Raw genomic sequence first — 230686 nt, forward strand, 5'->3', positions numbered from 1 at the left:
CTACGAGCGCCGCCGCGAAGAGCGCATGAACGCGCAGGCCCAGGAAAACGCACGCTTCGACAAACTGCTGGCGCAGGAAGAAATCTGGATCCGCCAGGGCATCAAGGCCCGCCGCACCCGCGATGAAGGCCGTGTGCGCCGCCTCAAGGCGATGCGCAACGATCGTTCGCAGCGCCGCGAACTCGGCGGCAACGTGCGCATGGAAGCCGCGCAGGCGGAGAACTCCGGCAAGAAGGTCATCGACGTCAAGGACATCTCGTTCGCCTTCGGCGAGCGCGTGATGGTCAAGGACTTCAGCACCGTGATCCTGCGCGGCGACCGCATCGGCCTGATCGGGCCGAACGGTAGCGGCAAGACCACGCTGCTCAAGCTGCTGCTGGGCGACCTGCAGCCGCAGAGCGGCGAAGTGCGCGCCGGTACCAACCTGCAGATCGCGTATTTCGATCAGTACCGTGCGGTCCTGCGCGAAGACTGGACTGCCATCGAGAACGTAGCCGAGGGCCGCGATTTCATCGAGTTCAACGGCAAGCGCAAGCACGTGCATGCCTACCTGCAGGACTTCCTGTTCTCGCCCGAGCGCGCCCGCGCGCCGATCACCCGCCTGTCCGGTGGTGAGCGCAACCGGCTGCTGCTGGCCAAGCTGTTCGCGCAGCCGTCCAACCTGCTGGTGATGGATGAACCGACCAACGATCTGGACGTGGAAACGCTTGAGCTGCTCGAAGAGCTGCTGAGCGATTACACCGGCACGCTGCTGCTGGTCAGCCATGACCGTGACTTCCTGGACAACGTGGTGACCTCCACGATGGTGATGGAAGGCGATGGCGTGGTCGGCGAGTACGTGGGCGGCTATACCGACTGGCAGCGCCACGCCGCACGCGTGGCCGCCGCGGCCGCGGCCGCACCGGTGGTGGCAGCCAAGCCTGTCGCGGCGGCGGCTGCCGCGGCCACGCCAGCCGAGCCCAAGCGCAAGCTGAGCTACAAGGATGCGCGTGAGCTGGAACAGCTGCCGCTGAAGATCGAAACGCTGGAGAAAGACGTCGAAGGCCTCACCGCCGCGATGAACGACCCGGCGTTCTATCAGCGCAGCGCGCCCGACATGGCCGCGCACAATGCGAAGCTCGCCAAGGTGCAGGCCGAGCTGGACGCCGCGTACGCGCGCTGGGAAGAGCTGGACGCCTGATCCGGCGATCGATGTAGAGCCGACCGTTGGTCGGCTCCACCGTCGTCATTTCAGGCCGTGCAGATCCCGCAGCTGGGTTGGCCGTGAGCCGAAATACGCGGCCAGATCGGCGATGTCCTGATCGCTCAGGTCGGTCGCCTGCGGGGTCATCAGCGCGTGCTGGCGATCCCCCGCGCGGTAGGCCTGCAGGCTGTGCGCCAGGTAATCCCCGTACTGCCCACCCAGTTTCGGGTAGGTCGGGTCGATCGGCTTGTTGCCGTCCGCCCCATGGCAGTCGATGCAGCTCTGGCCGGTGGCTTTGCCCTTGACCTGGGCACGCGCCTCACCGGCGGCGATGCGACCGGCGGGCAGGCCGGCGGAGGAGCCGGACCCGTGTTCACCACTGGCGTGGCCCGGATCGGCGGCGGAATCTGCGCTGTTCTCCACCTGTGACTGCGAACACGCAGTCATCAGCAGGGCAACGGACAGGGCGATGGCGTAACGCTGGAATGGCGTGGCTTTCGACATGAGCGCGCTTATTTGACGGTGGACAGGTAAACAGCGAGATCGGCGATCTCCTGTTCGCTGAAACTCATCGACTGCGCCTGCATCGTGGGATGCTTGCGCTTGCCGTGGCGGTACTCGGTCAGCGCCTGGCTGAGGTACTCACGGGTCTGCCCGCCGATCTTGGGCACTTTGTAGCTGGGGTAGGCGTTCTTGTACCCGGTGATGCCGTGGCACCCCTGGCACGTATAGGCCAGGACCCGGCCATTGTCGAACCGGCCGGTGACGGCGGCAGGCGCCGGCGCGGTGGCGGCCGGAGCAGGGGTGGCGGGTACAGCAGGAGCGGGTGTTGCGGCCTGTGCGGCGGCCCCGAGGGGCAGGAGGACGGCCAGAACGAGACAAGCGGCGAGCGGCTGCGGGCGCATGATGTCCTTTTCCGATAAACGGGTCTGGTCGTTCCGGCGTGGGGTACGGAACTGGGCCGAGTATAGCCTGCCATTTCATCTAGCTGAAACCGGGCCGGGGAAGCCATCGCCGCAGGTCACCATGACCTTTGGGATATGGTGTGGTCGTGACGTGGTGCATTACTTTGCTACCACACCTGCCCACGCATCCTTAGGGACACGACGATGTCGCGACATTCTTTCCTGCTCGGCCGCACCGGACGCTGTGCCGCTGCATTGCTGATCACTTCCACCCTGCTGCTGAGCGGCTGCGGTGGCGCCGGTCCCGCCGAAGCCAACGCCGCTGAAAAGGACGGCAAGGCCGAAAAGAAGGTCGATGCGGTTCCGGTCGAAGCGGTCGCCGCCAGCCGCCGCGCCGTCGCGGCCAGTTACACCGGCACGGCCGCACTGGAGCCGCGGGGCGAGTCGCAGGTGGTCGCCAAGACCTCCGGCGTCGCACTGGTCGTTCTGGTCGAAGAAGGGCAGCAGGTACGTGCCGGGCAGCCGCTGGTGCGGCTGGATCCGGACCGTGCGCGCCTGGCTGTTGCCCAGAGCGAAGCGCAGATGCGCAAGCTGGAAAACAATTACCAGCGGGCCCACAAGCTGGTCGGCCAGCAGATGGTCAGCGCCGCCGATGTCGATCAGATCAAGTACGACCTCGACAACGCCCGCGCGCAGTACCGGCTGGCCACGCTGGAACTGTCCTACACCACGGTGATCGCGCCGATCTCGGGCGTGATCGCCTCGCGCTCGATCAAGACCGGCAACTTCGTGCAGATCAACACACCGATCTTCCGCATCGTCGACAACTCGCGCCTGGAAGCCACGCTCAACGTGCCCGAGCGCGAGCTGGCCACGCTGCGCCCGGGCCAGCCGGTGACGCTGATCGCCGATGCGCTGCCGGGCAAGACCTTCCCGGGCACGGTGGACCGCATCTCGCCGGTGGTCGATGCCGGCAGCGGCACCTTCCGCGTGGTCAGCGGCTTCGGCGAAGATGCTGAAGGCCTGCAGCCGGGCATGTTCGGCCGCATCCGCATCGACTACGACCAGCGCGCCGACGCGCTGGTGGTGCCGCGCCTGGCGCTGCTCGATGACGGTGAGCCGGCGGTATTCCGCGTCCGCGATGGCAAGGCGGCGCGCGTGCCGGTCAAGCTCGGCTATGCCGAAGGCCCGTGGGTGGAAATCCGCGAAGGCTTGGCCGCCGGTGATCAGGTGGTCACCGCCGGCAAGGTGGCGCTGCGCGATGGCACTGCGGTGCAGGTGATCGGCGCCAAGCCGGCCGCCACCGCTGCTGCCAAGCCGGCACCGGCCAAGGCGGAGAGCCGTCAATGACAGCGGCCGGCAACGACCACGGCAACGATCCGCACCAGGGTGATCGCCCCGGTGCCCACGGCGGCGGCCTGGTGGAGTTCGCCACCCGCCGCCGCGTCACCATCGCGATGTTCACCGTCACGCTGATGCTGTTCGGCTTCATCGCGCTGGGCAATCTCAAGGTCAACCTGCTGCCCGACCTGAGCTACCCGACCCTGACCGTGCGCACCGAGTACACCGGTGCGGCCCCGGCGGAAATCGAAACGCTGATCACCGAGCCGGTCGAAGAGGCCGTCGGCGTGGTCAAGAACCTGCGCAAGCTCAAATCGATCTCGCGTACCGGGCAGAGCGATGTCGTGCTCGAGTTCGCCTGGGGCACCAACATGGACCAGGCCAGCCTGGAGGTGCGCGACAAGATGGAAGCGCTGAACCTGCCGCTGGAGGCGAAATCTCCGGTGCTGCTGCGCTTCAATCCGTCCACCGAACCGATCATGCGCCTGGTGATCTCGGCCAAAACCGATCCGTCCAGCGATGCCGAGGCCGTGCGCCAGCTCACCGAGCTGCGCCGCTATGCCGATGAAGACCTGAAGAAGAAGCTGGAGCCGGTCACCGGTGTGGCGGCGGTGAAGGTCGGCGGCGGTCTGGAGGATGAAATCCAGGTCGACATCGACCAGCAGAAGCTGGCCCAGCTCAACCTGCCGATCGACAACGTCATCAAGCGGCTCAAGGAAGAGAACATCAACATCTCCGGCGGCCGCCTGGAGGAAGGTTCGCAGCGCTACCTGGTGCGCACGGTCAACCAGTTCGCCGATCTGGAGGACATCCGCAACCTGCTGGTGACCACGCAGAGCAGCAATGGCAGTGCCGCCGATGCAGCGATGCAGCAGATGTTCGCGATCGCTGCCTCGACCGGCTCGGATGCTGCGGTCGCTGCGGCCTCGGCGGCCCAGAGCGCATCCAGCAGCAGTTCCACCAACATCGCCAACGGCGTGCCGGTGCGGCTCAAGGATGTCGCCACCGTGCGTCAGGGTTACAAGGAGCGCGAAGCGATCATCCGCCTGGGCGGCAAGGAAGCGGTCGAGCTGGCGATCTACAAGGAGGGCGATGCCAACACGGTCTCGACCGCCGAAGCGCTGCGTGCGCGCCTGGAGCAGATCAAGGGCCAGGTGCCCGGCGATGCCGAGCTGACCACGATCGAAGACCAGTCGCGCTTCATCGAACACGCCATCAGCGACGTCAAGAAGGACGCGGTGATCGGCGGCATCCTCGCCATCCTGATCATCTTCCTGTTCCTGCGCGATGGCTGGAGCACGTTCGTGATCAGCCTGTCGCTGCCGGTCTCGATCATCACCACGTTCTTCTTCATGGGTCAGCTGGGCCTGAGCTTGAACGTGATGTCGCTGGGCGGTCTGGCGCTGGCCACCGGCCTGGTGGTGGATGACTCGATCGTGGTGCTGGAGAGCATCGCCAAGGCACGCGAGCGCGGCCTGAGCATCCTGCAGGCGGCCATCGCCGGCACCCGCGAAGTGAGCATGGCCGTGGTCGCCTCCACCCTGACCACCATTGCGGTGTTCCTGCCGCTGGTGTTCGTCGATGGCATCGCCGGCCAGCTGTTCCGCGACCAGGCGCTGACGGTTGCGATCGCGATTGCGATCTCGCTGCTGGTCTCGATGACCCTGATTCCGATGCTGAGCTCGCTCAAGGGCCGCCCGCCGCTGGCCTTCCCCGAAGAACCCGCGCATCAGCCGTGGCAGCCGGACAGCCGCTGGCTGAAGCCGGTCGCCGGCAGCCGTCGCGGCGTGGGCACCCTGGTGCGCTGGATCTGCTTCGGGATTGCCTGGTCGGTGATCCGCGTCTGGCGCGGCCTGGTGGGCGTGGTCGGGCCGGTGATGCGCAAGGCCAGCGATGTGGCGATGAAGCCTTACGCCGGTGCCGAGCGCGGTTACCTCAAGCTGCTGCCGGGCGCGCTGCACCACCCGGGCAAGGTGCTGGGCCTGGCCGCGCTGGCGTTCATCGGCACGATGGCGCTGGTGCCGATGCTGGGGGCGGACCTGATCCCGCAGCTGGCCCAGGACCGCTTCGAAATGACCGCCAAGCTGCCGGCCGGCACGCCGCTGAAGCAGACTGACGCGCTGGTCCGTGAAATGCAGCTGGCCCACGCCAAGGACGACAGCATCGCCTCGCTGTACGGCGTCAGTGGCAGCGGCACCCGGCTGGATGCCAGCCCGACCGAGAGTGGCGAGAACATCGGCAAGCTGACCGTGGTGATGGCCGGGGGCGGCAACGCGCGCACCGAAGCGGCGATCACCGAGCGCCTGCGCGAATCGATGCAGCAGCACCCCGGCGTGCAGGTCGACTTCGCCCGCCCGGCGCTCTTCAGCTTCTCCACCCCTCTGGAAGTGGAGCTGCGCGGCCAGGACATGGCCACGCTGGAAACCGCCGGCAAGGCACTGGCCGCGATGCTGCGCAACAACCCGCATTACGCCGACGTCAAATCCACGGTGGAAGAGGGCTTCCCGGAGATCCAGATCCGCTTCGACCAGGAACGCGCCGGTGCGCTCGGCCTGACCACGCGGCAGATCGCCGATGTGGTGGTCAAGAAGGTGCGCGGTGACGTGGCCACGCGCTACAGCTTCCGTGACCGCAAGATCGACGTGCTGGTTCGTGCGCAGGAAGGCGACCGGGCCAGCGTGGACAGCATCCGCCGCCTGATCGTCAATCCGGGCAGCACCCGGCCGGTGACGCTGGATTCGGTGGCCGAGGTGGTCGCCACCAACGGCCCCAGCGAGATCCATCGCGCCGACCAGACCCGCGTGGCGGTGGTCTCGGCCAACCTGCGCGACATCGACCTCGGCGGTGCCGTGCGCGAAGTGCAGGACATGGTCGCCAAGCAGCCGCTGGGCGCGGGTGTGGGCATGCACATCGGCGGGCAGGGCGAGGAGCTGGCCGACTCGGCACGCTCGCTGATCTTCGCCTTCGGCCTGGCGATCTTCCTGGTGTACCTGGTGATGGCCTCGCAGTTCGAATCGCTGCTGCACCCGTTCGTCATCCTGTTCACCATTCCGCTGGCGCTGGTTGGTGCGATCCTGGCCCTGATGCTGACCGGCAAGCCGATCTCGGTGGTGGTGTTCATCGGCCTGATCCTGCTGGTGGGCCTGGTGACGAAGAACGCGATCATCCTGATCGACAAGGTCAACCAGCTGCGCGAGGCGGGCGTGCCCAAGCGCGAGGCGCTGGTGGAAGGTGCACGCTCGCGCCTGCGGCCGATCATCATGACCACGCTGTGCACGCTGTTCGGCTTCCTGCCACTCGCGGTGGCGATGGGCGAGGGCGCCGAAGTGCGCGCGCCGATGGCGATCACCGTGATCGGTGGCCTGCTGGTCTCCACCCTGCTGACCCTGGTGGTGATCCCGGTGGTGTACGACCTGCTCGACCGTCGCGGCGATGCCTACTACCGCGAGCGCGGGCGCCACCTCAAGACGCCGCTGGCCGATACCGGCCATGACACCGCACAGGAGCCGGCATGAGCATTGCCGAGTTCTCCATCCGCCGGCCCATCACCACGATCATGTGTTTTGTGTCGTTGGCGGTGGTGGGCCTGATCGCCTCGTTCCGGCTGCCGCTGGAGGCGCTGCCGGACATCTCCGCACCGTTCCTGTTCGTGCAGGTGCCGTATACCGGCTCCACCCCGGAAGAGGTCGAGCGCAACATCATCCGGCCGACCGAAGAAGCGCTGGCAACGATGACCGGGATCAAGCGCATGCGCTCCTCGGCCACCTCCGAAGGCGCCAGCATCTTCATCGAATTCACCGACTGGGACCGCGACATCGCCATCGCGGCGTCCGATGCCCGTGAGCGCATCGATGCGATCCGCAGCGACCTGCCTGACGACCTGCAGCGCTACAACGTGTTCAAGTGGTCCAGCAGCGACGACCCGGTGCTGAAGGTACGCCTGGCCAGTGCGACGGACCTGACCGGCGCGTACGACATGCTCGACCGCGAGTTCAAGCGGCGGATCGAACGCATCCCCGGCGTGGCGCGGGTCAACATCTCCGGTGCCCCGCCGAATGAGGTCGAGATCGCGATCAGCCCGGACCGGTTGACCGCGCACAACCTGAGCATCAACGAACTCAGCGACCGTCTGCGCACGCTGAACTTCTCGATCTCGGCCGGACAGATCGACGACAACGGCCAGCGCGTGCGCATCCAGCCGGTGGGCGAGATCACCGACCTGCAGGAACTGCGCGATCTGGTCATCGACAACAAGGGCCTGCGCCTGGGCGACATCGCCGAGATCCGGCTCAAACCCACGCGCATGAACTACGGCCGGCGCCTGGACGGCAACCCGGCGGTGGGCCTGGACATCTTCAAGGAGCGCAGCGCCAACCTGGTGGAAGTCTCGCGTGCGGCATTGGCCGAGGTCGAGGCGATCCGCAAGCAGCCCTCCATGCGCGATGTGCAGATCAAGGTCATCGACAACCAGGGCAAGATGGTGACGTCCTCGCTGCTGGAGCTGGCCGAGGCCGGCGCGGTGGGGCTGCTGCTGTCGATCACGGTGCTGTTCTTCTTCCTGCGCCATTGGCCGTCCACGCTGATGGTGACCCTGGCGATCCCGATCTGTTTCGTGATCACGCTGGGCTTCATGTACTTCGCCGGTGTCACCCTCAACATCCTGACCATGATGGGGCTGCTGCTGGCGGTTGGCATGCTGGTGGACAACGCCGTGGTGGTGGTGGAGAGCATCTACCAGGAACGCGAGCGGATGCCCGACCAGCCGCGGCTGGCTTCGATCATCGGCACCCGCAACGTGGCCATCGCGCTGAGCGCCGGTACGCTGTGCCACTGCATCGTATTCGTGCCGAACCTGTTCGGCGAGACCAACAACATCAGCATCTTCATGTCGCAGATCGCGATCACGATCTCGGTCTCGCTGCTGGCCTCCTGGCTGGTCGCGGTGAGCCTGATCCCGATGCTGTCCGCGCGCATGCAGACCCCCAAGCTGGTGCATTCCAACAGCGGCGTGATCGCCCGCCTGCAGCGCCGCTACGCCACGCTGCTGCAGTGGACCCTGGAGCACCGCGGCTGGAGCGTGTTCGGCATCGTGATGGTGATCCTGATCAGCCTGGTGCCGATGAAGCTGACCAAGATCGACATGTTCGGTGGCGAGGGCGGCCACGAGGTGTTCATCGGCTACAACTGGAAAGGCGCCTACACCTTCGGCCAGATGTCCGAGGAAGTGGCCCGCGTCGAACGCTACCTGGACGATCACCGCCAGGAGCTGCATATCACCCAGGTGTACTCCTGGTACAGCGAGCAGGAAGGCAGCAGCACGATCGTGACCTTCGACACCGAGCACGCCAAGAACATGCCGGCCGTGCAGGAGGCGCTGCGCAAGGGCCTGCCGCGTTCGGCGCGTGCCGATTACGTGGTCGGCAACTCCGGCGACGGCGGTGGCGGTAGAAACAACCAGGTGCAGGTGCAGCTGGTCGGCGACTCGACCAAGATGCTGCAGGAGATCGGCGAGGAAGTGGTGCCGCTGCTGGCCCAGCGCAAGGAACTGCGCGACGTGCGCATCGACAACGGCGAGAAGGGCAGTGAGCTGTCCATCCATGTGGACCGCGAGCGCGCGGCGGCGTTCGGCTTCAATGCCGAGCAGGTGGCCAGCTTCGTCGGCCTGGCCCTGCGGGGCGCACCACTGCGCGAGTTCCGCCGCGGCGACAGCGAAGTACCGGTATGGGTGCGCTTCGCCGGTGCCGAGCAGAGCAGCCCGGAGGACCTGGCCAGCTACACCGTGCGCACTGGCGATGGCCGCTCGGTACCCCTGCTGAGCCTGGTCGATGTGGCGATCAAGCCTTCGGCCACCCAGATCGGCCGCACCAACCGTCAGACCACGCTGACCATCAAGGCCAACCTGGCCGAGAAGGTGACCGTGCCCGACGGTCGCAAGGCGATGGAGGAAACGCTCAAGCCGATGAGCTTCCCGGCCGGCTACACCTTCAGCTTCGACGGCGGCGACTACGGCGATGACAACGAAGCGATGGCGCAGATGATGTTCAATCTGGTGATCGCGCTGGTGATGATCTACGTGGTGATGGCGGCCGTGTTCGAGTCGCTGCTGTTCCCGGCCGCGATCATGAGCGGCGTGCTGTTTTCGATCTTCGGGGTGTTCTGGCTGTTCTGGATCACCGGCACCTCGTTCGGGATCATGTCCTTCATCGGCATCCTGGTGTTGATGGGCGTGGTGGTGAACAACGGCATCGTGATGATCGAGCACATCAACAACCTGCGCCGCCGCGGCATGGGCCGGACCCAGGCCCTGGTGGAAGGCTCACGCGAGCGCCTGCGCCCGATCATGATGACGATGGGGACCGCGATCCTGGCGATGATCCCGATTTCCATGACCGACACCCAGCTGCTCGGCAACGGCCCGCCGTACTACCCGATGGCCCGCGCCATCGCCGGCGGCCTGGCGTTCTCCACGGTGGTCAGCCTGCTGTTCCTGCCGACCATCTACGCCATGCTCGATGACATGAGCACGGCGGTGTCGCGGATCATCCAGCGCGCGCGCGGCCGCGGCGTCGAAGCCCCGGTGGTCGAGCCGGGCGCAGAATCGGTGTGAGGGTGCATGGAGGCCCGTTGGGCGGGCCTCCTTTTTTCGCGAACGCATCCATGCATGGCGTGGATCTACACACTACCCGGGGCTCCACATCCGGGCACAAAAAAGGCCACGCAATGCGTGGCCTTTCGATTCACAGCCGGCGCGGAAATCAGCCCGCCACCTTCCCCCACACCTGGAACCCGGTCAGCCACAACCCGAGCATGCTGCCCAGGTTGGTCAGCATGAAGGTCAGCACCACACGGGTCACCCGGTTGCGGTACCAGCCCCTGACGCTCTGCGCGTCATCGCGCAGCTTCAGGAAATCCTCGTAGGCCGGCTTGCGCAGGCGCGCTTCCACCAGCGCGGAGAACGCACCGGTTGGGATGCTCAGGCGGAACGGCTTGAACGGCGCCACCACGATCGCGGTCAGGATGCTCAGCGGGTGGCTGCCGGCCAACAGGCAGCCCAGGCCCGCCAGGCCACCGGTATACATCGCCCAGACCGCCAGCAGCTCGCTGCCGACGCCCAGGCCACCGCGGTAGAAGCCCACGCCGATGCCGGTCAGCACGATGGCCAGGATCGCCAGCGTGATCCACGGAATGTTGCGCTTCTTGGGCACGTCTTCCAGCGACTCGCGCAGCGGGCCCGGCGCGTCGGTGTCGGTTTCCAGGTACTTGGCCAGGCCGGCCAGATGACCGGCACCAACAACGGCCAGCACTTCGCGCTGGGCCGGGTCATGCACTTCACGCAGGCGCGTGGCCATGTAGCGGTCGCGCTCGCCGATGATGGTTTCGTACAGGGCCGGGCTCTCGCTGGCGAACTCGCCGAAGCTGGCTTCGAGCATGTCGCCCTGCTTGAGCTTCTCGATCTCGTCTTCGCCAACTTCCTCGGAGGCGAACAGGCCAGCGCCCAGGCCCATCACCAGCTTGATCTTGCCGAAGAAGCCCAGCCGCTGCGAAGCGCGCTTGAAGGTCAGGCCGACCTCGCGGTCGATCAGGTGCACCGGCAGGTTGCGTTCGTTGGCCATCACCACCGCGCGCTTGAGCTCGGCACCCGGCTCGATCTCCAGCTGCTCGGCCAGGCGGCGCTGGTAGGCGGCCAAGGCCAGGTTGGCCGCAAACAGGGCGACGCGACCCTTGCGGATCACCTCGACCAGATCCAGCTTGGCCAGTGCGTCCGGGTTGGTCAGTGCCTGCAGGCGCTGCGCGTCCAGTTCGACCGCGACCGCATCGAAGCGGCCACTTTCGATCGCACGTTCCACGGCTTCCACGCTGGCCTGCGAGACGTGCGCAGTGCCCAGCAGGGTATAGCGCACGCCATCGCGTTCGACGATGCGAACGGGCTGGCCGGCGAACAACGTGTCGCCGGCGTCAATCAGGGTATCGGTCATTGCATCATTCATTCGAAGGGGCGCTGTCGGCACCATCGCCGAGCGCGCGCTGCATCTGGACGGTATCCAGCCAGCGGCCATGCTTGCGGCCGAGGCCGCGGAAAACGCCGACGGTATGGAAACCGAAACGCTCGTGCAGTTTGATGGAGGCGGTGTTGGTCGGCTCGCCGATGACGGCCACCATCTGCCGGTAACCGCGTGCGACGCAGGCATCGATCAGGCCCTGCATCAGCGCGGTGCCGACGCCGCGGCCCTGGAAGGCCGCATCCACGTAGACCGAGTTCTCCACGGTCCACTGGTAGGCGATCCGGCCGCGGTAGGTATTGGCGTAGGCATAACCGGCCACCTGACCATCGACCTCGGCCACGATGTACGGAAACCCACGGCCGACGATGTCCTGCATGCGGCGGCGCATTTCCGCCGCATCCGGAATCTCGTACTCGTAGGTGTTGACGAAGTCGGTCACTTCCACCGCATAGATCGCGGTGATGGCCGCGATATCGGCATCGGTGGCGTCGCGCAGCTGCACGGTCACGGTGGGGTGTCCTGGTGGGTCAGTCGATGTAGCGCTTGAGCAGATCGCCGTATGCATCGATGCGGCGATCACGCAGGAACGGCCAGATGCGGCGGACGTGTTCGCTGCGCTGCAGGTCCACATCGCAGACCAGCACGGTCGGCTCGCCACCGGCTTCGGCGATGAACTCGCCCTGCGGGCCAAGCACATGGCTGTTGCCCCAGAACTGGATGCCCGACGCGCCCAGCGGCGAGGCCTCATGGCCAACACGGTTGCAGCTCAGCACCGGCACGCCGTTGGCCACGGCATGGCCACGATGGCTGAGCACCCACGCATCGCGCTGGCGGCCCTGCTCATCCTGCTGGTCATCCGGGTCCCAGCCGATCGCGGTGGGGTAAAGCAGCAGCTCGGCACCGGCCAGCGCCATCAGGCGGGCGGCTTCCGGATACCACTGGTCCCAGCACACGAGCACGCCAAGGCGACCCACCGAAGTGTCGATCGGGGTGAAACCCAGATCGCCCGGGGTGAAGTAGAACTTCTCGTAGAAGCCCGGATCGTCCGGAATGTGCATCTTGCGGTACTTGCCGAGCAGCGTGCCGTCTTTCTCGAAGACCACGGCCGTGTTGTGGTACAGCCCGGCCGCGCGGCGCTCGAACAGCGACCCGACGATCACCACGCTGTGCTTCCTGGCCAATGCGCCCAGGCGCTCGGTGCTCGGGCCCGGGATCGGCTCGGCCAGATCGAACTCATCGACCGACTCGTGCTGGCAGAAGTACGCACCGTTGTGCAGCTCCTGTAGCAGGATCAGCTTGGCACCCTGCGCGGCCGCTTCAGCCACGCGCGCTTCGATGACGGCCAGGTTGGCCTCGGCATCGCCGTGGTTGCGCTCCTGGATCAGGGCGACGGAAAGGGTGTGGCGTGAGCTCATCCGGACACGGTCCTGCAAGGGGAAAAACGCAGTTTATCTCGGATGGGTGCACGCAGCGTGCTGGCTGCTAAATGGGTGACACCCACGCGTCGGCAGTGCCGGCCGCTGGCCGGCTCCGCAGGGTGACTGGAACGTCAGCAGTCAGGCCACGACCATCCGTCGTGGCCCGTCGCTCTTCCGTCGGCGGCCAGTGCACTGTCGAAGGGATGGCGGGGGCGGAGGTGCGGGACCGTCAGGGCGCCATGGATGGCGCCCACGAGCCCCCAGGGATGGGTTTACGGCGCGTCCCGCACCTCCGCCCCCGCCAGCCCAGCCTCCGCAGCCTTCCGGCCGCGTGCTTTGCTGTCAGGCCAGCAACCCCGCCGGCAGCTGCATCGTGATGCAGTGCAGGCTGCCGTTCTGCCAGATCAGCGAGCGGCACGGCACCGGCACGATCTGGCGGTCCGGATAGGCCTGCGCCAGCACCGCGCGTGCAGCCTCGTCCGCAACATCCCCATAGGCCGGCATCAACACCGCGCCATTGAGGATCAGATAGTTCGCATAGGAAGCGGCCAGGCGTCGACCTTCATCGATCACCGGCTGCGCCCACGGCAGCGGGAACAGGCGGTACGGCTGGCCGTCGGCGGTACGCAGCGCCGCCAGTTCAGCGCCCATCGCCTGCAGTTCGGCGTAGTGCGAATCGCTGGCGTCATCGCAGGCCTGGTAGACGATGCTGTCGGTCGAGGCGAAGCGGGCCAGGGTATCGATGTGGGCGTCGGTGTCGTCGCCTTCCAGATAGCCATGGTCCAGCCACAGCACACGCTCCTGGGCCAGCCAGGTGGCCAGGTCCGCGCTGAGCGATTCGCGGCTGCGGTCCGGATGACGCTCGTGCAGGCACTGCCAGGTGGTCAGCAGGGTGCCGGCGCCGTCGGTCTCGATGCCGCCGCCTTCCAGGGCGAACGGAATGCTCTGCAGCTCGGCATTGTTGAACAGGCCTGCGGCATGCAGCACGCCGACCAGCTGGTCATCCAGGCTGGCGTCGAACTTGCCGCCCCAGCCGGTGAAGCGGAAGTCCAGCAGGCGGAAGCCGCCATCGGCACGCTTGAGCGTGATCGGGCCGGAATCGCGCAGCCAGGTGTCGTCATACTGGGCGGTCACGAACCGCACGCGGTCCGTATCGATCCGGTTCGAGCGCAGGCGCGCATCGGCGTACGCCTCCAGGTCGTCGTCGGCGACGATGATCACCACCGGCTGGAAGCGGGTGATGGCCGCGACGAGCGCGATGTAGGTGTCCTCGACGTCACCCAGGCGGTCGGCCCAGTCGGTGTCGGCGTGGGGCCAGGCGATCAGGATGGCGGACTGGGATTCCCATTCGGCCGGAAAGCGGAGCGTGTCGTTCATGATCTCGATGCGATGGCCCGCCGGCTGGCGGGCAAAGGGAAAGGGGTCAGCGGATCGGCGGTTTCGGCCCGATCTCGTTGGCGTCGGCGCGGTTGGCCACCACGTCGATCACCTTCTGCTTTTCGAAGTAGACGGTGAACTGCGGGTAGACCCAGCGGTTGATCGTCGGCCACTGGCGCTTCTGCCCGCCGCGCGGTTCCAGGCGCTCGCCCGGGTCGCCGAACTGGGCCTGGACCTGCTGCATGCTCTGGCCGCGGACGGGCAGGGCGATGGCGGGCTTTTCACGGCTGCGGTCGATCAGCAGGGTGTCGGCGTGGGCGCTGGAGATGGCCAGTACGGCCAGCAACGGCAAGGTGCTCAGGTAACGCTTCATCTCGATCTACTCCCCAGTGGTCAAGAAGGTGGAAGGTCCCGCGGCAGCCGGTCTGACAACCGCTGGCCGAGGGCGACCCGGCGATTACAACAAAAATGGCAGCAAAAAGCCGCCCGGAGGCGGCTTTTTGTTCATCGCCCGGCCCGGTGAGGGGCCGGTGGCGGCCGCAAGGCCGGCCGGCTCAGCGCTGGCGAGCCTTGAAACGCGGGTTCGACTTGCAGATCACGAAGATCTTGCCGCGGCGACGGACGACCTTGCAGTCACGGTGACGGGACTTGGCCGACTTCAGGGAAGAAAGGACTTTCATTGCATACCTCGGCGTAAACGTTGGATTCGGTTGGAGCGCGGCCGCGATATGCAGATGACAATCGGCAGGTGACGCCCGTTCAAGCCCGCCATTCTACCGGGCTTTTTTCCATCCTTTCAAGTGGTTGCACCAAAAAGGTCTCGGAGCACCCCGGGCAGGGGCTAGAATGGGCGGTCAATTTTACAGGGAAACCCATGAATCAGCTTCCTTCCGTGCTCACCATCGACGGTCCTTCCGGGGCCGGCAAAGGGACTGTCAGCCGCATTGTCGCACGCCGGCTGGGCTGGCATTACCTGGATTCGGGCGCCCTGTACCGGGCGGTGGGCGTGGCCGCCAGCTGGGCTGATATCGACACCTCCGACGCCTCGGCGCTGGTGCGCTGCACCTTTGACACCCACGTGCGGTTCGTCGAATCGGCCGATGGCGGGCTGCGGGTGCTGGTCAACGAGACCGATGCCACCGACGAGCTGCGCCTGGAAACCACCGGGGCGCTGGCCTCGGCCATTGCGGCCATCCCGGAGGTCCGGGCGGCGCTGAAAGAGCGCCAGCGCGCATTCAGGATGGAGCCCGGGCTGGTGGCCGACGGGCGGGACATGGGCACGGTGATCTTCCCGGACGCCCCATTCAAGGTGTTTTTGACCGCCAGCGCCGAGGAACGGGCCGAGCGCCGGCATAAGCAGTTGAAAGACAAGGGTGTTTCGGTTAACTTTGACGACCTCCTGCGCGAGATCATGGCCCGCGACGCCCGTGATGCACAGCGCACAGTGGCGCCCCTGAAGCCGGCAGACGATGCCGTCGTCATCGACACCAGTGGTATTGGCATCGACGCTGTCGTTGCCAAGGTATTGGATCTGCTTCCGGTTTCGGGTGCCTGATCCGTTGTAAAGGAGGGCCGTCAGTCCATCGGCGGTGTCGCACCATCGCAAGGCAACAAAAGCTCCGTCCCGCAATGATGCGTGGCGGTTTTCCTACTTAACACACGACCTGCGTTACCGGGGTCGACCAACAGGCGGGCAGTAAGCGGTTCCCTTCGGGGCCAATGCCCATGTGTCCAACAGAGTAAATCTAATGACCGAATCATTTGCAGAGCTGTTCGAAGCCAGTCAGGCCAATCTGGCCAAGCTGAAGCCGGGCTCGATCGTCAGCGGTGTCGTTGTTGAAGTCCGCGGCGATGTCGTGGTGATCAACGCCGGCCTGAAGTCCGAAGGCATCGTGCCGATCGAACAGTTCCGTAACGACGCTGGCGAGATCGATGTCGCTGAAGGCGACGTCGTCAAGGTTGCCCTCGATTCCATCGAGAACGGCTTCGGTGAAACCGTTCTGTCGCGTGAGAAAGCCAAGCGCGCGATGGTGTGGGACGAGCTGGAAGAAGCGTTGGAAAAGAACGAAACCATCACCGGCCGCATCAGCGGCAAGGTCAAGGGTGGTTTCACCGTGGACATCAAGGATGTCCGCGCGTTCCTGCCCGGTTCGCTGGTGGATGTGCGCCCCGTGCGCGACCCGGCCTACCTGGAAGGCAAGGAGCTGGAATTCAAGCTCATCAAGCTGGACCGCAAGCGTAACAACGTCGTTGTGTCCCGTCGTGCAGTCGTCGAAAGCGAGCATTCGGAAGAGCGCGAGCAGCTGATGGACAAGCTGCAGGAAGGCGCGATCCTGAAGGGTGTCGTCAAGAACCTGACCGATTACGGCGCATTCGTGGACCTGGGCGGTATCGACGGCCTGCTGCACATCACCGACATGGCCTGGAAGCGCGTGCGCCATCCGTCCGAAGTCGTGAACGTCGGCGACGAGCTGGACGTGCGCGTGCTGAAGTTCGACCGCGAGCGCAACCGCGTTTCGCTGGGTCTGAAGCAGCTGGGCGAGGATCCGTGGGACAACATCGCCCGTCGTTACCCGGCCAACAGCCGCGTCTTCGGCAAGGTCTCCAACGTCACCGATTACGGCGCATTCGTCGAGATCGAGCCGGGCGTCGAAGGTCTGGTGCACGTGTCCGAAATGGATTGGACCAACAAGAACGTCAACCCGTCCAAGGTTGTGCAGGTCGGTGACGAAGTTGAAGTCATGGTCCTGGACGTCGACGAGGAGCGTCGCCGCATCTCGCTGGGCATGAAGCAGGTTGCCGCCAATCCGTGGGAAACCTTCGCTGCCATCCACAAGAAGGGCGACAAGGTGTCGGGCCAGATCAAGTCGATCACCGACTTCGGCATCTTCATCGGCCTGGACGGCGGTATCGATGGCCTGGTGCACCTGTCCGACATCAGCTGGAACACCACCGGCGAAGACGTGGTCCGCAACTTCAAGAAGGGCGACAACCTGGACGCCGTCGTCCTGGCCGTCGATCCGGAGCGCGAGCGCATCAGCCTGGGCGTCAAGCAGCTGGAGCAGGATCCGTTCGGTCAGTACATGGCTGCCAACCCGAAGGGTTCCAAGGTCGAAGGCGTGGTCAAGGAAGTGGACGCCAAGGGCGCTACCATCGAACTGGCTGACGGCATCGAAGGCTACGTGGCTGCTCGCGACGTTGCCAACGAGCGCGTCGATGATGCGACCCAGTTCCTGAAGGTCGGTGACAAGGTTGAAGCCAAGTTCGTGGGCATGGATCGCAAGGGTCGTACCCTGCAGCTGTCGATCAAGGCCAAGGACGACGCGGAAATGCGCGAAGTGCTGGAGGAATACCAGTCCTCTTCGGCCTCGAGCGGCACCACCCAGCTCGGCGCGCTGCTGCGTGCACAGCTGAACGGCAACAAGTCCGAGTAATCGGTCTGTCGCTGTCGTAGTTTCCTGGACGGCCCGGACATCAGTCCGGGCCGTTTCAGGGTCTGAGTTCCTCCCCAAGAGCCCGTAATGACCAAATCCGAGCTGATCGAAATCCTGGCGCGCCGACAGGCGCATTTGAAGTCGGACGATGTCGATCTGGCGGTGAAGTCGTTGCTGGAAATGATGGGTGGGGCGCTGGCCGGCGGGGATCGCATCGAGATCCGCGGGTTCGGCAGTTTTTCGTTGCACTACCGGCCGGCACGGCTGGGGCGCAATCCCAAGACCGGGGAATCGGTCGCGTTGCCGGGCAAGCATGTCCCGCACTTCAAGCCGGGCAAGGAACTGCGCGAGCGCGTCAGCGCCGTGGTCCCGCTGGAAAGCGATCCTGCCTGAGTGGCCATCCGCCAAGGGGCGGATGCATGATTTCCATGGAGTCGGCTAAGCTACACGCTCACGGAACAGGAGCTGCTGCATGAACGTCGTACGTCTGCTGATCCTGCTGGCGGTTCTGGTGGTGGGGCTCATCATCGGTGCGCTCAACTCGCAGCCGATCATCATCAGCCTGGGCTTTACCCAGATCAATTCCACCACCGGCGTGGCGATCATCATCGCCCTGTTGTCCGGTGCACTCATCGGCGGCGGCCTCGTGCTCGCCAGCATGGTGATCCCGCTGTACGCCAAACTGCGCCGTGCGCAGAAGGCCGCGCCTGCCGTGGTCGTGGCACCCCCTTCTTCTTCTACATTCGACGGACGCTGAGCGCCGATGGAATTTGTCTCCGAGTGGTTCTGGTTCTTCCTGTGCCTGCCCCTGGCCGCGTTGTCCGGCTGGGTGATCGGGCGCCGTGGCGGTCAACGCCATGGCGACAACCAGGTCAGCCATCTGTCCAGCACGTATTTCCGCGGCCTGAACTATCTGCTCAATGAGCAGCCGGACAAGGCGATCGAGCTGTTCCTGCACATCGCCGAGCTGGACAAGGAAACCTTCGAGACCCAGGTCGCGCTGGGCCACCTGTTCCGCCGCCGTGGTGAGGTGGATCGTGCGATCCGCCTGCACCAGGGCCTGGTCAACCGCGCGGACCTGAGCGATCAGCAGCGCGTCCAGGCACTGCTGGCGCTGGGCGAGGACTACATGAAGTCCGGCCTGCTTGATCGCGCCGAAACCGTGTTCACCGAGCTGGCCCAGATCGACCAGCGCGCCCCGCAGGCACTCAAGCACCTGATCGGCATCTACCAGGCCGAGCGGGACTGGGAAAAGGCGATCGACAACGCCAGCCGTTTCGAAGAGGTCACCGGCGAGCCGATGGGCAAGCTGATCGGCCAGTTCGAATGCGAGCTGGCCGAGCGCTACCGCGGCGCCGGCAAGATCGACGAAGCGCGCGCCGCGATCGCGCGGGCGTATCAGGCCGATGCGATGTCGGTGCGCGCCGGCATCATCGAAGGGCGCCTGGAGAACGATGCCGGCAATGCCGAGGCCGCCGTGCGCGCCTTCGAGCGTGCGGCCCGCAATGATCCGGAGTACCTGCCCGAAGTGCTGCAGGCGCTGATGCAGAACTACCGCAAGGTGGGTGACCTCGGTGGCGCGCGCGCCTTCCTCTCGGAAATGACCGAGCATTACCGCGGTATCGCCCCGGTACTGGCGCTGACCCAACTGATGGAAGAACAAGAGGGCGTCGCGCCGGCGCGCGCCTACCTCGGCCGTCAGCTCAAGGACCGGCCGTCGGTCCGTGGCGAGTCGGCGCTGATCGACCTGACCCTGGCCGAGGGCGCCGATTCCACCGCGACCCTGCACGATCTCAAGCACATCACCGACCAGCTGCTGGTCCGCAACCCTGCCTACCGCTGCACCCGCTGCGGCTTCGGCGCACGCACGCATCACTGGCAGTGCCCGAGCTGCAAGGAATGGGGCACCGTCAAGCCGCTGCTCAACTACGCGGTGCTCTGACCCATGATGGTCGCGTGGATGGCGGGGCTGCTGGCGGTGCTGGCGGTATCGGCGGGCCTGACCTGGGGCGCACGCGCCTACGCGCTGCGCCGCAATCTACTGGATGAGCCCGGCGAACGCCGCAGCCATGGGGTGGCGACGCCACGCGGTGGCGGCATTGCGATCGTGCTGACCCTGCTGCTGGCCTGCGCGGTCGCCGCGGTGATCTGGCCCAAGGCCGGGATCACCTTGGCGGTGTTCGCGCTGGGGCTGGTGCTGGTGGCCGGGATCGGCTGGTGGGACGACCATCGGCCGCTGCCGGCGGTTCGCCGCCTGCTGGTCCATGTCATCGCGGCCGCGCTGCTGGCGGGGTTGGTCTGGCACGCCAGTGGCAATCCCTGGCAGGCGCTGCTGGCGCTGTTGTTTGCCACCTCGTTGATCAACATCTGGAACTTCATGGATGGGATCAACGGCATCGCCACCACTCAGGCGATCCTGGCGGGCCTCGCGTTCGCGCTGGTACTGCCGCCGCCCTACGGGCTGGCCGGGGTCGTGCTGGGCCTGGCCTGTCTGGGCTTCCTGCCGTTCAACTACCCGAAGGCGCGCATCTTCATGGGCGACGTCGGCAGTGGGGCGCTGGGCTATGCCATCGCGGCGCTGGTCTGTCTGGTCAGCGTGCGCACCGATATCCACTGGTTGCTGTTGCTGGTGCCGCTTTCGGCCTTTCTTGTGGACGCAGGCTTCACATTGCTTTCGCGCATCCTGTCCGGACAGCGCTGGATGGAACCCCACACGCAGCATCTCTATCAGCGCGCGGTGAAAAGTGGTGCAAGCCACACTTCCGTCACCGGGATGTATCTTGTTTTTGGAATATTCAGTGCGGCAGTGTTTAATGCATGCACGAATTTGCAGCCGAGGTGGGAGGCTGCCGTGGCCATCGCGTGGTTGATCCTCGCGTCCGGCCTTTGGCTGCTCCTGCGCAAGGGAATGCGCAACTAGAAGGATTACGCTGTTTATGACGCCTTGGCAGGACCGACTTACCGGCTTGATGCCCCGTGCGGCCATCGTCGCCCACGACCTCTTCATGGTCTGGGCGTGCTGGCAGCTGCTGCACGCGGGACGCTACTCGATGCTGGCCGATGCGCCGGCGTTGCCGCTCTGGAACATCGATACCTCGCTGGTGCTGGTCATCCAGGCGGTGGTGTTCTGGCGGGTGGGCCTGTACCGCGGCCTGTGGCGCTTTGCCAGCGTCGCCGATCTGCTCAACATCTTCAAAGCCAGCTTCATCGGCCTGCTCGCCATCGTCGTGGCCTTGGCGTACAAGCGCTTTGAAGGCGTGCCGATGTCGGTGCTGGTCATCTATCCGTTCGCGCTGTCGGCGCTGCTGGGTGCACCGCGCCTGCTGTACCGCGCGTGGAAGGACTACCAGGCGCTGCAGTCGGATGTAACGGCCCGCCGCGTGCTGATCCTCGGTGCCGGCCAGGCCGCCGAAGCCCTGGTCCGCGATCTGCGCCGCTCGGGTGATTTCGAGCCGGTCGGCCTGCTCGACGACGCCCCGCATCTGCAGGGCGCCAAGCTGCAGGGCCTGCCGATTCTGGGCACTCTGGAGGATGCACCGGCCGTGGTCCGCGAGACCGCCGCCAAGCTGCTGGTGATCGCCATCCCGTCGCTGGATGCCGTCGGCATGCAGCGGGTGGTGGCCATCTGCGAAAGCACGGGCGTCCCGTTCCGGATGGTGCCCAAGCTCAACGACATTCTGCTGGGTCACTCGTTGCCGGGTGAGCTCAAGGAAGTGGCGATCGAGGACCTGCTCGGCCGCAAGCCGATCCTGCCGGACTGGGCGCTGATCCGTGGCTGGCTGGGCGGACGCACCGTGCTGGTCACCGGCGCGGGCGGTTCGATCGGGTCCGAGCTGTGCCGCCAGTGCGCGCGGCATGGGGCAGGGCGCATCGTCCTGGTCGAAATGAGCGAGCTGCTGCTGCTGACCATCGAAGCCGAGCTGCAGCGCAGCTTCCCCGATCTGGTCGTGGAGGCGGTGCTGGGTGACTGCGGCGATCCGGCGGTGATCCGCCACGCGCTGTCGCTCTCGCGCGTGGATTCGGTCTTCCATGCCGCCGCCTACAAGCAGGTGCCGGTGCTCGAGCGCCAGCTGCGCGAGGCCGTGCGCAACAATATTCTGTCCACCGAGACGGTGGCCCGCGCCTGTGTCGAAGCGCGGATCGAGCATTTCGTGTTCATCTCCACCGACAAGGCGGTCGATCCGGTCAACGCGCTGGGCGCCAGCAAGCGCTACGCGGAGATGATCTGCCAGAGCCTGGACCAGAAGACCAGCCATACCCGTTTCGTGACCGTGCGCTTCGGCAACGTGCTGGCCTCGGCCGGCAGCGTGGTGCCGGTGTTCCGCGAGCAGATCCTCAAGGGCGGCCCGGTCACCGTGACCGACCCGGAAGTCACCCGTTACTTCATGACCATTCCCGAGGCCTGCCAGCTGATCCTGCAGGCGGCCGCGTCGGCCTCGCATGGGGCGATCTATACGCTGGACATGGGCGAGCCGGTGCCGATCCGCGTGCTCGCCGAGCAGATGATCCGCCTGGCCGGCAAGCAGCCGTACAAGGACATCGCCATCGTCTATACGGGCCTGCGCCCAGGCGAGAAACTGCACGAGACGCTGTTCTATTCCGACGAAGATTATCGTCCGACCGCGCACCCGAAGATTCTCGAAGCCGGCGTCCGCACGTTCGCGCGCGAACAGGTATTGGCCAATGTGCCGAAACTGCGCGAAGCGATTGCCAGCTACGACACTGATGCGATCAACAGCATTCTGTTTGCGACCATGCCGGAGTTCTCTCCGCTGCAACAGGACGATCACGTCAGCTCTGCTAAAGTTCTCGCCTTTCCGGCGCGTGAGGCCAACAGGTTCTGATGAGCAAGCGTATTCGTAAGGCGGTATTTCCTGTCGCAGGGTTGGGAACGCGATTCCTTCCGGCCACCAAGACCGTTCCGAAGGAAATGCTGCCGATCATTGATCGGCCGTTGATCCAGTACGCCGTTGATGAGGCGATCGAGGCGGGTTGTGACACCCTGATCTTCATCACCAACCGCTACAAGCATGCGGTTGCGGATTACTTCGACAAAGCCTACGAGCTGGAGCAGAAGCTCGAGCGCGCCGGCAAGAAGGAACAGCTTGAGCTGGTCCGCCATGTACTGCCCAACGGTGTCCGCGCTGTCTTCGTGACCCAGGCTGAAGCCTTGGGTCTGGGCCATGCGGTGCTGTGCGCCAAGGCGATTGTTGGCGACGAGCCGTTCGCCGTGCTGCTGCCGGACGATCTGATCTGGAACCGTGGCAACGGCGCGCTCAAGCAGATGGCCGACGCGAACGAAGCCACCGGCGCCAGCATCATCGCGGTCGAAGACGTCCCGCACGACAAGACCGGCAGCTACGGCATCGTGGCCACCGAGGCCTTCGATGGCCGCCAGGGCAGGATCAACGCGATCGTCGAAAAGCCCAAGCCCGAAGACGCCCCGAGCGATCTGGCCGTGGTCGGCCGTTACGTGCTGAGCCCGAAGATCTTCGAACTGCTCGAAGCGACCGGAACCGGTGCCGGCGGCGAGATCCAGCTGACCGACGCGATTGCCGAACTGCTCAAGACCGAACGCGTCGATGCGTTCCGCTTCGAAGGCCGTCGCTTCGACTGCGGTACCCATCTGGGTCTGGTCGAAGCCACGATCCGCTTCGCACTCGACAACGAGAAGCTGGCTGGTCCGGCCCGCGAAGTGCTGCAGAAGATGCTGGCGGAAGGCTGAGGGAACGCTCCCTCGCACGTTATGGCGATGGGGGACGCCGGCCGCTGGCCGGTTCCCGGAGAAACAGAAAAGGGCAGCCGCGAGGCTGCCCTTTTCGTTTCCGGCGGTGCACCGACCCACTGTCGGTGCCTACCTGTTGATCGGTGGCACGTTGCATCGATGCTGCCGGTGACATCGGTGCCGGCCCGTGGGCCGGCACCGATCACGACCTCACAGCGATTCGAAGATGCCCGCGGCGCCCATGCCGGTGCCGATGCACATGGTCACCATGCCGTACTTCTGCTGGCGACGGCGCAGGCCGTGCAGCAGGGTGGCGGTACGGATCGCGCCGGTTGCGCCCAGCGGGTGGCCCAGGGCGATCGCGCCGCCCAGCGGGTTGACCTTGGACGGGTCCAGGCCGCAATCGCGGATGACCGCGAGCGACTGCGCGGCGAAGGCTTCGTTGAGTTCGATCCAGTCCAGCTGGTCCTGGGTCAGGCCGGCCTGCTTGAGCGCCTTCGGGATCGCGGCGATCGGACCGATGCCCATCACTTCCGGGCGCACACCGGCGACCGAGAAGCTGACGAAACGGGCGAGCGGGGTCAGGCCGTAATCCTTGATCGCCTGCTCCGAAGCCAGCAGCACGGCGCCCGCGCCATCGCTCATCTGCGAGGAGTTGCCGGCGGTGACGGTGCCGCCGAACTGGCCGTTGCGGAACACCGGGCGCAGCTTGGCCAGGCCTTCGGCGGAGGAATCCAGACGCGGGCCTTCGTCGGTATCGACGATCTTGTCGCGGGTGATGATGCGGCGGCCGTCGGCCAGGTCAGGCTGGCGGGTGCGCACGTCGTAAGGGCTGATCTCGTCCTTGAAGTCGCCGTTCTGGATCGCCGCGATGGCCTTCTGGTGCGAGGCCAGCGCAAAGGCGTCCTGATCTTCGCGCGAGACCTTCCACTCTTCGGCGACCTTCTCGGCGGTGATGCCCATGCCATAGGCGATGGCGACGTGATCGTTGTCGAACACGCTCGGAGCCATCGCGATCTTGTTGCCCATCATCGGCACCATCGACATCGACTCGGTACCACCGGCCAGCATCAGGTCCGAATTGCCCAGGCGGATCTGGTCGGCGGCCATGGCCACGGCCTGCAGGCCCGAGGAGCAGAAGCGGTTGACGGTCTGGGCGGCGATGGTGTCCGGCAGGCCGGCCAGCAGCACGCCGATGCGCGCCACGTTCATGCCCTGCTCGGCTTCGGGCATCGCGCAGCCGATGATCGCGTCATCGATGCGGTTGACGTCCACGCCCGGCGCCTGTGCCACGACGGAGCGGAGCACGTGGGCCAGCATGTCATCGGGGCGGGTATTGCGGAACACGCCCTTGGGCGCCTTGCCTACCGGGGTGCGGGTGGCGGCGACGATGTAGGCGTCCTGGATTTGCTTGGTCATTGCAGTGATCTCTTGAATGTGGGGACAGGTGTGCCGACCAACGGTCGGCACCTACCGGGCGCGGACGGGGGCCGTCGCGCCCGGCGCGCCATCAATTGCGCAGCGGCTTGCCGGTCTTGAGCATGTGCGCGATGCGGGCCTGGGTCTTTTCCTGCTGGGCCAGTTCCACGAAGTGCTTGCGCTCCAGGGTGAGCAGCCACTCTTCGTCCACCAGCGTGCCGCGATCCACTTCGCCACCACACAGCACGGTGGCGATGCGCACGGCGATCTCGTAGTCGTACGGGCTGATGAAGCGGCCTTCCAGCATGTTGACCAGCATCATCTTGAACGTGGCAATGCCGACGTCGCCGGCAACCTGGATGCGGCGGGCCGGCATCGGCGGACGGTAGCCACCCTCGGCCAGCGCCAGCACTTCGGCCTTGGCGATGTGCAGGGTCTCGAAGCTGTTGAACACGACCTTGTCGGTGGCACGCATCAGGCCCAGTTCCTTGGCGTTGACCGCCGAGTTGGAGACCTTGGCCATCGCCACGGTTTCGAAGGTCTTCTTCAGCTCGGCGAACACGTCACCGCCCGGACCTGCGGCCTGCGAGGCGCGCACGGCCAGTTCCTTCAGGCCACCGCCGGCCGGCAGCAGGCCGACGCCGGCCTCGACCAAGCCGATGTAGCTTTCCAGCGCGGCCACGCTCTTGGCGCTGTGCATCTGGAACTCGCAACCGCCACCCAGGGCCAGGCCGCGCACGGCGGTCACCACCGGCACCAGCGAGTACTTGATCGCCTGGCTGGTGCGCTGGAAGTTGTGCACCATCTCTTCGAACTGATCGACCTTGCCGGCCTGCAGCAGGCCGAGCGCACCGGCCAGATCGGCACCGGCGGAGAAGGGTTCCTTCTGCTGCCAGATCACCAGGCCCTTGTAATCCTGCTCGGCGCGCTTGATCGCTTCCTGCAGGCCGTTGAGGACGTGATCGGACACGGTGTTCATCTTGGTCTTGAAGCTGACCACCGCAACGCCGTCGCCGTCGTGCCACATGCGCACGCCGTCGTTCTCGAACACGGTCTCGCCCGGGCTGAAGGTTTCCCCCAGCAGCGGGTCCGGGAAGCGCTGGCGCTGGTACACCGGCAGCGCCGAACGCGGCAGCTTGGCATTGCGCGACGGGCTGTAGCTGCCCTCGGCGGCGTGCACGCCATCGCGGCCATCGAACACCCAATCCGGCAGCGGCGCGTTGCTCATGCTCTTGCCGGCGACGATGTCATCGGCGATCCACTGGGCGACCTGCTTCCAACCGGCAGCCTGCCAGGTTTCGAACGGGCCCAGCGACCAGCCGTAGCCCCAGCGGATGGCCAGGTCCACATCACGTGCGGTCTCGGCGATATCGGCCAGGTGGTAGGCGCTGTAGTGGAACAGGTCACGGAAGGTCGCCCACAGGAACTGCGCCTGCGGGTGCTGGCTCTCGCGCAGCTTGGCGAACTTCTCGGCCGGGTTCTTGATCTTCAGGATCTCGACCACTTCCGGGGCGGCGGTGCGATCGGCCGGGCGGTAGTCCTGCTTTTCCAGGTCCAGCACGACGATGTCCTTGCCGACCTTGCGGAAAATGCCGGCACCGGTTTTCTGGCCAAGCGCGCCCTTGGCGATCAACCCCTCCAGCCACTTGGGCGACTTGAAGAATTCATGCCACGGATCGGTGGGCAGGGTGTCGCCCATGGTCTTGATCACGTGCGCCATGGTGTCCAGGCCGACGACGTCGGAGGTGCGGTAGGTCGCCGACTTCGGGCGGCCGACCAGCGGGCCGGTCAGGCCGTCCACTTCGTCGAAGCCCAGGCCGAAGGCCTGCGTGTGGTGGATGGTGGACAGGATCGAGAACACGCCGATGCGGTTGCCGATGAAGTTCGGGGTGTCCTTGGCATACACCACGCCCTTGCCCAGGGTGGTGACCAGGAACGCTTCCAGACCTTCCAGCACGGCAGCATCGGTGGTGGTGGCCGGGATCAGCTCGGCCAGATGCATGTAGCGCGGCGGATTGAAGAAATGCACGCCGCAGAAGCGGTGGCGCAGCTGCTCGGGCAGCACGTCGGCGAGCTTGTTGATGCCCAAGCCGGAGGTGTTGGAAGCCAGCACGGCGTGATCGGCCACGAACGGGGCGATCTTCTTGTACAGGTCCTGCTTCCAGTCCATCCGTTCGGCGATGGCTTCGATGATCAGGTCGCAGTCCTTCAACTGCTCCAGGCCGGTCTCGTAGTTGGCCGGCGTGATCGCCTCGGCGTAGGACTTGCTGGCGAGCGGGGCAGGGCTGAGCTTGCCCAGGTTGGCGATGGCCTTGAGCACGATGCCATCGGCCGGACCTTCCTTGGCGGGCAGGTCGAACAGCACCGTGTCGACGCCGGCGTTGGTCAGGTGGGCGGCGATCTGGGCGCCCATGACGCCGGCACCCAGCACGGCGGCACGGCGGACTAGCAGGGAATTGGACATGTCGATAAGCCTTTGTTGTCTGGAAGCCGGTCAGCGCCCGGCTCTACGGGGTGGAAAGGGAGGTCGTCGAAGCGCTCGAGGCCGCGCTGGCGCGGAATCCGGCTTCGGCGAAATGAATCAGTTCCTGGGCGGCATGGGCACGATGCGCCGCTTCGGTGACACCGGCGGGTCGCTTGATCAGGCCGAAGTCGGCCATGGCATAGGTCAGCGAGCCGGCGAGGAAATCCAGGCGCCAGTACAGCTCTTCCTTGCTCAGCCCCGGCACGCAGGCGGAGATCGCCTTGCCGAAGTCGCGCAGGACGTGGCCGTAATGGTCGGAAAGGAACTTGCGCAGGTTGTCGTTCTTTTCCGCGTAGGCGCGGGCGATGACGCGCACGAAGGCGCCGCCGGTCTGGCGGTCCTGGGCCATGGCCAGCGCCGGTTCGACGAAGGCGGCCAGGACCGGGCGCAGCTCACCGGGGTGTTCACGGCGGGCGCTGTCCAGCTGGGTCAGCCGGGCCGAGGTCATTTCATCCATCCGGCGGCGGAACACCTCGTTGACCAGGTTCTCCTTGGAGCCGAAGTGGTAATTGACCGCGGCGATGTTCACATCGGCCTGGCTGGTGACCTGGCGCAGCGAGGTGCCCGCGAACCCGTGCAGGGCGAACAGTTCCTCGGCAGCGCCGAGAATGCGGTCCTTGGTGGAGAAGTGGGCAGGTTTGGCCATGGGGCAGGGCAGTTCAATCAAACGATTGTTTGATACTAGACCTGTGGCTGCGCCGCTGCATTGTGCGGCGCAGCAGGAACAGGCATTCGTTCATCCGCCGCTGTGCAGTGCCGGCCTGTGGCTGGCAACCCCCGGAACTGCCTGAACGGGGCGCGCTACCCCGTCCGGTCCACGGCCGCCACGCATGGCGTGGCACTACCGTAGATGGGGAGGACACGTTAGAATTGGCGCACGTATATCAGGCTAAGCCCGCGTTTTGACGCGGGTTTTTTTCATGTTAACCTCGGGCCGATCAAGTGGCCCGCCCAACGGAGTATTCCCATGGCGCTGGAGCGCACCCTTTCCATCATCAAGCCGGACGCCGTCGCCAAGAACGTCATCGGTGAAATCTACGCCCGCTTTGAAAAGGCCGGCCTGAAGGTCGTCGCCGCCAAGTACAAGCAGCTGTCGCGCCGTGAAGCCGAAGGCTTCTACGCCGTGCACCGCGAGCGTCCGTTCTTCAACGCGCTGGTCGAGTTCATGATTTCCGGCCCGGTGATGATCCAGGCGCTGGAAGGCGAGAACGCCGTGCTGGCCCACCGCGACCTGCTGGGCGCCACCAACCCGAAGGAAGCCGCCGCAGGCACCATCCGCGCCGACTTCGCTGAATCCATCGATGCCAATGCCGCCCACGGCTCGGACTCGGTTGAGAATGCCGCGATCGAAATCGCCTACTTCTTCGCCGCGACTGAAGTCGTCTCGCGCTGAGAGTGATGCCGTGAACGAGGTCGTACAGCCAACCGCCATCCCATCCGTGCTCGTCCCGAGCCCGGTTGTGGCCAAGCAGAACCTGCTCGACCTCGATCGCGAGGGTCTGGAGCGCTTCTTCGCCGAGACACTCGGCGAAGCGCGCTACCGTGCCCATCAGGTGATGAAGTGGATCCACCATCACTACGTCACCGATTTCGATGACATGACCGACCTCGGCAAGGCGTTGCGCGCCAAGCTCAAGCAGCATGCCGAGGTGCTGGTCCCGAACATCGTCTTCGACAAGCCTTCCGCCGATGGCACCCACAAGTGGCTGCTGGCCATGGGCACCGACGGCAAGAATGCGATCGAAGCGGTCTACATCCCGGACAAGAACCGCGGCACGCTGTGCGTGTCCTCGCAGGTCGGCTGCGCGCTGAACTGCACCTTCTGTTCGACCGCCACCCAGGGCTTCAACCGCAACCTGTCCACCGCCGAGATCATCGGCCAGGTTTGGGTCGCAGCGCGCCATCTGGGCAACATCCCGCACAAGCAGCGTCGTCTCACCAACGTGGTGATGATGGGCATGGGCGAGCCGTTGATGAATTTCGACAACGTCGTGCGCGCCATGAGCGTGATGCGCGACGATCTGGGCTACGGCCTGGCCAACAAGCGCGTGACGCTGTCCACCTCCGGCCTGGTGCCGCAGATCGACCGCCTCTCCACCGAGAGCGACGTGTCGCTGGCGGTGTCGCTGCATGCGCCCAACGATGCACTGCGCGAGACCCTGGTCCCGCTCAACAAGAAGTACCCGATCGTCGAGCTGATGGCGTCGTGCGCACGCTACCTGCGCGCCAACAAGCGCCGCGAATCGGTCACCTTCGAATACACCCTGATGAAGGGCATCAACGACCAGCCCGAGCACGCCCGCCAGCTGGCGCGGCTGATGCGCCAGTTCGACAACGCCGTGCAGGCCTCGAACTCGGGCAAGGTCAACCTGATCCCCTTCAATCCGTTCCCGGGCACGCGCTATGAGCGCTCCGGCGAAACCGACATCCGTGCCTTCCAGAAGATCCTGCTCGATGCGAAGGTGCTGACGATGGTGCGACGCACCCGTGGCGACGACATCGATGCCGCCTGTGGCCAGCTCAAGGGCCAGGTCATGGACCGCACGCGCCGCCAGGCCGAGTTCAATAAAACGTTGCAGGACGGGAAAGGCCGGGATGCCGCTGCCTGATCGCCGATTGCCAGCCGTTGTTTTCTTCGCGCTGGCATTGGTCGGCTGTGGCAAACAAGGCATCAAACCGCCGTCCGCTCCCCTCGAGGTCGCGCCGACCTACGAGGCCCGCGACAATCCCGAGATCCGCAAGCGCGTGAACTACCAGGACCAGATGGTCCTGGCCGGCGAGTCGCTGCGGGCCGGCTCCCCGCAGGCCGCTGAAAAGCGCGTGCGGGCGGCGATGAAGATCGACGCGCGCCGTCCGGAGGCCTACATGCTGCTGGCGGCCATTGCCGCCCAGCGCGGCAACGACGCCGAGGCTGGGCAGCTGTATGCCAAGGCCGCCGAACTGGGCCCGGAGCGCGGCGACGTTCTCAACAATTATGGCGCGTGGCTATGTGCTCATGGCCGGCCGGCCGAGTCGCTGGTCTGGTTCGACCGGGCGCTGCAGGCGCCGGGCTACACCACGCCGGCCTCCGCCCTGGCCAATGCCGGTGGCTGTGCACTGGACGCGGGCCAGCCCGAACGGGGGATTCGAGACCTGCGACGGGCGCTTGAGATAGATCCCGTCAATGCCTATGCACTGGAGTCGATGGCCCGCAACGAGTACGCCCAAGGGCGCTATTTCGAGGCCCGGGCCTTTTCGCAACGGCGTTTGACGGCTGCACCGGCCACACGTTCCGTGTTACAACTTGCCTCTCAAATCGAGGCGCGGCTTGGCGACAGCGTGGCATCCGGTCGCTATCTGCAGCGAATTCATGACGAATTTCCGCAGGATGCGGCACCTAATCCCCGGGGTTGAAGCATTGTGATTGATGACCAGACTGTGAACGCTTTTGACACTGCGGCCGGTTGCGGAGCTCGTCTTCGCCAGGCCCGGGAAGCGGCCGGACTGACCCTGGAGGCGGTGGGGCAGCAGCTGCACATGCCGGTTCAGGTACTCAAGTCCCTCGAAGAAGAGCAGTGGCAGCGCCTCGGCGCGCCGGTCTTCGTCCGTGGGCAGCTGCGCAGCTATGCCCGCCTGCTCAAGGTGGATATCGGCGAAATCCTCGAGCAGGCCCACATCGGGCCGATCGTGCCGCCGCAGCTGGTCAGCCATACCCATACCCCGCGGGCGCGGCGCATTGCCGAGAGCCTAGGGCGTCGTGTCCTGTATGTCGGTATCACCGCGGTTCTGGCCGTCCCGGTCTGGTTCGCCACCCGCGGCCATTTCGATGGCACGGCGACCATCCCGAACACCGCATCGCTGGATGTGATCCCGGCGGCGGTCCCGGTGGCCGGTGGCGACGCCCCGGAAGCGGCCGCACCGGCGGCCGTCGAAGCGGCCAAGCCGTCTGCGCCGGCAGCGCCGTACCTGGCATCGCTGACCCCGGTTCCGCGGCCGGCCTCCGCGCCCGCGCCGCAGGCCGGCGCGCTGAGCCTGCAGTTCAAAGGCGACAGCTGGGTGGACATTTCCGGGCCGGACGGCACCACCGTCGAAAAGGCCCTGATCAAGTCGGGCGAGACCCGCAGCTTCGCGCCAGGCCAGGTGGCCCGCATGGTGCTGGGCAATGCATCGGCGGTCGAGGTTCAGCAGGCCGGCACTATCGTCGACCTTTCGCCGTACCAGCGAGCCAACGTGGCACGCTTTACGGTATCCTCTGACGGCTCCGTGGTCCCAGTTTCGCACTGAACCGCGTTTCCCCAATCCAATTCAAATAGCTCCTCCTCATGGGCGGGGCGAGAGTACGCATGGCGATCGACGACCTGCTCGACGAGCACGAACAAAGTGAACGCGTCCGCGGCTGGCTGCGGAAGAACGGTGTCAGCATCCTCGCTGGCGTGGCCATCGCGATCGGTGGCATCTGGGGCTGGAAAGAGTGGCAGACCCGGCACAGCAACAGCCTGGCCGGCGCCAACGTCCAATACCAGATCGTCCTCAAGAGCCTGGAAGAAAAGGATCTGGAGCAGGCCGCCAAGGGTGTGAAGGACCTGGAAAGCGGCAAGGCCAACATCTACGCCGATCTGGCTGCGTTGCAGCTGGCCAAGGCCCAGGTCGATGCCGGCAAGAACGAAGACGCGCTGGCGACCCTGCGCGCGATCAAGGCCGACCCCGAATTCAAGCCGGTGATCGAGCAGCGCGTCGCGCGCCTGCTGGTGGCCACCGGCAAGACCGAGGATGCGATCAAGCAGCTCGGCACCGCAACCGACAGCGCCAGCCTGGAAATCCATGGCGATGCACTGATGGCGCAGGGCAAGCGTGATGCCGCCCGCGAGCAGTATGAGAAGGCGCTCAAGACGCTGGACGTGGCAGCGCCCCAGCGGCGCCTGCTGGAAACCAAGTTGACGGATGCCGGTGGCACCGTCACCGATCCTGCGGAGTCGGTGTAATGAATCAGATGGTCATGATCAAGCGCGTTGCCACGGTTGCCCTGTTGGGCATGGCCCTGACCGGCTGCAGCACGATGAAGGGCTGGTTCGCCGGCAAAGATGCCGCGGCCAAGAAGGCACTGGAACCGGCCGAACTGGTCAAGTTCGATGCCACCGCCAAGGTCGACAAGATCTGGACGGCCAACGTCGGCAAGGGTGAGAAGCGTATCGGCGTCCGTCAGGGCCCGGTGGTCGCCGATGGTCGCGTCTACGCGGCCGCCATCTATGGTGGCGTGCATGCCATCGACCTGCAGACCGGCAAGAAGATCTGGACCTACGAACCGGCCAAGGTCAAGAAGCAGCCCAAGCTGCGTCTGTCCGGTGGCCCGGGCGTGGGTGACGGCCTGGTCGTCATCGGCACCCTGGATGGTGAAGTCATCGCGTTGAACGCGGCCGACGGTACCGAAAAGTGGCGTGCCAAGGTGCCGGGTGAAGTCATCTCCGCCCCGGCCGTGGGCCAGGGAATGGTGTTCGTGCGCAGCAACGACGGTCGCGTGACCGGTCTGGATGCCGAGAACGGCACCCAGCGCTGGTTCAACCCGCGCGAGCTGCCGGCGCTGACCGTACGTGGCAACGCGCCGGTCGTCACCGGCCCGGGCGTGCTGTTCATCGGCAACGACGACGGCTCCATCGCCGCGCTGGCCATGCAGGACGGCCGCACGCTGTGGGACCAGATGGTCGGCACCGGCGAAGGCCGTACCGAGCTGGAGCGCATGGCCGATATCGACGGCGCCCCGGTGCTGGAAGGCAATACGCTGTTCGTCAGCAGTTTCAAGAACCAGACCATGGCGATCGAAGGCCCGACCGGCCGTCCGCTGTGGGCACGTGATCATGGCGGCGCCGGTGGCGTGGCCCTGACCTCGGGCAATGTGTTCGTCACCGACAACAAGGGCGGCGTGTTCGGCCTGGACAAGGCCAGCGGTTCGGCCATGTGGTCGCAGACGGGCCTGGCCCGTCGTTCGCTGACCGGTCCGGTCATCCACGGCGATTACGTTGTGGTCGGTGATTACAAGGGGTATCTGCACTGGTTGCGGACCGATAACGGTGAGTTCGCGGCGCGCGCCAAGAGTGGTGGCGACGCCCTCCTGGCCCAGCCGGTAGCTGCCGATGGGATTCTGCTGGTGCAGAACGTTGATGGAAAGCTGACCGCGTTCCGGTTGGCACAATAAGGAGTTACCGCGATGCTGCCCTTGGTCGCCCTGGTTGGACGGCCGAATGTCGGCAAGTCCACGCTGTTCAATGCGTTTACCCGTACGCGCGACGCGCTGGTCCATGACCAGCCCGGCGTGACCCGGGACCGTAATTACGGTGTTTGTCGTCTTGATGAAGACCACCCGTTCCTGGTGGTCGATACCGGCGGTATCGCCGGTGAAGAAGAAGGTCTGGCCGGTGCTACCGCCCGCCAGGCCCGCGCCGCCGCCGCCGAAGCGGACCTGATCCTGTTCGTGGTCGACGCCCGTGAGGGCCCGATGGACGACGAGATCCTGTCCTGGCTGCGCAAACTGGCCCGTCCGACCCTGCTGCTGATCAACAAGATCGACGGCATGAACGAAGACACCGTGCGCTCGGAATTTGCCCGTTACGGCTTCGGCGAAATGCTGACCGTCTCGGCCGCGCACCGTCAGGGCCTGGATGATCTGCTGGACGAGGTCGTGGAACGGTTGCCGGAAGAGGGCACCACCGAGACCCTGGACACCGATCCGAACCGCATTCGCATCGCCTTCGTCGGCCGCCCCAACGTGGGCAAGTCGACGCTGGTCAATCGCCTGCTCGGCGAAGAGCGCATGATCGCCTCCGAAGTGCCCGGTACCACCCGTGATTCGATCGCGGTGGACATGGAGCGCGACGGGCGTGAGTACCGCCTGATCGATACCGCCGGCCTGCGTCGCAAGGCGCGTGTCGAGGAAGTGGTGGAGAAGTTCAGCGTCATCAAGACCCTGCAGGCCATCGAGCAGTGCCAGGTTGCGGTGCTGATGCTTGATGCTTCCGAAGGCGTGACTGATCAGGACGCCAGCGTGCTGGGTGCGGTGCTCGATGCCGGCCGTGCGTTGGTGGTGGCGATCAACAAGTGGGATGGCCTGACCGATTACCAGCGCGAGCAGGCCGAAGCGCTGGTGTCGCGCAAGCTCGGCTTCGTGCCGTGGGCGGAAGTGGTGCGCATCTCGGCCAAGCACGGCTCGGGCCTGCGTGAGCTGTTCCGCTGCATCCACGCCGCGCATGCCTCGGCCACGCACGAGTTCAGCACCAGCGAAGTCAACAAGGCGCTGGAGACGGCCTACGAGACCAACCCGCCGCCGGCGATCCGTGGTCACGTGTCCAAGCTGCGCTACGTGCATCCGGGCGGTTCCAACCCGCCGACCTTCATCGTCCACGGCACCCGTCTGAAAGACCTGCCGGAGTCGTACAAGCGCTATCTGGAGAACTTCTTCCGCAAGCGCTTCAAGCTGGTCGGCACGCCCGTGCAGTTCATCTTCCGCGAGGGTGTGAACCCGTACGAAGGCAAGAAGAACGTGCTCACCGAACGTCAGCTCAAGCGCAAGCGGCGCTTGATCAAGCACGTCAAGGGCAAGTGATGCAGAAAGAGCCGGCGCAAGCCGGCTCTTTTCATTGGCGCTGCCGCCACGCCCGTGCGCGATAATCCCCGCATGAGCACGATCCCCGAACTCACCCCGGCGCAGGCCCGTGAACGCCTCGCCCATGGCGCGCTGCTGATCGACATCCGTGAGGCGCACGAGCGTGCCACCGGCATGGCCGAAGGGGCGCTCGGCATCGCCAAGGGCGATCTCCAGGCCGAACCCAGCACCCATCTCCCGGCCGCCGACCGCGAGGTCGTCCTGATCTGCCAGAGCGGCAGGCGCTCGATGCAGGCCGCGGTCTTTCTGGCCGGCCTCGGCTACACCCGCATCGCCTCCGTGCACGGTGGCACCACCGCGTGGCACGCCGAGGGTTTGCCGCTGGTGCAGCCGATGCAGAGTGATGCCGAGCGCGACTTCAACGAACGTTACTCGCGTCATCTGCTGCTGCCGCAGGTGGGTGTCGAGGGCCAGAAGACGCTGCTCGCCTCACGCGTGCTGGTGCTCGGCGCTGGTGGTCTGGGCGCACCGGCCAGCTTCTACCTGGCCGCGGCCGGGGTAGGGCACCTGCGCATCGCCGACGACGATGTGGTGGACCGCAGCAACCTGCACCGGCAGATCATCCATACCGACGCCAGCGTCGGCGAGCCCAAGGTGCTCTCGGCCCGCGCACGCCTGCTCGCACTCAATCCTTCGCTGGACGTGGAGGCCGTGCAGGCACGAGTCACCTCGGACAACATCGATGCGCTGCTCGAGGGGGTCGACGTGGTCCTGGATGGTTCGGACAACTTCCCGCTGCGCTACCTGCTCAACGATGCCTGCCTCCAGCACCGCATCCCGCTGGTGTATGGCGCGGTGGAGCGCTTCACCGGCCAGGTCAGCGTATTCGATGCCGGCCGCCAGCGCGGCACCGCCCCGTGCTACCGCTGCCTGTTCCCCGAGCCGCCGCCGCCGGCGTTCGCGCCGAACTGCTCGGAGGCGGGCGTCCTTGGCGTGCTGCCGGGGATGGTCGGCCTGCTGCAGGCCACCGAAGTGCTCAAGCTGCTGCTCGGCATCGGCGAGCCGCTGATCGGCCGCCTGCTCACCTTTGACGCGCTGGGTATGCGCTTCCGCGAGACGCGGCTGCGGCCCGACCCGGACTGCCCGCTGTGCGCCCCTGGGCGCGCGTTCCCCGGGTACATCGATTACGCGGCGTTCTGCAGCGCCTGAGGGGCCGGGTTCCGGTGTCGTTATGGCGGCGATTTCGGGACGATGTGGCGTCCAGATTCAACATCGTTCTGAATTCAGTACGATTAAACGCAGCATCCGCGCTATTGCCCTTCCGCGCTTTGCCCTATCGTTGACCCATCTTGTGCAGTCCGGGGAAACAACCGCATGGCGGTGGAAGCAGGTGCCAGTGAACTGGTGAAAGTGGTCGCCCTGCTGGGTGCGGCAGTGGTCATGGTGCCGCTGTTCCGCCGGCTTGGGCTGGGCTCGGTGCTGGGCTATTTCGCCGCCGGGCTGGCCATCGGTCCGTTCGGGTTCGGCTGGTTCTCCGATCCACAGGCCATCCTGCATACCGCCGAGCTGGGCGTGGTGATGTTCCTGTTCGTGATCGGCCTGGAGATGCGGCCCTCGCATCTGTGGAGCCTGCGCAACGAGATCTTCGGGCTGGGCACGCTGCAGATCGTGGTCTGCGGCACGGTACTGACCGGCGTGTGCATGCTGCTCGGTTTCCCGTTGCCGGTGGCCTTCATCGGCGCGGCGGGTTTCGTGTTGACCTCCACCGCAGTGGTGATGCAGTTGCTGGCCGAGCGCGGCGACATCGCGCTGCCCACCGGCCAGAAGATCGTCTCGATCCTGCTGTTCGAAGATCTGCTGATCGTGCCGCTGCTGGCCGTGGTCGCGTTCATGGCGCCGGTGCACAGCGATGCCGGTGAGAGCTCGCGCTGGGTCACCGTCGGTATCGCTGCCGGTGCGATTGTCGGCCTGGTGCTGGTCGGCCGCTTCCTGCTCAATCCGCTGTTCCGCATCCTCGCCGCTGCCAAAGCGCGCGAAGTGATGACGGCGGCCGCGCTGCTGGTTGTGCTCGGCGCCGCGCTGCTGATGCAGCTGGGTGGTTTGTCGATGGCGATGGGTGCGTTCCTCGCGGGCGTGCTGCTCAGCGAATCCACCTTCCGCCACCAGATCGAAGCGGACATCGAGCCGTTCCGCGGCATCCTGCTCGGCCTGTTTTTCCTCAGCGTGGGCATGGCGCTGGACCTCACCGTGGTCGCCAACAACTGGCCGCTGATCGTGTCGGGCGTGTTTGCGCTGATGCTGGCCAAGGCGGTCTGCATCTACGTGGTCGCGCGCATTCTCGGCAGTGATCATCGCCAGGCGCTGGATCGCGGCGTGGTGATGGCGCAGGGCGGCGAGTTCGCGTTCGTGCTGTTCTCCGCCGCGGCGGTGGCCGGCGTGATCGACGTGCAGGTCAACGCCAACCTCACCGCGATCGTCGTGCTCTCGATGGCGCTGACGCCGCTGTTCGTGCTGCTGCACGACAAGCTCATGCCGGATCGCGAAGTCTCGCTCGATGGCGTCGAAGAAGCCGACGGCCTGTCCGGCAGCGTGCTGCTGATCGGCTTCGGTCGCTTCGGCCAGGTGGCGAGTCAGTCGCTGCTGGCGCGCGACGTGGATGTGACCATCATCGACAACGACGTGGACATGATCCACAACGCCGAGCGTTTCGGGTTCAAGATCTACTACGGCGACGGCACCCGCCTGGATGTGCTGCATGCGTCTGGCGCAGGGACAGCGCGTGCGATCGCGGTGTGCGTCAACAACGACCAGGATGCCGATCGCATCGTCGAACTGGTCACCCACGAGTTCCCCCAGGCAAAGCTGCTGGTGCGCTCGTTCGATCGCGAGCATTCGCTGCGCCTGATCCATGCCGGCGTGGACTTCCAGATCCGCGAGACCTTCGAATCGGCCCTGCAGTTCGGCCAGGCCGCGCTGATGGAGCTGGGTGCCGATCCGGATGATGCGCGCGAGATCGCCGAGCAGATCCGCGAGCGGGATGCCGAACGCTTCGAGCTGGAGATGGCAGGCGGAGACCTGCGCGCCGGCGCGCACATGGTATTCGGCACCGCGCTGCCCGGCGTGCCCACGCCGACGCCGTTCACCGCGCCCAAGCGCAAGGCGCGCACGCTCAACGCGGATGAGGTGCCCGAAGAAGAATGACGATGTGGTGGTGGCGGTGGCTGGCCGGCCCCCGGCGGCGCTGCCCGGGCGACCGTCATCACCGGCCGTCGGCAGGTACTACCGGTGTCCGCCAAGGGCCGAATCAGGGACAATAGCCGACCGTCGCCCCCACGCCTGCCGCCCTCGATGAGCTCACCGACCCCCGACACCGTCTCTTCCGCCCGCATTCTCGACGGCCGCCGCATCGCCGAAGACCTGCTGGACAGCCTCAAGGTCCGGGTCGATGCCCGCTTGGCTGCCGGTGGCAGCCGTCCGGGCCTGGCCGTGGTGCTGGTGGGTGGCGACCCGGCCTCGACCGTGTACGTGCGCAACAAGCGCCGTGCGGCCGAGAAAGTGGGTATCGAAGCCTTCGATTACGACCTGCCGGCCGGTACCACCGAGGCCGAACTGCTGACCCTGATCGACCAGCTCAACGCCGATCCCAAGATCCACGGCATCCTAGTCCAGTTGCCGCTGCCGGGCATCCCGGACGCCAACCGCCTGATCCACCGGATCGACCCGCGCAAGGACGTGGACGGCTTCCACCCGGAAAACGTCGGCCATCTGGCCCTGCGTGAGTTCGGCCTGCGCCCGTGCACCCCGCGCGGCATCGTGACCCTGCTGGGCCATACCGACCAGCCGGTGCGCGGCCGCAACGCCACCATCGTCGGTGTCAGCAACCATGTCGGCCGCCCGATGGGGCTGGAACTGCTGATCGCCGGCTGCACCGTCACCAGCTGCCACAAGTTCACCCCCAAGGACGTGCTGGAGCAGTCGGTGCGCAATGCCGACATCCTGGTGGTCGCGGTGGGCCGCCCGGGCATCGTCCCGGGTGAATGGGTCAAGCCGGGCGCGGTGGTGATCGACGTGGGCATCAACCGCCTGGATGACGGCCGCCTGGTCGGCGACGTCGGCTTCGAGGCCGCCGCCCAGCGCGCCAGCTGGATCACCCCGGTCCCGGGCGGGGTAGGGCCGATGACCGTGGCGACCCTGATGCAGAACACGATCGAGGCGGCAGAAGCGTTCTGAGCGGTCTGCGCCGACCCATCGTCGGCGCCTGCTGCCGCCGCGGTCCGGGCCGGTCGCAACCGCCGCCGCGCTCCTGAACCGACCGACACCTGCCGCCCCTGCGATCCTGGCCTGCTGCCCCTGGTAGAGCCGACCGTTGGTCGGCTGCTCTTGGCGCGGTGGCAGGTCGATCCAAAGGCAGCCGACCAACGGTCGGCTCTACCTCGGCCGTCGGCGCGACATAGCGTCGCATCCGCCCCCTGCCAAAGACGCCCGAATCAGGGTAAAATGTCGCGCTTCCCCACATCTCGGGTATGCCGATGCTGCGCATCCAGGCTGAAGCTCTCACCTACGACGACGTCTCCCTCGTCCCCGCTCATTCCATCATCCTGCCCAAGGATGTCAGTCTGGAAACGCGCCTGACGCGCGACCTGCGGCTGAAGCTTCCGATCCTCTCGGCTGCCATGGATACCGTCACCGAAGCCCGCCTGGCCATCGCCATGGCCCAGCTCGGCGGCATGGGCATCATCCACAAGAATCTGAGCGTCGAGCAGCAGGCTGCCGAAGTCGCCAAGGTCAAGAAGTTCGAGGCCGGCGTCATCCGCGACCCGATCACCGTCGGCCCGGAAACCACCATCCGCGACGTGCTGGCCCTGACCCAGGCGCGCAACATCTCCGGCGTGCCGGTGGTGGACGGCGGCGGTCAGCTGGTCGGCATCGTCACCCACCGTGACATGCGCTTCGAGACCGAGCTGGACGATCCGGTCCGCCACATCATGACCAAGAAGGATCGCCTGATCACGGTCAAGGAAGGCGCGGCCTCCGATGAAGTGCTGCAGCTGCTGCACCGCAACCGCATCGAGAAGATCCTGGTCGTCAACGATGATTTCGCCCTGCGCGGCCTGATCACCGTCAAGGACATCCAGAAGAACACCGATTACCCGAACGCCGCCAAGGACACCGCCACCCGCCTGCTGGTCGGCGCGGCCGTCGGCGTCGGTGGCGATACCGACCGCCGGGTCGAGGCGCTGGTCGCCGCCGGGGTGGACGTGCTGGTGGTCGACACCGCGCACGGCCATTCGCAGGGCGTGCTGGACCGCGTCAGCTGGGTCAAGAAGCACTTCCCGCAGGTGCAGGTCGTCGGTGGCAACATCTGCACCGGTGAAGCCGCACTGGCGCTGCTGGACAGCGGCGCGGACGCGGTCAAGGTCGGCATCGGCCCGGGCTCGATCTGCACCACGCGCGTCGTCGCCGGTGTCGGCGTGCCGCAGATCACCGCGATCGACCTGGTCGCCGAAGCGCTGCAGGACCGCATCCCGCTGATCGCCGACGGTGGCATCCGTTACTCCGGTGATATCGGCAAGGCGCTGGCCGCCGGTGCCTCCACCATCATGATCGGTGGCCTGCTGGCCGGTACCGAGGAATCGCCCGGCGAGACCGAGCTGTTCCAGGGCCGCTCCTACAAGAGCTACCGCGGCATGGGCTCGCTGGCCGCGATGGAGAAGGGGTCCAAGGACCGCTACTTCCAGGACGCCTCCAGCGCCGACAAGCTGGTGCCCGAAGGCATCGAAGGCCGCGTGCCGTATCGCGGCCCGGTCGGCGGCATCATCCACCAGCTGATGGGCGGCCTGCGCGCCACCATGGGCTACGTGGGCTGCGGCACTGTCGATGACATGCGCACCAAGCCGAAGTTCGTCAAGATCAGCGGCGCCGGCCAACGTGAGAGCCACGTCCACGACGTGCAGATCACCAAAGAGCCGCCGAACTACCGCGCCTGATGCGGCATGAGCGAAGAGGAACGAGGAAGCTGATTCCCGTTCCTCTTTCTCTATCGGCCGCCGGTAACGACGCTGCGTTTCCCGTATTTACTCCTGCATTGCCCGGGCACCATGACCAACATCCATAACGACAAGATCCTCATCCTCGATTTCGGCGCCCAGTACACCCAGCTGATCGCGCGCCGCATCCGCGAGCTCGGCGTGTACTGCGAGATCTGGGCATGGGACCACAACCCGGCCGACATCGCCGCGTTCGGCGCCAAGGGCATCATCCTGTCCGGTGGCCCAGAATCGACCACGCTGCCGGGCGCGCCCGCCGCACCGCAGGAAGTGTTCGACAGCGGCCTGCCGATCTTCGGCATCTGCTACGGCATGCAGACCCTGGCCGCCCAGCTCGGTGGCGCCACCGAAGCGGCCGACCAGCGTGAGTTCGGCCATGCCGAAGTCAACGTCGTGCACCCGGATGCGCTGTTCAAGGGGCTGAGCGACCACGGTGGCGAGCCGAAGTTGAACGTCTGGATGAGCCACGGCGACCACGTCTCCGTCGCGCCCCCGGGCTTCACCGTCACCGCCGTGACCGATCGCATCCCGGTGGCCGCGATGGCCAACGAAGAAAAGCGCTGGTACGGCGTGCAGTTCCACCCGGAAGTGACCCACACCCTGCAGGGCCAGGCGCTGCTGCGCCGCTTCGTGGTGGACGTGTGCGGCTGCGAAACCCTGTGGACCGCCGCCAACATCATCGACGACCAGATCGCCCGCGTGCGCGAGCAGGTCGGCAATGACGAAGTGATCCTGGGCCTGTCCGGCGGCGTCGATTCGTCCGTCGTGGCCGCGCTGCTGCACAAGGCGATCGGCGACAAGTTGACCTGCGTGTTCGTCGATACCGGCCTGCTGCGCTGGCAGGAAGGCGACCAGGTGATGGCGATGTTCGCCGAGCACATGGGCGTCAAGGTGATCCGCGTCAACGCGGCTGACCGCTATTTCGCCAAGCTCGAAGGCGTGAGCGATCCGGAAGCCAAGCGCAAGATCATCGGCAACCTGTTCGTGGACATCTTCGATGAAGAGTCCACCAAGCTGAAGAACGCCAAGTGGCTGGCGCAGGGCACCATCTACCCCGACGTGATCGAGTCGGCCGGCAGCAAGACCGGCAAGGCGCACGTGATCAAGAGCCACCACAACGTGGGCGGCCTGCCGGAGCACATGAAGCTGGGTCTGGTGGAGCCGCTGCGCGAGCTGTTCAAGGACGAAGTGCGCCGCCTCGGCGTCGAGCTCGGCCTGCCGCGCAGCATGGTCTACCGCCATCCGTTCCCGGGCCCGGGCCTGGGCGTGCGCATCCTGGGCGAAGTGAAGCGCGAATACGCCGAACTGCTGGCCAAGGCCGATGCGATCTTCATTGATGAACTGCGCAAGGCGGATCTGTACGACAAGACCAGCCAGGCGTTTGCCGTGTTCCTGCCGGTGAAGTCGGTGGGCGTGGTGGGTGATGCGCGTGCGTATGAGTGGGTGATTGCGCTGCGTGCGGTGGAGACCATCGATTTCATGACGGCGCATTGGGCGCACCTGCCGTATGACTTCCTGGGTACGGTGAGCAACCGGATCATCAATGAGCTGCGGGGGGTGTCGCGGGTGGTTTATGACATCTCGGGGAAGCCGCCGGCTACTATTGAGTGGGAATGAGTTGAACGAACGAGGGCGCCGAGAGGCGCCCTTGTTGTTTGTCGTGCCCGCTATCTATTCATCAGGCGAATGGGAGATAGTGGGCAGGTCGTCTTCCAAAGGCCCCATCGCCCGCAAGGGGGACTTGGTACGCGTGCATTGAGAGGGCATCGACTATGCGCTGCTCGACGAATTGACCCATCTGAAGACGCACAATTTCAGCCCGGCGCTCTACCAGTTCCTAGCTCGACACCTTCCCGACGAGATACAAGCCAAGACCCGCCTGGACGGAATAGTTGACCTGATGTTTATTCGATTTCTCGATGAGGTTCTTGGGAGAAGCAGCTACTGGGTAAGCGGCTCCTCGGCAAAGAATTGCCAGGTTGCTGGTTGCAAGGCCGCGGCCCTTTTTGACCCGAACGGGTGTCGACTGGAGCTTTGGTCGGTGGTCAAGCCTCTCCGGATAGTGCTAAATGCCGAGTTGTCGGCCGGAGATTCAGACTCTAAGATCAATCCGCGTCAAGGAACGATCCCAAATCATGGTGCGCTCTGAATACGGCATATCGGGGGAACCACGCGACAGTGCATTCTAGGAGGGCATGGCTGCCCTAAGATCCAGTTGTACAAAGGGGGAAGGTCAACCACAGGTTGCTTTGCGGATAGGTCATTTGACCGAACCAAGGGGCCGGTTATTGGATAGTAGCGCGCTAACGAGGGACTGATGCTCAACGACTACGGATTTGAAAGTGCGCAATGGGATGCGGCTAGGCAGCAAGCAAAAGCTATCCTCGTTGATGTTGCGACGTGCAAAGGCAGGATTGCCTACTCTGAGCTCGTCGGCCAGATTAGTGCGCTCCGCCTAGAGCCACATGACGCGAGGTTGTTTCATCTTCTCGGGGAGATCAGCAGCGACGAGGACAAGGCCGGTCGAGGTATGCTTACTGCTATCGTCGTACACAAGTCTGGCGATATGCAGCCCGGGCCGGGGTTCTTCGAGTTGGCCAGATCTCTAGGTAGGAACACTACGGATCCGTTGGTTTGCTGGATATCTGAGTTCAACAAAGTGCATGACTACTGGGCCAATAGGCACGACCGAGCATAAAGATTCATTCAATCCAAATCCGCGTCGCGGCCCGGCTTTCTTTTGGCTTGGAGCCTCGCAGGGGGGGCATATGGCGAGCTTCGAGTTCACGGCAAACCAGTCGTTTCTGCATGCTTCTGGCCATCCCATCACCATCCCAAAGAGTCAGCTCGCCCATGATGAGTTGCTCTCTCTCAGGCTTGATCACAAGCATGTCTTAGTTACGCTCCCTCATGGTGAGCGATTTGAGGCCGAGATCTATCATGGCAATGCGGGATATGGTGAGTATTATCAAATTCGCTTCAATGGTGGCAGCCGCAGCCTTCCCGGCTACATCAAGCTCAATGACCAACTGATTGTCCTGCTAGAGAAAGCTGCCGGCCGTAGTCACGCAATGCTGGAGTATCAGGTGTGAGCCTGGCAATTCATTCAAGTCGAAGAAACTTCGTGGCACGGCCTAATTCTTGCATTGTAAATGTCCGTTCCTTTCCCCTAAAGGACACTGGGAATTGTGGGCTGGCCGGGACATGTCTGTTGGAATCTTGATTCTCGCAGAAAATGAGGTTGCAGTTTTCATCTTCACGGCAATGCGACTAGAAACTAAATTCAAGCCGGACTCGCTTCGCGGATCGGCTTAACTCACACGTTGGCACCGCAAACAAGCTCATGACGGATCTCACGCACAGCAAGAAGGTAACCGTGTCCCTTGAGGAGCTGGCAAGTGATTCGCAGCACTTAAAGCGCATCATGATCGAACTGGTTTCTCCTCCCGCGAGCCCTATGTTCCCCTTGGATTTCCTAGCCTTCGCGGCTACGAAGCGCCATGCCAGTACTACCAGTGCATTTGTGTCTGCCATCAATTCTTGGAACATGGTCGTCGCAAGATCACTTCTGAGAATTCATATCGACACTTCGCTGAGATTTTCCGCAGCGTGGCACGTTGAAAACCCCCATGAGTTCTCCATGGAGGTTCTAAGGGGCGGGCGGATAGACAAGTCGAAGACTAGGTCCGGGGATCGTCTTACGGATGCGCATCTGGTGAAGCTCCACACGGACAAGCATCCTTGGCTTCCCAATGTCTACGAGCATCTTTGCGGGTACGTGCACTTCTCCGGCTCCCATATCACAGATTCAATCAATGATTTGAGTGGCGGGGACCGGGCAATTGAGTTCTTGATCTCCGATCAAGACCGAAAATTTCCAGACTTCAGTTGGCTTGAGGTGACGGAATGCTTCCGAGAAGCAACGGGGATCCTTGAGACCTATTTGCGTGGTTGGGGTGCAACCAAGCGATTGTCACCGGATCAGCTTAAATCACTACGAAGAGATACCTAACGTTATTCCAATCCGAAGCCGCTTCGCAGCCTGGCTTGTACGGCCATCCAGGGGTGCGGAGGATGGGGCTAGATCAGAAGTTTGCAGATATTTTCCAGTTGTTCGTGATTTCGGGGTCAAACCGCGGTTGTTCGCCGGCTTGTTAGCCGGACCCCGCCATCCTAAGATCGCACTGCATCAAGGGGGAGGGCCCGCCATACGGCGCTTCGTGGGTAATTCGTATAGCCGGACCTGCGGATCCTTTTGTCTATTATGTAGTTTGGCCTACAGGGGAAAATTATGGAAGCTGATACTAGGGCGTGTGTCGCTTACGTAGCACTGCGGCTAATTTCAGGAAAACAGTCAAGTTCGGTGTACGACTACTCTCAAGGTAGGTACATTAGTATCGGAGGTGCCATATCCGAGTCAAACGTCAAGGTTTATGACTACAGTCGTTCTGCGCATTTTGGGGGCAATGGCCACGACGGCCGCTTCAAGCTCTACGACTACGGCCACTCGCACCACCTGAGCCTTGAGGTCAGTGGGAATCAGTACAAAGGTTATGACTATGGAGCTGGCAGCCATTTCAGCGGCAAAGTCAATGGTTACTCAACAGCGCTGTACGACTACGGCAATGGCGCATATTTCAATTATTCGGTGTAACCATAAGTAATACACTCAAGCCGACGCCGCCTTCGCGGCTTGGCTTAACCAAGGCGTTAGGTGTCAATGTCCCTCTTCGACTTCAGAGCCAATTGGAAGGAGGAGTTGGTCATAGATCCTACGGCAGGGGTCTACTAGCGGCGGCAGCGCTCAACAATTCATTCAAGCCTAGCAGCGATGCGGATGACTTGAGTCGACGCTGTGAACGACCGCTGCTGGCCGGAAGCTGCCCCGCGGTCCAGCTGGTTTCGATAGAAATGCAACCATCCGCTTGTTAGGCAGTGTGGACATGATCCGGCGGAGAAGTGACCTACGCCTGTGCCACCGATTACCGCGACTTCGCGGTACCGTTTGCAATTGCATCGGACCCGCAGAGTCGAGCGGTGTCTCTGGTTGAAGAATGTTTCCAAAAGGAATAACTCTGAATGCAGTTCATCGTCGACGGACCTGATATCCCGGACGCGCTCCTGCAGGCGCACGAAGAAGGTCGTGTGGTGTTCTTCTGTGGCGCGGGAATTTCCTACCCTGCTGGCCTGCCAGGTTTCAAGGGGCTGGTAGAAAAGATCTACCGCCTGAACGGTACGGCTCTCTCGGACATTGAGCGCGAGGCCTTTGATCGAGGTCAGTTCGACGCAACCCTCGATTTGCTCGAGAGACGCTTGCCTGGCCAGCGTCTGGCCGTTCGTCGAGCATTGGCAGAGGCACTCAAGCCAGAGCTTCGCCGCAAAGGAGCAATCGATACACAAGCGGCGCTGCTACGTCTTGCGCGCGGTCGCGATGGCGCAGTCCGTTTGGTCACTACAAACTTTGACCGCATATTTCACGCAGCTGCCAAGCGCACAGGTCAGACGTTCCAAACCTACGCCGCGCCGATGCTGCCAATTCCGAAGAACAGCCGTTGGGACGGGCTCGTCTACCTACATGGCTTGCTGCCTGAAAGGACGGACGCCACTGCATTGAACCGGCTGGTGGTCACCAGCGGCGATTTCGGTCTGGCTTACCTCACGGAGCGCTGGGCCGCGCGGTTCGTAAGCGAGCTGTTCCGCAACTACGTGGTGTGCTTCGTGGGCTACAGCATCAACGATCCGGTGCTGCGTTACATGATGGATGCACTGGCAGCCGATCGGATGCTGGGCGAAGTTACGCCGCAAGCTTGGGCGCTGGGCGATTGCAAACCGGGTGAGGAGCGCCGGGCAACCATAGAGTGGGAGGCCAAGGGCGTAACGCCCATCCTTTACTCCACCTCTGCCGGAAGCTACCCCCATTCGGCACTGCACCATACCTTGCGCGCCTGGGCTGATACCTATCGCGATGGTGTTCAAGGGAAAGAAGCCATCATCGTCAAACATGCTTTTGCACGTCCTCAGGACAGCACTCGGCAGGACGACTTCATCGGGCGCACTTTGTGGGCACTGTCGGATAAGTCCGGTCTACCGGCAAAGCGTTTTGCGGAGCTCAATCCGGCCCCGCCACTAGACTGGCTTCTGGAGCCACTGTCGGACGAGCGCTTTACGTTCATCGATCTACCGCGCTTCCGTGTTCCGCCTCAGGCAGAAGTAAATAGCAAGCTGCGATTCAGTCTGATTCGCCGGCCCGCGGCGTATGACTGCGCCCCTTCCATGTTGCTGGTGAGTGGCGGTGTGAGTAATAGTGATTGGGACGATGTGATGTTCCAGCTCGCACGCTGGTTGGTGCGACATCTCGATGATCCGAGGCTGATCATTTGGATTGCCGAGCGCGGGGGGCAATTGCATGACCGCTGGAAGTGGTTGATCGAGCACCAGCTCGATCTCGTTGCAAGGCTGGAGCGCGATGGCAATACCTCTGAACTCGACGAAATTCGCTTGCAATCACCCAAAGCTGTTCCCGGTTTGTTGACCCGCACCTTGTGGCGACTCCTGCTTAGTGGACGGTTGAAGTCACATTGGCGCAATGGCGATCTGTACCGATGGAAAGGTCGTCTAAAGCGTGAGGGGTTGACCACTACCATGCGCCTAGAATTGCGAGATTTGCTTGCGCCGAAGGTGGTATTGAAGAAGCCGTTTCGTTGGGGCGAGGACGATTCGAGTGACAGCCAGGAACTCACGCGCATCAAACAACTGGTTGACTGGGAGCTAGTGCTGAGCGCAGATCACGTGCACTCGACCTTGCGCGACCTTTCCGACGAGTCATGGAAGTCTGTGTTGCCGGTTTTGCTCGAGGATATCCAGCAACTTCTACGTGACGCATTGGACTTGTCGAGAGAGTTGGGCGAGGCGGACGACCGCAGCGACCGCTCATACTGGGATTTGCCGTCCATCACGCCGCACTGGCAGAACCGTGGTTTCCACGACTGGGTAAGCCTGATCGAACTACTGCGCGATGCGTGGCTGATGGTCCGCTCAAGCGATAGCGCGCGCGCGCCGCTACGCCGAGGGCTGGTTCGAGTTGCCATACCCAACGTTCAAGAGGTTGGCTCTTTTCGCCGCAAGCGAAGAAGACTGCGTCCAGCCCGAGCAATGGGTGGACTGGTTGCTGGCAAACGAAACTTGGTGGCTGTGGTCGCCTAACACGAGGCGCGAAGTATTTAGGCTACTCGTTCTGCGGGGCAGGCACTTGGAGGGGGAGTTGCAGGGGCGTCTGGAAAGCGCGATCTTGGCTGGTCCACCGCGTGAAATGTACCGCGACGACTTGGAAGCGGGGCGCTGGCAAGAGTTGGCGGCTCGGTCCATCTGGCTACACTTGGCTAAACTGAGTTCATCGGGACTTGTTCTGGGTGTGCCAGCGGCGGAGCGTTTGGCTGAAATATCCGTTTCTTATCCGCAATGGCGGTTGGCCACCAACGAGCGTGACGAGTTCTCACATTGGATGAGCGGCACCGGTGACCCTGACTACCAAGAGACCCGGGACGTCGACATTGCGCCCCGGAAGCGGCAGGAACTAGTGCAGTGGCTAGCAAAGCCAATACCCGAGCGGCGGCCTTTCTACGAAGATACGTGGCGTGACGTCTGCCGTACGCGCTTCTTCCACAGCTTGTTCGCCCTTGGCGATCTAGCAAGAGAAGATGTGTGGCCAGCTGAGCGATGGCGCGACGCGCTTCAGACTTGGGCCGAGGATGAGACGGTCGCGCGATCTTGGCATTACGCCGCGCCGATAGTAGTGACAATGCCTGATGCCGTGTTTCAGGAAACTAGCCGCGCCATCACGTGGTGGTTGGAGGCTGCCTCTAAGTCCATCAGTTGCCATGAAGACATCCTAATTAGCATCTGCCGGCGCGTCTTGGCGCTTCCGCTGGATGAAGATTTAGGCTCTCGCCTCATACGTGATGGAGTGGAGGTGTGTAACCCCGTCGGCGCTGCGATCAATCATCCCGTCGGACAGGCTACGCAGGCCTTGATCAACCTGTGGTTCAAAGATGCTCCAAGTGACAATGATCTGCTTGCAGTGAACATCAAGCCGATCTTTACCCTTCTGTGCGACGTGGAGGTAGATCGATTCCGCCACGGTCGAGTTCTGCTTGGGTCACGGCTCATTGCAATCTTTCGAGTTGATCGACCCTGGACCGAACAGTACCTCCTGCCGCTGTTCAGCTGGGAGAATCCCGCTGAAGCGCAGGCTCTGTGGGAAGGTTTTCTTTGGTCGCCACGCTTGTATCAACCGTTGTTGATGGCCTTCAAGTCGCAGTTCCTGGATAGCGCAAATCACTACCTCGATTTGGGAGAGCATCGGCGGCAGTTTGCGACCTTCTTGACATACGCCGCGTTGGTGCCAGTCGATGGATACACCGCTGAAGAGTTCCGATCTGCGTTTGGCGCGCTCCCACAAGAAGGCTTGGAAGAATGCGCCCAAGCGCTATTGCAAGCACTTGAAGGCGCAGCCGATCAGCGTGAAGACTACTGGAAGAACCGGGTGCAACCTTTCTGGCATGAAGTCTGGCCAAAATCTCGCGACATTGCTACGCCGCGCATTGCCGATTCATTGACCCGTCTGGTGATTGCTGCCCGCGGCGAATTTCCGGCAGCCGTAGGTGCAGTGCAGGATTGGCTACAGCCGGTCGAGCACCCGGACTATATCCTGTACCTTTTGCACGAGTCGGGCCTGTGCAGAGCCTTCGCGGACGTTGCATTGACCCTGCTGAATGCCGTGATTTGCGATCCACAAGGGGGGCCGGTCGAGCTAAGTCAGTGCTTAGATGAGATTGCAGAGGCTGTGACAGAGCTTGAGCAGGATGCACGTTACCTGCGGCTTCGCGAAATCACGCGCAGACGCGGTTAATCCCCGAGCGCGATCTGTGCTCCAGTTTGCTGGTTTTGGTAATCAATGGCAGTGAATGGAGTTTTCCCGTCGCCTAACAGAACGTTCTGGGCGTCCGCTACTAGTCGGAAGCGGACATTGTTCGATGTGATGCTCGACGAAGTCTGCCGTAGGTATGGTCCGGAAAGCACGTCACTCCGGTCTGACTTCGTGGCAAGCCCACTCAACCAACCCCCCGGCAAGCCAGAAACAACCCATCCACTACCCCCTCATCCAAATGCCGCTCCGGATCCGCTGCCACGCGGCAGCGGTCTGCAGCGTGCAGCAGTTCCAGGACCGTGAGTGCCCCGACCATCGCACGCTCGCTCCTGGCGAGGCTCACGCGGCGTCCAGGAGACACATCGGTTTCTGGCCAGAGATGCCCATCTGCGCCTTCGCAGCCGCGCATGCGCTTGAGGATGCCAAGCAGGTGGTTCAGGTCGGGCAGGGGAGTGTCGTCGTTGATGGGTTCAACAACGGTGTACGAAGAGAAGGTGTCGGACTCGTTCATGGCGTCGGCTTCCGTGGCTGTGCTTAACAGCGCCACCGTGTAGACGGGTGGCGGACGGTGCGTGGCTGCAAACCGGGATGAAGCAACGAATGACCGGTGGGTCCGAAGACCCCCACGCACCGCCCGCCAGAAAGGCCGACGGATTGCCCGCTGGCACCGGTTAAGGACGGTGCCGACGGGCAAGCGTAAACAACAGTCGTTGCTCATCGCGGGTTTGCAGACCCGGAGCCACCCGTAGTCGGTGGCACGTCATGTTGGTTACGCCGCCGCTTCGAATGCCAATAGAAAGTCACGAAGGAACCGCGGAATTCGAGAGCGAAGAACTATTGTGACATGCACCATTCGTGCAGTACGCGACACTGCCAGACGCATTCGCGCAGATGCACTGTGGATTGCGATTCGAAATGACGCAATCGCCCGCGCCACAAGCGAATAGCGCGACGGCCTTCTTTACAACAGTTCTTAGTCCGCACCCGCTGGCAACCGCCGCCGTTCAATCCCACAGTCCGTAAACAGGTTCAAACGCGACACCGCCAACGAGCAGTATTGCCTCAACCAGCACCATCCCCAACCACCGCAGCATTCCCCACCAGCAACTCAATCATCGCCCGCGCCGCCGCCGACTGCCGTCGATGCGGCGCATAGATCACCGAGAACGGTCGCGATCTCCCGCGCAGCTGCGGCAACACCTCCACCAGCTGCCCACGCAGCAATCGCTCGTGCACGATGAACTCATAACTCTGGCAGATCCCAATACCCTGTTCCGCCAGCGACACCACGCCCAGCACATCGTCGGAGGTTTCGATGGACGAACGCGGCAGCCAGTCCACGTCGCGCCCACCGTCGCGGAACACCCACGGCGCCAGCCGCCCGGTGCGCGGCATCACGAAGGGCAGGCACAGGTGCTGCTGCAGGTCGTCCAGCGTCTGCGGCGTACCTCGGCGCTGCAGGTACTCCGGCGAAGCCACCAGCAACAGCGGGGCGTTTTCCAGTTTGCGCGCCACCAGCCCACTGTCTGGCAGCTGGCCCAGGCGGATGGCCAGGTCGAAGCCTTCGGCCACCAGGTCCACGTTGCGGTTGGTGATGTTCAGTTCCACCTGCACCTGCGGGTACTGCTGCGCAAAGTGCGCCAGCACGGGCGGCAGCCGGTAGTGGCCATAGGTGGTGGGCACGCTCAGGCGCACGCGGCCGGCCAGCGCACCGTCCTGGGCCAGTACGTCGCGCTCGGCGTCGTCCAGCAGGCCGAAGGCGGTGCGCACCTGTTCCCGGTAGAGCCGCCCGGCGTCGGTCAGGCCCACGCGGCGGGTGGTCCGCTGCAGCAGCTGGCGGCCCAGCCGCGCTTCCAGGCGGGTGACCGCGCGGCTCAGCACCGACGGGGTGGTGGACAGCGCCACCGCGCCGGCGGTGAAGGAGCCGTGTTCGACTACCGCCATGAACACCTCCACATCGCCCAGGTAGTCGAACTTGCGGCTCATTTGGCTCTCCGGGGAACAGATGTTTTGCGATGGGGCCAATTTATCGCCGTTGGGGCGATGAATAAAGTGGCGGCCATTCCCCGATAGGAGCTCTCCATGAACCTGATGACCCGGCTGGCCGCAGCGCTGGCCCTGACCCTGGCTGCCACAAGTGCCCATGCCGCCAACGTGCTGGTAGTGCTATCCGACGAAAACCACCTGGACCTGAAGGACGGCAAGGTGCTGTCCACTGGCTTCTATCTCAACGAGTTGATGCAGCCGGTCAAGCTGCTGCTGGACGCCGGCCACGAGGTGACCTTCGCCACGCCGCAGGGGCGGGCGCCGATGGTGGATGCGTCCTCGGTGACGCCCGCGTACTTCGGCAACGATGCGGCGCAGTTGAAGTTGCACAAGGATCTGCTGGAGAAACTTGCGCTTACCTCGCCGACCACCTCGCCGGTGGTCAGCCTGGCGCGTATTGAGCAGCAGGGCTACGCGCGTTTCGATGCGGTCTACATTCCCGGTGGCCACGCACCGATGCAGGACCTGCTGAAGAGCCCGGCCTTGGGGCGGCTGTTGACCGACTTCCACCAGCGCAACAAGACCACCGCGCTGGTCTGCCACGGACCGATAGCGCTGCTGTCCACGCTGGCGGATGCTGGTGGTTTCGTGGCGACGCTGGAAGCGGGTGCGATGCCGGCTAGGCCTAAGTGGATCTACAGCGGCTACCAGATGACGGTGATCAGCAACCAGGAAGAAGAGCAGGCCAAGCCGCTGCTGGGCGGCGGTGAGATGAAGTTCTACCCGCAGACGGCGCTGCAGCGGGCGGGTGCGCGGTTCAGCAGCAACGCCACGCCGTGGACCGGGCATGTGGTGGTGGACCGTGAGCTGATTACCGGGCAGAACCCGGCTTCGGCGCTGGAGGTGGGGCAGCGGTTGGTTGAGCGGTTGAAGATGGAAAAGAACTCGGCGCCGGATTCCAGCAGCATCCAGAAGTAGGGATCTGACGGCCGGTCATCGCGCCATGTGGCATAGATCGGCACACGCGCGTGCCGCATCGTTTTACGCCAACAAACAAACGGCCCGCAATGCGGGCCGTTTGTTTGCGTGCCTGTCAGGGCGTCCGAGCATGGCTCGGACCTGCCTCAGATATGCAACGCATGCCCCAACGCACGCAGCGCCGCTTCCTGCACCGCCTCACCCAGCGTCGGGTGCGGATGGATCGTGCCAGCGATGTCTTCCAACGTGGCGCCCATCTCAATCGACTGCACGAAGGCGATCGACAGCTCCGAGACCTGCACGCCCACGGCCTGCCAGCCGAGGATGCGGTGGTCGCTGCTGCGCGCGACGACGCGCACGAAGCCATCGGCGGATTCCAGCGACATCGCACGGCCATTGGCCGCGAACGGGAACAGTGCGACCTTGGTGTCGATGCCCTGCGCCTTGGCTTCGTCCGGTGACAGCCCGACCACCACGATTTCCGGGTCGGTGAAGCAAACCGCCGGAATCGCGGCGGGCACGAAGTGGCGCTTTTTGCCGCTGACGATCTCGGCCACCAGTTCGCCCTGCGCCATCGCCCGGTGCGCGAGCATCGGCTCACCGGCAACGTCGCCGATCGCCCACACGTTGCGCATCGAGGTCTTGCACTGGTCATCGATCTTGATCGCCTTGCCGGTCAGATCCAGCTGCAGCGATTCCAGATTGAAGCCGTCAGTCTTCGGGCGACGGCCGACCGCGACCAGGATCTGGTCGGCGTCCAGCGCGATTTCGTTACCGTCCTTGTCGCGCACGCGCAGCTGGCCGTTGTCGGCCAGGCCGAGCACGCTGTGGCCGGTCAGCAGCTTCACGCCGGACTTCTCCAGGTGCGTGGCCACCGGCTTGGTCAGCTCGGCGTCGTAGGCCGGCAGGATGCGTTCCTGGGCCTCGACCACGGTGACCTCGCAGCCGAGCTTGCGGTACACCGTGCCCAGCTCCAGGCCGATGTAACCGCCACCGACGACGATCAACTGCTTCGGCAGCGAGGTCGGCGAGAGGGCTTCGGTGGAGGAGATGACCTTGCCACCGAACGGCAGGAACGGCAGTTCCACCGGCACCGAGCCGGTGGCCAGCAGCAGGTGCTCGCAGCTGATGCGCAGCGTGCCGCCATCGTCGGCGGCACCGGCGATCTCGACGGTCTTGCCGTCGACGATCGTGGCCCAGCCCTTGATCAGCTGCGCGCCGTTCTTCTTCAGCAGTGCACTGACACCACCGGTCAGCTTCTTGACGATGCCGGCCTTCCACGCGACGGTCTTGGCCAGGTCCAGCGACGGGGCCTGCACGCTGATGCCCAGCGGCGAGGTGCCCGCCGCATACGCGGTGACCTTGGCGAATTCCTCGGCGGCATGGATCAGCGCCTTGGACGGAATGCAGCCGATGTTGAGGCAGGTGCCACCCGGATTGACGCCCTCGACCACGATGGTCTTGACGCCGAGCTGGCCGGCGCGGATGCCGGCGATGTAACCGCCGGGGCCGCCGCCGATGATCAGCAGCTGGGTTTGAAGGGTATTGGACATCGCTTACTCCACGAACAGCAGGGCCGGGGTTTCCAGGCGCGTACGGATCGCCTGCACGAACTCGGCCGCATCCATGCCATCGACGATGCGATGGTCGAACGAGGACGACAGATTCATCAGCTTGCGCGCCACGACCTGGCCCTCGCGGAACATCGGGCGTTCGATGATGCGGTTCACACCGACGATCGCCACTTCCGGATGGTTGATGATCGGGGTCGACACCACACCACCCACCGCGCCGAGGCTGCTGATGGTGATGGTCGAGCCGGACAGCTCCTCACGGGTGGCCTTGCCCACGCGCACGGCATTGGCCAGGCGCGCGATCTCGTTGGCGGTCTGCCACAGGTCCAGCGACTCGGCATGCGCGACCACCGGCACCGACAGGCCGACCTCGCTCTGGGTCGCGATGCCCAGCTGCACGCCCTCATAGCGGGTCACGATGTTGGCCTGGTCATCGAAGCGGGCGTTCATCTGCGGGAAGTCGCGTGCGGCCAGCACCACGGCGCGTGCCAGCAGCGGCAGCAGGGTCAGCTTGCCGCGCTCCTTGGCCCAGCGCTCGTTGAGCTTGGCGCGCAGGGCTTCCACTTCCGTGACGTCGATTTCTTCCACATAGGTGATGTGCGGAATGGTCGACCACGACTGCTGCATCTTCTGCGCGATCTTGCGGCGCAGGCCCATGATCGGTACCTGCTGCTCGCCGGTACGGCGCGCGTAGCTGCTGCCGCCGGCACTGCCGCCAACCGGCTGCGCCTTGCCACCGGCGGCGGCGTAGGCGTCCAGATCGGCCTGCAGGATGCGGCCACCCGGGCCGGTAGCCGGCACGTAGCGCAGCTCGATCCCCAGGTCCCAGGCGCGGCGGCGCACGGCCGGCGACGCCAGCGGGGCTTCACCGGCGTTGAGCACGCCGTTGGTCACCGCGCCGCGCGCGTCCTGCTTGGCGACAGCGGCGGGGGCGGGCGCTGCAACGGCCTTGGCCGGCGCGGCAACCGGTGCTGCTTCAGCCGCTGCAGCAGGCGCAGGCGCGGCCGCCTTGGGTGCAGCAACCGGTTCGGCCGGTGCGGCGGCGGGCGGCGCACTGGCGGCGCTGGCATTGCCGGCGCCTTCCACTTCCAGGCGGATCAGCTCGCTGCCCACGGCCATCATCTGGCCGGGCTTGCCGCCCAGCGAGACCACGGTGCCAGCCACGGGCGAGGGGATCTCGACCATGGCCTTGTCGGTCATGACTTCGGCCACGACCTGGTCTTCGGCGACCGGGCCACCGACCTCGACCTTCCAGGTGATCAGTTCGACTTCGGCGATACCTTCACCGATGTCCGGCATCTTGATGACGTGATGTCCCATGGTTCAGTCCTCCAGCACGCGCTGCATTGCATCGATGACCCGGGACGGACCCGGGAAGTAGTCCCATTCCTGCGCGTGCGGATACGGGGTGTCCCAGCCGGTAACGCGTTCCACCGGGGCCTGCAGGTGGTAGAAGCAATGCTCCTGCACCAGCGCGACCAGTTCGGCGCCGAAGCCGCAGGTGCGGGTGGCTTCGTGCAGCACGATGCAGCGGCCGGTCTTCTTGACCGAAGTGACGATGGCCTCCAGATCCAGCGGCCACAGGCTGCGCAGGTCGATCACTTCGGCATCGATCCCGGCATCTTCGGCGGCGGCCTTGGCCACCCACACGGTGGTGCCGTAAGTAATGATCGTCAGTGCCTTGCCTTCGCGGGCGATGGCGGCCTTGTCCAGCGGCACGTTGTAGTAGCCCTCCGGCACCAGGTTGTCCGGGTACTTGGACCACGCGGTGACCGGGCGGTCGTGGTGACCGTCGAACGGGCCGTTGTACAGGCGCTTGGGCTCCAGGAAGATCACCGGATCGTCGTTCTCGATCGAGGCGATCAGCAGGCCCTTGGCGTCGTACGGGTTGGAGGGCATGACGGTGCGCAGGCCGGTGGCATGGGCGAAGATCGCCTCCGGGCTCTGGCTGTGGGTCTGGCCGCCGTAGATGCCACCGCCGCACGGGGTGCGGAACACCAGCGAGGAGGTGAAACTGCCGCCGGAGCGATAGCGCATGCGCGCCGCTTCGGACACGATCTGGTCGTAAGCCGGGTAGATGTAATCGGCGAACTGGATCTCAGCGACCGGGCGCAGGCCGTAGGCGGCCATGCCGATCGCCGCGCCGGCGATGCCGTTCTCGGAAATCGGCGCATCGAACACGCGCTGCTTGCCGTACTTGGTCTGCAGGCCGTCGGTGCAGCGGAACACGCCGCCGAAGTAGCCCACGTCCTGGCCGAAGATCACCACGTTGTCGTCGCGTTCCAGCATCACGTCCATCGCCGAGCGCAGCGCCTGGATCATGGTCATCGGCGTACCGCCGGTGTTGTTCTGTTCAATCCCGCTCATGTGTTCAGACTCCCAACTGCTGACGCTGGCGACGGAGATGTTCGGGCATGTCCTTGTAGACGTCTTCGAACATGAGGGCCGCGCCGGGACGGTTGTCGCTGCCGAGCAACCCGTGGGTCTCGGCTTCCTTGAGGGCACGCAGGATCTCGGCATCCAGTTCGGCGCGGAGTTCGTCGTGCTGCTGCTCGCTCCACAGGCCGCGCTTGATCAGGTGCTGCTTCAGGCGGTCAATCGGATCGCCGAGCGGGAACTGCTGCGCATCATCGGCAGGGCGGTACTTGGAGGGATCATCCGAGGTGGAATGCGGGCCGGCGCGGTAGGTGACCCACTCGATCAGGGTCGGCCCCAGGTTGCTGCGGGCGCGTTCGGCGGCCCAGCGCGAGGCGGCGTACACGGCCAGCAGATCGTTACCGTCCACACGCAGCGACGGAATGCCGTAGCCCACGCCGCGCGCGGCGAAGGTGGTGTTCTCACCGCCGGCGATGGCCTGGAAGGTGGAGATCGCCCACTGGTTGTTGACCACGTTGAGCACCACCGGTGCGCGGTACACGTGCGCGAAGGTCAGCGCGGCGTGGAAGTCGCCTTCGGCGGTGGCGCCATCACCAACCCATGCGGTGGCGATGCGGGTGTCGCCCTTGATCGCCGAGGCCATCGCCCAGCCCACCGCCTGGATGTACTGGGTGGTCAGGTTGCCGGAGATCGAGAAGAAGCCGTAATCCTTGTACGAATACATGATCGGCAGCTGGCGGCCCTTCAGCGGGTCGGCGGCGTTGGACAGCACCTGGCACATCATGTCCACCATCGGCACTTCCTTGGTGACCAGGATGCCCTGCTGGCGGTACGTCGGGAACTGCATGTCGTCATCGCGCAGCGCCAGGGTCTGGCCGACGGCGATGGCTTCCTCACCCAGGCACTGGATGTAGAACGAGGTCTTCTTCTGGCGCTGGGCGATCAGCATGCGCGCGTCATAGGCGCGCGTCTTGAGCATGGCGTGCATGGCACGCAGCAGCACGGCGTCGTCGATATCGGCGGCCCACGGGCCCACGGCGTCGCCGTTGTCGTCCAGCACGCGGATCAGCTGGCTGGTCAGCGGTGCGGTCTGGCTGGCGCTCACATCCACGGGCGGCTTGTCGACCGCGCCGGCGGGGCTCAGCTTCAGATAGGAAAAGTCGGTGGCCTCGCCGGGACGGGCGCTGGGCTCGGGCACGTGCAAACGCAACGGTTCACTCGTGGCGGGGATCTGGGGTGATGACATGTCAGGGGCCTCGCTGGGCTTGGGTCATGGAGCTACAGGCATACCGCAGGCGGGGGGCAACGGTAATGGCGATGTTGGCGCGCCGACATCCGGTCAGGATCTCGTCGCGAAGCGGGTAAGGACCAGCGCTTGCAAGGCGGCTGGGGCCATGGCGCATTGCACCCAGTGTGAAGTCTAGAGGCACAGCGGCTTATCGTAAATTTGTTTAATTGCGTATGAGGTATTGTTTATTCAGATATCTTCGTTCCGTGGGAGCCCGTGCATGCAAATCCCCGCCAACATGACCCTGCGCCAGCTCCGGTACTTTGCCGAAGCGGCCGAATTGGGCCAGTTCTCACAGGCCGCGCGCAAGCTGCACGTCTCCCAGTCGGTGATCACCACGGCGGTCGCCCAGCTGGAAGCCTCGCTGGGCCTGAAGCTGTTCGACCGCATGCCGCACGGGGTCGGGCTGACCGCCGAGGGGCACCGGTTCCACCAGCATGTGCGGCACATCCTGGACACCCTGCAGGACGCGCTCAGCGAGCCGATGTTCCTGGCCAACACCCTGCCGGGCCGGGTGAGGATCGGCGCGTCTTACACCGTGCTCGGCTACTTCCTGCCGAGCCTGCTGGCGCGCTTCAAGCGCTCCTACCCGCAGGTGGAGGTGGATCTGGTGGACATGGACCGTGCCGCGATCGAGCAGGGCGTCGGCAGCGGCGACCTCGATTTCGGGCTGTGCATCATTTCCAACATGGCCGAGCCCTATGTGCTGCGGCGGCAGGTACTGATCCGCTCGCGCCGCCAGCTGTGGCTGGCCGAGTCGCATCCGCTGCTGCAGCTGCCGGTGATCAGCCCGGCCGACGTCGAGCCGTATCCGTACATCATGCTGATGGTCGACGAAGGGCAGGAGTCGGCGATGCGCTACTGGCGCTCGGTCGGGCGCGAACCCAACGTGGTGTTCCGCACCTCGTCGCTGGAAGCGCTGCGCGGCATGGTCGCCTATGGCTTCGGGGTGAGCATCCTGTCGGACATGGTCTATCGGCCGTGGTCGCTGGAGGGGCGCCGGATCGACGTACGCACCCTCACCGACGCGGTGCCGCCGATGGAAGTCGGCCTGGTCTGGCGCCCGGACGAAGACCTGTCCGCGCCGGCACGCGCACTGCATCAGTTCCTGGTCTTTGCCTGTGGCGGGTGAGCGCCGAGTGCATCGGCCAGGGCAGGACGCGGATCGGGCAGCTCACCGACGGGCGCGGTGAAGGCCTGCCCACGGCGCGTCCAGATCTGCCACGCCGAGTACGTCAGCAAAGGCACCACGTAGGTGGCCAGGATGGCGTAGGCCAGCAGCCGGTAGCCCTTCGCGATCAGCGCGACCAGTCCGATGCCATCGGCCAGGAATACGGCCATCAGCAGAATGGCGGCAATGATCGCCACCCGCATGCCGCGGCCGAGGGCAGCGCCGGTGCGCTCTTTCCAGTTGACGCTGATGCGGCCGTCCACCGAGGCCATCAGCGTGACTCCGGTTTCGACCAGCGCGACCATGATCATCAGCCGGAACAACCACTGGAACCACGGCAGGCCGAGCTGGCCGAGCATCAGGTCCGAGGGCAGGGGCGCGTCGGCGATGTCCGGCAGGAACGCGATCATGCAGACGTAGAACACGATGGCCGGCAGGATCGCCAACGGGCCGGCCAGGGCGCCGGCGATCACCGCATCGCGCCGGCACAGCAGGTGGCGCACCACCAGCAGGATCGAGACCGCCGCGAACATGTTGTAGCCGGCGTAGGTCACGCCGTTGAGCACCCAGTCCTGGCCGAGCTCATGGGTGTTGGACAGCTGCGCCATCGCGCCGCCGCCGAAGCGATAGAGTATCAGGCACGCGGCAATGGCGTAGACCAGGTACATGAAGGCCGACATCAGCTTGAACATGCGTTCGACGGCGGTGGTGCCCGCCTGCACCACGCCGGTGATGATCGCCACCAGCACCAGCGTGCCGACGATGCGCGGCCAGCCGAACATGGTCGCGGCGAGTTCGCCGGCGGCCGCGCCGAATACCGCCAGCACCACCACGATCAGCGCCAGGTAGGCCACTTCGAAGGTCCACCAGCCACGGCCCAACAGATGCCGGAAGAAGGTGCGGTAATCGTTGGCCCGGATCGCCCGGGCCAACAGGAACGTCAGGATGCAGATCACACTCCAGATCAGCATCGACAACACCATCGCGGCCAGGCCGCCCCAGGGGCCCGATGGCAGGAAAAACTCCGCCAGCTCACGGCCGGTCGCGTATCCGCCGCCGATCACGGCGGACTTGAACGCCAGGCCGGGCAACAGATACCGCTGGAACCGGCTGGCGGCGGCGGTCACTTGCGCGCGGCCGTCGGCTGCAGCAGGTAGAAGTCGCGCACGGTGCGGGCGATCTCGGCGATCACACGCTCACGTTCGCTGCGTGGAGCATTGCTGGCTTTGACGAACACGGAGATCGCGAACTGGCTGCCATCGGGCAGGGTGACCACGCCGACATCATTGACGGTGCCGGCCACGGTGCCGCTCTTGTCGGCCACCTTGGTGCCCGGCGGCAGGCTGCCACGCAGGCGCGCGCTGCAGGTCCGGCAACGTTCCATGATCTGCACCAGGACCTCGGTGCTGGCCGGGCTCAGGGCCTTGCCGGTGAACAGTTTGGTCAACAGGGTCGACATCGCGCGCGGCGTGGAGGTGTCGCGCGGATCCTTGTCGAAGGCTTCGTTGCCGGCTTTGGTGCGCTTGACCACCTCCGGATCGAGGGTGAGTTCGGCGACGCGTTCCTTGGTCAGCGGCTCATCGCCGAGGCCGAAGATATCGCTCAGCAGCTGGCGGGTGTTGCGATCCAGGCGCTGGCCTTCGATGCCCTGTGCGCGCAGCCAGGCGGTGACCGCGGCCGGTCCGCCGGCCTGCGCCACCAGCACGTCGGTGGCGGTGTTGTCGCTCTGGGTCAGCATGACCTCCAGCAGGTTGTGCACCGACAGGCTCACACCGTCATGGATGAAGCGGTCCGCGATCACTTCCGAATCGACATAGAACGATTTCGGCACCGGCACCATCGTGGTCAACGCCAGTTCGCCGGCATCCACCTTGGTCAGGATGACCGCCGCGACCGCAACCTTGAACGTGCTGGCCATCGGGAACCCTTCATCGGGATTCAGATGGACCTGCTCGCCCTTGCCATCCAGGCGCCACGCCGAGACACCGACCTTGCCGTCGATCAGGGTGGCCAGCCGCGCAACTTCGGTTTCCACCGGGCTGGTCTTGCTGGCACTGAACGCGGCGAGCGGGCTCAGGCCCAGCAACGCCGCCACGCACAGGCTCAAGGTACGGGATGTCATCTTCATGCGATGCAGGCCTCCAGCAAACGGTTGAATTCCCCATCTTGCCGCATCGGGTCGGCCACCGGCAGACCAAGACGCGCGCTGACTTCGGCACAGGCGGCGGCCGCCGCGGCGTCGGTCATGCCATGGGTGTTGAGACTGACGCCGACGCAGCGGATATCAGGATTGGTCCGGCGCCCCAGCTGCACGGTCAACGCGATCACTTCCTCGATCGAGGGCAGCGGGTAGTCCGGATAGCCGAGTACATGCTTGCGCCCCGGCTGGTGGCAGACCACGAACACATCCGGCTGGCTGCCGTGCAGCAGGCCGAGGCTGACACCGGCGTAGGCGGGGTGGAACAGCGAGCCCTGGCCTTCGATGACATCCCAGTGATCGTCGGCCGCATTCGGGCTGAGCAGTTCGGCGGCGCCGGCGGAGAAATCGGCGACCACCGCGTCCATCGGAATGCCGCTGCCGGCGATCAGGATGCCGGTCTGGCCGCTGGCACGGAAGTCGGCATCCACGCCGAGCCCGCGCAGGCCGCGCGCCAGTGCCAGTGCGGTGTACTTCTTGCCCAGCGCGCAGTCGGTGCCGACGGTCAGCACGCGCTTGCCGGTGCGCTTGCGGCCGTTGCCGACCGGAATGCCGCGGGGCGGCACGCGCACGTTGATCAGTTCGCGCCCGTGGCGTTCGGCCGCGGCCGCCAGTTCCGGAATGTCACCCAGCTTCTGATGCATGCCGCTGACCAGGTCCAGACCGTTTTCCAAGGCGTCGACCAGGGCCGGCAGCCACTGCGGCGGAATCACGCCACCGCCGTTGGCCACGCCGATCACCATCGCACGCGCACCGGCGGCGCGCGCCTGTGCCGGCGTCATGCTCGGCAGGCCGGTGCTGATCGGGCAGCCCGGCAGGCTCCATTCGGCCACGCACACTTCCGGCGCCCAGTCATGCAGGCCGATGGCGGTCTTGGCGAAGCCCGCTTCGGTGGTATCACCCAGGAACAGCAGGTACGGCTGGGGGAGGGCGGCGAGGGCCTGTACGGCAGCGGTGGGCGTTGCGCTCATGGGGGATCCAGTAGTCGGGGGAGAGAAGAGAGGGGAGGCATTCACGACGATGGGCTCGCAGTTGTTAGACCTGGTTGGGTATGTATATGTCCTAATCAGAGAATATGCAACCCAATCAGGATACTTCTTTAGTCTCTTTTCCGACGGTGTGCCGGGCGACGGCATGCGCGCCACCGGGCACGGTGCTGGGGCACTCAGTAGCGATAGTCGATCGACATGCCGATCGTGCGGGGCTGCAACGGCACCCCGGTCACCGCGACGTAGCGGTTGAGCGCGTCCCGCACCGAGCCGGTGGACACGTAGGCACGCTCATCCGTGGCATTGCGGGCGTACAGGCGGACCGTCCACGTCATGTTGGTCAGTTCGGCATGCAGGTCCAGCGCGTTGTAGCTGTCGATGTCGTACGCCCCGGCCACGCGCTCGCCGGTGACGCGATAGCCGGCACCGACCCGGCCCTGCCACTGGTCACTCACATCGAAGTCGTAATCGATGGTGCTCGACCAGCTCAGCCGCGGCGTCATCGGCATCCGGCTGCCCGAGACCAGGCCGCTGGAGGCCGGTACGTCACCGATCTTCGAATCGATGTAGGCGGCATTGAGGCCAAGCGTGAGGCGCTCGGCCGGGCGCACCATGAGGCTCAGTTCCGCACCCTGGCTGCGCGCGCTGCCGGCGTTGCCCATCCAGCTCAGGCCGTTCTCGGAGACGCGCACCTGGATGTCGTCCCAGTCGATCCGGAACAATGCCAGATCGATCATCGCGCGGCGGTCCCAGAAGTGCGATTTGAAGCCGAGCTCGAGGTTGTCCAGGGTATCGGCCTTGGTCATCGGCACCACGCCGGAGGTCGATACGTTCGGTCCCCCCGGGCGGTAGCCGGTGGCGTAGCGCGCATAGATCATCGCGCTGTCGTTGAGGTGCCAGCGCGAGGCCAGCTTCCACGTGGTCACGCTGTCATCGGCGGAGTCGGCCAGATCGATCGGCCGCGGGCCGTACAGCAGGCCGATGCTGTGCTGCTCGAAATCCTGCTGGTTGCGTGCGTGCCGCACGCCGGCGGAAACGTCGAAGCGCGGGCTGAACTTGTACGTGACGTCGGCGAAGATCGCCTGCTCGTCATAGGTGCCCGGCAGGCTGGCGGTGCCGGGATTGAACGGCAGCGGGATGCCGTTGGCATCGTAGGCACTGACCTGCTGGCGGTTGGTGTTTTTCTCGCCGGTGAAGAAGGTGCCCAGCAACCATTCAAAGCGTTCGTTCTCCTTGGAGCTGAGGCGGAATTCCTGGGTCCATTTGCGGGTGCCGAGGAACACATCGAACTGCGCCTGGCCGGCCGGGTACGGCGTCAGCAGCGGCCACGCCGCGCCGTAGACCAGCGTGGAATCCTGCACTTCGTCCATGCGCGTTTCAGAGAAGCTGGTGGCGGAGACGAAATCGACGTTGCCCAGATCCCAGTCCAGGATCGCCGAGTAGTAGTCGGTTTCCATTCGGTACGGCGTGGCGCGCTGCAGGATGCCTTCGAGCGGGCCGCGGATCGGTTCCAGCGTGGGATAGGTCAGGCCCACCGCGCTGGAATTGTCGGCATCCACGATCTGCGACAACGCCTGCACGCGCAGGTTGGCGGTGTCGCTGATGCGCCAGGTCAGCGCCAGGCGGGAGGCCAGCTGGTAATAGCCGTTGCTGTCCTTGGCGTCCTCGCCGGTGAGGTCGGGCTGATCCACATAGCCGGGTGTGCCCTGGCGCGACAGGCTGGCACGCAGGCCCAGCTTGCCTTCGATCAGCGGCACGTTGAACGAGGTGCGTACGCCGGTGCCGACATCGCCGGCTTCCTTGGTGGCATTGACGTCCATGCCGGCGCGGAACTCGAAGCCATCCGGATCGGCCGCCTTGGTGATGTACTTGAACAGCCCGCCCATCGAGCTGGCGCCATACAGGGTGCCCTGCGGGCCGCGCAGTACTTCCACGCTCTGGATGTCATAGGGCAGCAGATCCAGCGCGTAGGTGGTAGCGCGCTGCTTGTTGCTGCTCGGGCCGATCGGGGTGTCATCGATGTAGGTACCGATGATCGAACCGCCGCCGAGCGGTGCCACACCGCGCAGTGCCATGGTGGTCTGGCCCGGTGCGCCACCACTGTCCACCTGGAAGCCGGGCACGTAGGCGGCGAAGTCGTTCAAGCGGGTCGCACCAAACGCTTCGAGGCGCTCTTCGCTGATCACGCTGACGCCGGCGGCCACTTCCATGACGTTCTCGCTGCGCTTCTGCGCGGTGGCCACCACGCGATCGAGTTCGACGACATCGGGCGTGCTGCGGCTGCCATCGGCGTCCGCATCCTGGGCCATCGCCGTGGTGGCAAGGCCCATGCAGCACAGGGTGACGGTGGAGGCGAGGATCGAGCGTTTCATCGGCTTGCGCATGTGGCGGGCTCTCTGGAATCAGGAACGGGGTCAGGCAGGAAGAACGACGGCCGTGCACGGCGGGAACCACCGTGGTGGGGAGAGGACGCGCGCGCTGTCGAAGCCGCGCCGGGTTGGCACGTCGGTGAAGGGAGGGGGCGTGGGGGAATGAAGTGGCAGACGACGGGCGTTGGCAGGTGCCAGGCCGTGTTGCTGGCCAGCGGCGCGCGCGGCGCGGAGGCTGGCGGTCAGTGCAGCCGCGCGGCAAAACCGGCGGCGGGGGTCGTACGGAAACTGATCGGGCATTTCGACATCCCTACAAATCCTATGTAAGGAATATTTAGTCTGATCAGGTATATGTCAAGCGCAATCAGAAAACATCGTCCTATCAAGGACTATTGCGTCGCAGCATTTCGAGACTGTCCGGAGGCCGTGTTCGCCCGGTCGCGCGGTCCGTGCCGCGTACGCCGGAGAACGGGCCGCTATCGGCCGCCATCACCGCGGCGGCCGGCCTGCGGGCCAGCGTGGTGACGTCAACCCGCGCGCACGGCGCCGTCGGCCGGGGTGGCCTCGTGCTGTGCAGGTGCAGCATTGGCGGCGAGCAACGGTCGGGCACGTCGTTCCAGGCGCAGCAGCAGCATCGCAACAAGCATGCAGGTGCCGGCCATCAACGAGAAGAACACCGCGCTGGACAGCGTTGACCACAGCGTGCCGACCGCGCCGGCCAGCAGGTTGCCGCCGAACGAGGCCAGAAACCAGAACGCGATGATCGTGGCACCGAAGCCCACCGGCGCCAGGCGGGCGAACAGGCCCAGTCCCACCGGCAGGATGAAGAGCTCGCCGAAGGTGAAGATCACGAAGAACAGCGCGGCCCACAGCCAGCCGACCTTGGCCGACGGGTCACCGCCGAGCACCGCGACCAGGGCGAACGACAGCCCGACCACCGCGGCACCGATCGCCATCTTGGTCAGTGCAGCCGGCTCGCGGCCGTCGCGTGCCTGCCGTGTCCAGCGACGCACCAGCAATGGCGTGATCAGGAACACCAGCAGCGGATTGAGCGAGAAGAACCAGGTCATCGGCAGGGTGAAGTCCGCAGTGAGCACGCGGTCCACGCCGGTGTCGAGCCAGATCGCGATGGTGTTGCCGATCTGCTCGTAGGCCAGACGGAAGATCACGATCAAGCCGGCGATCATCGTCATCAGTTGCAGCAGCGGGCGATAGGCCGGCTGCCACAGGGCCGAGAACGGCAGTGTGGCGCGTTCGCTGCGCGGCGGATCCGGTGGCAGGTGGCGGCGGCCGGTGATGTAGATCACCAGGCCGAGCAGCATGCCGATGCCGGCGGCAGAGAAACCGACGTGCCAGCCATACACCTCACCCAGCGTGCCGCAGATCAGCGGGGCGAGGAACGCACCGAGGTTGATGCCCACGTAGTACACGTTGAACGCCGAGCCACGGCGCGGATCATCGCGCTGGTAGAGATCGCCGACCTGGCCGGGCAGGGTCGGCAGGAACAACCCGTTGCCGAGCACGATCGCCAGCAGGGCCGGATACAGCAGCGCATCGAAGGCCATCAGGAAATGGCCGAACGCCATGATCGCCCCGCCCAGGATCACGGCACGGCGCTTGCCCAGCCAGCGGTCGGCCAGCATGCCGCCGAATACCGGGCTGAGGTAGGCCAGCGCGGTGTACAGGCCATAGACCATCGAGGCCTGTTCCTGCGAGAACAGCAGCTGCTTGGTCATGTAATAGACCAGCAGCGCCCGCATGCCGTAGTAGGAGAATTTCTCCCACATCTCGGTGAGGAACAGGATGGTCAGGCCTGGCGGTTGCCCGAACCAGGCCTTGCGCGGTGCGTCGAGGGTCATCGGGCGGGGCGTCCGGGGGTCAGAGCTGCAGGCCGGTGCTGATCAGGCGCTGGGTGATGGCGACGAACGCCACCACCAGGCCTGCCAACGCGACCACCCAGGCGCCGTAACGACGCACGCGCGGCCAGCTGGCCGGCGCGCGGACGGCCACCCAGACCAGTGCGATGGCAGCGACAACGCTGAGCCAGGACAACGCCTGCACCAGGATCAACGGCCCGTTGGTGTACGAGGAAATGGCGCCCGGGCCAGCGATCGACTTCACATACAGCGCCCAGGCAACCACCGTGCCCAGCTGCGTGGTGACCGACAGCGTCTGCAGCCAGCGCAGGCCACGGGCCTCGAGCGGTGCGGTGGCGCCGTAGTAACGGCGCACGAACACGCCGCCGATGCGCAGGACGGCCGACAGCGTCAGCAGCCCCAGCGCGACGAACAGGGCAGGGCGCAGCCACGCCGGCGAGCGCCAGCCCGGGATCGGCTCGAAGCCGAACACCGAGGCGAACGGCCCGCCGGAGAAGTACACCGGCCGCCCATCCTTGACCTTCACTTCCAACAGGCCGCGGCCGTTTTCCTGCTGCCACAGCCAGGGGGACACTTCGCGCCAGCGCAGCAGCTGTCCGTTGAGGCCCTTCTGGCCATCGACGGTGATCGTGCCGTCCTCCTGCGGGTGCACGCGGATCGGTGCGAACAGCGTCAGCATGCGCAGATAGGAACTGTCCGAGCGGCGCGTGCTCTGCCAGCTCGTCCCGGCCAGCGCTGCGGCGTGCTCGCGCGCCATCGCCGCATCGACGCCCGGGCCGGCGCGTTCGATCGGCAGGGTCGGCAGGAAGTTCTCGACGAAGCGCTCCCACACCTGGGCGCGCAGCGCAGAACCAGCGGCATCACGCCCCACGCTGTTGGTGGACACGAAGACACCGATGTTGCGTTCCGGAATCATCCACAGCCACGAGTAGAAGAACAGCATCGTGCCGCCATGCGAGCGGGTGTCGTAGCCGCCGGTGTCCGAGGCCATCCAGCCCAGGGCCATGCGCGGCAGATGCGGCAGGATCGCCGGCTGCGGGGTCAGCATCTGCGCGTTGGTTTCCGCGCGCATGATGCGCTGGCCGTCCAGTTCGCCATGGTTGAGCGTGGCCATCATGAAACGGGACATCGCCGAACCGGAGGCGTACAGACCGCCCACGCCCGGCGCGGTGTTCTTCTCGGCCGGGTAGCTTTTGCCCGAACCCAGCAGATAGCCCTTGGCAGCGTGCGGCAGCAGTTCGGCCGGCAGCTTCTGTTCGAAGCTGGCGTACTGCATGTCCAGCGGCTGCAGGATGTGCTGCCTGGCGTAATCCTCAAAGCGCTGGCCGCTGACGCGTTCGACGATGTAGGAGGCGATGCCGGTGGCGTAGTTGGAATACGCCGGCGTGGTGCCGGGCGTGGAGATCTGGTTGGGCACCCACTCCTTGAGGTAGTTGTCGCGGTTGGCCGGATGGTCCGGACCCAGCACGATCAGGTAGCGCATGCGCTCTTCCAGACCGCTGGTGTGGGTCATGATCTGGCGCAGCGTGATCGGCTCACCCTTGGCCGGGACCTTGATGTCCAGGTAGGTGTTGATGTCGGCGTCCAGGTCCAGCTTGCCCTGTTCGACCAGCTGCATCACCGAGGTCCAGACGAACAGCTTGGAGATCGAGCCGGGGCGGAACAGGGTGGTCCTGGGATCCACCGGGGTGCGCTTTTCGACATCGGAAAAGCCGAAGCCGCGTTCGGTGACGACCTTGCCGTTCTCGACCACGGTGACCACGGCGCCGGCGAGATCGCCCTGGGCCATCAGGTAGGGCACCAAGCCATCCAGGAAGGTATCGACGCGGGCCGCATCCAAGGTGCCCGTGGCGGCCGGTGCGGGCGCGATGCGGTCAGTGGCCTCGGCAGCTGCCGGTGCCGGCGCCGGCGCAGCAACGGGCGTGGGCGCCTGCGCATGCAGCGGCGAGAACGCGGCGGTCGAGGCCAGCAGCAGGCCGGAGATGAGTGGGCGCAAGAGACTCATGCCTGCACTCCCTTGCCCCACACGGCGTCGTCGCAATGCACCAGTCCCTCGTCGTAACGCAGGCCCGGCACGCGGTCGTCGCGCAGGAACAACGGCCCATCCAGATCGACCACATCGCAATGCTGGCCCACGATGAAGGCCGGCCCCATCGCCCAGCTGCTGCCGATCATGTTGCCGACCATCACCTGCATGCCCAGCGAGCGTGCCTTGCCGACCATCGCCAGGCCTTCGGTAAGCCCACCGGCCTTGTCGAGCTTGATGTTGATGACGTCGAACAGACCCGCCAGCGCCTCAACTTCCGAAACGTCCTGCACGCTCTCGTCGGCAGCGAACGGCAGCGGCCGCGCAAAGCCCTTCAGCTCGGCTTCGCGGCCGCGCGGCAGCGGCTGTTCCAGCAGCTTGATGTCGTTCTCCAGCAGCACCGGGATCAGGGCATCGAGCGCATCCACCGTATAGCCCTGGTTGGCGTCCACGCCCATCCACACATCCGGGCGCACCTTGCGCACCGCGCGTACGCGCTCGATGTCGATATCCAGGTCGCCGCTGAGCTTGAGCTTGAGCGCCTTGGCAGGTGCGTAGCGTCCGGTCGCGATCGACTGCATCGTCGCCGGGTCATCGGCGCCGAGCGTCCACGTAGTCAGCAACGGACGCGTCTGCGACAGACCGGCCAGTGCCCAGGCAGGCTTGCCGGTGCGGCTGGCTTCCAGATCCCACAGGGCGCAGTCCAGTGCATTGCGCGCGCCGCCGCGCGGCAGCAGCTGCTGCAGCTCGGCGCGGGTGATGCCGGCTTCGATCCGCGCACGCAGCAGTTCCAGCGTGGCCAGCATCTGCTCGGGGGTGTCATCGAAGTAGTACACGCCACTGGCTTCGCCACGGCCGCGATGGCCGCCGTCTTCCAGTTCCACGCGCAGTACCGGGGCGTGTTCGAACACGTAGCCGCTGATCCGGAACGGGGCCAGCAACGCAAGCGAGTCGATCTGCAGGGTCAGTTTCACAGGGTGTCTCCAGCCCCGGAGCGGGGCTACGGGTCAGTAGTTGAGAGCGAAGTCGGCCAGGCCCATCAGGACCAGGGCGTAGGCAAGCACGCAGGCCGAGACCAGCAGCAGCACGGCCCACAGGCGCGCCAGCCAGCCGCGTCCGGCGCGGAAGGTCTGCACCAGATTCCAGGCGGTGGAACCGATGCCGCCGATGATCGCGATCACCGCGGCGATGCCCAGCCCGATCACGGCCGGATCCAGACGATCATCCAGGCGGGCGAAATCCGCCGACGCCCACGCCATCACCGCCATCCCTGCGGCAGGCACCAGCAGCATGAACCAGCACGCTGCGCGGCTGAGGCGATAGGCCAGCAGCGTCCTGCGCGGCCAGCCCAGCACACGGCCATGCCGACGGCGGACGAACGCGGCAATCGGCCACGCCAGCGCGGACAGCGCCAACACGGCCACCGCAGCGGTCAGCAGCGGCTTGAGCCACAGCGCGGAGCGATAGCCTTCCGCGCGCTGGAACACGTTGAACGGCGAGGAGGAATCCACCGCGAAGCCGACCGGCTGGCCGTCCTTGAGGATGGCGGCCAGGCGCAGTTCGCTGTTGCTCGCCCGCCATACCCACGGTGCGATCGGCTTGAAGGTGGTCGGCTGCCCATTGGGCTGCTTCAGGCGCGGCAGACGCAGGCTGCCATCCTCAAGAGCTTCCAGGCGCGTCTGGGTGAGAATGCCGGTGCGGCCGATACCGGTCTCGGCGCGGCGCGAATCGAGGTAGCTTGGCGCGGCCAGCAGACGTGCCTGCTGATTGGCGAGCGCGGCATCGACCACCGGTGCCGCGGCGGGGGCGCCAGCCGGGAAGTAACGGTCGGCGAAGTTCTCCAGCAGTTCACGCCGGATCGGACCGGTGATGCCATTGGCGCCGGCGCTGTTGAGCGAGACGAACAGGCCGACATCGTGGTCGCGGAACAGGAACAGCTGCGAGTGGAACGAGTAGGTGTCACCGGCGTGGGAGACCACACGCTGGCCGTTGACGTCGATCTCGTAGAACCCCAGCGCCATGGTGTTCAGGGGCGGCGCGAAACGGGTCTGCGGGGTCAGCATCAGCTGGCTGGTCGCCGCTTTCAGGATCGCAGTGTCATGGCCGCTGGCCGCACTCAGGTGCGCGATCATGAAACGCGCCATGTCGCTGCCGGTGGCCGACAGCGCACCGGCCGGCGCGGAGGGGGTGACTTCGAAGTCACGCGGCTTGCCCGAGCCCAGCGCATAGCCCTTGCTGACCACGGCGCGCAGCGCCGGCGGCAGCGGTTGGCGGAAGCTGGCGTGCTGCATCTGCAGCGGCACGAAGATGTGCTGCTCGACGTATTCGGCGAACGGCTGGCCCGAGACGCGCTCGACGATGTAGCCGGCCAGACTGGTGCCGTAGTTCGAATATGCCGGCACGGTACCCGGCGCGAAGATCTGCGCCGGAACGCGGCGCTTGAGGTACGGGCCCAGCTCGATGCCGCCGGCCTCGGCCACCGCCTCGCTGGTCCACATGTACTTGATGTTGGCCTCGAAGCCACCGGTGTGCGTCATCAGCTGCCGCAGCGTGATCGGCAGGCCGCGTTCGGGGACCTTGAAATCCAGGTACTGGTTGATGTCCGCGTCCAGATCCAGCTTGCCGGCTTCCACCAGCTGCATCACTGCGGTCCAGGTCATCAGCTTGGAGACCGACGCCATCCGGAACAGGGTGCGGTCCGGATCCACCGGCGTCTGCTTCTCCACATCGGAGACGCCGTAGCCACGACGGACCAGGATCTTGCCGTCCTTGACCACGGTGACCACCGCGCCGGCGATATCGCCCCGCGCGATGGCATACGGCATGAAGCCATCCAGCCAGGTGGTCGCATCGTCGGCGGTCAACCGGGCAACGGACCCGGCGCCGGCGGGCGGTGTCACCCCCTCGGGTGGGGACGGTGGCCGCTGTGCATCGGCCTGGAAGGACAGCAACAGCCCACAACACAACGCGACAAGCCCTGACAACGCACGCATGTGACGATCCCTTTAAAACCATCTCAATCAGACAACAATATTCCTGATTAGAGAATTGTCAATTGCGCGTGATCGTCGCTGGAGTGCGTCCCGTGGGGTCAATGTGAGGGTTGCAAGCCCGTGCAGACGCCGTTCGCCGGCCATTGGGAACGTTTTCAGGGCGCGGATGGTCGCGATAGGAGACGAACGCGACAAGAAACCATCCTGATCAGGATGACATTCATCTCCACGTAGTATCGTATCCACAACTTCACCAGCAATAGCCCAAAGGTCCTGTCGATGAGCCCCAAAAGCCCGACGCTCGGAACCCTGCTGCGCGGCCTGCGCACGCGCCAGGGTTGGACGCTCAAGGAAATGAGCGAACACACCGAAATCCCCCTGTCCACGTTGTCCAAGATCGAACACGATCGCCTGACGTTGACCTACGACAAGCTGCAGCACCTGGCGCAGCGCCTGAACCTGCGCATGTCCGACCTGTTTTCCGAGCCGGACTCGGACAGCGCGCCCAAGCCGGTCACCGCCCGGCGCAGCCTCGGCTCGCTGGACAAGGCGCTGCGGGTGCAGACCGACAACTACGACTACTACTACCTGTGCACGGAACTGCGCCGCAAGCGGATGATTCCGATCCTCACCAAGGTACGCGCCAAGACCACCGCCGAGTTCGGCGAGCTGGTCCGCCACCCGGGCGAGGAGTACGTGCACGTGATGGAAGGCCGCATCCAGGTCCACACCGAGTTCTACGATCCGGTGGTATTGGAGACCGGGCAGGGCATCTACATCGACAGCCAGATGGGCCACGCCTACATCGTCGATACCGGCTGCGAGGAAGCGGTGCTGCTGGCCGTGTGTGCCAGCGCGGACGAGGATCTGATGGAGTCGCTGATCACCCTGCATGAGCAGGAAGGCGGGGTCTGATCCTTTCCCAGCCTCACCACACCGCCTCCAGCCGACGGAACGGCTGGGTGAGCAGCACACCGCGCGCGTCGTAGTCAGTGACGTTGCGTCCATCCACCCGCACCGTGGTGGGGCGGGTGCGGCTCGGCCACCACACCCGCACCGCGGTGTCCTTGCGCAGCCCCTTGCCCAGCGTGACCTGCAGCGTTCCCTCACGCTGCCGGGCCTGCAGCGCCAGGATGCCATAGGCGGTCGGCAGGCGGTCCACCGCCAGCCCGTCGCCGGCCAACCACGACGGCGGGGTGCCCGGCAGCAGTGAAAGCGCGTCATCGTCCTCGCGCATCAGCATTCCGAACAGGGTGCGTCCGTATTCCGCGCCGATCCAGGTATGCGGCATGTCGCCGAGGTAGCGCGGGAAGCGCAGCCGCGAGTGCACCACCTCGGCCAACACCTGCCACTCCAGTGGCCGGCGGTCGTGCAGCAGGCCCTGCAGCAGTTCGTCGGCGGCCTCCGGTTGGTCCAGATGCACGTAGCTGAGTACGTTGCGGATTTCATACGGGGTGTAGGCGTACAACGCGCCCGGCTCACTGCGCCTGCGTACGTCCTGCAGGTAGCGTGCGAAGGTGGTCCGCAGTGCCTCCGCCGGCAGTACATCCTGCGCTCCGGTGGGATCGAGCGCGATCGATACGCCGGTCGGGTCCCCATCGCCCAGATCTGCCGAGGAGGGGATGAAGTCGATGCCTTTCCACGCCATCGTGGCGCGGATCGAGGCAGCCAGTGCGTCGTGCAGGGCGATGTACTGATCGCGCGCCCACGCCGCGGTTTCGTGATCGCCCAGCGACTCGGCCAACCATGCCCCGTCATGCCAGCCTTTGAGGCCCCAGTAGTCGTCCCAGTAGCTGTGCGTGGGCGATGGGTAGCCCTCGTGGCTGATCGACGGCGCCAGGATCCCGGCGAAGCGTTCGGGCGAGGGCTGGCTGGCCATGTAGCCAGGCACCAGCGTGCGCTCGCGCAGTTCCTGCAGGAAGCGCATCGCGGCTTTCACCTTGGGCAGGTAGGCGCGCACCGATTCCGGGCCGCCATCCAGCCGTGCCACATCCGCGACCAGGGTGATGTACTGGCCCTGGCTGTCGTACTCGATATCCGAACCGAAGCCGGTGTTGACGCTGCCGTCGTCGTTGAGGATCGGCGAGACCAGCCCATTGGCGTGCACGCCGTGCTCGCTGTACCAGGCCAGATAATCGCGGGCGACCTGGGATTCGCCCATGCGCAGCAGCACCGCCGAGGTGGCCATGCCGTCACGGATGAAGGAGCGGTTGTAATTGCGCGGGCCGGGCTGCATCGCCGGGCCGGTCTGGTTGATCAGCATGTAGGCGGCCTGCGCGCGCAGCATGTCCACCAGCGAGGGATCGGGCAGGCGCAGGCCGACCTGGCCCAGGCGCGCCTGCCAGTCGTCCGATGCACGTTTGGCCAGCGCGTCGTACGCGGCATCGGGTACGTGCGGGACGCCGGCCAGATCCAGCGGCGGGGCGTCGGGCAGCGCACCGTCCGTCGCAGAGGGTGCCGTGCCAAGCGGGAAGGCCACCACCACCGAGCGGCTGGCACCCGGTGCGAGCTGCATGCGGTAGGCCAGCGCCGCCGAGGCCAGGCCGTCACCGTCGCTTGCCTGTGTGGCGGTGGGCAGGGTGCCACTGGCGATCGCGGTGGTGATTTCACTGCTGCCGTCCGGGCCGAACGGTGCCGCGCCGGCAGCATCGACGGGCGTCAGGGACTGCAGCAGGGCGCGACCGTTGATGCGTACGCTTTGGCCCTCGATAGCGACCTCGCGGATCGGTGACAGGCCACCGTTCTGCCACGGCGGATTCATCTGCATCGGCCGCACCGCCAGTGTCAACGTGCCTTCGACGGGCGCGCTGCCGGTGTTGCGCAGGCGGTGACGCACGAAGGTCACCGGCTGTCCGTCGAGCTCGACGGCGAATGCCTCGCTCTGCAGTTCAAGCCCGGGGTGTGGCGACCACGTCGCCGAGGGCATCGGCTTCCAGCCATCGCGCAGCGCGTGCTGTACCGGTTGGTCGGCGGCGCCTGCGGCAACACCGTCGGCATTGCGCCAGATCGGCTGCACCAGCGGCGCGCCCTTGAAGGCCTCGATGTTGCCGTACTCATCGAAGATCGATTTCTGCCGGCCGGCATGGATGCCGACCGCAGTCCAGTAGGTCTGCTGCAGGTGCAGCGACGCCGGGAACAGCGCACGCTGCGCGCCGCTGGCGGCGATCTGGTAGCGCTTCATCGGCGTCATCACCGCCTTCGGCCCGAGCACGCGCAGACGGTCGACCTGTGGCGCGTCACCATCCACCGTCAGCCGCAGCGCCGTGGCGGTCACGGCGGCAGAACCGGCCAGCCAGCTCTGCTGGCGTGCGGCCGCCTGTGGATCGCGCGCAAGCTCCACCCAGCGCCCCTGCACATCACGCGCCTGCAGCCGTGCAGCGCCATGCGCCCCGGCCCAGTCCACCGCCAGGCCGGTGGTCGGGACCGCGCGTGGCAGCGCGATTTCCAGCGAGTGCGTACCGTCCTTGCCACGTGGAATCGGGACGGCGCTGCCGCCTTGCCACAGCGCGGCGGCCTGGGCTGCATCCACCCCGGCCACGCGCGCACTGGTGGCGCTGTCCAACGGCTCCAGTTCGAAGATCGACACGCCCCAGTCCGATGTGCGCTCCGGACTGGCCAGACGAAGGTAGCGGGCCTGGCGCGGCGCGAAGTAGAGCGTCTCGATACCGCCAAGCGAATCGCGCATGGTGTAGGCCGGTTGCCACTGCTGGCCGTCCAGTGAGGTCTGCAGGGTGTAGCCCTCGGGATTGGAAACGTCCCAGGTGATCTGCGCGCCGCTGAGCGTGCCCGGCGTGCCCAGGTCCACCTGGAACCAGTGGCCGGGGCTGAAGGCGCCTCCGGTGACCGTCGTCGGGTCGCCATCGATCAGGTGGCTGACCGCCATCGCCGGCACCTGCTGCGAGGAACTGCTGGCCTGCCACTGGCCGCGCGGCGGCAGGGTCCGGGCGGCAGCGCCGAGGCTCAGCACGAGGGCGGAGAAGAGCAGGGTGCCGGCCATGACGCGGCCTGGCCGGTACACCCCAATCGAACGGTCAGCATGCAGCCCCATCAATGCGCTCCTGATCTGAAACGACCCCGACGGCAGGGTGGAGGACACGCTATCAGGGGCTGTAACCGTTTACATGACGCGTCGCAATACTGAACCGGCGCAGGGTCAGGCCCGCGGTGAGAGCAGGTCGGCCAGACCGATGGTCCGATACATCTCGGTACGCATCCGGTCGGCCACCGCATTGACCACTTCAGCACCGTCCTGCGACGGATCCACATGCACGCGGAACGGGCGCCTGCCGTGCGGCAGGGCGACCACGCGTACGATCTCGCGCGCGACCTGCTCGGGGTCGGCATCGGCCGGCTCCAGGCTGGCCAGGCCCTGCAGTGCCTGCTGGGCAACGCCGGCGTACGGGCCGTTCTCGTACTCGGCGGTGATGGCCGTGTCGTCCGGCGTGCCCGAGTGCGCGAAGTGGTTGGTGCCCTGGGTGAACGCGCCGGGCACCATGATCGTGGTCTCGATCCCCCAGCGTGCCAGCTCGGTCGAGTAGGCCACGGCCAGGGCATCCATCGCGGCCTTCGCAGCGAAGTAGGGCGCCAGGAACGGTGGTGTGCCCCCACGCGTGGAGGACGATCCGACCCACAGCAGCAGTCCCCTGCCGCGCCCGCGCATGAAGGGCAGCGCGGCACGGTTGACCCGCTGCGTACCCAGCACGTTGACGTCGTACTGCTGCATCAGTTGCTCAGGCGTGAACGCTTCGGCCGGTCCGAACACCATGTGGCCAGCATTGTGGATGATCACATCGAGCGTGCCCGCCTCGGCGAGTACCTGTGCAATGGCAGCGTTGCTGGAGGCCTCGGACTGCACATCCAGTTCAACGGTGCGCAGGTCGGCGTGTTGCTGCGCCGCCCATGCGGCAATCTCGGCAACGCGCGTGGCATTGCGTCCGCTGACGTCGCGCATCGAGGCGTAGACGGTGTGGCCCGCCTGGGCCAGGGCTTTGGCGGTCATCAGGCCGAAGCCGGAGGATGCGCCAGTGACAACAATGGTGTGCGACATGGATTTCTCCTGATCGAAAGGGGGGCAGTACGGGAGGAGGACAACTACGGGATGAGAGGGCGTGTGCCGTCGCGCAGGCGCTGGTAGAGCGCGCGGCCTGCGTCCATGCGGGCGGTGAAGTCGAAGCCCTGTGCCAGCATCGCGTCCATGTCCTGCGCCGGAATCTGCATGACGTAGCTATGCGCGGTGGTGACCAGCTCGAACGGCTCCGGGCCGAGTTGCGTGGTGCTGAACCAGGTGCCCGGATCGGCATGCCCGCTGCGCAGCACCTGGCCGCGATAGCGCAGTTCCCAGCCGCCATCCAGCAGCACCCAGTAATCATCGCGGCCCTCGGCGGTGGCAGTGCCGAGGAGGGTCGTACCGGCGCCCACCTCCCATTCGCGCGAATGGTCGATCACGTGGCGCAGTTGCGCGGTGCTCAACGAGGCGAAGAACGGGGTGTGTCGCAGCAGGTGCAGATAGGTGATGGAGGGCTTCATGGCCGGATGTGGGCGGGGGGCGCGTGCTTCGCACGAGGCGGTCATGACGGTCGCGCACAGCAGGGGCAGCAGCACGGCGAGGTGGCGGGGCGACATGAGGGCGACCTCAGGCCACGCCGCCGTTGGCGCGCAGAATCTGGCCGTTGACCCAGCCGCCGTCCGGCCCGGCGAGGAATGCGACGACCCCCGCGATGTCGTCCGGCTGGCCGAGGCGTTCCAGCGGCGGCATCCGCGCGAAGGTGCTGATCTGCTCTTCGGTCTTGCCGTCGAGGAACAGGGCGGTCGCGACCGGGCCCGGGGCCACCGCGTTGACGGTGATCGCGCGGCCACGCAGCTCCTTGGCGAACACGTGGGTGAACGCTTCCACCGCGGCCTTGGTGCCGTTGTAGATCGCATAGCCCGGCAGATTCAGGGCCAGCGTGGTGCTGGACAGGTTGATGATGCGGCCGCCGTCGTTGAGGCGGGTCGCCGCCTCGCGCAGGGTGTTGAACACGCCCTGGGTGTTGATCGCGAAGTGCTGCAGATACTGCGCGTCGCTGGTCTGTGCGAGCGGGGCGGTCTTGAGGACGCCGGCGTTGTTGACCAGCACATCAATGCGGCCCAACTGCTGTTCGACAGTGGTGAACATCGCGCTGACTTGATCGGCCTGGGAGACGTCGGCCTGGATCGCGATGGCGGACGCACCGCTGCGGGTCAACTCGGCGACGAGCGCATCGGCCTCGGCGTTGTTGGAGGCGTAGTTCAGGGCGACGGCGAAGCCTTCGGCGGCCAAGCGGCGGGCGATGGCGGCGCCGATGCCGCGGGAGGCGCCGGTGATCAGAGCGACGCGGGAGGAGGTGGACATGGCGGGGTTTCCTTCAGTGGTGGGCACGGAAGGAAGGATGGATCATTCGGCAGCAGGGATAATCCTGCTAAAGTTGCGATCACAATCCCATTTGCATCAACAATAGGTCAACCATGGACCGCTTCCAGGAAATGCAGGTCTTCGTCCGGATCGCCGACCGCCAGAGTTTCACCCTGGCCGCCGAGGACCTGCAGATTCCGCGCGCTACGGTGACCAACCTGATCAAGCGGCTGGAGCAGCGCATCGGGGTGCGGCTGCTGGAACGCACCACCCGGCAGGTGCGCATGACCCACGATGGCGAGGCCTACTACCACCGCTGCGTGCGCCTGCTGACCGATCTGGAAGAGACCGAAAGCGCGTTCCGTGATGCCCCGCCCAAGGGGCTGCTGAGGGTCAATCTGCAGGGCACGCTGGCCCGGCACGTGGTGATGCCGGCCATGGGCGACTTCCTTGCACGCTATCCCGGCATCACCCTGCACGTGGGCGAGGACGACCGCCTGGTGGACCTGGTCCGCGAGGGCGTGGACTGCGTGCTGCGCGCGGGCGTTCTGCAGGATTCGTCGTTGATCGGCCGGCAGGTCGCGCTGCTGGAGCAGGTCACTGTCGCCAGCCCTGCGTACCTGGAGCGCGCAGGCGTGCCGAGCGGGCTGGACGATCTGGCGCAGCATTACGCGGTCGACTATGGCCCCGGTGGCGCACGCTCGGCAGGCCTGGATTTCCAGCGCGATGGTGAGGTGGTGGAACGGCAGCTGCAGTCGTGCATCTCGGTGACCGGCGCGGACCTGTACACCGGCGCAGCGCTCTCGGGGCTGGGCCTGATCCAGGTGCCGCGCTATCGCATCGCGCAGGCGCTTGCCGAGGATCAGCTGCGCATCGTGCTGGCGGATCACCCGCCACCGCCGATGCCGGTGTCCGTGCTCTATCCGCAGAACCGGCAGCTGTCCGCGCGTGTGCGCGTATTCGCACAGTGGCTGGCAGGGTTGTTCGAGCGTACCGCGGGCAGCGCAGCATCCCCCTGACAGCAGATCGTCATGCCACCGCCGCCGCGATCTGTTCGCGCAGCCCGCATCGGCCGAATGAGGCGACTACGCGGTAGCACGCGTTGTCGCTTTCGTGATGGACTGCGCTGGGCGGTACCGAATCGTTCTGCGATAGTCGCGATGTATACATCACGCGCGTTGGATTGATGCTCCATCCACAAGAGTTGTCCGCGGCGCAGATCAGCCAGGTGCTGGGTGAGGTGTTCGGCGTGCGTGCCAGCACGGTGCTGCAGCGCGCCGGTGGCGCGGATGCAGGCGCGACGGTGTATCAGGTGGCTGGCCCGGACGGCGCGCGCTGGTGGCTCAAATGCCGCCGCTATGCCGTGGATCCGGTGGTGTGGGAAGTACTGCACCACCTGCGTGAGCACGCCGGGTTGCGCGAGGTGATCGCACCGCTGCCGACGCGCGATGGGTCGGCGGCAGCGACCTGGGCCGGTCTGCAGTGGACCCTGTTTCCGTATGTCGAGGCGTTCTCCGGTTTCGAGGAAGCGCTCTCGCGCGGCCATTGGGAACGGCTCGGCCGGGTGCTGCGCCAGATCCACGACACCCGTCTGCCGGCGAGCCTGTCCGATGGCCTGCGCCGCCCTGGCTTCGACGACGACACCGCGGTGGAGCGGGTGGGCGCGTGGCTGCAGCGGGCGGATGCGCGGATACCGGTGCGCGATGCCCTGGGCGAGGAGTATCTGGCGTTGTGGTGTCGCCATCGCCAGCGGATCGAAACGGTCTGGCAACGGTGCCGCGAGTTGCGTGCAGGGATTGGTGAGGAACGATGCGTCCGCGTGCTGTGTCACGCCGATCTGCACGCGGGCAATGTGCTGGTCGGGCCGGGGGCCAACGTCTTTCTGATCGACTGGGACGAGATGGTGCTGGCGCCGCGCGAGCGCGATCTGATGTTCATCGGTGCGGGCATCGGCGGGCGCTGGGGGCGCGAGCAGCCGCCGGGCTTCGGCGAGGGCTATGGGTCGGTCGCGGTGGATCCGCTGCGGGTGGCGTACTACCGCCACTGGCGGATCCTGCAGGACCTGCAGGAATTCCATGACCTGCTGCTCGAGCCCGGCGCCACGGCGCGCCCACCTGCACAGCGGCGCCAGGCGCTGCGCTACATGGCCGGGCAGTTCGCGCCCGGCAATGTGGCCGATTGCGCGACCCGTGCCTGGCAGGCCGCGCAGGGCTGAGGCCGCGACTCAGCGAATGTCCGTACGCAGCGTGCCGCGGATCTGATCGCGCCAGCGCTCGGCGACGCCGGCCTCGTCGGCAAAGTGCGGCCAGCGCAGCACGCTTTGCCGGACCTGCTCAATGATGTCCCGGGCGCGGCGGGCATTGATCGAGGCCGTCGCGGCACAGGCGGCCAGGTCGGCCACGTCGAAACCTTCGCGCTTGGCGTTGATCGACATCTGGTGCCGGGCGGTCCAGTCGCCGTCCGGGTTGTACGCCCAGGTGATGTCGAACGCCGGGGACAGCGACCACTGGCCCTGCCGGTCCATCAGGTAGGCGATGTTCTTGACGTGGTCGTCCTGGTTGCGTGCGATCACGTTGAACACCATGCGCCGGAACTGTTCCTCCAGCTGCGCCATGGGCAGGCGCAACTGGCGCATGACCAGCAGGGCCTGCTCGTAGGAGTAGGCAGTGGGATCATTGAAGTCGAAGTGGGCCATCGCCGCCAACGACTGCATGTGGCGTTTGCCTCCTGCATCGGTCCGGTCGAAGCGCTGGGTCATGAAGTGGCGCCGGCCACCTTCTTCGAGCAGTCGGCACTGGCTGATCTGGATGCCTGCATCACGCGCCATCAGCGCGTAGGCGTACTCAACCACGCCGTAGCCCTTGGGGTCGGCCAGTTCCTTGTCGCGGTTGTTCTGCACGCCATCGAACTTGAGCAGCCAGTAGCTGAAGCCCGGCGCTGCCGCGGCCTGGCCCGATCGGACTTCGCCGGTGCCTTCGTTCCAGGCGATGACGGCCTTGGCCCGTGCGCCACCGGCCGAAGTGCCCACGCGCAGAATGTCCCGCAGCGCGTCGGCACGTTCTTCATCGCCGAACGAGGCGCGCAGGTTGTCGCGGTTGCTCAGCACCTCGGTAGCCAGCGCAACCAGCGCATCGATCTGGATTTTGTGGGCCGTCCGCACACGCGGACCATGCACGGGCGAGAACTCCAGCGCTCCCATGCCGCGCGTGCCGGTGTAGCAGAGCCGCTCTACCGCATTGAAGCTGTCCGGCGTGCGGCCCTGCGTGGCCAGCCACGCATTGATCAGGGTATTGCCGTACTTGTCCGGCAGGGCGTCGGCGAGCAGGCCGGGCAAACCATGGAAGCTGGCCGGGTTGAGGGAAGGGAAACCGTAGATCGGATCCGCCGCGAGCGGCATGGTCAGCGGGGCGACCTCAATGCCGGAGCGTGCGAATGCCGGGTCGTAGGCGAATTGCGCGGTCCGCTCGCCGTCTGCCAGCGTCACCGCGCCGATCCGGCTGCCCCACAGGCGCACCTCGGCCGTGGTGCTCATTGCTCATCGCCCCAGGTCCAGGGCTTGGCGGGTGCCGGCTCGGCCACCCCCGGTCGCGCACGCTGGCGCTGGTGGCCGTGGCGCTTCAGCAGATCGATCGGATTGGGGCCGTCGCTGGGCAGCATCACATCCAGCGCATCCAGCCTGCCGAGGGCACGCAGGCATCGGATCAGGTTGGCCAGCTGGGCGGGCGTGCCGTCTTCCAGCCGCTGCACCGTGCGCTTGGAGACACCCGCAGCATCGGCCAGCTGCTCCTGGGTGATGCCTTGCGAGAGCCGCAGGCGGGCTAGACGTTGCCCCAGCTCCGCCAGGACAGCGTCGTCCGTCATCAGATGTGTGATCGTCATAAGGTGACCCTCCTGACGCTTTGTATCGCACTATTGCGATAAAGCGTCAAGTGTGGCTATTTATGAAGTTCATATGAAATTTATTCAACTGGACATATATGACGCTTTATAGGGAATTATTTCGATAACGCGTCAGAAATGGCGCTTAACGACATTCGTCTGTTCGTCAGGCGGGGCGGCCTTGAGGGCGTGAGACAGGGACGCAGGGCACAGGCTGGGGCGGGTTAGCAGGACGCTTCCGCAACGGCGTTGACCTGGTCCGGCGTCCACTCTGCGGCGTTTGCTAAAATTCCCGGCTCACTCTGGACGCTGTAGAAGAAGGACCTCCATGAAGATCGCCGTTGCCGGTACCGGCTACGTGGGCCTCTCCAACGCGGTGCTGCTCGCGCAGCATCACGAGGTGGTGGCACTGGATATCGATCCGGCCAAGGTGGCGATGATCAATGCCCGCCAGTCGCCCATCGAAGATGCCGAGATCGAGGATTTCCTCGCCAATCGCGCGCTGAACCTCACCGCCACACTGGATCCGGCGCAGGCCTATCAAGGGGCAGACTTCGTCATCGTCGCCACGCCGACCGATTACGATCCCACGTCGAACTACTTCAACACCGGTTCGGTGGAGGCGGTGATCGCCGATGTGCTGCGGATCAACCCGTCCGCTGTCATCGTGATCAAGTCGACCGTACCGGTGGGTTGCACGCAGGCGCTGCGGGCCAAGTTCGGGACGGACACGCTGCTGTTCTCGCCGGAATTCCTCCGTGAAGGCCGCGCGCTGCATGACAACCTGCATCCGAGCCGGATCATCGTCGGCGAGCGTTCGGAGCGCGCGGCGGTGTTTGCCGCGCTGCTGAAAGAAGGCGCGATCAAGAAGGATGTGCCGGTGCTGTTCACCGACGCGACCGAGGCCGAGGCGATCAAGCTGTTCTCCAACACCTACCTGGCGATGCGGGTGGCCTACTTCAACGAACTGGATACGTACGCCAGCTCGCACGGGCTGGACACGCGGCAGATGATCGAAGGCGTCAGCCTGGACCCGCGCATCGGCGGCCATTACAACAACCCGTCCTTCGGCTATGGCGGCTACTGCCTGCCCAAGGATACGAAGCAGCTTCTGGCCAACTACAGCAAGGTGCCGCAGAACCTGATCCACGCCATCGTCGAGTCCAACCGCACCCGCAAGGATTTCATCGCCGATGACATCGTGGCGCGCAACCCGAAGGTGGTGGGCATCTACCGGCTGGTGATGAAGGCCGGCTCGGACAACTTCCGTGCCTCGGCGGTGCAGGGCGTGATGAAGCGGATCAAGGCGAAGGGCATCGAGGTCATCGTGCACGAGCCGGTGCTCACCGAGGCGACGTTCTACCGCTCCCGCGTGGTGAACGATTTCGCCGCGTTCCTGGCCGAGGCGGACATCATCGTCGCCAACCGGCTGACGCCCGAGCTGGAGGGCGTGGCGCACAAGGTCTACACCCGCGATCTGTTCGGCTCGGATTGATTCCCCGGGGGCTATTCCCCCGGTTTGGCTGCCGCCGTCGCGGCCTGTGATTTCGCCCGCCGTGCCAGCACTGCTTCGCGGTGGGCGATGTAGGCATTCGCGCCGAGGATGATGCCGGCGCCGATCACGGTCCAGCGGTCCAGCGTTTCATTGAACAGCAGCCAGCCCAGCAGGCTCACCAAGGGCAGCTGCATGAAGCTGATCGGGGTCAGCGCGGACACCTCGCCCAGGCGCAGGGCGCGGGTCCACAGCAGCTGGCCCAGCGTGCCGAGCACACCGGTGGCCACCAGCCAGACCCACGCCAGGCCGGTCGGCCAGACCCACACGAACAGCGCAGGCACCAGCGACAGCGGCACCCAGAACACATAGGTGTAGAACACCACGGTATCGGCGCTGTCCACGCGGGTGAGCTGCTTGATCTGGATCGCCACCAGCGAGCTCAGTACCGCTGCGCCCACCGCGACCAGGGTGCCGGGGGTGAAGCTGGTCGAGCCCGGGCGCACGATGATCAGCACGCCGATGAAGCCGATGATCACCGCCGCCCAGCGGCGCATGCGCACGGTTTCGCCCAGCCACAGCACGGCAGCGATGGTGACGAACAGCGGGGTGGAGTAGGAGAGCGAGATGGCTTGTGAGATCGGCAGGTGGCCGATCGCCCAGAACGCACACAGCATCGAGGCCAGCCCGATCGCACTGCGCAGGAAGTAGCGCGGCAACTGCTGCGTCTTCAGCGGCGCGCTGCCCGGCCGGATCAGCATCGGCAGCAGCGCCAGCAGGCCGAAGGCGTTGCGGAAGAATGCCACTTCCTGGGTCGGCACGTAGCGGGTGGCGTAGCGGATCGCGATCGCCATCAGGCCGAAGGCCAGGGTACTGCCGAGCATCAACAGGGCGGCCCGCAATGGAGTGGCCACCGGTAACGCAGGGGCGGGGTTCACCACTGGGCGCCGATCAGCCTCGGTTCCGGTTCGATCGGCACGCCGAACTTCTCCAGGACCGAGGCGGAGATCCGCCGCGCCAGCGCGAGCAGTTCCTCTCCGGTGGCCTGGCCGTGGTTCACGAGCACCAACGCATGGCTCGGCGCCACGCCGGCATCGCCATCGCGGTAGCCCTTCCAGCCGCAGCTCTCGATCATCCAGGCGGCGGAAATCTTGCGGCGACTGTCATCGTCGGCCGGGAACACCGGCAGCTCGGGGAAGTGCTGCAGCAATACCTCCACCTGCTCCAAGGGCAGGATCGGGTTCTTGAAGAAGCTGCCCGCGTTGCCGAGCACGTCCGGATCGGGCAGCTTGCGGCGGCGGATGTTGATCACCGCGTTGGCCACATCGGCAGCCACCGGCAGCTCTACGCCCATTGCCTCCATTTCCTCGGCGATCCCGGCATAGCCCAGGCGCAGGCCATGCAGCAGCGGCAGCCGCAGCTCGATCGCGGTGATCAGGTAACGGTCCGGATCGTGCTTGAAGATGCTGTCGCGGTAAGCGAACTGGCAGCCTTCGGCGTCGAAGCGCACCCAGTCGTTTTCGTGTCGGTCCCAGGCATCCACCGCCTGGATGAACTCGCCGACCTGCGCGCCGTACGCGCCGATGTTCTGGATCGGCGAGGCGCCGGCGGTACCCGGAATCAAGGCCAGGTTTTCCAGACCGGACAGGCCGTTCTGCAGCGACCACATCACCAGGCCATGCCAGTTCACGCCGGCACCGGCGCGCACGATGGTGTGGTCGGCGCGGTGTTCCAGGATCTCGATGCCGCGGTTGGCGAACACCAGCACGGTGCCTTCCACGTTGTCGGCGATCAGCACATTGCTGCCGCTACCCAGCACCAGCAGCGGCTGGTCGGCGACGCGCGGCAGCGCCAGCACCTCCGGCAGCACGGCGGGGTCGAACACCTCCAGCAGCTGCGCGGCGGTGGCGTCGACGTGGAAGGTGTTGAGCGCCTTCAGCGAGGCGTTCTCGGTAATGGACCAGGCAGTCATGGCGTCGTTCACAGCGGTGCCACCGCGCCACGGCTGGGCGCCTCTCTGCGGCGGCGGATCGCCTCCACGCACTCGTGCACCAGCTCCGGGCCACGAAAGATCAGGCCGCTGTAGCACTGCACCAGGGCGGCGCCGGCGGCCATCTTGGCCACCGCGTCCGCGCCGGATTGGATGCCGCCCACGCCGATCAACGGCATCGACTCGGGCAGGCGCGCGCGCAGGCGGCGCAGCACCAGGGTCGACTGGCCCAGCAACGGCGCGCCGGACAAGCCGCCGGCTTCGTTCGCGCGCGCGTCACCGGCCACCGCACTGCGGTCGATGGTGGTGTTGGTGGCGATCACGCCGTCCACTTTGAGCTCACCAAGCACACGCGCGGCAGCATCGATATCGCGGTCGCTCAGATCCGGAGCGACCTTGACCAGCATCGGCACGCGCTTGCCGTGCTTGGCGGCCAGGCTTTCCTGGCTCTCGCGCAGCTGCGAAATCAGCTGGCGCAGCGCGGTCTCTTCCTGCAGCTCGCGCAGGCCGGCGGTGTTCGGCGAAGAGATGTTGACGGTGATGTAATCGGCCAGCGGATACACCTTCTGCAGGCAGTGCTGGTAATCGTCGAACGCCTGCTCGTTGGGCGTGTCCTTGTTCTTGCCGATGTTGATGCCGAGCAGCCCGCTGCGGCGCTTGGCGCGTTCGACATTGCGGACCAGCGCATCCACGCCCAGGTTGTTGAAGCCCATGCGGTTGATGATGGCCTGGTGGTCCGGCAGCCGGAACAGGCGCGGCTTCGGGTTGCCCGCCTGCGGGCGCGGGGTGATCGTGCCGATCTCCACGAAGCCGAAGCCCAGTGCCAGCAGCGCATCGATGTGCTCGCCGTTCTTGTCCAGGCCGGCAGCCAGGCCCACCGGATTCGGGAAACTCAGTCCGAACGCGTTGGTCGGCAGCGGGTCGATGCGGCGGCCCATCAGCGGCGTGGTGCCGGTGCGATAGGCCAGGTCCAGCGCGCTCAGGCCAAGGCCGTGGGCGCGTTCTGCATCAAGGGCGAACAGGAAGGGGCGGGCAAACGAGTACATGGCGTTCAATCAGTCCAGCGTGCCGACAAAGGCACGGGTTTGGTATTCAAAGGCGATCTGGCCGTCCACCGCGTGGGCGTCGAACAGCTGTTGCAGTGCCTCCAGCATCGGCGCGTGGCGCGGGTGACCGGCCTGCGGGGCATACGAGGAGGAAAGCAGGCGGCCACGCAGGCCCTCCAGGTCCATCCGCTGCACGTTCGGCAGGCGGGCCATGCCGCGCAGGCCCTCGCCGAACCATGCGCGCATGGTGTCATCGTCCTGGTAGCGCTCGGCCACCTCGACGTAGTCGGTGCCGAACTCCTGCAGCAGCTGCTCATAGCCGATCAGGAACGGCGAGGCGTCGAGCAGACGCGAATTCCAGAACACCAGCGCCATGCCTTCGGGCTGCAGGATGCGCGCCCATTCGCGGCGCACTGCGGTGGTATCGAACCAGTGGAAGGCCTGCGCGGCGGCGACCAGACCCACGCTGTCGTCGGCCAGGCCGGTCGCCTCGGCGGTGCCGTCGGCGACCTTCAGGCGCAGATAGTCCGGTGCCAGCAGCTGCTCGGCCGCTTCGCGCATTGCTGCGTTCGGCTCCACCGCGATGACCGGGTGGCCGGCGGCCAGGAACAGCCGGGTGGAAATGCCGGTGCCGGCGCCGATGTCGGCGACCAGGGTCTCGGTGGGTACACCGATGTCCTGGTGCAGCCAGTCCAGCAATGCCGGGGGATAGTCGGGACGGTAGCGGACGTAGTCGGCAACCCGACTGCTGAAGCGTTCGGTCGAATCCGAGCGGCTCATGTGCACCTCACGATTGGGTAGCGGCAAACCAGGCCAGTCCGCCGAAGAACAACAGAATCACCACCAAGGCGAGCAGGCTGCCGATCACGATGATCCAGCCCAGGATCAGCCCGGCCAGCGCCATGCCATCGCCTTCCAGTTCCAGCGGGCGGCGGCGGATCTCGGCGCGGGCCAGGTGGCCGGTGACGATCGCCGCGATGCTGCCGATGAAGGGCAGGGCGGTCCAGCCGAGGATGCCCATGATCAGGCTGACCACGGCCATGGCACTGGTTTGTCGGGGCGGAAGGCTCATGCAGGTCCTGGTCGCGGTGGGGTGGTTCGATGATAGGGCCAGCGGCGGGTTTATCCCATCAGGACCTGGCCACCATCCACATTCAAGGTATGCCCGGTGATCCAGCCCGCCAGCGGCGAGCACAGGAATAGCGCAGCATTGGCGATGGACGCCGGCTCGCCGAAGCGGCCGAACGGGATCTTCGCCAGGGTGTTTCGATACAGCTCGGGGTCCTGCTCGCGGCGGCGCGCCCACAGCCCATCCTCGAACTCGATCGAGCCGGGGGCGATGGCATTGACGCGGATCCGCTGCGGTGCCAGCGCCAGCGCCTGCGAGGTGGTGTAGTGCATCAGCGCGGCCTTGGCCGCCGCATACGGCGCGCCACCCGGGCGCGGCTGCTGGGCGGCGATCGAGGCCAGGTTGAGAATGCACGCATCCGCGGACTGCTGCAGCCAGGGCAGGGCAAGCCGCGAAGCCCGCACGGCGGACATTAGGTCGACATTCAAACTGGCTTCCCAGCCGGCTTCATCGTCGGCCATGCCGTAGCCGGTCGCGTTGTTGACCAGCACGTCGATACCGCCCAGCACCTGCGCGGCATCGGCCAACCAGCGGGCGATGTCGTCCAGCCGGGAGAGATCGGCACTGGCCGTGTGCACGGCCAGGCCGAGGGCTGCGGCATCCGCACGCAGCGCGGCCAGACCGGCCTCACCGCGTGCGCAGACCGAGACGCAGGCGCCTGCCGAAGCAAACGCCAGCGCCATCGCGCGCCCGATGCCCTTGCTGCCGCCGGCGATCAGCACCCGGCGCCCGGTGAAATCCAGGCGCGGGCCGGCGGGCAGGTGGGGCGCGGGATCCATCACAGGTCGAACTTGATGCCCTGGGCCAGCGGCAGCGAATCGGAGTAGTTGATGGTGTTGGTCTGGCGGCGCATGTAGACCTTCCAGGCATCCGAGCCGGACTCACGGCCACCGCCGGTGTCCTTCTCGCCACCGAACGCACCGCCGATCTCCGCACCCGAGGTGCCGATGTTGACGTTGGCGATGCCGCAATCCGAACCGGCGGCCGAGAGGAAGCGCTCGGCGGTCTTCAGATTGGTGGTGAAGATCGAGGAGGACAGGCCCTGCGGCACGCCGTTCTGCATGTCGATCGCTTCGTCCAGCGTGCTGTACTTCATCACGTACAGGATCGGGGCGAAGGTCTCGTGCTGGACGACCTCGTCGCTGTTCTTCAGGCCGGTCACGATGGCCGGCAGCACGAAGTTGCCGGCGCGGTCGATGCGGGTACCACCGGTCTGCACGGTGCCACCGCTGGCCTTGGCCTTCTCGATCGAGGCCAGGAACTGCTGCACGGCGCCGTCGCTGTTGAGCGGGCCCATCAGGTTGGCCGGGTCGGTCGGATCGCCGATCTTGCCTTCCACCTGCTTGTACGCCTTGATCAGCGTGGCCAGCACGTCGTCATGGATGGATTCGTGCACGATCAGGCGGCGCGTGGTGGTGCAGCGCTGGCCGGCGGTGCCCACGGCGCCGAACACGATGCCCGGGATCGCCAGCTTCAGGTCGGCGGTTTCGTCCAGGATGATCGCGTTGTTGCCACCCAGCTCCAGCAGGCAGCGGCCGAGGCGATGCGCGACCTTCTCGGCGACCTGGCGGCCGACCTGGGTCGAGCCGGTGAAGCTGATCAGCGGCACGCGCTTGTCGGCCACCATCTTCTGCGACAGCTCGGTACCGGCATCGTTGATCAGGAAGAACAGGTCCGGGAACCCGCCCTCGCGCAGCGCTTCATTGCAGATGCGCATGGACGCGATCGCGGTCAGCGGCGTCTTGTTGGACGGCTTCCACAGGCAGATATCGCCGCAGATCGTGGCCAGGAACGAGTTCCAGGCCCACACCGCGACCGGGAAGTTGAACGCACTGATGATGCCGACCAGGCCCAGCGGCTGGTACTGCTCATACATCCGGTGGCCCGGGCGCTCGGAATGCATCGTGTAGCCATAGAGCATGCGGCTCTGGCCCACGGCGAAGTCGGCGATGTCGATCATCTCCTGCACTTCGCCATCGCCCTCGGGCTTGCTCTTGCCCATTTCCAGCGCGACCAGGGAGCCCAGGGCGTCCTTGTTGGCGCGCAGGGCTTCGCCACACAGGCGCACGGCTTCGCCGCGGCGCGGGGCCGGTGTGGTGCGCCAGACCTTGAAGGCCTCCTGGGCGCGGGCCACGATGGTTTCGTAGTCGGCGTCGGTGGTCGCGTAGACCTTGGCGATGGCTTCGCCGGTGGTCGGGTTCACCGGGGTGATCACACCGGCATCGGTGGCCGAGGACCACTCGCCGTTGCCAAGGTAGGTGCCAGCGTTGGTCGCGTCGAGGCCGAGGGCCTTGAGCAGGTCAGAGGACATGCAAACTCCTGTTGCGTTGCGTTTGTAAGGCGCTGGCCGCTGGCAGGGTGGGGGGCGGCAAGCTGAACCCGGAATGGTAACAGAGGGGCGCAATGCCTCATCTGGCGGTGCAGCGCAGGTTGGGAACGCGCGTCAGCTTCGGGGCGGGCGGTCCCCGGATTCATATCTGTACTGTCCGAGGGATCCGGCCTCCCTGGCCGGCCACCCAGGCCTCACGCGGCTTGGGTGCGGGCGTCAGCGTGGATGTGATGCGGGGACCAGCCAGGCTGATCACGGTGCCAGCGCCACGCACTTTCGATGATCGGCGCCAGTTCGGTCCAACGTGGGTCCCAGCCGAGGAGCTCGCGCGCCTTTGCACTGGAGGCCACCAGTCGCGCAGGATCGCCAGCGCGGCGCGGGGCGACCTCGTAAGGGATCGCAACACCCGATACGGAGGCGGCGGTCGCAATCACCTCGTGGACGGAGAAGCCATGACCGTTACCCAGATTGAAGGTGTGTGCGCCTTCGTGGCGATCCATGAACCCTAGTGCCAGTGCATGCGCCCGGGCAAGATCCTGGACGTGGACATAGTCCCGCACGCAGGTGCCGTCGGCGGTGTCGTAATCGTTGCCGAAGATCTTGAGCGAAGGCCCGTGGCCCAGCGCCGCTCTGAGGACGTTGGGGATCAGGTGCGTCTCGCAGGCGTGGGCCTCGCCAATACCATGGTCGGGCAGGGCGCCTGCGGCATTGAAGTAGCGCAGGGTCACCGAGCGTAGACCATAGGCATGCGCCGCATCTTCGAGGAATCGCTCGGCCATGAGCTTGCTGGCGCCGTAGGGATTGATCGGCGCCTTGGGGTGATCTTCGTCGATCACGTCTGAAACCGGGGTGCCGAAGACGGCTGCGGTCGACGAAAACACCAGCTTGTTTACCTCGTGACGTCGCATGGCTTCGAGGAGGTTGAGCGTGCCGGTGACGTTGTTCGCGTAATAGGCGTAGGGCTCGACGACCGACTCACCTACCAGCGACCTGGCACAGAAGTGCATCACTGTGTCGAAGCTGCGCCCGTGGAAGGCGCGTTCCAGCGCAGCTGGATCCAACAGATCCGCCTCGATCAGGTCGCCCCAACGGACGGCGTCTCTGTGGCCGGTGGAAAGGTTGTCGAGCACGGTGACCACGTGCCCATGTTCGGCCAGCCATTGAGCCATATGGCTGCCGATGTACCCGGCGCCACCGCAGATGAGGATGCTGGAGGAATTCATGGGCGCAACTCTAGGGGCGAGTGGCTGTTGAATGAAAGCTCTCTTCGATGCTACAGAGGGCAGTTGAGAAAGATGCAGCGCCCGACGCTGTGGATCCCCCAGCGGTGTCAGGACATTGACGCGCAAGAGGCGGGGGCGACACGATCATCTATGTCATTGATTTTTTTAGTGTCATGAATCAGTTCAGTTAGATGCACGGTCATCTTTGTGAGAATTTCTGTAAGATCAGTGTCGGATTAGTGACCATAAATTAGCTCAGAGTCTTGTGGAACGACGGGGAGGTCGGTTGCGCAGGCGGGAACGGGAAACCGTTCCAGCGGGCATCCCTGATGGAGAAGTTGCCTTTGCTACATGGATCCGTAGAACAGTTGCCGGCGCGGCGTGGACGCCAGCGTGTGACTGCCGAGGCGCGGGCTGCACTGGATGTGTGGTTGCGGGTCGGAGACCTGTTGTTGGTGCCTTGCGCCGCCGTATTGAGTCACGTTGCCGCCTATGGCTGGCTTCCGCCGACGCAATCGCAGCGTGTGGTGTTCGGTGCTGTGTTGCTCTGCACTTTGGTGTGCTTCAGCCTCGCACCGGTCTACCGCGATTGGCGTAACCGCGGACTATTGGCCGATCTATGGACGCTGCTTCTTGGCTGGACGGGGGTGTTCGCCCTGTTCTCCATGTACTCGGTCCTCATCGATATGTCCGACACGGTGCCAGCCTCATGGCTGGTCGGCTGGTATTCGTCAGGCCTGATCGCCATGAGTGCTACCCGGATCGGTATTCGCTTCCGTCTGCATCGATTGCGCGAACGCGGGCTGGACCGACAGCGTGTGCTCCTCGTGGGCCTTCGCGCGCCTGCGTTGAAAGTGCATCGATTGCTGCGAAGTCGACCGGATATCGGGAAAGAGGTGATCGGCTACTTCGCTGGACCGGATGACATCGCACTTCGTCGTGACGGCACGGACGCACCGAAGCGTCTCGGCGACCTGGATGGGTTGCAAGCCTATCTCGATGGGCATCGAGGTCAGATCGAGCATATATGGGTGTCACTGCCGTTGGGCGGACGCGCCCGCCTGAAGGATGTCCTGCGCCTGCTGGAGCGGTATCCTGTGCAGGTGCGTTTAGTCCCGGATATCACCGGCTTGGGTGCCCTGAACCCGGGCGTCCATCAACTGGGCAATGTGCCGATGATAGGGGTGCGCCAAGGTGTCGTGGAGCCGCGTTTTCTCGTCATCAAGCGCGCCGAGGACCTACTAGTCGCCGGAGCCGCCATCGTTCTGCTGTCACCGCTGCTCGCCATCCTCGCTGTTGGGGTCAAGCTGAGTTCGCCCGGCCCGATCCTGTTCCGGCAGCGCCGACATGGGCTGGACGGCAAAGAGTTCTGGATGCTCAAGTTCCGCTCTATGCGCACACACGCTGAAACGCCCGACAAAATCACCCAAGCCGTCCGCAACGATCCTCGTGTGACTCGTTTTGGTGCCTTCCTGCGCCGTAGCAGCTTGGATGAGCTGCCTCAGTTCTTCAATGTACTGGGTGGCAGCATGTCAGTGGTTGGGCCAAGACCGCATGCAGTTCAGCATAACAACCAGTACGAACGATTGATCGAGCGCTACATGCATCGCCACTATGTCAAGCCAGGCATCACTGGCTGGGCACAGGTTCATGGCCTGCGTGGTGAGACGCCAAGGCTCCGTCAGATGAAGAAGCGCGTGCAGTACGACATTGATTACATCCGGCGCTGGAGTCCCCTGCTGGACGTACGGATCATCATGTTGACGGCATTCAAAGTGCTTGGTCAGAAATCGGCGTACTGACCGCCATGCCGACGTGCCGCCTGTGAGGCTCGATAGGTTAGGCTACCGCGTCCAAATGCATACATCCGCCACAATGAGTCTCGTGGCGCGGTGAACGGCCACAAAGCGTCAGGACCAGAGTGATGTTCAAGAACATTCTTTTTGTTTGCGTCGGCAACATCTGCCGCAGCCCGTCTGCCGAAATCATGCTGCGGCACTCCGTCGGTGACAGGGGCATCCAAGTGTCATCCGCGGGCCTCGGGGCACTTGTCGATCACCGCATCGATCCCACCGCGCAGCAGTTGCTGGTGGAGCACGGACTTGACGGCACCACGCATCGTGGCCGCCAGATCAGCGAAGCCATCCTGGGTGCAGCCGACCTGGTACTGACCATGGAGCGTAAGCACGTCCGCCGCATTACCGAGATCGCGCCTCAGGCGTCCGGTAAAACGTTCCTGCTCGGAAAGTGGCAGTCTGACCTGGAGATCCCCGATCCCTATCGTCAATCGCGTCCGGCGTTCGAGCACGTGTACGGTCTGATGGACGAGGGTGTACGCAGCTGGGTTCGTTACCTCTGAATCGAGAGTCAGCTGGCGCCACGATCCGTGGCGCCAGCGATGATCGCCATCATTTGGCGATCGTGTCCAAGTTATCAAGGAAGAAGCGCTCGTCCCGTTCACCGGTGACGTTGTACAGCGAATAGCGGCGCTGCAGCATGGCGCCGCCATCCCGGATGAGTGGATTCCAGTTGATGTTTGCCCTGGCCCGGGTAGACCGCGGCAGCAGCGTGTCGAAGGGAATGCTGAAATAGATGCCCTTGTCAAAGCTCCCTTCGCCGAAATCCCGTGACGAAACGTTTGTTTTCGTCGCGTAGGCGCCCATGGTTACACCGTTGTCGAACGCGCGCGCAATGTTCAGCGTGGCACCATCGTCGCCTGCCAGGTAGCGGCCGATCGATAGAGTGCCGATGATGCGCTCTCGAGCGTCGAAGGTGTAGTAAAGGGTTGCGTGGCCGGTCGTCACGCTGTAGTTGCGCAGCGAAAAGTCCTGCTCATAGGCACGCTGCCGGACGCGATTGACGTTGGCGCCCAGCGCCCATGACTGGCCCATCGGGCGATAAAGCACCTCACCGCCGGCGCCCGCGTACATCCATTCCAGGTAACCCGCGTATGCCATGCCGTACAGGTCGCGCCCCAGCTGTCGGGTCGCCGTGAACTGCAGGTTCGGCATCGTGACGTCAGATGTGGTGGTGTACTGCCGGATGTCGGTGCGAACGCGGGGCAGGCGGCTTGGAGCGTTGTACTTGAACTTGTCGTAGTTGTTGAGAAGGTTCGCACTCACAGTGCCGGTCAGCCAGGTCGTCGGCGTGAAGAACAGGCTGCCGCTGTAATTTGCGTTGACCTGATACAGGATGAAGCCATCCGGCCCACCCATGTTCTGTCGATAGCCGAAGTTGAAGCCGCCGCCAAAACGATTCTGGTCCGGTTTGTAGAGGGTCTCGCGATTGACGCGTGCCGGTGCGTCGAGCTCAACGCTGCGGCGCAAGGTCGATTCGTCTGCGCGGCCGTCAAGGTAGTCCTCGAACGTCTGGCGGTGCATCGAGATGTCGGCAATCGGCATGCCGAGCCGCGTGCTGCGGAAGGTGTACCAGTCGTACTCGTCGGCCAAGGCGTTGCTGAGGATTCGCGCGCTGCGACCCATGCCTTCGCTGACGGTGAAATAGCGAGATTGATAGCCGGAAATGAAAAGCTCGCCGTTGCGACTGGAGATCTCGTCGACACGGATGCCGGCGTTGTCTCGGAGCCTATCGGCAACCTGCTTCCAATTCGGGCGCTTTGCATCGAAACTCGCGCCATCAATCACATTGGCGGCGAGGGGCGCAGATGGGCTTTCGCCGCTCAATCGGGTGGCCGGCGAAACGCCCGTGCCGCGCAGGTCGTGGGGCAGCAGCTTCTCCGGAGGGGGATCAAATGGCTTCGGTGCCGAAGCCGCACGTCCCGGGTTACCTCGCAGGGTCATCGAGAACATCGCGGCCTCGCCACGTTCCCAAGCTGCTGTGAGCTCCACGTTCCGGTTCGGGATATAGACCAAGCCTACGTTGACTGGCGTGCTCTGGCGCAGGTTGTTGCGCCGCGGCTCGCGCTTGTAGTCGTTGCCGTCATACTCGATCTTGACCACCAGCGGGTCCCACGGTGACTGCCAACTGACGCCGCCAAATACGCCAACAGGGCCGGTAAACATGTCGCTGAGGCCGAAGCTACCCGCCTGCGTGATGTCGCTGGTAGCAATGCCACGCCGAGGCTTGAACCGGTCGTCAAGAACGCCCAATGGGTTGCTGAAATCGCCCCGATTGCCTATGTAGCCGGTGGCCAGCCCGAGGGAAGCATCAAATGCGCCAAAGCGCTTGTTTGCTACCAGGTACTCACTGGAGAAGAATCCTGTTCCGCCGAGGTCGCGCACACCCAGCGCTACTTCGGGCAGCCAGCGCGATTCCTGCCAGAGCCGCATCTTGAAGTCGATGGATTTGTCTTTGTAGTTCTGATCGCCAGCGACATTCGGCGCTCCGTACCGGATGTTGGATACGTTGATATACCGAAACGTGGACTCAAGCCATGGGAACGGCTGGAGGCTCAGGTTGTAGCGCGTGTACGGAGAGTTATGTGATGCGGTGAACGAGATGTCACCGTCATGAGCCATGCGGGCGCTGGGGGTCTGTAATAGACCGACTCCACCCCACTCACTGGACGTCGACGGCGGCGCCTGCTGAGCGTGCACAACCGCTGACAACGAAAGCGCCAGCGCGGTCAGCATCGGGCGGGCGAAAGGTGCAGCGCGTCGCATGTTTAGATAACTCATCAATGGCTTACAGGTTGCGTCGCTATGAATGCGGCGAATTCAGCGTTGAAATCAGGATCCAGCGATCGGAGTCGGGATTCAGCGATTGGCACATACAGGTAGCCGCCAGGCGCGATCGTCTTAGGGTCACTCCGGTTCCACGCGGCGACGCCGAGCTCTTGCACCACTCCATCAGGCTGGATGATGTAGATCTTGTCGCGGTCGGCTCCCTGGGAGGGAGGGCACTCAGTAAGATACTGCTGCGCGCTCTTCAATGGCCGGTGTGGCAAGTTGCACGGGAGGTCCACCGCACCCAACACCTGCACCGAGGTTGATCGCACGGGGATATGCAAGCGGTCATCAGCTTCGATGATTGCGTCGTGTTGGGGCTGTGCCTGCATCAAGCGCGCGTCGGCGAGGATCGGTACACGCCCCGTGGCCTCATGAGTAGCTACCCATTCTTGCAGACGCTGGGCAATGCCGCGCAGCTGAGGATCTTCCGTCGTCGCCAGCTGAGCAAGCGAGTAAGAAAGCCCAGCTCTTGAGCGAACCTGTTCTTGGCGTGCCGAAGCTCGGTTGAAGCTGGTACCCGGCAGAAATGCATCGGCTGTCGGCGCGGCAGATAGGATTGCGCCAGAGAGGCGACCGTTGGGTGCAATGTAATCGCCGGCCGCCCTGACGGCGCCCTCTATTCGAACAGAGGCTGTAGGTGATGGCTGTGCCGCCAGAGCCGGCAAGTACAAAAACAACGCGGCCAGCAGGCCGGTACGGCGCAGGAACATGGTCAATCCTTCGTGGAGCGATACGGCTTCAGCTGCGTCACTTCGATTGCATAGTCAGGGGCAAGATGCTGCCGGCTCTTCCAGATGAAGCCGGAGGCAGGGTCCGCCCAGTACGTGTTCTTCAGGGTGAACCCTGGGCCATCTACGCGCTCATCAAAACGAACCAATCGCATGCGACGGTCTAGGATTCTCACGCTCTCCTCGCGATTACGCTTGAGCGTACTCACTGCCTCGACGCCGAACTGATAGTCTGGAATTGTGTCGTAGCTGCGTTTGAACTCCACCGTGTCCCGTACGGCAGTCAAGTCATCGAAGGGGGAGGTGCCGATGATATGGGACTCGATTCTTCGACCCATACCACTCATTCCAGTCACGAGGCCTCTCGCATCCATCCAAAAAATGGCGTGCTTGCCTGCGTACCACACCTGCCGCCCCGCATCCACGTAGCCCAGTACCAGCACCGCATCCAGGCTTGGCGCCCGTAGCTGGGCCTGTGGAAAGCGGTTGGCGGCCACCTGTTCAGTCGAGACCGATGCCTGGTTCCTGCCAACAAGACGAAACGCATCCAGCGTAGAGCTACTGAGCGACGTACAGCCACTGGCTAGCATGGCGCCTATAAGCGCCATGCCTGCAAAAAGGCGACGCGTCATGCACGCTGCCTCAGTTGCTTCCAATCTCATTCTCCGTACGCGCGGCGGTGTAGAGGATGTTGGTGAACGGCAACAGCTGATTGATGAAGCGATTCCAGCGGGTAACGCCCGCGGCGCCGACAAACACCACATCCCCTGGTTGCAGCATGAATTGGCTGCCGACAGCAAATGCTGCGGGCGAACGCGCTTCAAGCTGATACACCGTCGACGGTTCAGTCATGAGGTCGGTCGACCCACGGATGACGTAAACAGCATTGCCATTCGATGTCGCTTGAGTCAGGCCGCGGGCACGACCCAATGCTTGGTTCAGCGAGACATCGCCGGTGCGGAAGCTGAAGGCGCCCGGCTGCATGACTTCGCCGACGACGAAGATCTCCTTGCGGTCCAGGTATGGGACGAAGATGGAGTCGCCATCCTTCAGGAAGAGCTGACGGCCGCCGTACTGCGTGGCAAGGGTCTCAAGATTGATGGTGTAGGTCACACCACCACGGCTGAGGCGGACACCTGAAAGGTCTGCTGACGTCGGATTCAAGCCGGTCTGGCTGATTGCATCGGCCAGTGTCAAAGGCGAAGTGCCCAGCGGGATGGGATTTGATCGCTCCGCAGCGCCGGTTACCCAGACACGCTGACTGCCGTATGTGAGAACCGAGACATCGACCTGGGGAGACTCGATGAACCTGGCAAGGCGCTGACTGATCTGCTCGCGCAGCTGCGCGGGCGTCTTGCCGGCCGCCTCCACTTTGCCAATGTACGGGTAGAACATGTAGCCGTCGCTCTGGACCAGCCGACCGGCAAGGGCGCCCGCCTGCTGTGACCCTGCAGGCACCGTCAGTTCCGGGTGATCCCAAACGGTGACGTACAGCACATCCCCCACGCCCACGGTATACGGCTGGGGGACCGTGTCAAAGAGTTCGGCGGGCAGCAGCTTCTCTGCGCGGGTAGCATGCTCCATGGCGATCAGCTTTGGAGTGATCGAGAGAAGCTCCATACGCCCGTTCGCACCAGACCCTTCGGGCCGCACGTCGCTGTGGCGCAGGTGCTGTCCGGGTGCAAACATGCAGCCGGAAAGGGTGGTGGTAGCCAAAAGGGCGACCGCCAAGCAGGTCAACTTGATCTTCATGGGCAGGCTGTAATTCCAACAGGCATAAAAAACCCTCGCCAAGCTGCGCCCGGCGAGGGCTTGGATATCAAACTGGCTGAAAATCAGCCGCCGGTACCACCGGTGCCGCCAGTGCCGCCAGTACCGCCGTTGCCGCCGGTGCCACCAGTACCGCCATTGCCGCCACCATCACCACCGCCGCCAGCATCACGCTCGCTGCTGGTGCTGTCGCCGCCAACGCTGTACAGGACGGCGCCGGTAGCAACCGCTGCGACCGTGGTGCCAACGATGGTTGCCGTCGACAGGCCAGTTGCTTCAGCACCAGCGACTTCGGTCGCAACGCTGGTATCGGCAGCCTGTGATGCCGGAGCCTCCTGGGCGAACACCGGAGAGGACAGGCCGGCCAGGGCCATCAATGCAAAAATCTTCTTCATGAACGGGAATCTCCTACTCCGTCGGGATGGGCTTAACGCGCCTATGTTCGCGGTTTTGGTGCCGCGAAGTCAATGGAGAGCGCCATGATTTACGCGAGATGTGTCAAATTGCGGCTTCCTCCACAGTCCGCTTGCGATGAGGATCGCTGGAGCAAAGCGGCGGATCTTATTTGCAAATCCCGGAGGGATTCTGCGGCGTGCGCTACCTCACGATACGTCACTTTAATTGTGAGGCGTCTTGGAGAATTGGCGTCAACGCCATAGCGGTCTTCCTTGCTGCGAACATGCTGGGATGATGTGCATCGAACAATAAGGATGAGTCGCCCGGCGCGAGATTACAGCTGTCATCATTGCAGAATACATCAGTAGGTAGGAATACTTGGGTGCCGGAAAAATTCATCGAGAAGCTGCTTAGGGCGGACCGAGTGAAGTCTACTCTGCTGGAGCCATTTCTTGCGAGGTGCGTTGGTAGGTCCGAAAATCCATCCAGGGTCGGATAGGGCCCAATGACGACCACCTTCTTATGCATGGCCTGAAGCGCCTCCGAGGTCTTCCTCATGTGCCTTAGGAGGTCGTCAGATGGCAGTTGATCGGGTCCATAGTAGGCGGCTAGCACAACTATCTTGATGCTATCGGCAGATCTCAAATATTCAAGAACCCGGTCATTGTGCTTTTGGCAAAACGGACGATCTGTCTTGGGCGGCAAGCCGACTGCTGGCGGGCAAGACGAATAGGTAATTTGCTTCACCGCATACCCCTGTTCGCCTATCGCCTGAGCCAGCTCCACACCATGACTATCGCCCCAAACAGCCACGGTGGGGGAGGCGCCTCCTAGTACACAGCTGCTCGCCACGTTTGGTAGGCCAGCCTCCGAGTGGCAGCGTTCCCTATTTGGGCTGCGGTCATGTCTCGCGGCATCAAAATGCACGATCCTCGCGGAGTACCTCGACGGCCAGCCGTCTATGCTGGAATAAACCGCCGCGATTGAGATCAGAAGCGCAAACGCCACCGCGGTCGTGGTGCCTAGGCGCCTTGGCGTCCACGAAAGGCGTTCCCGCGTCGGTGTTTCAACCCATCGCCATGTCGCCCATGCAAGAACTAGTGAGAGCAGGATCGCCAGTGCTTTTCCAAAAGGGCTTTCCAGCCATCCTGAACTTCTGAACGCAACCATCAACGGCCAATGCCACAGGTAGAGCGAATAGGAGATCAGGCCGACGGTGACTAGGGGGCGCCAAGCGAGGAGTCGTCCGGCCCAACTATGTTGTCCGCTATATATAACTAGTGCTGCTCCTGAGACGGGTAGCAACGCGGCATAGCCCGGGAACGCGATGGAACTACTGTATAGCGCGACCGCGAACAGAATCATGCCAACGCCCAATGCTGCCGAGGCATTGTGAAGAGTGTTCGAGGGCGACCAGCCAGATCTTTCCTCACCCATCAACAGTGCTAGCCAGCTTCCCGCCATAAGTTCCCAGGCTCTGGTGGGTAGCAAGTAGAAGGAGGCGCTCGGCTTTATTGGGGTGAGATAGACGCAAAGGACGAATGAGCCAAGCGCGATGAGTGCCGTAATAAGGAGGCGATAGCGAGGGGCGTAGCGCAGTAAAAGAAAGAGCACCAAGGGGGCTAGAAGGTAGAATTGCTCCTCAACGCCCAGTGACCACATGTGTAGTAGTGGTTTCGTCTCAGCATCAGATGCGAAGTAGCCTGATTGACGCCAAAAATTGATATTGGCTACAAAGAGCAACGCAGCAGCGGCATCACGTCCGAGGCCAGAGAACTCGCTTGGAAGCAATATCAGCGGTGAAATAGCGAGGACGAACAAAACAACCAAGGCAAGCGCCGGAAAAATGCGGCGCAATCGCCGCTCGTAGAACGAAACGACGTTATAGCTTCCATTTCCAAATTGCTTGACAAGTATGGTCGTTATCAAATAACCGCTGATGACGAAGAAAACATCAACACCTACGAAACCGCCGCTGAATCCAGGCACGCCTGCGTGGTAAAGAACAACGGGAATGATTGCAAGTGAGCGTAGACCGTCAATGTCAGCTCGATATTTTTGTTCGCTCATCTATGGAGTCTCGTGGCGCCGTGAAAGTGATGCAAAAGATCCATGTGCATGGTGGCGAGGGTGGAAATGCTGTCGCATCGTGAATGTTCGCCGCCGTAAAGTAACGCGGATCAATGGAGTCCAGCACTGAATGGCTTGCCGGTGCACTTTGCCAGTCACTTGGCGTCATGGTTAATATCATGAGCTTGCAGGACATTTCTGGGCTCGGGCGATTTTCGCTCCATCATCGCGATAGAAAGAAAGAACAGGTAGGCCACCAATGGAATGGCGTCAATATCTTCAAATACGAGAAGCGGAATCATAGAGATGCATCCCGCCCCGAGTGCTGCGCGGTAAAGTGATGCGGAATTGATTGCAACTTTAAGCGATATGACTGTCACGCCGATGAAGAAGGCAAGGACGGTAAGTAGGCCCAGGGCTCCGGTCTTATACATTGCGCCAAAGAGTGTAGAGTGAGATCCAAGTGGGATCGCGAATACGTTTGTCCTCTCTTTTACGCCAAAGCCGATGATTGGGTGCTCTTCGATCGCGGCGGTCACGGATTTTGTGTAGAGATCAAAGCGAAGTGTCGAACTTTCAGCGCGAGTTGCATTGATTGAAGTCCAGGCGGAGGCTGCGCGGTCACCAAGGCCGAGAGTGGCCGCGGCCAACGTGGCTATCAGTGTAGATATCACGAAGAACTTGAAGTTCTGTGATTTCATTGAGCGCATTACGTAAAATATGGAAAGCAATCCTACAAAAAGAATTGTGCAGCCCATCGCCGCCCGTGATGCACTCAAGAAGGATATGATTAGACAGGCTGCGACGTAATATGCATAGCGGTAAAGGTTTTTTGCGCTCCAGTCCGAAGGGGCCGCCAAGGTCAGGAGCATCAGCGCGAGCATGCCCAATGCTGTTGGGTATGGGCTCATGATACTAAGCCGCGCTCCTAGACCGAGGGTTGACCAGTCAGCGCTGGTGAAGTGGAGATTTGTATTAGCGGCTAGATTCTCGGGTAACAGGTCGGCATTGATAACCAATCCGAGCAGAGAACTGAGTCGAACCGACCCCCGCGGCGCGAATAAGAAGTAGGAGATGATGCATAGTGTGAGTAGTATGGTTAGGATAAGTCGAGACGACTTCCTCGTTTGTTCATGCTTTCCTCCCTGTGTGCTGAATATAATGGCGCCCATTACCCAGATGGATAGGTTGTATAGCGCTGCGAGGACGCGAATGAATTCTGCGCCCTGGATTGCTGCCCAAGAGATTGATGCTGTATAAACGATGCAGTATGCGAGAATAAGAGACTGTATGAGTGTCAGATTGTTGAGTCGACCATTGCTACGCAAAAGTGCGCCGGCGGTCGCCAGTTGGTAGGCGACTGAGCTAAGGCCGGAGACCCAAACTAAAGGTGACAGCTTCACCATTAGCGGCTCGATATTCTGTCGGCTTGAAGGATGATTGTTCATCAAGGTCATCAATGGGAGCGGCCAAAGGTACCTACCACCAAGTTGGCAATTCGCCGGTAAAGCTGGGGAGGTAGGTAGATCTGTATTGCGGCTCGAAGTGCGAGGGAGGGGCCAAAGGCGCCCCTAAACAATGCGGTGAAGTACAGTGCGCTCGCCTTTAGTCGACTCTTTCCAATGGCAGCCTTCGCTCCGTGCCAACCGCGGTAAGCATGATATGAGCGAGTTGTCATTATCAATCTATTTCGATCCGTCCACTCAAGAATAGATTCATGGCGGCGGTTGCTAGATACACGATTCGCGGCGGAGTCATCTCTCCATATTACTAGCGGCGCGTCAAGCATCGTGAAGGTGCAGCCCGATGCGGCTAAACGGATGCAGAAATCTGTATCCTGTCCAAAGGGTAGCGATTCATCAAAGCGGACGCTCTTGGCGATCAGTCGATCGACGACAATTGTAGAGGTCTGAATAAATCCCTGATTGGTGATTAGATACTCATCAATCCGCTCTCCACGCTTTGGCGCCCTGCTGGGTTTAATCCAGGATTTGTCCAAGCCTCGATTAACGATGACCTGACTAAACAGAACGTCCGTGGAGCTAGTGCATGCTCCGAGAAGTTTCTCATTTGCCGTGGAGAGCTTGTCGGGCAGAAAGAGATCATCGCTGTCAAGAAAAGCGATGTATTCGCCGGTTGCTTCATCGATACCAGTGTTTCGCGCAGCGCCACCCCCCCCGTTCTCGCGCCTAACGACGCGAAAGCGTGAGTCACATATCATCGCCACCGCTTCTTCGAGTTCTTCGACATCAGAGGACCCATCATCGACTATGATGCACTCGTAGTTTTCGAAATCTTGCGCGACTACAGACCTAAGTGTAGTGGCGATGATATAAGCTCTATTGAATGCGGGAATTATGACGCTAAATCGAGGCTGCATAGATTTTCCTGCGGGTTCGCACCTTGCTGCTTAGCATTCTGTCACTAGAAAAATGGCGTCTAGCGTTTTTCATTGTCGGCGAGTAGTGTGCATCGAGTGATCGGTTAATGCGATCCAAAGCGCGTGCGGTGTTGTCTTGAGATATCGGAGGAATAGTGATTTGGGGCGAGTCGCTAAGCGATGAAGCCATTCAATATTAGTGTATTGCATCCATCTCGGAGCGCGTGGGTAGTCGCCGGTAACGTAGTTGTAGCAGCCTCCGCAGGTGATAATCCAGCGAGCTTTGAGTTTATGTTGCCAGCGCACGCAAAACTGCTGTTCTTTTGGCTTTCCGAGGCCCACCCAGAGAATTGCGGCGCCTGATGCGTTTATCTCGTCGACGAGTGTTTCCTCTTCCTCAGGGGAGAAGAAGCCGTTACGTCGTCCAGCAATATCGAGCCTCGGGTATCGGTCCTTCAAAATTTCTACGCATCTCGTGCTCACGTGCTCATCAGAGCCCAGCAAAAAGAAGCTATGGCGGGTGTCCTGAAACGCAAGTGCGAAGTCGTGGAGCATATCCGTGGTTGCACTCCGCTCGGGAATCGGATCTAGCCTAAGGTGCTTAGATAGTGTCACGAGAAAGCCGCCATCAGCATGCACGATGTTGGCGAACGGAATTGTCTTCGCGAATTCTGCATCGGTGCGAGCTAACGAGAGGGCGTGCCCGTTGGCATCGAAGACGAGCTGAGCGGGCGAGCTTACGTTTGCGCAGTCATAGAGAGCGAGCTCAACAAGGTTGCTACGAGATGCACACAAGATATCGAAATCACCGAAGCGCACTTTGGGATAATTTGGTCGATCACCGGCGTGTGCACTGGCAATGATTTGCATGGCTTTTATGTCACCTGGGGGTGGTTTAGAAGAAGTAAGGATTTGATTCGATGAGTGCATATTTGACTTGCCGAATGCGTCCTATAAAGAAATCTGCCGCGAACCCTCTGCGCGATACCATAACGCTCGTCCTCAGCGTACGGTACTCCCTGGCATACCGAATTCTTGAGCTGCGGTGCCACTGCTTATGACCGGCGGAGAAGTGCATTATCGCAGGATCGTTGAGGAATTCGGTCTGCCATCGGGGATTTAGCTCGGCGTCCAGCGAGCGATAGCCCAGCAACATGGAGACTTGGCAATTGTAAGTGGGGTCAAGCTCTACCCATCTCCCGTACATAACGGCATTCAGCGCATCCTGGTCCGGCATTTGCAGCAGGCGCTTATTGGTGGACAGGTAATCCAGTACCTTCTGCTTGACTCCGTCGCGCAGCCACTCGACGGTGTTGATTAGTAGTACGCCAGAATTGAAGTATGCGTCTCCCTCCTTTAGGCCTAGGCGAGTCGCATCATGGAATGGATTAACGACAGCGGCCGCCAAATTGCCATCCAAGTTGGTGTCAAATAGCGAGGATATGTCCTTGCGCACCAGTACGTCGCAGTCCAGATAGAGCACCTTCGGCGCCAGGACGAGCTCGGGGATCATCAGTCGGTAGTACATGCCCCGGGTGATGTGTGTAACTTCCAGCAGATTCTCAAACTGAGATGCGTCTATAACATGAGTGCGAACCTCGCCTGAGCATATTGAAATGATGTTTTCCCTAAATTGGCGGCTCGGCTCCTTATCTAAAACTATATCGACAGCGATCGTCCGGCCGGAAGAGTTCGATCGAATCACAGATTCAAGGGCGGGAAGGATGAAGTCGGCATATTTACCATCCGCGCAGAAGCACAGTTGAATGGGCGCTTTTGGCGCCTTAGTGTTAACGTTTGAAGGCATATTCGACCAGCTTCTTATGGCTTAGTGCCAAGTAGAGGGACATCGTGCCCGCGAAGAGGGCTATGGTGAGTGCGAAGTCTCCTTGCACAAAATTAGAATAACCAACAATTTTGAATATCACGATTGCAAGGCTTGCGGATGTGATGGCGTAAGGTGAAAGGTGGCGGGCCAACTGAACCAATGCTCCGGAAGCCGAAATGCCGACAAACTTAGAAGCAGAAAAATAGAACAGCATTCCCACGGTGCAGCGCTGAAGTCCTATGGCGACGCAGGCGCCGATAACCCCGTGATAAGTTCCGCCGATCCACACAAAGAGAATCAATGAGGCTGCATCTGCTACAGATACCAGCGTGCGACTACGGTATCGACCCATAGCCTCTAAGGCAGAAGATCCAAGTGGTGAGGAGAGCAAGCGCGGGGGAACGGCGAGAGTCACTATCAGGGCGAGAGGAATTGCGTCATTCCACTTTCCCGACCATACTGTGTGAATTAGGAGTGGGAACCAGACTAATAGCGAAAGACAAAGTGCGCCAGTGATCAAGCTGAGAGCATCTCCAGCTTTACGCAGTCCCGCCCTAGTTCGATCAACATCGTCCTTTATTGCGGAGAATAGCGGCAGGAGGAGATGGTTGAGTGCCATCCCAACTAGCTGAACTGCAGCTGCCATTAGCTGGTAGGAGAAATAGTAAAGGCCCAGGCTCGCCTTGCTTAAGAGGAGTGAGAGCACTAGGTAATCCCCTCGGGTGGCAATGTTACTCATGTACGAGCTTAGGATTAGCCACTTCGATCGGGATACAAATTGACCGAAAGACTTTCGGTTGGGCCGGATGCCCCAGGCGATAGGTTGCTGTCCATGACGATACATCCAGTATGTCACGAGGGTCAAAATAATCTGAGAGGCGACGTAGCTATAAATGCCAGCGCCCATGGCGGCAAGTGCAGCGAGAGTCGCATTGCTTACAAGAACTGACGTGGACTCAACTTTTGAGATTCTTTTGAAGTCGAACCGAATCGAGAGCCGTGCTTTGTAAGGCAGTGCGGCGATGTTAAAGGGCATTGCCAGCACAAGTGCGACAGTAATCCAGACGAGTCGGGGGTCATTGTAGTAATTGGCAATTAGTGGGGCTGCTGCGACAAGGATGGCGACGCCGCTCAGATTTAGGACTTGCGCGGACGCAGTCAGGCTCGGGGCCATCGCTTCGAAATTGCCGCGGTTTTCTTGAAGCACCTGATAAAGGCCAACTTCTTTGAAGCCTGCGGCAAACAGATAGACCACCGATATGATGGCTATCAGTCCAAAATCCTCTTTGAACAGGAAGATTCCCATTACCCATTGTGCAATGAAGGCGGAAACTCTACTTGTCACAACGATCAGTAGTAAGTGTTTGAAGCCTTGCTGGCCTACCTTGCTGAGATTCATGCTTTCGAAAGCGCTTCGACTAGATAATTCTTGGAGAAATCAATCTTGCGCAGAAGTTGATCGCTCATTCGCAAGCGTGCCCCCTCATCGGCGACCTTCGTCACAACGCGTTGCAGGTGATCTGTATTGTCGTCGACGAGGAGCAGGTCCGCAGCAGAGAAGTCCTTCATCAGTCCAATGATGCGCTCCGAGCGCCAGCCGGACGTGTAAGCGATACATGCTGTACCAAATTTCTGAGCGAAGATTATCCCGTGAAAAGAGTCCGTCACCACGAAGCTGGCTGATTGAATTGCTTTCAGGAATTCGAGTGGGCCATGCGAGTTTATGAGATGAGTGGCCCAGCTTGGTTTGTCGAAGTTCTTTTCGCCGTTGATGAAATGCACTTCCATATCGGGATGGCGCTTAAGAAGTTCTCTGATAATTCCCTCTGCAGTAGAGAAATTAACTGGATCAAGAGCATAAACAACGACTGGCGAACCTTCAGAGCTTTTAGAGGGATCAGGCTCGAATTCCGCAAAGTCGTGGAGTAGTGTCGGGTCGACAACAACGGCTGCGTCGATTCCGGTGATCCTATGAACTATATTGCGACTGACCTCGTTGCGGATTGCAATTGAATCGAACTTCGCTAGGTCGGCGGCAGCGCACGACAGTGCCTCTTCGCGTTGCTCCTTGGTTCCGAAACAGGACGCGTAGCTGACCTTTCGCACGATTCCGTCTGGCAGAAAGCCCTGATAAAAATAGGAGTCATACTCGGGCATGAACTTGGTATTCCAAGTCTGGTCGCTCCCAGTTAGCACAACGTCAAACCGGCTGACGCTGCTCTGTATGTCTGCCTTTGTCTTGATGCTATGGTCAAGCGGAAGTCTGCGCCTAAATTGATCGAAGCGCTGGTAACGTCTAGACTGACGCAGTCGTCGGAGGACCGCCGTAATGGGGTTCTGTCGACGTAACCCTAGGCCTCTAAAAAGAGACGTGTTGCCAACCAGGTAGTTTGGGTGGCTCACGGGGACGCTAACAGTGTGACCGAGCTTCTCCAATGTTTTGCTGGTCGCGTACGCCTGCAGCAGGCCGCCGTAATTGTAGTTGAATGAATATGTTAGAAGCAGGATTCTCATTGAGCGCACCCTTGCGAAACGAAGTGGGCCACGTCACTCAGCGGTCTTCGCTCTGAGCGCGCAACTTGATAGGCCTCCTTCAGTGCCCCAATGGCGACCATCATAACTATGCTCTCTGATGGGGGGAGGTAGCCAAGTTTCCGGATGCCAATATCGCACATCACAGGTGCGGACCAGTTCAGTGGGCACGCTCCATAACCCTGCGCGTGGATTGCGAGAAGAAAATTCTGTGCAAACAGCCCTCCATCGATCCAGTGCTGGTATCTTTCGATTGGTTCCAGCATCTGAGCAATATCTACAGTGATGATCGCAATCACATCAGCTGTGTCGCCGAAGCCGCGATTTCCGTTCTGGTAAGAGAGAGCTTTTTCCCTGTCCTCTTTCTCGGTCAGAAAATAAATATGACTTGCCTGGCGATTGCAGACGCAGGGCGCGTGCTGGGCCGCAATGGCTGCCTGTAGAAGGACATCTCGAGGGACTGGCATGCCCGAGAAGGTACGGACAGAAGCGCGACTGGTGAGAAGTGAGAGGTTGGATCTCGCGTCTACTGTGCGCGGCTCGGGGAACTTTACAGCCTGATCGGTTACTTCCACGCCGCGGTTGCGAACGTTTTCCAGGATGGCCGCCACGGCATGGTGGGACGTGGCCGCATTCCGTCGATTGAAGGCAGCGTAACTCTCCAGTGCGTCCGCGGACAGCAAGACCTCATGGTCGCAAATTCCGTCAAGCAGTGCGGATTCCATTTGCGCGCTTAGGCGTTTGGTGACTTCGACCCCGAAGCCGGGTCTGGGCGCGGGTAGTGCAAGGCCCTTCTCCACCATGTGGTAGTGCTTCGTCATTTGGGCGCCTCGCGTGACTGGGCTGGTCTTCGCACGAAACGTCCCGCTGTACCGTACAAATCGATAAATATCGTAAATATAAACCTTCAGGTATCCGTAAATGGTTCTTACGATAGTGTGGGGTGATTGCATTTTATGTGTCAGTGCTTAGGTGAGGGCTGTCGATGGCGGCTGCGGAGTGCCATTCATCTGGTTCTTGGATTAATCCATCCTGCGGTCGCTTGCTTGGCCTCGCGGTTGGTAGGCTAGTTCAGCGATAGGCCGTGAGGCTCCGTTGCCAGGAGGCGTTAGGCTGAGCCCTTGAGCCACTTGCGAGGATCCATTGTGTTTAATGCGCCGGGTTTCGTTCTTGCGCTCGTCAAGGTCGGCGCTGCAACCTTGTGACTGAAGGATCCCACGGCCTTGATCTAAGTTCGGTATGACCCTGTGCCACAGAGCAGCTCCTTCCCCGCAGATCATTGAGTAAAAGTGTGCTGCTGTTCCAAATTCTATGGCTTTCGACAAGCTTCTTGGATTTGGCGATATGCGGTGGTAGAAGGCGATTGACTGCATAGGTATCCTTCCGTAGATCTCGAATTCGGTGAGCCACAATTCGCACAGGCGACGCGCCCCTCTCCATGGGTTCAAGTCGGGGCCGAATCATAGCAATGTGGTCGCGACGTGCAATGGCCTGGTAGGAAAGCGGTGGCGCGTGGCGTTGGTCTGGGATCGTAGTGGGTGGTGACCAGCGCGGTCTGAGGCGTGTGTGACGATTCCCTCCGCCCTGAGCCAGGTTGCGGTAGACTGTATGGCTGAACGAGCGCTTTAGGTCTGGGGGTAGGGTGCATTGTCCGCAGACGGAACAATGGCTTTGCCTCCGACTCCGACCGGATAGACACGAGTTCTCGATTTTTGAACGAGCATTATGCCGCTTCGCGGCTGTTCCCGAACTGAAGTGGAAGCAATGACAAAGCAAACGGAATCCCGTGGCGTCAAGGATGATGAGATTGATCTGCGCGAGCTTCTTGGTGTACTGATCGACCGGAAGTGGTTGATCATTGGCGCTACTGTGCTGTTCTTCGTCATTGGTACTGCATACGCGCTTCTCGCTCCACCTGTCTATCAAGCACAAGCCATGGTGCAGGTGGAGTCGAAGATGCCCGCAATCCCCGGGATATCGGAACTTACCTCAATGGGTGGGGGGGGCGTCGGGGGTGCTGCTACCACTGAGGTGGCGCTGCTCACCTCGCGCGCAGTCATTGGAACAGCGGTAGACCAGCTTAAGTTGGACGTAAGGGCGCAGCCTATGCGCTTTCCATTGGTCGGCGATTACTTTGCCAGGTGCTTTACGCCTGAGGCACTTGGCAGCGTAGCGGCACCGCGTTTCGGTGCGTCTAGCTACGGTTGGGGCGGAGAATTGCTCAGCATACATGACCTTCAAGTGCCGCAATCCCTTGTCGACGTGCCGCTGGAACTTCGGGTTGGCGATAAGACCCAGTCTTATACGCTTTTCGACGGCGATGGAAACGAGTTGCTCAAGGGTCATCTCGGCCAGCCTTCCGAAGGCAAGGGTGTGCGACTGGAGGTGGCTGCCTTGCAAGCCAACCCAGGGACTCGGTTTCAGGTAACAAAGTTGCGCCGCCTGGACGTTGTCAGCCGACTGCAATCCGCAGTCAACGTAGTGGAACAGGGCAAAGACTCGGGCATTCTGCAAGTGACATTCGAAAGCCCGGACCCCGCCGCTGCGCAACTCTTTGTTCAACGGGTGGCCGATGCCTATGTGCGTCAGAATGTCGATCGAGGCTCCGCTGAGGCCGCCGCGCAGCTGCAATTCGTGAAGGAGCAGTTGCCGACCGTACGCAAGCAGGTGGAGGAAGCGCAGCAGGCGATGACGTCCTATCAGTCCAGCGCAAACTCGGTCGACATCACAATGCAGACCAAGGGGCTGCTGGATCAGGAAGTGGCCGTCGAAGCCAGTATCCAGCAGTTGCGTCTGAAGCAGGCTGAAATGGATCGCAGCTTCACCCGCGAGCATCCAGCTTATCGCGCATTGCTGTCTCAGATCGGCAGTTTGGAGTCGCGCAAGTCGGGTTTTCAGCGTCAAGTCGGTCAGCTCCCAGATACGCAGCAGGAACTGCTACGACTGACTCGAGACCTGCAGGTCAGTAATGAGTTGTACACGGCCTTGCTCAATCAAGCTCAGCAGCTGGACGTAGCCCGGGCCGGCACGGTGGGCAATGTGCGGATCGTGGATGATGCTGTCGTGGACACCACCAGCCCAGTGAAGCCGCGCAAGCCATTGATCATTGCGGTCGCTACTTTGCTTGGTGCGTTTCTTTCCATAGCTTTCGTGTTCCTCCAGCGCATGCTGAATCCAGGGATTGAAGATCCCGCAGACATCGAAGCGTTGGGTCTCCCGGTTTATGCGGCCATCCCGCTTAGCGTGTCCACGGCACTCCCGAAGCTACGAAAGGGTAAGCATGGTACGCGCGTCGTTGCTGACGGGCGTCAGCATTTGCTGGCTGTGAATTCGCCAGCAGATCCGACGGTGGAAGCGCTGCGCAGCCTGCGGACCAGCTTGCATTTCGCGATGCTGGAAGCGAAGAACAATGTTCTGACCATTTCCGGCCCGCGTCCCGGGGTAGGCAAGACGTTCGTTTCCACCAACCTGGCCGCCGTTATTGCGCAAGCTGGGCAGCGCGTGCTGGTCATCGATGCCGACATGCGCAAGGGCACGTTGCACAAGATCCTGGGTGTTCCCCATCAGCGGGGTCTGTCCGACTTCTTGTCTGGGAAGCTGGCCGCAGAGCAGGTCATTCTTCCTGTGGAGGGCTTGAACAACATGCACTACATGGTTCGGGGCGACATTCCGCCGAACCCGGCCGAGCTGTTGATGCATCCGCGCTTCGTGCAACTGCTTGATACGGTGTCCAAGCAGTACGACCTTGTGATCGTGGACACGCCGCCCATCCTTGCAGTGACCGATGCCGCCCTCGTGGCAGCTCATGCTGGCTCCAGCCTGCTGGTGACGCGATTTGGTGTAAATCAGCCGAAGGAGATTGAGTTGACCATGCAGCGTTTCGAGCAGAACGGGGTGCAGGTGAAGGGTGCCATCTTCAATGCGGTTGAGAAGCGCGCCACGGGCTACTACAGCTACGGGTACTACGAGTACGCATCCGACGACAAGAGCTGACGATTCTCAGTCGCCGTAAATTGGAGGCCCGACGCAATGCGTCGGGCCTCTCTCGTTTGGGGCGCGGGAATGGGTTGCACTTGTGTCTATCGCCTCAGGCCCTGACTGCGGCGGAGCATTTCGCGATCAAACTCCTTCACGGAGCCAGAAAGCGCCTTGGCGACCTTAACTACCAATTGGTGCGTATGCACTTGGGGGATGGCGGCCGGTACACATGCTCCCACTGCAAGGGCCGCGATGACCCATCGGCGTCGAAGGCACGGGATCGGCGTGGCCCTCGATAGCGTAGCGAGGCTTCCGGCGGCCCCCAAAGCAAAACCGCTGATCACCTCTGACCAGCTATGCGCATTCAAGGGCAATCGTGAGTATCCGATGGACGCCGCGAGAAGTAGCCCTAAAGCCGCACCCCACCTGCCAGTCTTTCCGCCGCCAGTCAGTAACCAAAGGATCACCGGCCACACCAGTGCGGAGATGGCCGCGTGACCACTGAAACCTGTGAAGTCTATCGATGCAATGCCGAGGCCCCATCCAAGGAAGGCCAGCTTTGATGCCAATACGATCAGCCCAATCGCCAGCAAGGCCACTACCCATCGGCGCGCCCAAGGGTGGCCGCGCCATAAGCCGATAGCGATCAGCAATACTGCGGTGGGCAGCAACAGCCTGCTGTCGCCCAATTGAGAGAGCGTTGCCCAGGGGTTAGTCATGGAGCAGGCGGCAAGGGTAGGGCGGCCAAGGATAGGCTACATGGGAGGGCGCAGAATGAGCCCGACCCGAATTCCCTTCATTGGCAGGCTTGCGCTACGGCAGGGCGCTCGCAAAGCATAGGAGACCCAGAACACATGGAGGTAGTGATGCCATGGCAAGCGGGCCGCATTGGAGAGGGTTTCGATGTGCTTCGGAGGCTTGTTTCAAGCTTGGTCCCGACACGCCGCGGCCCTATGAATTGGGCATCAGCTGCCGTTTCGCTGTATCCTTCACGCCGCGCAAGGCCCCGTAGCTCAGCTGGATAGAGCGTCCCCCTCCTAAGGGGAAGGTCGCCCGTTCGAATCGGGCCGGGGTCACCATCCTTGCCCGTTCCCGGCTGTGGGGCGCTGGCGGCGGAACCTTTCTTCGCGCTGGCAGTGAAGTGGCGGTCTCAAGCGCTCCGCCGCTCCAGACCTCACACCTTCCCCGGCCGCTCATAATCCTCAGGCGTGGCCCCATGCTCCGCCTCCGGCATGTCCTTGTCCTTCCACCGGGCGTCATCGTTTCTAAGCTTGTCCGGCGTATGGCTCTTCTGCTGGTCGTCTTCTTTTGTGGCGGGCGCTCGCGGTGCGGTAGTCATGACATGTCCTCGTTTGATCAGCGATCCAGCGTCTGCTTGCCAGACGTCCCGCCCTGGCCAAAGTTCGGCTGGGTGATGCCGTCATCCTTGCGGACGCCATCCGGCTCGCCTTCACCGGCCTTGCCGCCCTTGCCGTGGCCGTGCTGGTTGTAGCCCTCGTTCTCCGTCTTCAGCCGTGCTGCATCCGGATCTTTCTCGTCTTTGTCATCTTTCGGCGGCTTGGCCGCCACGAACGGAGAGATCGGGTCACTGGCCGGGAACGTCTCTTCCAGCGCTTCGTCGTGGTTCTCCGAGGTGCGCTTCTTGTCGACCTTGCCTTCGGCGGGCGGGCAGCTGTGCGCGGCGTGGGCGTCTTCGGTGGAGGCGGGCGGGGTCTTGTCGTGCTGCATGGCGTGTCTCCTGCGCGTACGGGTAGGGCGGTGATGCCTCGACGCTAGCCCTGCCGCTGTTACGAAGCGGCAGGGATCCCGTGAAGGGCGGGTGCTCCCATCGGCTTCACCTGGGAGTTCCTATCGTCCAGACCTCGCCACACGGAGGCTGCCGCGATGCATGAGATGTTCGAGCTGGGGATGGAGTGGTGGGAGTTCGTGGTCCGCGCGGTCGCGGTGTATGTAGTGGTCCTGCTGCTGACGCGCATGAGCGGCAAGCGCTCGATGGGGCAGTCCACGCCGTTCGACATCCTGGTGATCGTGCTGCTGGGCACCGCTGTGCAGAACTCGCTGATCGGTGAGGACACCTCGCTGCCCGGCGGGCTCATTCTGGCCGCGACGCTGATCGGGCTGAACTGGTTCGTCGGCTTTCTGGGGGCGCGCAGCAAGCGACTCAACGAAATCGTGGAGGGCGTGCCGGTGGTGCTGGCGCGGCACGGCACGATCTACTGGGAGCAGGTGAAGCGCTGCAACGTCAGCCCGGCCGATCTGGAAGTGGCGATGCGCGCCAATGGGTGCGAGGGCTTCGGGCAGGTCGAACTGGCGGTGCTGGAAACCTCCGGCGAGATCACCGTGCACAAGCGCCGTTCTGAGGGGGATGACTGAGCCGCGCCGTTCGCCAAATGGGCGCCCTCGCCGGATGTTGACGGTACGCCGCGTAGCGTCGGACGCTGCCCCTCAGAAGGAACATGCGCCATGTACACGACAGCGAACGGCGAAGCAGCTGCTCCCTTTGACACCGTGATCGCCCAGGTGCCTGACCCGGCCCCGGAGCCCGTGCCGCCCGCGCCGCCGGTGGAAGAACCCGGACGGGGCGATCCGCCCGCGCAGGAGCCTCCGCAGGAAATCCCACCGGAGGGTGACCCCGCGCCGGCATCGCCGCCGCAGGAACTGCCGCCGGATCCGGAGACGCCGGCGGCGCCCTCGGTGGAATAGGCCACCGCCGCAAGAGGCCGTGGCCGCGCCCTCAGAATGAATGATTCAGTCCTCATGTACTGCGCAGTGCCATGCGCTTCAGCGCTGCCGTGCGGCGCATTCGCCCGGATAGACACGCCGCACACGGTGCGGTCACGACGCTGCCACGCCGTACCACGTACGAAAGAGGTACTTGGACACGGAGTTTGCTATGCGCGCACTGACTTACCACGGCAGCAAGGATGTACGGGTCGATACCGTCCCCGATCCCGCCCTGGCCGCCCCGGACGACATCATCCTGCGCGTCACCGCCACGGCGATCTGCGGCTCGGACCTGCATCTGTACCGCGGCAAGATCCCGGATCTGCATACCGGCGACGTGCTCGGCCATGAGTTCATGGGCGTGGTGGAGGAAGTCGGTGCGGGCGTGATGGATCTGCGCCCGGGCGACCGCGTGGTCATTCCATTCGTGATCGCCTGTGGCGAATGCTTCCATTGCCGGCTCACCGAGTTCGCGGCCTGCGAGACCACCAATACCGGCAAGGGCGCGGCGGTGAACCAGAAGGGCATCCGTCCGCCGGCGGCCTTGTTCGGCTACAGCCATCTGTATGGCGGCGTATCCGGCGGGCAGGCAGAGTTCGTGCGCGTGCCGAAGGCCAATGTCGGCCCGCTGCGTATTCCGGACGCGCTCTCCGATGAGCAGGTGCTGTTCCTCTCGGACATCCTGCCGACCGGGTACCAGGCGGCGATCAACGCCGGGGTAAAGCCTGGCTCCACAGTGGCGATCTTCGGTGCCGGCCCGGTCGGGCTGATGAGTGCGGCGTGTTGCCGCCTGCTGGGGGCGGAGACGATCTTCATGGTCGATCACCTGCCGTATCGCTTGGCCTTCGCGCAGCAGACCTACGGCGTGACCCCGATCGATTTCACCAAGGTGGAGGATCCGGCGGAATACATCATCACCCAGACCAACGGCCGCGGCGTGGATGCCACGATCGAAGCGGTCGGCTTCGAGGCCGAGGGCAGTGCGCTGGAATCGGCGCTGACCACGCTCAAGGTGGAGGGCAGCAGCGGCGTGGCGATCCGCCAGTGCATCGCGGCCACGCGTCGTGGTGGCACGGTGAGCATCCCCGGTGTGTATGCCGGCTTCATTCATGGCTTCCTGCTCGGCGATGCGTTCGACAAGGGCCTGACCTTCAAGATGGGCCAGACCCATGTGCAGAAGTTGATGCCGGAACTGCTCGACCATATCGGCGAGGGTCGACTGGATCCGGGTGTGATCGTGACCCACCGGCTGTCGCTGGAGGACGCGGTGCGTGGCTACGAGATCTTCGACCGCAAAGAGGAGGATTGCCGCAAGGTAATCCTGACGCCCTGACATGAATGCCGTGGCTTCTCTTGTACCGCCGGCGGCACCGCAGCCGGTGACCGATGGTGATGACCTGCAGGCGCAGGCGCGTGCGTGGATCGAACACCAACCCTCGTTGCCGCGCCCCGGCAGCGGGGATACGCTGCTGCGCTGGCAGGCGCTGGCGCATATCGCCGCGCGCGACCTGTGCCTGGCCAAGGTGCTGGAAGCGCACTACGACGCGCAGGCGATCCTGGAAGAGCTGGGCGCCACCATGCCGGAGCGAGATCAGCTGGGTGCGGTATGGGCGGCCGAAGGACCTGCGGCGACCCTGCGCTTTGATCGGGCCAGCGGCACGCTCTCCGGTGACAAGCCATGGTGCTCCGGCGCCGGCTGGGTGGACCATGCGCTGGTGACGGTGCGCGATGACGGCCGCTCACGCCTGTTTCTGGTGCCGGTGCATCGCGCGAGTGTGAGTTTCCTGCCGCAGACGTGGCAGGCCACGGGCATGGGGCGGGTCCCCAGTAGTACGGCGCGCTTTGATCGGGTGCCTGCCGTTGAAGTGGGGGCGGCCGATGCCTATCTGCAGCGGCCAGGCTTCTGGCATGGCGGCGCAGGTATCGCGGCATGCTGGTTCGGCGGCGCGAGCGCGTTGGCCGAGCCGTTGCTGCGCAGCGCGCGGGCCGATGAGCCGGGCACGGCGGCGGGCCTGCTGGGTGAGGTCGATCTGGCACTGTCGCCCTGTGCGTCACTGCTGCGCGAGCTCGCCGCGCTGATCGATGCACAGCCCGATCAACCCCATCAGCGCGAAATCGTGCGGGCGCGCAGCGCCGTGGAGCGTGCCGCCTCCCTGACGCTGGACCGGGTGGGCAGGGCGCTGGGGCCTGGCCCGATGTGCATGGACCCGGCGCACGCCCGGCGTTGGGCGGACCTGACGGTTTTCATCCGCCAGAGCCATGCCGACCGCGACTGGCAGCATCTTGGCAACCTGATGCATCGCGAGGGCCGCACGTGGACGCTGTGAATCGTCAGATCGAAGGCGGCGGCGTGACCGAAGCGCAATGGGCGGCCTCGCCGTGGTTGCAGACGCTGCCGCTTGCCTCCCCTGTGGCGCTGTTCGGCGGTGCGCGGCGGCTGGTGGTGGTATCGCCGCATCCCGACGATGAAGTATTGGCCTGCGGCGGCCTGATGGCCCTCGCGCATCAAGCTGGGCTGGCCATCACCGTGATCTCGGTGACGGACGGCGAAGCCTGCTATCCCGATCAGCCCGCGTGGTCGCCCGAGCGGCTGCGCGTGGCCCGTGCGGCCGAGCTGGACCACGCGCTGCATAGCTTGGGGCTGGCGAGCGCAGCGCGGATCTCCTGGCACATCGGCGATGGCGCGGTGACGGCCAGCGAGGCAGGGATTGCCGAACAGTTGGCGGCCGCACTGGAGCCAGGGGATCTGGTGCTGGCCCCATGGCGTTTCGATGGGCATCCGGACCATGAAGCGGTCGCGCGCGCCTGCGTGCAGGCCGCCACGGCGCGCGGCGTCGCCTTGAAGGAATACCCGGTGTGGGGCTGGCATTGGCTTGATCCGCAGGCAGCACCGACGGCGTGGGCAACGGCCACGCGCGTTGCGCTGGATGACGCCTTGGTGGAGCGCAAGCGCGGCGCGATCCAGCAATTCGTGACCCAGACCGGGGCGGTGGATGGACTGGACTGCGAGCCCATCCTGCCGGCTGCCGTGCTGCAGCGCTTCGAACGGAACTACGAGGTACTGATCGGATGAGCGATGTCGCCTACTTCAATGCGCTGTACGAGAAGGACGATCCCTTCCAGTACCGCACCCGCTGGTACGAACAGCGCAAGCGTGCGCTCACCCTGGCCAGCCTCCCGCGCGAGCGCTTTGCCCGCGGGTGGGAGCTGGGCTGCTCCAACGGTGTACTCACCGCCGCGCTGGCCGAGCGTTGCGATCACCTGCTCGCCACCGACCTGAGCGACGGCGCGGTCGCCGCGGCGCGGGCGATGACCCGCCGCCACACGCACGTCACCATCGAACAGGCCCGTCATCCACAGGACTGGCCGGCCGGCACCTTCGATCTGATCGTGCTGGGTGAGATGGGTTATTACCTCTCGCAGGAGGAGATGCGTCAGACCGCCGCGCAGGTCGTCCGCTCGCTCACGCCGCAAGGCATTGTGATCGCCTGCCATTGGCGCGTTCCGTTCGAGCAGGCGCGCTGCAGCGCCGCGTTCGTGCACGCGCAGCTCGATGAGGGTCTGCCACGCGTGTTCTCGTATCGTGACCAGGACATGCTGCTGGAAGGCTGGTCGGCCGATACCACCTCGGTGGCCGAGCGCGAGGGCCTGCGATGATCGCCGTGAGCCTTCCCGCACACAATGAAGAGCAATTGATCGCCGCCTGCCTGCAGTCGCTGCAGGTAGCCGCATTGCATCCCGCGTTGCGTGGCGAGGCAGTGGTGATCGTGGTTGCCCTGGACCGCTGCAGTGACGCCACCGAGTGGATCTGCCAGCGCATGGGGGTGGAGGTGGTGACGGTGGATGCCGGCTGTGTCGGCGTCGCGCGTGCGGCGGCGAGTGAGCGTGCGTTGGCACTGGGCGCGCGCTGGATCGGCTGCACCGATGCCGACAGCGTGGTTCCGCCGGACTGGCTTGCGCGCCAGCTGCAGTGTGGCGCGAACGCCTTCTGTGGCGTGGTGGCTGTGGGTGACTGGCTGGACTACCCGCAGGCCGTGCGCGAGCAGTTCCTGCAGGGCGAGCACGCGGTGGACGGACATCCGCACGTACATGGCGCGAACATGGGCTTCAGCGCGGTGGCGTACCGGCAATGCGGCGGCTTCGCGCCACTGGCGACCGGTGAGGATGTTGCGCTGATCCAGGCCATGCACGGCGCCGGCATGCAGGTAGCGCGGCTCGCCAGCCCACGGGTGATGACCAGCGCACGCCGACATGCCCGTGCACCGCACGGCTTCAGCGACTTCCTGCGTCGGCTGGAACAGCGCGTGGGCTTGGCCACGGACGAGGTGGTGGGCGACGCGGCGCCCCTGTCGTTGCTGGCGCGTTGATGGACACCATTGACCTGCTCGGCTGGGCGGCGACGGCCGTGCTGATCGCCACCTTGTGGCGGCAGATCTGGAAACAGTGGACGGCCGAGGATCCCGAAGCGGTATCCACGTGGTTGTTCGTCGGGCAGATGACCGCCTCGGTGCTGTTCATCGCCTACAGCGCGGCAACCGGGTCGCTGGTCTTCGTCGTGACCAATTCACTGATTCTGCTCACCGCCATCGCCGGGCAATGTCTGTCCTGGATCAAGCGCCGACGGGCAGGGAAGTAACGCGCATTTCGCGCCTCGACGACGCGCCGTGCACATCTGTCGCGCAGTGCGTTGAGGTCGCTGAACACTCGCATTTCAGTGTCACGCCGACTTCATGGCCGATGCGGAAAAGTCGACTCACCCCGACAACAACACACGGGCCAAACCGGACCAACAGGAGTACATCGCAGTGAATACCGAATCGAAGACCGCGCATAACTTGAACGACCTGATCGAAATCGCCCGCGATGGCCAGGAGTTCTACACCGAGGCCGCAGGCAAGGTCGAAGATGCCGAGTTGGCGGCGCTCTTCACCCGTATCGCCGGTGTCAAGAATGAGATCGTCCGCTCGCTGAGCGCCACCGTCGTTGCCGCCGGCGGCAAGCCGGCCGACCATGGCACCTTCGTCGGCTCTATGCAGCAGTTCTACGGCAAGGTGCGCGCCACCCTGGGCGACAAGCAGTACGGCTACGTGGCCGAGCTGGAAGAATCCGAAGATCGCTTGCTGAAGGCGTTCAAGGACACCCTGACCGACGCCGACACCTCGCCGGCCGCGCGCCAGGAAGTCCAGCGTCTGCTGCCGCAGGTGCAGGAATGCCATGCCGTGATGCGCGACCGCAAGCACGCCATGAAGCACTGAGTTTCAGGCGCGCAGTGCGCTGGCCACTCCCCACGGTCGCCAGTGCGCCGCTTCCCTGAAGCGGTAACCAGAACAGCCCCGGCACTGCCGGGGCTGTTTGTTTGTGGCCGCCAGGCCGGGTGGCAGCCAGGGACCGGACGGCGCCGAACGGTGGTGGGGGAATTGGTGCATACTCGGGACAAAGAGCCGCTTGGATTTGTCATGGAACACATGCGTTGGCTGACGCTTCGTCTCAGCAACAATCAATCCATCGGCCCGAAGGTGCTGATGGACCTGTGGGCCAACGCGTGCGAGACCAATCAGTCCTCGGTGACCCGCGAAACGCTGCCCGGGAAATCGACCTCCTACGCGCTGCACGCGCCGACCTCGCTGGCCTATCCCAAGCACGCGGAGCTGCGCATGCGCAAGCTGCTGGAAGAGGCCGGCTACACGTTCACGCTCGGCTCGCTGGCCGACCGTCCGGCACCGCAGCCGGTCCGCTTCCGCTGACACCGTTCACCGGCGCCGCATTCATTCTCAACACATGGTGCCGCAACCGCGCGTTCAGTCGAGGCGGTCGGCGGCCACGCTGCGGACCATGATCCGGACTGGCATGCCCGCGGCATGCTGCAGCGATTCCAGCGGTGCCCAGCCCAGGCGGCGGTACAGCCCGCCATCATCGGCTTCGGTCTGCAGGTAGACATCGCGCACGCCGAGCGCACGGCCGCGTGCCAGCAACTCCCTGATGACCTTCTCGGCCAGGCCGCGCCCGCGGTGTTCCGGATGCACGTAGACGCCACCCAGCCAGTGCAACCGCTCCGGGCGTTCAGTGCGTTCATGGAACTTGAGCTGGGCGGCGGCGACCGGGACCGCGTCGTCCAGGGCGATCAGCAGCAGGGGCAACTCGCCATCCTGCAGGAAGACTTCCAGCCGCTGCTGCTGGTCGAGCAGGGTCAGGCCCGGCACGAGGCGTCCCCATTCCTGGCAATACCACTCGGCCAGGACGGGCAGCAGGTCGGGGCGGTCACTGAGGGGGACGATGGTGCAGGCCACGGTGAACGCTCCATGTTGTACGGGTCGGCTGCCATGGTACGCGGATGCGCGCGCTTTTCGTGGCCGCTTGCAGCGCACTTCACCCTGCGCGCAGACTATCCCTATGCACGCCAGCGCCTGCCACCTGCGGTGTTACGGAACGTCCAGCGATGTGGACCGGCATGACTTTGCGCAATGGGTACTGCCACTGCGCGGCGATCTGGATTTCGAGGTGGATGCATTCGGTGGCCGCCTGGATGTGCTGCAGGGGGCCTTCGTGGCGCCCGGCGAGGGGCATGCGCAGACTGGCGATGGTGATCATCTGATGTTGATCGTCGATTGCCCGGCCGGTCTGATCGATGACGACACCGTGGAGCATCTTCGCCGCCAGCGTTGGCTGGCACTGCCCAGAACACTTCGGCAGCGCCTGGCCGGTGGGTCCGCGCCCGGCAGCGACGATCTGCTTGCGACCCTGCTCCAGCAGTACGCGCCCGCCGGCAGCGCGGCGCGGTTGCATGCGCTATGCACCCGGCTGTCCGCCCACCCCGGCGCGGACTGGAACGTGGCGCGCATGGCCGCACTGGTCGGGATCAGCGGCAGCCGCCTGCATGCGGCCTTCGTGCAGGAGTTCGGTGTGCCACCGCAGGCCTGGCTCAGTGCCTGCCGGCTGCGCTGGGCCAAGCACCGGCTGCTGACCAGTACCGACAGCATCGCCACGATCGCACTGGATGCCGGCTACTCCGAGCACAGCGCGCTGACCCGGGCCCTGCGCCGGGAAACCGGGCTGACCCCCCAGGCTTTCCGGCGGCAGTAGCCTCGGTCAAGACGTCGCGCTGCGTGGCTCCTACACTGCGCGGCCAATGCACACCGCGTGAGCCGCAATGAAACGATCGATGGGAGTGGGCATCGCCAATGGCATTGCCGCCGGCGCGCTGTGGGGCGTGGTGTTCCTGGCCCCGGCCATGCTGCACAGCTTCAACGCGGTGCAGCTCTCGGCGGGCCGTTATCTGGTCTACGGCCTGATCGCCGTGGTGCTGCTGGCACCGCGCTGGCGGCAGCTCAAGGACCGGCTGGCCTGGCCCGAGTGGCGTGGGCTGTTGTGGCTGAGCCTGGCAGGCAATCTGGTGTACTTCCTGCTGCTGGCCAATGCCGTGCAGTGGGCCGGTGGTGCCGCGGCATCGCTGATCGTGGGCTTGATTCCGGTGGTGGTGACTTTGGCCGGCGTGCGCGAGGAGGGGGCGGTGCCGTTGCGTCGCCTGGCCCCGGCGCTGCTGCTGTGCCTGCTCGGCGTGGCGCTGGTGGGCTATGAGGCCTTGATGGCCGAACACGCGCAGGGCTCGGCCGGGCGCCGGTTGCTTGGCCTGTTGTGTGCGATCGGCGCGCTGCTGTCCTGGGCGGTGTACTCGATCGGCAACAGCCGATGGCTGGCGCGCCGGCCGGATTTGTCCGGCCACGACTGGTCGCTGCTGACCGGTATCACGACGGGCGGTCTTGCCCTGGTGCTGGTGCCCAGTGCGTTCCTGACCAGTACGACGGTGCATCCGCCGGGCGAGTGGCTGAACTTCTGGCTGATCAGCGCCGGCGTGGCGGTGGTCGCTTCGGTGCTCGGCAACGCCTGCTGGAACCGCGCCAGCCGCAACCTGCCGCTGACCCTGACCGGCCAGATGATCGTGTTCGAAACCCTGTTCGCGCTGTTGTATGGCTTTGCCTGGCAGCAGCGCTGGCCGACGCTGATGGAAACGGTGGCCATCGTCTGCCTGATTTCCGGCGTGCTGATGTGCGCGCACGCCCACCGGCCGCCGGCGGCGGTGGCCGAGCACGTGGGATAGGCAAGCCCTTGCTGCGCCTGGATGGTCACAATCGCAACTGTTTGGCCGACGATCGCGGTGGTTTGCGTGCCGCGACCTTTTGCAGCGCAGCACTTGACAAGCAGGGCGGCGGCGTAGTTTTCTTGATCCATGGTCATTACCGCCGCCCACGCCACTGTGCTCGTTCCCGCTTCCGCGGGCAGCCAGACCGTGTCGACCGGTACCACCATCATTACCACCGCCACCACTCGCCCGGTGCGGCCCGTCGTCTTCGCGTAATTTCCGAAAACCACGGCCCCGCACCCAGATCAGGTGGCGGGGGACACTCTCAAGCCTGATGTGACGCGGGGCCTCCCATCGAGGTCAGCATGTCATCTGTCGCCGCTTCCGCTCCCCCTTCCGCCGCGCCTGCCGTCTTTGTCGCCTCGCGGGCCGGTGTGACCACCGTGGTCCACAAGTTCGGCGGCACCTCGGTGGCCGATGCCGAGCGCTATCGCCATGTGGCGCAGCTGCTGCTGGCGCGCGAGGAGGCGATGCAGGTCACCGTGGTCTCGGCGATGAAGGGCGTCACCGATGCACTGATCGGCGTGGCGACGTTGGCGGCCGAAGACGGCTCCGCCTGGCGCGAGCACTGGCATGCGCTGCGGGCCCGCCATCGCGGTGCCGCCGTTGCCTTGCTGGGTGAGCACGCTGGCGCGACGGTGGAGTGGCTGGACCAGCGCTTCGACCAGCTGGCCGAGGTGCTGGGCGCACTGGCGGTGATCGGTGGCCTGCCCACTGAGGTGCTGGACCGCGTGCAGGGCATGGGCGAGGTGTATTCCGCCCAACTGCTCGGCCAGTACCTGCGGACGCTGGGCGAAGACTGCGCCGTGCTGGATGCGCGCGATGTGCTGGTGATCGAACGCGGCGAACTGGGCGTGGACGTGGACTGGGTGCGCAGCGCCGAACGCCTGGCCCAATGGCGGCTGCAGCATCCGCAATCGCGCATCGTGGCGACCGGCTTTGTCGCCCGCGACCGCCAGGACCGCATCACCACACTGGGCCGCAACGGCAGCGATTACTCCGGCGCGATCTTTGCCGCCCTGTTCAATGCCGATGAGCTGCATATCTGGACGGACGTGGATGGCGTGCTCTCCGCTGACCCGCGGGTGGTGCCCGAGGCCGTCCAGCTGGAAGCGCTGAGCTACGACGAAGCCTGCGAACTGGCCTATTTCGGCGCCAAGGTGGTGCACCCGCAGACGATATCGCCGGCGATCGAGCGCGGCCTGCCGATCATCATCCGCAACACCTTCCATCCGGATCATCCGGGCACGCGCATCACCGCCGAGCGCACCGCGTCCGGCCCGATCAAGGGCCTGACCCTGAGCCCGGACCTGGCCGTGATCAATCTGGAAGGCACCGGCCTGATCGGCGTGCCCGGCACGGCTGAGCGCGTGTTCGCGGCGCTGCGCAATGCGCATGTGTCGGTGGTGATGATCTCGCAGGGCTCCTCGGAGCACTCGATCTGCTGCGTGGTCAAGCAGGCCGAGGCGGTGCGTGCGCGCGAATCGCTGCTGCAGGCGTTCGCGCATGAACTGAGCCTGGGCCAGGTGCAGCGCGTGCAGCTGACCGACAACGTGAGCGTGCTGGCGGCCGTGGGGGATGGCATGGCCGGGCAGCCCGGCGTCGCCGCACGCCTGTTCGAGTCGCTGGGCCGCGCGCAGGTGAATATCCTGGCGATCGCGCAGGGCTCATCGGAGCGCAACATTTCCGTGGCGGTGGACAGTCGCCACGCGACCAAGGCCCTGCGCGCGGCGCACGCGGGCTTCTGGCTGTCGCCGCAGACGTTCTCGGTCGGTGTGATCGGCCCGGGCAACGTCGGTGCGGCGCTGCTGGATCAGCTGCAGGCGGCCCAGGTGCAGCTGCTCGGCCGTGCCAATGTGGATCTTCGCCTGCGTGCGGTCGCCTCGCGCAGCCGCATGGTGCTGGACGAACGGGGCTTGAAGGGCGACTGGCGGGCGGCGCTGTCCGGCCCGGCGCAGCCCAGCGATCTGGACGCGTTCACCGCGCATCTGCTCTCCGCCCATCTGCCGCACGCGTTGATCATCGATTGCAGTGGCAGTGCCGATGTGGCCGACCGTTATGCGGGCTGGCTGGCCGCGGGCATCCACGTGGTCACCCCGAACAAACAGGCCGGTGCCGGACCGCTGGAGCGCTATCACGCGATCCGCGAGGCGGCGGCCGGCAGTGGCGCGCGCTTCCGTTACGAGGCCACGGTGGGTGCCGGCCTGCCGGTGATCACCACGCTGCGCGACCTGGTCGATACCGGCGATGAGGTGCTGGCGATCGACGGCATCTTCTCCGGCACGCTGGCGTGGCTGTTCAACAAGTACGACGGCCAGGTGCCGTTCTCCGATCTGGTCAGCCAGGCGCGTGGCATGGGCTATACCGAGCCGGACCCGCGCGATGACCTTTCCGGCGTGGATGTCGCGCGCAAGCTGGTGATCCTGGCGCGTGAGGCGGGCCGTGAGCTCAGCCTGGCGCAGGTGCGCGTGGAGAGCCTGGTGCCGGAGGCGCTTCGCCAGGCCAGCGTGGAGGATTTCATGGCCGGCCTGCCGCAGATCGATGCGGTGTTTGCCGCGCGGCTGGCGGATGCCAAGGCCGAGGGGGCCGTGCTGCGCTACGTGGCGCGCCTGACCCCGGACGGCGCTGAAGTAGGGCTGGTCGCGCTGCCGGCGGGACATGCCTTCGCCAACCTGCGTCTGACCGACAATGTGGTGCAGTTCACCACGCGCCGCTACTGCGATAACCCGCTGGTGGTGCAGGGGCCTGGCGCCGGGCCGGAGGTGACCGCCGCCGGCGTGTTCGCCGATGTGCTGCGCGTGGCGGTGGGCGAAGGAGCACGCTTGTGAGTGAGGGCCGCATGACGGAAGCACGCGCGTTCGCACCGGCCTCGGTCGGCAACGTGGGGGTAGGGTTCGATATTCTCGGCCACGCGATCAAAGGCGTGGGCGATACGGTCACGGTGCGGCGGATCGACGAGCCCGTGGTACGCATCCACGCGATCCGTGGCACCACGGTGGACCTGCCGCTGGGGGCCGAAGACAACACTGCCGGTGCCGCGTTGATCGCGCTGCGTGCCGCACTGGATCTGCCATTCGGGTTCGAGGTGGAGATCGACAAGGGCATTGCGCTGGGCTCTGGCATGGGCGGTTCGGCCGCATCGTGCGTGGCGGCGCTGGTCGCGGCCAATGCGCTGTTGCCGCAGCCGTTGTCGCGCGAAGCGCTGTATCCATTCGCGTTGACCGGCGAGGCGGTGGCCAGTGGCGGGCGGCACGGCGACAACCTGGGGCCGATGTTGCTGGGTGGGCTGGTAGTGAGCACGGCGGACCGGCTGGTGCCGGTGCCGGTCCCGGCGGCGTGGCACAGCCTGCTGGTGCATCCGGACGCGGTGCTGGAGACCCGCCGCGCACGCGCCGCACTGCAGGGCCACTACGCCTTGGGCGAGTTCGTGGCGCAGAGCGCGAATCTGGCGCTGGTGCTCAGTGGCTGCTACACCGCCGATGCCGGGTTGGTCCGTGCCGGGCTGCGTGATGTGCTGGTCGAGCCGCGCAGGGCCGGGCTGATCGCCGGCTTTGCGGCGGCGCGCGACGCGGCGCTGGTGGCGGGTGCGATGGGCGCCAGCATTTCCGGTGCGGGGCCGAGCGTATTTGCCTGGTTCGAACAGCGCGAGGCCGCATTCGCCGCGCAGTCCGCCGTCCAGCAGGCATTCGCTGACGCAGGCTTCGACAGCCAGGGCTGGGTGTCGCCGTTGAACGCGCCCGCCGCCCGATTGCTGTGACGCCTCCTCACTTTCTACTTTGGGATGTCCGATGAAGTTTGTCTCCACGCGTCACGCTGCCCCCGCCACCTCGCTCAGCCAGGCGCTTGCCGCCGGCCTTGCCCCGGATGGCGGCCTGTATGTTCCCGAGCACCGCCCGCGATTGCAGCACTGGTCGGCGCACGATTCCTTCGCGCAGACGGCCGCGGCGGTGCTGGCGCCATACTTCCATGACGATGCCCTGGAGCAGGTGCTGCCCGAGCTCTGCGCGCAGGCCTTCAATTTCGATGCGCCGCTGCGTCCGCTGGCAACCGCCGACGACCATGTGCTGGAACTGTTCCATGGCCCCACGGCCGCCTTCAAGGATTTCGGTGCGCGCTTCCTCGCGGCCTGTCTGGCCCGGTTGCAGCAGGGGCGCGAGCGGCCGCTGACGATCGTCGTTGCCACCTCCGGCGATACAGGCGCGGCGGTTGCTGCCGCCTTCCATCGGCAGCCGGGAATCCGTGTGGTGGTGCTGTACCCCGATGGACGGGTCTCGCCGCGCCAGGCGCATCAGCTTGGGTGCTTCGGCGACAACATCCACACGCTGCGCGTGGCTGGTTCCTTCGATGATTGCCAGGCGATGGTGAAGCAGGCGCTGGGCGATCGTGAGCTGCAGGCCGAGGTGCCGTTGAGTTCGGCCAACAGCATCAGCCTGGGCCGCTGGCTGCCGCAGATGAGCTACTACGCGCACGCCGCGTTGCTGCATCAGGCGCAGACCGGCCACGTACTCAACCTGGTGATTCCGACCGGCAACCTGGGCAATGCGATGGCGGCGATCCTGGCGCGGGCGATGGGCCTGCCGTTGGGGCAGATCGCCCTGGCGACCAATGCCAACGACGTGTTGCCGCGCTATTTCCATGGCGAGGCTTACCGGGCGCAGACCAGCGTCGCGACCCTTGCCAATGCGATGGACGTGGGTGCACCGAGCAATTTCGAGCGGCTGCGGTGGCTGTACAACGACGATGACGTGGCGCTGCGGGGCGCGTTCACCGCCGACGCCGTGGATGATGCGGCGATCCGCGAGGTGATCAAGCGGCGCCATGACCTGCATGGCGAGGTGTTCTGCCCGCACACGGCGACGGCGGTGGCGCGCCTGGAGCACCTGCGTGCCGAGGGTGCACAGGGGCATTGGGCGGTCGCGGCGACCGCGCATCCGGCCAAGTTCGAATCGGTGGTGGAGCCATTGATCGGGCAGGCGCTGGCGGTGCCGCCGGCCTTGGCCGCATTGCTGCAGCGGCCGGCGCAGGCCGAAGCGTGCGCACCGGCCTATGGCGCGCTGCGCGAGGTACTGTTGCGCCGGTAACCGGGGTCAGTACGACTCGTCGGCCGACAGCTTCTGCAGCCCGGCTTCGTCGAGGATCTCGACGGTGTTCAGATGGGGCAGGGCGATCAGGCCCTGCTGGCGCAGCTTGGTGAAGGTGCGGCTGACCGTTTCCATGGTCAGGCCGAGATGATCGGCGATGTCGCCGCGGCCCATCGGCAGGGTCACCCGCAGCCCTGGTTCACCGAGCAGGGCTTCGCGCGCGGCCAGGCGCAGCAGGAAATCGGCGACCTTCTCGGCGGGCTGCAGCCGGCCCAACGCCATCGCGGCATCCTGCGCGGCATCCAGTTCCTGGCAGGCGCGCTGCAGCAGCTTGCGCTCCAGATGCGGGAAGCGCGAGCGCAGGTCCTTCATCTGCGGCAGTGATACGCGGCACACGCGGCTGTCGGCGATCGCCTCGATGTCATAGCGGTGATGATCGCTGCCGCTCAGGCCCAGGAAATCGCCGGGCAGCACGAAGCCGCTGATCTGGCGGCGGCCGTCTGCCAGGGTGCGGACCAGGCGTAGTGCACCGGCCGTAATCGTATAGACATGTTGGCGCGGCTCGCCGGCACGGGCCAGGGTGGACCCCAGCGGCAGCGGTTGGGACACGGTGACCCGTTCCAGCGCCTGCACTTCATCCGGCGACAGCGCCGAGCAGACCGCCAGGTGCCGAACCGAGCAATGCAGGCAGTCGCGCAGGGGCGAGCAACCGGGGGCGGCGGGGTCTTCAATAGCGGAAAGCGCGGTACCGGAGTGGGGCCGGGTCATGTCAGGTCAGCAAGCGGGGCCTGCCTATGATACTTCATGCCGCCATTGGCCCGGTCCTGACGCGGGATGCGGCCCGTCGCGCTGGCTGCGGCTAGAATATGCCGCTCGCTCATCCCCCCGTTTCCGCAGGAGTCCCGCAAGTGATCAAGCCCCGTACGCCGCCCGGCATCATGGAATTGCTGCCGCGTGAGCAGATCGCGTTCCAGCGCATGCTGGACGTCATCCGCCGCAACTACGAGCGGTTCGGGTTCCTGCCGGTGGAAACCCCGGTGTTCGAGTTGTCCGATGTGCTGCTGACCAAGTCCGGCGGTGAGACCGAGCGCCAGGTGTATTTCGTGCAGTCCACCGGCGCGCTGGCCAATGCCGCCGAAGCCGAAGAGAAAGCGCTGCCCGAACTTGCCCTGCGCTTCGACCTGACCGTGCCGCTGGCGCGCTACGTGGCCGAGCACGAACACGACCTGACCTTCCCGTTCCGCCGCTACCAGATGCAGCGCGTGTACCGCGGCGAGCGTGCCCAGCGTGGCCGCTTCCGTGAGTTCTACCAGTGCGACATCGATGTGATCGGCAAGGACACGCTGAGCACCCGTTACGACGCCGAAGTGCTGGCGGTCATCCATGCGGTGTTCGCCGAACTGCGCATCGGTGATTTCTCGGTGCAGCTCAACAACCGCAAGCTGATGCGTGGCTTCTTCGAAAGCCTGGGCGTGGCCGATGGCGAGCGCCAGCTGGCGGTGCTGCGCGAAGTGGACAAGCTGGACAAGCGTGGCGCCGATTACGTGCGCGACACGCTGGTCGGCGAGGGCTTTGCCATTCCGGCCGAGCAGGTCGAGCGCATCCTGGCCTTCGTGGCCGTGCGGTCGAGCAGCCATGCCGACGCGCTGGCGCAGCTGGGTGCGCTGCTGGTCGATGGCGCCGCCAGCGAGACGCTCAAGCAGGGCGTAGCCGAGCTGCGCGAAGTGCTGCAGCTGGTCAAGGCGCTGGGCGTGCCGGAAACCGCGTACTGCCTGAATTTCTCGATCGCGCGCGGCCTGGATTACTACACCGGCACCGTCTACGAGACCACGCTGACCGACCACCCGCAGATCGGCTCGATCTGTTCGGGCGGCCGCTATGAAGACCTGGCCAGCCACTACAGCAAGTCCAAGCTGCCGGGCGTGGGTATCTCCATCGGCCTGACCCGCCTGTTCTGGCAGCTGCGCGAGGCCGGCCTGATCGCCGGGATCGAAGACAGCAGCGTGCACGCGCTGGTGGCCCTGATGGACGACAACGGCCTGCCCGAGTCGCTGGATATCGCCCGCCGCCTGCGCGTGGGCGGCATCAACGCCGAAGTGCAGATGGAGCCGAAGAAGATCGGCAAGCAGTTCCAGTACGCCGCCAAGGCCGGCATCCGCTTCGTCGTGCTGGCCGGTGAGGATGAGCTGGCGCGTGGCGTGGTGGCGGTCAAGGACCTGCTGCGTGAGCAGCAGTTCGAGGTCGCCCGCGACGAGCTGGCCAGCGCCCTGCAGGTTGAGCTGGAGCAGGCCAAGGCGATGGCATGAAGCGGCGTGGGGCAGGGGCACTGATGGTGCTCCTGCTCGCCGGCTGCCAGAGCGATCCGGCCCTGCGCAGCGAGCGGATCGGCCCCGGGCATTACCGGCTCGTGGTCGATCGCTGCCATGTGATCGATCAGGAACAGCTCGAACGCGACCTGCGCGACCTGGCCGACACACAATGTCCCGGCGCCGCCGGGGCGTTGGAGGCGGTGGAATCACTCCCAAGCCGCCAGGGCAGCCTGCTCGGCGAATGCCTGCGCCGCGGCGCGCTTCGTGCCGAGGTGCGCTGCCGGTAGAGGCCGGCCGTTGCCCGGCACGAACCCCCGAGTAGTCCAACAACGCCCGCCAACGCGGGCGTTGTTCGTTTCCAGACCCTGAACCGGCCCATTCCGACCTCTGCGGCGGTTTGACCGTGCGCGCGTGTTTGCGCTAATGTAATAGCACGCTATTACATTGATACGATGAAACTACGTCCCGTCCCCCGCGAAAAAGACGCCCAGGCCGATCTGGCCTCGTTGGCGCGTGCGTTTGCTGCCCTGTCCGATCCGGAGGCGGTGACCGCGTTCCTGCGCGACCTGTGCACCCCCGCCGAGCTGGAGGCGCTGTCCGACCGCTGGAAGGTGGTGCCGCTGCTGCAGCAGGGCGTGCCGTATCGCGAGATCCATGAGCTGACCGGGGTCAGCGTGACCACCACCGGGCGCGTGGCGCGCTCGCTGGACCACGGCCACGGCGGCTATGCCGCCGCCATCGCTGCCACGCCGTCCTCCCCCGAATCCGAGTAGAGACCTCCCCCATGAGTGCAACCCAGACCGCCCCGGCACGTGACCGGCTGCGTATCGCCATCCAGAAGAACGGGCGGTTGGCCGAGCCGGCGCGCAGCCTGCTGACCGCCTGCGGGCTGAGCTGGCGGCAGAGCCGCGACAAGCTGTTCTGCTACGGCGAATCGCTGCCGGTGGATCTGCTGCTGGTCCGTGACGACGATATCCCCGGCCTGATCGCCGATGGCGTGTGCGATTTCGGCATCGTCGGCCGCAACGAGCTGGACGAGCAGGGCGCCGCGCGCCGCCGGATCGGCCTGCCGGACGCCTACCAGGCGCTGCGCGGGCTCAACTTCGGCCAGTGCCGGTTGATGCTTGCCGTGCCGGACGAGTGGGAGTGGACCGGGGTCGAACAGCTGGCCGGCAAGCGCATCGCCACCAGCTACCCCGCGATCCTGGCCGACTGGCTGGCCAAGCGCGGCGTGGACGCGCAGGTGGTCGAACTGTCCGGCTCGGTCGAGATCGCCCCGCGCCTGGGCACGGCAGATCTGATCTGCGATCTGGTCTCCAGCGGCGCGACGTTGGCCGCCAACCAGCTCAAGCCGGTCGAAACTCTGCTGGAAAGCGAAGCGGTGCTGGCCGGTCCGGTCCGTACGCCCGATGACGCCCGTGCCGGTCTGATGGCGATGCTGCTGCGCCGCCTCGATGGTGTGGTGAAGGTGCAGGACAGCAAGCTACTGATGTTCCGCGCCGCGCTGGACCGGGTGTCCGAGCTGACCCGCCTGCTGCCCGATGCCGACCCGCTGGTGCAGCTGCCCGATGATGGCGGCCATCTGCGTTTGCAGACCATGTGCCACGGTGCGTTGACCTGGCAGCGGTTGGAGGAACTGGAGCGCGCGGGCGCGCAGGGCTTGATGGTGTTGAGTGTGGAGCGGTCGCTGGCATGAATCGTCTGACGTGGTCCCAATTGGATGCCGGCGCTCAGGCGCAGGCCCTGCAACGACCGGTCCAGGCCGTGGCGGCGCGTACCCGTGAGTCTGTCGCGGCCTTGATCGCAGCGGTGCGCGAAGGCGGCGATGCCGCACTGCGCGAGATCACCCTGCGTTTCGACGCGGTGGCGCCGGACACCTTCGAAGTGAGCGAGGCCGAATTTGCCGCCGCCGAACAGGCGGTCTCGGCCGAACTGCGTCAGGCGATGATCGATGCTGCCGCGCGCATCCGTATGTTCCATCAGGCCGGCATGAGCCAGGGCTATGCGGTCGAAACCGCTGCCGGCGTGCGTTGCGAGCGCGTGGTGCGCCCAATCGGTCGGGTGGGCTTGTATGTGCCGGCCGGCAGCGCGCCGTTGCCGTCCACCGCGCTGATGCTGGGCGTGCCCGCACAGCTGGCAGGGTGCCGCGAAGTAGTGCTGTGCACGCCGCCGCGCAAGGACGGCAGTGCCGATCCTGCGGTGCTGGTGGCGGCACGCCTGACCGGTGTGCACCGCGTCTTCAAACTCGGCGGCGCACAGGCGATCGCCGCGATGGCGTACGGCACCGACAGCGTGCCGGGCTGCGACAAGCTGTATGGCCCGGGCAACAGTTTCGTGACCGAAGCCAAGCAGCAGGTGGCCGAGGACGGCGCGGCGGCCATCGACATGCCGGCCGGCCCTTCCGAAGTGCTGGTGATTGCCGATGCCGGCGCCAATCCGGCGTTCGTCGCCGCCGACCTGCTGTCGCAGGCCGAGCATGGCCCGGACTCGCAGGTGCTGTTGCTGACCGACGATGCGGGAATGCTGGAGCGCGTTGAAGCGGCCGTGGAGGCGCAGCTGGCGCAACTGTCGCGTGCGGAAATCGCCGCGCAGGCGCTGGCGTCTTCGCGCCTGATCCTGGTCGATTCGCTTGATGACGCCTTCGCGATCAGCAACCGGTACGCGCCGGAGCACCTGATTCTCGCGCTGCGCGAGCCGCGCGCATGGTTGGACAAGGTGGAGGCCGCCGGTTCGGTGTTCCTCGGCGACTACACCCCCGAAGCGCTGGGCGATTACTGCAGTGGCACCAACCACGTGTTGCCCACCGCCGGCGCTGCACGCGCCTACAGCGGTGTCAGCGTGGCCAGCTTCCAGAACCTGATCAGCGTGCAGTCGGCCACCGCCGCCGGCATCGCGGCGATCGGCGAGTGCGCCCGTGTGCTGGCGCGCGCCGAAGGCCTGGATGCCCACGAGAACGCGGTGACCCTGCGCATGGAGGCGGCTGCATGAGCACGGCATCCATCCTGTCGCTGGTCCGCGCCGATCTGCAGGCCTTTGCCGGCTACTCCTCGGCGCGCAGCAGTGCGCTGACCGGTGATGTCTGGCTCAACGCGAATGAGTCGGCGTGGGCCAACCCGGCCGACGTCGCCGGTGGCGCGCGCCGCTATCCGGACCCGCAACCGGTGGCGCTGCGTGATCGGCTGGCCGAGCTGTATGGCTGCGCCGCCGGACAACTGCTGATTGGCCGTGGCAGTGACGAGGCTATCGATCTGCTGGTACGCGCGCTCTGTGAGCCGGGCCGCGATGCGGTGCTGACCACGCCACCGGTGTTCGGCATGTATGCCGTCTGCGCCCGCCTGCAGAACGCGCCGTTGATCGAGGTTCCTCTGGTCGACCAGGGCGATGCACTGGTCGCCGATATCGAGGCCGTGATCGCCGCCGCACTCTCGGGCAACGCCAAGCTGGTGTTCCTGTGCTCGCCATCCAATCCAGCCGGCAGCGTGATCACGCTGACCGAGATCGAGCGGGTGGCCACGGCGTTGCAGGGCAGGGCGCTGGTGGTGGTGGATGAGGCCTACGGCGAGTACGCCGAGCCGCCCTCCGCGACCACGCTGCTGAACCGTTACGACAACATCGCCGTGCTGCGCACGCTGTCCAAGGCACACGCGCTGGCGGCCGCCCGCATCGGCAGCCTGATCGCCGATGCGGCCCTGATCCAGGTGCTGCGCCGCTGCCAGGCACCGTATCCGGTGCCAGCGCCCTGTGCCGAGTTGGCGCTGGCCGGTCTCGGCAACGACAGCCTGGCGGTGACCAACCAGCGCATCGCGCAGATCACCTCCGAACGTGCCCGCCTGGCGTCGGCGCTTGCCGCGCTGCCCGGTGTGGCGCGTGTCTATCCCTCGCAGGGCAACTACCTGCTGGTCCGCTTTGCCGACGCCCAAGGCGCGTTCGATGCGCTGCTTGCCGCCGGCGTGGTGGTACGCGACCAGCGTGCCGCGCCGCAGTTGGGCGATGCGCTGCGCATCACCATCGGCAGCGCGGAACAGAACGACCGCGTACTTGCCGCCCTCACTGCCCGGAGGGCTGCCGCATGACCCCGATTCTGTTCGTCGACCGCGACGGCACCCTGATCGAAGAACCTGCCGATTTCCAGATCGATGCCTACGAGAAGCTGCGCTTCGTGCGCGATGTGATCCCGGCGATGCTCAAGCTGCGCGATGCCGGCTACCAGTTCGTGATCGTCAGCAACCAGGATGGGCTGGGCAGCGAGGGCTACCCGCAGGCCAGCTTCGATGGGCCCAACGACCTGATGCTGCAGATCTTCGCCAGCCAGGGCATCACCTTCCGTGACGTGCTGATCGACGGCACCTGGCCGCAGGACAACGCACCCACCCGCAAGCCGGGCATCGGGCTGATGCTGCCCTACCTGCAGGATCGCAGTATCGACTGGTCACGCTCGGCCATGGTGGGCGACCGCCTGACCGACATCCAGTTCGCCGAGAACATGAAGATCCGCGGTTTCCAGCTGCGTACCGAACAGTTCGGCGGCGACTGGGACTGGACCTCGATCGCGCACGAACTGGCCGATGCGCCGCGCCGGGCCACCGTGCAGCGCAACACCAAGGAAACGAAGATCCGGGTCGACGTCGATCTGGATCGCACCGCCGAGCCGCAGACCCACACCGGGCTGCCGTTCTTCGATCACATGCTGGAGCAGATCGGCAAGCACGGCGGCTTCGCGCTGAGCGTGCAGGCCGAGGGCGACCTGCACATCGATGAGCACCACACCATTGAAGACACCGGGCTGGCGCTGGGCCAGGCGCTGCGCGAGGCGCTCGGCGACAAGCGCGGGATCGGCCGTTATGGCTTCACCCTGCCGATGGATGAAACGCTGGCCAGTGCCGCGCTGGATTTCAGCGGCCGCCCGTACTTCGTCTTCGAAGGCGAGTTCAAGCGCGAGCGCGTGGGCGACATGCCGACCGAGCTGGTGCCGCACTTCTTCCGCTCGCTCTGCGATGCGGCCGGACTCAACCTCCACCTGAGCGTGCGTGGTGACAACGACCACCACAAGGTCGAGGCCTGCTTCAAGGCGCTGGCCCGTGCGCTGCGCCAGGCCTTGCCACGCCAGGGCACCGCGTTGCCGAGCACCAAGGGGGCGCTGTGACGGAAGTTGCGCTGATCGATGCGGGTGGGGCCAACCTCGGCTCGGTCCGCTATGCGCTGGAACGGTTGGGTGTGCAGGTGCGGCTGGTCCGCGATGCGCAGGGACTCGCGGGCGTCTCGCGGGTGATCCTGCCCGGCGTCGGCGCAGCCCCGCACGGGATGGCCCGCCTGCATGCACAGGGTCTGGTCCAGCCGCTGCGTGACCTGCAGGTGCCGCTGCTCGGCATCTGCCTGGGGATGCAGCTGTTGTTCGACGGCTCTGAAGAAGGGCATGTCGAATGCCTGGGCCTGTTGCCCGGGGTCGTGCGCCACCTGCGCCCGGCAACTGGTATCCGCGTGCCGCACATGGGCTGGAACCGCCTGCTGCCACTGCGCGAGTCGCCGTTGCTGGCCGGCGTGCCGGAACGCGCCAGTGCCTACTTCGTGCACAGCTACGCCGCGCCCTTGGGCGAAGACACCGTGGCGGCGTGCGATCACGGTGGGCTGTTCGCGGCCGTGGTGCAGCGCGGCCGGCATAGCGGGGCCCAGTTCCACCCGGAACGCTCGGCCGACACCGGCGCGCGCATCCTGCGCAACTTCATCGAGAACGAACCGACATGAGTTTCATCGTCTATCCCGCCCTGGATATCCGCGAAGGCCGTGTGGTGCGGCTGCTGCAGGGCGACTACGCGCAGCAGACCACCTACGGCGATGACCCGTTGCCGCGCGCCCAGGCCTTTGCCGCGGCCGGCGCGAGCTGGATGCACCTGGTCGATCTGGATGCCGCACGTGCCGGCGGTTACACGCTGGCGCCGCTGCTGTCGGCGATCGCGGCGCAGACCGGCCTGAAGGTGCAGACCGGCGGCGGTGTGCGCTCGCGCGATGACGTCGCCCGGATGCTCGACGCAGGCGCGACTCGCGTGGTGGTCGGCTCGGTGTCGGTGCGCGAGCCGGACACGGTGATCGGCTGGCTGCGCGAGTTCGGCCCGGGCCGGCTGACCATCGCGCTCGATGCCCGCCAGGCCGAGGACGGCCGCTGGCTGTTGCCGGTGCATGGCTGGACCGAGACCGCCGAGGACACCCTGGACGTGTTGGCCCAGCGCTATGCCGAGGCGGGCATGCAGCACCTGCTGTGCACGGATATCGCGCGCGACGGCATGCTGTCCGGGCCGAACATCGATCTCTACCAGCATCTGGCCGCACTGCTTCCCGGCGTGGCGGTGCAGGCCTCTGGCGGCGTGCGCGATGCCGATGATGTCGCCCAGGCCAAGGCGGTCGGCTGCGGCGGGGCGATCCTCGGCAAGGCATTGCTGGAAGGGCGCATGACCCTGGAAGGAGCGCTGGCATGTTGAGCCGTCGCCTGATTCCGTGCCTGGATGTGCGCGATGGCCGCGTGGTCAAGGGCGTGCGCTTCCGCGACCACGTGGACATGGGCGACATCGCCGAGCTGGCGCTGCGCTACCGCGACCAGGGCGCGGACGAACTCGTGTTCTACGACATCGGCGCCAGCCCGGAAGGGCGCGCGGTGGATGTGGCCTGGATCGAGCGCATCGCGCGCCTGATCGACATTCCGTTCTGCGTGGCCGGCGGCATCAGTGACGTGGAGACCGCGCGGCGCGTGCTGCATGCCGGCGCCGACAAGATCTCGATCAACTCACCGGCGCTGGGCCGGCCGGAACTGATCGAAGAGTTGGCCGATGCCTTCGGCGTGCAGTGCGTGGTGGTCGGCATCGATTCGGTGCGCGAGGCGGACGGCGAATGGCGGGTGCGCCGGTTCAGTGGCGACCCGGACAAGACCCAGGCGGTGGCGGTACGCACCCTGGACTGGCTGGTGGAGGCTCAGCGCCGCGGTGCCGGCGAGATCGTGCTGAACTGCATGGACAGCGACGGGGTACGCCGCGGTTACGACGTGGCCCAGCTGCGCCAGGCGCGCGCGCTGTGCCAGGTGCCGCTGATCGCCTCCGGCGGCGCCGGCGAGATGCAGCACTTCGCCGATGTGTTCGACCAGGCCGACGTCGATGGCGCGCTGGCGGCCAGCGTGTTCCACAGTGGCGCCATTGCCATTCCCGCGCTCAAGCAGTTCCTGCGTGAGCAGCAGATCGAGGTTCGAGATGTCTATTGAAGTGAGTTCCATTGAGGTGCAGCCGTCGCGCGAGGCGCTGGCGCAGCTGGACTGGGGCAAGGGCGATGGCCTGCTGCCGGTGGTGGTGCAGGACACCGATACGCTGCGTGTGCTGATGCTCGGCTATGCCAATGCGGCCGCGCTGGAGCAGACCCTGGCCACGGGCCAGATGATCTTCTTCAGCCGCAGCAAGCAGCGCCTGTGGACCAAGGGCGAATCCTCCGGCAACGTGCTGGCGGTGACCGCGGTGCGGATCGACTGCGACAACGACACCCTGCTGGTCAGTGCACGTCCGGCCGGGCCGACCTGCCACACCGGCAGCGAGAGCTGCTTCCCGCAGGCCCCAGGCAACTTTCTGGGCCGGCTCGATACTGTGGTGCGCGAGCGCGAGCAGCAGCGCCCGGCGGGGAGTTACACCACGTCGCTGTTCGAGGGCGACATCCGGCGTATCGCACAGAAGGTGGGCGAGGAGGGCGTGGAGACCGCGCTGGCCGGGGTGGTGCAGGACGATGAGGCACTGCTCGGCGAGTCGGCCGATCTGCTGTTCCACCTGACGGTGCTGCTGCGTGCGCGTGGGCTTTCGCTGGACGACGCGGTGGCGGTGCTGGCGGCCCGCCACGCGGGGTAGGTCCGGGCCGCTGATCGTTTAACGTCGGTGAAACGCGGTGCAGGCGATGATGTGCGGCTCTACAATTCCCCACCCCCGACCGGACCGCCCCCGATGACCCGTACTGCCGCCTGGCTGGCTTGCCTGCTGTTGATGACTTCGCCTGCCTGGGCTGCTGAAACGACCGTCACCGGCAAGGTGTATCAGGAGCGCGACGGCAAGCCCGGGCGCGGCCCGACCGATCCCGGCCTGGCCGGTGTGCAGGTCTCCAACGGCGAAACGATCGTGCGTACCGCCGCCGATGGCAGCTACAGCCTGCCGGTGCGCGAGGGCCAGACGGTGTTCGTGATCAAGCCGGACGAGTACCGTTTCCCGGCGGCCGCCAATGGGCTGCCCTCCTACTGGCGCCACTACGCGCCGCAGGGGTCGCCGAAGCTGAAGTACGACGGTATCCGTCCCACGGGCGGCGCCACCCGCAACTGGGATTTCGCGCTGGAGCCGGCCAAGGGCACCGATGCCGCACGCAACGGCTTCGAGATGCTGGTGTTCACCGATTCGCAGACGGCCAGCCGCCAGGACATCGGCTACTACCAGCGCGCCATCGTCGAGCCGATCATCGGCAAGCACCCGGCGCGGCTGGGCACCACCTTGGGCGACATCGTCAATGACGACCTGGGCCTGTACCCGGACATCAACAAGGTCACCGCGCAGCTGCAGGTGCCGTGGTTCCACGTGCCGGGCAACCATGACCTGGACATGGACGCCGGCACCGATGCGCACTCGCTGGACAGCTGGCGCGCCGTGTACGGTCCGGACACCTACGCGGTGGAGGAGGGCGGGGCGAGCTTCGTGTTCCTCGATGACGTGGTCTACGATCCCAAGGCCAAGCCGAGCTACGTGGGTGGCCTGCGCGCGGACCAGTTCACCTTCCTCGGCAACTACCTCAAGGGCCTGCCGCGTGATCGCCTGATCGTGCTCGGCATGCACATCCCGCTGTTCGATGCGGCGCCGGGCCGTGAGACGTTCCGTCATGCCGACCGCACGCGCCTGTTCGCGCTGCTCAAGGACTTCCCGAACGTACTGGTGCTCAGCGGCCACAGCCACACCCAGCAGCATTACTACCATGGGGCCGCCGAGGGGTGGCAGGGCCGCAAGCCGCTGCACGAATACAACGTGGGCGCCGCCTGCGGTGCATTCTGGTCCGGGGTGAAGGACAGCAGCGGGATCCCCGATGCCACCATGAGCGATGGCACCCCGAATGGCTACGCGGTGCTCTCGGTCAAGCCCGGTGGCGAGTACGGCCTGCGCTACTACGTGGCGCGCGCGCCGGACGATTACCAGATCGCGCTGCATGCGCCGAAGGTGTTGCGCCAGGGTGCGTATCCGGCGTGGGGCGTGTACGCCAACGTGTTCATGGGCCAGGCTGATTCGCTGGTGGAATACCGCGTGGACGATGGCGCCTGGCAGCCGATGAAGCGCGTCGAGCAGCCGGACCCGCGCCTGCTGCAGGAAAACGTCGCCGACGATACCGCCGAGCGCCTGCGCGGTTTCGACCGCTCGCCGGAAGCCACGCCGTCGCCGCACCTGTGGCGCGGCGCGCTGCCCACCCACCTGGCGGTGGGTGAGCACAAGGTGGAAGTGCGCGCCATGCAGGGCGATGGCCCGACCGCGACGGCCAGTACCAGCTACCGCCTGCAGACGGCCAAGCCCTGACCGCGACGCCGGTGTTTCAGTACGGCGCTGTATGGCGCAGGCAGCTTTGCATTCCCCCGGCGATGCCTGAGAATCGCCGGGATTCAATCGATTCAACCAAGGCAAGCGAGTGAGCGCAGCGGCACCGGTTCCGGCTCAACCTGATGTGGCGCCGACCGCGGTCCACCGGGATTCCCCTCCTGACACGCTGATCGTGGCCGATGTCGGCGGTACTTTCGCCCGCGTCGCGCTGGCCACCGTGCGCGCTGGTGCAGCGCCACAGCTCAGCGGCCTGCAGCGCTATGCCTGCGCCGAGCACCCGAGTCTGGCGGCGATCCTGGCCGGGTTCATCGCCACGCTGCCGGCAGCGCCGGATACCGCCGTGGTTGCCATCGCCGGCCTGCTGGACGGCGACCATCTGGTCAACACCAATCTGCCGTGGCCGGTCTCGGTCGCGCAGACCCGTCACGAGTCGGGGCTGGCTTCGTTGGCGCTGATCAACGATTTCGAAGCGGTTGCCTATGCGATTCCGCACGTGGCGCCGGAGACCCTGGTGGCCCTCAACGGTGATCCGGATGCAGGCCCGCGCTGGCCGGCGCTGGTGCTTGGGCCGGGCACCGGGCTGGGTGCGGCGCTGCGCTTTGAAGGTGGCGAGCGGCCGGTGCTGGCCAGCGAGGCCGGCCATGCCGCGTTGAATGCCTGCAACGCGCTGGAACTGGAGGTGCTCTCGCGCCTGCTGCAGCGCTGGGACCACGTGGACAACGAGCGCGTGCTGTCCGGTGGCGGCCTGATGAACCTGTATCCCTGCCTGTGCGATATCCGTGGCGTCACCCCGCACTGGACCAGCACCGAGGCCCTGATCGCCGCCGCGCACGAGGGCGTGGATCCGGTGGCGGTGGAAACGCTGGAGGTGTTCTGCGCCTGGCTGGGCAGCCTGGCGGGCGATCTGGCCACGACCTTCGGGGCGCGCTCGGTGTATCTGGCGGGCGCGGCATTTCCACCCGGGTGGATCGCTTCCTGCGTGATGGCCGTTTCCGCGCGCGCTTCCTGGCCAAGGGCGTGATGCACGACGTGCTGCGCCAGGTGCCGATCTGGCGCGTGGACCACGGTGAGCTCGGCGTTCTCGGCGCGGCGGTATGGCATGCGGAGCACCGCTGTATCGTCGTGTAATTCCTTCCTTGACCGTTCGCTGGAGACGTACCCATGACTGACCGCAGGCGATTTCTCCAGGCCAGTGCCCTGGCCGCGGGCGCCCTGGCGCTGCCCACATTGCAGGCACGTGCAGCCTCCGGTGCGCGCGTAGTGTCCACCTGGGATTTCGGCGTGGGGGCCAACCAGGTGGCGTGGAAAACCCTGGCGACCGGCGGCTCGGCGCTCGATGCGGTGGAGGCCGGCGCGCGCTGGGCCGAGAGCGACCTGTGCAATCCCACGGTGGGGCGCTGCGGCAACCCGGACCGCGACGGCGTGCTGAGCCTGGATGCCAGCATCATGGACGGCGATGGCCGCTGTGGTTCGGTGGCGGCGCTGAGCGATATCGCGCACCCGGTTTCGGTGGCACGGCGGGTGATGGAACAGACGCCGCACGTGATGCTGGTCGGCGAGGGCGCGCAGCAGTTCGCGGTGCAACAGGGTTTTGAACGCAGGAAGCTGCTCACCCCGGAAGCCGAGAAGGCGTGGCGCGAGTGGCTCAAGACCGGGCAGTACACCCCCGAGATCAATGCCGAGCGGCGCAGCCGCCCGGGCGACAGCAGCAACCACGATACCCTGGGCATGCTCGCCATTGATGCCCAAGGGCGTCTGGCCGGCGCCTGCACGACCAGTGGCATGGCCTGGAAGATGCACGGCCGCGTCGGCGACAGCCCGATCATCGGGGCGGGACTGTACGTGGACAACGAGGTCGGCGCCGCCACCGCTTCGGGCGTCGGTGAGGAAATGATCCGCAACGCAGCCTCCTTCCTGGTGGTCGAGCTGATGCGTCAGGGGCGTTCGCCGGCCGAGGCCTGCCGCGAGGCGATCGCGCGGGTGGTGCGCAAGCGCCCCGAGGCGAGCAAGACCCTGCAGGTCTGTTTCCTCGCCTTGAACAAGCACGGTGAGGTCGGCGCGTATGCGCTGCATCGCGGCTTCGTCTACGCGGTCTGCGAAAAGGACCGGCAGGACGATCTGCGTGATTCCGCGTCGGTGTACACGAGCGAGCAGACGTGAGCGCGCCGCACCGGCTGCTGGAGATCGCCTCGAACTCGGTGGCCTCCGCGCTGGCCGCCCAGCAGGGGGGCGCGGACCGGATCGAACTGTTCGACAACCTCGCCGAGGGCGGCACGACCCCGTCGCAGGGCAGCATCGCGGTCGCCCGCGATCGCCTTCGGATTCCCCTGTTCGTGCTGATCCGGCCGCGGCCCGGCGATTTCCTCTACACCTCGCTCGAGGCCGAGATCATGCTGCGCGACATCGCGTACTGTCGTGCACTCGGCTGCGATGGCGTGGTGATCGGCGCCTTGGATGCCGACGGTGGCATCGACATGCCGCTGTGCCGGGAACTGGTATCCGCAGCGGGCCCGCTCGGCATCACCTTCCACCGCGCCTTCGATGCCGCGTGTGATCTGCCAGCAGCGCTGGAGCAGATCGTGACGCTGGGCTGTCAGCGCATCCTGAGTTCGGGCGGGCAGGCCAGTGCACTGGCCGGTGCCGACGTCCTGGCCGCACTGGTGGCGCAGGCGGGTGATCGGATCGCACTGATGGCGGGTGCGGGCATCACTGCCGCCAACGTCGTGGACGTGGCCGAGCGCAGTGGGTGCGTTGAACTGCACGCCTCCGCGAAGACGACGCAGTCCTCGGCGATGCGTCACCACAATCCCGCGTTGACCGGGCTGTCGCCGGACTGGACCGTCACCGACGCGGCGCAGGTCAGCGCACTGCGCGCGGCGCTGAAAAACAGGGACGGAGGTAGTTAATCCGTGACTCACGACCGGAATTAATTACCCCGTCCCCATTAAAAAAAACGGCAGCCGCCTGTACGAGCGCAGCTGCCGTGGAGGACCGGTGCCCCGCCCTAAGGCGGGGGCGGGTGGGGCTTAGAACTTCCAGTTCACGCCGAAGTACAGCTGGCGGCCGGTGTAGGTGTTGGACACCAGGCGGGCCTTGGTGTCGTTGCCCAGATGGATGCGCTGCTCGGACTTGGTCGCGTTCAGCACCGAGGCGGTGAAGGTCAACGCTTCGGTGAAGTTGTAGGCCACGTTGAGATCCAGCTGGTCGTACGGTTCGGAGTACTGGCTCATGCCGTTGACCGGACCGCCCACGACTTCACCGCGGCGGTTGTACGACGCGCGTGCCAGGAACTTCTCGTTCTCATAGAACAGGGTGACGTTGGCCTGGTTCTTGGCACTGCCCACCAGCGGCGAGGAACCAATCTCTTCGCCATCCAGCACGATGGCGGCCAGGTTGGTGTCGTTGTAGGTGTAGTTGGCCTGGATGCCGAAGCCCATGTCGAAGGTGTACTGACCGTACAGCTCCACACCCTGGGAAACGCCATCACGGCCGTTGGCCTGGGTTTCGTACTTCTGCACCGTGACCGTTTCGCCACCGACATTCATCTGCTGGTCGCGGACCACCGGGACCGTGAAGTTGTCCACGTTCTTGCGGAACAGGCCCAGGCCCGCCACCGCGCCCGGCTTGAAGTACCACTCCAGGCTGACATCGAACTGGGTCGCTTCGAACGGCTCCAGGTTCTTGTTGCTGCCATAACCGTACCAGCCGGGCGTGTCGGTACCACCGGCGACACGACGGTCGTTGCTGTACTCCTCGCTGATGTAGTTCAGCGCACCCGGCGCGGCGATGCTGGTGTAGCTCGGGCGTGCGATGACCTTGGAGGCCGCACCACGCAGCACCAGCGTGTCGGTGATGTCCCAGGCGATGTTGAAGCTCGGCAGGAAGTCCGTATAGGTCTTGTCCATCGAGGTGAACGCGTAGGTCTTCTCGCGGGCCAGGCCATCCGGCAGGCGCACGAAACCGCTCTGGCACACATAACCGGTGTTGGAGGCGATCAGCGGCGCGGCGGCAGGATCGTTGCAACCCATCGGCGAACCGGCCGCGTTGTCCTGGAAGTAGTCGTTGAACTTCTCGACCGAGTCACTGGATTCGGCGAACTGCTTGGTCCGGACCACGCGCACGCCGACGTTGCCGCGCACGCGCTCGGTACGGAAGTTGGCCTGGAAGTAGCCCGAGTAGATCTTCTCGTTGACGTTGTAGACGAAGTCCTCTTCCTTGCGGCTGTGCGACCCGCCGTACTTCTCGTTGAGGTAGTTGATGTAGGCCGGGTAGTTGATGCCCGGGAACACGTTGGCGTTGAAGCCGCCGGCGATGTTGCTGATCGGGTTGGACAGGAAGAAGCCCGGCTGGGCGACACCGGCGGTGGCATCGCAACCGGCCTGGTAACGGTTGTTGTCGTAGTCGGCCGGATCCTTGCCTTGGCACACCCAGTAAGTGTTGCCGGTATTACGGTGCACATCACCGTCTCGGTACTTGGCGCCGAACTGGATCGAGTCCAGCCAGCCGGTTTCGAAGAGCTTGGTGAAGTCGGCCTGGAAGTAGTTCTGCTTGACCTCGGTCTGCATCCACGACGAACCGGTCGAGCCAGTGTCGATCTCGGCGATGCCAGCCATCAGCTGGTCCTGCAGGTTCGGCGAGAAGGTCGCGCTCGGCGTACCGGTCAGGTCCCAGGCGCTGTACGTATTGCCCGACTGCCACACCCCGTCGACCTGGCGGCGCGGCTTGGCGGACATGCCGAAGTTCATCGACGGGCCACCTTCGGACCAGGTGCGGCCACCGGTGAAGGAGGCCTTCCACAACGGGCTGATATCCCACTCGACGGTCAGGTCGCCGGTCTGCGAGAGCGCCTTTTCCTTGCTGTAGGTACCGGTCAGCTGCGGGGTGGGGATGGTGCAGTCGTCCGGACCCCAGCCGCCCGGCGCCATGCCGGCGGCAGCGGCCTGTTCTTCGCTGCAGTAATACGTCTTGCCGGCCAGCTTTTCGTACTGCGCGCCGGTCACGATGCTGCCGGAGGGATCGAAGTTCAGCCCGTTAAGCAGGCGGCCGCCGTCCCAGTTGCCGTCGCCGTTGAAGCGGGCGAGGTTCCATTCCGGGATCTTCAGCATGTTCTGGGTGTAATTGCCTTCCAGCTCGAAGCGGAAGTAGTTCGCGGTCAGCGTCAGGTTGTCGGTCGGCTTGAACTGGAACGTCAACTGGCCACCGGTGCGCTCGCGCTTTTCTTCCTTCACGGCGAAGTTCACCGAGGTCGGCATGAAGAATTCGCTGTAGTTGCGCCCGCTCTGGTCATTGAAGCCGGACTGGCCCCACCAGTAGTGGATACCATCCTGCAGCTGCGGATTGCCGTACGCATCCACCGCGTCGGTACCGTTGCCGTACCACTGGTAGTCCTCCGTGCTCGCCTGCATGGTGCGGCTGGTGCGGGTCTGCTTGGTGGCGCCGACCAGCACGCCGAGGCGCTCGTCCTTGCTGTGCCAGGAATACAGCGCCGATGCCTGCGGATCCACATCGTGGCTGGTATCGGAGGAAGTGCCTTCCAGGTTCACGTAGCCGGAGTTGGCTTCCATGTCGAGCGGGCGACGGGTGTGCAGGATCACCGTGCCACCGATGCCGCCTTCATCCAGGCGCGCCTCGGGCGATTTGAACAGCTCGGCGCTGGAGAGCATGTTGGCCGGCAACAGCGTGTAGTTGAACGAACGGGTGGCCTCGTTGTTGGTTTCCGAGGTGGCCACGTAATTGCCATTCAACTGGGTCAGGGTCAGGTCCGGGGCCAGGCCGCGGACACTGACGGTCTTGCCTTCGCCGCCACTGCGCTCGATCACCACGCCGGGCACACGCTGCAGCGCGTCGGCCACGTTCTTGTCGGGGAACTTGCCCACATCTTCGGCGGTGATCACTTCCACCACGGCATTGGCGTCGCGCTTCTGCTGCAGGCTCTTTTCGATGGCGTAGCGGTAGCCGGTGACGGTCACGCTGTCGAGCGTGGTCGCATCCGGGGTGCCGGTGGCGGGGGTCGCTTGTTGCGCGAAGGCGCTGGCCGGCACGAAGGCCGCGGCCAACGCGCTGGCAATGGCCGCGGACAACGTAACGCGGCGGTGCATGCGTGACATCTTCATTCCACTCTCTCCCTCTCCTGGATTGAAACGGTGGCGATACGAATTCTTTGAATCGATCTAATATTTGAAGCCAAATTTCTCGATCGTCGAGTTGCCTGGCGCGTCCCGCATGCATCGCGTGGGGCAGTCCCCCGGCTCCCCACTTCCGGCAATCGTGACCGTTTTAAGTTGGATCGATCTAAACGATTGGCGGGGGATTTTTAGCACGACCGCGCGAGGGACGCATGCTGCTCCGCAATATGGACACGGAGCGTGCTTTCGCTTGACCCCGGCCGATGCCGCGACGTTGCTGGGTCCGGGGCTTTGGCCCGGTATACCGGGCGATGGGGCGCAGTGTCGAGCGTCGAACCCGGGGGCCGCCCGGCACTGCGCAGCCTCGGGCAGCGGGGAGGGCTGGCGATGGGGCAGTGATGTTGCAGCGCAGAATGCATCGGTCGAAATTCCCGTGCTTTACTTAAATCGATCTAAATTCACCGGGGTGTGGATTGGGTCGCCCAGTCCAGGGAACCCGCGGCGCACGTCGCCACGGGTTCGCGCTCTCGCCACGTCCGCCAAGGAGTCCGTGTCCGTGACCCGTCTTTCTCACCGTCCTTCCGTTGTTCCTGCCGCCGGTGCCGTCCCGGCCCGCCGCCGCCCGCTCGCCGGCCTGGCCTGCCTGCTGGCGCTGAGCTGCGCGCCGCTGCTGCTGCAGGCCGCGCCGGCCGCGCTGGAGCGCGAGGTCAATACCTTCATCGGCAGCAAGGACGATGGCAATACGTTCCCGGGGGCCTCGGCCCCGTTCGGCCTGATCCAAGTCAGCCCGATCGGTGAGCATTACGCGGGCTGGCGCTACGACGATCCCAAGATCCGGGGTTTCGGCCATTCCTTCCTGTCCGGCGCGGGCTGCTGGGAGCAGGGCGGCCAGGTCTCGGTCCTGCCGGTGACCGGCAGCATCGGCCCGGGCGGTGACTTCAATACCGACGACGCCAAGAGCTTCGACCACAAGCGCTACGCCTCCGCCTATACCCATGAGGGCGAAGTCGGCCAGGCCGGCTACTACAAGGTGCGCCTGACCAACTACGGCGGCATCGATGCCGAGGCCACCGCACGCACCCGTGCCGCGGCCGAGCGCTACACCTTCGCCGCCGATGCGGGCACCGGCCATGTGCTGGTCAACCTGGGCCAGGCCAACGAGCGCCATTCGGTGATCGGCAGCGTGGTCGATGTGGTCGGCGACCGTGCCGTGGAAGGCAAGCTGGTCACCAAGAGCTTCTGCGGTGGCCATCAGTACACCACCTGGTTCCGCATCGAGTTCGACCGGCCGTTCAAGGCGTTTGGTACCTGGGGCGAGGGCGGTGGCCTGCCCGGCGCACGTCACGGCATGGAAGGCGAGCTCAAGCCGAGTGGCGCATGGCTCAGCTTCGATCTGGCCAAGGGCCGCGCAGTGACCGCGGTCAGCGCGATCTCCCACGTGGACGCCGAAGGCGCGCGTGCGAACCTGCGCAGCGATGGCATGCAGGGTGACCGCCTGCTTGGCTTCGATCAGATGCGGCAGATGGCGCAGCAGCAGTGGCGCAAGGAACTGGCGGCCGTGCGTGTGCAGGGCGGCAGCAATGACGACCGCACCGTGCTGTACACCGCGCTGTACCACGCGCTGCTGCAGCCACTGACCGGCAGCGATGCCGACGGTCGTTACCGTGGTTACGACGACAACATCCATCGCGCCGATGGCTGGACCTACTACGAGTACTTCTCGCTGTGGGATACCTATCGCGCGCAGAACCAGTGGCTGGCGCTGACCAAGCCGGAGGTCGCGCGCGACATCGGCCGCACGCTGCTGGCCATCGAGGAGCAGGGCGGTTGGCTGCCACGCTGGGGCTATGCCAACTTCGAAACCAACGTGATGACCGGCGACCCGGTGACGCCGTTCCTGGTCGACCTGTGGCGTTTCGGCGCGCTGGCCGGCCGCGAAGGCGAGGCGTACACCGCGCTGCGCAAGAGCGCGTTCGAGGTGCCGCCGATGAACTCCCGTCATGCGGGCCGTTCGGGCAACCCCAGCTACCTGGCCAACGGCTACGTGCAGTACGACCGTGCCTTCCCCTCCAAGGGCATGGACGTGGATCCGCACCACGGGGGCTCGGCAACGCTGGAGTACGCGCTGGCCGACTGCGCGCTGGCGCAGATGGCCGATGGCCTCGGTCATGCTGCCGATGCCGGCGTGCTGCGTGAGCGTGGCCGCAACTGGCACAAGGTGTGGGATCCGTCGGTGCGCGACGAAGACGGTGATTTCAACGGCTTCCCGCGGCCGCGCATGGAAGACGGCGCGTGGTACCTGCCGGCTGACGGCAAGTACAGCCCGCGTTCGCACCACGGCTTCCATGAAGGCACCGCGTGGCAGTACCAGTGGCTGGCGCAGCAGGACGTGCCGGGGCTGGTCCAGGCCATGCACGGCCGCGAGCAGACTGCCCGCCGCCTGGATACGTTCTTTGCCTACGACGCGCTGGTGGCGTCGCCGCTGACTGCCGCGCGCAAGGAATGGGTGGTCGGCCCCTACAGCTATTACAACCAGTACCGCTACAACCCCAACAACGAACCGGACCTGCACGCGCCGTGGATGTACACGCTGATCGGCCAGCCGTGGAAGACCGCCACCGTGGTGCGCGCCGCGCAGCAGTTGTTCACCAATGCGCCCAACGGCGTGACCGGCAACGATGACCTGGGCACGATGTCGGCCTGGTACCTGTTCAGTGCGCTGGGCCTGTACCCGGCCGTGCCGGGCAGCGGCGAGTTCCTGTTGCACACCCCGCGCTTCGCCCGCGCCGAGATCGATCTGGGCCAGGGCAGGACGCTCACGCTGAAGGCACCGGGCGCGGATGGCCGCCAGCTGCAGTACGTCCAGAAGGTCCAGGTCGATGGCCGCGCGCATGCGCCGGTGTGGCTGGACTGGGCGCAGCTGCAGCGCGGTGGCACCATCGCCTTCGCGCTGGGCAGCACCGCCCCGGAGAACGGCTGGGGCACGCAGGCAGAGGCGCTGCCGGCGTCCTTCTGCGCTACCCCCGGCGCGGTACTGGAATGAGCCACGCGCCGGCCCGCGCCGTGGCCAGCCCCCCGGGGCTGACCGTCGGCACGGGCGCGGACCGCTGGTCAATGCGATCGTTTAGGCTTGCACCTTGCTTGAGGAATTCGACGACCCGATGAAAGACAAGGCCACCCCCGCCGGCAAAGGCACGCGCGCGGTCACCGTGACCGACATCGCCGAAGCGATCGGCGTGTCGCGCGCGACCGTCTCGCTGGTGCTGCGCGGCAGCCCGCTGGTCAACGTCGACACCCGTGCCAAGGTGGAGGCCGAACTGCGCCGCCAGCGCTACGTGTACAACCGCGGCGCGGCCAATCTGCGTCGGCGCACATCGTCGAGCGTGGCCCTGGTGATCAACGACCTGTCCAACCCGTTCTTCGCCGAATTCGCCTCCGGGGTGGACGAAGCGCTGGGCGGGAAGGGCTTCGTGACCCTGCTCGGCAGCACGGGCGAATCGCCGGAGCGGCAGCAGGCGGTGCTGACCACGTTGATGGAGCACATGCCGGCCGGGTTGATCCTGTCGCCTGCCGAAGGCAGCGATGCCGGGCAGCTGCGCCAGGTGCTCGGTCATGCCAACGTACTGCTGTTCAACCGCGAACTGCCGGGCGCCGACTGGGACTTCCTGACCTTGGACAACCAGCAGGGTGCCTATCTGGCCACGCGTCATCTGATCGAACAGGGCCACCGCCGCATTGCGTTCTATGGTGGCCATGCGGTCTCCAGTTCCTGCCACCAGCGTCGCACCGGCTATGCGCAGGCATTGGTGGAAGCCGGCATGCCGGTGCAGCCGGAGTGGCTGATCGAAACCTCGCCCAGCCGCCTGGACGCGGCCGCGCGCACCGGCGAGCTGTTCGCGCTGGATGCCGTGCCGACCGCCGCGGTCTGCTACAACGACAGCGTCGCGCTGGGCCTGATGCTGGGCCTGGCCTCGCGTGGCGTGCAGCCGGGCCGCGATTTCGCGGTGACCGGTTTCGATGATATTTCCGAGGCGTCGGTGGCATCGCCGCCGCTGACCACGCTGACCGTCAACCCGCGCGAGCGCGGGCGACAGGCCGCCGAACTGCTGCTGCTGCGTCTGGATCATCCCGACGCCGCACCGGCCCGTACCGTTGCACCGGTCCAGCTCCGCGTTCGCGAGAGCAGCGGCGCGATGACCGTCTGATGGCTCCCCCAATCACCTGCTCGCGCACTGAGGCGCGTACCTGAATGCCCATCTCTCCAACGCCCCGTCTCCCGACCTCATCCTCCGCTGCGCCCGTGGTGAACACGCGCGTCGCGCTGGCCGTGGCGACCACCATCTTCTTCATGTGGGGCTTCCTCACCTGCCTCAACGACATCCTGATTCCGCATCTGAAGGCCGTGTTCGAACTGAACTACGCGCGCGCGATGCTGGTGCAGTTCACTTTCTTCGGCGCGTATTTCCTGATGTCGCTCCCGGCCGGTCGGCTGGTCGCTCACCTGGGCTACAAGAAGGGCATCGTGGCCGGGCTGGCGATTGCCGCGGTCGGTGCACTGGGCTTCTGGCCCGCGGCCGAACTGCGCGTGTATGAAGCCTTCCTGGGCGCCCTGTTCGTGCTGGCCACCGGCATCACCGTGCTGCAGGTGGCAGCCAACCCGTATGTGGCGCTGCTCGGGCCGGAACAGACGGCCTCCAGCCGCCTGACCCTGGCCCAGGCGCTGAACTCGCTGGGTACCGCGATCGCGCCAATCTTCGGCGGCCTGCTGATCCTGGGCAACACGGTCAAGAGTGCCGATGAAATCGGCGCGCTGCCGGCCGCCGAGCAGATCGCCTACCGCGTGCAGGAAGCGCAGTCGGTGCAGGGTCCGTACGTCGGCCTGGCGGTGGCGCTGTTCCTGCTGGCGGTGTTCGTCTATCTGTTCCGTCTGCCGGCGCTGACCGAGACCACCGAGCAGGCCGACACCAGCAAGCACACCCTGCTGGATGCGCTGCGCCATCGCCACGTGCTGTTCGGCGTGCTGGCGATCTTCTTCTACGTGGGTGCGGAAGTGTCGATCGGCAGCTTCCTGGTCAACTACCTGTCGCTGCCCAACATCGGCGGCTTCACTGAGAAGGAAGCCACCCATTACGTCTCGGCGTACTGGACGCTGGCGATGATCGGTCGTTTCGCCGGTTCGGCGATCATGACCCGGTTCTCGCCGCGCGTGCTGCTGACCCTGTTTGCGGGCATCAACGTGGCGCTGCTGGCGCTGACCATGCTCAGCCAGGGGCAGGTCGCGCTGTACTCGATCGTGGCGGTGGGCCTGTTCAATTCCATCATGTTCCCGACCATTTTCGCGCTGAGCATCGAACGCCTGGGCACGCTGACCAACAAGGCCTCCAGCCTGTTGATCATGGCCATCGTCGGCGGCGCGGTGGTGCCGTACCTGCAGGGCCTGCTGGCCGACCAGATCGGGCTGCATGAGTCCTTCATCCTGCCGCTGCTGTGCTACGGCTACATCATTTTCTACGGCCTGTCCGGTTCGCGCCCGGCCGTCGGATTCCGCCAGGGAGCTTGAGGCCACGATGTCCAAGATTGTTTGTTTCGGCGAGATTTTGATCGATCTACTAGCCCAGCCGCCGGCCACCCCGGACACCCCGCGTGCCTTCCTGCAATACGCCGGTGGCGCACCGGCCAACGTCGCTGTGGCCGCCGCGCGGCTCGGTGCGGACACCCATTTCGCCGGCATGCTCGGCCAGGACATGTTCGGTGACTTCCTCGCCGAGAGCCTGGCCAGTGCCGGCGTGGCAACCGACTGCATCGTGCGCACCGACGCGGCCAAGACCGCGCTGGCATTCGTTGCCCTGGATGCCAGCGGCGAGCGCAGCTTCAGCTTCTACCGCCCGCCGGCGGCCGATCTGCTGTTCCGCAGCGCGCACTTCCACCCGAACTGTTTTGAGGGCACGCGCAGCTTCCATGTGTGCTCCAACAGCCTGACCGAGGCCGAGATCGCCGAGGCCACGCTGGAGGGCATGCGCCGCGCGCGCCAGGCCGGTGCGATGGTCAGCCTCGACCTCAACCTGCGCCCCGCGCTGTGGCCGACCGGTGTCGATCCACTGCCGCGGTTGTGGGAAGCGCTGTCGCTGGCCGATCTGGTCAAGCTCTCGCGCGAAGAACTCGAGTATCTGGCGGCCTCGGTGCCGGGCGGTGACGCCGCCGTGGTCGAGCGCCTGCTCGCCGCGCAGGCGCAGGCGGTGGTGATCACCGACGGTGCCGCGCCGATCCGCTGGCATACCCGCCACACCCACGGCGTGCTCACCGGCTTCCGTGTCACGACGGTCGATTCCACCGCGGCCGGCGATGCCTTTGTCGGCGGCCTGCTGTTCGGCATCGGCGAGCGCGGCGGCGACGGGACGGGCTTCGCCGCGTTCTGCCAGGACCCGGCCGCGCTGGTGGAGGCGATCCGGTTCGGCGCGGCCGTCGGTGCCTTGGCGGTGACCCGCAAGGGCGCCTTCGCCGCGATGCCCAGCCTCCATGAAGTCCAGCAACTGCTGCAGCAACAACAGGATGACGCCGCATGACCACGCCGGTTCCGCCAACCCCCGACTTCCGCTCGCCTGCATTCCTGCGCGCCCACATCGCGCAGACGATGGCGTTCTACCAGCCCAATGAAATCGACCCCAAGGGCGGCTTCTTCCATTACTACCGTGACGACGGCAGCGTCTACGATGCCAGCCATCGGCATCTGGTCAGCAGCACCCGCTTCGTGTTCAACCATGCGATGGCCTACCGCGAGTTCGGCAAGCCGGACGATCTGGCTGCGGTCGAACACGGCATCCGCTACCTGCGCGAGGTGCATCGCAACCCGGCCACCGGCGGCTACGCCTGGACGCTGCGCGATGGGGTGGTCGAAGACGCGACCAACCACTGCTACGGCGTGGCGTTCGTGCTGCTCGCCTACAGCTGCGCGCTGAAGGCCGGCATCAACGAGGCACGCGGGTGGATGGACGAGACCTGGCAGTTGCTGGAAACGCGCTTCTGGGAACCGGCGTTCGGCCTTTACAAAGACGAAGCCGACGCCGACTGGGCCTTCAGCGATTACCGCGGCCAGAACGCCAACATGCACATGTGCGAAGCGATGCTGGCCGCGTTCGAGGCCAGTGGCGAGCAGCGCTATCTGGATCGCGCGCTGCTGCTGGCCGACCACATGACCCGCCGCCAGGCCGCGCAGGGGGATGGGCTGGTGTGGGAGCACTACGATCCGCAGTGGCAGATCGATTGGGCGTACAACCGCGACAACCCCAAGCACCTGTTCCGTCCGTGGGGCTTCCAGCCCGGGCATCAGACCGAATGGGCCAAGCTGCTGCTGATCCTGGACCGCCATGTACAGGCCGACTGGCTCGTGCCGACCGCGCGGCATCTGTTCGATGTGGCGGTGGCGCGCAGCTGGGACGCCGAGCGTGGCGGGCTGTACTACGGCTTCGCACCGGATGGCAGCGTCTGCGATGACGACAAGTACTTCTGGGTGCAGGCCGAATCGCTGGCGACCGCGGCGCTGCTTGCCAAGCGCACCGGCGAGGCCGTGTACTGGGAGTGGTACGACAAGCTGTGGGGCTACGCCTGGCAGCACATGATCGATCACCGCTACGGCGCCTGGTATCGCATCCTGGACGCGGACAACCGCAAGTACAGCGACGAGAAGAGCCCGGCCGGCAAGACCGATTACCACACCATGGGTGCGTGCCACGAAGTGCTCAACGTGGTGCGTTGAATCCAGTAGAGCCGACCGTTGGTCGGCTGCACCAACCCCGGTAGCGCCGACCGTTGGTCGGCTGCTCCCGCAGCCAGGCAGGTTCCCATGCGCGCGCACCGCCGTCTCCATGTCGTTGCACCGGCCTGCTGGCTGATGCTGGTCCTGCTGGCCGCCTGGGCGCTGCCCGTGGCAGCTGCCCCGTTGGCAGCGGAGTGGTCATTCCGCCTGCTGCCCGGTGACGCGCGCGGTGCCGCGCACCCTGGCCTGCAACAGTGGCGGCCGGCGCAGGTGCCTGGCGCCGTGCACACCGACCTGCTGGCGCAGGGGCAGATCCCCGATCCTTACGTCGGCGCGCCGGAGGCGGGCCTGCAGTGGATCGGTCTGGCGGACTGGGAATACCGTGCCCGGTTCGATGTGGACGCGCCGACGCTGGCGCGCGCGCATGCCGAGCTGGCGTTCGAAGGGTTGGATACGTTCGCGACGGTCACGCTCAATGGCCAGCCGCTGCTGAAGGCCGACAACAGCCATCGCACCTGGCGTGCGCGGGTGGACGGCAAGCTGCGGCCTGCCGGCAATGAGCTGCGTATCGTGCTGCGCTCGCCGATCCGCACGCTGCTGCCGGACGTGCAGGCGATGCCGCACAAGATCGCCGGCAATTACCCCTCACCGTATGGCGACGAGCCCAAAGACGCGATGGTCGGCAATTTCGTGCGCAAGCCGGGCTATCACTTCGGCTGGGATTGGGGCCCGCGTTACGTGACTGCCGGCATCTGGCGGCCAGTGCAACTGGAGAGCTGGGACGCTCAGCGGCTGACCGCGCTGGCCGTGCAGACGCAGGCGCTGGATGCGAGCCGGGCGGATCTGGAGATCGCCGTTGAGATCGAGAGTGCGGTGGTCGGCAGCGCCGCGATGCAGATCGAGGTGCTGGATCCGGACGGCGCGCGCGTGGCGCGCATCGACCGCACGGCGCTACTCAAGGCCGGTGACAACCGGATCGCCGTACCGGTCGCGCTGCAGCAGCCGCGTCGCTGGTGGCCGGTCGGGCAGGGTGAACAGGCGCGCTACACCGTGCGTGCCACCCTGGCCCCTGACACGTCCGGTGCGACGCACATCGAGCAGCGCACCGGCCTGCGCACGGTCGAGCTGCGCCGTGAGGTGGACCGCAACGGCGGGCAGGGCTTCGCGTTCGTGATCAACGGTGTGCCGATCTTCGCCAAGGGCGCCAACGTGATTCCGTTCGATATGTTCCCGGCCCGCGTGGATGCGGCGCGGATCCGGCGCGAGCTGACCGCGGCGCGCGATGCCAACATGAACATGCTGCGCAACTGGGGTGGCGGCTACTACGAAGACGACGTGTTCTTCGACATCGCCGACGAACTCGGCCTGCTGGTCTGGCAGGACTTCATGTTCGGCGGCGGCATGCAGCCCGGCTACGATCCGGCTTTCCGCGCGAACGTGGTCGCCGAGGCGCGCGACAACGTGCGGCGCCTGCGTCATCACCCCAGCGTGGTGCTGTGGTGTGGCAACAATGAAGAAGAGACCGCGTGGAAGGACTGGGGCCACGGGCTTGACCTGACCGCCGCCGATCCCGCGTTCGCCGCGAAGGTCTGGCAGGGCTATGTGGATCTGTTCGGCAATGACCTGCGCCAGGTAGTGGCCGAGGAGGGCCTGGGCGTGCCGTACTGGTCGAGCTCGCCGAGCAACGACCTGGACGAGAAGGCCAACGATTCCACCCGCGGCGACAAGCACTACTGGCAGGTGTGGGGCAATCCGGCCCTGCCGGTCACCGCGTACCTGCACGAAACGCCGCGCTTCATGTCCGAGTACGGGCTGCAGGCCTGGCCGGTGCTGCGCACGCTGGACGGCATCATTCCGGACGCCGAACAGCAGGTGGACAGCCCGACGGTGCGCGCGCACCAGAAATTCATGGCAGGCGAGGGCAACCAGCGCCTGCTCAAGTACATCGAGGAGGAGTACGGCACGCCGCGCGACTTCCCGGCGTTCGTGTACCTGAGCCAGGTCATGCAGGCCGATGGCATCCAGCTCGCCGCCCTGCATCATCGCGCCTCACGGCCGTACACGATGGGCTCGCTGTACTGGCAGCTCAACGATGTGTGGCCGGGCGCGTCGTGGTCCAGCATCGACTACGCCGGCCGCTGGAAAGCGCTGCACTTCCACGCCAGACGCTTCTTCGCCGATCAGGCCGTGGCGGCCCTACGCGACGAAGGCGTGACCCGGGTGAGCCTGCTCAATGATCGTCAGCAGGGCCTGCAGGCGACTTGGCGGCTGCGCGTGCTCGATCTCGATGGCACCCGGCGCGGTGAGCAGCGCCACACCGTCGCACTGCCACCGCTGTCCGCGCTGGAGGTGGGGCGTTTTGCCGATGCGGACCTGCTGAAGGGGGCCGACCCCACGCGGACCGTGGCGGTGGTCGAGCTGTTCGATGGCGCCACGCTGTTGTCGCAACAGGTGGTGTATTTCGTCCCGGCCAAGGCGTTGGCGCTGTCACCTGCGAGGATCGATGCCGAGCTGCGCGCGGACGGCGACGGCTATGTGTTGACGCTGCGCTCGTCCATGCTGGTGCGTGCGCTGTGGGTCGCCTTCGATAGCGTGGATGCCACCTTGGACGACAACGCGCTGGAGCTGGTGCCGGGCGAGACGGTCACCATCCGCCTGCGCAGTGAGGCGGACCTGGACACGCTGCGTGATGCGCTGCGCTTCACCTCGCTTGCGGATGCGAAGGCAAGGTAACGCGACGGGCGACCGGCATGGCGTCAGCCGATGGGGGTAGAGGCGACCGGTAGAGCCGACTGTTAGTCGGCTGCTTTTCTTCGATCGGCATGGCATTAGCCGACTAACAGTCGGCTCTACCGGTCGGGTTTACCCATCGGTTCTACAGCGTGATCTGCTGGAAATTCTCGACGCGGTCGTGGCCGTGGGTGGCTTCACCACTGCGCGGCAGCGGGTAATCGTCCAAGCGGTCGATCAGGCGCGTCTGCAGGCCCGCCTCGCGCGCGGCATCCAGCTCTTCCACCACATCGGACAGGAACAGGATCTGCCCGGCCGGCACGCCGATCGCCTCGACGATGTGACGGTAGCTGTCCGCCTCACGCTTGCCACCGACCTCGGTGTCGAACCAGCCCGAGACCAGCCCGGTCAGGTCACCGGCCTCGCTGAAGCCGAAGAACAGCTTCTGCGACGGCACGGACCCGGAGGAATACACGTACAGCGGCTTGCCCTCGGCATGCCAGCCCTTCAGGACGGCGGCCACTTCCGGATAGAAGTGCGCCTTGTAGTCACCGTTGCGGTAGCCGCTTTCCCAGATCATGCCCTGCAAGGCCTTGAGCGCGGTGTGCTTGCGGTCCTGGTCGATCCAGCCCTGCAACGTCTCCACGACCAGGCTGTCCTGGCAGGCGCCACCGATCTCCACTGCCACCGCGTCCAGCCAGCGCCGCACCTGCGGCTGATGGCCGTGTGCCGCGACGAACGCCGGCAATGCCTTGCGCGCATACGGGAACAGCACGTTCTTGACGAACGAAATGCTGCTGGTGGTGCCCTCGATATCGGTGAGGATGACGGTCGGTTGCGGCATGGATCAGTCGGCCTGGTGCTGTGCGGGGTGGTAACGCGGGAAGGTCTGGGCGATGTCGCTGCCGGTGAAATGGCCGACCCAGCCATCCGGCTCGGTGAAGAAGCGGATCGCCACGAAACTCGGCTCCTCGCCCATGTCGAACCAATGGGTGATGCCATCGGGCACGGCGATCAGATCGTTCTTGACGCACTCGATCTCGTAGACCTTGCCATCCACGTGCAGGGTGAACAGCCCCGAGCCGGCGACGAAGAAACGGACCTCATCTTCCTTGTGGAAGTGCTCATCCAGGAACTTCTTGCGCAGTTCGGCGCGGTTGGGGTTGTCCGGCGCGATCGAGGCGACGTCCACGCTCTTGAAGCCGTGCGTGGCGACCAGGCGGTCGATATCGGTCCTGTAGGCAGCGAACACCTCGTCCTGGCTGGCGCCCGGCGCGACCTCATGGGCCGCCTGCCAGCGCTCGAAGGTGACGCCGATCGGGGTCAGTTCGGCAGCGATCGCCTCGCCATCCCGGCTGTCGAACAGCGGGACATCCGGAGCGGTGTCATCAAATATGCGGAGTCGGCTCATGGCGGCGGCATCGAGGCGAAGAGGGAAAGGAAAGGGTACCAGTGCGGCGCCGGGGTGGGGGCGACGCACTGATGCCGATGCGCGGAATACAGATTCTCTTCAGGAATCTGAGCGCGATCAGCCGCGCAGCTTGCGCAGCTCCAGCTCACAGTGCAGCAGGAATTCGAAGGCTTCCATGTGGCGCCGCGCTTCGGCCATGGTGCGGCCCCAGGCATACAGGCCGTGGCCGTCGATCAGGTAGCCCCACAGCGGCTGGGTGTCTAGCAGGGCATCGACCTGGGCCGAGAGCACATCCATGTCCTGGGTGTTGGCGAACACCGGCACATCCACCGCCATCTCGTGGGTGCTGTTGCCGTGGAAGGCCTTGAGCAGTTCGTAGCCTTCCAGGCGGATATGGCCCTGCGGCGCATACAGCCGCGAGGCGATGGTCTGCACCGGCGAATGGGTGTGCAGGACGCAGCCGATCTCCCGGAAGCGGCGATACAGCTGGGTGTGCAGCAACGTCTCGGCAGACGGGCGAAGCGGGCGACCGACGGCCTTGCCGTCGAAATCGACCACCATGATGTCGTCCTCCACCAGCCGGCCCTTGTCCTTGCCGGACACGGTGATCGCGGCATGGCGGTCATCCAGGCGGTGGGAGAAGTTGCTGCTGGTGGCCGGGGTCCAGCCGGCATGGGCCAGCTCACGGACGTTGTCGATCAGCAGCTGGGCCAGCTCGCTCAGGCGCGCGGTGTCGTACGGGAAGGTGGGGGTGCTCATGCCGGTCATTTTAGCTAGGTCAAACGCTAAAAGCAGGTTCTATAGCCGAAGCTGAAGCTGAAGCTGAAGCCGAACCGGATGCCGAAGGCCGGGCGTTTTGCGTTGCATTTGACGTGGGCACCGTCACCCGCACGCTGTCAGAGGCGGGGTGGTGTGGGTTGGCGGGGGTATGAGCCGCAGGGATGCGGCGACATAAGCCTCCAGGGATGGATTCACGGCGTCCCCCGCGAACCCACACCGCCCCGCCAAACCGACCGCAACAGCACAGCCGAGGCTTCGGCTCTTGATCTGGGGCGTAGACCTTACTTCCCGCGCAACCGGCTATGGCGATACCCATAACCGAAGTAGATCGCGAAACCGCCCAGCGTCCAGAAGCCCATCAGCATCCAGTTGTGGGCCGTCATCGCCGTCAACAGCGCAACGCAGCTCAGCACGCCCAAGGTACAGATCAACCAGGCCATCGGCATCCGGAACGGACGCGGCAGGTCCGGCTGAGTGCGGCGCAGGATCAGCACGCCTGCGCAGACCGCCGCGAACGCGATCAGCGTCCCCATCGAGGTCAGCTCGCCCAGCACATCCAGCGGGAACACCGCCGCCAGCAGCGCGATGCCGATGCCCGTGATCACCGTATTGATGTGCGGCGTGCGGTACTTCGGGTGGATTTTGGTGAACAACGGCGGCAGCAGCCCGTCGCGGCCCATGATCATGAAGATGCGCGGCTGCGCGATCACCATCACCAGCACCACCGAGGACAGCCCGATCAGCGCGCCGATCTCCACGACCACGCGCAACCAGCCCAGCTGCGGATGCGCCGCCACCGCGGTCACCACCGGCTCATCCGTGCCCAGCAGCTGGTACGGCACCAGGCCGGTCATCACCGCCGCCATGGCGATGTACAGCACCGTGCAGATCACCAGCGAGAGCAGCATGCCGATCGGCATGTCGCGCTGCGGCTTGTGCGATTCCTGCGCGGCCACTGACACTGCTTCGAAACCGATGTAGGCGAAGAACACCATCGCCGCACCGCGCAGCACGCCATCGAAGCCGTACTTGCCCGGGCCTTCGTTGTCCGGAATGAACGGGGTCCAGTTGGCCGGGTCCACGTACTTCCAGCCGATCACGATCACCAGCACGATCAGCGCGGTCTTGAGCACCACCATCGCCATGTTCATGGCCGAGGATTTGCTGATGCCCACGTAGCACAGCCAGGTCAGCAGCAGCACCAGCACGGCGGCCGGGATATTGGCGATGGCACCGGTCGGGCGCAGCTGGCCATCCAGCGGCGCACTCACCAGGGCCGCCGGTAGATGGATGTCGAAGTGGCTGAGCAGGCTCAGGAAATAACCGGTCCAGCTGACCGCCACGGCCGAGGCGGAGACGCCATATTCCAGCACCAGCATCCAGCCGATGAACCAGGCCGAGAGCTCGCCGAACGTGGCGTAGGTATAGGTGTAGGCGCTGCCGGAGACCGGCACCATCGCCGCGAACTCGGCGTAGGCCATCGCGCAGAACGCGCAGCAGATCGCGGCCAGCACGAACGACAGCATGATCGCCGGGCCGGCGTGGTTGGCCGCCGCCTGGCCGGTGATCACGAAGATGCCGCCGCCGATCACCGCGCCGATGCCCAGCGCGGTCAGGCCCCAGGGGCCGAGGGTACGGCGCAGGCTCAGGCCGTTGGCGTCTTCATGGGCGGCGTGCGGATGCTTGGTGGCCCACAGTTGCTTGAACATGGTTTGGATTTCTTCTCAGGCGCGACATATCAAACGACCGGGCCGGCACTGGGCCGGCCCGGCAGCACTCAGGCGTTGTTCTTGTTCAGCTTGCTGTGGCGGATGCCGTAGCCGAAGTAGATGCACAGGCCCAGCAGGGTCCAGGCCACGAACAGGTGCCAATGCACCACGAACGCCTGGTAGAACAGGAACAGGCAGGCCAGCGCCCCCAGCGGGCAGATCACCCACACCAGCGGCACGCGGAACGGACGCTCCAGTTCCGGGCGCGTGTAGCGCAGGATCAGTACGCCAATGCAAACCGTGGCGAAGGCGAGCAGGGTGCCCATCGAAACGAGTTCGCCGAGCACGTTCAGCGGCACCGTGCCGGCCAGGGTGGCGGCGATGGCACCGACCACGATCGTGCTCCAGTACGGGGTCCGGAAGCGCTTGTGCACCTTGCCGAAGATCTTCGGCAGCAGGCCGTCGCGGGAGATCGTGTAGGCGATGCGGGTCTGGCCCATCATCATCACCAGCACCACCGAGGAGAGGCCGGCGATCGCGCCGATTTCCACCGCGGTCTTCAGCCAGGACAGGGTCGGGTAAGGCTCCAGCGCGGTGGCGACCGGCTTGTCGGTGCCCAGCAGGTGGTACGGCATCATGCCGGTCAGCACGGCGCAGACGATGATGTAGACGATGGTGCACACGGCCAGCGAGCCGAGCAGGCCGATCGGCATGTTGCGCTGCGGGTCCTTGGTTTCACCGGCGGCGGTGGAGACCGCATCGAAACCGATGTAGGCGAAGAACACGATGGTCGCCGCACGGAACACGCCGCTCCAGCCGAACTCGCCGGACACGCCGGTGTTCTCCGGAATGAACGGGGTCCAGTTGGCCGGGTCCAGATGCGCGGCACCGAAGCCGATGAACAGACAGATCACGGTGACCTTGATGGCCACGATGATCGCGTTGACGAAGGCCGACTGGGTCACACCGACGTACAGCAGGCCCGAGACGGCCGCCACGATCAGCACTGCCGGCAGGTTGAACAGCTTGCCCGAGGCGACGAACTCGTGGCCGGTCCATGCGATCGGCGCGGCGCTGAGCGCATCGGGGAACGGCATGTTCAGCGTGGTGGTGATGAAGCTGATCAGGTATGCCGACCAGCCCACTGCGACCGAGGCCGAGGCGAACAGGTATTCCAGCACCAGGCACCAGCCGATGAACCAGGCCATGCCTTCGCCGAGGGTGGCGTACGAATAGGAATAGGCGCTGCCGGAGACCGGCATCATCGCCGCGAACTCGGCGTAGCACAGGCCGGCCAGTGCACAGGCGAAGCCGGCGAACACGAACGACAGCATCACCGCCGGGCCGGCATGGTTTGCCGCCGCCTGGCCAGTGAGCACGAAGATACCGGCACCGATCACCGCACCGATGCCGAGCAGGATGAGGTGTTTCGCTGTGAGGGTCCGTTTCAGTGTGGGCTCGCCGTCCAGGCTGCCTTCGATGGGCTCGCCGGCATCGACGTGCGGTGCCGGTGCGACCGGTTTGACCCTCAACAGAGACTTCAGCATGCAGTGCTTCCCTAAATGAACAAAGGTGAGGCGCGCGGTACATTGCCGCACGCCCTGATGGCGACTGGGCGCCCCAGCGGTGCGGGGCCCGCTGTACCTTAGCCAAAGCTGAAGCCGCTGTACAAGCACAAATGCAGCGTGGCCGAGCGATAATCGGCCAAATCCGCACGATGCCTGCACCTGCCATGTCGCTGAACCCCGAATCCGTTGCCATTCCTGACGCCGCCCTGCGCAGTCAGCTTGACGCTTATACCCACCGGCACCCCGAGCACGCGGCGTTGGCTGACGAATTCAGCACATTGCTGGACGATCCCGAAAATCCGTTCCTGCGCGAGCGTCTGGCCGGTCACTTCACCGGCAGCGCGTGGCTGGTGAGTGCCGACGGGCAACGCGTCCTGCTGACCCACCACCGCAAGCTGGACCGCTGGTTGCAGCTGGGCGGCCACGCCGATGGCGAGCGCGATCTGGCCCAGGTGGCGCTGAAGGAGGCCGAGGAGGAATCCGGGTTGACCGCGCTGGTGCTGGAGGATGGCGAGCTGTTCGACATCGACAAGCACTGGATCCCGGAACGCAGGGACGTACCGGGGCATTGGCACTACGACGCGCGTTACGTGGTGCGGGCGCTGGGCAGCGAGCAGTTCGCGATCAGCGAAGAATCGCTGGCCCTGGCCTGGCGCGATATCCGTGACGTGGCCAACGCGGCGATCGAGACCCCGGACGGGGATGATTCGCTGCCGCGTATGGCCAAACGCTGGCTGGCGCGTTGATTCAACCGGGACGGGGGTAATTATTAATTACCCCCGTCCCCATTAATACAGCACGCGGGTGCGCAGGGTGCCGGGGATCGCCGCCAGCTCCTCGCGGACCGCGCCGGCCTGGGCTTCGCTGGCGGTGATGTCGATCACCACGTAGCCGACCTTGGGGTCGGTGCGCAGGAACTGGCCGTCGATGTTGACGTTGTGGCGCGAGAAGATCTCGTTGACCTTGGAGAGCACGCCCGGCACGTTCTGGTGGATGTGCAGCAGGCGCAGGCTCTCGGCGTGTTCGGGCAGGGTCACCTCCGGGAAATTGACCGCCGACAGGGTGCTGCCGTTGTCGCTGTAGCGCACCAGCTTGGCCGCCACTTCCACGCCGATGTTGTCCTGCGCTTCCAGCGTGCTGCCGCCCACGTGCGGGGTCAGGATCACGTTGTCGTGCGCGGTCAGCGGCGAGACGAAGGCATCGCCATTGCCCTTGGGCTCGACCGGGAACACATCCAGCGCGGCGCCGCCGAGGTGCCCCGAGCGCAGCGCCGCATCCAGCGCGTCGATGTCGACGACGGTGCCACGCGCGGCGTTGATCAGGTGCGCGCCGGGGCGCATCCGGGCCAGTTCGGCGGCACCGATCATCCACTGCGTGGCGGGGGTCTCGGGCACATGCACGGTCACGATGTCCGCACGCGCCAGCAGGTCGTCCAGGCTGATCGCCGCACGGGCATTGCCCAGCGACAGCTTTGTTTCCACATCGTGGAAGATGACCTGCATGCCCATCGCCTCGGCCATCACGCCGACCTGGGTGCCGATATGGCCGTAGCCGATGATGCCCAGCGTCTTGCCGCGCACTTCATGGCTGCCGGCGGCCGATTTTGACCAGCCACCGCGATGGCATTCGGCGTTCTTCTGCGGGATGCCGCGGGTCAGCATGATCGCCTCGGCGATCACCAGCTCGGCCACGCTGCGGGTGTTGGAGTAGGGCGCGTTGAACACCGGGATGCCGGCCAGTTCCGCCGCCTCCAGGTCCACCTGGTTGGTGCCGATGCAGAAACAGCCGACCGCCATCAGGCGCTTGGCGTTGGCCAGCACCTCCGCGCTGAGCTGGGTGCGCGAGCGGATGCCGACGATGTGGGCCTCGGCGATGCGCGCCTTCAGCTCGTCTTCGGGCAGCGCCTTGCTGTGCAGTTCGATCTGCGAATAGCCGGCCGCGGTGAACACGTCGATCGCGGTCTGGCTGACCCCCTCGAGCAACAGTACGCGGATATCCTGCTTCGGGAACGAGGTCTTTTTCGGCGACATGGGCGGCGTGCGGCGTGTGGCGGCGGGAGCCCTCAACTATGCCAGAAGCCGGGCGCGATGGTGCGGTGCGCCAATCGCTCGCGAAACGGTTTCAGATGCACCTATTCTGAGCGCGAGGGCAGGGCAGCCACAGGCCCGGCCACCTGGGGCCCCGCTGCTGGACGCGGCGGGGAGTGGCTGGCAGGCTTGCGGGCTCCCCCGGCACCGCCAGACGCCCCATGACCGATCCGCGCCTTGATTCGCTCCTGCACGACTGCCCCCGGCTGCGCCTGACGACCGATCCGGCCGATCTGGAGCACTACGGCCGCGACTGGACCCGGCGCTGGAGCCCGGCACCGCTGGCGATCGCCTTGCCCAGCACGGTCGACGAGGTGCAGGCGACCCTGCGCTGGGCCACTGCCCAAGGCGTGGCCGTGGTGCCCTCCGGTGGTCGTACCGGGTTGTCCGGCGGCGCGGTGGCAGCCCATGGTGAGCTGGTGCTCAGTCTTGAGCGGATGAACAAGACGCTGGCGTTCGATGCCGTCGACCGCACCCTGACCGTGCAGGCGGGCATGCCACTGGAGGCGGTGCACAACGCCGCGCTCGAACACGGGCTGATCTACCCGGTGGATTTCGCCGCGCGCGGCTCGTGCTCGATCGGCGGCAACATCGCCACCAATGCAGGCGGCATCCGCGTGATCCGCTACGGCAATACGCGCGAGTGGATCGCCGGGCTGAAGGTGGTGACCATGGCCGGTGAGCTGGTCGAGCTCAACAAAGGCCTGATCAAGAATTCCAGCGGCTACGACTTCCGCCAGCTGCTGATCGGTTCGGAAGGCACGCTTGGCGTGATCGTCGAAGCCACATTGAAGCTCACCGATCCGCCCCCGGCCAGCAACGTGATGCTGCTCGCGCTGCCCTCGTTCGAGGTGCTGATGCAGGTGTTCGCGGCCTTCCGCGAGCGGCTGCAGCTGCAGGCCTTCGAATTCTTCACCGACCGCGCGCTCGAACATGTGCTGGCACATGGCGCGCAGGCGCCATTCGACGACGTCCACCCGTATTACGTGGTGACCGAATTCGCGGCCGGCGATGAGGCGCAGGAAGCGGCCGCGATGGCCGCGTTCGAAGACTGCATGGAACATGGCTGGGTCAGCGATGGCGTGGTCAGCCAGAGCGATGCACAGGCGGCGCAGCTGTGGCGCCTGCGCGAGGGCATCACTGAAGCGGTGGCGCGCTACAAGCCCTACAAGAACGATGTCTCGGTGCGCATCTCGGCGATGCCGGCCTTCCTCGCCGAAACCCAGGCGTTGATCGGGCACGCGTACCCGCAGTTCGATGTGGTCTGGTTCGGCCATATCGGCGACGGCAACCTGCATATCAACGTGCTCAAGCCCGACGATACCGCCGATACCGAGTTCCTCACTCAGTGCGAGCACGTCACCAAACTGCTCGCCGGTGTGCTGAGCCGTTTCGATGGCAGCATCTCGGCCGAACACGGTATCGGCCTGGTCAAGAAGGGGTACCTGGACAGCACGCGCAGTGCACCGGAAATCGCGCTGATGAAGGCGGTCAAACGAGCGTTTGATCCCCAAGCGCTGCTGAATCCCGGCAAGGTGTTCGATCTCTGAGGCAAGACAGGATTTCACGCAGCCTATACGCTCTGTGCTTTCCACCGCGAACGACACTCCGATGATGCGTCCGATCCTGCTCCTTGCCGTGCTCGCCCTGCCGTTGTCGGCGATGGCCTCCAGTTTTGCCGGCAGCTCCGCCGGTTCCGCGTCCGGCGCCTCGTCGGCCGGTTCGTCCAGCTCGGGCGATGACAAGATCGTGCTCGATGCGCGCGACGACGCGGCGGCTTTTGTCGCCAGCGATGGTGCCATCCGCGGCGCACGCCTGGAAGCGGCGCTGCTGCACCTGCGCGAGCAGAGTGTCGCGCAGCAGCAGGCCAGCGACATGGCGCTGGCCAGGACGCTGCTGGCGCGCTGATGCGACCGGCCGGTCAGGTCCGCCGCTGGCGCTGGGCGGTCCTGGTCGCGTGGCTCGCCGCGCCATTCGCACAGGCGGCCCTGCAGCTGGAGCTGCAGCCGCAGGGATTGAACGCGGCGCAGATCGTGGCCGCCGAGCGCGCCCTGCAGCAGGTGCGCACGCGCCTGCCGCTGCCATGGCAGGCACGCTTCCAGCACCCGGTGCAGGTGCGTTGGTCGGACACGCTCCCCGCGCACGTACATGGCCGCGCCCGCAACGGGGTGATCACCCTGCAGCGCGCCTTGCTGGACACGGTGCAGGACGGCCAACCGCTGCCGCGCCCGCTCGAGGCCGCGCTGATCCATGAGTTGACCCACGTGCTGGACCGTTCGCCGCAGGGCGGTTGGTCGGGCGATGCACGGCTGCGCGATCTGGCCGGCTGGCAGCGGCGCCCGTGGAAGCTGGGCCGCACCGCGAACGCCTTCAGTGGGCGCAGCCCGGACGACTATGAGCGCACACGCCCGGCGGAGTTCCTGGCGGTCAACGCCGAACACGCGCTGCTCGATCCCGATTACGCCTGTCGCCGGCCAGCGGTCGCCGCATGGTTCGCCGAACACCTCGGGCCGTTCGAGCGCACGGTTGACTGCGACAACCGCCTGCCGTTGATGCAGGCCGAAGAAGAGGCTGGCGCCGCGACCCTGCTGGAACTGGACCCGGCCCGGATCTACGCGGTCGACTATCTGCTCGCCGAAGGCAACGAACAGGTGATGAGCCGCTGGGGCCACAGCATGCTGCGGCTGGTGATCTGCGCGCCGGGCCGGCCGCGCGGACCGGCGTGCCGGATGGACCTGTCCCATCACCGCGTGTTGTCCTACCGGGCGTTCGTAGGCGATGTGCAGATCTCCAGCTGGCGCGGACTGACTGGATCCTATCCGTCGCGGCTGTTCGTGCTGCCGCTCAACCAGGTGATCAACGAATACACCCAGGTGGAACTGCGGGGGCTGTCATCGGTGCCGCTGGCGCTGGACGAGCTGGACATTGCCGGCCTGCTCGAGCGCGCTGCGCAGGTGCACTGGAGCTATGACGGCCGCTATCTGTTCGTCAGCAACAACTGCGCGGTGGAAACCGGCAAGCTGCTGCAGGAAGGCGTGCCGCGTCTGGCGTCGCCTGGGCTGAACCGGATCACCCCACGCGGATTGCTGGCCCGCCTGGAGCGCCAGGGCGTGGCCGATGCCAGCGTGCTCGCCGACCGGGAGCAAGCGACACGCCAGGGCTACTACTTCGCCTCGGCCGAAGCGCATTACCAGCACCTGTTCGATGTCGCCCGCCGGCAGCTGCCGCTGGGCACGACAACGGTGGGCGACTGGTTGCGGCAGCCTGCGAGCGCGCGGTCACCTTGGGTGGAGCAGGGCGATCTGCGCGCCACGGCGGCGCTGTTGCTGCTGGAACAGGCCGCCCTGCACCGCGAAGAACTGCGCGCACGCGACGCGTTGAAGCGGCTGCTCACGCACCCAGGCACGGGCGATGCCGCGGCCCGTGACACCCTGCGCGCACTGCTGGACGACACCGGCCAGCTGACCAGGCCGGCCGCGCTGGTGCGGGGCGACGGCTACGGGCTGCCGTCAGCGGACGAGCGAATGCAGGCGGCCGATGCTGCGGCGCAGCTCAGTGCGCAGGGGGTGCCGGCTTGGAAGGCGCTGCAGCTGCAGCTCAGGCAACGTCTGCCCGCGGCGCAGCAACGCGAACTGGCCACGATCGACCGCAATCTGGCCCGGCTCGGTGCGCGGATGCGCGACCTGGCCCGCCAGGACGGGGTCACTGCCGCGGCAGCTCGATGACAAAGCGTGCGCCGCCCAGTGGGCTGGCGCCGCAGACGACATGGCCGCCATGTGCGTCGGCAATCGCCTTGACCACCGCCAGCCCCAGCCCGCTGCCACCGCGCTGACGCGAGCGCGAGCCATCGCCGCGCAGGAACGGATCGAAGATCTGCTCGCGCAGCGCCGCGTCGATCCCGGGGCCTTCATCGTCGATGGCGATCTGCACATGGGTGGCGGTGTCGTGCACCGCGATGCGGACCCGTCCCGGCGTCGCGTAGCGGCGTGCATTCTCCAGCAGTGCCATCAGTGCCTGCCGCACGCGGGTGGGGTCGCAATGCGCCGGATGTTCCTCGCGCGAGGTCTCCAGTTCCAGCACGAAGCCACTGCTGCGGAAGCCCGGATCGACCAGGGTCATGACCGAGTGCACTTCCTGCACCACATCATTGCGGGCACGGCGGACCTCCAGGCGCGCGCTGTCGGCCAGGCTCAGCACACGCAGATCCTCGATCAGCCGCGACAGCCCTTCGACCTGGGCCAGCAGGCTGCGGAACTGACCTTCATCCGGCGCGAACACCCCCTCGGCCAAGCCCTGCAGGCGGCCGCGCAGGATGGTGACCGGCGTGCGCAGTTCATGCGCGATCGCCGCGTGCCACATCACCCGGTCCGCCTCGATGTTCTGCAGCCGCCGCGCCATCGCGTTGAAGTCGTCCACCAGCAGCGCCACTTCACCCAGCGAGCGGTCACCCACGGTCGCGCGCGCACCGAGATCGCCATCGGCCAGCCGGCCGATGCTGTCCACCACCGCGTTGAGCGGGGTCAGGATGCGCTGGGACAACCGCACCGAGGCGGCCACCGCCAGCGTCAACCCGATCAGGGTCACGCCGACCATCCAGACCAGTTCCGGGCCACTGGGCACCCAACTGACCGGTTCGTCCACACCGCCGGGATAGAAGGCCACCAGCACCGCATACAGCAGGTAGGAGCTGAGGATCACCATCACGATGACCACCAGCACCATCATCGACATCGACAGCACGATGTGCCGGCTCAGGCCCGAGCGGCGCATCAGTGGTCCGCCGCCAGCCGGTAGCCGACACCGCGCACGCTGGCCGGGACATTGGCCAGGCCGACATCGTCGAGTTTGCGGCGCAGCTTGCTGACATGGCTGTCGACGGTGCGTTCCAGCGCTTCACTTTCCGGCAGGCACTCGTGCATCAGTTCGCTGCGGCTGAAGATGCGCATCGGTGCCAGCGCCATACAGTGCAGCAGCTTGTACTCGGTCAGGGTGAGCAGCAGTTCGTGGCTGTAGCCATCGCCTTCGACATGCACGGTGTGATGTTCCGGATCGATCACCAGGCTGCCTACGCGCAGGATCTCCGGCGCGCTCTGGCGCGGGGCGTTGAAGGTGCGGCGCAACACCGCACGCACCCGCGCGGCCACTTCAGCCGGGTTGAACGGCTTGACCACGTAGTCGTCCGCGCCCATCCGCAGCGCGGTGAGCTTGTCCAGGTCCTGGTCGAGCGCGGTCAGCATGATCACCGGCGTGTCGCCGCGCTGGCGCAGTGTGTTGAGCACGGTCCAGCCATCCATGCCGGGCATCTGCACATCGAGCAGGACCAGGTCCGGCCGCGCGCTGCGGTGCAGGGCAAGGGCGTTCAGGCCGTCCTGTGCGCGCAGTGTGCGCAGGCCTTCGCGGGCCAGGTAGGCCGCGACGATGTCGGCGATCTCGGGTTCGTCCTCGACGATCAGGACCAGGGCATTGAGCGAATGGTCCCAGCGCGCGGTGGGGGCGCCGGGTGAATCGGAGGCGGTCATGCAGGGCAAAGCCGGAAGGTGCTTGTGCTCCATCGTATCTCCACATTTCCTCCATCGAAACCCCACGGAGGCCGCGCAGACTGGCGCCATCGTGATTTCGGCCGGTGTTCCGGCAGCTGTGCTGCAGATGAAGAGCAAGAAGGGGAACGCCGCCCCGGCGGCGGTGGTGCAGGGATGGCGCGCGTCCGGCGATGTGCCGCGACGGCGATGGCAGGTGCGTACATGAGCGCGGTGCTGCAACCGGCACACGTGGAGGCGGCCGAGGCGCGGCTGTGGGAGGCGCTGATCCAGTGGCAGCCGCAGCAGCTGCGCGCCTTGCTGTCACCGGCGCTGTTCATGACCGACGATGATGGCCGGCGCCAGGATGCGTCTGCCTTGCTGGCCGGTTGGAATGCGCGGCACATCCGCGTCGTTGCGATCGAGCGGCAGCAGACCGAGCAGCTGGCATGCGGTGCGATGGTGCTGGTAACGGGTGAGCTGCGCATCCATCTCGATGGCGGGCAGGGCAGGCAGCTGCATTGCATGCGCCTGCTGCGGGTCTGGGCGCGCTGCACGGGCGCACCCGGGGTGCATCTGCTCTCGCTGTGCATGCTGCCGGCGACGCCACGTACGCACTGAACCGCGTGTTCAGGCCTGCCGCCTGGGGTCAGCGTCGCTTCACCCGCTCTCACGGCGCGACAGGTACGATCAAGTGTTGTCGACGTTATCGCAAGGAGTCCCTCATGCGCGCATCCCCCTGGTTGTTGAGCCTGGCCATTACCGGCGCACTCGCCGCCTGCCAACCGGCCAACGAGAGTGGCCCCGCCGCCGCTGGCACGGAAGCGCCCCCTCCGATGGATGCCTCCACCACCGACGAGCGCAGCTATGCGTTCCGCTGTGGCGAGCTGGAAGTACACGCCACCTATCGCGGCCAGGATTCGGCCACGGTGGTGGTAGGTGACCGCACCTTCGCGATGTCCTCGCAACCGGCCGCATCCGGCGCGAAGTATGGCGATGGGCAGGGCAACGAATTCTGGACCAAGGGCACCACCGACGGAATCCTGATCCTCAAGGGCGAGCCGGACCGCACCTGCACCGGGAGCGGCGAACAGGGCGGCGAAGCACCGCCGGCCAATGCGGCCGCCAAGGCTGACACGCAGCCCGATGCCGATGCCGCGGGCGGGTTCCGCGCGACCGGCAATGAGCCCGGCTGGCTGGCCCAGGTTGGCGCGGGTGCCACCCCGGCACTGCATATCGAAATGGATTACGGCGAGCGCAAGCTCGAGATTCCCAGCCCGACCCAGGGCCGTGACGGCTGGTCCGGCACCGCGGCCGATGGCACGCCGGTCAAGCTGACCTTCCAGCGCACGGTCTGCCAGGACGACATGAGCGGGCAGGCCTTCGGGGCCACCGCGATGCTGACCGTCGGCGCCCGCCAGTACCACGGCTGCGGCGATTTCGCCGGTGCGCCGTCGCTGGCCGCCAAGCCCTGATCGAAGGGAAAGCACCGGATGCGCATCCGCGCGTCCGGTGCGTGGTCACATGCCGCGCGGGCAGGGGTTGGGTAGCGCGCGGCTGCGTGCATCCAGCGCCAGCTCGTTGCGGGTCCCCAGCAGCATCAGTTCGGTGTGCACCAGGCAGTTGTCCGCATGGCGCTGCAGGAGCTGATTGAACAGCCCGGTACGCTCGTCGCAGCTTTCGTGGATCGCGTAGGCCAATTCGCGTGCACGGTCTTCGTCGTACGCCTCTTCGCCCGCGAAGTGCTGGCAGGCGCTTTCGCGCGTCAGGAAGGCCTGCACGTCGCCGGGCATCGCACAGTACATGCGGATGTCCTCGGCCACAGACAGCTGCGCTGGCACCTCGCAGCGTGCACCGCCGCCGTTGTCAGCCAGCGTGGCGGGTGCGGCCGGTGTAGCCAATGTCTCACTCTCCACTGCCCGCGGCGAACACGCCGCGAGCAGCAGGAGCAGCATGGTCAGTGCAGACCGCTTAGTCGGCACGGCCGGCGAATTCACCGGTGGTGGTGTTGACCAGCACGCGTTCGCCGTTGGCGATGTACTCCGGCACCATGATCTCGATGCCGGTGTTGAGCTTGGCCGGCTTCGGGCGCTTGGTGGCGGTGCCGCCCTTGAGTTCCGGCGGGGTCTCGACCACTTCCAGCACCACGCTGGTGGGCAGCTGCACGCCTACGGGGGTCTCGTCGATCACCTGCACGTAGATGCCGGTCAGGCCATCGGTGATGTAGCCGGCGTCATCGCCCAGCACATCCGCATCGACCATGTACGGGGTGTAGTCCTCGTCGTCGAGGAAGACGAAGGCGTCCCCGTCCATGTACGAGTACGTGGCCTGGCGGCGCAGCAGTTCGACTTCCGGCAGGTTGTCGTCGGCGTCGAAGCTGGAATCGAGCTTGTTGCCGCCCGGCACGCTGTACATGATGAAACGGAAGCGGACGTTGCCGCCGCGGCCCTGCGGGGAGCTGCGTTCGATGTCGCGGATCTGGTAGACGCCGTTGTTGAATTCGACGACGTTGCCTTTCTTGATGTCGCTGGCTTTCATGGGAATGAAGGTCGGTTCGTGGAGGTGGCGGGTGCCGGAACCGGGCACCCAGCGGGGTTGCGTGCTCGCTTACTTCGGCGCCAGACGCACGGCGCCGTCAAGGCGGATGGTCTCGCCGTTGAGATAGGTGTTGCCCAGGATGTAGGCGACCAGGCCGGCGAAATCCTCCGGCTTGCCCAGACGGGGCGGGAACGGAATGGAGGCGGCCAGCGACTCCTGCACGGCCGGCGGCATGCCATCGACCATCGGGGTCCAGAAGATGCCCGGGGCGATGGTCATCACGCGGATGCCGAAGCGCGACAGCTCGCGGGCCATCGGCAGGGTCATGCTGACCACGCCACCCTTGGAGGCGGCGTAGGCGGCCTGGCCGATCTGGCCTTCATAGGCGGCCACGCTGGCGGTGTTGATGATCACGCCGCGCTCGCCATCGTCGCCCGGCGTGTTGTGCTGCATGCGGTTGGCGGCCGCCTTGGCGACGTTGAAGCTGCCGACCAGGTTGACCATCACCGTGCCCTGGAAGTTGGCCAGCGGCATCGGTGCCTCCTTGCCCAGCACGCGGCCGGCGCCGAGGATGCCGGCGCAGTTGATCGCGGTGTTCAGCCCGCCCAGGAAGTCGCAGGCGGCATCGATCTGCGCCGCCACGGCGGCTTCGTCGCTGACGTTGGTGCGGTAGTAACGCGCGTTGGCTTCGCCAAGCTCGGCCACGGCGGCCGCGCCCTTGTCGTCATTGAGATCGAACAGGGCGACCTTGGCGCCATGGGCGACCAGGTGCTGGGCCACGGACAGGCCAAGGCCGGAGACACCGCCGGTGATGACGGCGCGGACAGAAGACAGCTGCATTGCACGATCCCGCTGGTTCAAGAACCGCCGATTCTAGCGGAAGCGGCCGCCTTCACCGTTGTGCACTGCCCACGGCGACCTTCGCACGCAGTGCCAGCCGCCGGGCGAACTCGTCCGCCGCCAGCCCCGGCGCGAACAGGAAGCCTTGGCCGACCGAGACGCCCAGGGAGGTCAGGAACTGGCGCTGGGCCTCCGATTCGATGCCTTCGGCGACCACCCCGAGGCCCAGGCTGCGGGCGATGCCGCAGATCGCTTCGCAGACCGCCACGTCCGAACGGTTGGCCGGCACTCCCTCCACGAACAGCTGGCTGAGTTTGAGGCCGTGGATCGGCAGCCGGCGCAGATAGTTCAGCGCGCTGTAGCCTTCGCCGAAATCATCGATGGTGAGCAGCACGCCCATCTCACGCAGCTGCGCAAAGGTGCGCAGGGTGTCCGGGGCATCCTCGATCAGCACCCGCTCGGTGAATTCCAGTTCCAGTGCGCTGCCGGGCAGGCGGAATTCATCCAGTACGGCGCGCACATGCCGGGCCAGGTCCTCGCCGACGAACTGCCGGTAGGATACGTTGACCGCCACCCGCACGATGCCCAGCCCGTCGTCCTGCCACTGGCGCACCTGCCGGCACGCCTCGCGCATCACCCACAGGCCGATCCGGACGATGTCGCCGGTGCTCTCGGCATGGCCGATGAAGATGTCCGGGCGCAGTTCGCCGAGCTGGGTGTTGCGCCAGCGGATCAGCGCCTCGGCGGCGATCAGCTGGCCGCTGTGGAGGTTGACCTGGGGCTGGTAGACCAGATGGAACTCATCGTCGTCCAGCGCGCGGTGCAAGCGACTTTCGATCTGCAGGCGGTCGTGCTGGCGCTGGGCCAGCTCGGGCGAGAACACCTGCCAGCCGTTGCGGGTGCGCCGCTTGCAGTCGTACATGGCAATGTCCGCGTTCTGGATCAGCTGCTGCGGGCGCAGCCCATCCTGCGGCGCGCGCGCGATGCCGATGCTGGTGGTCACCGGGAATTCGTCGGAGCCGAAGCGGAACGGCGTGCTGAAGGCGCGGGTGATCGCATCGGCCAGCCGCTCGGGCTGATCGGCCTGGTCGCGGGTATCGCAGATCACCAGGAACTCATCCCCGCCGAACCGGGCCAGCAGGCCTTCGGTGCCGATCGCGGTCGCAATCCGGCGGGTGGCATCGATCAGCAGTTCATCACCGGCGTTGTGGCCCAGCAGATCGTTGACGGTCTTGAAGCGGTCCAGGTCGATGTACAGCACCGCGACCCGGCAGTGGGTCGGGTTGGCCATGCGCATGGCCAGGTCATTGAGTACCGCATCGCGGTTCATGATGCCGGTCAGCGGATCGGTGCGCGCCTGGATCCGCAGCGTCTCTTCAGCCTGCTTGCGCGCGGTGATGTCCTGCACGGTGCCGGCGATGCGCGCGGCATCGACATCGCCGGCCTCGGCCTCGCCGATCATGCGCACCCAGAACGAATGCCCGTCGCTGCGCTGGCCCTGCAGTTCCAGCTCGAAGGACACCTGGCGGTCGACCACCTCCAGCAGCGCCTGCTGCAGCTGGGCGCGGTCGTCCACGCGCAGGCATTCCAGCAGTTCGGCCATGTCGCGCATCGGCAGGTCCTGGCCGAGGATGCGGGTCGCCTCGTCGGTGAGATACAGCCGCTGCAGGCCGCGGTCCCATTCCCAGCCGCCGATGTGCGCCAGCGACTGCGCGCGGTCGAACAGTGTGTTGTTGCGCTTGAGTTCGGTGATGTCGCTGAACAACCCGAACACGTGATCCGGCGCGTCGCGCCCGTTGCTGTAGACCGGCACGTTGGTGGTGGAGATCCAGATCATGCGCCCGCGCGGGCGGTGGTACAGGCCGACGATGGTGCTGCGTACGATGCGCCCGCTCTGCAGCGACACACTGGCCGGCCACTGCTCACGGGTGAGCGGGTGGCCGTGCTCGTCCACGCTGATCCAGTCTTCGGGGGCCAGCATCGCCTGCAGGCTGCCGCCATTGCCGGCCGTCCCCAGAATGCGGTGCGCGGCCGGGTTGGCCGAGACCACCCGCAGCTGCCGGTCGAACAGGACGACGCCCTTGTCGATCGACTCCATCAGCAGCCGATAACGCGATTCGGCCTGCCAGCGGCTGCTCAGATCGCGCGCCACGGCCACGATGCAGTGCTCGCCCTGATGCTCGAACCCGGCCGAATGCACCTCCACCGGGAAACGGCTGCCGTCGCCGCGCATGTTGGTGACTTCGATGACGTAGGTTTCGCCCCGGTGCAGGGCCTCCCAGACCGGGTCGAGGTGATCGCCGGGCAGGTCGGGGTTCAACAGTTCGATCGGTTGGCCGACGATCTCTTCCCGGGGGCGGCCATAGGCGCGCACACCGGCTTTGTTGAGATCCAGGACGACGCCGGTTTCGCTGAGAATGCTGACCGGGTCCGGGACCGCATCGAACAGCGCGGCATACCGACGCAGCGCCAGCTGGCGCTCGTCCATGGCCTCCTGCAGGGCCTGCTGCACTTCTTCCAGCAGGCCGCGCAGGTCCCCCGGCGAGCGGGGGAGAGCGCGTTCTAGGGCGGCCAGCGCGTGGACGTGGGCGGTGAGGTGATCACCGACCGCAGCGTCCTTGCGCGGGCCGCCACGGTTCATGTCGCCGCCAGGGCCTTGCCGGTCTTGCTGCCGGTCTCGCGCCCCAGCCGTGCGGCCAGCCAGCGCCCGGTAGCGGCCAGTGCCGGCAGATCGATGCCGGTACGCATGCCGATGCCATGCAGCATGTAGACCACGTCTTCGCTGGCGACATTGCCGCTGGCGCCCTTGGCATACGGGCAGCCGCCCGCGCCGGAGACCGCCGAATCGACTACGCGCACGCCTTCTTCCAGGCAGGCGTCGATGTTGGCCAGCGCCTGGCCGTAGGTGTCATGGAAGTGCACGGCCAGCGCGGCCATCGGTAGTTCGCTGGCGACCGCCTTGAGCATGGCGCGCGCCTTGCGCGGGGTGCCGACGCCGATGGTGTCGCCGAGCGAGATTTCGTAACAGCCCATCTCGTGCAGCGCACGGGCGACACGCACCACCTCGCTCACCGCGACCTCACCCTGGTAGGGGCAGCCGAGCACGGTGGAGACATAGCCGCGCACCTTGACCCCGTCGGCCTTGGCCCGCTCCAGGATCGGCGCGAAGCGGGCCAGCGACTCGTCGATGCCGGCATTGGTATTGGTGCGGTTGAAGGTTTCCGAAGCGGCCGTGAACACTGCCACTTCCTGTACGCCCACTGCGCGGGCGCGGTCATAGCCCTGTTCGTTGGGCACCAGCACCGGGTAATCGATGCCCGGCCGGCGTTCGATGCCGGTATAGACCTCCGCGGCATCGGCCAGCTGCGGTACCCAGCGCGGGCTGACGAAGCTGGTCGCCTCGATGGTGCGCAGGCCGGTCAGCGAGAGCTGGCGGATCAGTTCGATCTTGTCGGCGGTCGCGACCGGCTGGGCTTCGTTCTGCAGCCCGTCGCGCGGGCCGACTTCGACGATGCGGACGACGTCATCCATGTGCCAGCCCTCCGCGAACGGAGCGACGGACGACCAGCACGGGGCGGGGTGGGGTAGAGATCACGGAGATTCCTGTCAGGCGAAAGGCGGCCCACGTTCCCCGGCGGGCCACGAAAGGGGGATACGCGGGATGGGCGACAAAGCGGCCATCCCGCCGGCGATGGGCGGTCAGCCCGGGTGGTGGCAGACCGCTTCGATGTTGTTGCCATCCGGGTCGAGCACGAACGCCCCGTAATAATCGGGGTGGTAATGCTCGCGGATGCCCGGGGGCCCGTTGTCGGTACCACCGGCCGCCAGTGCGGCGCGGTGGAAGGCGTCCACGTCGGCCCGGCGGGCGGCGCTGAAGGCGATGTGCACGCCGCCATGGGCGCCCGGGGCGTTGCCAATCCAGAAGTCCGGCTTGGCGGTGCGGCCGAAGCCGGCATGGTCATGGTCGCCGGTCTGGGCGGCCGAGACCTGCATCACCACCGTGATGCCCAGCGGCGCCAGGGCCTGCTGGAAGAACGCCAGGCTGCGTCCGAAATCGGCGCAGCGGATACCTACGTGGTCGAGCATGACGCTGTCCTCAGTCCTGGGTGACCCAATGCGGGGCGCGCTTGTCGAGGAAGGCCCCGAGGCCCTCCTGGCCTTCGGCCGAGACCCGCAGGCGGGCGATCAGGGCCGCGTTGTCGCGGTCGGTGGCGTCGCGGTCGCGGCCCAGTGCCACGCGCCGGACCAGGTCCTTGGCCGAGGCCGAGGCCACCGGGCCGGCCTTGTCGAGCAGGCCGAGCTGGCGCTGGACGGCTTCGTCGATCCGTTCCGGCTCGATCAACTGGTGTACCAGGCCGATGCGCAGGGCGGTTTCGGCGTCGAAATGCTCGCCGGTGGCAAACCAGCGGCGGGCCTGGCGCGGGCCGATCGCGTCAATGACATAGGGCGAGATCACCGCCGGCAGCAGGCCCAGGCGGCTCTCGGTCAGGCCGAAGCGGGCGCTGGTGCTGGCGATGGCGATATCGCAGCAGGCGACCAGGCCGACCCCGCCACCGAAGGCGGCCCCCTGGACCCGGGCGATGGTCGGCTTGGGCAGCTCGTCCAGGGTCCGCATCAGCCGGGCCAGGGCGAGCGAGTCCTGGCGGTTGTCCTCCTCGCTGGCGGCCGCCATGCCACGCATCCACTGCATGTCCGCCCCTGCCGAGAAGGAGGCGCCTTCCCCGGCCAAGACCACCGCCCGGACATGGTCGTCGCGTCCGGCGGCCTCCAGTGCGGCGGTCAGCTGGGCGATCAACGAGGCGTCGAACGCGTTGTGCAGCGTCGGGCGGTTCAGCCACAGGGTCAGCACCGAGGCGCTGCGTTCAATCCGTAATGCGTCACTCATGGGCAGGTTTACTCCATACATGTACAGATCATAGCGGGCCGTTGGTCACGGGCAATGACGCGGCGCGGCGATGGTAGAATTGATAACCATTCCTATCATCGAGAAGGCGCTCCGTGACGTTGTCCGATCTGGCGCTGTACAGCTCCGCCCTGGTGGAGTCCGTGCAGGAACTACACGCAAACGATGCGATCGCCCGCCGCCTGAAGGAGCTTGGCTTCGTCAAAGGGGAAGAAGTGCGTCTGGTCGCTCGTGGTCCGGTCGGTGCCGAGCCGCTGCTGGTGCAGGTCGGGTTCACGCGCTTCGCGCTGCGCCGCAGTGAGGCCGCCCGCATCGTGGTCACTGCGCTGCAGGCCCAGGAGGCACGCGCATGAGTGCCGCCAACGCCCTGCGCATTGCCCTGGTCGGCAACCCGAACAGCGGCAAGACCGCGCTGTTCAACCAGCTCACCGGCAGCCGCCAGAAGGTGGCCAACTACACCGGCGTCACCGTCGAGCGTAAAGAAGGCCGCCTGCGCGCGCCGTCCGGCCGCGAGTTCGCCGTGCTCGATCTGCCGGGCGCCTACAGCCTCCAGCCGGCCAGCCTGGACGAGGCGATCACCCGTGACCTGTGCCGGGGCTTCTACCCGGGCGAGGCTGCCCCGGATGTCCTGCTGTGCGTGATCGATGCGACCAACCTGCGCTTGCACCTGCGCTTTGCGCTGGAACTGCGCGAGCTGGGCAAGCCGATGATCGTGGCGCTGAACATGGTCGATGCGGCCGAGCGCCGTGGCATCAAGATTGACGTCCAGGCGCTGGAACAGGCACTGGGCGTGCCGGTGGTGGAGACCGTGGCGGTGCGCCGCAACGGCGCGGCCAGGTTGGTCGAGCGCCTGGATGCGATGGTGCCGCACCTGCAGGCCCCGGTGGCGATGCCCGCGGCGCAGGCCGACTACCACGCCCAGGTGCGCGACATCCTCGCCGCCTCGGTGAGCATGCCCACGCGTACGGCGAAGATCGATGACGCGCTGGACCGCTGGCTGCTGCACCCGGTATTCGGGCTGCTGACCCTGGCGGTGGTGATGTTCCTGATCTTCCAGGCGGTGTATGCCTGGGCGACGCCGGTGATGGACCTGATCGAAGCCGGCACGGCCGCGCTGGGCGGCTGGATCGGCGGCGCGCTGCCCGAAGGCCCGCTCAACAGCCTGCTCACCGACGGCATCATCGCCGGCGTCGGCGGGGTCATCGTCTTCCTGCCGCAGATCCTGATCCTGTTCGCCTTCATCCTGGCGCTGGAAGAGTCCGGTTACCTGCCGCGCGCGGCCTTCCTGCTGGACCGCATGATGGCGGCGGCCGGCCTGTCCGGGCGTTCGTTCATTCCGCTGCTGTCCAGCTTCGCCTGTGCGGTGCCGGGCATCATGTCCACCCGCAGCATCCAGGACCCGCGCGACCGGCTGGCCACGATCCTGGTCGCGCCGCTGATGACCTGTTCGGCGCGCCTGCCGGTGTACGCGCTGCTGATCGGCGCCTTCATCCCGCAGAAGCAGATCTGGGGCGTGTTCAACCAGCAGGGCCTGGTGCTGTTCGGCCTGTACGCGGCCGGCATTCTCAGCGCGCTGCTGATGTCCTGGACCATGAAGAAGTGGCGCCGCGACAAGAGCGAGCATCCGCTGATGCTGGAACTGCCCTCCTACCGCATCCCGCACCCGCGCGATCTGGCGGTGGGCCTGTACGAGCGCGGCATGATCTTCCTCAAGCGCGTGGGCGGCATCATCCTGGCGCTGACCATCCTGCTGTGGGTGCTGCTGTCGTTCCCGGGGGCGCCGGAGAACGCGACCATGCCGGCGATCGACTACAGCTTCGCCGGTCAGATCGGCCATGCGATGGCGGTGTTCTTCGCGCCGCTGGGGTTCAACTGGCAGATCTGCATCGCGCTGATTCCCGGCCTGGCCGCGCGTGAAGTCGCGGTCGCCTCGCTGGCCACGGTCTACGCACTGTCCGCCGCCGATGACGATGCCGCCAGCCAGGCGCTGACCCCGCTGATCAGCGATGGCTGGTCGCTGGCCACCGCGCTGTCGCTGCTGGTCTGGTACATCTACGCCCCGATGTGCATCTCCACGCTGGCCACGATCAAGCGTGAAACCAACTCGTGGAAGCAGATGGGCTTCGCCACGTTCTACCTGTTCGCGGCCGCCTACATCGCCTCGCTGATCACCTATCAGGTGACCGTGGCACTGGGCGGCGGCTGATGGAGACCGGCCTGCTGCTGCAGTACGCCGTGATCGCGCTGGCCGTGCTGGTCAGCGCGTGGGTGGTGATGAAAAAGCAGTTCCCGGGCACTGTGCGCAAGGCGCGCGGGGCGATCGCGCTGGGGCTGGTGAAGCCGCAGCGCGCCGCCTGGCTGCAGGCGCTGGGCCGCAGGATCGCGCCCCCGGCCACCGGCGGCGGTGGCGCATGTGGCGGCTGTGACAGTTGTGGGCCGACGCCGCCGAAGCAGCACTGAGGCTGCGGGAGGTGGAGCAGGCCCTGCGGGGTGGCTCAGTCCCGCACCAGTCCACCATCCACCACCAGGTTCTGCCCGGTCACCGCGCGCGACCACGGCGAGGCGAAGAACAGCGCCGCATCGGCGAACTCGGCCGGTGTGGTGACACTGCGCAACGGGGTGCTGGCCGCGATGTAGTCGAACACCGCCTCCGGCGTGGCGGCACTGGCATCGGTGGTGCGCAGCAGCCCGCCGGAGAGCATGTTGACGGTGATGCCGTCCGGGCCGAGATCGCCGGCCAGGGTGCGGGTCAGCGAGAGCAGCGCGGCCTTGGCCGCGGTGTAGTCGTGGTAGGGCACCACCGGGTTCTGGAACAGGTTGGTGCCGATGTTGATCACCCGGCCGAAGTGCTGCGCGCGCATGCCGGGCAGGGCGGCCTGCACCGTGTTGAGTGCGCCGCGCACGCTGCCTTCGAACTGCTGGTTGAAGGCGTCCCAGCCGATCACGTCGGCCTTGTCGCGCGCATCGCCGTTGAACGAGAACGTCGCCAGTGCGTTGTTGACCACCGTGGTGATGTCACGGCCGACGTGCTGGCGCGCCTGTGCGAACAGGGCATCGACCTGGGCGCGGTCGGTCACGTCGGCCTGGATCGCCACGCAGGCGCTGCCCAGCTCGGCCGCCAGCGCCTGCGCGGCGTCGGCGCTGGCATGGTAGTTGATGACGACCTGTGCGCCCTCGCGGACGAAGGCGCGGACCAGGTGCTGACCGAGCCCGCGGGCACCGCCGGTGACGAGAACGAGCTGCTGCGAAAGCTGCATGGAGAGGCTGCCAAAGGGATCCACCCGATAGCGTAGCAAGCAGTGCGCGGATTTCCCCTTGTGCACCGTCACTGCCACCCGCTAGCCTGCATGCATGACTACCACTCCCCTACGTTTCCTCATCCACGGTGCGTCCGGCCGCATGGGCCAGGCGCTGCTTCGCCTTGCCGCCGACAACCCCGCCCTGCAGGTCGTGGCCGCGGTCACCCGCCGCTCGCCGGCCCAGCGGGTGGTGGACGGCGTCCCTCATTTCGCCAGCAGTGAGCTCAGCGGCGCCCCCGAGTTCGACGTCGCCATCGATTTCAGCCTCCCCGAGGGCTTCGATCCGGTGCTGGCGCTGTGCGTGCAGCGCGGCGCGGGCTTCGTATCCGGCACCACCGGCATCAGCGAGGCGCAGCGCCAGGCGCTGATCCAGGCGGCGGGCCGGATTCCGCTGGTCTGGGCCTCCAACTTCAGCCTTGGCGTTGCGGTGCTCGACGAGCTGGTCGAGCGCGCCGCCGCCCCCCTGGCCGGCTGGGACTGCGACATCGTCGAATCCCACCACACCCAGAAGAAGGACGCGCCTTCCGGCACGGCCCTGACCCTGGGCGCGGCGGCGCAGAAGGGGGGGGCGCAGCCGCACTACGCCAGCCTGCGCGCCGGCGACATCGTGGGTGAGCACCTGGTCCAGTTCACCGGGCTGGGCGAGCGGATCGAGCTGACCCACCGCGCTACCAATCGCGACATCTTCGCCCGCGGCGCACTGTTTGCCGCCGCCCAACTGGCGGGCCGCGCCCCGGGCAGCTATCGGGTCCGCGACCTGCTGGATGGCGCCACGCCGCCGCCGGCCGTCTGAATGGGGTCAGGCCGGCCGACGGGGCGGGCGCCTGAACCGGCGCCATGCCCCCTGTCGGCCTGAATAGGGCAATTGCACGCGGATACTGGCGTCGCACCCGGGTTCCCTTTACAATTCCCGCTCGCCGAATCACGACAGCCGGACCGGTCCAGAACCGCAGTCCGCGCTTTTTTGCAGCCGCTTTTTCGTGAAGCGCAGGCGTGACTTCGGCGACCCCTCGGTAGCCAAAGTGAGATTTCCGTGACCCAAGCCGCAATCCTCGTCCTCGAAGACGGCACCGTATTCGAGGGCGAATCCGTAGGCGCGCCCGGCCTGTCCGTTGGTGAGGTGGTGTTCAACACCGCCATGACCGGCTATCAGGAAGTGTTGACCGATCCTTCCTACGCCCGGCAGATGGTCACGCTGACCTACCCGCATATCGGCAACACCGGCATGACCGACCAGGACGATGAAGCGGCCAAGGTGTGGTCGGCCGGCCTGATCGTGCGCGATGTGCCGCGCCGCCCGAGCAACTGGCGCAGCCAGGTGTCGCTGCAGGATTGGCTGATCCAGCGCGGCGTGGTCGCCATCTCCGGCATCGATACCCGCAAGCTGACGCGCATCCTGCGCGAGCGCGGCGCCCAGAACGGTGCGCTGATGGCCGGCGAAGGCCTGAGCGTGGAAACGGCGCTGGAAGCGGCGCGCAAGTTCCCGGGCCTGAAGGGCATGGATCTGGCCAAGGTGGTCAGCACCGACAAGCGTTACACCTGGACCGAGGGCCAGCTGGATCTGGACAGCAATGCCTTCGTCAACGCCGCGCCGCGTTTCAAGGTGGTGGCCTATGACTTCGGCGCGAAGCTCAACATCCTGCGCATGCTGGCCGAGCGCGGCTGCGAGCTGACCGTGGTGCCGGCGCAGACCCCGGCTGCCGAAGTGCTGGCGATGAATCCGGACGGCGTGTTCCTCTCCAACGGCCCGGGCGATCCGGAGCCGTGCGATTACGCGATCGCCGCGATCAAGACCTTCCTGGAGAAGAAGGTGCCGACCTTCGGCATCTGCTTGGGCCACCAGCTGCTGGCGCTGGCCTCCGGCGCGAAGACGGTCAAGATGGGACACGGCCACCACGGCGCCAACCACCCGGTCCAGGATCTGGACGGCGGCCGCGTGATGATCACCTCGCAGAACCATGGTTTCGCGGTCGATGAGGCCTCGCTGCCGGCCAACCTGCGCGTGACCCACCGTTCGCTGTTCGACGGCACCAACCAGGGCATCGCGCGCACGGACGTGCCGGCGTTCTCGTTCCAGGGCCATCCGGAAGCCTCGCCGGGCCCGCATGACGTCGGTCCGCTGTTCGACCGCTTTGTGACGATGATGGCCGAGGCCAAGGCGTGATGCGCAGCCCCGCGCTGCTGCTCTCGCTGGTGTGCCTTACCGGCGTGGCCCAAGCCGCGCCGGCGACCGATGCGCAGGTGCAGGCGGTCGTACAGAAGCTGGGCCTGGGCACGCTGGGCACGGACATGGCCAAGCTGATGGTCGACAACGTGCCCGCGCTCAATGCGCTGCCCGAGACCGATCGCCAGTGCGCGCATGCGCCGATCAAGAGCCTGCTCGACGCACAGTTCCGTCGTTCGGTGATCTCCGGCCTCGGCGACGACGGCGACCAGGTGATCGCGGAGTGGTCGCGCTTCCTGGGGACTCCCGGTGGCAAGAGCCTCTCCTCGGCCTTCGCCGCTGCGAATCCATCGACGATCGCCGAAAAGTCCAACGCGGATCTGAGTGAAACGGAGCGCGCCGAGGTGGCCACCTTCCTGGCCAGCCCGGCCTACGCCCGCTTCATCGCCACGCTCGACATCGAATCGGAGCTGCCCGACGACATCGGCGTGCAGCTGGCGAAAGGACTGCAGGACCAGTGCCGGATCCCGCTGAACCCCGACGATATTTCCTGATCGACAGCGTGCGATCACCCCCATCTGCCTCGCTGTCCAGACTTAGAGAAGACAATGCCCAAGCGCACTGACCTTAAAACCATCCTCATCATCGGTGCTGGCCCGATCGTCATCGGCCAGGCCTGTGAGTTCGACTACTCTGGCGCGCAGGCCTGCAAGGCACTGCGCGACGAGGGTTACCGCGTGGTGCTGGTCAACAGCAATCCGGCCACGATCATGACCGACCCGGAGATGGCCGATGCCGTCTACATCGAGCCGATCAACTGGCAGACGGTCGAGAAGATCATCGCCAAGGAAAAGCCCGATGCGCTGCTGCCGACCATGGGTGGCCAGACCGCGCTGAACTGCGCGCTGGACCTGGCCGACAACGGCGTGCTGGAGAAGTACAACGTCGAGCTGATCGGCGCCAAGCGCGATGCCATCCGCATGGCCGAAGACCGCGAGCTGTTCCGCGTGGCCATGGGCGAGATCGGCCTGGAGTGCCCGTCCGCTGCGGTGGCGCACACGCTGGAAGAAGCGATCGAGATCCAGACCCGCGTCGGCTACCCGACCATCATCCGCCCCAGCTTCACCCTGGGCGGCAGCGGTGGCGGCATCGCCTACAACCGTGAAGAGCTGGTCGATATCGTGACCCGCGGCCTGGAACTGTCGCCGACCACCGAAGTGCTGGTGGAAGAGTCGGTGCTGGGCTGGAAGGAATTCGAGATGGAGGTGGTGCGTGACACCGCCGACAACTGCATCATCGTCTGCTCGATCGAGAACCTGGACCCGATGGGCGTGCACACCGGTGACTCGATCACCGTGGCCCCGGCCCAGACCCTGACCGACAAGGAATACCAGCGCCTGCGCGATGCCTCCATCGCCGTGCTGCGCAAGATCGGCGTGGACACCGGTGGCTCGAACGTGCAGTTCGGCATCAGCCCGACCACCGGCCGCGTGGTCGTGATCGAAATGAACCCGCGCGTGTCGCGTTCCTCGGCGCTGGCCTCCAAGGCCACCGGCTTCCCGATCGCCAAGGTCGCGGCCAAGCTGGCCGTGGGTTACACCCTGGACGAATTGAAGAACGAAATCACCGGTGGCCTGACCCCGGCCTCGTTCGAACCGTCGATCGATTACGTCGTCACCAAGATCCCGCGCTTCGCTTTCGAGAAGTTCCCGGCCGCCGATGCGCGCCTGACCACCCAGATGAAGTCGGTGGGCGAGGTGATGGCGATGGGCCGCACCTTCCAGGAATCGCTGCAGAAGGCCCTGCGTGGCCTGGAAACCGGCAAGATCGGCCTGGACCCGACCGGTCTGGACCTGTCCAACGAGGACGACATCACCACCCTCAAGCGCGAGCTCAAGGCCCCGGGCCCGGAGCGCCTGTTCTTCGTCGGTGATGCATTCCGCGCCGGTTTCAGCGTGGAAGACGTCTTCGCGCTGTCGCACATCGACCCGTGGTTCCTGGACCAGATCGAAGAGATCATCCAGGCCGAGGCCGAGGTGGCCGCCGACGGCATCGATGCACTGGACGCTGCACGCCTGCGCAAGCTCAAGCGCGCCGGCTTCTCCGACGCCCGCCTGGCCGAGCTGACCGGCACCAATGAAGCAGCTGTGCGCGCGCTGCGTCGTGCCCACAAGGTGCGCCCGGTGTACAAGCGCGTGGATTCCTGCGCTGCCGAGTTCGCCACCAGCACCGCCTACCTGTACTCGACCTACGAGGACGAGTGCGAAGCGGCGCCGAGCAACCGCGACAAGATCATGATCCTGGGCGGCGGCCCGAACCGCATCGGCCAGGGCATCGAGTTCGACTACTGCTGCGTGCATGCCGCGCTGGCGCTGCGCGATGATGGCTTCGAAACCATCATGGTCAACTGCAACCCGGAAACCGTCTCCACCGATTACGACACCTCCGACCGCCTGTACTTCGAGCCGCTGACGCTGGAAGACGTGCTGGAGATCGTCGAGCTGGAACAGCCGAAGGGCGTGATCGTGCAGTACGGCGGCCAGACCCCGCTGAAGCTGGCGCGCGCGCTGGAAGCCAACGGCGTGCCGGTGATCGGCACCTCGCCGGACTCCATCGATCTGGCTGAAGACCGCGAGCGTTTCCAGCAGCTGGTGGACAAGCTCGGCCTGAAGCAGCCGCCGAACCGCATCGCCCGCAACGACCAGGAAGCCCTGCTGCTGGCTCGCGAGATCGGCTACCCGCTGGTGGTGCGCCCGAGCTACGTGCTGGGCGGCCGTGCCATGGAAATCGTCTACGGTGAATCCGATCTGGCCCGCTACGTCCGCGATGCGGTGAAGGTCTCCAACGATTCGCCGGTGCTGCTGGACCGCTTCCTGGACAACGCCGTGGAAGTGGACGTGGACATCATTGCCGACAAGGACGGCAACGTGCTGATCGGCGGTGTGATGGAGCACATCGAAGAAGCCGGCGTGCATTCGGGCGATTCGTCCTGCTCGCTGCCGCCGTACTCGCTGTCGGCCCAGACCCAGGCCGAGCTGCGCCGCCAGGTCGTCGAACTGGCCAAGGCCCTGAACGTGGTCGGCCTGATGAATACCCAGTTCGCGATCCAGGCCGGTGAGAACGGCGAAGACATCGTCTACCTGCTGGAAGTGAACCCGCGTGCCTCGCGCACCGTGCCGTTCGTCTCCAAGGCCACCGGCATGCCGCTGGCCAAGATCGCCGCGCGCTGCATGGCCGGCAAGACGCTGGCCGAGCAGGGCGCCACCAAGGAAATCGTGCCGGGCTACTACTCGGTCAAGGAAGCGATCTTCCCGTTCGCCAAGTTCCAGGGCGTCGACCCGATCCTCGGGCCGGAAATGCGCTCCACCGGCGAAGTAATGGGCGTGGGCCGCAGCTTCAGCGCCGCCTTCGCGCGTGCGCAGGAGGCGGGCGGCATCAAGGCCCCGCCGCTGGGCAAGGCCTTCGTTTCGGTCCGTGACCCGGACAAGAAGCGCGTGCTGCCGGTCGCCAAGGCCCTGCTCGAGCGCGGCTACACCCTGGTCGCCACCCGTGGCACCGGCGCGTGGCTGCAGGAGCACGGCATGGCCTGCGAGATCGTCAACAAGGTGGTCGAAGGCCGCCCGCACATCGTCGATTCGATCAAGAACGGCGAGATCGTCTACATCGTCAACACGACCGAAGGTCGCGCGGCGATCAACGATTCGTTCTCGATCCGTCGCGAAGCGCTGCAGCATCGCGTGACCTATTCGACCACCATCGCCGGCGCCATGGCGCTGGTGCAATCGCTGGAATTCCGCGGCACCGGCCCCGTCTGGTCGCTGCAGGAACTGCACAAGGAGTTGAACGCATGAGAGCACCGATCACCCTGAAGGGCGCGCAGCGTCTGCGCGAAGAGCTTGATCACCTGAAGTCGGTCAAGCGCCCGAAGGTCATCGCGGCGATCGCCGAGGCACGCGAACACGGCGATCTCAAGGAGAACGCCGAGTACCACGCCGCGCGCGAAGAGCAGGGCTTCATCGAAGGCCGCATCAAGCAGCTGGAAGGCGAGCTGTCGCATGCCGAGATCATCGACATCACCAAGCTCAACGCCGGCAGCAAGGTGGTGTTCGGCGCCACCGTCGAGCTGTCGGACGTGGAGAGCGATGAAGAGAAGCGCTACCAGATCGTGGGCGACCTGGAAGCGGACATCAAGCTGGGCCTGATCGCGATCTCCTCGCCGCTGGCCCGTGCCTTGATCGGCAAGCTGGAAGGCGATGCGGTCACCATCGACGCACCGGCCGGCCAGCGCGAGTACGAAATCGTCAGCGTCCAGTACCTGGACTGACGGCGATGGCCACGGCGACGTTGTTGCTGCCGGCGCGCAGCCGGTTTCCGGCGGCGCCGCTGCCCGATGACGTCGCCAAGGCGCTGGGGCGCGCGCAGCGCCACAGCGCCGAGCCGGGCGAACGCGCCCAGCTGCGTCGGCACTTCCAGGCGCAGCCGGACGCCTGGTCCGCCGCCGCGTTGACCCGCCAGCTGGATGTCGGCGATGCCGATGGGGCGGTGTGGTTGCGCGCCGATCCGGCCAACGTGGTGCCGGACATGCATGGCGCCCGCCTGATGGGGCACGGGGATACCCTGCGGCCGGATCTGGCCGATGTGATGCATCTGCTGCCGGCGTTGCAGCCGTTGTTTGCCGGGTTCGGTTTCGTACTGGATGCGCCGGTGCCGTCGCGCTGGTATCTGCGCCTGCCGCCGGGCACGACCCTGCCAGCCTTTGCCGAGCCGGACGAAGTGCTTGGCGATGATCTGTTCGCCCATCTGCCCGAAGGCGATGCCGGCCGCCGTTGGCGCGCCCTGCTGACCGAAGCGCAGGTGGTGCTGCATCAACATCCATGGAACCAGCAGCGCGTGAGCGAGGGCAAGCGCGCGATCAATTCGCTGTGGTTCTGGGGTGGCGGAGAGCTGCCCGAACGCGTGACCACCGCGCACGCCCAGGTCCGCAGCCGCGATGCGTTGTTGCAGGCACTGGCCAAGGCCGCGGGCCTGCAGGCCGATGGCGAGCAGACCGTGGATGCGCTGGTGGACCTGCGCCAGCTGCGCTCATTGGAGCAGCTGGGCAATGAGGCGATCCGCCCGTTGCTGGCGGCGGTCGCACGGGGGGAGTTGAAGCGGCTGGTGCTGGATTTCGAGGACGGCGCCCGCGTTGAGATCGACAAGACCCAACGCTGGCGGCTCTGGAAGAAGCCGGTGCAGTTGCACGATCTCTGAGTGCATGCCCAAGGACAGCCGGCCAGCGGTCGGCTCTGACGGTAGCGGGGCGGTATCATGCTCGCGCATGTCATTGATCGAGCCTGTTTTGACCCCGTCTGAAGCACCCCGTATCCAGCGCCGTCCTGCCGCCGCAGTCAGCGAGTGGCCGTCCTCCATGTTGCCCTTGCTGCAGCGCCTGTATGCCGCGCGCGGGGTCACCGATGCCGCGCAGGCCCAGCCGAAGCTGGCCCAGCTGCATGCGCCGGACCTGCTCGGCAGCATGCAGGCCGCGGTAACGCTGCTGGCCGATGCGATCGCCCGTCACGAACGCATCCTGATCGTCGGCGATTTCGACTGCGATGGCGCCACCGCCTGTGCGGTCGGCGTGCGCGGCCTGCGCATGCTCGGCGCGCGCGATGTGGTGCACGCGGTGCCCAACCGCATGCTGCACGGCTATGGGCTGTCGCCGTCACTGGTCGCCGAACTGGCCCCACTCAATCCCGGGCTGCTGGTCACCGTCGACCATGGCATCGCCTGCCACGCCGGCGTCAACGCGGCCAAGGCGCTGGGTTGGAAAGTGCTGGTCACCGACCACCATTTGCCGGGCGAGCACCTGCCGCCGGCCGATGCGATCGTCGACCCCAACATCAGTGGCGATGCCTTCCCGAGCAAGGCGCTGGCCGGCGTCGGGGTGATCTTCTATGTGTTGATGGCGCTGCGCCGCCACCTGCGCGAGCAGGGCGCGTACGCCACGGCCCCGGAGCCGGATCTGTTGACCCTGCTGGACCTGGTCGCGGTCGGAACCGTCGCTGATCTGGTCGCGCTGGATGACAACAACCGCGCCCTGATTTCGGCCGGTCTGCGCCGGCTGCGCAGTGGCAAGGGCTGCGTGGGGCTGCAGGCGCTGATCGAGGCCAGTGGCCGCGACGCTTCGCGGCTGACCGGCAGCGACATCGGCTTCGCGCTCGGGCCGCGCCTGAACGCGGCGGGTCGGCTGGAAGACATGGCGCTGGGCATCGAACTGCTGCTCACCGAAGACCGCGCCCACGCGCGTGAGATCGCCACCACGCTGGAATCGATCAACACCGAGCGCCGTGCGGTCCAGCAGCTGATGACCGACGACGCCGAACTGGCCGTGTCCCGTGCGGTGCTCAGTGCCGAGGGCGTACGACCGGTCGCGGCCTGCCTGTTCGATGCCGAGTGGCATCCGGGCGTGGTCGGCCTGGTCGCGTCCAAGATGAAAGATCGCCTGCACCGGCCGGTGATCGCGTTCGCGCCCTCAGAACCCGGCGGCGACTCGCTGCGTGGCTCGGCGCGCTCGATCCCCGGCTTCCATATCCGTGACGCGCTGGCCTTGGTCAACGCGGCGCACCCGGGCCTGATCGACAAGTTCGGTGGCCACGCCATGGCCGCCGGCCTGAGCCTGCCGCACGCGCAGTTGGCCGCGTTCGAGCAGGCCTTCGTGGACGTGGTGGAGCGCACGCTGGATCCACTGTCGCTGCAGCAGCTGCTGCTGACCGATGGCGAGCTGTTGCCGCAGGAACTGGATTTCGCCCACGCCGAGGCACTGCGCCTGGCCGGGCCGTGGGGGCAGGGCTTCCCCGAGCCGCTGTTCGATGGTCACTTCCAGGTAGCGCGCTGGCAGGTGCTCAAAGAGAAACACCTGAAACTGAGCCTGCGCGTGCCGGGCCGTGCCGAGCCGATCAGCGCCATCCACTTCAGCGGCTGGACCGGCAATGCGCCGGCCAACCAGGTGCATATCGCCTACCGGCTGGTCAGCGACGACTACCGCGGCGGCGGCGCGATCCAGTTGATCGTGGAGCACTGCGCCGACGCATGACCAGGCGCGGTGCGGCCTATTCGCGCACCGTCGTCACCAAGGTCGGCATCTCCCAGGCGCCACCGGCGGCGACCAGGCGGCAGAGCCCGGTGCTGCTGTCGGCGGTCTTCACGAACTGCGTGCCGGTCCAACCCCAGGCGGTGGAGGACCAGCAGTCGCCCAGGCCGCGGCCCTTGTGGGCCTCCTGGATGGTGCGCACCTCATCACCGACCGCTGCCGTGGTGACCAGCCGCGGCTGATACGGCGCGCGGTCGTTGATCACCCAGTAGCCGTCACCGGTGTTGTAGGCGGCGCGCCAGCAGCTCAACGACACCAGGAGCTTGTCGGCGCTGAGCCGCTGCACGGTCAGCGCTTCGGGTTCGCCGTCCGGTGACAGGCTGCCGCCTGGTCCCAGCGCTTCGCAATCGTCGGCCGAGGTCACCGCTGCCAGTGCGGCGCGCAGCGCGGGCGACGCCGCCAGCGCCGTGTCCGCCGGGCGGGTTGGCACCGGCTTGCCCAGTTTCACCACCGGCACCGGCAGTGCAGGCGGCACCGAGGATTCGGCCTGCGTGCCCTTGCGCATCAGCGCGCCGGGTGTGCCGAGGCGGCCCTGGAACGCATCCATCTTCAACAGCACGGCCGAGGCGCCCTGATCGGAAAGCGTCCAGCGCGCGTCATCGTCGCCCATCAGCTCGATCCGGCTGTTGCGTGCCAGCGAGGCGAGCAGGGCAGCGAGTTGCTTCGCGGAAAAGGTGGCGGTGCCCTCGGCGGCATCGAACTGCATCGGGCCCAGCGAGGTGCCATTGATACTCAGGCTCAGTCGCTTGGTGGCCGTGTTGTCGTCGTACTGGCCGAGCATCAGTTCCGCCTGCACCGGTTGATCCGGCCCGCCCGCGCGGGTGAGCAGGATCGAGACCGGGTCGCTGCCATTGTCATCGGCCTGATAACCGGCGGCGCGGCAGGTGCGGGTGTTGTCGCAGGCCAGCGTCCAGTCGTGGTGGGTGAACGTCACGCCCTCAACGGGGGCGGCGTAGCCGGGCAGGGCGAGCCCCATCAACAGCGGGGCGGTCAACAACAGGCGCATGCGGCATCCTTGGTCCATCAATCCGTGGAGGGCGATCTTGGCCCAGCACGGATGAGGCGTCCATGACCGGAACAGGCGGTTGCCAGCGCTCAACCCCGTTGTTGATCGCCGTGCGTTCAATGGAGGGTCATCGGATCAGGAGCGTCACATGGGACTCGCACTGCGCAGTATCGGTCTGCTCGCGCTGCTGTGCTGGCAGCTGCCCAGCGCCCACGCACAGGCGCGCCGTTTTCCGCCGCCACGGCCCCCCATCCTGCAGGTCGCCGGCGCCGAGGTGCCGGTGCGGCTGACCGAGGCACGCATCGACAGCCGCGTCGTGGCAGGGCTTGGCGAAACCACGATCGAATTGACCTTCCACAATCCCAATGCGCGCGTGCTGGAAGGGCAGTTGGAATTCCCGTTGGCCTACGGCCAGCAGGTGGCCGGCTTCGCGCTGGATATCGATGGCGCGCTTCGCGATGCGGTGCCGGTACCCAAGGCGCAGGGCCGCCAGGTCTTCGAGGCGATCGAACGCCGCCAGGTCGATCCGGGCCTGCTGGAACAGACGGCCGGCAACCAGTTCCGGCTGCGCATCTATCCCATCCCCGCGCGCAGCGAGCGTCGTCTCCGGCTGGTGCTGCGGGACAGCCTGCCGCTTGTACCGCAGGGTCTGCACTGGTCATTGCCAGTGTCCTTCGCTCGCCAGGCCGAGCAGGTAACGGTGCAACTGGAGGCACGCAGCACCGGCCAGCCGATGCCCGTGGGCGTGAATCCACTCGCGTTCACGTTGAAGGCCGGTGTCTACGCGGCGCAGTGGCAGGGGCGGGGCGCCGATCTGCCTGCGCAACTGCAATGGAGCCTGCCGCTGGCCCGCGGCACTGACGTGGTCACCGGGCTGCATGATGGGCAGCGCTATCTGCTGGCCAGCGTGCCTGTGCGCACCTCGGCTGCCGCGCGCATCCTGCCGGCGCGTATCGGCCTGCTCTGGGATGCCTCCGGTTCGGCCGGCACGCGCAACCGTGCGGCTGAACTGGCCGTGCTGGATCGCTACTTCCAGGCCTTCGGCACCGGCCAGGTCCAACTGACCGTGCTGCGCGACCGCAGCGAGGCGCCACGCGCGTTCCCGGTCACCCAGGGCGACTGGTCGGCACTGCGCGATTACCTGCTGGCGCTGCCCCACGATGGCGCCAGTGCGCTGGGCGACTGGACGCCGAACCGGAACATCGGCGAGTACCTGCTGGTCAGCGATGGCCTGGCCAACTACGGCAGCCAGACGCTGCCCACCCTGTCGCCCGATCAGCGCCTGTATGCCTTGAGCAGCGCCGGTGCGAAGACCGACACGCCGCGCCTGCGCGCCTGGACCAGCGCCCATCATGGGCAGCTGCTGCAGCTGAGCGACGAGGCGGAGGTGGAGGCGGTGATGCCGCTGCTGCTGCAGCAGCCCGCCGAAGTGACCGATGTGCTGGCACGTGGCGTGGAAGACGTGAACGTGGACGCCTCGCGGGCTGCGCAGGGCTGGATTCGCGTCACCGGCCGCGTGCTGCGTCCCGATGCGACGGTGCTGCTGTCCCTGCGCGATGGTGGCAGCGATCCGCAGCCGATCACGCTCAACGTCGCGAACGCGCGTGCGGTCGACGGCGGCCTGGTCGCTCACGCGTGGGCGAATGACCGGTTGGCAGCACTGGCGGCGGACCCCGCCGGGGCGCAGGCCGCCAAGGCGCTGGCCCAGCAGTTCGGGATCGTGACGGCCGATACGTCGCTGCTGGTCCTGGAGACGCTGGAGGACTATCTGCGCTACGGCATCCGCCCGCCGGCCCCGCTGCGCGCGGCCTACGACCAGCGCCATGCGTTGACGGTGGCGGACTTGGCAAGCGAGCGGAAGCGCCGCCTGGATGGCATCGCCCGCCAGTTCGCCGAGCGCGAGCAGTGGTGGAATACCCGCTGGCCCAAGGATGCGCCACCGCAACCCAAGCAGGAATCCCGATCCGTCGCCGCGCCGGTCGCCATGGCGATGGCCGCGCCACCGCCGGCACCTGCGGCGCCGATGGCGCTGGACCGTGTCGAGCTGACCGCCTCGGCGGCTGCCGATCAGGCAGAGGCCGCCCCCGAGCACCGCGCCAAATCGGCACCCAGGGCCAACAGCGGCCAGATCACACTGACGCTGGCACCGTGGGCACCGGATTCGGCCTATGCGCGCCGCCTGCGCGAGGCCACGCCGGCGCAGCTGTATCCGCTGTACCTGCAGGAGCGCCAGCAGCACGCCGGCAGCAGCGCCTTCTATCTGGATGTGGCCGATCTCCTGCTGGCCAGCGGACAGCGTGATCTCGCGCTGCGGGTGCTCTCCAACCTGGCCGAGATGCAGCTTGAGAATCGCCACGTGCTGCGCGTGCTCGGCTATCGCCTGATGCAGGCCAAGGCGCCGGCGCTGGCCGTGCCGGTGTTCCGCCAGGTGCTGGCGATGGGCGAGGAAGAGCCGCAGAGTTTCCGTGACCTGGGCCTGGCCCTGGAAGCGGCCGGGCAGTACCAGGCTGCGGTGGATGCGCTCTACGAAGTCGTGGTGCGCTCGTGGGATGGCCGATTCGACGGCATCTCGCTGATCGCGCTGGACGAACTGACCCGGCTGATCGCGCGCGAGCGTGTGGATGCTTCCGCGGTCGACCCGCGCCTGCGCCGTGCGATGCCGTTGGACCTGCGCGTGGTGCTGAGCTGGGACAGCGACAACAGCGACATGGACCTGTGGGTCACCGATCCCAACGGCGAGCGCGCCTACTACGGCAACCGGCTGACCTACCAGGGCGGGCAGATGTCGCAGGACTTCACCGGCGGCTATGGCCCGGAGCAGTTCTCATTGCGCGATGCCAAGCCGGGCATCTACAGGATCGAAGCGAACTACTTCGGCAGCCGCGAGCAATTGGTTACTGGCGCGACCACGTTGATGCTGCGCCTGAGCACCAAATGGGGCACCCGCGACCAGCACGACCAGCAGGTCACGCTGCGGTTGAAGGACCGGGCAGAGACGGTGCTGGTCGGCGAGTTCGAGGTGAGGTGACGGGTGCGTTGCTACCAGGCCGTGCAGCGGAAGAAGCGCACCACGCGGTCGCTGCGGTTGGCGAAGGCGTGTGCCTGCGTGCTGTCGAGCAGGTGGGCATTCTGTTCGATCTCGATCACGTCGGTGCCCAGCTCCAGGGTCAGCCGTCCCTCCAGCACGAACAACATCACGCACCAGCCGGCCGGGTCGGCGGCGGCCGCATAGCGCTCGCCGGGCTGCAGGCGCCATTCCCAAGCTTCCACCTCGCGATGCACATCCAGGCTCCAGCGCAGCGTGCCATCGCCGCCGGCCGGCCCCGCCCAGCCGACGCGGTCCACCACGCGGCTGCGTGGCGCGTTCGGATCCACCACCAGCTCGGCCAGTGTGGCGTTCAGTGCCAGCCCGATCCGGTCCAGTGTCGCGGTACTGGCGCTGCTGCCGCCGGCTTCGATGGCGCCGATCATGCGCAGGCTGACGCCCGAGCGCGTGGCCAGCTCTTTCTGGCTCCAGCCGGCGGCCGTACGCCGCTGGCGAACGTTGTCGGCGACGTGGGTCATGAAGGCGGGGGTGACTTGACTAGGCAAAATATTGCCTCCTATGATGCATGCAATATTTTGCTTGTAGCAGATCCTGTCCATGTCGCCAAGTTCATTGCGCCGTTTCGCCTTCGCTCTGATGGTCATGACCGCACCGGTAAGCGCGGCCGAACCGCCTGCCGTGGCGCCGCCAGCGCTGACGCCCGGGCAGGCGCTGGAGGACATCCAGCTCAGCATCGACATCGTCGAAGCCGCGTTGCCGGACCTGTACTGGCACCAGTCGCGTGAGGCATGGGCCGCAGCCCGGGCGGAGGCATTGGCCCGGGCGAGCAAGATCACCGACCCGATGCAGGTGTATACCGAGGTCGCCACGCTGATGGGTCCGATTGGCGAGGGCCACTTCGACGTGCTGCCCAGCCAAGGGGCGGTGGCATGGGAGCGACAGACCGCTTCGGTACTGCCGCTGGACCTGCACTGGAATACCGACGGGGTCTTCGTGCGTGCCGGCTATGGCGGGGCCGCGGATATACCGGTCGGAAGCCGCGTGCTCTCCATCAATGGCGACGGCGATGACACGATGCTTGCTGAGCTCATGCGCCTGTCTTCGCACGATGGGCAGATCACCACGCTGCCGATGCGCGACATCGGCGCGCGCTACGCCATCTATCGCCACCGCCTGCATGGAAACGAGGCCAGTTTCGCGTTGCGCTACACGACACCGCAGGGGGCCACGGTCGCGCGTACCGTGACGGCCACACCGCTGGCCGATCGCCCCAGGGAACCGGTCGCCGAGAAGGCTGTTGCCCGTCTGGAATGGCTGGCACCTGGCATGGCCTACCTGGACGTATCCACCTTCAGCAACCGCGTTTACCGCGAGGCGCACACGGATTTCCGCAGTCATATCCGCCGGCTGTTCGAAGAGATCGAGCGTGGCCGCGCGACGCGGTTGATCCTGGATCTACGCCGCAACGGTGGCGGCAGTGAGCCCAACGAAAGCATCCTGTTTTCCTTCCTGGTCGCGCAGCCATTGCACAAGTACGCCTCCGTCCAGACCCGGGGGCAGCACCTGAGGGTGACCAGCCGCTCGGGCCGGGTGTTCGAGCAGGACGTGTTCGATGAGGATGAAATCCACTTCCAGAAGGTGCTGCCGGACGGGCGACTGTCCCGACTGAATGTGCCGCCGGAAGGGCTGATGAGCCATTGGGTGCCTTCCGTGCCGGTCTATCGCGGGCGGCTGGTGGTCCTCGCCGGCGGGGCCACGTTCTCCGGCGGTGCGGAACTGGCCTCGATGCTGCACCACGTGCGGCGCGGGGTGTTCGTCGGGGAGGAAGTTGGCGGCACCCATGAGGGCAACACCAGCGGCTACAACTGGCGCGTGGAACTGCCCGACAGTGGCGTGCGCCTGAAGGTGCCGCTGTTGAAATTCACCTTCAACTGGCCAGGCCTGCCGCAGGGACGAGGCGTGCCGGCGCAGTGCGACGTGCCGCCATCGGTGATGGAGATCGGTGTGGTCCGCGACCGTGCATGGCGGGTGGCCCGGGCGGTGGCCGAGCAGTCGTGGCGCGATCCACGGCAGGCGCAGTGCCCCACCGTGGAGTGACGCGTACGACAGCGCCTGCCTGATTCATGCGCTGCTGATCAGCGCCTCGCGCAGCGCGGCCAGCCCCTTCCGGTGTCGCTTGGCGGAGGGAATGACGAGGTAGTAGGTTTCTTCCCCGCGATCCACGCGCACATCGAAGGGCGCGACCAGGCGCCCACGCTGGAGCTCGGCCTCCACCAGGACCTCCTGCGCCACGATGATGCCCAGGCCATCCTGCGCAGCCTCGTAGGCCACCGCCGAGCTCTCGAACACCCGCTGCCGTGTCATGCAGGCCGGATCGATACCCGCCGCCACGCACCAGTGTTCCCAGTCATCCGGTCGCGCACTGACCCGCAACAGGGTCTGCTCGGCGAGCCAGACCGCATCGCGTGGTTTGCTGGGTCGGATCAGCGACGGAGCACACACCGCCACCAGCACATTGCGGACCAGCGGTGTGGCGTCGTAGTCCGGCCAGTCCCCAAGCCCCAGCCGGACCGATGCATCGCAGTCGGCGCCGGGCGTCCAGTCCGAGGAGGTGGTCAAGCGGATATCCACCTCCGGATGCAGCACCTGGAAGTGGCTGAGGCGGGGGATGAGCCAACGCGTAGCGAAGGTTGTGTGCGAGTGCAGCCGCACGACCGCGCGGTGGTCCAGGCCCTGCAGTGCCTCGGTCGCTTTGCGGATGCCGTCCAGATGGGTGCTGATCTGGTGGTAGTAGGTCGCCCCCGCCGTTGAGAGCGCCAGGCCGCGACCGCTGCGCTCCAGCAGGCGCATATCCAGAAAGTCGTCCAGCACCTTCAACTGCCGGCTGACCGCACCGGGGGTGACAAAGAGCGCTTCGGAGGCGGCGCGCACGGAGCCGGTCCGTGCGACGGCCTCGAAGGCGACCAGCGCATTGAGCGGGGGCAGGCGTGCCATGAGAGTTTCCATAAACTCAATGATTCAGGAAAATTAGTCGATTGTCCCGGGTCCGTCCAGTGCCGAGACTGGCTCCACGCCGCCATCTGGCGGGCATTCCCCCTCTGGAGACACCGCATGAACGTAATCAATCCCGCCGACGGCTCGGTCGTCGGCGTCGCCCCTGAAATGAGCGCCGCCGAGGTTCAGGCCGCCATCGACCGGACCTGCAACGCATTCCCGGCGTGGTCGCGGACCTTGGCCAAGGAGCGTGGCGCCGCGCTGCGCCGCTGGTTCGAACTGGTCAGCGCGGACAAGGAGGCCTTTGCCGAATTGCTGGTGAAGGAAAACGGCAAGTGCCGGAGCGAAGCCCTCGGGGAAATCAGCTATGGGCTGGGCTTCATCGAGTGGTACGCCGAGGAGGCCAAGCGCGTCTATGGCGAGACCATTCCTGCCCACGTGGACAACGCTGCGGTGATCGTGACGCGTGAGCCGGTGGGGCCGACCGCTGCGATCACCCCGTGGAACTTCCCCTTCATGATGATTGCGCGCAAGGTCGCCACCGCGCTGGCGGCTGGCTGCACCATGATCATCAAGCCCTCTGAAGAGACACCGCTCAGCGCCTACAAGCTGTTGGAGTACGCCCGTCGCGCGGGGATTCCGGACGGGGTGCTGGAAATGGTGACAGGCGACCCGAAGCAGATCGGCGAGGCATTCACCAGTGACCCGCGCATCCAGAAGATCTCCTTCACCGGTTCGACCCATGTCGGCCGTCTACTCGCCCGCAACAGTGCGGACACGCTGAAGAAGATGACCATGGAGCTGGGCGGCAATGCGCCTTTCGTCGTCTTCGATGACACCGACATCGATGCAGCGGTGGCCGCATTGGTATCGGCCAAGCTGCGCAACTCCGGCCAGGTCTGCATTTCCCCCAATCGGATCTATGTGCAGGATGGCATCTATGACACGTTCGCCGCGCGCTTGAAGACGGCTGTGGAGGCGATCCGGGTGGACCAGGGCCTGCAGGATGGGTTCGTGGTGGGGCCGCTGATCAACCAGTCCGCCATCAACAAGGTGGAGGCACTGGTGGCTGACGCCGTCGCGCAGGGTGCCGTCCTTGTCACGGGCGGTACGCTGGCCAGGCCCAATTCCCTGTTCTATCGCCCGACGCTGCTGGCCGAGGTGCCCGACACCGCGCAGGTGCGTACCACGGAGATCTTTGGGCCGGTGTTTCCGCTCTACCGGTTCTCCACCGAAGCGGAGGTCGTGCAGCGTGCCAACGACACCGAGTACGGCCTGGTGGCGTACGCCTTCACCCGTGATCTTGCGCGCGCCTTCCGCCTGTCGCGCGACATCTCCGCCGGCATGGTCATCCTCAACAGTGGTTCGGTGGGGGCCGAGTCGGTGCCCTTCGGCGGCGTCAAGCAATCCGGCTACGGCCGCGAAGGCGGTTCCCACGGTATCCGGGAGTACGTCAGCATCAAGTACACCCTGATGGCGGGACTGGATCAGTAGTTCCACGCAACACGACGATGTCGCCGCCCGTCAGTTGGCGGCGGCATCGTGCCCGGGGACGCGCCGCGCCAACGGTCCCCACCCGGCCAACGCGATCCCTCCGACGAAGACCGCTGCCGTGCCGACCGCGTTCATCAGCAGGTCCACCGCAGGCGCATCGGGCATCGCGAACGCGACGGCGATCCCCTCCAGGACGGGGCTGATGATGAGATACAACCCGATCACCGCCAGGACCCGGCCGAGTCGCTGCCACGGCGTACGCGGATCCTCGGGCCAGCCACGCACCTGCAGGTACCCGAGCACCAGCAGCATGCCCAGGAAGCGCCCCGCGGTATCGGCAGGGATGACGGGGGTGATCACGGCCGCTGCAGCTAGCCCGACCCCCAGTGCGGCCAGGGTGAGGTGACGCGGCAGGTTCCGGGGTACGCGTACCGCTTGCGGCATGTACCGCCATGCGAACACGCCCAAGGTAATCCCGACCAGCCATCCGCCCAGCACATCCGACAGGAAGTGCCGGCCCAGGTACATCCGTGACAGCGCCATCAGCAACGGCCAGCCGATCAGCAGCGCGATCCGCCAGCCGACACCGCGGATGCCGAAGCACAGCACCACGGCTGCCATCGCAGCCGTCGCCACGCCCACATGCCCACTGATGAACCCATAGTCCGGATCTGGCTGCGCACGCAGGGCGGCAATCGCTTCATCGGTCGGCAGCGTCCAGAACGATCCGGCGGCGCCATCGGCGACCAGCGCGTGGTCCGGCCGGCCCTTGTCCAACACGTGGATGTCGACATCGCTGGGGCGGGGCAGGGCGGCACCCTGCTTGATCGCGTGCGTGGCCATCGACATCAGCAGTACCGCCATCATGATGCCCAACCCCGCGCGCAGACGCACCCCGAAGCTGCAGACCACGATCAACAGCACGTACGCCCATTCGTAGCCCAGCGCGCTGACGAAGTTCATCAACGGCAACATCCACGCTGCATCGAAGAAGGACTGCAGCCACACATGCCAATGGGTCTGGAACATCCGTATTCCTCAGTGCCGGGCCACCGCCTGCGTGACCGGCAACGATAGCGGCTCCCGGCGCAGTCCGAAAAGAGGGCGCAGCCAGGCGATGCGCCGGATCAGCCCTTCGTGCAGCAGCAGGCAACCCGCCACGGTTCCAGCCAGTACCAGCAGTGGCTCCCACCACGGCCCCAGGTGCAGCGGTTTGACCCAGAACAGCAGCGCGATGATCAGGCTCTGGTGCAGGATGTACCAGGGATACACCGCCTCGGTGCAGTACGGCAGCCAGCGGAACGGGCGATCCAGATATACCTTGGCCCAGCCGAGCAGGGTCAGCAGTACGGCCCACAGGTACAGTGACTGGCTGGCCATCACCTGCAGCATCCAGACGCTGTCCGGCCACTGCCGCAGCACCGAATCGGCCGGCAACGCCCGCCCCAGGATTCGGATGCCGAAGTACCAGCTCGCCGCAATGACCGCCACCCACAGGGTGGTCCGGCGCAGTTCGACCACGCGGACCCAGAACGGGGTGGCGCGGGCAAGCAGATAGCCCGCCAGGAACACCGTGCCGTACTTGGCGTGCTGGTACCAATCGCCAAACAGCAGATTGGTGGATGGGAAGCGGGGATCGAGCCAGGCCACCCAGCCGAAGGAAAGCAGGCTGGGCAGCCCGATCAGCAGCGGCGCCGGCGCACGGGTGAAGCGCTCCACGGCGCGATGCACGGCAGCGGTATCCAGCGCCGGCATCAGCAAGGCGAGTACCAGCGTGTAGATCCACAGGTAGGCCAGGTACCACAGGTGGTTCCAGGTGATGCGGAGCTGCCACCCGGCGAAGCTGTCCTGTGGCCAGGCCGGCATCTGCCAGTAGCGCAGCAGGAAGGTGCCGAAGCCGGGCTCGATACGCCCGTTGGTCACTGCCTCGCAGTACGGCTGGATCGGCACCACCACGGCCATGCCGAACAGCAGCGGCAGCAGCAGCCGCCACGTGCGCAGCACGGCAAAGCGCGCGATGCGCGTCTCGGGCCGCATCAGGGCGATGGCGATACCGGAGAGCAGGAACAGCAACTGCATCCGCCAGCGGTTGACCAGCAGCATCGGCCATTGCAGCCACTCGGCGGTGTAGTCGCTCTTGAGATGGAACCCCCAACCGTCCACGTAGGCCATGGCGGTGTGATACAGGATGAGCAGGGCGAAGGCGAACACGCGCAGGGCGTCGATGTCGTGGCGGCGTGGCATGGTCGGGACAGGGAGAGCAAAGGAGCCTCCACGGTGCGCATGGGCATCGCGCTCGGCCATGCCAAAGGGGTCTGACGTCGGCGCCAAGTGACGAATGGCGGTCGCCAAGTGACGGACGGGGCGCACTACCATGGGGCGATGAGACAGGCTGAGCACCCTTTGCGAATGGATGATTCAATGGCGAACGGACGTGCCGCGCGGTGGCGCCCGGGTGCGCGGATGCTGGTGTGGTCGGTGATCCTGCTGACCACGGCGGTGGCCAACGCAGTGGTCGAAGTGATGGATGCGGGGCGCCGCGGCGAGGACCTGGGCTTGTGGCAGCCGATGATCTGGGAGCTGAGCAGCGTCGCGATGATTCTGCTGACACTGCCGGTGCTGTGGTGGGGCTGCCAGCGTTGGCCGCTGCATGCCGATAACTGGAAGCGGCGGCTGCCGCTGTATCTGCTGGCCAGCGTAGCGTGGTCGCTGGTGCACGTGGTGGGGATGATGGCGCTGCGCCATCTGGCCTATGCGGCGCTGGGCTATCACTATCAGGACGACGCCACCTGGCCGGTACGCCTGATGTACGAGTACCTCAAGGATGTCCGCGCATTCTTCACGTTCGTGGCGATCGAGCACTTCTTCAGCTGGTTCGGGCGGCGCCGGCAGGGCGAAGCCCATCTGCTGGTGGCGCCGGATGATGCGCCCCCGGTGGAAGCGGTGGAGCGCCCGGAACGGTTCCTGGTGCGCAAGCTGGGGCGCGACTTCCTGGTCGCCACTGGTGATATCGAATATGCCCAGGCGGCCGGCAACTACGTCAATCTGCGGGTGCGCGGGCACGATTACCCGCTGCGCAGCACCATGGCGGCGCTGGAAGAGCGGCTGGACCCGGGCGTATTCGTGCGGGCCCACCGCAGCTGGCTGGTGAACGTGCGCCACCTGGTCTCGATCGAGCCGCTGGATGGGGGCGAGGCCCTGCTGCACATGGACGATGGGGGCCGGGTGCCGTGCAGCCGCCGGCAGCTGCCCTCGTTCCGGCAGGCCCTGGCGGTGCAGGCACCGGCGTGACGCTGCGCACGCCCGTGTTCAGCGATGTCGTTTCTCTACCCCCGGGCGGGCGCCCAGCACCCCGGCCACCGCCGGAAAGCCCCGGATAGGCTATGATGGACAGTCTTTTCGCACGCATTAATCGCCGACATGATCGAGCTCAATCCTGTCCGCCAGCGCATCACCGATCTCACCGATCGCGTGCTCTCGCTCAGGGGGTATCTTTGACTACGACGCCAAGAAAGAGCGTCTGGAAGAAGTAACCCGGGAACTGGAAAACCCGGATATCTGGAACAACGCCGAGTACGCCCAGAATCTTGGCCGCGAACGCGCCAACCTGGACAAGACCGTGGGCGGCATCGCCACGATCCTCGACGGCCTGACCGAGTCGGGCGAACTGCTGGAACTGGCCGAAAGCGAACAGGACGAAGAAACCGCCCTGGCCGTGGTCAGTGACCTGGACAAATACCAGAAGCACGTGGAGCAGCTGGAGTTCCAGCGCATGTTCTCCGGCCAGATGGACAACGCCGCTGCGTTCGTCGACATCCAGGCCGGCGCCGGCGGTACCGAAGCCCAGGACTGGGCCGAGATCCTGCTGCGCATGTACCTGCGCTGGTGCGAATCGCGCGGCTGGAAGACCGAACTGATGGAAGTCTCCGGCGGCGACGTCGCGGGCATCAAGTCGGCCACGCTGCGCGTGGAAGGCGATTACGCCTATGGCTGGCTGAAGACCGAGACCGGCGTGCACCGCCTGGTGCGCAAGTCGCCGTTCGATTCGGACAACCGCCGCCATACCAGCTTCACCTCGGTGTTCGTGTCGCCGGAAGTCGATGACAACATCGAGATCGACATCAACCCGGCCGACCTGCGTACCGATGTGTACCGCTCCTCGGGCGCCGGTGGTCAGCACGTCAACAAGACCGAGTCGGCGGTGCGTATCACGCACATTCCGACCAACACGGTCGTGGCCTGCCAGACCGGCCGCAGCCAGCACCAGAACCGCGACAACGCGATGAAGATGCTGGCCGCCAAGCTGTACGAGCTGGAAATCCAGAAGCGCAACGCCGAGCGTGACGCGGTGGAAGCCACCAAGTCCGACATCGGCTGGGGCAGCCAGATCCGCAACTACGTGCTCGACCAGAGCCGTATCAAGGACCTGCGCACCGGCATCGAACGCTCCGATACGCAGAAGGTGCTGGACGGCGACCTCGACGAATTCGTCGAAGCCAGCCTGAAGTCCGGCCTGGCCGTGGGTGCCAAACGCACCGACGCCTGACCGTCGGGGCCGCCACGCGCGGCCCCGATCCGTTGTGCCCGGGTCACGCCCGGTTTCGCAATCCGCCCCGACCATCGGCATGATGGCGGGGACCGTCCCTCCCCCCGACATACATAGACCCACGCCATGAACGATCAGACCGCCGCGCCGCAGCCCCCCGTCGACGAGAACAGCCTCATCGCCGAGCGCCGCGCGAAACTGACCGCCCTGCGCGGGCAGGGCATTGCCTACCCGAACGATTTCCGCCGCGAGCACTTCGCCGGCACCCTGCAGGCCGAGTTCGCCGATGCCGAGCAGTGGACCGCCGAAGCGCTGGAGGCCAGCGACCGCCAGGTCAAGATGGCCGGCCGCCTGATGGCCAAGCGCGTGATGGGCAAGGCCAGCTTCGCCCAGATCCAGGACGAGTCCGGCCGCATCCAGCTGTTCCTGCAGGGCAGCACGCTGGGCGATGCCTACACCGCCTTCAAGGGCTGGGACGTGGGCGACATCATCGCCGTCGAGGGTGGGCTGACCCGCACCAAGACCGGTGAGCTGTCGGTCAAGGCGACCAGCATCCGCCTGCTGACCAAGTCGCTGCGCCCGCTGCCGGACAAGTGGCACGGCCTGGCCGACGTGGAGCAGCGCTACCGCCAGCGCTATGTGGACCTGATCGTGACCCCGGAGTCGCGCGAGGTGTTCATCAAGCGCTCGCGGATCATCCGTGCCATGCGCGCCTGGCTGGACAGCCGCGACTTCCTGGAAGTCGAAACGCCGATGATGCATTACATCCCCGGCGGCGCCACGGCCAAGCCGTTCACCACCCACCACAACGCGCTGGACCTGGACCTGTACCTGCGCGTGGCGCCGGAGCTGTACCTCAAGCGCCTGGTCGTGGGCGGCCTGGAGCGCGTGTACGAAATCAACCGCAACTTCCGCAATGAAGGCGTCAGCACGCGCCACAACCCGGAATTCACCATGATGGAGCTGTACGAGGCCTACGCCACGTACACCGAAGTGATGGACCTGACCGAAGGCGTGATCCGTGACGTGGCCAGCAAGGTGCTGGGCACCACCACGGTGGAGTGGGACGGCGCCACCATCGACCTGGCCCCGGCCTTCCGTCGCTGGCGCATGGACGAGGCGGTACGCCACCACAACCCAGAGATCAGCGCCGCCGACTGCACCGACCGCGACGCGCTGGCGGCCCATTGTGAACGCCTGAAGATCCGCATCAAGCCGTCCTACGGCTGGGGCAAGCTGCTGCTGGAGATCTTCGAAGCCACCGTCGAGCACACCCTGATCCAGCCGACCTTCATTACTGACCACCCGGTCGAAGTCTCGCCGCTGGCCCGTGCCAACGATGACCAGCCGGGCTATACCGACCGCTTCGAACTGTTCATCAACGGCAAGGAGCTGGCCAACGGCTTCTCCGAGCTGAACGATCCGGAAGACCAGGCGGCCCGCTTCCAGGCCCAGGTGACGGCGAAGGAGGGCGGTGACGACGAAGCCATGCATTACGACGCCGATTACATCCGCGCGCTGGAGTACGGCATGGCCCCGACCGGCGGCCTGGGCATCGGCATCGACCGTCTGGTGATGCTGCTGACCGGCAGCAGCTCGATCCGTGACGTGCTGCTGTTCCCGTACATGCGTCCGGAAAACTGAGACCTGGGTCCGGGCGTGCTTGGGGCGCGTCCGGCGCGGGGGTTCCGCTGCCGTGGCCGCGCGAGTATGGTTTCTGCGTGGCCTTAACAGGCGCTATGGCGTGATGGCCACGGACCATGACGGGTTGCAGGGGGGATGCCGACATAGGCGTCACACTGTGACGACGATCATGAACTGGGGTGTTCATGACGGAGGCGGACCGATGCAAGGTGCCAGTGTGCAGACGGGCGGAGTATCCTCTCCGCAGCATGTTCCAGTGTGGTCAAGGAAGAAGGCAGAAGCAGCCTTGAATATTGTCATCGTTGACGATCAGACGTCCGCGCGTACCATGCTGCGCCATGTCATCGAGGACATCGCGCCGGAGCTGTCCGTGCACGACTTCGGCGATCCGCTGACGGCACTGGCCTGGTGCGAGTCGCACGCCGTGGATCTGCTGTTGCTGGATTACCGCATGCCGGAGATGGACGGGCTGGAGTTCGCCCGCCGTTTCCGCCGCCTGCCCAAGCACCGCGACATCCCCGTGATCCTGATCACCGTGGTCGGCGACGAGCCGATCCGCCAGGCCGCGCTGGAAGCCGGGGTGATCGATTTCCTGGTCAAGCCGATCCGCCCACGCGAACTGCGCGCACGCTGCTACAACCTGTTGCAGCTGCGCCAGCAGTCGGAGAACGTCAAGCAGCGCGCGCTGTCGCTGGAGCAGCGCCTGCTGGCGAGCATGCACGAGGTGGAGGAGCGCGAGCGCGAGACGCTGTCGCGGCTGGCGCGGGCGATCGAGTTCCGTGATGCCGGCACCAGTGCCTACCTGGAGCGCATGGCGCATGTCGCCGGCCTGATCGCCGAGCAGCTCGGGCTGCCGGAGGAAGAGGTCAAGCTGATCGAGATGGCCGCGCCCCTGCATGACATGGGCAAGATCGCCATTCCCGACGCGGTGCTGCTCAAGCAGGGCAAGCTGAGTGATGAGGAGCAGGCGATCATGCGCCGGCACCCGCGGATCGGCTATGAGCTGCTCAGCGGCAGCCAGAATCGTTTCATCCAGGTCGGTGCGTTGATCGCGCTGCGCCACCACGAACGTTACGACGGCAGCGGCTACCCGGATGGTCTGGTCGGCGATGCCATTCCGCTGGAAGCGCGGATCGTGGCAGTGGCCGATGTGTTCGACGCCCTGATCTCACCCCGTCCGTACAAGGAAGCATGGACGATGGAAGCCACGCTGGCGTATCTGTATGCCCAGCGCGGCCGTTTGTTCGATCCGCGCTGCGTCGATGCCCTGCTGCGCGGCCGCCTCCAGCTTGAGGAGATCTGCGCACAGCACTCCACCGCGTCATCCCGCCCGGGGATGTGATATGCGTCGTCTGTACCCGCGCCTGAAGCAACGACTGGCGCAACGCCCGGATACCGAGCACGGCCAGGCGATCGTTCGCATCGTGCTGATCACCCTGATCCTGCTCTATGTGCTGATGCCCGGGCCGCGCCACGACCTGCCGCCGGCGCAGTACCACGGGGTGCTGGCGATCGTGCTGACCGGCCTGACCCTCTCGCTTGGGCTGTTCGGCTGGCTGCTGTGGCGGCCGGGGCGTTCGGATCCGCGCCGGGTGGCCGGCATGCTCGCCGACTACGGCCTGATCGCCGCTGGCATGGTGCAGATGGGTGAGCCGCTGGCCTGGGTCTACATCGTGGTGATGTGGGTGACCGTCGGCAACGGCATGCGCTACGGCAACAACTATCTCTATGTGGCCGTGGCGATGGCCATGGTCAGCTTTGGCAGTACCGCACTGCTCACCCCGTACTGGCATCAGAACGCGCGGCTGGCGTTCGGCCTGTGGCTGGGCCTGGCAGCGGTGCCGCTGTATTTTTCCACGCTGCTGCGGCAGCTGACCCGCGCGATGGCGGAGGCACGCCGCGCAAGCGAGGCCAAAAGCCGCTTCCTGGCCAACATGAGCCATGAATTCCGCACGCCGCTCAACGGCTTGTCGGGCATGACCGAGCTGTTGGCCACCACCAAGCTCGATGAAGAGCAGCGCGAGTGCGTCAATACGATCCAGGCGTCCTCGCGCAGTCTGCTGGCGCTGGTGGAAGAGGTGCTGGACATCTCCGCGATCGAGGCCGGCAAGCTGCGCGTGACCGCCGAGGACTTCGCGCTGGCCGATGTGATCCAGGCCATCGGGTTGATCCTGCTGCCGCAGGCCAAGGCCAAGCGGCTGGATTACCGGGTCAAAGTGGCCGACACCGTGCCGCCGTTGTTGCGGGGTGATCTGGGCCACCTCCGTCAGATCCTGCTCAACATCGCTGGCAACGCGGTCAAGTTCACCGATCACGGCCGGGTCGAAATCCGTGTCGCGGTGCTCGATGCCGAATCCAACGGCGGGGTCCGCCTGCGCTTCGACATCCTCGATACCGGCATTGGGGTCACCCCGGAAATGCGTCCGCGCCTGTTCGAAGCGTTCGAGCAGGCCGATGTGAGCATGGCGCGCCGCCACGAAGGCACCGGCCTGGGGACGACCATCGCCAAGGGCCTGGTGGAAGCGATGGGTGGCGAGATCGGCTACCAGGAGAACCCGCCGCAGGGCAGTCACTTCTGGTTCGAGCTGCCGTTTGCGCCGCCGCGCGTGCCGCTGGGCACCGTCACCCCGGCCCTGGTCGGCGACGGGCTGCCGGACCGCAACGGCAATGTCATCGCCTTCGCCGATCCGTTCCTGCGCCACCGCGCGCGCGTGCGCAGCATGCACATCCTGGTGGCCGATGATCACGAGGCCAACCGGATGGTGCTGCAGCGCCTGCTGCAGAAAGCCGGTCACAGGGTCCTGTGCGTCAACGGTGGCGAAGCGGTGCTGGATGCGATGGCCGAGAGCGATTTCGATGCGGCCATCGTGGATCTGCACATGCCCGGCATGAGTGGCCTGGACATGCTCAAGGAACTGCGGGTGATGCAGGCCGGGGGCGGTCCCCGCACCCCGGTGCTGGTGCTCAGTGCCGATGTCACCCCCGAGGCCATCCAGCGCTGCACCCAGGCCGGTGCACATACCTTCCTGGCCAAACCGGTGGTCGCCGTGCGCCTGCTGGACGTGCTGGCTGACATCGCCTCCAACGGGCAACTCAAGGCCAGCGCGCCGATCGTACGCACCGCCACCGTCTTGGATGGCGTGCTGGATCCCGGCGTGCTCGACGAATTGGCTTCGCTCGGCATGGGCGATGGCTTCGAGCGCGAGTTCATCCGCCAGTGCCTGGCCGATGCCGAGCAGTGCGTCGGTGTGGCACTGGCCGACGGCGAGCGCGGCGATTGGGTGCATTTCCGTGAGCAGGCCCACGCGATCAAGGGCGTGGCCAGCAATCTGGGCCTGGTCCGCGTGGCGAACCGCGCGGGCGACCTGATGCGCATGGCCGACTGGCAGCTCAAGAGCGAGTGGCGCCAGCGCATGACCCTGCTGCAGGCAGGCATCAAGGAAGGCCGTCAGGCGCTGGATGCGCGTGCGCAGCGCAAGGCCCAGGGCCAGGCCGATGACGGCGGCGACATGCGCTGAGCGGTCACGCCGGTGGCGGCGTGGCAGCCGGCTCGAAGGCGCTCAGGTCCAGCCCGGCGGACTGGAAGCGCTGCACTACCTGCCGTAGACCCTCTGCATCCTCCCGGGTCGGACCTGCGCGCAGGATCGCCGCCGAACAGATACGTTGATCGGTGAGGCAGTGTTCGGGTTGCTCAAGCTGCGCGGCAGTCATCGCGATCACGATGGCCATGCGAGCAACAGTGCTGTCTGCCACTCGATCGCCTCGGTAGAACGCGGCGAACTGCTGCTGGACGGCCGATGCGGATGTCGCGCCGTTCGGGGGCGATGCGCCGGGGTGTGCGAGCAACGCGGTCTGTCCACCCTGCTCGAGCGCGCGCATCTCATCGGCCAGGACGGTTTCAAGGATGAACGCCTCTACGGCACTGGGGACGTAGCCCACGCCGGTGGCGGCGGCGTACCGGGTCGGTGCCATGGCCAGCAGCGCCATGCAGAGCAGCAGGCACACGCGGCGCCCGCGTCGATCAGATTGTTCCGTGGTGTTCAACATCCGTCCTGCTGGATCATGGGGGAGCGCACGATACAAGAAAAAAAGCCCGGCGGCAGCCGGGCTTGAACAACACAGGGGAGGGGAGGACTCAGGCGACGTCGAGGGTGGCGCGGCGCGTCTGGGCCTTGATCAGGCGGTCCATGGTGCGCAGCGACTTGTCGCCCAGCGCGAGGGCGGAGTCCACCCAGACCTTGGTGATTTCCAGCAGTTCGTCGTAGCGCACGGCCTGGGCAAGGTTGCGCGCGGCATTCATCGCCAGGTATGAGTGTGGAATGCGCTGGTGCTGGCGGATCAGGTCTTCCACGGCTTTGACGCCCTGGCCCTTCGGCACCAGCACGTCGACCACGCCCATGGCATGCATTTCTTCGGCGGAATACACGCGGCCGTCGAGGATGATCTTCTCGGCCAGCTGCGGGGCCACGCGCTTGCACAGGAACGAGTAGGCACCCATGCCCGGGAACAGGCCGAACAGCACCTCCGGCAGGCCCATGCCGCAGCCTTCCTCGGCCACGATGGTGTGGCAGGCCAGCGCCATTTCCAGGCCGCCGCCGAGCGCGTCGCCCTGGATCAGCGCGATCGAGCGCACGTCGCCACCAAAGCCGGTATGCAGGTGGTGCACACCTTCCACGCAGCGCTGCGCATAGGTCAGCAGGCGGTCGCGGTTGCCCTCGCGGATCAAGCGGGTGAACAGGTCCAGATCGCCGCCCAGGTTGTAAGCATTCGCATCGGAGGCGAGCACGAAATGGCGCAGCTTGCCGCTGTTGCGCTCGGCCGGGCTGCGGGTGATCGCGCTCATGAAGTTCCACATTTCATCGAGCATGTCCTTGCGGCAGCACGGGCGGATGCCGCTGGCCGCGTCGGCATGCATGAACAGCCAATGGGCATCGTCGTTGCCCGTGGTTTCAGTGCGGATGGTGGCGTAGCGGTGGTTGACGGGCAGCTTTTCAACGGTGCTCATGGCGATTTCCTCGGAGGCTGGCCCGCTGGGAGGACGGTGGGCGGCGGGCCTGACGGGTCCACACGCCGCGATCCTACACCCCCGGCATCTCACGCAATGCAAAAGGCCCCCGCCGTTGCCGGCAGGGGCCCTGTGAAGATGCAGCCGTTGGGGAACCGTTACGGCGCGGGCGTATCGCGCAGTTCGCGGCGCAGGATCTTGCCGACGTTGGTCTTCGGCAGCTCCTTGCGGAACTCCACGATCCGCGGGTGCTTGTAGCCGGTCAGGTTGGCACGCGCGTGCTCCTTGACCATCTCGGCGGTGAGGTTGGGGTCCTTCTTGACGATGACCACCTTGACCACTTCGCCGGACTTTTCATCGGGCACGCCGACCGCCGCGACTTCGAGTACGCCGGGCATCATTGCAATGACGTCTTCGACCTCATTGGGGTACACGTTGAAGCCGGACACCAGGATCATGTCCTTCTTGCGGTCCACGATGTAGAAGAAGCCCTGCTCATCCATGCGCGCCATATCGCCGGTATGCAGCCAGCCCTCGGCGTCGACCGCCTGCGCGGTGTCTTCCGGGCGCTGCCAGTAGCCCTTCATGACCTGCGGGCCCTTGATGCACAGCTCGCCGACTTCGCCGGCGGACAGCGTCTTGCCGGCGTCATCTTTCACGCAGGCATCGGTGGACGGGATCGGCAGGCCGATCGCGCCGTTGTACTCGGCCAGGTTGAGTGGATTGATGCAGGCGGCCGGCGAGGTCTCCGTCAGGCCATAGGCCTCGACCAGGGTCACGCCGGTGACCTTTTTCCAGCGTTCGGCAACAGCGCGCTGCACGGCCATGCCGCCACCGAGAGTGACCTTCAGCGAGGAGAAATCGACCTCGTCGAAGCCGGGGGTGTTGAGCAGGCCGTTGAACAGCGTGTTGACGCCGGTGATCGCGGTGAAGCGGGTCGCCTTGAGCTCCTTGACGAAGCCCTTCATGTCGCGCGGGTTGGTGATCAGGTAGTTGCAGCCACCGAACTTCATGAAGACCAGGCCGTTCGCCGTCAGCGCGAAGATGTGGTACAGCGGCAGGGCGGTGATGATCACCTCCTTGCCCATCTCGATGCCCGAGGCGGAGATCCAGGCCGAGGCCTGCTGCATGTTGGCGACCAGGTTGCGGTTGGTCAGCATCGCGCCCTTGGCCACGCCGGTGGTGCCGCCGGTGTACTGCAGGAAGGCGACATCGTCGTGGTCGATCTCGACCTTGGGCAGGGTGTGGCGGCTGCCCAGCTTGAGCGCCTGGTTGAAGCGGATCGCGCCGCGCAGGCTGTAGTTGGGCACCATCTTCTTGATGTACTTCAGGACGAAGTTCACCACGATGCCCTTGGCGCCGAGCATGTCGCCCAGGCCGGTGGTCACGACGTGCTTGATCGGGGTGTCGGCGATGACCTGCTGCACGGTGTCGCAGAAGTTGTCGACCACCACCAGCACGGCTGCGCCCGAGTCCACCAGCTGGTGCTTGAGCTCGCGGGCGGTGTACAGCGGGTTGACGTTGACTACGGTCAGGCCGGCACGCAGCACGCCGAAGGTCGCGATCGGGTACTGCAGGCAGTTGGGCATCATCAGGGCGACGCGGTCACCCTTCTTGAGCTGCAGCTCACCGAGCAGGTAGGCGGCGAACTGTTCGACCAGTGCGTCCGTTTCCCCGTAGGTCAGAACCTTGCCGAAACTGGAGTAGGCGGGGCGGTCGCGGAACTTGGCCACCGAAGTGTCGAAGACGGCCGACACCGAATGGAACTCGTTGACGTCGATCTCGGCGGGTACGCCTTTGGGATAACTCTGCAGCCAGGGTCGTTCCAGACTCATATTCCCCCTCCAGGAAACGTGGATGATGTAACGCGATGACGGAGAGTATCCGTCGTTTCATGCCTCGGCAGCATACCGTCCCGAATGGGAAACGCGAAGGGCCGGTGAAGAAAGGCCGCGGAGGGGCGTCAGGACGCGTTGTTTGCGACATGCCAGGCCGGTGCCCACGACCCGCGGTCGTGGGCTACCGTGTGGGTCACGGCCGGGGGGCGTGACCCGACTCCGCCGGGAACGCGACGGCCGGCTTACTTCTTGCCGGCCAACTGGCGCAGCACATACTGCAGCAGGCCGCCGTGCTTGAAGTACTCCACTTCCTTCGGGGTCAGCAGCATCACATGGGCCTCGAAGGTCTTCTTCGAGCCATCCGCCCGGGTCGCGGTGAGGGTGGCCGACTTGCTGGCGCCATCCTCCAGACCGGTGATGTCGATCACTTCCGAACCGTCCAGGCCCAGGCTCTGCGCGTTGTCGCCGTTCTTGAACTGCAGCGGCAGCACGCCCATGCCGACCAGGTTGGAGCGGTGGATGCGCTCGAAGCTTTCGGCGATCACCGCCTTGACGCCCAGCAGGTTGGTGCCCTTGGCCGCCCAGTCGCGCGAGGAGCCGGTGCCGTATTCCTTGCCGGCGAAAACCACCAGCGGGACGCCCTCGGCCTTGTACTTGACGGCCGCATCGTAGATCGCCAGCTTCTGCGGCTCGCCGCCGTTCTTCGGGAAGTACAGCGTATTGCCGCCTTCTTCGCCGCCGAACATCAGGTTCTTGATCCGGATGTTGGCGAAGGTCCCGCGCACCATCACGTCATCGTTGCCGCGGCGGCTGCCGTAGCTGTTGAAGTCGGCCGGCTGGACGCCACGCTCCTGCAGGAAGCGTCCGGCGGGGGAATCCTTCTTGATGTTGCCCGCCGGGGAGATGTGGTCGGTGGTGATGGAGTCGCCGAACAGGCCCATCACCCGCGCGCCATGCACATCCTCGATGTGGCCGACGTCCATCGTCATGCCCTCGAAGTAGGGCGGGTTCTTGATGTAGGTCGAGCTGCCATCCCACTCATACAGGTCACCATCGGGCGACTTGATGGTGTTCCAGCGGGTGTCGCCCTTGAACACATCGGCGTAGTTCTTCTTGAACATCTCCGGCCCGATGGTCGCGGCGATGACGTCGCCGATCTCCTTGTTGCTCGGCCAGATATCGCGCAGGTACACCGGCTGGCCGTCGCTGCCCGTACCCAGCGGCTCGGTGGTCAGGTCGATGTCGGTGGTGCCGGCGATGGCATAGGCGACGACCAGCGGCGGGCTGGCCAGATAATTCATTTTGACTTCCGGGTGCACACGCCCTTCGAAGTTGCGGTTGCCCGACAACACCGAAGCCACCACCAGGTCGCCAGCGGCGATGCCTGCACTGACTTCGGTCGGCAGCGGACCAGAGTTGCCGATGCAGGTGGTGCAGCCGTAGCCGACCACGTAGAAGCCAATCTTCTCCAGCTGGGTCAGCACGCCGGCTTTTTCCAGGTAATCGGTGACCACGCGCGAACCCGGGCCGAGCGAGGTCTTGACCCACGGCTTGCGGTCCAGGCCCTTGGCCGCGGCGTTGCGGGCGAGCAGGCCGGCCCCGATCATCACCGCCGGGTTGGAGGTGTTGGTGCACGAGGTGATCGCAGCGATGACCACTGCGCCATCCTTCAGGCGGAATTTCTGGCCATCCAGCTCGACGTCGCTGTAGCCCTTGGCCAGCTGTTCGTTGCCGACCGCCGCGCCGCCGCCTTCATTGACGAACTTGGAGACGTCATCGTTGCGCTTGTCGCGGTTGGTGGTCAGGCCGACCAGGTTGTCGCGGTAGTTCTGCTTGACGTCTTCCAGCAGCACGCGGTCCTGCGGGCGCTTCGGGCCGGCCAGCGATGGCTTGACCTGACCCATGTCCAGTTCCAGCGTGGCGCTGTAGCTGGCGTGCGCGGTGTTGGCGTCGTGCCACAGGCCCTGGGCCTTGGCATAGGCTTCCACCAGCGCGATCTGGGCCTCGCTGCGGCCGGAAAGACGCAGGTAGGTCAGTGATTCTTCGTCGATCGGGAAGATGCCGCAGGTGGCACCGTATTCCGGAGCCATATTGCCGATCGTGGCACGGTCGGCCAGCGGCAGATGCTGCAGACCCTCGCCGAAGAACTCCACGAACTTGCCGACCACCCCGTGCTTGCGCAGCATCTGGGTGACGGTCAGCACCAGATCGGTCGCGGTGGCGCCTTCGGGCATGCGGCCGGTCAGCTTGAAGCCGACCACCTGCGGGATCAGCATCGAAGACGGCTGGCCCAGCATCGCCGCTTCCGCTTCGATGCCGCCCACGCCCCAGCCGAGCACGCCAATGCCATTGATCATGGTGGTGTGGCTGTCGGTGCCGAACACGGTGTCAGGGTACGCAACAGCCTTGCCATCCTTGTCCGCGGTCATCACCACGCGGGCCAGGTTTTCCAGGTTCACCTGGTGGACGATGCCGGTGTTGGGCGGCACCACCTTGAAATTATCGAAGGCTTTCTGGCCCCAGCGCAGGAAGCCGTAACGTTCCTGATTGCGCTGGAATTCGATCTTGCCGTTGAGGTCCAGCGCGTCGGGCGTGCCGAACACATCGACCTGCACCGAGTGATCGATCACCAGTTCGGACGGGATCTGCGGATTGATCTGCTCCGGGCGACCGCCGAGCTTGACCACGGCATCGCGCATCGCAGCCAGATCGACCACGCAGGGCACACCGGTGAAATCCTGCAGCACCACGCGCGCCGGCATGAACGCGATCTCGATGTCCGGCTCGGCCTTGGGGTCCCACTGGGCAACCGCCTGGATGTGGTCCTTGCCGACGGTGACGCCGCCATCCTCATGCCGGAGCAGATTCTCCAGCAGGATCTTCATCGAGTAGGGCAGGTGGGAGATGTCGAACGTCTGCCCGAGCTTGGGCAGGCTGAAGTAGTCGTAGGTGGTGCCGCCGACGTCCAGCTGGCTGCGGGTGGAGAACGAATCGCTCATTGCAGATGACTCCTCTTGCGGATGGCTTGCGTTGGCCCGCCCGAGGCAGACCTGCTTGCGTTCGCCGCTGACCGGTAGGCCGGCGATCGTCCCGAGTATGAACGATTCAGCCGGTTATCCACCTGCGGCAGTTGGTCTCAGGCTACACGGAGATATGTATCCCTCGTGTCATGGATGAGACAGATCCTTTCTGTGCCAACGTTCCTGGCGGCCAGATCGGTACTCCAGTGGAAGTATGCCCCCGGAAGTATGTATAATTTGTGCATACTTTGGAGGGCGTACCGATGGAAGCTACCGTTGCAGAACGCGGGCAGATCACCTTGCCCAAAGCGGTCCGTGATGCGCTTGGCCTGACCAAGGGCACCCTGCTCAAGGTGGAGCTGGAGGGCAGCCGGATCATCCTGCGCAAGAGCGTGGACGATGCGATCTCCCGGGCCCGCGGCAAGTTCGCGCTGGATGGATTCGATTCGGCCGAAGCAGCGGTGCGCGCGGTACGCGACGAGGAATGAGCGCGTGATGATCGCCGTTGATTCACCGGTGCTGATTGAACTGCTCAGCAATGGCCCACAGGCCGATGCGGTCGAGGCGGGCCTGCGCCAGAGTCTGGTCAGCGGGCGCGTGGTGATCTGCGCGGTAACGCTTGCCGAGATCTGCGCGTCGCTGCGCGGCGGCGCCGAAGTGCAGGAAGCACTTGAGGAAATGGGCGTGCACTTCAGTCCGCTGGAGGCCAAATCGGCCTTGCGTGCGGGTGAGATGCACCGCCGCCACCGGCAGCGGGGTGCCAGACCTCGCGGCCTGGATGAATTCATGGTCGGGTCGCACGCACTCCTGCAGTGCGATGGACTGATCACCTGGAACGACACGTTTTACCGCGACTACTTCAAGGGCCTGAAGCTGATCGTGCCGCACGCCTGAGCCCATACTTTTAAACCGCATTCTTTCAAAGAATCACCCGGGAGTTGTCATGTTGGAAGCCTACCGCCACCACGTAGCCGAGCGCGCCGCGCTTGGCATCCCGCCGCTGCCGCTGAGCGCCCAGCAGACGGCCGACGTCATCGAGCTGCTGAAGAACCCGCCGGCCGGCGAAGCCGAGTTCCTGCTGGAACTGCTGACCCACCGCGTGCCGGCCGGCGTCGATGACGCGGCCAAGGTCAAGGCCTCGTACCTGGCTGCGATCGCCCTGGGCAGCGAAGTCAATCCGCTGATCACGCGCGAGCGCGCCACCGAACTGCTGGGCACCATGCTCGGCGGTTACAACGTCGCCCCGCTGGTCCAGCTGCTGGACGACGCCACCGTCGGTGCGATCGCCGCCGATGCGCTGAAGAACACCCTGTTGGTCTTCGATGCCTTCCACGATGTGCAGGAAAAGGCCAAGGCCGGTAACGCCAACGCCCAGGGCGTGCTGCGGAGCTGGGCCGATGCCGAATGGTTCACCAGCCGCCCGCAGGTACCGGAAAGCCTGACCATCACCGTGCTCAAGGTGACCGGCGAAACCAACACCGACGACCTGTCGCCGGCCCCGGATGCAACCACCCGCCCGGACATTCCGCTGCACGCCCTGGCGATGCTGAAGAACAAGCGTGATGGCATCGAGCCGGAAGAAGACGGCAAGCGCGGCCCGGTAAAGTTCATCGAATCGCTGAAGGACAAGGGCCACCTGGTGGCCTACGTGGGCGACGTGGTCGGTACCGGCTCCAGCCGCAAGTCCGCCACCAACTCGGTGCTGTGGTTCACCGGCGAAGATATTCCGTTCATCCCGAACAAGCGCTTCGGCGGCGTGTGCCTGGGCTCGAAGATCGCGCCGATCTTCTACAACACGATGGAAGACGCCGGCGCCCTGCCGATCGAACTCGACGTGTCGCAGATGAACATGGGCGATGTGATCGAGCTGCGCCCGTACGACGGCAAGGCCCTGAAGGACGGCGCCGTCATCGCCGAGTTCAAGGTCAAGTCCGACGTGCTGTTCGACGAAGTGCGCGCCGGTGGCCGCATTCCGCTGATCATCGGCCGCGGCCTGACCGCCAAGGCGCGTGAAGCGCTGGGCCTGGCCCCGACCGATCTGTTCCGCCTGCCGATGGACCCGCCGGATACCGGCAAGGGCTTCTCGCTGGCGCAGAAGATGGTCGGCCGCGCCTGTGGCCTGCCGGAAGGCCAGGGCATGCGCCCGGGCACCTACTGCGAACCGAAGATGACCTCGGTAGGCTCGCAGGACACCACCGGCCCGATGACCCGTGACGAGCTGAAGGACCTGGCCTGCCTGGGCTTCTCGGCCGACCTGGTGATGCAGTCGTTCTGCCACACCGCGGCTTACCCGAAGCCGGTGGACGTCAAGACCCACCACACGCTGCCGGAGTTCATCTCCACCCGTGGCGGCATCTCGCTGCGCCCGGGCGACGGCGTGATCCACAGCTGGCTCAACCGCATGCTGCTGCCCGACACCGTCGGCACCGGTGGCGACTCGCACACCCGTTTCCCGGTGGGCATTTCGTTCCCGGCCGGCTCGGGCCTGGTGGCGTTCGCCGCTGCTACCGGCGTGATGCCGCTGGACATGCCCGAATCGGTGCTGGTCCGCTTCAAGGGCAAGATGCAGCCGGGCGTGACCCTGCGTGATCTGGTCAACGCGATCCCGCTGTACGCGATCAAGTCCGGTCTGCTGACCGTGGCCAAGGCCGGCAAGAAGAACATCTTCTCCGGCCGCATCCTGGAGATCGAAGGTCTGCCGGAGCTGAAGGTCGAGCAGGCGTTCGAACTGTCCGATGCCTCGGCCGAGCGTTCGGCCGCCGGTTGCTCGGTGCACCTGAACAAGGAGCCGATCATCGAGTACCTCACCAGCAACATCACGCTGCTGAAGTGGATGATCGCCGAGGGTTACCAGGACGCCCGTTCGCTGGCGCGCCGCATCGAGAAGATGGAAGCCTGGCTGGCCAACCCGGAGCTGCTGGCCCCGGATGCCGATGCCGAGTACGCCGCCGTCATCGAGATCGATCTGGCTGACATCCACGAGCCGATCGTGGCCTGCCCGAACGATCCGGACGACGTCAAGACGCTGTCCGACGTGGCCGGTGCGGCGATCGACGAAGTGTTCATCGGTTCGTGCATGACCAACATCGGTCATTTCCGTGCAGCCGCCAAGCTGCTGGAAGGCAAGCGCGACATCCCGACCAAGCTGTGGGTGGCCCCGCCGACCAAGATGGATGCCTCGGAGCTGACCAAGGAAGGCCATTACGGCACCTTCGGCACCGCCGGCGCCCGCATGGAAATGCCGGGCTGCTCGCTGTGCATGGGCAACCAGGCGCAGGTGCGTGAGGGCGCGACGGTCTTCTCGACCTCGACCCGCAACTTCCCGAATCGCCTGGGCCGCAACTCCAACGTGTACCTGGGTTCGGCCGAGCTGGCCGCGATCTGCTCGCGTCTGGGTCGCATCCCGACCAAGGAAGAGTACATGGCCGATATCGGCGTGCTGGATGCCAGCAGCAAGGACATCTACCGCTACATGAACTTCGACCAGATCGAGGATTATCAGGACGTCGCCGGTACGGTGGCTGCCTGACGCGGTAGCCGGGCGCTGCCCGGCTCCGATGACCATCGATCGTTGATCGGTGGATGAAAGACGAAAACACCCGGCGCGAGCCGGGTGTTTTTGTGTGTGCGGCGCTCAGCGTGCCGGAAAGCGGAAGGGCCACGCCTCGTCGCCCGCAGCGTTGCGCTCGGCACAGACCTGCCGGAACGTTTCCACGAACGCCTGCTGCAGCCGGGTAGGGTGCCAGTCGGCGCGGGTGGTAAGGCCGATGCGTCGGCGCAGATCATCGCCGGCCCGGCCGATCTCGCAGAGCAGGCCCGCGCGACGCTCGAACACGAACTGGTCGCGCGACATCAACGTGAGCCAATCGTCTTCGAGCAGCAGGCCGCGGGTGATCAACACCGAACCACACTCGATGCGCAGCCGCGGCGGTTCGTGGCCGTGCTGGCGGAACATCTGCTCCCAGCGGGCCCGCACCGGTGCGCCCGTCGCAGCGATCACCCACGGGTAGTCGAGCAGTTGCGGAAACCGAAAGCCCTTGGTGGCAGCCAATGGATGTCCGCTGCGCGCGACAATGACCGGGTCGTCGTCGAACAGGCCTTCCTGCGCGATGTCGCGCACCGGCAGCTTGTCACGCATCGCACCGATCAACAGATCCAGGCTGCCTTCGCGCAGGTCGCCCAACAATTCGGCGTACGGGCCTTCGATCACGTTCACCGTTGCCCCTGGATACGCACGCGCGAAGCGGGCGAGCACCTGTGGCAGCAGGATGGCCCGTGCCAACGGCATGACGCCGAGCGCGACCCGGCCACCCTGTTGCGAGCGCAACGAGGCAAGCTCATCTAGGCCGGCACTGAGTTCGGACAGCGCCAGCCGGACCAGGCGCAGCATGCGTGTCGCCGCCGGGGTGGGCTGCACCGTTTTGCCCCGTCGCACCGTCAACGGCGTTTCGATGACCTCGGACAACTCGTGCACCGCGCGGTAGATCGCCGGCTGGGACACGCCGGCGCGGGTGGCAGCCAGGGTGAAGCTCCCGGCGGTATCCACTGCGGCCAGGGCACGCAGCTGGCCCAGCGTGACTCGACGCTCCACCGCCGGCATCGCCGGCAGCCGCTGCGCGCGGCGGGCAACGCGGACGCCATGCGCGATGTAAGCAAGCGCGCGTTCGATGCGTGGCACCAGCAGCTCCGCCGCCTCGGTGGGGGACATGCCGCCGGGCTGGCGATCAAACAGAGGCGCATCCAGTTGTTTCTCCAGCCGGGCGATCGCCTGCGTGAGCGCTGGCTGGGACAGATTCACGTGCGGTGCCGCCGCACTGATGCCGCCGTGGTGGTAGACGGCGGCCAATGCATGCAGATGCTTGAGGTTCAGGTCCAGAGGTGCACTCATGGATCAACTATAACCAAATGCAATGGCTGTTTCGAAAAACGATCTTGAGGGGCGGGGCAGTGCGAGGACAGACTGCGCCATCGTCAACGAAGGATGGATGGATGTCCCGGGTAGTCTCTTCTATCGAACGCGCCGACGCGGCGGTGATCCAGGTGCTTGCCCAGACCGGTGTCGCCACGGCGCATGAAGCCCAGGGCCGCAGCGGTCTGCTGCACCCGCGGCTGCGCCCGGTCTACAGCGGCGCGCGCATCGCCGGCAGCGCGATCACCGTGTCGGTGCCGCCGGGCGACAACTGGATGATGCACGTGGCGATCGAGCAGCTTCGCGAGGGCGATGTGCTGGTGGTCGCACCGACCAGTGACTGCACCGACGGCTATTTCGGCGATCTGCTGGCCACCTCGGCCCAGGTCCGCGGCTGCCGCGGGCTGGTGATCGATGCCGGCGTACGCGATGTGCGTGACCTCACCGCGATGGGCTTCCCGGTCTGGAGCCGCGCGATCCATGCGCAGGGCACGGTGAAGGAAACGCTGGGCTCGGTCAATGTGCCGGTGGTCTGCGGCGGGGCGCTGGTCCAGCCGGGCGATGTGGTGATCGCCGACGATGACGGGGTCTGTATCGTGCCGCGTGCGGATGCAGCCCGGGTGGCCGCCGAGGCACAGGCCCGCGAGGCCCGTGAGGCCGACAAGCGCGCGCGTCTGGCCAACGGCGAACTGGGCCTGGACATCTATCAGATGCGCGAGCGCCTGGCGGCCAAGGGCCTGCGCTATGAGTAACGGCGTGCGCGCGATGTGGATGCGCGGCGGCACCTCCAAGGGCGGGTTCTTTCTCGCTTCGGAGCTGCCGGCCGAGCCGGCCTCGCGTGATGCCTTCCTGCTGCGCGCGTTCGGCTCACCCGATCCGCGCCAGATCGATGGCATGGGCGGCGGCGATCCGTTGACCTCCAAGGTGGCGGTCGTGGCGCCCTCCAGCCGTGCGGAGGCCGACGTGGACTATCTGTTCCTGCAGGTGTTCGTGGACCAGGCCGTGGTCAGCGATGCGCAGAACTGCGGCAACATGCTGGCCGCGGTCGGCCCGTTCGCGATCGAGCGCGGACTGGTTGCCGCCACGGGCGAACAGACCGACGTGCGCATCTTCATGTGCAACACCGGCACGCTGGCGTCGGCCAGCGTGCAGACACCGCAGGGCAAGGTGGCCTATGACGGTGACGCACGTATCGACGGCGTGCCCGGTCGCGCCGCGCCGGTACCACTGGCCTTCGCCGATATCGCCGGGTCCAGCTGCGGCGCACTGCTGCCGACCGGCCATGCTGTGGATGCGATCGATGGCGTGCAGGTCACGCTGATCGACAACGGCATGCCGTGCGTGGTGCTGCGGGCCTCGGACATGGGCATCACCGGCCACGAGGACCGCGCCACGCTGGACGCGGACGACGCGCTCAAGGCGCGCCTGGAGGCCATCCGCCTGCAGGCCGGCCCGTTGATGCGGCTGGGCGATGTCAGTGCCCAGTCGGTGCCCAAGATGATGCTGGTGGCCGAGCCGCGCGCGGGCGGGGCGATCAGCGTCCGCTCGTTCATTCCGCACCGCTGCCACGCCTCCATCGGCGTGCTTGGCGCGGTGACGGTCGCCACGGCCTGCCTGCTGCCCGATTCACCCGCACATGCCCTGGCGGCATTGCCCGGGGGCGTGCATCAGACACTGGAGATCGAGCACCCCAGTGGCAGTACTGCAGCCGTGCTGGATCTGGACGCTGCCGGCCAGGTGGCCCGTGCGGCGGTACTGCGCACCGCGCGAAAGCTCTTCGACGGCGTGCTGTTCGACTGAATACGCACGACGTCCTTATTCTTGTGACCTGGGAGGGTTGATATGACCGTTGTAGAGAAGCGGCCGAGCCGCTTCGGCATTGTTGGCCAGCTCTGGTTCCAGGTGCTGGCAGGCACCGTGATCGGCGTGCTGGTGGGGTGGCTGCAGCCGGACATCGGCTCGGCGATGAAGCCCTTCGGCGACGCCTTCATCAAACTGATCCGGATGATGATCGGGCCGATCATCTTCGTTACGGTGGTGCATGGCATCGCCGGCATGCGCGACATGCGCAGCGTGGGCCGCCTGGCCCTGAAGTCGCTGATCTACTTCGAAGTCATCACCATCCTGGCGCTGATCGTGGGTCTGGTGGTGGTGGATGTCTGGAAGCCCGGTGCGGGGATGAACATCGACCCGGCCACCATCGACATGGCCAGCATCCAGGGCTACGTGCACAGCGCGCACGATCAGTCGATCGTGTCCTACATCATGGCGATCATCCCCAACACACTGGTCAGTGCCTTCACCGAGGCGCATGTGCTGCAGGTGCTGTTCGTGGCGGTGCTGTTCGGTGTGGCGTTGGCCTCGATCGGCGAGCGCGGCGCGCCGGTGATGAAGGTGATCGAGTCCACCTCGGGCGCCCTGTTCAAGATCATCGGCTACATCATGTACTTCGCCCCGATCGGTGCGTTCGGCGCGATCGCCTTCACGGTCGGCCAGTTCGGCGCGGGCTCGCTGCTGTCGCTGGGCGAGCTGATCGTCGAGTTCTTCGTGGTCTGCGGGTTGTTCACCGTGCTGGTGCTGGGCAGCGTGTGCTGGTGGACCGGCGCCAGCCTGTGGCGGCTGCTGGGCTACCTGCGCGATGAGATCGTCATCGTTGCGGCGACCACCTCCACCGAAACCGTGCTGCCGCGCCTGATCGAGAAAATGAAGAAGCTGGGCTGCGAGGAAGGCGTGGTCGGTTTCGTAATCCCGGCCGGCTATTCGTTCAACCTCGATGGCACCTGCCTGTACCTGACCACCGTGGCGCTGTTCCTGGCCCAGGCGACCAACACCGAGCTGACCGTGTGGCACCAGCTGGGCCTGATCGCGGTGCTGCTGTTGACCTCCAAAGGGGCGGCCGGCGTCGCCGGTGCGGCATTCGTGGTGCTGGCGGCCACGCTGGGCACGACCGGCACGATTCCGGTGGCCAGCATCGCGCTGATCCTGGGCATCCACCGGATCCTGGCCGAGGGCCTGACCTTCGTGAACCTGATCGGCAATGCGATCGCGGTGCTGGTCATCGCCAAGTGGGAAGGCAAGCTGGATGAGAAGGTGCTGGCCGAGCAGATCGGCACCCGCCGCCTGCGCCGCCGCATGCTGACTGCCGCCACCGTCTGATCCTGCCGCCGCGGCGCTGCCGCGGCCTCCCGACATCCATCCGTTGCGCGGCTGCGGCCGCGCACAGGAGGCGCTTGTGTCCCGTTTTTCCCGCAATACCCTTTGCCTGCTGGTGGCTGCCAGCCTGGCGGCGCCGGCGTTCGCCGCGTCCTCTTCACCCCAGGGCGGTCTGCCCGATGGCGTCGATCTCACCTTGGATCTGGTCGGCAACGTCGCCTCCAATCCGGTCGGTGGTGTCGAGCAGGGCACCGAAGGCTCGTACTGGGTGATGGCCCAGTCCAAGGTTGATCTGGATACGCTGTGGGGTATCCACAACACCGACATCGACGCGCAGTGGGCCTGGTTCGCCGGCCGCAACCTGGCGCGCGAGAAGATCGGCAATTCGATCAGTGCCCAGCAGACCTGGCGGCCGGTGGCCGGCGGGCGCCTGACCCGCCTGACCCTGCGCCACCGCTTCGACAACGGCCTGAGCATCATCGCCGGGCGTGCCCCGGTGAACAGCTACTTCAACAGCTCCGCGCTCAACTGCGTGTTCATGAGCAACGCGATGTGCCTGACCCCGTATGGGGCGATCACCGATCTGGGCATCACCGCCTACCCGAACGCGTCCTGGGCCGGGATCGTGCGCTACGACGTGAACGAGCGCTGGTATGCGCAGGCCGGCGCGTTCGACTACAACAACGACTTGAACAAGGCCGGCAAGAATGGCCTGGACTTCTCGGTGGGCGAGGGCACCGGCACCATCACCGCGTATGAGGTGGGTTACCAGACCAGCGTCGCCAATGATCGCCTGCCACGGACCTACCGGCTCGGCATGTACCGCAACAGCGATGGCGGCAAGAGCTCCTACTACGATGCCAACGGCAACTCTGCGGCGCTGACCGGCAGACCGACCGCCGTGCAGGACGGTGCGCGGGCGGGCGGGTATGCGATGGCCGACCAGACCGTCTGGCGTGGCGAGGGCAAACGCAACCTCGCGCTGTTCGCACGGGCGTACGTGAACACCGGCAACGAAGCGCCGATCGATACCTTCTTCTCGGCCGGCTTCGTCAAGACCGGCACCTTCCCCGGCCGTGAGCAGGACACGCTGGCGATGTTCGTCTCCAACACCCATTTCAGCGATGAACAGATCGACTTCCTGCGCGACCGGCGTACCCGCAACGGCGGCAGCGGCGCGCCACACGCGGACGAAATCATCGCCGAGCTCAGCTATGGCTGGGCGGTGCACAAGGGCATCCGCCTGATGCCCAACCTGCAGTACGTCATCAACCCCGACCCCATCTACGCGCCGACCCGCACCACCGACATCCCCGATGCGCTGATCGTCGGCCTGCGCGTGGACATCCACTTCGCCCAGCTGTTCGGCTGGTGATTCCTCCCCCACGAGGCCCTTGCATGATCATCGACTGCCACGGTCATTACACGACCGCCCCCGCCAGCCACGACGCCTTCCGCAAACAGCAGATCGCGCACTACAACGACCCCTCGCTGCCCGTGCCGGTGTACCCGCACATCAGCGATGCGGAACTGCGCGAGAGCGTGGAGGGCAACCAGCTGCGCCTGCTGCGTGAGCGTGGTGCGGACATGACCATCTTCTCCCCGCGCGCCAGCACCATGGCCCATCACATCGGCGATGAGCGGGTCAGCGCCGAGTGGACGCGCCGCTGCAATGATCTGATCGCCCGGGTGGTGGCGCTGTACCCGGAGACCTTCATCGGCGTGTGCCAGCTGCCGCAGTCGCCGGGCGTACCGATCGCCCACTCGATCGCCGAGCTGGAGCGCTGCATCACCGAGCTTGGCTTCGTCGGCTGCAACCTCAACCCCGACCCATCCGGCGGGCACTGGACCGGCCTGCCGCTGACCGACCGCGCCTGGTATCCGTTCTTCGAAAAAATGGTGGAACTGGACGTGCCGGCGATGGTGCATGTGTCGGGCAGCTGCAATGCCAACTTCCATGCCACCGGTGCGCATTACCTCAATGCCGATACCACGGCGTTCATGCAGTTCCTGCAGGGCGACCTGTTCCGTGACTTCCCGGACCTGCGCTTCATCATCCCGCATGGCGGCGGCGCGGTGCCGTATCACTGGGGGCGTTTCCGTGGCTTGGCCGACATGCTGGGCAAGCCGCCGCTGAACGAGCACGTCATGAAGAACGTGTTCTTCGATACGTGCGTCTATCATCAGCCAGGCATCGATCTTCTGTTCAAGGTCATCGACATCGACAACATCCTGTTCGGCTCGGAGATGGTCGGCGCGGTCCGGGGTATCGATCCGGAGACGGGGCAGTTCTTCGACGACACGCTGAGGTATGTGAACGCGCTGGGCCTGTCCGAGAGCGATTACCACAAGGTCTGCGAAGGCAACGCGCGGCGGGTCTATCCGCGTCTGGACGCGCAGCTGAAGGCGAGGGGTCTGTGAGATGACGACGTTCGTGAAAGACGCTGACTGGCTGGATTTCTGCCCGGACCCGAGCGCGCCCGGTTTCGTGCCGCCGCCCGGCGCGGTGGACGCGCACTGCCATGTGTTTGGGCCGGGCGACCGGTTCCCGTACGCCCCCGAGCGCAAGTACACCCCGTGCGATGCCGGCAAGGAGCAGCTGTTCGCGCTGCGTGACCTGCTGGGGTTCGAGCGCAACGTGATCGTCCAGGCCACCTGCCACGGCGCCGACAATAGTGCCCTGGTCGACGCCCTGCGCAGCGCGGAAGGTCGTGCCCGTGGTGTGGCGACCGTGCGCGACAGCGTGACCGATGCCGAACTACGCGAGCTGCATGCGGCCGGCGTTCGCGGGGTCCGCTTCAATTTCGTCAAGCGGCTGGTCGATCCCAAGCCGGATGCCTACTACCGCGCGATCATCGAGCGCATCGCGCCGCTGGGCTGGCACGTGGTGGTCTACTTCGAAGCTGCCGATCTGGCCGAGCGCTGGGACTTTTTCACCTCATTGCCAACCACCGTGGTGGTGGACCACATGGGCCGCCCAGACGTCACCGAGCCCGTGGAGGGCCCGGCCTTCCAGCAGTTTGTGCGGCTGATGGCCGAGCACCCCAACGTGTGGAGCAAGGTCAGCTGCCCTGAGCGGCTGTCGCGCAGCGGGCCGCCAAGCTACGACGACGTGGTGCCATTCGCGCGCCATCTGGTGGAGCGATTCCCGGATCGCGTGCTGTGGGGCACGGACTGGCCGCACCCGAACTTGACATCGCATATGCCCGATGACGGCGCGCTGGTGGATTTCATTCCGCGGATCGCGCTGACCGCCGAGCTGCAGCGCAAACTGCTGGTGGACAACCCGATGCGGTTGTACTGGGCATAGGGCCAGCAGGCGGTCCGCCGCCGTCAGCTGCGCGCCAACGCCATCAAGCGCTCGGCAATCCGCTCCAGCGGCACCATTTCCTCCGCTGCACCGATCCTCACCGCGCTGCCCGGCATGCCCCAGACCACACTGGTGGCCTCGTCCTGCACCAGGGTCGGGGCACCGGCGTTGCGCAGATCGAGCAGGCCACGCGCACCGTCGTCGCCCATGCCGGTCAGGATCGCGCCGATGGCGTTGGCGCCGGCGCTTTCGGCCACCGAGCGGAACAGGACATCGACCGCCGGCTTGTGCCGGTTGATCGGCGGGCCGTCGTCGATCCGGCAGCGCCAACGCGCACCGTCGCGGATCACGCGCAGGTGCTTGCCGCCGGGCGGCAGGTAGGCGTGGCCGGGCAGGACGGCTTCACCGTCGCTGGCCTCGCGTACCGACATCGCCGAATGGCGGTCCAGGCGCTCGGCGAACGGGGTGCTGAACTGCGCCGGCAGGTGCTGGGTCATCACTACGGCCGGGGCGTCGGCGGGCAGGCCTTCCAGCACCACCCTCAGGGCCTCGGTGCCGCCGGCCGAGGCGCCGATGGCGATCAGGCGGTCGGTGGTGCGGAACTGGATGGAGCGTGGCGAGGCTGCCGGGGCTACCGCATCCAAGGTGATCCGCGGCGGATTGGGCCGGGACAGGGTGCGCACGCGCGAGCGCGCGGCCATCTTGACCTTGGCGATGATCTCGTCGGCATAGCCCTGCAGGCCACGGGCGACATCCAGTTTCGGCTTGGAGACAAAGTCCACCGCGCCCAGCGCCAGCGCCTGCAGGGTGGTATCGGCCCCACGCTCGGTCAGCGAGGAAATCATCACCACCGGCAGGGGATGCAGACGCATCAGGTTTTCCAGGAAGGCCAGGCCATCCATCCGCGGCATTTCCACGTCCAGCGTGATCACGTCGGGGGCCAGGCGCTTGATCTTCTCGCGCGCCAGCAGGGGATCGGCGGCGGTGCCGACCACCTCGATGCCGGGATCGCTGGCGAGGATCTCGCTGAGCATCTGGCGGACGACCGCCGAGTCGTCGACGATCAGGACTCTGCAGGGCACACCGTGGGTCATTCGAACAGCTCCACGCCACCGGTGACCGGGGCCTTGGACAGGCGCGCGCGCACCGCAGATTCGGTCGCGGCCACTTCGGCTTCATGGGCGTGCGGCAGGCGCTGCACCACCACGCGGCCGGTATCGGCGAAGAACCATACCTTGCGCGGATGGATGCCGCACAGATCCTCGGCAATGATCGGAATGTGCTCGGCCTGCAGGTACTGGCGCACGAACTCGGCGTTGCGCGTGCCGACCGGGTTGCTGGTGAACCCCTTGAGCACGTTGGCCCCGCCGAACACCTTGGCTTCCAGGCGCTTGCGATGGGCGCCACGCTTGAGCAGATCGTTGATCAGCAGTTCCATCGCGTAGCTGCCGTAACGCGCGGGGGCGCCATCACCGACGTTGCCCTCGGGCAGCAGGAAGTGGTTCATCCCGCCGATCTTGAGCACCGGATCGCGCAGGCAGGCGGCCACGCAGGAGCCCAGCGTCGTGGTGAGCGCGGTGTTGTCGTCCACCGCCAGGTACTGGGTCGGCAGCAGCTTGGCGGCAGTGACCTGGAAGCGGCTGTCGAAATAGCGCATCACGTCATCGTTGCGGATCGTCTGACTCATGCCGGCGCCCCCGGCGCGCGCTTGTACAGCGTGCGGCCGCAGGGCTGGATCAGATCGGCGGCGTGCAGGTAGTTCTCCGAATGGCCGGTGTAGAGCAGGCCGTCATCGCCCATGTGCTGGATCAGCCGCGAAAGAATGCCGCGTTGGGTCGGCTTGTCGAAATAGATCATCACATTGCGGCAGAACAGGGCATCGAACGGGCCGCCGACGTCGTAACGGTTGGCGAGCAGGTTGAGCGGGCGGTAGTCGATCAGGTCACGCAGCGCCGGGTTGACCCGGCAGTGGCCTTCGTTGGGGCCGGTACCGCGCTGGAAGTAGCGCTTGCGGATGGCCGGATCCAGCCCGGCGACGCGGTCGATCGCGTAGACGCCGCGGCTGGCGGTGGCGAGCACCTGGGTGTCCACGTCGGTGGCCAGAATGCGCACCGGCGGCTTGAGCGTGCCGAACGTCTCGCAGGCGGTGATCGCCATCGAGTAGGGCTCCTCGCCGGTGGAGGCCGCGCACGACCACAGCTGCAGCGTGCCCTGGCCAGCGCGCAGGCGCAGTTCCTCGGCGAGTTTCTCGAAATGATGGGGTTCGCGGAAGAACGCGGTGAGGTTGGTCGTCAACGCGTTGGTGAAGGCCTGCCATTCGTCGCCGCCGTGGGCTTCGAGCTGGTCCAGGTAGTCGCTGAAGCTGCGCATGCCCAGCGCACGCAGCCGCCGCGACAGCCGCCCATAGACCATGTCGCGCTTGGCCGGCGCCAGCGAGATGCCGACGCGCTGGTAGATCAGCTCGCAGACGCGGCGGAAATCACGGTCGGCGAATTCGAATTCGCGGGCATTCGGTGAAGCGGCGTTGGCGGGGGGCGTGGACACGGGCGGACTCGCAGGGGAAGGGGGTGCGGCGATCGGGCGATCGCCGCGGGAACTCAGAACGTTTGCCAGTTGCCGTCATCGGCCGGCGTGCTGCGTGGGGGACGCGCCGGCGTGGCGGCACGCGGAGCCAAAGAGGCCGGGCGGCTGGCGGGACGCATCGGGGGCATCTCGGCACCCGCGCGTGAGGTCACCGCGCTGACGGCCTGGGCGACCTGATTGTCCAGGCGGAAGATCGCCACCGCATCGGCCAGCTGGGTGGCCTGTTCTTCCATGGCGCGGGCAGCGGCGGTGGCTTCTTCCACCAGTGCGGCGTTCTGCTGGGTGGTTTCGTCCATCTGCACCACGGTCTGGTTGACCTGGTCGATACCCGCGGACTGTTCCTGCGAGGCGGCGGAGATCTCGGCCATGATATCGGTCACGCGCTGCACCGAGGCGACGATCTCGCCCATGGTGGCGCCGGCCTGGTTGACCAGCTGCGAGCCCTCGGCGACCTTGCCGACGGAGTCATCGATCAGACCCTTGATCTCCTTGGCCGCACCCGCCGAACGCTGGGCCAGGGTGCGCACTTCGGAGGCGACGACCGCGAACCCACGGCCCTGCTCACCGGCGCGTGCGGCTTCCACCGCCGCGTTCAACGCCAGGATGTTGGTCTGGAAGGCGATGCCGTCGATGACCGAGATGATCTCGGCGATCTTCTTGGAGGACGTCTGGATCGCGGCCATGGTGGTGACCACCTCGCCGACGACGTTACCGCCCTGCGTGGCCACGCTGTGGGCCCCAATCGCGAGCTGGTTGGCCTGGCGGGCGTGTTCGGCGTTCTGGCGCACGGTGGAGGTCAGTTCCTCCATCGAAGCCGCGGTTTCTTCCAGGTTGGCCGCCTGCTGCTCGGTACGGCGCGACAGGTCACTGTTGCCGGTGGCGATCTCGCCGGCGGCCAGGTTGATGCTGCCGGCGGCCTCCTGGATCTGGCCGACGATCTGGGTCAGCTGCGCGACCGTGGCGTTGGCATCGTCACGCATGGTGGAGAACACACCGTGGAAATCGCCGTGCATGCGTGCGGTGAGATCGCCTTCGGCGATCGCCGACAGCAGCTGCGAGAGCTTGCCGAGGTTCTCATCGCTGACCTGCATCATCGCGTTGAGGTGGCCGATCATCCGGCGGAAATCGTGATCGAAGCGGGCGGTGTCGCCGCGCTGGCTGAAGTCGCCGGCGGCCGCGGCGGCCGCCAGACGCTGGATCTCGCCGTTGATGCTGCCCAGGTTCTGCTTGACCGCATCGACCGTGGTGGTGATGGCGGCCTTCTCGCCGGGATAGCGTGCGATATCCGCGCTGAGGTCGCCCTGCGCGTAACGCTGCACCACGGCCAACACCTCGTCCATGGTCTGCACGTGTGCACCGACCAGGGTGTTGGTTTCATGCACCATCAGGCCGTACTCGCCCGGGAAGGCGGTTTCGTCCATGCGGTAGCCGGTATTGCCGGCGTCATGGCGGCTGGCCATCTCGCGCTGACCGCTGATCACTGCGTGCAGCTGTTCCTGCATGCGCGCCATGCTTTCCAGCAGCCGGCCGGGTTCGTCGTGGGCCTGCTCGCCGATGCGGCTGTCCAGCTTGCCGCGGGCGATGCTTTCGGCCACGTGGGTGGCCTGGCGCAGGGGCAGGGTGATGCGGTTGCCGATCAGCCAGCTCAATGCCAGCACGATCAGCACCACGCCACCGCCGGTGGCGGCCATGATGGCAGTGAACACCAGCGCCTGCTGCTGCACGTCGTCCATGTACACGCCGCTGCTGATCACCCACTGCCACGGGGCATACATGCCGGCATAGGCGACCTTCTCGACCACGTTGTCGGTGCCCGGCTTGGCCCACTGGTAGGAGACGAAGCCGCCGCCGAGGCGGGCCATGCCGATCTGGTCGTAGTACACGCGCACCCCGTCATCGGTGCGGAAATCCTTCATGTCCTGGCCGATCAGTTCCTTGCGGAACGGATGCATCAGCATCCGGTAGTTCGTGTCGTACACGTTGAAGTAATAGGTGTCGCCGTCGGCGCGCATGCTCTCCAGCGCGGTGAGCGCGGCCTGCTTGGCGGCTGCCTCGGTCAGTTCACCGCTGCCGGCCAGCCGGTGGTAATGCTCCAGGATGCCGTAGGTCAGCTCGACCTGGGTCTTCAGGCTGTCCTTGCGGGTGTCGGTCAGGTCCAGGTACTGCATGCGCGCGGCAACCACGGACAGGGCAATGACGCCCAGCGCGATCAACAGCGTCAGCA

General features: G+C 65.6%; 195 protein-coding genes, 1 tRNA gene and 1 pseudogene (2 of these 197 only partly in view). 109 read left to right on the forward strand and 88 right to left on the reverse strand.

The genetic code is table 11. From position 1 onward, the window contains the following. Nucleotides 1-1180: the 3' portion of an ATP-binding cassette domain-containing protein gene (locus ACTT2I_RS06510; protein WP_421099513.1), read on the forward strand. 704 nt of this gene lie to the left of the window's left edge; 1180 of the gene's 1884 nt are visible here — the last part of the coding sequence; its start codon lies off the left edge, out of view; its stop codon occupies nt 1178-1180. 45 nt (nt 1181-1225) lie between these two features. On the opposite strand, the gene ACTT2I_RS06515 is transcribed toward ACTT2I_RS06510, so the two are convergent. Both ACTT2I_RS06515 and ACTT2I_RS06520 read right to left on the reverse strand, forming a co-directional pair. Continuing rightward, nucleotides 1226-1687, reverse strand: a complete 462-nt coding sequence (locus ACTT2I_RS06515; protein WP_088433126.1) for a c-type cytochrome — start codon at nt 1685-1687, stop codon at nt 1226-1228. An 8-nt stretch (nt 1688-1695) separates the two neighbouring features. Next, nucleotides 1696-2088 carry a c-type cytochrome gene (locus tag ACTT2I_RS06520; protein WP_019183109.1) on the reverse strand — a complete coding sequence of 131 codons (393 nt, stop codon included), beginning with the start codon at nt 2086-2088 and terminating at the stop codon, nt 1696-1698. Between the two features lie 204 nt (nt 2089-2292). Here ACTT2I_RS06520 and ACTT2I_RS06525 point away from each other — a divergent pair, with 204 nt between their 5' ends. From ACTT2I_RS06525 to ACTT2I_RS06535, 3 genes are read left to right on the forward strand one after another with little or no spacing between them, the layout of a single operon-like run. After that, nucleotides 2293-3438 (forward strand): efflux RND transporter periplasmic adaptor subunit, encoded by a 1146-nt coding sequence (locus ACTT2I_RS06525; RefSeq protein ID WP_088433125.1) that lies wholly within the window; start codon nt 2293-2295, stop codon nt 3436-3438. Beyond that, complete coding sequence (locus ACTT2I_RS06530) at nt 3435-6944, forward strand: efflux RND transporter permease subunit (RefSeq protein WP_421099512.1); 3510 nt, start codon at nt 3435-3437, stop codon at nt 6942-6944. The genes ACTT2I_RS06525 and ACTT2I_RS06530 overlap by 4 nt, the downstream gene beginning before the upstream one ends. Then, nucleotides 6941-10036, forward strand: coding sequence for an efflux RND transporter permease subunit (locus ACTT2I_RS06535; RefSeq protein ID WP_421099511.1), 3096 nt, complete (start codon nt 6941-6943; stop codon nt 10034-10036). Before ACTT2I_RS06530 ends, ACTT2I_RS06535 begins: the two co-directional genes overlap by 4 nt. A 148-nt stretch (nt 10037-10184) precedes the next feature. Here ACTT2I_RS06535 and ACTT2I_RS06540 read toward each other — a convergent pair whose 3' ends face one another. The 6 genes from ACTT2I_RS06540 to ykgO form a co-directional block, all read right to left on the reverse strand. Continuing rightward, entirely contained in the window at nt 10185-11417 is a 1233-nt protein-coding gene (locus ACTT2I_RS06540; RefSeq protein WP_421099510.1) for a TraB/GumN family protein, read from the reverse strand. After that, the gene (locus tag ACTT2I_RS06545) at nt 11410-11940 is read right to left on the reverse strand and encodes a GNAT family N-acetyltransferase (RefSeq protein ID WP_293982341.1); all 531 of its coding nucleotides are present in this window, start codon (nt 11938-11940) and stop codon (nt 11410-11412) included. Before ACTT2I_RS06545 ends, ACTT2I_RS06540 begins: the two co-directional genes overlap by 8 nt. 19 nt (nt 11941-11959) lie before the next feature. Then, nucleotides 11960-12847 carry a carbon-nitrogen hydrolase gene (locus ACTT2I_RS06550; RefSeq protein ID WP_293982344.1) on the reverse strand — a complete coding sequence of 296 codons (888 nt, stop codon included), beginning with the start codon at nt 12845-12847 and terminating at the stop codon, nt 11960-11962. Nucleotides 12848-13192: 345 nt separating this feature from the next. Further along, a complete protein-coding gene (locus ACTT2I_RS06555) occupies nt 13193-14227 on the reverse strand; it encodes an agmatine deiminase family protein (protein ID WP_421099509.1) in 1035 nt (344 codons plus the stop codon). Nucleotides 14228-14273: 46 nt separating this feature from the next. Next, a complete protein-coding gene (locus ACTT2I_RS06560) occupies nt 14274-14600 on the reverse strand; it encodes a hypothetical protein (RefSeq protein ID WP_421099508.1) in 327 nt (108 codons plus the stop codon). Between the two features lie 181 nt (nt 14601-14781). Then, complete coding sequence (gene ykgO, locus ACTT2I_RS06565) at nt 14782-14907, reverse strand: type B 50S ribosomal protein L36 (protein ID WP_017355593.1); 126 nt, start codon at nt 14905-14907, stop codon at nt 14782-14784. A 194-nt stretch (nt 14908-15101) separates the two neighbouring features. Here ykgO and cmk point away from each other — a divergent pair, with 194 nt between their 5' ends. The 8 genes from cmk to galU all read left to right on the forward strand — a co-directional run bounded on the left by cmk (nt 15102) and on the right by galU (nt 23386). Beyond that, the gene (gene cmk / locus ACTT2I_RS06570) at nt 15102-15782 is read left to right on the forward strand and encodes a (d)CMP kinase (protein WP_046273768.1); all 681 of its coding nucleotides are present in this window, start codon (nt 15102-15104) and stop codon (nt 15780-15782) included. Nucleotides 15783-15975: 193 nt separating this feature from the next. Next, nucleotides 15976-17661: a 30S ribosomal protein S1 gene (gene rpsA / locus ACTT2I_RS06575; protein ID WP_019183099.1), complete on the forward strand. Its 1686-nt coding sequence runs from the start codon at nt 15976-15978 to the stop codon at nt 17659-17661. Between the two features lie 87 nt (nt 17662-17748). Next, entirely contained in the window at nt 17749-18054 is a 306-nt protein-coding gene (locus tag ACTT2I_RS06580) for an integration host factor subunit beta (RefSeq protein ID WP_019183098.1), read from the forward strand. A 79-nt stretch (nt 18055-18133) separates the two neighbouring features. Then, nucleotides 18134-18418, forward strand: coding sequence for a LapA family protein (locus ACTT2I_RS06585; protein WP_019183097.1), 285 nt, complete (start codon nt 18134-18136; stop codon nt 18416-18418). Between the two features lie 6 nt (nt 18419-18424). Beyond that, entirely contained in the window at nt 18425-19603 is a 1179-nt protein-coding gene (lapB, locus tag ACTT2I_RS06590) for a lipopolysaccharide assembly protein LapB (RefSeq protein WP_088433117.1), read from the forward strand. An 18-nt stretch (nt 19604-19621) separates the two neighbouring features. Then, nucleotides 19622-20581 carry an MraY family glycosyltransferase gene (locus tag ACTT2I_RS06595; RefSeq protein ID WP_443096814.1) on the forward strand — a complete coding sequence of 320 codons (960 nt, stop codon included), beginning with the start codon at nt 19622-19624 and terminating at the stop codon, nt 20579-20581. Nucleotides 20582-20597: 16 nt separating this feature from the next. Further along, nucleotides 20598-22505 (forward strand): polysaccharide biosynthesis protein, encoded by a 1908-nt coding sequence (locus ACTT2I_RS06600; protein ID WP_293981031.1) that lies wholly within the window; start codon nt 20598-20600, stop codon nt 22503-22505. Beyond that, the gene (gene galU, locus ACTT2I_RS06605; RefSeq protein WP_088433115.1) at nt 22505-23386 is read left to right on the forward strand and encodes a UTP--glucose-1-phosphate uridylyltransferase GalU; all 882 of its coding nucleotides are present in this window, start codon (nt 22505-22507) and stop codon (nt 23384-23386) included. The genes ACTT2I_RS06600 and galU overlap by 1 nt, the downstream gene beginning before the upstream one ends. A gap of 210 nt (nt 23387-23596) precedes the next feature. Here galU and ACTT2I_RS06610 read toward each other — a convergent pair whose 3' ends face one another. From ACTT2I_RS06610 to ACTT2I_RS06620, 3 genes are all read right to left on the reverse strand, one after another. Beyond that, nucleotides 23597-24805, reverse strand: a complete 1209-nt coding sequence (locus tag ACTT2I_RS06610; protein WP_293983726.1) for an acetyl-CoA C-acyltransferase — start codon at nt 24803-24805, stop codon at nt 23597-23599. A gap of 91 nt (nt 24806-24896) precedes the next feature. Continuing rightward, nucleotides 24897-27269 carry a 3-hydroxyacyl-CoA dehydrogenase/enoyl-CoA hydratase family protein gene (locus ACTT2I_RS06615; protein ID WP_421099506.1) on the reverse strand — a complete coding sequence of 791 codons (2373 nt, stop codon included), beginning with the start codon at nt 27267-27269 and terminating at the stop codon, nt 24897-24899. Between the two features lie 43 nt (nt 27270-27312). Then, nucleotides 27313-27975, reverse strand: coding sequence for a TetR/AcrR family transcriptional regulator (locus tag ACTT2I_RS06620; protein WP_088433112.1), 663 nt, complete (start codon nt 27973-27975; stop codon nt 27313-27315). 321 nt (nt 27976-28296) lie between these two features. Here ACTT2I_RS06620 and ndk point away from each other — a divergent pair, with 321 nt between their 5' ends. The 18 genes from ndk (at nt 28297) to ACTT2I_RS06710 (ending at nt 49857) form a co-directional block, all read left to right on the forward strand. Further along, nucleotides 28297-28722 carry a nucleoside-diphosphate kinase gene (gene ndk / locus ACTT2I_RS06625; protein WP_008265389.1) on the forward strand — a complete coding sequence of 142 codons (426 nt, stop codon included), beginning with the start codon at nt 28297-28299 and terminating at the stop codon, nt 28720-28722. 10 nt (nt 28723-28732) lie between these two features. After that, nucleotides 28733-29938, forward strand: coding sequence for a 23S rRNA (adenine(2503)-C(2))-methyltransferase RlmN (gene rlmN / locus ACTT2I_RS06630; protein ID WP_293979835.1), 1206 nt, complete (start codon nt 28733-28735; stop codon nt 29936-29938). Beyond that, a complete protein-coding gene (gene pilW / locus ACTT2I_RS06635) occupies nt 29925-30722 on the forward strand; it encodes a type IV pilus biogenesis/stability protein PilW (protein WP_088433110.1) in 798 nt (265 codons plus the stop codon). Before rlmN ends, pilW begins: the two co-directional genes overlap by 14 nt. A 6-nt stretch (nt 30723-30728) precedes the next feature. Continuing rightward, on the forward strand, nt 30729-31592 hold the full coding sequence (locus ACTT2I_RS06640) for a helix-turn-helix domain-containing protein (RefSeq protein ID WP_421099505.1): 864 nt from the start codon (nt 30729-30731) through the stop codon (nt 31590-31592). 59 nt (nt 31593-31651) lie between these two features. After that, nucleotides 31652-32290 carry a YfgM family protein gene (locus tag ACTT2I_RS06645; RefSeq protein ID WP_019183086.1) on the forward strand — a complete coding sequence of 213 codons (639 nt, stop codon included), beginning with the start codon at nt 31652-31654 and terminating at the stop codon, nt 32288-32290. Beyond that, complete coding sequence (gene bamB / locus ACTT2I_RS06650) at nt 32290-33498, forward strand: outer membrane protein assembly factor BamB (protein ID WP_019183085.1); 1209 nt, start codon at nt 32290-32292, stop codon at nt 33496-33498. Before ACTT2I_RS06645 ends, bamB begins: the two co-directional genes overlap by 1 nt. Nucleotides 33499-33510: 12 nt before the next feature. Beyond that, on the forward strand, nt 33511-34902 hold the full coding sequence (gene der, locus ACTT2I_RS06655) for a ribosome biogenesis GTPase Der (protein WP_019183084.1): 1392 nt from the start codon (nt 33511-33513) through the stop codon (nt 34900-34902). A 72-nt stretch (nt 34903-34974) separates the two neighbouring features. After that, nucleotides 34975-36111 (forward strand): molybdopterin-synthase adenylyltransferase MoeB, encoded by a 1137-nt coding sequence (gene moeB, locus ACTT2I_RS06660; RefSeq protein WP_421099504.1) that lies wholly within the window; start codon nt 34975-34977, stop codon nt 36109-36111. Nucleotides 36112-36276: 165 nt separating this feature from the next. Further along, on the forward strand, nt 36277-38103 hold the full coding sequence (locus tag ACTT2I_RS06665; protein ID WP_088433107.1) for a monovalent cation:proton antiporter-2 (CPA2) family protein: 1827 nt from the start codon (nt 36277-36279) through the stop codon (nt 38101-38103). A gap of 147 nt (nt 38104-38250) precedes the next feature. Next, nucleotides 38251-39132: a bifunctional methylenetetrahydrofolate dehydrogenase/methenyltetrahydrofolate cyclohydrolase FolD gene (folD, locus tag ACTT2I_RS06670; RefSeq protein WP_019183081.1), complete on the forward strand. Its 882-nt coding sequence runs from the start codon at nt 38251-38253 to the stop codon at nt 39130-39132. A 299-nt stretch (nt 39133-39431) separates the two neighbouring features. Then, nucleotides 39432-40889, forward strand: a complete 1458-nt coding sequence (gene guaB, locus ACTT2I_RS06675) for an IMP dehydrogenase (RefSeq protein ID WP_046273777.1) — start codon at nt 39432-39434, stop codon at nt 40887-40889. A gap of 111 nt (nt 40890-41000) precedes the next feature. After that, nucleotides 41001-42566 carry a glutamine-hydrolyzing GMP synthase gene (gene guaA, locus ACTT2I_RS06680; RefSeq protein ID WP_421099502.1) on the forward strand — a complete coding sequence of 522 codons (1566 nt, stop codon included), beginning with the start codon at nt 41001-41003 and terminating at the stop codon, nt 42564-42566. Nucleotides 42567-43266: 700 nt separating this feature from the next. Then, a complete protein-coding gene (locus ACTT2I_RS06685) occupies nt 43267-43647 on the forward strand; it encodes a hypothetical protein (protein WP_421099501.1) in 381 nt (126 codons plus the stop codon). A gap of 70 nt (nt 43648-43717) precedes the next feature. Beyond that, nucleotides 43718-44041 (forward strand): hypothetical protein, encoded by a 324-nt coding sequence (locus ACTT2I_RS06690; RefSeq protein ID WP_421099500.1) that lies wholly within the window; start codon nt 43718-43720, stop codon nt 44039-44041. A gap of 251 nt (nt 44042-44292) precedes the next feature. Next, complete coding sequence (locus tag ACTT2I_RS06695; protein WP_421099499.1) at nt 44293-44961, forward strand: hypothetical protein; 669 nt, start codon at nt 44293-44295, stop codon at nt 44959-44961. A gap of 279 nt (nt 44962-45240) precedes the next feature. Further along, nucleotides 45241-45603 (forward strand): hypothetical protein, encoded by a 363-nt coding sequence (locus ACTT2I_RS06700; RefSeq protein ID WP_006435350.1) that lies wholly within the window; start codon nt 45241-45243, stop codon nt 45601-45603. A 425-nt stretch (nt 45604-46028) separates the two neighbouring features. Next, nucleotides 46029-48152 carry an SIR2 family protein gene (locus ACTT2I_RS06705; RefSeq protein ID WP_421099498.1) on the forward strand — a complete coding sequence of 708 codons (2124 nt, stop codon included), beginning with the start codon at nt 46029-46031 and terminating at the stop codon, nt 48150-48152. A gap of 58 nt (nt 48153-48210) precedes the next feature. Next, entirely contained in the window at nt 48211-49857 is a 1647-nt protein-coding gene (locus ACTT2I_RS06710; protein ID WP_421099497.1) for a hypothetical protein, read from the forward strand. A gap of 202 nt (nt 49858-50059) precedes the next feature. Here the strand turns inward: ACTT2I_RS06710 and ACTT2I_RS06715 are convergent, their stop codons facing one another. After that, on the reverse strand, nt 50060-50386 hold the full coding sequence (locus ACTT2I_RS06715) for a hypothetical protein (protein ID WP_421099496.1): 327 nt from the start codon (nt 50384-50386) through the stop codon (nt 50060-50062). A gap of 551 nt (nt 50387-50937) precedes the next feature. Continuing rightward, on the reverse strand, nt 50938-51861 hold the full coding sequence (locus ACTT2I_RS06720; RefSeq protein WP_421099495.1) for a LysR family transcriptional regulator: 924 nt from the start codon (nt 51859-51861) through the stop codon (nt 50938-50940). Between the two features lie 96 nt (nt 51862-51957). On the opposite strand from ACTT2I_RS06720, the gene ACTT2I_RS06725 reads away from it, so the two are divergent. Beyond that, a complete protein-coding gene (locus tag ACTT2I_RS06725) occupies nt 51958-52839 on the forward strand; it encodes a type 1 glutamine amidotransferase domain-containing protein (protein WP_421099494.1) in 882 nt (293 codons plus the stop codon). Nucleotides 52840-52985: 146 nt separating this feature from the next. Here ACTT2I_RS06725 and lpdA read toward each other — a convergent pair whose 3' ends face one another. Genes lpdA through ACTT2I_RS06745 form a run of 4 tightly spaced genes read right to left on the reverse strand, consistent with a single transcriptional unit; the run spans nt 52986 to nt 58035 of the window. Further along, entirely contained in the window at nt 52986-54392 is a 1407-nt protein-coding gene (lpdA, locus tag ACTT2I_RS06730) for a dihydrolipoyl dehydrogenase (RefSeq protein ID WP_421099493.1), read from the reverse strand. Nucleotides 54393-54395: 3 nt separating this feature from the next. Beyond that, entirely contained in the window at nt 54396-55733 is a 1338-nt protein-coding gene (locus ACTT2I_RS06735) for a dihydrolipoamide acetyltransferase family protein (RefSeq protein WP_421099492.1), read from the reverse strand. A 3-nt stretch (nt 55734-55736) separates the two neighbouring features. After that, the gene (locus ACTT2I_RS06740; protein ID WP_088434370.1) at nt 55737-56780 is read right to left on the reverse strand and encodes an alpha-ketoacid dehydrogenase subunit beta; all 1044 of its coding nucleotides are present in this window, start codon (nt 56778-56780) and stop codon (nt 55737-55739) included. Between the two features lie 4 nt (nt 56781-56784). Beyond that, nucleotides 56785-58035, reverse strand: a complete 1251-nt coding sequence (locus ACTT2I_RS06745) for a 3-methyl-2-oxobutanoate dehydrogenase (2-methylpropanoyl-transferring) subunit alpha (protein ID WP_421099491.1) — start codon at nt 58033-58035, stop codon at nt 56785-56787. Nucleotides 58036-58297: 262 nt separating this feature from the next. Here ACTT2I_RS06745 and ACTT2I_RS06750 point away from each other — a divergent pair, with 262 nt between their 5' ends. Beyond that, nucleotides 58298-59209 (forward strand): LysR substrate-binding domain-containing protein, encoded by a 912-nt coding sequence (locus tag ACTT2I_RS06750; protein WP_026069764.1) that lies wholly within the window; start codon nt 58298-58300, stop codon nt 59207-59209. Here ACTT2I_RS06750 and ACTT2I_RS06755 read toward each other — a convergent pair. From ACTT2I_RS06755 to ACTT2I_RS06790, 8 genes are all read right to left on the reverse strand, one after another. After that, nucleotides 59179-60375: a YkvI family membrane protein gene (locus ACTT2I_RS06755; protein WP_421099489.1), complete on the reverse strand. Its 1197-nt coding sequence runs from the start codon at nt 60373-60375 to the stop codon at nt 59179-59181. The two genes, ACTT2I_RS06750 and ACTT2I_RS06755, sit on opposite strands and share 31 nt — an antisense overlap. After that, on the reverse strand, nt 60372-61376 hold the full coding sequence (gene bla, locus ACTT2I_RS06760; protein WP_293978393.1) for a class A beta-lactamase: 1005 nt from the start codon (nt 61374-61376) through the stop codon (nt 60372-60374). The genes ACTT2I_RS06755 and bla overlap by 4 nt, the downstream gene beginning before the upstream one ends. Then, complete coding sequence (locus ACTT2I_RS06765; protein ID WP_088434375.1) at nt 61373-62416, reverse strand: DUF1611 domain-containing protein; 1044 nt, start codon at nt 62414-62416, stop codon at nt 61373-61375. Before ACTT2I_RS06765 ends, bla begins: the two co-directional genes overlap by 4 nt. Before the next feature lie 194 nt (nt 62417-62610). Further along, on the reverse strand, nt 62611-64818 hold the full coding sequence (locus tag ACTT2I_RS06770) for a TonB-dependent receptor (RefSeq protein WP_421099488.1): 2208 nt from the start codon (nt 64816-64818) through the stop codon (nt 62611-62613). 512 nt (nt 64819-65330) lie between these two features. Further along, nucleotides 65331-66662, reverse strand: coding sequence for a peptide MFS transporter (locus ACTT2I_RS06775; protein WP_088434377.1), 1332 nt, complete (start codon nt 66660-66662; stop codon nt 65331-65333). Between the two features lie 19 nt (nt 66663-66681). Further along, nucleotides 66682-68685, reverse strand: coding sequence for a serine hydrolase domain-containing protein (locus tag ACTT2I_RS06780; RefSeq protein ID WP_421099487.1), 2004 nt, complete (start codon nt 68683-68685; stop codon nt 66682-66684). After that, a complete protein-coding gene (locus ACTT2I_RS06785; RefSeq protein WP_421099486.1) occupies nt 68682-69680 on the reverse strand; it encodes a dipeptide epimerase in 999 nt (332 codons plus the stop codon). Before ACTT2I_RS06785 ends, ACTT2I_RS06780 begins: the two co-directional genes overlap by 4 nt. A 33-nt stretch (nt 69681-69713) precedes the next feature. Further along, the gene (locus ACTT2I_RS06790) at nt 69714-71699 is read right to left on the reverse strand and encodes a serine hydrolase domain-containing protein (protein ID WP_421099485.1); all 1986 of its coding nucleotides are present in this window, start codon (nt 71697-71699) and stop codon (nt 69714-69716) included. A gap of 279 nt (nt 71700-71978) precedes the next feature. Between ACTT2I_RS06790 and ACTT2I_RS06795 the strand changes: the two genes are divergently transcribed. Further along, a complete protein-coding gene (locus ACTT2I_RS06795) occupies nt 71979-72614 on the forward strand; it encodes a helix-turn-helix domain-containing protein (RefSeq protein ID WP_293978379.1) in 636 nt (211 codons plus the stop codon). Nucleotides 72615-72627: 13 nt separating this feature from the next. On the opposite strand, the gene ACTT2I_RS06800 is transcribed toward ACTT2I_RS06795, so the two are convergent. The 4 genes from ACTT2I_RS06800 to ACTT2I_RS06815 all read right to left on the reverse strand — a co-directional run bounded on the left by ACTT2I_RS06800 (nt 72628) and on the right by ACTT2I_RS06815 (nt 78069). Beyond that, nucleotides 72628-75747 (reverse strand): galactose-binding domain-containing protein, encoded by a 3120-nt coding sequence (locus ACTT2I_RS06800; RefSeq protein WP_421099484.1) that lies wholly within the window; start codon nt 75745-75747, stop codon nt 72628-72630. A gap of 105 nt (nt 75748-75852) precedes the next feature. Next, on the reverse strand, nt 75853-76746 hold the full coding sequence (locus ACTT2I_RS06805; protein WP_421099483.1) for an SDR family oxidoreductase: 894 nt from the start codon (nt 76744-76746) through the stop codon (nt 75853-75855). A gap of 44 nt (nt 76747-76790) precedes the next feature. Next, on the reverse strand, nt 76791-77321 hold the full coding sequence (locus ACTT2I_RS06810) for a hypothetical protein (RefSeq protein WP_421099482.1): 531 nt from the start codon (nt 77319-77321) through the stop codon (nt 76791-76793). A gap of 10 nt (nt 77322-77331) precedes the next feature. Further along, complete coding sequence (locus ACTT2I_RS06815) at nt 77332-78069, reverse strand: SDR family oxidoreductase (protein WP_421099481.1); 738 nt, start codon at nt 78067-78069, stop codon at nt 77332-77334. A gap of 113 nt (nt 78070-78182) precedes the next feature. Between ACTT2I_RS06815 and ACTT2I_RS06820 the strand changes: the two genes are divergently transcribed. Together ACTT2I_RS06820 and ACTT2I_RS06825 are read left to right on the forward strand one after the other, a co-directional pair. Next, nucleotides 78183-79088: a LysR family transcriptional regulator gene (locus ACTT2I_RS06820; RefSeq protein ID WP_421099480.1), complete on the forward strand. Its 906-nt coding sequence runs from the start codon at nt 78183-78185 to the stop codon at nt 79086-79088. 167 nt (nt 79089-79255) lie between these two features. Then, nucleotides 79256-80284 (forward strand): phosphotransferase enzyme family protein, encoded by a 1029-nt coding sequence (locus tag ACTT2I_RS06825; RefSeq protein ID WP_421099479.1) that lies wholly within the window; start codon nt 79256-79258, stop codon nt 80282-80284. A gap of 9 nt (nt 80285-80293) precedes the next feature. Here ACTT2I_RS06825 and ACTT2I_RS06830 read toward each other — a convergent pair whose 3' ends face one another. Both ACTT2I_RS06830 and ACTT2I_RS06835 read right to left on the reverse strand, forming a co-directional pair. Beyond that, entirely contained in the window at nt 80294-81601 is a 1308-nt protein-coding gene (locus tag ACTT2I_RS06830) for a type II toxin-antitoxin system HipA family toxin (RefSeq protein WP_421099478.1), read from the reverse strand. Continuing rightward, nucleotides 81598-81948, reverse strand: coding sequence for a helix-turn-helix domain-containing protein (locus ACTT2I_RS06835; protein ID WP_443096815.1), 351 nt, complete (start codon nt 81946-81948; stop codon nt 81598-81600). The genes ACTT2I_RS06830 and ACTT2I_RS06835 overlap by 4 nt, the downstream gene beginning before the upstream one ends. Nucleotides 81949-82276: 328 nt before the next feature. Between ACTT2I_RS06835 and ACTT2I_RS06840 the strand changes: the two genes are divergently transcribed. Further along, a complete protein-coding gene (locus ACTT2I_RS06840; RefSeq protein WP_293978365.1) occupies nt 82277-83443 on the forward strand; it encodes a nucleotide sugar dehydrogenase in 1167 nt (388 codons plus the stop codon). A gap of 11 nt (nt 83444-83454) precedes the next feature. Here the strand turns inward: ACTT2I_RS06840 and ACTT2I_RS06845 are convergent, their stop codons facing one another. The 8 genes from ACTT2I_RS06845 to galE all read right to left on the reverse strand — a co-directional run bounded on the left by ACTT2I_RS06845 (nt 83455) and on the right by galE (nt 91157). Continuing rightward, nucleotides 83455-84342, reverse strand: coding sequence for a DMT family transporter (locus ACTT2I_RS06845; protein WP_088434391.1), 888 nt, complete (start codon nt 84340-84342; stop codon nt 83455-83457). 32 nt (nt 84343-84374) lie between these two features. Beyond that, complete coding sequence (gene murB, locus ACTT2I_RS06850; protein WP_172407570.1) at nt 84375-85424, reverse strand: UDP-N-acetylmuramate dehydrogenase; 1050 nt, start codon at nt 85422-85424, stop codon at nt 84375-84377. Continuing rightward, a complete protein-coding gene (locus ACTT2I_RS06855; protein ID WP_421099477.1) occupies nt 85421-86476 on the reverse strand; it encodes a quinone-dependent dihydroorotate dehydrogenase in 1056 nt (351 codons plus the stop codon). The genes murB and ACTT2I_RS06855 overlap by 4 nt, the downstream gene beginning before the upstream one ends. A gap of 9 nt (nt 86477-86485) precedes the next feature. Continuing rightward, complete coding sequence (locus ACTT2I_RS06860) at nt 86486-87256, reverse strand: class I SAM-dependent methyltransferase (RefSeq protein WP_421099476.1); 771 nt, start codon at nt 87254-87256, stop codon at nt 86486-86488. 7 nt (nt 87257-87263) lie between these two features. After that, the gene (locus ACTT2I_RS06865; RefSeq protein ID WP_088434394.1) at nt 87264-87548 is read right to left on the reverse strand and encodes a DUF4190 domain-containing protein; all 285 of its coding nucleotides are present in this window, start codon (nt 87546-87548) and stop codon (nt 87264-87266) included. Between the two features lie 50 nt (nt 87549-87598). After that, nucleotides 87599-88384, reverse strand: a complete 786-nt coding sequence (locus tag ACTT2I_RS06870; protein ID WP_421099475.1) for an SDR family NAD(P)-dependent oxidoreductase — start codon at nt 88382-88384, stop codon at nt 87599-87601. Beyond that, complete coding sequence (gene amaB / locus ACTT2I_RS06875; RefSeq protein WP_046273729.1) at nt 88384-89916, reverse strand: L-piperidine-6-carboxylate dehydrogenase; 1533 nt, start codon at nt 89914-89916, stop codon at nt 88384-88386. Before amaB ends, ACTT2I_RS06870 begins: the two co-directional genes overlap by 1 nt. Before the next feature lie 212 nt (nt 89917-90128). Beyond that, the gene (gene galE / locus ACTT2I_RS06880) at nt 90129-91157 is read right to left on the reverse strand and encodes a UDP-glucose 4-epimerase GalE (RefSeq protein WP_421099474.1); all 1029 of its coding nucleotides are present in this window, start codon (nt 91155-91157) and stop codon (nt 90129-90131) included. A gap of 329 nt (nt 91158-91486) precedes the next feature. Between galE and ACTT2I_RS06885 the strand changes: the two genes are divergently transcribed. Together ACTT2I_RS06885 and ACTT2I_RS06890 are read left to right on the forward strand one after the other, a co-directional pair. Further along, nucleotides 91487-92959, forward strand: coding sequence for an undecaprenyl-phosphate glucose phosphotransferase (locus ACTT2I_RS06885; RefSeq protein ID WP_421099473.1), 1473 nt, complete (start codon nt 91487-91489; stop codon nt 92957-92959). 122 nt (nt 92960-93081) lie between these two features. Beyond that, the gene (locus ACTT2I_RS06890) at nt 93082-93516 is read left to right on the forward strand and encodes a low molecular weight protein-tyrosine-phosphatase (RefSeq protein WP_421099472.1); all 435 of its coding nucleotides are present in this window, start codon (nt 93082-93084) and stop codon (nt 93514-93516) included. Between the two features lie 49 nt (nt 93517-93565). On the opposite strand, the gene ACTT2I_RS06895 is transcribed toward ACTT2I_RS06890, so the two are convergent. From ACTT2I_RS06895 to ACTT2I_RS06955, 13 genes are all read right to left on the reverse strand, one after another. Then, nucleotides 93566-95779 (reverse strand): YjbH domain-containing protein, encoded by a 2214-nt coding sequence (locus ACTT2I_RS06895; protein ID WP_421099471.1) that lies wholly within the window; start codon nt 95777-95779, stop codon nt 93566-93568. Between the two features lie 14 nt (nt 95780-95793). After that, nucleotides 95794-96555, reverse strand: a complete 762-nt coding sequence (locus tag ACTT2I_RS06900; RefSeq protein ID WP_421099470.1) for a capsule biosynthesis GfcC family protein — start codon at nt 96553-96555, stop codon at nt 95794-95796. A gap of 2 nt (nt 96556-96557) precedes the next feature. Continuing rightward, entirely contained in the window at nt 96558-97205 is a 648-nt protein-coding gene (locus ACTT2I_RS06905; RefSeq protein ID WP_421099469.1) for a YjbF family lipoprotein, read from the reverse strand. 10 nt (nt 97206-97215) lie between these two features. Then, nucleotides 97216-98325, reverse strand: coding sequence for a polysaccharide biosynthesis/export family protein (locus ACTT2I_RS06910; RefSeq protein WP_421099468.1), 1110 nt, complete (start codon nt 98323-98325; stop codon nt 97216-97218). Nucleotides 98326-98408: 83 nt separating this feature from the next. After that, nucleotides 98409-98738, reverse strand: a complete 330-nt coding sequence (locus ACTT2I_RS06915) for a hypothetical protein (RefSeq protein WP_421099467.1) — start codon at nt 98736-98738, stop codon at nt 98409-98411. A 217-nt stretch (nt 98739-98955) separates the two neighbouring features. After that, nucleotides 98956-100809 carry an acyltransferase family protein gene (locus ACTT2I_RS06920; RefSeq protein WP_443096816.1) on the reverse strand — a complete coding sequence of 618 codons (1854 nt, stop codon included), beginning with the start codon at nt 100807-100809 and terminating at the stop codon, nt 98956-98958. Between the two features lie 155 nt (nt 100810-100964). After that, nucleotides 100965-102257, reverse strand: coding sequence for an O-antigen ligase family protein (locus ACTT2I_RS06925; protein ID WP_443096817.1), 1293 nt, complete (start codon nt 102255-102257; stop codon nt 100965-100967). Between the two features lie 8 nt (nt 102258-102265). Continuing rightward, nucleotides 102266-103189, reverse strand: coding sequence for a glycosyltransferase family 2 protein (locus ACTT2I_RS06930; protein WP_421100428.1), 924 nt, complete (start codon nt 103187-103189; stop codon nt 102266-102268). Nucleotides 103190-103258: 69 nt separating this feature from the next. Beyond that, nucleotides 103259-104059 (reverse strand): WecB/TagA/CpsF family glycosyltransferase, encoded by an 801-nt coding sequence (locus ACTT2I_RS06935; protein WP_421100427.1) that lies wholly within the window; start codon nt 104057-104059, stop codon nt 103259-103261. A gap of 25 nt (nt 104060-104084) precedes the next feature. Further along, entirely contained in the window at nt 104085-104996 is a 912-nt protein-coding gene (locus ACTT2I_RS06940; RefSeq protein ID WP_421100426.1) for a glycosyltransferase family 8 protein, read from the reverse strand. Further along, nucleotides 104980-106416, reverse strand: coding sequence for an oligosaccharide flippase family protein (locus ACTT2I_RS06945; RefSeq protein WP_421100425.1), 1437 nt, complete (start codon nt 106414-106416; stop codon nt 104980-104982). Before ACTT2I_RS06945 ends, ACTT2I_RS06940 begins: the two co-directional genes overlap by 17 nt. Then, a complete protein-coding gene (locus ACTT2I_RS06950; protein WP_421100424.1) occupies nt 106413-107531 on the reverse strand; it encodes a polysaccharide pyruvyl transferase family protein in 1119 nt (372 codons plus the stop codon). Before ACTT2I_RS06950 ends, ACTT2I_RS06945 begins: the two co-directional genes overlap by 4 nt. Further along, complete coding sequence (locus ACTT2I_RS06955; RefSeq protein ID WP_421100423.1) at nt 107528-108370, reverse strand: nitroreductase family protein; 843 nt, start codon at nt 108368-108370, stop codon at nt 107528-107530. Before ACTT2I_RS06955 ends, ACTT2I_RS06950 begins: the two co-directional genes overlap by 4 nt. 943 nt (nt 108371-109313) lie before the next feature. On the opposite strand from ACTT2I_RS06955, the gene ACTT2I_RS06960 reads away from it, so the two are divergent. After that, nucleotides 109314-111542, forward strand: a complete 2229-nt coding sequence (locus ACTT2I_RS06960) for a polysaccharide biosynthesis tyrosine autokinase (RefSeq protein ID WP_421100422.1) — start codon at nt 109314-109316, stop codon at nt 111540-111542. 86 nt (nt 111543-111628) lie between these two features. Here ACTT2I_RS06960 and ACTT2I_RS06965 read toward each other — a convergent pair whose 3' ends face one another. Then, the gene (locus tag ACTT2I_RS06965) at nt 111629-112246 is read right to left on the reverse strand and encodes a phosphatase PAP2 family protein (RefSeq protein WP_421100421.1); all 618 of its coding nucleotides are present in this window, start codon (nt 112244-112246) and stop codon (nt 111629-111631) included. A gap of 283 nt (nt 112247-112529) precedes the next feature. On the opposite strand from ACTT2I_RS06965, the gene ACTT2I_RS06970 reads away from it, so the two are divergent. Then, nucleotides 112530-112606 (forward strand) — tRNA-Arg (locus tag ACTT2I_RS06970). Nucleotides 112607-112701: 95 nt separating this feature from the next. On the opposite strand, the gene ACTT2I_RS06975 is transcribed toward ACTT2I_RS06970, so the two are convergent. After that, nucleotides 112702-112866: a hypothetical protein gene (locus ACTT2I_RS06975; RefSeq protein ID WP_293982842.1), complete on the reverse strand. Its 165-nt coding sequence runs from the start codon at nt 112864-112866 to the stop codon at nt 112702-112704. A 17-nt stretch (nt 112867-112883) separates the two neighbouring features. Then, nucleotides 112884-113255 (reverse strand): hypothetical protein, encoded by a 372-nt coding sequence (locus ACTT2I_RS06980; protein ID WP_421100420.1) that lies wholly within the window; start codon nt 113253-113255, stop codon nt 112884-112886. Nucleotides 113256-113411: 156 nt separating this feature from the next. Here ACTT2I_RS06980 and ACTT2I_RS06985 point away from each other — a divergent pair, with 156 nt between their 5' ends. The 10 genes from ACTT2I_RS06985 (at nt 113412) to ACTT2I_RS07030 (ending at nt 119995) form a co-directional block, all read left to right on the forward strand. After that, nucleotides 113412-113900: a DUF421 domain-containing protein gene (locus ACTT2I_RS06985; protein WP_088434082.1), complete on the forward strand. Its 489-nt coding sequence runs from the start codon at nt 113412-113414 to the stop codon at nt 113898-113900. A gap of 90 nt (nt 113901-113990) precedes the next feature. Next, on the forward strand, nt 113991-114230 hold the full coding sequence (locus ACTT2I_RS06990) for a hypothetical protein (RefSeq protein ID WP_421100419.1): 240 nt from the start codon (nt 113991-113993) through the stop codon (nt 114228-114230). 190 nt (nt 114231-114420) lie between these two features. Next, nucleotides 114421-115584, forward strand: a complete 1164-nt coding sequence (locus ACTT2I_RS06995) for a zinc-dependent alcohol dehydrogenase (RefSeq protein ID WP_088434084.1) — start codon at nt 114421-114423, stop codon at nt 115582-115584. A 1-nt stretch (nt 115585) separates the two neighbouring features. Beyond that, the gene (locus tag ACTT2I_RS07000; RefSeq protein WP_421100418.1) at nt 115586-116578 is read left to right on the forward strand and encodes an acyl-CoA dehydrogenase; all 993 of its coding nucleotides are present in this window, start codon (nt 115586-115588) and stop codon (nt 116576-116578) included. After that, entirely contained in the window at nt 116575-117324 is a 750-nt protein-coding gene (locus tag ACTT2I_RS07005; RefSeq protein WP_421100417.1) for a PIG-L deacetylase family protein, read from the forward strand. Before ACTT2I_RS07000 ends, ACTT2I_RS07005 begins: the two co-directional genes overlap by 4 nt. After that, entirely contained in the window at nt 117321-117908 is a 588-nt protein-coding gene (locus tag ACTT2I_RS07010; RefSeq protein WP_088434087.1) for a class I SAM-dependent DNA methyltransferase, read from the forward strand. The genes ACTT2I_RS07005 and ACTT2I_RS07010 overlap by 4 nt, the downstream gene beginning before the upstream one ends. Further along, a complete protein-coding gene (locus ACTT2I_RS07015; RefSeq protein WP_421100416.1) occupies nt 117905-118618 on the forward strand; it encodes a glycosyltransferase in 714 nt (237 codons plus the stop codon). Before ACTT2I_RS07010 ends, ACTT2I_RS07015 begins: the two co-directional genes overlap by 4 nt. Then, complete coding sequence (locus ACTT2I_RS07020; protein WP_293982862.1) at nt 118618-118887, forward strand: PQ-loop domain-containing transporter; 270 nt, start codon at nt 118618-118620, stop codon at nt 118885-118887. The genes ACTT2I_RS07015 and ACTT2I_RS07020 overlap by 1 nt, the downstream gene beginning before the upstream one ends. Before the next feature lie 169 nt (nt 118888-119056). Continuing rightward, nucleotides 119057-119506, forward strand: coding sequence for a PA2169 family four-helix-bundle protein (locus tag ACTT2I_RS07025; protein WP_019183020.1), 450 nt, complete (start codon nt 119057-119059; stop codon nt 119504-119506). Between the two features lie 201 nt (nt 119507-119707). Beyond that, nucleotides 119708-119995, forward strand: coding sequence for a hypothetical protein (locus ACTT2I_RS07030; RefSeq protein WP_421100415.1), 288 nt, complete (start codon nt 119708-119710; stop codon nt 119993-119995). 54 nt (nt 119996-120049) lie between these two features. On the opposite strand, the gene ACTT2I_RS07035 is transcribed toward ACTT2I_RS07030, so the two are convergent. Then, entirely contained in the window at nt 120050-120538 is a 489-nt protein-coding gene (locus ACTT2I_RS07035) for a GNAT family N-acetyltransferase (RefSeq protein WP_421100414.1), read from the reverse strand. A gap of 103 nt (nt 120539-120641) precedes the next feature. Between ACTT2I_RS07035 and ACTT2I_RS07040 the strand changes: the two genes are divergently transcribed. The 5 genes from ACTT2I_RS07040 (at nt 120642) to thrC (ending at nt 127469) form a co-directional block, all read left to right on the forward strand. Then, complete coding sequence (locus ACTT2I_RS07040; protein WP_421100413.1) at nt 120642-121331, forward strand: helix-turn-helix domain-containing protein; 690 nt, start codon at nt 120642-120644, stop codon at nt 121329-121331. Nucleotides 121332-121398: 67 nt separating this feature from the next. After that, complete coding sequence (locus ACTT2I_RS07045; protein ID WP_088434092.1) at nt 121399-122346, forward strand: DMT family transporter; 948 nt, start codon at nt 121399-121401, stop codon at nt 122344-122346. Nucleotides 122347-122693: 347 nt separating this feature from the next. Beyond that, nucleotides 122694-125216, forward strand: a complete 2523-nt coding sequence (gene thrA, locus ACTT2I_RS07050; protein WP_421100412.1) for a bifunctional aspartate kinase/homoserine dehydrogenase I — start codon at nt 122694-122696, stop codon at nt 125214-125216. Between the two features lie 11 nt (nt 125217-125227). Beyond that, nucleotides 125228-126145, forward strand: coding sequence for a homoserine kinase (locus ACTT2I_RS07055; RefSeq protein WP_421100411.1), 918 nt, complete (start codon nt 125228-125230; stop codon nt 126143-126145). Nucleotides 126146-126176: 31 nt separating this feature from the next. Then, nucleotides 126177-127469, forward strand: coding sequence for a threonine synthase (gene thrC / locus ACTT2I_RS07060; RefSeq protein ID WP_443096818.1), 1293 nt, complete (start codon nt 126177-126179; stop codon nt 127467-127469). 6 nt (nt 127470-127475) lie between these two features. Here thrC and ACTT2I_RS07065 read toward each other — a convergent pair whose 3' ends face one another. After that, entirely contained in the window at nt 127476-128237 is a 762-nt protein-coding gene (locus tag ACTT2I_RS07065; protein WP_421100409.1) for a Crp/Fnr family transcriptional regulator, read from the reverse strand. 140 nt (nt 128238-128377) lie between these two features. On the opposite strand from ACTT2I_RS07065, the gene hisS reads away from it, so the two are divergent. The 15 genes and pseudogenes from hisS (at nt 128378) to ACTT2I_RS07140 (ending at nt 142268) form a co-directional block, all read left to right on the forward strand. Further along, nucleotides 128378-129775 (forward strand): histidine--tRNA ligase, encoded by a 1398-nt coding sequence (hisS, locus tag ACTT2I_RS07070; RefSeq protein ID WP_421100408.1) that lies wholly within the window; start codon nt 128378-128380, stop codon nt 129773-129775. 23 nt (nt 129776-129798) lie between these two features. Further along, on the forward strand, nt 129799-130065 hold the full coding sequence (locus ACTT2I_RS07075) for a hypothetical protein (RefSeq protein WP_421100407.1): 267 nt from the start codon (nt 129799-129801) through the stop codon (nt 130063-130065). A 165-nt stretch (nt 130066-130230) separates the two neighbouring features. After that, nucleotides 130231-130551: a YerC/YecD family TrpR-related protein gene (locus ACTT2I_RS07080; RefSeq protein ID WP_088434099.1), complete on the forward strand. Its 321-nt coding sequence runs from the start codon at nt 130231-130233 to the stop codon at nt 130549-130551. An 11-nt stretch (nt 130552-130562) separates the two neighbouring features. Beyond that, on the forward strand, nt 130563-131474 hold the full coding sequence (gene hisG / locus ACTT2I_RS07085) for an ATP phosphoribosyltransferase (protein ID WP_421100406.1): 912 nt from the start codon (nt 130563-130565) through the stop codon (nt 131472-131474). Continuing rightward, entirely contained in the window at nt 131471-132766 is a 1296-nt protein-coding gene (gene hisD / locus ACTT2I_RS07090) for a histidinol dehydrogenase (RefSeq protein ID WP_421100405.1), read from the forward strand. Before hisG ends, hisD begins: the two co-directional genes overlap by 4 nt. Beyond that, nucleotides 132763-133851: a histidinol-phosphate transaminase gene (gene hisC, locus ACTT2I_RS07095; RefSeq protein WP_421100404.1), complete on the forward strand. Its 1089-nt coding sequence runs from the start codon at nt 132763-132765 to the stop codon at nt 133849-133851. Before hisD ends, hisC begins: the two co-directional genes overlap by 4 nt. After that, on the forward strand, nt 133848-134921 hold the full coding sequence (gene hisB / locus ACTT2I_RS07100; RefSeq protein WP_293982900.1) for a bifunctional histidinol-phosphatase/imidazoleglycerol-phosphate dehydratase HisB: 1074 nt from the start codon (nt 133848-133850) through the stop codon (nt 134919-134921). Before hisC ends, hisB begins: the two co-directional genes overlap by 4 nt. Beyond that, the gene (hisH, locus tag ACTT2I_RS07105; RefSeq protein WP_088434104.1) at nt 134918-135520 is read left to right on the forward strand and encodes an imidazole glycerol phosphate synthase subunit HisH; all 603 of its coding nucleotides are present in this window, start codon (nt 134918-134920) and stop codon (nt 135518-135520) included. The genes hisB and hisH overlap by 4 nt, the downstream gene beginning before the upstream one ends. Beyond that, on the forward strand, nt 135517-136251 hold the full coding sequence (gene hisA / locus ACTT2I_RS07110; protein ID WP_421100403.1) for a 1-(5-phosphoribosyl)-5-[(5-phosphoribosylamino)methylideneamino]imidazole-4-carboxamide isomerase: 735 nt from the start codon (nt 135517-135519) through the stop codon (nt 136249-136251). The genes hisH and hisA overlap by 4 nt, the downstream gene beginning before the upstream one ends. Continuing rightward, complete coding sequence (gene hisF / locus ACTT2I_RS07115; protein WP_421100402.1) at nt 136245-137021, forward strand: imidazole glycerol phosphate synthase subunit HisF; 777 nt, start codon at nt 136245-136247, stop codon at nt 137019-137021. The genes hisA and hisF overlap by 7 nt, the downstream gene beginning before the upstream one ends. After that, nucleotides 137011-137649, forward strand: coding sequence for a bifunctional phosphoribosyl-AMP cyclohydrolase/phosphoribosyl-ATP diphosphatase HisIE (gene hisIE, locus ACTT2I_RS07120; protein ID WP_421100401.1), 639 nt, complete (start codon nt 137011-137013; stop codon nt 137647-137649). The genes hisF and hisIE overlap by 11 nt, the downstream gene beginning before the upstream one ends. Before the next feature lie 93 nt (nt 137650-137742). After that, on the forward strand, nt 137743-139341 hold the full coding sequence (locus ACTT2I_RS07125) for a calcineurin-like phosphoesterase C-terminal domain-containing protein (protein ID WP_421100400.1): 1599 nt from the start codon (nt 137743-137745) through the stop codon (nt 139339-139341). Nucleotides 139342-139486: 145 nt separating this feature from the next. Further along, nucleotides 139487-140490: pseudogene (locus ACTT2I_RS07130) on the forward strand (glucokinase). 33 nt (nt 140491-140523) lie between these two features. After that, nucleotides 140524-141522, forward strand: a complete 999-nt coding sequence (locus tag ACTT2I_RS07135) for a N(4)-(beta-N-acetylglucosaminyl)-L-asparaginase (RefSeq protein ID WP_421100398.1) — start codon at nt 140524-140526, stop codon at nt 141520-141522. Further along, the gene (locus ACTT2I_RS07140) at nt 141519-142268 is read left to right on the forward strand and encodes a copper homeostasis protein CutC (RefSeq protein WP_421100397.1); all 750 of its coding nucleotides are present in this window, start codon (nt 141519-141521) and stop codon (nt 142266-142268) included. Before ACTT2I_RS07135 ends, ACTT2I_RS07140 begins: the two co-directional genes overlap by 4 nt. 120 nt (nt 142269-142388) lie before the next feature. Here ACTT2I_RS07140 and ACTT2I_RS07145 read toward each other — a convergent pair whose 3' ends face one another. Beyond that, nucleotides 142389-145475: a TonB-dependent receptor gene (locus ACTT2I_RS07145; RefSeq protein WP_421100396.1), complete on the reverse strand. Its 3087-nt coding sequence runs from the start codon at nt 145473-145475 to the stop codon at nt 142389-142391. Nucleotides 145476-146043: 568 nt separating this feature from the next. Between ACTT2I_RS07145 and ACTT2I_RS07150 the strand changes: the two genes are divergently transcribed. The 6 genes from ACTT2I_RS07150 to ACTT2I_RS07175 all read left to right on the forward strand — a co-directional run bounded on the left by ACTT2I_RS07150 (nt 146044) and on the right by ACTT2I_RS07175 (nt 155973). Further along, nucleotides 146044-148530 carry a GH92 family glycosyl hydrolase gene (locus ACTT2I_RS07150; RefSeq protein WP_443096819.1) on the forward strand — a complete coding sequence of 829 codons (2487 nt, stop codon included), beginning with the start codon at nt 146044-146046 and terminating at the stop codon, nt 148528-148530. Nucleotides 148531-148648: 118 nt separating this feature from the next. After that, nucleotides 148649-149692: a LacI family DNA-binding transcriptional regulator gene (locus tag ACTT2I_RS07155; protein WP_019182992.1), complete on the forward strand. Its 1044-nt coding sequence runs from the start codon at nt 148649-148651 to the stop codon at nt 149690-149692. Nucleotides 149693-149736: 44 nt separating this feature from the next. Further along, the gene (fucP, locus tag ACTT2I_RS07160; protein WP_293982920.1) at nt 149737-151047 is read left to right on the forward strand and encodes an L-fucose:H+ symporter permease; all 1311 of its coding nucleotides are present in this window, start codon (nt 149737-149739) and stop codon (nt 151045-151047) included. Between the two features lie 7 nt (nt 151048-151054). Continuing rightward, the gene (locus ACTT2I_RS07165; protein ID WP_421100394.1) at nt 151055-152050 is read left to right on the forward strand and encodes a carbohydrate kinase family protein; all 996 of its coding nucleotides are present in this window, start codon (nt 151055-151057) and stop codon (nt 152048-152050) included. Then, on the forward strand, nt 152047-153240 hold the full coding sequence (locus ACTT2I_RS07170) for an AGE family epimerase/isomerase (RefSeq protein WP_421100393.1): 1194 nt from the start codon (nt 152047-152049) through the stop codon (nt 153238-153240). Before ACTT2I_RS07165 ends, ACTT2I_RS07170 begins: the two co-directional genes overlap by 4 nt. An 87-nt stretch (nt 153241-153327) precedes the next feature. Continuing rightward, complete coding sequence (locus ACTT2I_RS07175) at nt 153328-155973, forward strand: beta-mannosidase (protein ID WP_421100392.1); 2646 nt, start codon at nt 153328-153330, stop codon at nt 155971-155973. A 142-nt stretch (nt 155974-156115) separates the two neighbouring features. On the opposite strand, the gene mtnC is transcribed toward ACTT2I_RS07175, so the two are convergent. The 5 genes from mtnC to ACTT2I_RS07200 all read right to left on the reverse strand — a co-directional run bounded on the left by mtnC (nt 156116) and on the right by ACTT2I_RS07200 (nt 161417). Continuing rightward, nucleotides 156116-156814, reverse strand: a complete 699-nt coding sequence (gene mtnC, locus ACTT2I_RS07180) for an acireductone synthase (protein ID WP_421100391.1) — start codon at nt 156812-156814, stop codon at nt 156116-156118. 3 nt (nt 156815-156817) lie between these two features. Beyond that, nucleotides 156818-157381: a 1,2-dihydroxy-3-keto-5-methylthiopentene dioxygenase gene (locus ACTT2I_RS07185; protein ID WP_088434977.1), complete on the reverse strand. Its 564-nt coding sequence runs from the start codon at nt 157379-157381 to the stop codon at nt 156818-156820. Between the two features lie 117 nt (nt 157382-157498). Continuing rightward, nucleotides 157499-158140, reverse strand: a complete 642-nt coding sequence (locus tag ACTT2I_RS07190; RefSeq protein ID WP_421100390.1) for a methylthioribulose 1-phosphate dehydratase — start codon at nt 158138-158140, stop codon at nt 157499-157501. 302 nt (nt 158141-158442) lie between these two features. Then, on the reverse strand, nt 158443-159870 hold the full coding sequence (locus ACTT2I_RS07195) for an amino acid permease (protein ID WP_421100389.1): 1428 nt from the start codon (nt 159868-159870) through the stop codon (nt 158443-158445). Between the two features lie 68 nt (nt 159871-159938). Next, nucleotides 159939-161417: an amino acid permease gene (locus ACTT2I_RS07200; protein ID WP_088434979.1), complete on the reverse strand. Its 1479-nt coding sequence runs from the start codon at nt 161415-161417 to the stop codon at nt 159939-159941. A gap of 161 nt (nt 161418-161578) precedes the next feature. Here ACTT2I_RS07200 and ACTT2I_RS07205 point away from each other — a divergent pair, with 161 nt between their 5' ends. Beyond that, entirely contained in the window at nt 161579-162184 is a 606-nt protein-coding gene (locus ACTT2I_RS07205) for an NUDIX hydrolase (protein ID WP_421100434.1), read from the forward strand. 42 nt (nt 162185-162226) lie between these two features. Here ACTT2I_RS07205 and serA read toward each other — a convergent pair whose 3' ends face one another. Then, a complete protein-coding gene (gene serA / locus ACTT2I_RS07210; RefSeq protein ID WP_443096820.1) occupies nt 162227-163468 on the reverse strand; it encodes a phosphoglycerate dehydrogenase in 1242 nt (413 codons plus the stop codon). 218 nt (nt 163469-163686) lie between these two features. Between serA and ACTT2I_RS07215 the strand changes: the two genes are divergently transcribed. The 3 genes from ACTT2I_RS07215 (at nt 163687) to ACTT2I_RS07225 (ending at nt 167250) form a co-directional block, all read left to right on the forward strand. Continuing rightward, the gene (locus ACTT2I_RS07215) at nt 163687-165075 is read left to right on the forward strand and encodes an FAD-binding oxidoreductase (RefSeq protein ID WP_421100387.1); all 1389 of its coding nucleotides are present in this window, start codon (nt 163687-163689) and stop codon (nt 165073-165075) included. 61 nt (nt 165076-165136) lie between these two features. Then, nucleotides 165137-165433 carry a DUF2388 domain-containing protein gene (locus ACTT2I_RS07220; RefSeq protein WP_293982950.1) on the forward strand — a complete coding sequence of 99 codons (297 nt, stop codon included), beginning with the start codon at nt 165137-165139 and terminating at the stop codon, nt 165431-165433. After that, nucleotides 165433-167250 (forward strand): DUF7844 domain-containing protein, encoded by a 1818-nt coding sequence (locus tag ACTT2I_RS07225; RefSeq protein ID WP_421100386.1) that lies wholly within the window; start codon nt 165433-165435, stop codon nt 167248-167250. The genes ACTT2I_RS07220 and ACTT2I_RS07225 overlap by 1 nt, the downstream gene beginning before the upstream one ends. On the opposite strand, the gene ACTT2I_RS07230 is transcribed toward ACTT2I_RS07225, so the two are convergent. Next, complete coding sequence (locus ACTT2I_RS07230; protein WP_421100385.1) at nt 167228-168295, reverse strand: ATP-binding protein; 1068 nt, start codon at nt 168293-168295, stop codon at nt 167228-167230. The two genes, ACTT2I_RS07225 and ACTT2I_RS07230, sit on opposite strands and share 23 nt — an antisense overlap. Then, nucleotides 168295-169044: a response regulator gene (locus ACTT2I_RS07235; RefSeq protein WP_421100384.1), complete on the reverse strand. Its 750-nt coding sequence runs from the start codon at nt 169042-169044 to the stop codon at nt 168295-168297. The genes ACTT2I_RS07230 and ACTT2I_RS07235 overlap by 1 nt, the downstream gene beginning before the upstream one ends. A gap of 222 nt (nt 169045-169266) precedes the next feature. On the opposite strand from ACTT2I_RS07235, the gene ACTT2I_RS07240 reads away from it, so the two are divergent. Further along, nucleotides 169267-169662, forward strand: a complete 396-nt coding sequence (locus ACTT2I_RS07240) for a nuclear transport factor 2 family protein (protein WP_421100383.1) — start codon at nt 169267-169269, stop codon at nt 169660-169662. Between the two features lie 104 nt (nt 169663-169766). Then, a complete protein-coding gene (locus tag ACTT2I_RS07245) occupies nt 169767-170516 on the forward strand; it encodes an MliC family protein (protein WP_421100382.1) in 750 nt (249 codons plus the stop codon). Between the two features lie 45 nt (nt 170517-170561). On the opposite strand, the gene ACTT2I_RS07250 is transcribed toward ACTT2I_RS07245, so the two are convergent. The 7 genes from ACTT2I_RS07250 to ACTT2I_RS07280 all read right to left on the reverse strand — a co-directional run bounded on the left by ACTT2I_RS07250 (nt 170562) and on the right by ACTT2I_RS07280 (nt 177304). After that, on the reverse strand, nt 170562-170996 hold the full coding sequence (locus tag ACTT2I_RS07250) for a hypothetical protein (protein WP_421100381.1): 435 nt from the start codon (nt 170994-170996) through the stop codon (nt 170562-170564). Nucleotides 170997-171012: 16 nt separating this feature from the next. Beyond that, nucleotides 171013-171579 (reverse strand): elongation factor P-like protein YeiP, encoded by a 567-nt coding sequence (yeiP, locus tag ACTT2I_RS07255; protein WP_019182972.1) that lies wholly within the window; start codon nt 171577-171579, stop codon nt 171013-171015. Between the two features lie 69 nt (nt 171580-171648). After that, a complete protein-coding gene (locus ACTT2I_RS07260; protein ID WP_293982972.1) occupies nt 171649-172419 on the reverse strand; it encodes an SDR family NAD(P)-dependent oxidoreductase in 771 nt (256 codons plus the stop codon). A gap of 52 nt (nt 172420-172471) precedes the next feature. Then, complete coding sequence (locus tag ACTT2I_RS07265; RefSeq protein ID WP_421100380.1) at nt 172472-175060, reverse strand: sensor domain-containing protein; 2589 nt, start codon at nt 175058-175060, stop codon at nt 172472-172474. Beyond that, nucleotides 175057-175950 carry a hydroxymethylglutaryl-CoA lyase gene (locus tag ACTT2I_RS07270; RefSeq protein WP_421100379.1) on the reverse strand — a complete coding sequence of 298 codons (894 nt, stop codon included), beginning with the start codon at nt 175948-175950 and terminating at the stop codon, nt 175057-175059. Before ACTT2I_RS07270 ends, ACTT2I_RS07265 begins: the two co-directional genes overlap by 4 nt. A gap of 168 nt (nt 175951-176118) precedes the next feature. After that, nucleotides 176119-176505: a VOC family protein gene (locus ACTT2I_RS07275; RefSeq protein WP_421100378.1), complete on the reverse strand. Its 387-nt coding sequence runs from the start codon at nt 176503-176505 to the stop codon at nt 176119-176121. A 10-nt stretch (nt 176506-176515) separates the two neighbouring features. Next, nucleotides 176516-177304, reverse strand: coding sequence for an enoyl-CoA hydratase-related protein (locus tag ACTT2I_RS07280; RefSeq protein ID WP_088434993.1), 789 nt, complete (start codon nt 177302-177304; stop codon nt 176516-176518). A 113-nt stretch (nt 177305-177417) separates the two neighbouring features. Here ACTT2I_RS07280 and ACTT2I_RS07285 point away from each other — a divergent pair, with 113 nt between their 5' ends. From ACTT2I_RS07285 to ACTT2I_RS07295, 3 genes are read left to right on the forward strand one after another with little or no spacing between them, the layout of a single operon-like run. Beyond that, nucleotides 177418-177675 (forward strand): FeoA family protein, encoded by a 258-nt coding sequence (locus ACTT2I_RS07285; RefSeq protein ID WP_088434994.1) that lies wholly within the window; start codon nt 177418-177420, stop codon nt 177673-177675. Beyond that, complete coding sequence (feoB, locus tag ACTT2I_RS07290; RefSeq protein ID WP_088434995.1) at nt 177672-179528, forward strand: ferrous iron transporter B; 1857 nt, start codon at nt 177672-177674, stop codon at nt 179526-179528. The genes ACTT2I_RS07285 and feoB overlap by 4 nt, the downstream gene beginning before the upstream one ends. Continuing rightward, complete coding sequence (locus tag ACTT2I_RS07295; protein ID WP_293982987.1) at nt 179528-179782, forward strand: DUF6587 family protein; 255 nt, start codon at nt 179528-179530, stop codon at nt 179780-179782. Before feoB ends, ACTT2I_RS07295 begins: the two co-directional genes overlap by 1 nt. A gap of 35 nt (nt 179783-179817) precedes the next feature. Here ACTT2I_RS07295 and ACTT2I_RS07300 read toward each other — a convergent pair whose 3' ends face one another. Further along, the gene (locus tag ACTT2I_RS07300; RefSeq protein ID WP_421100377.1) at nt 179818-180579 is read right to left on the reverse strand and encodes a 3-oxoacyl-ACP reductase; all 762 of its coding nucleotides are present in this window, start codon (nt 180577-180579) and stop codon (nt 179818-179820) included. Between the two features lie 94 nt (nt 180580-180673). Here ACTT2I_RS07300 and dapB point away from each other — a divergent pair, with 94 nt between their 5' ends. From dapB to recJ, 7 genes are all read left to right on the forward strand, one after another. Next, nucleotides 180674-181414, forward strand: a complete 741-nt coding sequence (gene dapB / locus ACTT2I_RS07305) for a 4-hydroxy-tetrahydrodipicolinate reductase (protein WP_421100376.1) — start codon at nt 180674-180676, stop codon at nt 181412-181414. Nucleotides 181415-181654: 240 nt separating this feature from the next. Beyond that, nucleotides 181655-182785, forward strand: a complete 1131-nt coding sequence (carA, locus tag ACTT2I_RS07310; protein ID WP_293982993.1) for a glutamine-hydrolyzing carbamoyl-phosphate synthase small subunit — start codon at nt 181655-181657, stop codon at nt 182783-182785. Further along, nucleotides 182785-183339: a hypothetical protein gene (locus ACTT2I_RS07315; protein ID WP_443096853.1), complete on the forward strand. Its 555-nt coding sequence runs from the start codon at nt 182785-182787 to the stop codon at nt 183337-183339. Before carA ends, ACTT2I_RS07315 begins: the two co-directional genes overlap by 1 nt. Nucleotides 183340-183393: 54 nt before the next feature. After that, on the forward strand, nt 183394-186636 hold the full coding sequence (gene carB / locus ACTT2I_RS07320; protein WP_421100375.1) for a carbamoyl-phosphate synthase large subunit: 3243 nt from the start codon (nt 183394-183396) through the stop codon (nt 186634-186636). Between the two features lie 8 nt (nt 186637-186644). Then, complete coding sequence (greA, locus tag ACTT2I_RS07325) at nt 186645-187109, forward strand: transcription elongation factor GreA (protein ID WP_026069738.1); 465 nt, start codon at nt 186645-186647, stop codon at nt 187107-187109. Nucleotides 187110-187114: 5 nt separating this feature from the next. Then, a complete protein-coding gene (locus tag ACTT2I_RS07330) occupies nt 187115-188035 on the forward strand; it encodes a phosphoglycerate mutase (RefSeq protein ID WP_421100374.1) in 921 nt (306 codons plus the stop codon). Between the two features lie 67 nt (nt 188036-188102). Then, nucleotides 188103-189857, forward strand: a complete 1755-nt coding sequence (gene recJ / locus ACTT2I_RS07335; RefSeq protein WP_421100373.1) for a single-stranded-DNA-specific exonuclease RecJ — start codon at nt 188103-188105, stop codon at nt 189855-189857. 16 nt (nt 189858-189873) lie between these two features. Here the strand turns inward: recJ and ACTT2I_RS07340 are convergent, their stop codons facing one another. Then, on the reverse strand, nt 189874-190920 hold the full coding sequence (locus ACTT2I_RS07340; protein ID WP_421100372.1) for a DUF1176 domain-containing protein: 1047 nt from the start codon (nt 190918-190920) through the stop codon (nt 189874-189876). A 148-nt stretch (nt 190921-191068) separates the two neighbouring features. Here ACTT2I_RS07340 and ACTT2I_RS07345 point away from each other — a divergent pair, with 148 nt between their 5' ends. Further along, nucleotides 191069-193948: a VIT domain-containing protein gene (locus ACTT2I_RS07345; RefSeq protein WP_421100371.1), complete on the forward strand. Its 2880-nt coding sequence runs from the start codon at nt 191069-191071 to the stop codon at nt 193946-193948. 11 nt (nt 193949-193959) lie between these two features. On the opposite strand, the gene ACTT2I_RS07350 is transcribed toward ACTT2I_RS07345, so the two are convergent. Continuing rightward, complete coding sequence (locus ACTT2I_RS07350; RefSeq protein ID WP_172407601.1) at nt 193960-194511, reverse strand: helix-turn-helix domain-containing protein; 552 nt, start codon at nt 194509-194511, stop codon at nt 193960-193962. A gap of 97 nt (nt 194512-194608) precedes the next feature. On the opposite strand from ACTT2I_RS07350, the gene ACTT2I_RS07355 reads away from it, so the two are divergent. Then, nucleotides 194609-196063, forward strand: coding sequence for a S41 family peptidase (locus ACTT2I_RS07355; RefSeq protein WP_421100370.1), 1455 nt, complete (start codon nt 194609-194611; stop codon nt 196061-196063). A 24-nt stretch (nt 196064-196087) separates the two neighbouring features. Here ACTT2I_RS07355 and ACTT2I_RS07360 read toward each other — a convergent pair whose 3' ends face one another. After that, a complete protein-coding gene (locus ACTT2I_RS07360) occupies nt 196088-196960 on the reverse strand; it encodes a LysR substrate-binding domain-containing protein (RefSeq protein WP_421100369.1) in 873 nt (290 codons plus the stop codon). Between the two features lie 117 nt (nt 196961-197077). Here ACTT2I_RS07360 and ACTT2I_RS07365 point away from each other — a divergent pair, with 117 nt between their 5' ends. Next, the gene (locus ACTT2I_RS07365; RefSeq protein ID WP_421100368.1) at nt 197078-198454 is read left to right on the forward strand and encodes an NAD-dependent succinate-semialdehyde dehydrogenase; all 1377 of its coding nucleotides are present in this window, start codon (nt 197078-197080) and stop codon (nt 198452-198454) included. A gap of 30 nt (nt 198455-198484) precedes the next feature. Here ACTT2I_RS07365 and ACTT2I_RS07370 read toward each other — a convergent pair whose 3' ends face one another. Together ACTT2I_RS07370 and ACTT2I_RS07375 are read right to left on the reverse strand one after the other, a co-directional pair. Then, nucleotides 198485-199483 (reverse strand): phosphatase PAP2 family protein, encoded by a 999-nt coding sequence (locus ACTT2I_RS07370; protein ID WP_421100367.1) that lies wholly within the window; start codon nt 199481-199483, stop codon nt 198485-198487. 9 nt (nt 199484-199492) lie between these two features. After that, nucleotides 199493-200698 (reverse strand): acyltransferase family protein, encoded by a 1206-nt coding sequence (locus tag ACTT2I_RS07375; RefSeq protein WP_421100366.1) that lies wholly within the window; start codon nt 200696-200698, stop codon nt 199493-199495. 177 nt (nt 200699-200875) lie between these two features. Here ACTT2I_RS07375 and ACTT2I_RS07380 point away from each other — a divergent pair, with 177 nt between their 5' ends. From ACTT2I_RS07380 to ACTT2I_RS07400, 5 genes are all read left to right on the forward strand, one after another. After that, nucleotides 200876-201745 (forward strand): LytTR family DNA-binding domain-containing protein, encoded by an 870-nt coding sequence (locus ACTT2I_RS07380; protein WP_088435011.1) that lies wholly within the window; start codon nt 200876-200878, stop codon nt 201743-201745. A gap of 129 nt (nt 201746-201874) precedes the next feature. Then, nucleotides 201875-203000 (forward strand): peptide chain release factor 2 gene (gene prfB / locus ACTT2I_RS07385; protein WP_102788438.1). Its coding sequence is split into 2 segments (ribosomal slippage): nt 201875-201949 and nt 201951-203000, totalling 1125 coding nucleotides; the frame shifts between segments, so codons are not numbered across the junction. A 126-nt stretch (nt 203001-203126) separates the two neighbouring features. Then, nucleotides 203127-204644, forward strand: a complete 1518-nt coding sequence (gene lysS / locus ACTT2I_RS07390; protein WP_088435012.1) for a lysine--tRNA ligase — start codon at nt 203127-203129, stop codon at nt 204642-204644. Between the two features lie 202 nt (nt 204645-204846). Then, complete coding sequence (locus ACTT2I_RS07395; RefSeq protein WP_088435013.1) at nt 204847-205986, forward strand: response regulator; 1140 nt, start codon at nt 204847-204849, stop codon at nt 205984-205986. Nucleotide 205987: 1 nt separating this feature from the next. Beyond that, nucleotides 205988-208162 carry an ATP-binding protein gene (locus ACTT2I_RS07400; protein ID WP_088435014.1) on the forward strand — a complete coding sequence of 725 codons (2175 nt, stop codon included), beginning with the start codon at nt 205988-205990 and terminating at the stop codon, nt 208160-208162. Nucleotides 208163-208166: 4 nt separating this feature from the next. Here ACTT2I_RS07400 and ACTT2I_RS07405 read toward each other — a convergent pair whose 3' ends face one another. From ACTT2I_RS07405 to acnA, 4 genes are all read right to left on the reverse strand, one after another. After that, nucleotides 208167-208691, reverse strand: a complete 525-nt coding sequence (locus tag ACTT2I_RS07405; RefSeq protein ID WP_421100365.1) for a hypothetical protein — start codon at nt 208689-208691, stop codon at nt 208167-208169. A gap of 88 nt (nt 208692-208779) precedes the next feature. Beyond that, nucleotides 208780-209649, reverse strand: coding sequence for a crotonase/enoyl-CoA hydratase family protein (locus ACTT2I_RS07410; protein WP_443096821.1), 870 nt, complete (start codon nt 209647-209649; stop codon nt 208780-208782). 158 nt (nt 209650-209807) lie between these two features. Beyond that, a complete protein-coding gene (locus ACTT2I_RS07415) occupies nt 209808-211484 on the reverse strand; it encodes a long-chain fatty acid--CoA ligase (protein ID WP_421100364.1) in 1677 nt (558 codons plus the stop codon). A gap of 245 nt (nt 211485-211729) precedes the next feature. After that, nucleotides 211730-214486, reverse strand: coding sequence for an aconitate hydratase AcnA (gene acnA / locus ACTT2I_RS07420; RefSeq protein ID WP_421100363.1), 2757 nt, complete (start codon nt 214484-214486; stop codon nt 211730-211732). Between the two features lie 284 nt (nt 214487-214770). Between acnA and ACTT2I_RS07425 the strand changes: the two genes are divergently transcribed. From ACTT2I_RS07425 to acnB, 3 genes are read left to right on the forward strand one after another with little or no spacing between them, the layout of a single operon-like run. Then, the gene (locus ACTT2I_RS07425; protein ID WP_088435019.1) at nt 214771-214995 is read left to right on the forward strand and encodes an AbrB/MazE/SpoVT family DNA-binding domain-containing protein; all 225 of its coding nucleotides are present in this window, start codon (nt 214771-214773) and stop codon (nt 214993-214995) included. Between the two features lie 7 nt (nt 214996-215002). Further along, nucleotides 215003-215401 (forward strand): type II toxin-antitoxin system VapC family toxin, encoded by a 399-nt coding sequence (locus ACTT2I_RS07430; protein ID WP_088435020.1) that lies wholly within the window; start codon nt 215003-215005, stop codon nt 215399-215401. A 49-nt stretch (nt 215402-215450) separates the two neighbouring features. Further along, nucleotides 215451-218036, forward strand: a complete 2586-nt coding sequence (gene acnB / locus ACTT2I_RS07435; RefSeq protein ID WP_421100362.1) for a bifunctional aconitate hydratase 2/2-methylisocitrate dehydratase — start codon at nt 215451-215453, stop codon at nt 218034-218036. 105 nt (nt 218037-218141) lie between these two features. Here the strand turns inward: acnB and ACTT2I_RS07440 are convergent, their stop codons facing one another. After that, a complete protein-coding gene (locus ACTT2I_RS07440; protein WP_421100361.1) occupies nt 218142-219395 on the reverse strand; it encodes a LysR family transcriptional regulator in 1254 nt (417 codons plus the stop codon). Nucleotides 219396-219496: 101 nt separating this feature from the next. On the opposite strand from ACTT2I_RS07440, the gene ACTT2I_RS07445 reads away from it, so the two are divergent. From ACTT2I_RS07445 to ACTT2I_RS07470, 6 genes are all read left to right on the forward strand, one after another. Then, nucleotides 219497-220168, forward strand: coding sequence for a 4-carboxy-4-hydroxy-2-oxoadipate aldolase/oxaloacetate decarboxylase (locus tag ACTT2I_RS07445; RefSeq protein WP_421100360.1), 672 nt, complete (start codon nt 219497-219499; stop codon nt 220166-220168). Beyond that, nucleotides 220161-221216: a 4-oxalomesaconate tautomerase gene (locus ACTT2I_RS07450; RefSeq protein WP_421100359.1), complete on the forward strand. Its 1056-nt coding sequence runs from the start codon at nt 220161-220163 to the stop codon at nt 221214-221216. The genes ACTT2I_RS07445 and ACTT2I_RS07450 overlap by 8 nt, the downstream gene beginning before the upstream one ends. Before the next feature lie 42 nt (nt 221217-221258). Next, a complete protein-coding gene (dctA, locus tag ACTT2I_RS07455; protein WP_088435025.1) occupies nt 221259-222572 on the forward strand; it encodes a C4-dicarboxylate transporter DctA in 1314 nt (437 codons plus the stop codon). 76 nt (nt 222573-222648) lie between these two features. Next, entirely contained in the window at nt 222649-223944 is a 1296-nt protein-coding gene (locus ACTT2I_RS07460; protein WP_421100358.1) for a carbohydrate porin, read from the forward strand. 23 nt (nt 223945-223967) lie between these two features. After that, on the forward strand, nt 223968-224990 hold the full coding sequence (locus ACTT2I_RS07465) for an amidohydrolase family protein (RefSeq protein ID WP_421100357.1): 1023 nt from the start codon (nt 223968-223970) through the stop codon (nt 224988-224990). Nucleotides 224991-225003: 13 nt separating this feature from the next. Further along, nucleotides 225004-225879: an amidohydrolase family protein gene (locus ACTT2I_RS07470; protein ID WP_443096822.1), complete on the forward strand. Its 876-nt coding sequence runs from the start codon at nt 225004-225006 to the stop codon at nt 225877-225879. A 23-nt stretch (nt 225880-225902) separates the two neighbouring features. Here ACTT2I_RS07470 and ACTT2I_RS07475 read toward each other — a convergent pair whose 3' ends face one another. The 4 genes in view from ACTT2I_RS07475 to ACTT2I_RS07490 are tightly spaced (at most 53 nt apart) and all read right to left on the reverse strand, a layout consistent with a single transcriptional unit that may run on beyond the window. Next, nucleotides 225903-226973, reverse strand: coding sequence for a protein-glutamate methylesterase/protein-glutamine glutaminase (locus ACTT2I_RS07475; RefSeq protein WP_421100355.1), 1071 nt, complete (start codon nt 226971-226973; stop codon nt 225903-225905). Beyond that, nucleotides 226970-227566: a chemoreceptor glutamine deamidase CheD gene (cheD, locus tag ACTT2I_RS07480; protein WP_421100354.1), complete on the reverse strand. Its 597-nt coding sequence runs from the start codon at nt 227564-227566 to the stop codon at nt 226970-226972. The genes ACTT2I_RS07475 and cheD overlap by 4 nt, the downstream gene beginning before the upstream one ends. Beyond that, entirely contained in the window at nt 227563-228423 is an 861-nt protein-coding gene (locus tag ACTT2I_RS07485) for a CheR family methyltransferase (RefSeq protein WP_088435031.1), read from the reverse strand. The genes cheD and ACTT2I_RS07485 overlap by 4 nt, the downstream gene beginning before the upstream one ends. Nucleotides 228424-228476: 53 nt before the next feature. Continuing rightward, a protein-coding gene (locus tag ACTT2I_RS07490; RefSeq protein ID WP_421100353.1) for a methyl-accepting chemotaxis protein crosses the window boundary here: on the reverse strand, nt 228477-230686 show its 3' portion. It continues 64 nt past the right edge of the window; the window shows 2210 of its 2274 coding nt (coding positions 65-2274); the start codon falls outside the window, past its right edge; its stop codon occupies nt 228477-228479.

The sequence above is a fragment of the Stenotrophomonas sp. PUT21 genome (assembly GCF_052232875.1).
Lineage (GTDB): Bacteria > Pseudomonadota > Gammaproteobacteria > Xanthomonadales > Xanthomonadaceae > Stenotrophomonas > Stenotrophomonas maltophilia_N.

Excerpts from the sequence above, each read along its gene's own strand:
- ACTT2I_RS06515 (WP_088433126.1), bottom strand. The coding sequence starts at position 1,687 with ATGTCGAAAGCCACGCCATTCCAGCGTTACGCCATCGCCCTGTCCGTT.
- ACTT2I_RS06520 (WP_019183109.1), bottom strand. The coding sequence starts at position 2,088 with ATGCGCCCGCAGCCGCTCGCCGCTTGTCTCGTTCTGGCCGTCCTCCTG.
- ACTT2I_RS06525 (WP_088433125.1), top strand. The coding sequence starts at position 2,293 with ATGTCGCGACATTCTTTCCTGCTCGGCCGCACCGGACGCTGTGCCGCT.
- ACTT2I_RS06530 (WP_421099512.1), top strand. The coding sequence starts at position 3,435 with ATGACAGCGGCCGGCAACGACCACGGCAACGATCCGCACCAGGGTGAT.
- ACTT2I_RS06535 (WP_421099511.1), top strand. The coding sequence starts at position 6,941 with ATGAGCATTGCCGAGTTCTCCATCCGCCGGCCCATCACCACGATCATG.
- ACTT2I_RS06540 (WP_421099510.1), bottom strand. The coding sequence starts at position 11,417 with ATGAATGATGCAATGACCGATACCCTGATTGACGCCGGCGACACGTTG.
- ACTT2I_RS06550 (WP_293982344.1), bottom strand. The coding sequence starts at position 12,847 with ATGAGCTCACGCCACACCCTTTCCGTCGCCCTGATCCAGGAGCGCAAC.
- ACTT2I_RS06555 (WP_421099509.1), bottom strand. The coding sequence starts at position 14,227 with ATGAACGACACGCTCCGCTTTCCGGCCGAATGGGAATCCCAGTCCGCC.
- ACTT2I_RS06560 (WP_421099508.1), bottom strand. The coding sequence starts at position 14,600 with ATGAAGCGTTACCTGAGCACCTTGCCGTTGCTGGCCGTACTGGCCATC.
- ykgO (WP_017355593.1), bottom strand. The coding sequence starts at position 14,907 with ATGAAAGTCCTTTCTTCCCTGAAGTCGGCCAAGTCCCGTCACCGTGAC.
- cmk (WP_046273768.1), top strand. The coding sequence starts at position 15,102 with ATGAATCAGCTTCCTTCCGTGCTCACCATCGACGGTCCTTCCGGGGCC.
- rpsA (WP_019183099.1), top strand. The coding sequence starts at position 15,976 with ATGACCGAATCATTTGCAGAGCTGTTCGAAGCCAGTCAGGCCAATCTG.
- ACTT2I_RS06580 (WP_019183098.1), top strand. The coding sequence starts at position 17,749 with ATGACCAAATCCGAGCTGATCGAAATCCTGGCGCGCCGACAGGCGCAT.
- ACTT2I_RS06585 (WP_019183097.1), top strand. The coding sequence starts at position 18,134 with ATGAACGTCGTACGTCTGCTGATCCTGCTGGCGGTTCTGGTGGTGGGG.
- lapB (WP_088433117.1), top strand. The coding sequence starts at position 18,425 with ATGGAATTTGTCTCCGAGTGGTTCTGGTTCTTCCTGTGCCTGCCCCTG.
- ACTT2I_RS06595 (WP_443096814.1), top strand. The coding sequence starts at position 19,622 with ATGGCGGGGCTGCTGGCGGTGCTGGCGGTATCGGCGGGCCTGACCTGG.
- ACTT2I_RS06600 (WP_293981031.1), top strand. The coding sequence starts at position 20,598 with ATGACGCCTTGGCAGGACCGACTTACCGGCTTGATGCCCCGTGCGGCC.
- galU (WP_088433115.1), top strand. The coding sequence starts at position 22,505 with ATGAGCAAGCGTATTCGTAAGGCGGTATTTCCTGTCGCAGGGTTGGGA.
- ACTT2I_RS06610 (WP_293983726.1), bottom strand. The coding sequence starts at position 24,805 with ATGACCAAGCAAATCCAGGACGCCTACATCGTCGCCGCCACCCGCACC.
- ACTT2I_RS06615 (WP_421099506.1), bottom strand. The coding sequence starts at position 27,269 with ATGTCCAATTCCCTGCTAGTCCGCCGTGCCGCCGTGCTGGGTGCCGGC.
- ACTT2I_RS06620 (WP_088433112.1), bottom strand. The coding sequence starts at position 27,975 with ATGGCCAAACCTGCCCACTTCTCCACCAAGGACCGCATTCTCGGCGCT.
- ndk (WP_008265389.1), top strand. The coding sequence starts at position 28,297 with ATGGCGCTGGAGCGCACCCTTTCCATCATCAAGCCGGACGCCGTCGCC.
- pilW (WP_088433110.1), top strand. The coding sequence starts at position 29,925 with ATGCCGCTGCCTGATCGCCGATTGCCAGCCGTTGTTTTCTTCGCGCTG.
- ACTT2I_RS06645 (WP_019183086.1), top strand. The coding sequence starts at position 31,652 with ATGGCGATCGACGACCTGCTCGACGAGCACGAACAAAGTGAACGCGTC.
- bamB (WP_019183085.1), top strand. The coding sequence starts at position 32,290 with ATGAATCAGATGGTCATGATCAAGCGCGTTGCCACGGTTGCCCTGTTG.
- der (WP_019183084.1), top strand. The coding sequence starts at position 33,511 with ATGCTGCCCTTGGTCGCCCTGGTTGGACGGCCGAATGTCGGCAAGTCC.
- moeB (WP_421099504.1), top strand. The coding sequence starts at position 34,975 with ATGAGCACGATCCCCGAACTCACCCCGGCGCAGGCCCGTGAACGCCTC.
- ACTT2I_RS06665 (WP_088433107.1), top strand. The coding sequence starts at position 36,277 with ATGGCGGTGGAAGCAGGTGCCAGTGAACTGGTGAAAGTGGTCGCCCTG.
- folD (WP_019183081.1), top strand. The coding sequence starts at position 38,251 with ATGAGCTCACCGACCCCCGACACCGTCTCTTCCGCCCGCATTCTCGAC.
- guaB (WP_046273777.1), top strand. The coding sequence starts at position 39,432 with ATGCTGCGCATCCAGGCTGAAGCTCTCACCTACGACGACGTCTCCCTC.
- guaA (WP_421099502.1), top strand. The coding sequence starts at position 41,001 with ATGACCAACATCCATAACGACAAGATCCTCATCCTCGATTTCGGCGCC.
- ACTT2I_RS06685 (WP_421099501.1), top strand. The coding sequence starts at position 43,267 with ATGCTCAACGACTACGGATTTGAAAGTGCGCAATGGGATGCGGCTAGG.
- ACTT2I_RS06690 (WP_421099500.1), top strand. The coding sequence starts at position 43,718 with ATGGCGAGCTTCGAGTTCACGGCAAACCAGTCGTTTCTGCATGCTTCT.
- ACTT2I_RS06695 (WP_421099499.1), top strand. The coding sequence starts at position 44,293 with ATGACGGATCTCACGCACAGCAAGAAGGTAACCGTGTCCCTTGAGGAG.
- ACTT2I_RS06700 (WP_006435350.1), top strand. The coding sequence starts at position 45,241 with ATGGAAGCTGATACTAGGGCGTGTGTCGCTTACGTAGCACTGCGGCTA.
- ACTT2I_RS06705 (WP_421099498.1), top strand. The coding sequence starts at position 46,029 with ATGCAGTTCATCGTCGACGGACCTGATATCCCGGACGCGCTCCTGCAG.
- ACTT2I_RS06715 (WP_421099496.1), bottom strand. The coding sequence starts at position 50,386 with ATGAACGAGTCCGACACCTTCTCTTCGTACACCGTTGTTGAACCCATC.
- ACTT2I_RS06720 (WP_421099495.1), bottom strand. The coding sequence starts at position 51,861 with ATGAGCCGCAAGTTCGACTACCTGGGCGATGTGGAGGTGTTCATGGCG.
- ACTT2I_RS06725 (WP_421099494.1), top strand. The coding sequence starts at position 51,958 with ATGAACCTGATGACCCGGCTGGCCGCAGCGCTGGCCCTGACCCTGGCT.
- lpdA (WP_421099493.1), bottom strand. The coding sequence starts at position 54,392 with ATGTCCAATACCCTTCAAACCCAGCTGCTGATCATCGGCGGCGGCCCC.
- ACTT2I_RS06735 (WP_421099492.1), bottom strand. The coding sequence starts at position 55,733 with ATGGGACATCACGTCATCAAGATGCCGGACATCGGTGAAGGTATCGCC.
- ACTT2I_RS06740 (WP_088434370.1), bottom strand. The coding sequence starts at position 56,780 with ATGAGCGGGATTGAACAGAACAACACCGGCGGTACGCCGATGACCATG.
- ACTT2I_RS06745 (WP_421099491.1), bottom strand. The coding sequence starts at position 58,035 with ATGTCATCACCCCAGATCCCCGCCACGAGTGAACCGTTGCGTTTGCAC.
- ACTT2I_RS06750 (WP_026069764.1), top strand. The coding sequence starts at position 58,298 with ATGCAAATCCCCGCCAACATGACCCTGCGCCAGCTCCGGTACTTTGCC.
- bla (WP_293978393.1), bottom strand. The coding sequence starts at position 61,376 with ATGAAGATGACATCCCGTACCTTGAGCCTGTGCGTGGCGGCGTTGCTG.
- ACTT2I_RS06765 (WP_088434375.1), bottom strand. The coding sequence starts at position 62,416 with ATGAGCGCAACGCCCACCGCTGCCGTACAGGCCCTCGCCGCCCTCCCC.
- ACTT2I_RS06770 (WP_421099488.1), bottom strand. The coding sequence starts at position 64,818 with ATGCGCAAGCCGATGAAACGCTCGATCCTCGCCTCCACCGTCACCCTG.
- ACTT2I_RS06775 (WP_088434377.1), bottom strand. The coding sequence starts at position 66,662 with ATGACCCTCGACGCACCGCGCAAGGCCTGGTTCGGGCAACCGCCAGGC.
- ACTT2I_RS06780 (WP_421099487.1), bottom strand. The coding sequence starts at position 68,685 with ATGAGTCTCTTGCGCCCACTCATCTCCGGCCTGCTGCTGGCCTCGACC.
- ACTT2I_RS06790 (WP_421099485.1), bottom strand. The coding sequence starts at position 71,699 with ATGCGTGCGTTGTCAGGGCTTGTCGCGTTGTGTTGTGGGCTGTTGCTG.
- ACTT2I_RS06795 (WP_293978379.1), top strand. The coding sequence starts at position 71,979 with ATGAGCCCCAAAAGCCCGACGCTCGGAACCCTGCTGCGCGGCCTGCGC.
- ACTT2I_RS06800 (WP_421099484.1), bottom strand. The coding sequence starts at position 75,747 with ATGGGGCTGCATGCTGACCGTTCGATTGGGGTGTACCGGCCAGGCCGC.
- ACTT2I_RS06805 (WP_421099483.1), bottom strand. The coding sequence starts at position 76,746 with ATGTCGCACACCATTGTTGTCACTGGCGCATCCTCCGGCTTCGGCCTG.
- ACTT2I_RS06810 (WP_421099482.1), bottom strand. The coding sequence starts at position 77,321 with ATGTCGCCCCGCCACCTCGCCGTGCTGCTGCCCCTGCTGTGCGCGACC.
- ACTT2I_RS06815 (WP_421099481.1), bottom strand. The coding sequence starts at position 78,069 with ATGTCCACCTCCTCCCGCGTCGCTCTGATCACCGGCGCCTCCCGCGGC.
- ACTT2I_RS06820 (WP_421099480.1), top strand. The coding sequence starts at position 78,183 with ATGGACCGCTTCCAGGAAATGCAGGTCTTCGTCCGGATCGCCGACCGC.
- ACTT2I_RS06825 (WP_421099479.1), top strand. The coding sequence starts at position 79,256 with ATGCTCCATCCACAAGAGTTGTCCGCGGCGCAGATCAGCCAGGTGCTG.
- ACTT2I_RS06830 (WP_421099478.1), bottom strand. The coding sequence starts at position 81,601 with ATGAGCACCACGGCCGAGGTGCGCCTGTGGGGCAGCCGGATCGGCGCG.
- ACTT2I_RS06835 (WP_443096815.1), bottom strand. The coding sequence starts at position 81,948 with ATGACGATCACACATCTGATGACGGACGACGCTGTCCTGGCGGAGCTG.
- ACTT2I_RS06840 (WP_293978365.1), top strand. The coding sequence starts at position 82,277 with ATGAAGATCGCCGTTGCCGGTACCGGCTACGTGGGCCTCTCCAACGCG.
- ACTT2I_RS06855 (WP_421099477.1), bottom strand. The coding sequence starts at position 86,476 with ATGTACTCGTTTGCCCGCCCCTTCCTGTTCGCCCTTGATGCAGAACGC.
- ACTT2I_RS06860 (WP_421099476.1), bottom strand. The coding sequence starts at position 87,256 with ATGAGCCGCTCGGATTCGACCGAACGCTTCAGCAGTCGGGTTGCCGAC.
- ACTT2I_RS06865 (WP_088434394.1), bottom strand. The coding sequence starts at position 87,548 with ATGAGCCTTCCGCCCCGACAAACCAGTGCCATGGCCGTGGTCAGCCTG.
- ACTT2I_RS06870 (WP_421099475.1), bottom strand. The coding sequence starts at position 88,384 with ATGGATCCCGCGCCCCACCTGCCCGCCGGCCCGCGCCTGGATTTCACC.
- amaB (WP_046273729.1), bottom strand. The coding sequence starts at position 89,916 with ATGTCCTCTGACCTGCTCAAGGCCCTCGGCCTCGACGCGACCAACGCT.
- galE (WP_421099474.1), bottom strand. The coding sequence starts at position 91,157 with ATGAATTCCTCCAGCATCCTCATCTGCGGTGGCGCCGGGTACATCGGC.
- ACTT2I_RS06885 (WP_421099473.1), top strand. The coding sequence starts at position 91,487 with ATGGAGAAGTTGCCTTTGCTACATGGATCCGTAGAACAGTTGCCGGCG.
- ACTT2I_RS06890 (WP_421099472.1), top strand. The coding sequence starts at position 93,082 with ATGTTCAAGAACATTCTTTTTGTTTGCGTCGGCAACATCTGCCGCAGC.
- ACTT2I_RS06895 (WP_421099471.1), bottom strand. The coding sequence starts at position 95,779 with ATGCGACGCGCTGCACCTTTCGCCCGCCCGATGCTGACCGCGCTGGCG.
- ACTT2I_RS06900 (WP_421099470.1), bottom strand. The coding sequence starts at position 96,555 with ATGTTCCTGCGCCGTACCGGCCTGCTGGCCGCGTTGTTTTTGTACTTG.
- ACTT2I_RS06905 (WP_421099469.1), bottom strand. The coding sequence starts at position 97,205 with ATGACGCGTCGCCTTTTTGCAGGCATGGCGCTTATAGGCGCCATGCTA.
- ACTT2I_RS06910 (WP_421099468.1), bottom strand. The coding sequence starts at position 98,325 with ATGAAGATCAAGTTGACCTGCTTGGCGGTCGCCCTTTTGGCTACCACC.
- ACTT2I_RS06915 (WP_421099467.1), bottom strand. The coding sequence starts at position 98,738 with ATGAAGAAGATTTTTGCATTGATGGCCCTGGCCGGCCTGTCCTCTCCG.
- ACTT2I_RS06920 (WP_443096816.1), bottom strand. The coding sequence starts at position 100,809 with ATGAGCGAACAAAAATATCGAGCTGACATTGACGGTCTACGCTCACTT.
- ACTT2I_RS06925 (WP_443096817.1), bottom strand. The coding sequence starts at position 102,257 with ATGAACAATCATCCTTCAAGCCGACAGAATATCGAGCCGCTAATGGTG.
- ACTT2I_RS06930 (WP_421100428.1), bottom strand. The coding sequence starts at position 103,189 with ATGCAGCCTCGATTTAGCGTCATAATTCCCGCATTCAATAGAGCTTAT.
- ACTT2I_RS06935 (WP_421100427.1), bottom strand. The coding sequence starts at position 104,059 with ATGCAAATCATTGCCAGTGCACACGCCGGTGATCGACCAAATTATCCC.
- ACTT2I_RS06940 (WP_421100426.1), bottom strand. The coding sequence starts at position 104,996 with ATGCCTTCAAACGTTAACACTAAGGCGCCAAAAGCGCCCATTCAACTG.
- ACTT2I_RS06945 (WP_421100425.1), bottom strand. The coding sequence starts at position 106,416 with ATGAATCTCAGCAAGGTAGGCCAGCAAGGCTTCAAACACTTACTACTG.
- ACTT2I_RS06950 (WP_421100424.1), bottom strand. The coding sequence starts at position 107,531 with ATGAGAATCCTGCTTCTAACATATTCATTCAACTACAATTACGGCGGC.
- ACTT2I_RS06955 (WP_421100423.1), bottom strand. The coding sequence starts at position 108,370 with ATGACGAAGCACTACCACATGGTGGAGAAGGGCCTTGCACTACCCGCG.
- ACTT2I_RS06960 (WP_421100422.1), top strand. The coding sequence starts at position 109,314 with ATGACAAAGCAAACGGAATCCCGTGGCGTCAAGGATGATGAGATTGAT.
- ACTT2I_RS06965 (WP_421100421.1), bottom strand. The coding sequence starts at position 112,246 with ATGACTAACCCCTGGGCAACGCTCTCTCAATTGGGCGACAGCAGGCTG.
- ACTT2I_RS06975 (WP_293982842.1), bottom strand. The coding sequence starts at position 112,866 with ATGACTACCGCACCGCGAGCGCCCGCCACAAAAGAAGACGACCAGCAG.
- ACTT2I_RS06980 (WP_421100420.1), bottom strand. The coding sequence starts at position 113,255 with ATGCAGCACGACAAGACCCCGCCCGCCTCCACCGAAGACGCCCACGCC.
- ACTT2I_RS06985 (WP_088434082.1), top strand. The coding sequence starts at position 113,412 with ATGCATGAGATGTTCGAGCTGGGGATGGAGTGGTGGGAGTTCGTGGTC.
- ACTT2I_RS06990 (WP_421100419.1), top strand. The coding sequence starts at position 113,991 with ATGTACACGACAGCGAACGGCGAAGCAGCTGCTCCCTTTGACACCGTG.
- ACTT2I_RS06995 (WP_088434084.1), top strand. The coding sequence starts at position 114,421 with ATGCGCGCACTGACTTACCACGGCAGCAAGGATGTACGGGTCGATACC.
- ACTT2I_RS07000 (WP_421100418.1), top strand. The coding sequence starts at position 115,586 with ATGAATGCCGTGGCTTCTCTTGTACCGCCGGCGGCACCGCAGCCGGTG.
- ACTT2I_RS07010 (WP_088434087.1), top strand. The coding sequence starts at position 117,321 with ATGAGCGATGTCGCCTACTTCAATGCGCTGTACGAGAAGGACGATCCC.
- ACTT2I_RS07015 (WP_421100416.1), top strand. The coding sequence starts at position 117,905 with ATGATCGCCGTGAGCCTTCCCGCACACAATGAAGAGCAATTGATCGCC.
- ACTT2I_RS07020 (WP_293982862.1), top strand. The coding sequence starts at position 118,618 with ATGGACACCATTGACCTGCTCGGCTGGGCGGCGACGGCCGTGCTGATC.
- ACTT2I_RS07030 (WP_421100415.1), top strand. The coding sequence starts at position 119,708 with ATGGAACACATGCGTTGGCTGACGCTTCGTCTCAGCAACAATCAATCC.
- ACTT2I_RS07040 (WP_421100413.1), top strand. The coding sequence starts at position 120,642 with ATGCACGCCAGCGCCTGCCACCTGCGGTGTTACGGAACGTCCAGCGAT.
- ACTT2I_RS07045 (WP_088434092.1), top strand. The coding sequence starts at position 121,399 with ATGAAACGATCGATGGGAGTGGGCATCGCCAATGGCATTGCCGCCGGC.
- thrA (WP_421100412.1), top strand. The coding sequence starts at position 122,694 with ATGTCATCTGTCGCCGCTTCCGCTCCCCCTTCCGCCGCGCCTGCCGTC.
- ACTT2I_RS07055 (WP_421100411.1), top strand. The coding sequence starts at position 125,228 with ATGACGGAAGCACGCGCGTTCGCACCGGCCTCGGTCGGCAACGTGGGG.
- thrC (WP_443096818.1), top strand. The coding sequence starts at position 126,177 with ATGAAGTTTGTCTCCACGCGTCACGCTGCCCCCGCCACCTCGCTCAGC.
- ACTT2I_RS07065 (WP_421100409.1), bottom strand. The coding sequence starts at position 128,237 with ATGACCCGGCCCCACTCCGGTACCGCGCTTTCCGCTATTGAAGACCCC.
- ACTT2I_RS07075 (WP_421100407.1), top strand. The coding sequence starts at position 129,799 with ATGGTGCTCCTGCTCGCCGGCTGCCAGAGCGATCCGGCCCTGCGCAGC.
- ACTT2I_RS07080 (WP_088434099.1), top strand. The coding sequence starts at position 130,231 with ATGAAACTACGTCCCGTCCCCCGCGAAAAAGACGCCCAGGCCGATCTG.
- hisG (WP_421100406.1), top strand. The coding sequence starts at position 130,563 with ATGAGTGCAACCCAGACCGCCCCGGCACGTGACCGGCTGCGTATCGCC.
- hisD (WP_421100405.1), top strand. The coding sequence starts at position 131,471 with ATGAATCGTCTGACGTGGTCCCAATTGGATGCCGGCGCTCAGGCGCAG.
- hisC (WP_421100404.1), top strand. The coding sequence starts at position 132,763 with ATGAGCACGGCATCCATCCTGTCGCTGGTCCGCGCCGATCTGCAGGCC.
- hisB (WP_293982900.1), top strand. The coding sequence starts at position 133,848 with ATGACCCCGATTCTGTTCGTCGACCGCGACGGCACCCTGATCGAAGAA.
- hisA (WP_421100403.1), top strand. The coding sequence starts at position 135,517 with ATGAGTTTCATCGTCTATCCCGCCCTGGATATCCGCGAAGGCCGTGTG.
- hisF (WP_421100402.1), top strand. The coding sequence starts at position 136,245 with ATGTTGAGCCGTCGCCTGATTCCGTGCCTGGATGTGCGCGATGGCCGC.
- hisIE (WP_421100401.1), top strand. The coding sequence starts at position 137,011 with ATGTCTATTGAAGTGAGTTCCATTGAGGTGCAGCCGTCGCGCGAGGCG.
- ACTT2I_RS07125 (WP_421100400.1), top strand. The coding sequence starts at position 137,743 with ATGACCCGTACTGCCGCCTGGCTGGCTTGCCTGCTGTTGATGACTTCG.
- ACTT2I_RS07135 (WP_421100398.1), top strand. The coding sequence starts at position 140,524 with ATGACTGACCGCAGGCGATTTCTCCAGGCCAGTGCCCTGGCCGCGGGC.
- ACTT2I_RS07145 (WP_421100396.1), bottom strand. The coding sequence starts at position 145,475 with ATGAAGATGTCACGCATGCACCGCCGCGTTACGTTGTCCGCGGCCATT.
- ACTT2I_RS07155 (WP_019182992.1), top strand. The coding sequence starts at position 148,649 with ATGAAAGACAAGGCCACCCCCGCCGGCAAAGGCACGCGCGCGGTCACC.
- fucP (WP_293982920.1), top strand. The coding sequence starts at position 149,737 with ATGCCCATCTCTCCAACGCCCCGTCTCCCGACCTCATCCTCCGCTGCG.
- ACTT2I_RS07165 (WP_421100394.1), top strand. The coding sequence starts at position 151,055 with ATGTCCAAGATTGTTTGTTTCGGCGAGATTTTGATCGATCTACTAGCC.
- ACTT2I_RS07170 (WP_421100393.1), top strand. The coding sequence starts at position 152,047 with ATGACCACGCCGGTTCCGCCAACCCCCGACTTCCGCTCGCCTGCATTC.
- ACTT2I_RS07175 (WP_421100392.1), top strand. The coding sequence starts at position 153,328 with ATGCGCGCGCACCGCCGTCTCCATGTCGTTGCACCGGCCTGCTGGCTG.
- mtnC (WP_421100391.1), bottom strand. The coding sequence starts at position 156,814 with ATGCCGCAACCGACCGTCATCCTCACCGATATCGAGGGCACCACCAGC.
- ACTT2I_RS07185 (WP_088434977.1), bottom strand. The coding sequence starts at position 157,381 with ATGAGCCGACTCCGCATATTTGATGACACCGCTCCGGATGTCCCGCTG.
- ACTT2I_RS07190 (WP_421100390.1), bottom strand. The coding sequence starts at position 158,140 with ATGAGCACCCCCACCTTCCCGTACGACACCGCGCGCCTGAGCGAGCTG.
- ACTT2I_RS07195 (WP_421100389.1), bottom strand. The coding sequence starts at position 159,870 with ATGTTCAAGCAACTGTGGGCCACCAAGCATCCGCACGCCGCCCATGAA.
- ACTT2I_RS07200 (WP_088434979.1), bottom strand. The coding sequence starts at position 161,417 with ATGCTGAAGTCTCTGTTGAGGGTCAAACCGGTCGCACCGGCACCGCAC.
- serA (WP_443096820.1), bottom strand. The coding sequence starts at position 163,468 with ATGTCGCCGAAAAAGACCTCGTTCCCGAAGCAGGATATCCGCGTACTG.
- ACTT2I_RS07215 (WP_421100387.1), top strand. The coding sequence starts at position 163,687 with ATGACCGATCCGCGCCTTGATTCGCTCCTGCACGACTGCCCCCGGCTG.
- ACTT2I_RS07220 (WP_293982950.1), top strand. The coding sequence starts at position 165,137 with ATGATGCGTCCGATCCTGCTCCTTGCCGTGCTCGCCCTGCCGTTGTCG.
- ACTT2I_RS07225 (WP_421100386.1), top strand. The coding sequence starts at position 165,433 with ATGCGACCGGCCGGTCAGGTCCGCCGCTGGCGCTGGGCGGTCCTGGTC.
- ACTT2I_RS07230 (WP_421100385.1), bottom strand. The coding sequence starts at position 168,295 with ATGCGCCGCTCGGGCCTGAGCCGGCACATCGTGCTGTCGATGTCGATG.
- ACTT2I_RS07235 (WP_421100384.1), bottom strand. The coding sequence starts at position 169,044 with ATGACCGCCTCCGATTCACCCGGCGCCCCCACCGCGCGCTGGGACCAT.
- ACTT2I_RS07240 (WP_421100383.1), top strand. The coding sequence starts at position 169,267 with ATGAGCGCGGTGCTGCAACCGGCACACGTGGAGGCGGCCGAGGCGCGG.
- ACTT2I_RS07245 (WP_421100382.1), top strand. The coding sequence starts at position 169,767 with ATGCGCGCATCCCCCTGGTTGTTGAGCCTGGCCATTACCGGCGCACTC.
- ACTT2I_RS07250 (WP_421100381.1), bottom strand. The coding sequence starts at position 170,996 with ATGCTGCTCCTGCTGCTCGCGGCGTGTTCGCCGCGGGCAGTGGAGAGT.
- yeiP (WP_019182972.1), bottom strand. The coding sequence starts at position 171,579 with ATGAAAGCCAGCGACATCAAGAAAGGCAACGTCGTCGAATTCAACAAC.
- ACTT2I_RS07260 (WP_293982972.1), bottom strand. The coding sequence starts at position 172,419 with ATGCAGCTGTCTTCTGTCCGCGCCGTCATCACCGGCGGTGTCTCCGGC.
- ACTT2I_RS07265 (WP_421100380.1), bottom strand. The coding sequence starts at position 175,060 with ATGAACCGTGGCGGCCCGCGCAAGGACGCTGCGGTCGGTGATCACCTC.
- ACTT2I_RS07270 (WP_421100379.1), bottom strand. The coding sequence starts at position 175,950 with ATGGATGACGTCGTCCGCATCGTCGAAGTCGGCCCGCGCGACGGGCTG.
- ACTT2I_RS07275 (WP_421100378.1), bottom strand. The coding sequence starts at position 176,505 with ATGCTCGACCACGTAGGTATCCGCTGCGCCGATTTCGGACGCAGCCTG.
- ACTT2I_RS07280 (WP_088434993.1), bottom strand. The coding sequence starts at position 177,304 with ATGAGTGACGCATTACGGATTGAACGCAGCGCCTCGGTGCTGACCCTG.
- feoB (WP_088434995.1), top strand. The coding sequence starts at position 177,672 with ATGAGTGCCGCCAACGCCCTGCGCATTGCCCTGGTCGGCAACCCGAAC.
- ACTT2I_RS07295 (WP_293982987.1), top strand. The coding sequence starts at position 179,528 with ATGGAGACCGGCCTGCTGCTGCAGTACGCCGTGATCGCGCTGGCCGTG.
- ACTT2I_RS07300 (WP_421100377.1), bottom strand. The coding sequence starts at position 180,579 with ATGCAGCTTTCGCAGCAGCTCGTTCTCGTCACCGGCGGTGCCCGCGGG.
- dapB (WP_421100376.1), top strand. The coding sequence starts at position 180,674 with ATGACTACCACTCCCCTACGTTTCCTCATCCACGGTGCGTCCGGCCGC.
- ACTT2I_RS07315 (WP_443096853.1), top strand. The coding sequence starts at position 182,785 with ATGCGCAGCCCCGCGCTGCTGCTCTCGCTGGTGTGCCTTACCGGCGTG.
- carB (WP_421100375.1), top strand. The coding sequence starts at position 183,394 with ATGCCCAAGCGCACTGACCTTAAAACCATCCTCATCATCGGTGCTGGC.
- ACTT2I_RS07330 (WP_421100374.1), top strand. The coding sequence starts at position 187,115 with ATGGCCACGGCGACGTTGTTGCTGCCGGCGCGCAGCCGGTTTCCGGCG.
- recJ (WP_421100373.1), top strand. The coding sequence starts at position 188,103 with ATGTCATTGATCGAGCCTGTTTTGACCCCGTCTGAAGCACCCCGTATC.
- ACTT2I_RS07340 (WP_421100372.1), bottom strand. The coding sequence starts at position 190,920 with ATGCGCCTGTTGTTGACCGCCCCGCTGTTGATGGGGCTCGCCCTGCCC.
- ACTT2I_RS07345 (WP_421100371.1), top strand. The coding sequence starts at position 191,069 with ATGGGACTCGCACTGCGCAGTATCGGTCTGCTCGCGCTGCTGTGCTGG.
- ACTT2I_RS07355 (WP_421100370.1), top strand. The coding sequence starts at position 194,609 with ATGACCGCACCGGTAAGCGCGGCCGAACCGCCTGCCGTGGCGCCGCCA.
- ACTT2I_RS07360 (WP_421100369.1), bottom strand. The coding sequence starts at position 196,960 with ATGGCACGCCTGCCCCCGCTCAATGCGCTGGTCGCCTTCGAGGCCGTC.
- ACTT2I_RS07365 (WP_421100368.1), top strand. The coding sequence starts at position 197,078 with ATGAACGTAATCAATCCCGCCGACGGCTCGGTCGTCGGCGTCGCCCCT.
- ACTT2I_RS07370 (WP_421100367.1), bottom strand. The coding sequence starts at position 199,483 with ATGTTCCAGACCCATTGGCATGTGTGGCTGCAGTCCTTCTTCGATGCA.
- ACTT2I_RS07375 (WP_421100366.1), bottom strand. The coding sequence starts at position 200,698 with ATGCCACGCCGCCACGACATCGACGCCCTGCGCGTGTTCGCCTTCGCC.
- ACTT2I_RS07380 (WP_088435011.1), top strand. The coding sequence starts at position 200,876 with ATGGCGAACGGACGTGCCGCGCGGTGGCGCCCGGGTGCGCGGATGCTG.
- lysS (WP_088435012.1), top strand. The coding sequence starts at position 203,127 with ATGAACGATCAGACCGCCGCGCCGCAGCCCCCCGTCGACGAGAACAGC.
- ACTT2I_RS07395 (WP_088435013.1), top strand. The coding sequence starts at position 204,847 with ATGCAAGGTGCCAGTGTGCAGACGGGCGGAGTATCCTCTCCGCAGCAT.
- ACTT2I_RS07400 (WP_088435014.1), top strand. The coding sequence starts at position 205,988 with ATGCGTCGTCTGTACCCGCGCCTGAAGCAACGACTGGCGCAACGCCCG.
- ACTT2I_RS07405 (WP_421100365.1), bottom strand. The coding sequence starts at position 208,691 with ATGTTGAACACCACGGAACAATCTGATCGACGCGGGCGCCGCGTGTGC.
- ACTT2I_RS07410 (WP_443096821.1), bottom strand. The coding sequence starts at position 209,649 with ATGAGCACCGTTGAAAAGCTGCCCGTCAACCACCGCTACGCCACCATC.
- ACTT2I_RS07415 (WP_421100364.1), bottom strand. The coding sequence starts at position 211,484 with ATGAGTCTGGAACGACCCTGGCTGCAGAGTTATCCCAAAGGCGTACCC.
- acnA (WP_421100363.1), bottom strand. The coding sequence starts at position 214,486 with ATGAGCGATTCGTTCTCCACCCGCAGCCAGCTGGACGTCGGCGGCACC.
- ACTT2I_RS07425 (WP_088435019.1), top strand. The coding sequence starts at position 214,771 with ATGGAAGCTACCGTTGCAGAACGCGGGCAGATCACCTTGCCCAAAGCG.
- ACTT2I_RS07430 (WP_088435020.1), top strand. The coding sequence starts at position 215,003 with ATGATCGCCGTTGATTCACCGGTGCTGATTGAACTGCTCAGCAATGGC.
- acnB (WP_421100362.1), top strand. The coding sequence starts at position 215,451 with ATGTTGGAAGCCTACCGCCACCACGTAGCCGAGCGCGCCGCGCTTGGC.
- ACTT2I_RS07440 (WP_421100361.1), bottom strand. The coding sequence starts at position 219,395 with ATGAGTGCACCTCTGGACCTGAACCTCAAGCATCTGCATGCATTGGCC.
- ACTT2I_RS07445 (WP_421100360.1), top strand. The coding sequence starts at position 219,497 with ATGTCCCGGGTAGTCTCTTCTATCGAACGCGCCGACGCGGCGGTGATC.
- ACTT2I_RS07450 (WP_421100359.1), top strand. The coding sequence starts at position 220,161 with ATGAGTAACGGCGTGCGCGCGATGTGGATGCGCGGCGGCACCTCCAAG.
- dctA (WP_088435025.1), top strand. The coding sequence starts at position 221,259 with ATGACCGTTGTAGAGAAGCGGCCGAGCCGCTTCGGCATTGTTGGCCAG.
- ACTT2I_RS07465 (WP_421100357.1), top strand. The coding sequence starts at position 223,968 with ATGATCATCGACTGCCACGGTCATTACACGACCGCCCCCGCCAGCCAC.
- ACTT2I_RS07475 (WP_421100355.1), bottom strand. The coding sequence starts at position 226,973 with ATGACCCACGGTGTGCCCTGCAGAGTCCTGATCGTCGACGACTCGGCG.
- cheD (WP_421100354.1), bottom strand. The coding sequence starts at position 227,566 with ATGAGTCAGACGATCCGCAACGATGACGTGATGCGCTATTTCGACAGC.